The following is a 230686-nucleotide window of genomic DNA, read 5'->3' as shown; positions in this document are numbered from 1 at the left end:
GTGGTCACGCTGGTCCTGGGCAACCGGGTCCACTCAGACCATCCCTTGGCCGAAATCCTCCCCGTCTTCAAGGAACGTCGTGATCGGTTCCTGCGGATGACCGCAACGCACATTGCCGGGAACGGCCCGGTTGAATGGGGCGATCCCCGCTACTCCGCCTGTGGACGTTGCGACTACTGCGCCGAGCAGGTCCTGTTGCATCGCGACCTCCTGATGGTGGCCGGCATGCGCATCAGCCGGCGCAAGAAGTTGATCGAGGCCGGGGTCACCACCATCGACCACCTCGCCGCGCTGCCCGCCGAGGGCGACCACACCCTCCTGCGGCTGCGCGAGCAGGCACGGCTTCAAACGGGCACTGGAACTCCGGACGGAACGGTCAACTACAAGGACAAGGCCGGCGTGGCCAAGACCGTCTCCTACACCGTCCTCCCGGACAACACGCTCGGCAGGCTGCCCGCGCCTGATCCCGGGGATATCTTCTTCGACTTCGAAGGCGATCCATTGTGGCAGGACCCTGCCACAGGAAGGTGGGGCATCGAGTACCTTTTTGGCGTCATCGAGAACCCTGCAGAACCTGGTGGGGAGCCGGTGTTCCGTCCCTTCTGGGCACACTCGCGGGAGCAGGAACGGCAGGCCTTTGTCGACTTCCTGGACTACGTGGCCAAACGGCGTGCCCAGTATCCGGGAATGCACATCTACCACTACGCCGCCTACGAGAAAACGGCCCTCCGCAACCTGTCGTTGACGCAAGTGGTGGGTGAAACCGCCGTCGACGATTTGCTCCGTCAAGGAGTGCTGGTGGACCTTTACGACACCGTCCGCCACAGCATCCGCGTTTCCGAGAATTCCTACAGCATCAAGAAGCTGGAGCCCCTCTACATGGGCCAGCACTTGCGCTCAGGTGACGTGACCGACGCCGGTGCCTCCGTGGTTGCCTACGCCGACTACTGCACGGCCCGGGACACTGGGGAGGCTGAACAGGCCGCCACGATCCTTGAAAGTATCCGCGATTACAACGGGTACGACTGCCTGTCCACGCTGGAACTGCGGAACTGGCTGCTGGGGCGAGCCGAGGAGCGTTCCATCTCCCCGGGCGGACCAGTGGAGGACGGGCTGGTAGAGAGCGGGCTGGTGGAGGGCGCGGCGCAGGCCGAACCCGAAGGGTACGAGGCTCCGCCGGAAGAGCAGGCACTCTTCGACTACCTTGACACCTTGCCGGAGACCGAGCGTACCTCGACGGATTCGCGGGCGATCGGCATCGTCGCGGCGGGCGTCGGCTACCACCGCCGGGAAGACAAGCAGCACTGGTGGGGGCACTTCGACCGGCTCGAGAAGCCCACTTCCCAGTGGGACGACGGCCGCGACATCTTCGTCGCGGACCACGCCGAGTTGCTGCAGGATTGGGCCAAGCCGGGGCCGCGGAAGAATCCGGTCCGGATCGTGAAACTGCTGGGCAGGTCGGGCGACGGCGCCGGGCTGGAACCGGGTAAGAAGTACTTTCGCATGTATGGTCCGCCCTTGCCCGACGCTTTGGTGGCCAAGGAGTCATCTGTGCTCGGCCGGGCCGGCTGGAGCTCTACGGAGGTCGTCGAAGTCGGTGAGGACGGAGACCTCGAAGCCGTCACCATCGCCGAGAGCCTCCGCAAGGACTCCACGGAGTTCAGCCAACTGCCCATGGCCCTGACGCCGGACAGCCCGATTGCCACCACCGGCCAGCGTGCTGCGTTGGCCGCATTGGCCACCAAGCTTCGGGCGGCCTTGCCGTCCTGGCCGAAGGACCCGGCACTGGACCTGGTCCGCCGGAAGCCACCGAGGCTGGCCACCCTGACGGAGTTGCCTGCAGTCCCACCGGGACCGAACGGCTACATCGAGGCCATCACCGAGGCCGTCAAGGACCTGGACAACTCCTACTTGGCGGTCCAAGGCCCTCCCGGCAGCGGGAAGACGTACGTTGGAGCCCACGTCCTGGCCAGGTTGGTGGCTGAGGGGTGGAAGGTAGGCGTCGTGGCCCAGTCCCACGCCGTGGTGGAACACATGCTGTGCGCCGCCGTGGAGAAGGCCGGCGTGGATCCGTTGCGCGTGGCCAAGGAAGTCAAGCACAACGATCCTGTGCCGTGGAACGGGTGCGCCAAAGGGGACGTCGAGGAAATCCTGTCCACGCCCGGCGGCGCGCTGGTTGGCGGAACGGCCTGGACCATGGTGGGAAGCACCGTCCCGGCCGGGTCCCTGGACCTGCTGGTCATTGACGAAGCCGGTCAGTTCTCCCTCGCCAACACCATGGCTGTCAGCCGGGCCACCAAGCGGCTCCTGCTCCTGGGCGATCCCCAGCAGCTACCACAAGTCACGCAGGGAAAGCATCCGGAACCAGTGGACGAGTCAGCGCTGGGCTGGCTTTCGGACGGGTACAACACCCTCCCCTCCGAGCTGGGTTACTTCCTTGCCCACTCGTGGCGAATGCATCCGGCCCTGTGCGGGGCTGTGTCCGATCTGTCCTACGACGGGCGTCTCGAAGCAGCACCCGTCGCGTCAAAGCGGCACCTCGCGGGAGTGGAGCCCGGGGTTGCGTGCGTCTACCTTGACCACACGGGCAATTCCACATCCTCCCCCGAGGAAGCCGCAGTGGTGGTGCAGCAGGTCCAGGCGCATCTGGGCTTGTCCTGGCTGGATCCATCCGAGGAAAACGACGGTCCCCGTCAACTCTCCGAGTCGGACATCCTCGTCGTCGCGGCCTATAACGCCCAGGTCCAGCTCATCAAGCACCACTTGCGGGAAACCGGGCTCGGCGCGGTCCGGGTGGGGACGGTGGACAAGTTCCAGGGCCAGGAAGCACCGGTGGTCATCGTGTCCATGGCGGCCTCCGCCGCTGGAGAAGTTCCCCGGGGCATGGAGTTCCTTCTCTCACGCAACCGGATCAATGTGGCGGTGTCCCGCGGAAAGTGGCGTGCCGTCGTCGTGCGTTCGCCCGAACTGACCAACTACCTCCCGACGCATCCCGAGGGCCTCGAAAACCTGGGCGGTTTCGTAGCCCTCTGCCAGCGCGCCCAAGCACCCAACTGAGTCGCACTAGTGCGCGTTTTGAGGCCTCAAAACGCGCACAACTGCGACCTACTTGGGGAGGATGAGGGCTTCGTCGAGCACCCGGCCGAAGTTCACGGGATCGTGCGCGAACCGGCCCAGGAACAGCCCGGACACTCCGGAAAGCTGCGGGAGGAGTCCCGGCTTGGCCGAGCCGCCGTAGATAATGGGCAACCCGGCCAAACCCTGCGCCGCCAGCGAATCCCGCAGCCGCGACACCACCTCCGAAACGTAGGCAGCAGAGGCAGGCTCGGGGGCACCAATCGCCCACACGGGTTCATAGGCGATCACCATCTGCGTGGCCACGGACCAATCGCCGGATACCGCCGCCTCAACCTGCCGGAAGACAACGTGCGCCGCCTCCGCGGTGTCGCCCTCAGCGGCCTCCCCGACGCACAGCAACGGCATCAGGCCATGCTCGACGGCGGCACGCACCTTGAGTGCCACGATCGCGTCGGTCTCGGCAAAGTGTGCGCGACGCTCGGCATGCCCGATTTCCACCAGGCCCACACCCAACTCCGCCAGCATGGACGGTGAGACCTCGCCCGTCCACGGCCCGTCCGCCCAGCCGCAGTTCTGCGCGCCGAGGACAAGCGGGGAACCAGCCATCAACTCAGCTGCCGCGGGCAAGACCGGGAAGGACGGAATGACGAACGGGACCACCCGCCCGGCCGCGAGGGCCGGACGGGCGTCCACTTCTTTCACCAGTTGCTCCAGCCACGCCAGGGATTGCGCGTAGCCGAGGTACATCTTGGTGCTGACCCCGATGTAGAGGGCCTCGGGCAACGTCACTTGCCCAACAACTCGTCAGCCTTGTTGGTGAAGGCCCGGGTTCCGAACATCATGATCGCGGCCAGGAACGGCAACACCCCGAGGGCATAAACGCCCATGGTTCCGGTGTCCGACGCCGTGACTTCGTTGACGGTGGTCCGCAGGATCGGTGCCACAAAACCGCCCAGGTTGCCCAGGGAGTTGATGAGTCCGATTCCCGCGGCCGCGGCAGTTCCGGTGAGGAACGCCGTCGGGTAGGACCACGCGATCGGTCCGATGGCGAGGAAGCTGCACACAGCCAGGGTGATGAAGATGATGCCCAACGTCGGCTGGTGGTTTGCGCCAGCCCAGGCGGATCCGAAGATGCACAGACCGGTGGAGACGAACAGTGCCGTGCCCCAGCGACGGCGGCGGAGGACCGTGTTGGCTGCCTTGCCGATGAAGAAGCAGGCGAAGATGCCGAAGAACCACGGGATGGCGGTCAGGAGTCCGACGGCGAGGCCCACCTTCTGGCCGGTCAGCTGGGCCACCTGCTGGGGCAGGTAGAACGTCACGCCATAGACGGCTATCTGCAGGCAGAAGTAGATGATGGTGAAGTACCAGACCTTGCCGTTCCGCATGGAGGCGAGCACGCCGCGGGGACCGGATTCTTCCTTGACGGTATCCTCGAGCGCCATGACGTCCGTCAGTGCGGTCTTCTCCTCCTTGCTCAGGAACTTGGCTTCTTGAGGGCTGTTGATCAGGAAGAAGAAGGCTGCGATGCCTGCCAGGACGGCCAGCATGCCCTCCACGAAGAACATGACCTGCCAACCGGCCACCCCAGGGACTTGGTCGCCGATGTTGATGAGCCACCCGGAGAGCGGAGCGCCGATCATCTGCGAGAAAGGCTGGGCCAGGTAGAAGATGGCGAACATCTTCACGCGGACCTTGTTGGGGAACCAGGCGGCCAGGAACATGATGACGCCGGGGAACAGGCCTGCTTCGGTGACACCCAGCAGGAAGCGGAGGATCACGAAGGACGTTTCGCCCTGCACAAAGGCGAAGCAGGCGGACACGATGCCCCACGTCACGGCGATGCGGGCAAGCCACACCTTCGCGCCGAACTTGGTGAGCAGCAGGTTGCTGGGGATCTCGAACAGGGCATAGCCAATGAAGAAGATACCCGCGCCCAGTGCGTAGGCACCGGCCGTGATGCCCTTGTCCACGCCGAGCGCGGCTTCAGCAAAGCCAACGTTGGTGCGGTCAAGGAAAGCCACCACATACAGGATGACCAGCATGGGCATGAGCCGGAAGGATGCCTTGGAAATGGCCGACTTCAAGACCGGCGAATCCAGCAACTCCTTGGTGGAAGTTGAGGCAACGGACATTGAAACTCCTCTTTGAGTAGTCAGTTGGGGGTGATGGCTTCTTGAGGGCGCGCGCCATCAACGCGGTAATCCAGCGCGGAAACGATCCGTCAGCGCGGGAAGAAAATGAGCACCAGGCCCACTGCGCAGGCGAGGATGCCTACGGCGAGGTAGACCTTGCGTTCACGGGTCCAGGTCCGCATGAAAGGGCCTAGTGCATGTACAGCCCGCCATCCACATTCAGCGTCTGGCCGGAGATGTACCCGGCGTCCTCGCTGATGAGGAAGGCGATGGCTGCTGCGATGTCGCGGGTGGATCCGACGCGGTTGACCACGAGGTCCTTGACCAACTCGCCCTTGCGCTCGTCGCTGAGGGTTCCGCCCATGATGTCGGTATCGATCGGGCCCGGCGAGATCGCGTTCACAGTGATGTCGTATTCACCCAGCTCGCGTGCCGTGGCGCGGGTCAGGCCAATGACGCCTGCCTTGGCCACGGAATATGGGGTCTTGGAAAACGTGCCGCCGCCACGCTGGGCCGAGACTGAGGAAATGTTGACGATGCGGCCAATCCGGTTCTTCACCATGGACTCGGCCACGCGGCGCGTGGCGAAGTGAACGCCGTTGAGGTTGATGCTCAGGACGCGGTCCCATTCAGCGGGTTCGAGTTCCAGGTAGCCGATGGGCGAGCTGACGCCTGCCACGTTGGCCAGTGCCACGATCTGCGGCAGTTCGGCTTCAAGCTCGTCGATGGCCGCACGGACTTCGGCTTCGCTTGAAACGTTGGCGCCGACTCCGTGGGCCTGGACACCGTATTCAGCGGCGATTTCCTTGGCGGCGGCCTTGCAGGCGGCGTCGTCCAGGTCGATGATGCCGATGTTCCACCCCTGTGCTGCGAGGTAGTTGACCGTGGCGCGGCCAATGCCACGCTCGGAGACAGCACCGGTAACGACGGCTGTACGTGATGCGGGGAAAGTCATGTCTTATCTCCTAAAAAGTGTCAGTTGATCGGTGCCGGGCCAAGCTCTTCAATGAGCTTCTGCATGGCCACGTACGCCTTGTTCCGGTAGGCGATGAGTTCCGGAGTGCGTTCGGCGGGAACGTTGAGGAAGCCGGCTCCGGTCTTGGTGCCGAGCTTGCCCGCTTCCACCAGGTCAGAAAGGATCTTCGGCGTCGCGAAGCGCTCCGGGAACCCGGTCTGCAGGGACTTGTAGCAGAAGTTGTAGACGTCCAGGCCGGCCATATCGGCGATCGCGAACGGCCCAAAGAAGGGCAAGCGGAAGCCGAACGTCGTACGGACCAGGGTGTCGACGTCGTCCGCTGTGGCGATCCCCTGCTCCACCAGCTGTGCCGCTTCGTGGAACAGCGCGTACTGCAGGCGGTTGAGCACGAAGCCGGTAACGTCCTTCACGACGGCGGTCTGCTTGCCTGCCGCGTGCACGAGGTCACGCGATGCGGACACCGTTTCCACGGACGTACCTGCGTGCGGGATGACCTCGACGCCCGGGATGAACGGCGAAGGGTTGGAGAAGTGCACGCCCAGGAAGCGCTCAGGGTTGGTGACTGCCTCCGCCAGAGCCGCGATGGAGATGGTGGACGTGTTGGAGCCGATCAAGGCATCCGGCCTGGCTGCGGCGCTGATCCGGGCCAGGGTCTGGTGCTTGATCTCGAGGACTTCCGGGACTGCTTCTTCGATGAAATCGGCGTCGGCAACGGCTTCTTCGATGTCCTTGGCTGCCCACAGGTTCTGCTTGAGGACCTCCGTGGAGCCTTCAGGGAACAGGCCGTCTGCGATGAACTGATCCGACTCTTCCAGAAGGCGGTCGTAGTTCTTCTGGGCAACTTCGGCGGACACGTCCGCGAGGGCCACGCGGGCCCCACCGAGCGCCAGCACCTGGGCGATGCCGCCGCCCATGTAGCCGGAACCTACGACGGCGATCTTCCGGGCTTGGGTTTGCGTTGAGGTCATGATCAGACCGCCTTCGTGTAGTCGGGTTCGTAGGAGCAGATGGCGTCCACCTTGGCGGAGGAGGCGGAGTTCTCGTCGAAGCGGTGGCCGAGCCATTCGCCCACGAGTTTCTTGGCCAGTTCCAAGCCAATCACCCGCTGACCGAGGGTGAGGATCTGGGCGTTGTTGCTTAGCACGGAGCGTTCGACGGAGTATGCGTCGTGTGCCGTGACAGCGCGGATTCCGGGGACCTTGTTGGCCGCGATGGCTACTCCGAGGCCCGTTCCGCAGATCAACAAAGCGCGGTCCGCTTCGCCTTCGGCAACCTTGCGGGCTGCGTCCACGGCAACGTGCGGGTACGCGGTGGAATCGTTGGCGCCAACGCCGACGTCGGTCACGGAAGCCACGCGCGGGTCCGCTTCGAGCAGGGCCTTGAGGGCGTTCTTATACTCAACGCCTGCTTCATCGTTGCCGACGACGATTCGCCAGCCTTGGGTGTTGGTCATGCTCATGCTCCGTCCCCGGCCGGCGCAGAGGCAGCGGCCAGTTGTGTATCGAGGAATTGCGAGATGCGTGCTGCGATCAGTCCGAACGAGACGGCGCCGGGGTCCGGGTGGCCGAGGCTCTTTTCCGCCAGGGGACGTGCCCGGCCCTTCAATGGGCGCAGCTCGGCGGTTGCCGCGGCAGCGGACTGGGCCGCCGCAGCGGCGAGTGCCAGTGCCCGGTCAACGGGCGCGCCGCCGTCGAGCTCTGCGAGGAACGCATCCCGGAACGGCAGGAGGGCGTCCACCATGGTCTTGTCCCCGGCGTCTGCCTTGCCGAGTTCGGTGATGGCGTTGGTAAAGGCTGTGACCGCCGCGCGGGCATCGGCGTCTGCGTACGAGTCACGGTTCCCGAGCGCCTGCCCTGCGGCGATGACGGCCGAACCCCACAGGGCGCCGGAAGTACCGCCGGCCTTTTCGCTCCAGGCCTCGCCAGCCGCGAGGAGGACGCGGGCCACAGAGGAACCGGGGGTCGCCTCGCTGGCGGCCGCAGCCGCCTCCACGCCGCGGCGCATGCCGATTCCGTGGTCGCCATCGCCGGCGATCGCGTCCAGCTTGCCAAGTTCTTCTTCATGCTCGACGACGACGTCCCGCACTTGCGCGAGGACGGCCACGGCCTGCCGCCCGAGTTCAGCCGCCGCCTGGGTGGGCTGTTCCGCTTCGGAGGTTTCGGCGTCGTCCGTCACTGCCGCGGTGCGGAGCGCGCGAGGCGCCATGCTTCCCTTGCGGAAGGCGGGAGTGTCGGCCGGCGCGGACCAATATTGCTCGAGTTCCTCGTCCAACCACAACAGCGTCAGCGACAACCCGGACATGTCCAGGCTGGTCACCAGTTCCCCACACTCTGGCTCAACAACAGTAAGCCCGGCCGCCGTGAGCAGTTTCTCAACCTTGCCGAACAGCAGGAAGAGCTCATCGTATTTGACCGTGCCCAAGCCGTTGACGATCGCAACTAGCCGGTCCCCTGAGTCCTCGGGCTTGTCCGCGAGGAGCCTGGTCACCAGGAGCTCGGCAAGCTCGGAAGCCGTAGGCATGGGGTGCTCGGAAATCCCCGGTTCGCCATGGATTCCCAGCCCCAGGGACATCTGCCCGGCGGGCACATGGAACAGCGGTTCCTTGGCCCCGGGCAGGGTGCAACCGTCGAACGCGACACCGAGGGACCGCGTGCGGTGGTTGGTCTTGATGGCCAAACGCTCGACGTCGTCAAGGTCCAGTCCCGCTTCGGCAGCGGCTCCTGCGATCTTGAAAACGGTGAGGTCACCGGCGATGCCCCGGCGCTTCTCGATCTGATCGATGGGAGCGCTGGCGATGTCATCCGTGACGAGGACGGTGCGGGTCTCGATGCCTTCGGCGTTGAGCCGGAGCTGGGCCTGGCCGAAGTGAAGGACGTCGCCGGCATAGTTGCCGTAACTGAGCAATACGCCGCCACCGGCATTCGCAGCCTTGGCCACCCGGTAGACCTGGCCGGCAGCCGGGGAGGCAAACATGTTGCCGCAGGCGGAACCCGTTGCGAGCCCCGGCCCAACAAGGCCGGCGAAGGCCGGATAGTGTCCCGAACCGCCGCCGATCACGAGCGATACCTGTCCTGCGGGAACCTCGGTGGAGCGGACCACGCCGCCGTCTACCCGTGCCACATAATTCCGGTTCGCGGCGACGAAGCCGTCCAGCGCCTCGTCTGCGAAGTCTGCCGGGTTATCGAAAATCTGCGTCATGGTTCCTAGACCCCGGCGAACTGCGTGGACGCGGGCTGGCAACCTTGGGCAACCTTGCTCTGGCCCAGCGCATAGCCGTCCTTCTTGGGCAGGACGTGGCGACGCAGGTAGTCCTGGTTGCTCGCGGTGACGCTGAGACCGTCTCCCCCGTAGTGCTCCACGCAGAGGATGCCCTGGAAACCAACGGAGAGTGCGTATTTGAAGGCCTCGCGGTAGTTGATCAGGCCGCTCTCCATCGGCGCGGGCATGGCGATGTAGCTGTCGCGGGCCACATCTTCATCGCGCATGTAGTTCTTCATGTGCCAGTAGTTGGAGTAAGGCAGGGTCTTGTGGACCAGTTCGCGCCAGTCCTCGATGGGTCGGTGCAAGCGGATCAGGTTTCCCAGGTCCGGGTTGAGACCAACGTTGTCCAGCCCGATGTCCTGGACCAACTGGACGGAGGAATCGCCGGTGCCGAGGAAGGTGTCCTCGTACATTTCCAGGGAGACCAGGATGCCGGCTTCGGCTGCATGCTCTCCGAGCTCGCGGATGCGGGACACTGCGTTGTTCCAGGCTTCCTTGTCGCCGACGGGGTCCTTGTAGCCCTCCACGGTCCAGAACCACAGCTGCTTCTGCTGTTCGGGGGTGATGGCCTGGTGCAGGCCGAAGGAGACAACTTCGCAGCCGAGTTCCGCGGCGGCGTCAATGGTGCGGTGGCTGTAGGCGAGGTTCTCGGCCCACTCTGTTTCGTGGATGACGCTGCGGCGGATGGCGGAGATGACGGGGACTCCGATGCCAACCTCGTCGGCGGTCTGCTTGAACTCGGCAAGGCGTTCCTTGCTGAGGTCGCCGGGACGGACCCAGCTGTCAGTGAGGTCCGCATTGGCGAAACCTGCGTCCTTCACTTCCTGGAAGACCTCGGCCCACACGCAAGCATCGGCGTCGTTGACCTGCAGGCCGGAAGCGTCAGTGCCCGGGAATTGGAGGAGGGCCGCGGTGATGGGCCAGTTGTCGGCGGTGTACGCCATGTGTGATCACTCCTTTGTGGAATCCTGTTTCCTATAGGATTTACGAATCAAGCAAAGCTGTCAACCCTGTTTTGGAAACTTCCTAGATCCTATATGTCTTACATATGATTGTGAAGGGGATCACGGGGAGGGCTGATGCGCGGGGCGCACCACTTGCCGCCAACCGCACCCGTAACCACAGGAGCACGAGGCGCGAACGGGTGCGCTACCCACGCAGCACAGGAGCGTGAGGCGCGAACGGGTGCCGCACAGATTGTTCTTTCGGCGGGGTCCGCCCTGGCGGGGGCCAGCCCTGGGGAGGGAATCAGCCTTGGGGAGCGTCGGCGATTGCCCGGCCGCGGACCTGCTCAACATGGTGGACCATCGCTTGGGCGGCTTGCTCTGGATCGCCGCCCAGCATGGCATCGAGGACGGCCTGATGTTCTGCGATGGCCTGCTCGGCGTCCGTGATGCCCACTCCCCCGAACAGGCGGAAGCGTTGAATCTGCCCACCCAGGGTGTTGTAGGCGGCGAGAAGGAACTGGTTGTTGGCTTGGGCCGCGATGAGTTGGTGGAAGCGCTCATCGGCTTCGAGGTAGCTCCGGTATTCCGCGAACGTGCCACCCCGCGGCGCCGTCTTCAGATCCTCCACAGCCTGCCTCAGCGCATCCAGTCCTTCCGGCGTCATCCTTGTACACGCCAACCGCGCATTGACCGGCTCGATCGATAGACGCGCTTCCATGAGCTCGGCGAAATCTTCCCGGGTGAACACCGGAGCGACGCGATAGCCCTTGAGCGCCACACGCCGGACCATGCCCGTGTGCTCCAACCTGGCCAGCGCCTCGCGCACCGGAGTGGGCGAGACCTCAAGTTCCCGGGCCATACCATCGATACTCACGGCCGCGCCGGGCTCCAGCCGACCATCCATGAGCCACTCAAGGAGGGCCTCATAAACGTGGTCGGCCAGGACTTGGCGGCTCACGGGAAAGCCGGTACGGACAGAGCTCGGGGAAGCTTCAGGCATGCCCAAATCCTATAGGAACGCCCTGCACAAGCCTCCAACATCCCCAAAAGCGCCCACCTTTTGGGCGTCACATTCCGCCCGCACTCCCCCAACTGAGTCGCATTTGTGCGCGTTTTGAGCGTTCAAAACGCGCACAAATGCGACCCAGTTGGGCAGGCACCGGTTAAGGTTCGACGCCGGCACTCGGGTGAGTGCCGGCGTCGGGATCCTGCTGGGGTGCTTTGCGCTTTAGTTGGCGTAGAACGGGTAGTCCGTGTAGCCCTCTGCGCCGTCAGCGTAGAACGTGGCCGCGTTCGGTTCGTTGACGGGAAGGCCTTCGCGCCAGCGGCGTGCGAGGTCCGGGTTGGCGATGGCGGGACGACCAACAACCACACCGTCGGCGAGACCGTTATCGATCAGTGCGATTGCCTCATCACGCGTGGTGATTTCGCTGAAGCCGGTGTTCACCAGGAAAGTTCCGTTGAAACGCTCGCGGAGGTCCTGCACCAAGGACCCCTTGGGATCGTGGTGCAGGATGCTGAGGTACGCAAGGTTCAGCGGAGCGATGGTGTCCACCAGGACCTCGTAGGTGGCGCGCACGTCCGCAGCGTCCACCTCCGCGATGCCCTGCACGTTGTGTTCCGGCGAAATCCGTATGCCAACGCGGTTCGCGCCAAGCGCTTCCACCACTGCATTGACGGTTTCGATGACGAAGCGTGCTCGGTTCTCCGGCGATCCGCCGTAGCTGTCCGTGCGGACGTTCGAGTTGGGAGCAAGGAATTCGTGGAGCAGGTAGCCGTTGGCCGAGTGAAGTTCCACACCGTCGAACCCTGCCTCAATGGCGTTGCGGGAAGCTGTGACGATTTCCTGGATTACGGCGGGGAGCTCGTCGGTGCGCAGTTCGCGCGGAACCGGATACGCCTGCTTGCCCTTCGGGGTGCGGAGTTCACCTTCGATGGCAACGGCGCTGGGTCCGACGATTTCGTGACCACCGGTGATGTCAGCGTGCGAAACGCGGCCACCGTGCATTACCTGGGCGAAGATCCTGCCACCGTCGGCGTGGACGGCGTCCGTGACCTTCTTCCAGCCTGCGATCTGCTGTTCAGTGACGAGGCCGGGCTGGCCCGTGTAGGACTGGCCGGCAGGCGTGGGATAGGTGCCTTCGCTGACGATCAGGCCAAGGGAAGCGCGCTGGCGGTAGTGCTCGGCGATGAGGTCGTTCGGAACGCCTTCCAGGCCCGCGCGCAGGCGGGTCAGGGGCGCCATGACCAGTCGGTTGGGAAGTTCGAGCTCACCGAGTGCCAGTGGAGAAAACAGCATGCGCAGTTCCTTTCAGAATGAATCAGGTTCACTCTGCCCAACTGTGCGGCGTCTGCAACTATTCCAGATGAGGCGCAGATCACAGCCCGCGCTCTATGACGGCCTGTCGATCCAAGAGGACCCGTATCTCACCGAAATGCTTGTCCCAATACAGACGACACATGTCTTCATTCATCACCGCGGGCTCAGGCACCTCGAACTCACTCTCGACAGTCAACTTCGCTCCCCGAGGTGCAATTTCGAGTCGATACGTCGTCTGGGTTTGCACATCTCCAGCGGGCAGCACGGGGCGCGTAACAGCCAACTGTTCTGGAATCTCTTGGACAACTTCTATGGCCCCTATGTCGCCGTTGCGGTGGAAGAAACACTGCAACTCCCCGGGTCCATCGGGAAGGGGAGGGACGGAGACTGCGTGGTACACGCCGTCGGTCAGCGATAGTGCCGACTCGGCGGGACGGATCAGCGCCCACACCGCCGAAGGCGGGTGCGGGAACTCCGCAGAGCTGGAAACAGTGACAGTTTTGTAGCGCGGCGGCCTGCTCGCTGACGCCCGTTGAGCGCGGCCTCTGCGGTCCGCCGTGAGCCCGTAGATAAACGTCAGCAACAACCCGCCCACAACCAGCGCCAAAACGACCAGACCCCGGCCGTCGTTCTTTTGCACCATGGACGCCCCCAACACGCTGAGGGTTACCATCCCGACCAGCGCCATCAAGACAAAGTAGGTCAAAACAGTGTTCTTCACGAGGTTCAGGGTGCCACAGGGACGGAGCCGCCCCGCGCAAGGACACCCGTCCAGGATCCCCGGAAGGAAGGGACCAGCACACGCGCCAGCCAGTTTGCCTTACTTGGTTAGCTCCCGTATCGATTCGTCGAAGCACTCGCAGAGCGTCAGGACGGCCACCAGGTGCGCTTCTTCGGCGTGGGGCGGGTCCGTGTTGACGCAGATGGCCTCGCTGACCAACTGCCCCAAGTCCTTGGACTCCTTGCCTGTCAGTGCCCACACTTTGGCCCCGGCGGTCTTGGCGGCGGCTGCGGCGTCGCGGAGGTCATCGGCGATGCCACCGGAGGCGAACAGCACCACGATGTCGCCTTTACGGACGTGTTCCGTGAGCTGAGCACCAATGGACCCACCGTCACCATCCTTGCGGGCAGTGATGGTGGTGAAAGCCGAGCCGTCGCCTCCGTTGCGGGAATCATGCACGGCCAACTCAATGGTGAACCGGTCGGCTTCGTGGGCGGACCCTTTGCTTCCCGCCGCGAAGATCCTGCCGCCGCGGAGCTTTACCCGGGCCAATTCCTCGCCCCACTCCGCCAGCCTCGATGATTCCCGCCGCAGGGCAGCAACAGCCGGGCCAATTTCGCCCAAGTGGCCGAGGACCACATCAACCGAATGCCTGTTTGGCTTGACTTCCGTCGAGCGCATCGCCTGCCCTGTCCGCCTTACCACGATGCTCACTTTCTTCCTCCGTCTCTTCCTAGAAACTATGCGTTCCTATCGCCGTCCCGTAAAGGCCTCTCGCGCACGGATTCTTCGCGGGTCGTGCCCTCAGCTCCGTTTCCGTCATGCCTCGTGCCGTCAGGGATCCCGGCGTTGCGGCCGGTACGATCCCGGGCCAGCCTTTGCCCCTGGGGCTCAGCCACTTGCGCCCTGACGTCATCATCGGTGCGGGACTGCTCCGAAGTTCGCGTCCCGTCCTTGGTGGTGCGCACATCAGGGTCTACTTTGTCCGCGTGGCGCAAGTGTTCGTCCACCCGCTCACTGGCTTCCTTGGCTTGCGCCGAATGACGCTCGGCTTCGCGGCGGAGCCGGTTCGCTTCCGCTTCAGCCTGCACGGCAGCCGCTTCCGCCTGGGCGGACTCTACTTTGGCCTGGTGGGCACCTACGGCTTCCTGATCCGCTTTTTCGCGCAGATCGACTGCTCGACGGCGGTTCGCTTCAGTCTTTTTCCGCCGACCAACCACCACCGCGATAATCACCGCGGCTATGACGATGACGGCCACTACGATAATCAGAACCAATTGCCCGGTATCCATGTGGGTTGCCTCCTTGGTGAACGGCTTTCTTGGGCGCCGCTCCTGGCCCACGCTGTGCGCGGTCGCCGCCGTGATCGCGGTGTACCCCGCCGGCCCCGCTTCCAATCGCCATGCATTCACTCCCCGGTCTTCACTGTCCGACAAATGTTTGTACCTCCCACCATCTTAACACTTTTCATCAGGCTGCTTACTAATGCGGGCGGGCGGCAGCTTGTCCCGGGGTCCGGGTCCCTTGTGCCCGGGCCGGGACTCTGATTCGCTGGGAAGGTCTCCTGCAGCGCGGGACTACTCCAGGCAAGAGCAGTGGAGATCAATGATGAAAGCAGTGACATGGCAGGGACGACGCTCAGTGGGCGTCGTTGACGTACCGGATCCAACCATCCAGGAACCCACGGATGTGATCGTTCGGATTACCTCGACAGCGATTTGCGGCTCGGACCTGCACCTCTACGAGGTCCTCGGGCCTTTCATGCACAAGGGCGACGTCATAGGGCACGAGCCCATGGGCATTGTGGAAGAAGTGGGGTCGGAAGTCCACAGGCTGAAAAAGGGCGACCGTGTGGTGGTCCCGTTCAATATCTCCTGCGGCCGCTGCTACATGTGCAACCAGGGCCTGCAGTCACAGTGTGAAACCACGCAGGTCAAGGAAAAGCATTCCGGGGCAGCACTCTTTGGCTACTCCGAGCTGTATGGTTCCGTTCCAGGCGGACAGGCACAGTACCTACGGGTTCCCTTCGGCGACTACGGCCCCGTCAAGGTGGACTCCGACCTGCCCGATGAGCGGTACCTGTTCCTTTCAGACATTTTGCCCACCGCGTGGCAGGCCGTCGACTACGCCAGCGTCCCCGACGGCGGTACGCTCGCCGTTCTGGGGTTGGGGCCGGTTGGACAGTTCGCTGCCAGGATTGGCAAGCACCAGGGCTTCCGGGTCATTGGCGTGGACCCTGTCCCGGAACGTCGGGCGATGGCCGAAGAACATGGCGTGGAGACGATGGACTACAGCCCTGACGTCTCGGAAATGATCCGGGACACAACGCTTGGCCGAGGACCTGATTCCGTCGTGGACGCGGTAGGCATGGAAGCGCATGGGTCCCCTGTGGCGTCGTTCCTCCACAAAGCGGTTTCGCTGCTTCCCGACAAGCCGGCACAGGTGGCCATGGAGACCATCAGCGTGGACCGGCTGGCCGCCTTGCACACCGCCGTCGATCTGGTGCGCCGCGGTGGGACCATCTCGCTCAGCGGCGTCTACGGCGGGCAAGCGGACCCGATGCCAATGATGACGATGTTCGACAAGCAAATACAACTCCGTATGGGGCAGTGCAATGTGCGCCGGTGGACCGACCAGCTGCTCCCCCTTGTGGAGGACGACGCCGATCCGCTGGCAGTCATGCATTTGGTCACCCACACCGGTGGTCTGGGGGAGGCTCCGGAGCTCTACGAGAAGTTCCAGAAGAAGGAAGACGGCTGCATCAAGGTGGTCCTCAAGCCCTGATGCCAACGCTCCGGAAGACCGCAGCGGATACTCAGCAAACTTACAGAATTGCTAGGTAATCTAGCGATTGTCAGCGTTCGACTATCCGGAAGGGGGCCCTCATGGGACTCGGAGACAAGATCAGCAACAAGGCCCAGGAAGTCACCGGCAAGGCAAAGGAAGCCCTGGGTGACGCCACCAACAACGAGAAACTGCAGGCTGAGGGTGTAGCCGACCAGGCCGCCGCGAAGGCCAAGCAGGCCGGCGAAAACGTCAAGGACGCCGCAAAGGACGCCTTCGACAAGTAACCCGCATGAGGGAAAGGGACGCTTTGGCCCACCGGCCAAGGCGTCCTTTTTCGATGCGCGTAACCAGGAAGTTCACCACCTAGATGATTTTCTCTTCCACCTAATTTTTGAATATCAGCACCTAATTTCCCCTGTTTCGGTCTAGGGAAGCCATTTTTTGCCACCTAGACCGATTTTCGTGTGCTCACAATGACCCGGACCGTGTGACCAATTCCGGTCTTCGCCACCCATCAGGTTCGCGGTGGGTGATGGTTCGAGGCTGTTGGGGGCTCTTGATGGGTGTTTGGGATATCGACTTGGCTGCTGCAACCACTACGCTGACGGCCGCTGCGTCACAGATTGAGACGACGCAACCATCAGTTGCCGGGATGGGTAAGGCACTGCAAAAAACGGCGGAGGCGATCCCACCGGAGGCTGCGACGGTCCTGAATGCACTCAATGACGTGGTGGAACTGAAACTCACGCCTGCTGCCACCGAGGTGGCCAGCCGGTCAGAGACCATCATCACCTCCACGGCGAAGGCCCTGGCTTTCTACCGGCAAGGTGACCTGGACATGGCCGCCGTCGCCCAGCGCAGCGCTGCCCAGGTGGAGGCCCCCGACCCGTCACCGGTCCATGGTGGCCCCGCCCTGCCCTTGCGGGGTTAGGGATGAGTGCCTTCCCTGAGACGTCGTCCGGATTAAATCCTTCGGGTGGTTTTGCGTTGCCCGATGTTGACGACCTGGATGCCGGAGCACGTTCATTGCGGCAGCACGCTGATGATTTCCTGACGGATTTCTGTACTACCGCCGCGCTGTGGCGGCAGCTCTCCTCCTCGTACAAGACCGAGGAGTCGGCGACCGTGCTGGCGGCCTTTGATCATCTGACCCCAACCGCGCAGCGCGTCCAAAGCACAGCGACAGCCTCGGCCAAGGCCCTGGAGACGTTCTCCACCACCTGCCGGGACTTGAAGCTTCGTTTGGAGGCGTATGGCCGGGCTGTACACACCTTGGATGCGGACATCTCGGTCTATCCCACCAGCGTTGAGGTCACCCACCGGCTCAAGGATGACGAGATCACCATCACCGAGCACCGCACATGGAACGGCGACGCGGACCTCAGCGACAGGCGCGCCCGGCTCGCCGCTGACATCAAGTCAATCCATGAGGAATACCTGACGGCGCAAAATACCTGCGCCGCGTCCCTGGCCGAGGTGTCCGGCGGCACGGTCTACACCGCCAGCGCCCTGCCACACGTCGATCTGCGGTCGGGCAGCGTGGTGGATGAGATCCTGTACGACGCCGGGACCACACTTGGCGTGGACCACCCCGAGCCGGAACCGCCGTGGGGCCGGGCGACGGTGCCGTACCGGCCATACGACGCTCTGGGGTTCATTCAGGGCTTTGGCGCCGGCGCGATTGAGCTGGTGGACGGCGTGTGGTCATTCGTGGGGACCGGAAACGACACTAAATCCGAGCTGGCTTGGGGTGGCGTCGGCGCCCTGGCCAGTGCTGCTCTAACTGTTAATTGGGCCAAAGTAAACGAGGGCTTCCGGAAGGAACACGCCGAGGAGGTGGCCCAGGCCGAGGAACTGCTCGGATCCCTCGGACCGGCCCTGATCCACACCAACGAGCACGCCACCAATCCGAACTGGGCCGCCGGCCAAAACATGTTCACGGTGGCCAGTGCTTCCGTGGGTTACGGCGCCGGGGCACTCATCAAATCAGGAACGGTCTTCAGCAAGGCGGGGGCACTCCCCGGACGGATGTCCATAGCGGCCACGGAGAGTGGCAAGTACGCGGCGTTGGCCGCCAGGCTCGCCGCGAGCTCCCATATCCTTCTCACCGCCGGGGACTTCCTGGCCAAGCCGGGCTCCCTGGCGTTGAAGGTTTCGGACATCCTCGCCCCCGCCACCACCGCGAAGGTCCAAGCCGCGTTGACCAGAGCCAGCGTCGGTGCCTGGAAGTTTGCTGGAGCTGTTCCGGCGGCAGCAGGCGAACTCGTCACCGGTGCCAAACGTGCCACTGCCGAGGCCCTCACCAAACTCGCAGACGGAGTACGGGCCGCAGAAGCCGTCCTGCCCAAGGCCGCGTATCCCGATGCCCACGGGACCCTCACCCACACCCACACCGGTCTCGCCGACGGGCTCGAGGCCAAAGCCGCAAAGATCCGGGAGGACAACCCGACCGCTTCCACGCCGTCCCACCGCGCAGAACCGGACACCCCGCGGCCGTCATTTGCCTCGGCGATGGAGACCAGGTTCCCCAAACCCGGGCACGTGACCGACACTGTGACGCTGCGGCACGGTGACCCCAGCTTCCCGATCCACCGCAAGGAAAACTTCGCCGCCCGAACCAACCTCAAGCCCAACACCGAGTACATCGTCGAGAACCGGCGCGTCATGAAAGGCAGCGACGGAAACGTCGATGTGCCCTCCCTTGAGAAGTACTACACCGACGAAACCGGGCACGTCACTCGCGTGGACACTTACGCAGGTGTAAGGGGCGCCTGGTCACCGGAGCTGAACAAACCCATGCCCAACGTGACCTACAACGTCATCGCCGAAGTGGACGGCGGCCTGCGGAACACGTTCACCCTCGTCATGGACCAGTACGCCCACCTCGCCTCAGCCAAGGGCCACGTCGTCTCCACCCTCGTAGGGAATTCGAACCGGAACGGCTACCAACAATGGAAGGCCGGCAGGCTCGGCGGACCCGGCTACGACGGCGGCCACGCCAGCCCGTCCGCCCTCGGTTTCATCGGTGAGAAAGCTGGCCTTTTCCCGCAACATCACTGGCAAAACCGCGGAGCGGGCATACCCAACGATGACCACAACTTCCACGAAGTCGAAATGGACGTGATCAACAAGGTCAAGAACGACCTCATGAATGGCGAGCCCGTTGATCTCAGATGGGAAATGGTGCTGAACCGATCCGACAGTGAGGCAGTCCCGGCGTCAACCGACCTATGGTTCTCATTCGACGGTATGGATCGAACAACTGCCCGGTTCAATAATCTCAAGACAAGTGAGTAGGCTTCATCAAATGGAAAAATTGGATCTGAACCAAGACCCATGGATCCGCCAAGGTCTTGCAAGGCTTCGCGAGGAGGCTTTCGGGCCACGTGGCTTTGCAATCGGCTCCGATGAACTTGTTGACGTCCTTGTCCACCGAACGTCAAGCACCTTCCGACGTGGCCGCATGTACAGGAGTGGCCAAATCGTACCTCGCCTCGATCATGCCCAGTATGCCGGGAGATTGGTTGAGGACTGGTTGACAGAATGCAGGATTCGAAGTTACCTGCCGGGGTGCGGCACGTGGACCACTGCTGAGGTCCACGTTTATCCTGACAGGCCGGGACATGTGGATTTCTTCGAAGAGGAGCACCTCGATCGAATGGCTGATGGAAGCTGGTTCCCAGGGGGCTACCCCTCCAGCGCCGCCGCTTGGGCACGACAGTTGCTCTTTTACCCCCGCACCGTCGACAACATCCCGCCCTGGATGTGGGACATCTTCCGCGCCGAAGGCATCACCCCACCCGTCTACAACCCCCGGTTCAACTCGGTCGACTGGAAGAACCGACGCCGCCCTGTCACAGACCGCGGAACCGACCTGACAGTGGAACCCACCATCATCGACCCCTCGAAAGAACCCGGCCGCCTCGCAAAATTCACCAAGAAGCTCTTCAACAAGTAGAGCGAAAACAGCAGAGCGCGCTGTGATGCCCCACAACGCGCTCCACTGCATCTCGGCACCGGGTACGGACAGTTACCGTTCAGAAGCCGGCAGCACCAATCCGCCCGACTTGTCCGTGGACAAGGCGAGGGACGAGATGTACTGGGGTTCGCCGTCGGGCCCGTCCTGGGCCGATCGCAGCATATCCGGGCGCTCGAACTCGAGGCCGGTGACATGGCAAAGGAGTTTGGCATCGCTGGGGTTGCCGTCGGCGTCGAACATGGGGAGATCAATGCCGTCGTCGATCCGGCGAAGGTAGTAGCGTCCCCGGGTCCACAGGGCCAGGACCGGGGGCAACACGAGCGCCAATACCACGGCGAAGATCGGCGAGTACGGCTGCACGGCAGAACCAAACGCTCCGAAGAACACTGCGATGGAGACCGCTGCAGAGACCAGCATGGACACGAAGCCCACCGGGTTGATGGCGTAGAGCATGCCGCGGCGGAATTCCGGAACCTTGGGCGAAATCTTCAGGAGGTACTTGTTGATGGCAATGTCCGAGGCCACCGTGACCACCCACGCCATGGCGCAGTTAGCGTAGAAACCAAGGATGGTGTTGAGGAAGTCGAACATGTTGGACTCCATCAGGATCAGGGCAATGACCAGGTTGACCACCACGAAGACCATGCGGCCCGGGTAGGTCTTGGTGATCCGGGTGAAGGAGTTGGTCCACGCGAGCGAGCCGGAGTAGGCGTTGGTGACGTTGATCTTGATCTGGGAGATGACCACCAGCACCACGGCCAGTGTCATGGCCAACCAGGCCGGCATCATCTCCTGGTAGACACCCAGGAACTGGTGCACGGGTTCGTTGGCGTGGACGGAGGCGGCGGGATCGAGCGTGGCGATGAGGTAGATCGCGATGAACAGGCCAACGATCTGCTTGATGGCACCGAACAGGACCCAGCCCGGGCCGGCGAGGATCACAGCACGCCACCAGGCGCCCTTGTTTTCAGCGGTCTTGGGTGGCATGAAACGGAGGTAGTCGATCTGCTCGGCGATCTGGGCCATGAGCGAGAGGCAGACACCCGCGGCCAGCATCACGGAGGCCAGGTTGGGTCCGCCGTCACCTGATTCACCTGTGTAAGCGAAGAAGGAGTCGATGCTTTCCGGGTGGGAGATGACCAGGTACCCCACGGGGACCACCATCAGGAGCAGCCACAGTGGGGTGGTCCAGACCTGCAGCGTGGCCAGTGTCTTCATCCCGTAGATCACCAAGGGAATGATGATGATGGTTGAAACCGCGTAGCCCAACCACTGCGGAACACCCAGGCCGAGCTCCAGTCCCTGCGCCATGATGGAGCCTTCCAGGGCGAAGAAGATGAACGTGAACGTCGCGAAGATAACGTTCGTGACCACGGATCCGTAGTAGCCGAAGCCCGAACCGCGGGTGATGAGGTCCAGGTCGATGTTGTACCGGGCGGCGTAATAGGCCAGCGGGAAACCGGTAGCGAAGATGATGACCGCTGCCACGATAATGCCGAGGATGGCATTCACCGTGCCGTAGGCGATGCCGATGTTGGCGCCAATGGAGAAATCGGCCAAGTAGGCGATTCCGCCCAAGGCACTCGTCGCCACCACACCGGCACTCCATTTCCGGTAGGACCGCGGGGCAAAACGAAGGGTGTAGTCCTCCAGGCTTTCCTTGGCCGCGCTCATCGCGTCGGCGTTGCCTGCCGCTGCCGCGATGGGGGCGCCGCTTACGACGGCGGTACTCGCCGCCGTCGTCGGCTCCAGTGTCCGGGTACTGGTCACATCGTCACTCATACGTCATCACTTTCCTTGGCCGGTGGTTCGCCCACGACGCTAGTCACGCAGCGCGTCAAATCAGTCACAAGCATGTTTCACGGCTGTAACTTCTGCACCAAGCGTCACGCCTTGAGTTCGCAGAAGCCGTCCAAAATGGGCCCTGCCGGTTTGTGAGTACCCCACAAAATCGCTGTTCCGCGGCGCGGATACCGTCTACTGCATGACCACCGATTCAACCCAAGAAACCACTGCTTACGCCATTCTTGACCTCGCAAGGGAGCAGGTCCTGGATCGCGGCGAAGGCCTCACCGAAGCCCAACTTGTGGAGATCCTCCAACTCCCGGACGAAGCGATCCCTGGCGCGCTGCAATTGGCGCACGAGGTCCGGCTCAAGCATTGCGGCGAGGACGTGGAGGTTGAGGGCATCATCTCCATCAAGACCGGCGGCTGCCCCGAGGACTGCCACTTCTGCAGCCAGTCCGGACTGTTCGACTCCCCCGTCCGCGGCGTGTGGCTGGACATCCCGGAACTGGTCAAGGCCGCGAAAGAAACGGCTGCGACTGGTGCCACCGAATTCTGCATCGTGGCCGCCGTCCGTGGTCCGGACATCAAGCTGATGAACCAGATCAAGTTCGCGATCGACCGCATCAACGAAGAAGTGGACATCAACATCGCTTGCTCGCTGGGCATGCTCACCCAGCGGCAGGTGGACCAGCTCAAGGAGTGGGGCGTCCACCGCTACAACCACAACCTCGAAACGGCCCGAAGCTATTTCCCCGAGGTCGTCACGACACACAGCTACGAGGAACGCCTGGAAACCTGCGCCATGGTCAAGGCTGCCGGGATGGAGCTGTGCTGCGGTGCCCTGATCGGCATGGGCGAGACGCTCCACCAAAGGGCCGAACTCGCGGCCCAGCTCGCTGCACTGGAACCCCACGAGGTCCCCTTGAACTTCCTCAACCCCCGCCCCGGAACGCCCTTGGAAAACCAAGGAATCATGGGCGGCAAGGACGCCCTGCGTGCCATCGCCGCCTTCCGTCTGGCCATGCCGCGCACCGTCCTGCGCTACGCCGGCGGCCGCGAACTGACCCTGGGAGACCTCGGCACCAGGGACGGCTTGCTCGGTGGCATCAATGCTGTGATCGTCGGGAACTACCTCACCACCCTGGGCCGCCCCGCCACCGCGGACCTCAACCTCCTGGTGGAACTCAACATGCCCATCAAGGAATTCCAGAAGTCGCTGTGAATGCCGAAGCCGGCTACTGCGGACACTGCGGCGGCGAAGCTACAGGCGAGACAGCCACCCAGGGTGGGAGTCCGACGTCGGCCGCCCACCACGGCTGCCAACAGCAGTTGGTGATGGAGCCACCCAGGTACTGCGCCCAGTGCAGGCGCCGCATGAAGGTCCAGGTCACTCCGCTGGGTTGGACCGCCGAATGTTCCCGTCACGGAAGGGTCACCCCATGAGCTCGCTCATCGAACGGGACCGAGCCAGCTTGTGGCACCCGTACGCCCCTGCCTCGGCGACCCTCCCGTTGTGGGCCGTGGAGGCGGCCGACGGCGTGGCGCTGCGGCTGCGGGACGAGGACGGACGGATCCATGAGGTGCTCGACGCGATGTCCTCGTGGTGGTCGGTGATCCACGGCTACCGGCACCCCGTACTCGACGCCGCCGCCCACCGCCAAGTGGAGCATTTCAGCCATGTCATGTTCGGCGGCCTGACCCACCAGCCAGCAGTGGAACTGGCGGAACGGCTTGCAGCTATGACGCCGGGAAACCTCGAACGTGTGTTCCTGGCTGATTCGGGGTCCATCTCCGTGGAGGTGGCGCTGAAACTGGCCGTGCAGTTCCAGACGGCGAAGGGGCGCCCGAAGCGCCAACGCTTCCTGACCATCAGGGGCGGGTACCACGGGGACACCTTCGCTGCCATGGGCGTTTGCGACCCAGTGGACGGCATGCATTCGGCGTTTCCCGGCTTGCTGGCAAAGAACGTCTTCGCGCCACGTCCACCGGCCGCAGCCAAAGCGACCCCTGCGGCGATGGAACAGTGGCGTGCCGACGTCGAAAGACTGGCAAGCGAACACACCGATGAGCTGGCCGCGATCATCGTGGAACCCGTCCTGCAGGGCGCCGGCGGCATGTTCGCCTATCCCGCAGAGTGCGTGCGGATCCTGCGCGAGGTGGCGAACCATCACGGACTGCTGCTCATCCTCGACGAAATCGCCACGGGCTTTGGACGCACCGGCGAACTCTTCGCAGCCGACCACGCCGGTGTCACTCCGGACATCATGTGCGTCGGCAAGGCCCTCACCGGCGGCTACCTCACGCTTGCCGCAACCGTGTGCACCGCGGAGGTGGCGAAGGCGGTGTCCGGTGGAGGCGCGGGTGCGTTGCTGCACGGGCCCACGTTCATGGCCAACCCCTTGGCGTGCGCCGTGGCGAACGCCAGCCTGGGGTTGCTGCAGGAAGGCACCTGGCGTGCTGACGTGGCCCGGGTGGGTGCCGGACTCGCGTCCGGGCTGACCCCGGCGTTGAAGCTCGACGGCGTCACGGACGTTCGTACCATCGGCGGTGTAGGGGTCATCGAGCTGAGGGACGCCGTGGACGTCGCCGCGGTGACACGGACCGCCGTCGAGCATGGCGTCTGGGTACGCCCCTTCCGGAACCTCATCTATGCCATGCCGCCCTACATCAGTTCTGCTGCCGAGGTGCAGTCCATTGCTGAGGGAATGGTGGCTGCCGCCCAGGGCGTTCAGGCAAGCGACGGGGTGGCCGCATGAGCCGCGCCATGACCACCTGGCTGGAACAGCAGGCCGCCGTCCGCGAGCGCCGGGGGCTGACCAGGACGCCAGGAGTGCGCGGCCCACGGGACGGGATGGTGGACCTGGCCGGCAACGACTACCTTGGGCTGGCCACGGATCCACGCCTGGCTGAGGTCGCAGGAGAAGCGGCTGACCGGTGGGGCACGGGTGCCACGTCGTCGCGGTTGGTGGCCGGGACCACAGAACTCCACATGGAACTCGAACATGAACTCGCAGGCTTGGTGGGGGCAGACGCTGCGTTGGTGTTTTCCTCCGGCTACCTGGCCAATCTGGGGATCATCACGTCCCTCGGCGGGCCGGGGACCTTGATCGTGGCGGATGAGCACTGCCATGCCTCCATGATCGACGGGTTCAGGCTCAGCCGCTCGGAGACGGCAACGTTCAGGCACAACGACGCCTCCCACGCGGGATCGTTGCTCCAGGGCAGGACGCAACCACGCGCGCTGGTGGTGGTCGAATCCATCTACAGCGTGGGAGGTGATGCCGCGCCTTTGGATGACTTGCTGGGCCTCGCCGAGGAGCATGACGCGGTGCTGTTGGTGGACGACGCCCACGGACTGGGCGTTGCCGGCTCGGACGCGTTCAGTGGCCGTGGTTCCATCGCAGGTACGGCCCTTGCCGGCCATCCGAACGTGGTGGTGACGGCGACGCTTTCGAAGGCCTTGGGCAGCCAAGGAGGGGTTGTGTTGGGTTCGGCCTTGGTTCGGGAGCACCTGGTCAACCGCTCGCGGAGTTTCATCTTCGATACCGCCCTGGCCCCGCCCGCAGCGGCGGCTGCGCTTGCCGCCGTCGGGATTATCCGGAAGGAGCCTTGGCGCGCGGCCGCCGTGCACCGGAACGCGGCACGCCTCGCCGCACACCTGGAGCTGGAGCCCACCGCGGGCGCCGTGCAGACCCTCCGCATGCCTTCAGCCGAAGCTGCCGTCGCAGCAAGCCGGGCAGCGGCAGTGGCGGGCGTGCGCGTTGGCTGTTTCCGCCCACCATCGGTTCCGGACGGGACGTCCCGCCTGCGCCTGACCTCCCATGCGGGCCTCACCCCGGACCACCTTGACCACGCGTGCGCCGTGCTGCGCCACATCCTGGAGGAAACCCCATGACCCTTCCACGCATCATCCTGGTGACCGGTACCGACACTGGAGTCGGGAAAACCATGACGACGGCGGCGCTCGCCGCAGCCTTGCAACAGCACGGGCACGCTGTGGCCGTCTACAAACCGTGCCAGACGGGCAACAACCTGGGCGACTCGGACATCGCCGAAGTGGTCCGACTCGCGGGACCGCTTCGGGCCGAGGCGGGCCTTGTGTTGGAGGAACCGATGGCGCCGGTGCCTGCCGCCGAAATCGATGGGGTGGCACTGCCGCCGTTGCTGGTGCACGCCGAGCGCATCCTTGGCCTGGCGTCCGGCCACGACTACGTCCTGGTGGAAGGGGCCGGCGGTTTGCTCGTGGAGTTGGATCACGACGGCGGCACCTTGGCTGCGTTGGGCTCCGTCCTTGGCAGCCGGGCTGGTTTCGTCGTGGTAGCCCGGCCCTCGCTGGGCACGTTGAACCACACCGCCTTGACGCTCGAGGCCCTGGAGCGGCGTGGCCTGCATGTTTCCGGGGTGGTGCTGGGACGGTGGCCGGCCACGCCGGGTTTGGTGGAACGGGGCAACAGGGCCGCCCTGGGTTCGGGCCGTCTTCCTCTTCTGGGCGCCGTCGATGACGGCGCGGCGACGTTGGAGCCCGACGTGTTTCGCCAACGGGCAACCTCATGGTTTGAGGGGGTCGCCGTATGAGCGGGGCTGTGGCCACGCCCGGGGTCCAGCCAGCGGCGCTGGAGTGTCCCTACAAGGTGGTGCGGGACCCGGATACCGTGCGCCAGGTCCTGCACCGGCCCGATGATTTCAGCCCGACCAATGCGCTGCTGGCTGTCACTCCCCTGAGCGGTCAAGCCCTCCGGATTTTGCAGAAGGCCCGGTTCGCTCTTCCGCCTGTCCTGGCCAGCAACCCTGGCCCGTCACATGCCGGGATCCGCCGGGTGGTGGCCGGCTTCTTCACACCGGCCAAAGTAGCTGCGATGGAGCCACGGATCCACGCTTTGGCCCGCGATGCGGTGGCCGGGGCAGGCAGTGACCTGGCTTCGAAGGGCACCGTGGATCTGGTCCAGTCGGTTGCTGCGTTCCCTCCTGCCATTGTCATGATGGAAATGCTGGGGTTGCCCGTCCGGGACCTTCCACAGCTCAAGGCCTGGAGCCTGGACTCGCTGGAGCTGTTTTGGGGCTGGCCAGAGCCCGTGCGGCAAGTGGAACTGGCGCACAGCGCCGCCGGGTTCTACACCTGGTTGCGCGAACTGGTCCTTGAAGCCGTGGCGGCCCCCGGCGTGAACCTGTTTAAGGCGTTGGCACAGCATGGCCTGAGTGTTCCGGAGGTGTGCTCGCTCGGATATTTCCTCCTGATCGCGGGGCAGGAGACCACCACACAACTCATCAGCACCGCACTGTTCCGGCTCCTGGAAGGGTCTCGGGGCATGAACTGGGAGGATGCAGCGTCCGGTGCCAAAGCCCGGGACTTCGTCCGGCATATCCTGGCCACGGAGTCATCCGTTCCAACGTGGCGCCGGGTCGCGGTCCGGGACACGGAGCTCAAGGGCGAGCCCGTTGCTGCGGGCCAGGAGATCCTGGTTGAACTGACCGGGAACCACGGATTTCCGTGGGCTCCGGCAGGCGACCCATCCGGCGTCGGAGATGTACCCGGGCGGCCGGGCCCCACACCCTATGGCCTTGCTTTTGGCTCCGGCATCCACCGCTGCCTCGGTGCGAAACTCGCGGAGCTTGAGGCCGCCGTCGTGGTTGAAGAGACTGCCTCGGCACTCAAGCGGGTCAGGCTGCACGGACCCGCCCCGGAGTGGTTGCGCCTCCTGTCCTTCCAGGCACCCCGGACCGTCACGGTAGCCGCCCCACCCAACTAGCCACAGCCCCGCCCCTGCCCAACTGGGTCGCATTTGTGCGCGTTTTGACCGTTCAAAACGCGCACAAATGCGACCCAGTTGGGTGCACGGTGGGCGGGCGCCTGGGTAATGCGCTCGGATAATGCGCCTGGGTATGGTGGAGCCATGGGCCAAAGCCGGGACCTGCTGACGCCCGAACAGCGCAGCCGCAACATGTCCAGGATCCGGGGCAAGGACACCAAACCGGAGCTGCTGGTCCGGAGCCTCCTGCATTCCAAGGGGTACCGTTACCGGCTCCACGGACAGGCTGGCGCGGGAAAGCTGCCGGGTCGTCCGGACCTGGTGTTCGCGGGCCGCCGCAAAGTGATTTTCGTGAATGGGTGCTTCTGGCATTTCCACGATTGCAAGGTGGGCCTTCATGCCCCGGCAGCGAACGCTGAGTTTTGGGAGGCCAAGCGGACCCGCACCCGCGAGCGCGACTCGCAGCAACGGGCGCAGTTGCATGCCGCCGGCTGGGCAGTCCTGACAGTGTGGGAATGCGAACTCAAGAACCGGTCAGTGCTTGAGGAGAGACTGACGGACTTCCTTGAGGAGGGTTACGGGGCCGAGGACGCCGAGCCGCTCTGATCCGATTGGGCGTGGGAAGACTGTTCCCAGAGCGCGAAGGCGGACGTGCCACCAATTCCCAGCAGCACGGTCATGCAAAAGACGATGATGACCATCAGTCCCGGCGAAGGCCGAACACTGCTTTCCATGCTGCTTTCCTTCCCTGAATCCATGCCCCGAATCCCCCTGGTCCGCGATCACTCGACTGGTGATTGTCACTTTCCGGCAGTCCCCTCAAGACTTCCTCTGGGTCCGCTCAAGATTGGATCAAGCTTTGATTTTGCGGCACTTGCGTTGTTCCGGCGGTCCTACTGTTGAATCGTGAATCCATTGTCTGGAGGCGGGAGGAGTTTGGTGTCCGAGTACGACGAATGCACAGACTCGTTGGTGGACCACACCGTCCTCACCGAACTCCAAGCCGAGCTGGGCGGGGACCACTCCCTGGTGAGCACCTTTGTCCGCAACTACGTGGCAATGCTGCCCTGGAGGGTAGCCCGGCTCCACCATGCCCTGGACAACCTGGACCTGGAAGACGCCATGGACGCGGTACTGAGCCTGAAGACGTCCAGCGAGATGGTGGGAGCCGTCTGCCTGCGAAGGCTGGCCCTGGAACTCGAAATCAGCATGAAGCTGCTGCCCGACGGCGACCATCTGGGACAATTGAACCCCTTGGTGGACGAGATTGACGCCTTCGTTTTTGGCACGATCTGCCAGCTTGAATCGCCACTTTCCTAAAAAAATTCACGTTAGTGAAGAAGAAATCATTGACTGGCTAAAAATCTTCACTATAGTTGTGTGAGTTAGCTCACCAACGAAGGATGCGGCAATGACCACCGAGACTCCTGCTCCACCGGCCACCAGCGAGTTGCTGGCGACTGTAGGGAACAAGGTGCGCACCATGCGCAAGGCAAAGGGCATGACCCTCGCCCAACTCTCGGACATCACCGGCCTCAGCCAAGCAATCGTCAGCCAAATCGAACGCGGCATGGCGAACCCATCCTTCACCACCCTGGCCCAACTGGCACATGGACTGGACATCCCCGTAGGGAGGTTCTTCATTGGCCAGGACGAATCCCGGTCCCCCGTGGTCCGCAGGTCCGATCGACGCAACTTGAAAAACGTCACCCGGGAATCCGTGGGCGAGGCAGTCCATGAACTGCTCACCCCCAACCGGGACGGAAGCATCGAAGCGCAATGGATCAGTACGCCCCCAGGGCACGACACCAGCGCAACACCTTTTACCCACAGCGGTGAAGAGTTCTGCTACATCATCTCCGGCCGTAAGGACGTCTACTTGGACGGCGTCTGCTACAGCCTTGAAGAGGGCGACTCGATCACCTACTCCTCCGAAATCCCCCACTGGTACAAGAACAGCTACGAAGAGGTATGCGTAGCCATCTGGGTCAACGCACCACACGCGTGGTAACGCCGCCGCTCCCGAGCGGCCCGAGCGTTTTCCCTTAACTGTCCGGACACGATCCCGTGGCCGCTGACACTCCTTGCCACTTTCGCATCAGGCGCCTCCTTCAACGGGCGTTCCTGCGTCATACCCTTTCACGCCCTCCCGGGCGTCAGCGAAAGGAAACTTCCATGCTCGACATCCAAACGGACAACGCCGTCCCCTCACCAAAACCAAGCACCGCCACCCCCGCCAAGAACGCGAAGTTCTCCCCCGAAGTCCGTAAGGGCCTCCTGGGCCTGGGCCTGGGAAACGCCCTTGAATGGTACGACTGGATGGTCTTCGGCCTCCTGTCCGCCTTCATCGGACCCAACTTCTTCCCGAACACCGATCCGCTTTCCGCTACTTTGAACGCTTTGGCCGTGTTCGCGGTGGGATTCGCGTTCCGGCCGCTCGGCGGCATCCTGCTGGGAACCTTGGCGGACCGCATTGGCCGGCGCCGGGTGATGCTCCTGTCCATCATGCTCATGGCTGGAACAACCCTGGTCATCGCGATCACTCCGAGCTACGCCACCATCGGCGCCTGGGCCGGCATCATCCTGTTGGCCTGCCGCGTCCTGCAGGGCATCTCCACCGGCATCGAGGCTCCACTCTCCACCTCCCATGCCGTGGAACTGGCACCCGAAGGCCGTGAAGGCTACGTGGCCGGCATCATGTCCTTCTACGTCAACATCGGCATCCTCATGGCTTCCCTGGTCAGCTTCCTTTGCAGCCTGCTGATCGGCGGAGCGGCCATGGGCGAATGGGGCTGGCGAGTGCCCTTCATCATCGGTGCCTTGTTCGGTTTCGTGGTCCTCTACCTGCGCCGTTCCCTCCCGGAAACCCTCAAGCAAGAGGAAATGGCCACCAATACCCCGCGGGCCGTCTGGAAGGGCGTTGGCAAACACTGGCTCTCCGTCCTGGCCATCATCTTCGTGGTGGGCGCCGCGCAGGCCTACAACTACGCCTGGAACGTCGGCCTCCCCAGCGCAGCACGCAGCGGCTTCAAGGAAGACCCCACTGCCGTGTTCGCCCTCACCACCGTCCTGGGCGCCATCCTGGTTGTCGGATCCTGGGTCATCGGAAAGCTTGCCGACGGCAAGGCGATGTCCAAGTGGTTCCTCGTGACCCGCATCCTGGCCATTCCGTCCGTGTTCCTGATGCTGCTCTACGTCCAGCCGGGCATCGGCGGCTTCGCAGCAGTCCTCCTGGGCGGCTCGATTGTCCTGGTGCTCAACATGACCCTCTACAACGTGGTCAGCTCCTCCCTGATGCCCAAGAACATCCGCGGCGCAGGCGTCGCGCTCGGTTACGGCATCGGCGTGGCAGTCTTCGGCGGCACCGCTTCCTATCTTCTGGTGTGGTTCCAATCCCTGAACCTCACCTGGATCTTCCCGGTCTACGTGGCCGTCCTGTCCATCCTCAGCATCGTTTTCTACCTCGCCGCACGCCGTTCCAACGGCATCTTCGTCGGCAAGTAAGGACCTCACCATGAACTCCCTCGAACTCAGCACCACGACGGCGGACCTCACCGCCCCGGTCATCTCCCGTTCCGATGTACTCGTCGTCGGTGGCGGCCCCGCCGGTGTGGCAGCCGCCGTCACGGCAGCCCGATCCGGCGCGAAAGTCACCCTCCTGGAGCGCTACTCGTCCCTGGGCGGCCTCGCTTCCGGTGGCATGGTCCTGGTGCTCGATGACATGATCAACGGCCAGGAAATCACCGTCACCGGCATTGTCTCCGAGTACGTCGAACGCCTGCAGAAGCTCGGCCTCGCCATCGTCCCGCCTGCCGATGACCGTAAGACCTCCGAGGAACTGTGGAACAAGTGGGGCCGCTACGGCACCTTCGACTTCCACTCGCACACCAACCCGAAGCCCATCTGCTACGCGGCAGCCTTCGATCCCGACGGCTGGAAGCGGGTCTCCAACGACCTGGTCCGCGAAGCCGGCGTGGACCTTCGCCTGCACTCCTGGTTCTCCCGTCCCATCGTGGACAACGGGGTCATCAAGGGCGTCATCTGCGAAACGAAGTCCGGACCCCAGGCCTTCACGGCAGACGTCGTCATCGACACCACCGGCGACATCGACGTTGCTTCACGTGCCGGCGCCAGCTACGCCAAGGACAACTACCTCACCACGCTCGTCTTCCGGCTGGGCAACGTGGACACCAACGCGGCAGAAACCTTCGAACAGGCCAACCCCAAGGAAGCCCGCGCCATCAACCGCAAGATCAAGCGCCTCCTCGGCGGTGCCTGGGAACTGTGGTGGCTCAAGACCCCCATCGACGGCGTGGTGTGGTGCAACGCCCCGCACATGACCGGCTTCGACGGCGTGGACCCGGCAGACATGACCGCCGCAGAATTCGCCGCCCGGGACAGGATCTCCGAGGCTGTGGAGTACGTCCGCGCCAACCTGCCCGGCTTCGAAAACTGCTACATGCTGGACGTCGCCTCCCAGATGGGCGTCCGCCAGACCCGCCTGCTTGAGGGCGAATACGTCATGACCAAGGACGACGTCACCCAGCGCCGCCACTTCGAAGACACCGTGGCCCGCGGCCGCGACTATTACTACCCGTACCGCTCGCTGCTGCCCAAGGAAGTGGACCAGCTCCTGGTGGCCGGTCGCCACTACTCCGCCACCCCCGAAGCCCAGAAAATGTCCCGCGAAATCCCGCCCTGCATGGCCATGGGCCAGGCCGTCGGCGTCGCAGCAGCCCTCGCCGTCGAGAACAACCTCCTGGTCCGCGATGTCGCGGCAGCGGACATCCAGCTGGGCATGCGCCGGCACGGCGCCGACCCGGGCGACGTCCCGTCGTCGAACGCCACCATCGACTCCGACGCAGTGGTGCCGGCATGAGCACCATGACAGTTGAGCAAGCCGAAACCGCTGAACAGACTGAAAGCACGACGGCGGCCCGCGCCGCGGCGGCACCGGCACCCGTGCCGCTCCCCCTGGACGGCATCAAGATCGTGGACTTCACGCAAGTGTTCATGGGACCGTCGGCCACCCAGCTGCTGGGTGATTACGGCGCAGACATCATCAAGGTCGAACGCCCCGGCGCCGGTGACATCTCGCGCAATTCCTTCCCGGACCAGGACGGCCAGGACAACCCCATCTTCCTGTCCATCAACCGGAACAAGCGCAGCGTCTCGGTGGACACCCGCACCGACGAAGGCCGCGAGGTGCTCCACCGGCTCATGGCCGACGCGGACGTGGTGGTCAGCAACTTCCGTTCAGGTGTCATGGAGCGGATGGGCTTTGGCTACGAGGACCTCAAGGCGAAGAACCCGGGCATTATCTGGGCTTCGGGCACAGGCTTCGGGCCCGAAGGTCCTTACTCGCACAAGGGCGGACAGGACGCGATCGCACAGGCCTACTCGGGCGTGATGTGGCGCCGCGAGTCCGATGACACCAAACCGGCGATCTATCCCACCACCCTGTGCGACTACATCACAGGCATGCACCTCATGCAGGGCATCCTGCTGGCGCTGCGCACCCGCGAAGCCACCGGCACAGGCCAAAAAGTGGAAGTGACCATGTACGACTCCATGCTGCACCTGCAAATGCAGGAAGCGTGCATGCAGCTCAACCGCGGTTACGAGGTCAACTGGGGTGCCATGCCGCTGAGTGGAGTCTTCGAGACCACCGACGGTGCCGTGTGCATGGTGGGCGGCTTCACCCCCGATCCCCTGGCCCGCATCTCCGAGGCCCTGGAACTCGACGAGGACCTCACCGAACGGCCCGGCTTCGCCACGCTGGAGCAGCAGTTCAAGAACAAGCCCGCGCTGCAGGCCATCTTCCGTGAGCACTTTGCCACGAACACCACGGAATACTGGACCGCAAAGCTTGAAGATCAAGGACTGCTCAATGCGCCCGTACACACCTTGGAGCAGGCCCTTGCCGATGCCCAGACCGAGGCCAACGGCATGATCGTCGAGGCCGAACACCCCTCCGTGGGAACCGTGCGCATGCTCAACGCACCCATCCGGCTTTCGGCCACTCCCCCGTCCATCCGCCGCACGGCCCCGCGCTTGGGCGAGCACAACGTGGAGGTCCTGTTGGAGAACGGCTTCGACGCAGCGACCATCGAGCGGTTGCAGCAGTTGGGAGTCCTCCGATGAGCGTTGTCGCTGAAGAGCGAGTGGACACGGTCACGCTGACCATCGAGGACGGCGTCGCGACGGTCACCATCGACCGGCAACATGTCCTCAACGCCGTGGACGGGACCACCCATGCCCGGCTCAACGAGATCTGGGACCAGGTGGAGGCAGATCCCTCCGTACGGGCCGTGGTGGTGACCGGCGCCGGCACCCGCGCCTTCTGCGTTGGTGCCGATATGTCGGCCGACGCCGTGGACAAAACCGGCCTGGAATACTGGGCCGGCCTGGATCCCAACGGCTTCGGCGGACTGAGCCTCCGCACCACCCTCGATGTCCCCGTCATTGCCCGTGTCAACGGCTACGCCCTGGGTGGCGGCATGGAAATCGTCCTCGGCGCGGACATCGTGGTGGCCGCCTCCAGCGCGAAGTTCGGCTTGACCGAGCCTCGCGTCGGGCGGTTGGCGCTCGACGGCGGCATCCACCAGTTGGTCAGGCGGGTCCCGTACACGCAGGCCATGGGGATGTTGTTGACCGGCCGCAAAGCCGATGCCGCAGAAATGCAGTCCATGGGCCTGGTCAACGAGGTAGTCCCAGCAGAGGAACTCGACGCCGCCGTGCAGCGCTGGGTAGACCAGATCGTGGCATGCGCCCCCACCTCCGTCCGGGCCGTCAAACAGATGGTGACCCAGACATCGCATCTGACTGCCAAGGAAGCCCGCGGACTCCGCCTGCCCGCCCTTATGGCAGCCCTGGACAGCGAAGACTCAGCCGAGGGGGTCAGGGCGTTCCAGGAAAAGCGCCCTCCGGTGTGGCCCGGGCGCTGACGCACCCTCCCATCACCCACAAACCCCGTCCCGCACTGAAAGGAACCAACCATGCCGCAGTCCCCTGCGCCCAAAAACAGCCTACGGACCAGTCTTCCGGGCGGGGTTTGGGGCGTCGTCGCCACCCCCTTCCAAGGCAGCACCCTCGACGTGGACCTGGACAGCCTGGCCGAACTCGTGGAGCACTACCAGGCCATCGGAGCTACCGGGCTCACCGTGCTCGGGGTCTTCGGCGAAGCAGCCGCGCTGACCCCGGAAGAACGCCGCGACGTCCTGGAAACCGTGGTCGAAAGCACCACGCTTCCCTTGGTGGTGGGCGTGACCGCGCTCGCCACCAGGCCTGCCATCGAGGAAGTCCTCGCCGCCCAGGACGCCGCCGGCAACCGCCTCGCGGCCGTCATGGTCCAGGCCAACTCGGCACGCCCGGAAACCGTCATTGCCCACCTGGACGCCATCCACCGGGCGTCCGGCGTCCAGGTTGTCCTGCAGGACTACCCGCTGGCCAGCGGGGTCAGCATCTCCACCGCGGCGTTGGCCACGGTGGTCAACGCCTGCAGTTACGTCGTCGCCGTCAAAGCCGAGGCCCCGCCCACCAGCGTCGCCATCGCGGACCTGAGTGACGCCGTCGAGGTTTCCATTTTTGGCGGACTTGGCGGGCAAGGGCTCCTGGACGAACTCATGGCCGGCGCCGCAGGTGCCATGACCGGCTTCTCCTACCCCGAGGCGCTCATCGCGTGTGTCCGGGCATGGCAAGCGGACGGCTACGAGGCCGCCCGGCGCGAACTGCTGCCCTACCTGCCGCTGATCAACTTCGAGCAGCAAGCCAAGGTGGCATTGGCCATCCGCAAGGAATGCTTCCGCGAGCGCGGACTCATCAAGGACTCCGGTGTCCGCGCTCCAGCGGCCGGATTCCCCGAAGTGCTCCGCTCCTCCATGCACGTGCATCTGGAGGAAGCCGCTGCCGCGCTGGGCTCCCGTGCAACTGTGGGGAGTATCTGATGGACCTCGGCATCGCAGGAAAGACCGCGCTGGTCGCCGCGTCCACCGGCGGGCTTGGCTTGGCCGTCGCGCGTGCGCTGGCGGCCGAGGGGGTCCGTGTGGCAGTGGTTGGCCGTCGGCGGGACCGGGCAAAGGAGATCGTTGCCGAACTGCAGGCCGCCTACGGCACGGGAGTCCTGGGCAGCGCAGGCTTCGACGCTGTTGCCATCGAGGCGGACCTCGGCACGGAGGAAGGCATCGCGTCGGCCGTGGACCAGACCGTGGCGAACCTTGGACCGATCGACATCCTGGTGCTCAACGGCCCCGGTCCCAAGCCCGGCGCGGCCGCCACGCTCAGCTCCGAGGAGATGGCCGCGGCCTTCGATCTGCTGGTCAAACCGCACCACGCCCTGGTCTCGCGGGTCCTGCCCGGGATGCGGGAGCGCCGTTGGGGTCGCATCCTCGCGATCGGTTCCAGTGGAGTCACCGCTCCGCTTCCCAACCTCGCGGTCTCCAACACGGGACGGGCCGCCTTGGCCGGCTACCTCAAGACCCTGTCAGCCGAGGTGGCTTTGGACGAAGTCACCGTCAACTTGCTCCTGCCCGGCCGGATCGCCACGGACCGCGTCACCCAACTTGACCAGGCCGCCGCGAAACGCCGGGGCACCACGCTCGAGGACATCCAACTCGAGTCCCGGAAAACCATCCCGGCCCGCCGTTATGGAGAACCCGCCGAGTTCGGTGCCGCGGCCGCCTTCCTGTGCAGCGCACCGGCGTCGTACATCACCGGCGTGGCACTCCGGTGCGACGGCGGCCTGATCCGCAGCCTCTGAACCCCCACACTTTAAGGACTTGCCATGACTTCAACAGCGTTCGAAACCACCCTGACAGCTGAGGCAACCACCACTGCCCAGAACCTCATCAACGGGCAATGGCTCGGCGAAGGCACCACGGAACGGATGAACCCGGCATGCCCCGGCGAACTCGCGGCCCTCTCCCCGAGCGGCACGGCCGAGGACGTGGACGCCGCCATCACCGCCGCAACCGCTGCACAGCCCACGTGGGCGGCACTGCCCGCACCCTCGCGTGGCGCCATCCTGATCGCCGCCGGAAACCTGCTGATCGAGCGGCAAGCCGCCATTGCCGAAGACCTCGTCCGGGAAGAGGGCAAGACCCTCGCCGAAGCCAAAGGTGAGGTCAAGCGGGCGTCGGACGTCCTGCGCTACTTCGGCTCTCTGGGCTGGGCCGCCACCGGCGAAGTGCTGCCGAGCGGACTTCCGGACACCACCATCACCACACGCCGCGAAGCTCTGGGAGTAGTCGGCCTGATCACGCCCTGGAACTTCCCCATCGCCATCCCGGCGTGGAAGACCGCCCCCGCCCTGATCAGCGGCAACACCGTGGTGATCAAGCCCGCCGAGCTCACCCCGTTGTCCGCGACGCATCTGGCCCGGGCGCTGCAGGACGCCGGGCTCCCGGATGGCGTGTTCAACGTGGTCCACGGCAAGGGCCGCGTGGTGGGCGATGCCCTGGCCCGCGATCCCCGCATCGCCGGGCTTTCCTTCACCGGCTCCACCAACGTTGGCCTCGCGCTGCAGGAAATCCTCAACGCCCGCCGAGCCCGCGTGCAGCTGGAGATGGGCGGCAAGAACGGCGTCCTGGTGCTGGACGACGCCGATCCCCGCAAGGCGGCCCAAGTGGTCGCGGCAGGTGCCTTCGGACTCACCGGCCAGGCCTGCACGGCGACGTCCCGCGTCTACGTGACGCCAGGCATCCGTGCCGCGTTCCTCGATGCGCTGGTCGCGGAGGCCGCGGCGTACAGCACCGGCGATGGGCTCGCGGACGGAACCCGGATGGGCGCTGTGGTGAGCCGGCAGCAATTCGAGCAGGACCAGGCAGCGGTGCGTACCGCCGTCGAACGCGGCGCGACGCTGCTGCACGGAGAGTACGACGGCGACCCCTCCGGTGCGTTGTTCTTCCCGGCCGCGGTCCTCACCGACTTGCCCTTCGACGATGCCGCAGCGACGGAGGAAATCTTCGGCCCGGTGGTGGCGGTGCTGGAAGTCCCCGACTACGAAGCCGGGTTGGCTGCCATCAACGACTCCCGCTACGGACTGACCGCAGGTATCTGCACCGATTCCCTGGCATTGGCCACAGACTTCGCTGCCCGGGCGCAGGCCGGTGTGGTCAAGGTCAACCGGCCAACGGCGGGCCTGGACCTCAACGTACCGTTCGGCGGTGTCAAGGACTCCTCCACCAACACGTTCCGCGAACAAGGACGGTCCGCGCTGGAGTTCTTCACGTGGGGCAAGACCGTCTACACGGGCGTGTAGCAGGCCATGAGTTATGTGATCGCGCAGCCCTGCGTGGATGTGAAAGACAAGGCCTGCATCAACGAGTGCCCTGTGGACTGCATCTACGAGGGCGCGCGTTCCCTCTATATCCACCCGTCCGAATGCGTGGATTGTGGTGCCTGCGATCCCGTGTGCCCGGTTGAAGCGATCTACTTCTCCGAGGACGTCCCGGATGAGTGGGCTGACTATGTGAGGGCCAACGCGGAGTTCTTCGACGACGGTCCGGGTTTAAGCCGGCCGGACACAGACCACCCCGTGATCTCCGCAGAACCCTTCCGCCTACCCGTCCCCCAACCCAACTAGGTCGCATTAGTGCGCGTTTTCGGCCCTCAAAACGCGCACAACTGCGACCCAGTTGGGGTTAGTTGTTCGAGGCGGGCGCAAGGCGGTAGCCCACGCCGCGGACTGTTTCCAGCCAGCGGGGGCTCTGGATACTGTCGCCCAACTTCTTGCGCAGATTACCCATGTGCACTTCCACGGCACGCTCGTCCGCGTCACTGACGTACGAGCCGACGTCGTAGGGCTCGTTCCGCAGGCGACGGGCGAGGTCCGCCTTGGTCCGCACGATCCGCCCGGTTTCCAGCAGCGCAACCAGGAGGTCGAATTCCGTGCGGGTCAGCTTCAACTCCGTGCCGTTCAAGACGGCGGTACGGGAGCCCGCGGAAACGGCCAGTCCGTTGTGGCTCACCTCTGGATCCGTCTCTTCCGCGGCGGCCTTGGAGTCCGACGACGACCGCGGCCTGCGCATCATGGCCTCCACCCGGGCGCGCAGCTCGCGAGGCCGGAAGGGTTTGGTGAGGTAATCGTCGCCACCGGCTTCGAGGCCCATGAGGGTATCGAGCTCCTCGGCCCGGGCCGTCAGCATAATGATGTACGCATCCGAGGTTTTCCGGATCTGCCGTGCAACCTCGAACCCATCGATGTCCGGAAGGCCAAGATCAAGGGTAATAACGTCAGGGTTGAGTTCCCGGGCAGAGGAGACACCGGCCGATCCCGTGGAGGCAACGTGGACATCAAACCCGGCCTGCGAAAGAACCACACGGACCAATTCGCGTATATCCTGGTCGTCCTCAATAACCAGCCCCACACGTACTTCACTCATCGCTGCCCCTCAGCCCCCTTAGATAACCCTTCGAAGTATAACCATTATGGTTAGGCTGATCTCATGAACAGACTTTCTTCCGCCTCCCCGCGGGTTGCGCCATGACCAACCCGACCATCTGGGATTTGGGCGAAAAGAAGAATCTGCTGGTCTTTCGGCGCTCGTTCCACGAGCACACCCTGCGCATGCGCGTCGTCCTGAGCCAACTGCCACTCTCGGTATGCGTCTGCCTCTCCGCCATCCTCGTGTGGCTGTTTTTCCCGGCCACGCTTAGTAATCCGTTTTTTGTCATCTTCCTGCTGAGCCAGGCGTTCCTGCTGGCCGCCTGCGTCATTGTGCCGTGGCACAGGCTTCCGTTTCCCAGCTTCCTGGCCATTCCCGTCCTGGACATGGTATCCATCGGCTTTGGCAGGGAAGGTGGACAGGAAGCCCTGACGGGACTCAGCGTCTTGGTGGTACTTCCCGTCATCTGGCTATGCGCTTCGGGGCTGTATCCCCGGCTGGCCATCGCCATGTCCTTCCTCGGTCCCCTCGCGATCGTTTGGGCGCCGTGGTTCATCAGGGGCAGCTTCACGGAACAGGACCTCACCAAACCCCTCCTCTTCCCCATCCTGATCGTAGGCATCGGCGTGTCCGTCAGCGTCCTGACGCTCAGCATGATGCGGCAGCAAAGAGCCTTGGAGGAGAAGGATGAGGAACTCAAGGAAGCGCTGGACGCCAGCACCAAGCAGGAGCGCCTCCTGAACACCGTCATGGAAGCCCTCCCCTTGGGAGTCGTTGCCGTGGACGGGAATGGCCACGACATTCTCATGAACCGCCGCCAGCGCCAGAGCCACAGCCTCGCGACGCCGCCGGACAACCCGGATCCCAACGAGGCCGAACTGCTGGTCTTCGACACCGACCGGACCACTCCCCTGCCGGCAGACCAGCGTCCCGTCCGCAGGGCCGTTTTGGGCGAACGGTTCACCGACCAACTCGTGTGGCTGGGCAGCGGGACTGACCAGCGCGCCTTCACGGCAAGCGCCAGGCCGATGGTGGATGACGATGGAAAGTTCGCCGGCTCCGTGGTGGTGTTCAATGACGTCACCGAACTGGTCAACGCCCTGGCAGCCAAGGACGACTTCGTAGCCAACGTGTCCCACGAGTTCCGGACGCCTTTGACCTCCATCCTGGGCTACGTGGAATTGATCCTGGACGATCCCCACGGCCTCGATCCGAAGTACCGGATGCAGTTGGACATCGTCCGGCGCAACGCCGAGCGGCTCCTCACCCTCGTCTCGGACCTGCTGTCCGTGCGGTCCGGCCAGATTGCCATCCAGCCCCACACCGTGGACGTGGTGGAGCTGGTCCGCAGCAGCGTCACTTCAGCCGAGCCCCGAGCCGCGAAGGCAGGCATCCGGCTGTCCATGGACGTGCCTCCCGTCCTGGAAGCCCGGGTGGATTCCTCCCGGATGTCGCAGGTGCTGGATAACCTGGTCTCCAACGCCATCAAGTACTCCCCCGACGGCGGCGATGTGGTGGTGGCCGCCTGGGAGGACCAGGACTACGTTTTCTGCCGGGTTTCGGACACAGGCATGGGCATGACCGAGGAGGAAGCGTCAGAGGTCTTCACCAAGTTCTTCCGGGCAGGCGGAGTCCGCAACAGTGCCATCCCGGGCGTGGGGTTGGGGCTTCCCATCAGCAAAGCAATCGTGGAAGCCCACGGGGGCAGCATAGAACTGGAAAGCGAACCGGGACGCGGAACCACCTTTACGGTCAAGGTTCCTGCCTAGCCACGGCTACGCACCTTAGCGCTTGGCCGTCACCAGACCGGAATCACGACGGCGGCCAAAGAGGAAGTAGCTCACCGGACCAAAGAAGTTGATGAAGGACGCTGCACGCCACAACACCTTCTTGCCCCTGATCTGCGCTTCCGGGGTCTTGGCCAAACTGCGTTGCGCGGCGATCAGCAACGTCAGGTTCACCGCACCGCTGATCATCAGCATCACGCGTTGGCCTGTGCTCATGTCTCGCCAAGATTTCTTGCGGGCCATCATGCCTCCATCCGGGAACGTGTACTTCTCAGGCTAGTCTTCGGCTCCGCGACCCGCCACAGCCTGCCGCACTACTTCACCCCAGGACTGTTCGGCGAGGTCCTTGATGGCGGCCAGGATGTCCTGCGGCGGCAGGGAGAGGTCCAGCGGGTACTCCACAATATCGATATCCGTATTGAGGATCCGCCGCAGCTTCATCTCCCCTTGACCGGCATAAACGAGCCACGCCGTGGGAACCCGCAGGGCCGTGCAGTAGGCCAGCAGTTGGTAGTGATCGGCGTTGAGCGAGGCGCCCGCGTCACCGGCTGCCGTGTATTTGGAGTCGTAAACCACCACGGGACGTCCACCCAGGAAATGTGCGGCGTCCGGCCTGACCATCAAGCGATCGGTGTCCCGGACAGCTTCGTTGAGCAAGGCACCGTACTGCAGGCGCATCTCTCCCGGGTGCGAACTCATGGCTTGGCGCAAGGCCGTGCCCACGAAGTTCTCGAACACTTTGGCCATGTCCACCACGAAGGACGCCGTTTGCTGCTTGCCCTCTCCTGCCTCCGCGGACGCGTTGCGCAGGATCACTTCGGCCAGGCGGAGCACCGCGTGGTACCGCAGGTTCATCCTGCTGGCCTTCCACGGCGGCAGTGGCGCTCCGGACTGGAGGCGGGTGACGGCGTCGAGCTTTCCCTTGAGCTGCCGCAGGCGGCTCTGGACATCGGCGCGGACGCCGGGCACCTGCGCCATGCGCTCCAGCGCGGCGCGGAGGATCCGGTTCTCGGCGATGTCCTCGGTGAATTCGTCGTAGGAGACTTCCAACGGGACCATCATGCCGGGGCGGCGGGAGATCTGGTCCGAAATCCGGATCCGGCCCTTCACGGTCCGCAATGATTCGTCCACGGTGAGGTATCCCTGGAGGACCCCGCGGCTCAGGGCACGGTCGGCCAATTGTGCCAGAGATTCGGCGAGCGCACTCCACAGGTCCGGGTGCTCCACGGCTTCCACGGCGTGATCGCCAAAGCCTTGGTCGCCGGCGTAACTCAGCAGGAACAGGAGCCGGTTCAGGCCCAGGCGATCCTTGGGGCGCACCTCCAGCTGAATGGTGGAGGTGCGTACAGAGCCCACTTTGCCGGCCGGTTCGATCCGGTAGAGCCCCATGCCCATGGGCGAGGTCTTGGCCAGGCCGCTGGCATTGATGAACGCCGCCGACTCGGGGTCCAGTTTGTCCACCACGCCGCGGGACAGTTCGTCCATGACGATGTGCCGTGGTCCGGTCAGCCTCCCCTGGCCCCGTTTCGCTACGGCCGCCGCGGTTCTGCCAACGGCCGGGGTGACGCTCCGCGCCGGAGCGCCCGACGGCTCAGCTGCGGCGCTGGAAGGCGGCCGCCCCGGGCGGGGCGGGATGGCCTTAGCGGGCCGCAAGTCGTCCCAGCAGCTGGTCCAGGCCGAAGCGCTCTTCCAGTTGTGCACGGTTCAGTTGGCCGTGGTAGTGCTCCTCAAGGAGGGGCATGAGCTCGTACTTCCAGATCCTGCGCAGGCCCGTGGGGTTCTGGGCAGCGTTCTTCATGAAGTACGACGGCCCGATCATGAGGTCCCGGTCCCAGTCGTCAATGGCCTCGTTGAGGGCATCCAGGAGGTCCGCGTTGAGGGTATCCAGCCCGCGGGCTTCGAGGAAGCGGCGCAGGGAGCCCTTGACCGGCTCCACGTTGGGGTGGAGCTCAATGAACGCAAAGCGGCGGCGGATGGCCGCATCCATCATGGCGATGGAGCGGTCCGCGGTGTTCATGGTGCCGATGATGTACAGGTTGTCCGGCAAACTGAAGGGCTCGTTGGGGCTGTACTGCAGGTAGATGCGGTCGTCCCGGTACTCGAGCAGGAAGTACAGCTCGCCGAACACCTTGGCCAGGTTGGCCCTGTTCATTTCATCAATGATGAGGAAGTACGGCTTGTGGGCGTTCTCCGGTTTGGCGGCTTCTTCGGCGAGCCTGCGCAGCGGCCCGGCGACAAGCTTGAAGGACACTTGGCCGTCGTCGGTCTTGTCCGGGCGATAGCCCTCAAAGAAATCCTCATAAGCGTACGAGGGGTGGAACTGCACCAGCTTCACGCGTTCGTCCGTGCTGTCTCCGGCGAGTTCAGCCGCGAGGTGCTTGGCCAGGTACGTCTTGCCGGTGCCGGGCGGACCGTAGAGGACCAGTTGACGGTTCTCTTCCAGGAGTTCAGCGATTTCCTTGAGCGGCTCGAGGTCCATGTGCAGCGAAGCAGCGAACTCTTCGGTCAAAGGCCGGAAGCCCTGCTGCACAACCTCGACGGCGACAGTCGGGGGCGCTTCGTCCTCGCCATCGGTTTCGGCTTCCACAGGGAGCAATTCCTGGAGCGCCTGGATGACCCGGGTGACGTCCACAATAATGCCGGGGGTGGACAGCTGACGCTGGGCGTGGCGTGGCAATTCGGTGATGGCGTAGCTGTCGTCGAACCAACGGACCTTGCGGCGGATCCGGCGGTTGTCCTCATCCGGTTCGCCCAGGACCACGCCGACGCGTACGCGGCCACCGTTTTGGTAGAGCGTGAGGTCACCGGGCTTCATGACGGTGAGGAAGGCGAAGACGGCGGTCTTGGTGTCCTCGCGCTCTACGTAGCCAAGGTGCTTGCAATCCTCGTCCACAGCATGCTGGACCACGCCGGCCGTGACTCCGGCGTCCAGGGAACGGAGGTGTTCCACATCCAGCGTGGCCTTTTCTTCGCCGAGCCATCCGGCGAGCAGGTCGGCGTTGTCGTGGTGCGTGCGCAGGAGCCATGATCGGCGGCCAGGGTCTCCCACCTTCCGCCACTGGCTCACCAGTTGGCGCGCGTACCAGTCGATCCGCTGGCCGGCCTGCTCATCCAGGTGGAGCCGGATCCGGTGGATGTCCGCAGTGATGTCTTCCTCGGTGTCGCCGTCGGCCCCGCCCACCAACGATGCGAAGGCGTCACGGATTTCCCGGCGCTCCACGTCGGCCACCACGGGCTCAAAGTAGCTGGGCCACACGAGGTACTCGATGCTGCGACGGAGGGCGGGCTGGTCCTCGGGTGTTCCAACGGCCAGTTCGTGGAACTTCAGGGGATCGGACAGTGCCTCGCTGATGGTCTCCGTGCTTTGGCTGTCCACGTGCTCCACGAAGCGGCACAGCCACACCAGGTGGTCCCAAATGGTCCAGTTGAACTCAGCCGTGCGGTCCCGGATGACGCCGTGGTCCGTCATGCCTTCATAGAGTTCTTCGGGCAGCTCAACGGCAGGCTCCACCCACGAGGCCGCCTCGGCAACACGCGCGCGCTTGACCCGGAGCGACTTGACCTCGTGGGCCAGCGGCAACGACTGCAGGAACAGCAACTCGACGGCCAGCAGCTTGGCCTCGCGGGAAGCGCCCTCGAGGTTCTGGCGCAGGTTGGTCATCATGGGCGCCTTGGAATCCGCCACTCCCCGTTCGAGCCGTTCCAGCAGTTCCCGTGCGGCGTCGGCCGTCCACGTCAGGGTCCTCCCATCCAAGGCTGACGGTCTGCCTTGGAGGGCCGGACTGAGCACGTACCACGCCGCGTCCTCGATCTCCTTGGAGATTCCGGGGGCGCGGTCAATGGCAGGCATCACGGAGGGGGTCACCATGCCAACTTACCTTGTTTGCTTTAAGTCGGCATCTGGATTTCCACAGGGTTCATTCAGCTTTTAATGCATCCCAAACCGGTAGGCAGCAGGGACGGGTTCGCCAGGACATACCTCCTCCCACAGGTCCGCGATGGCGTCCTCGCCTTCCCGCAAATCAGGGATCTCGACGCCGTCACGGAGGATCGCCGCGGCCTCGGCTCCGTGCCCGCCGCGGGCGAGCGCCAGCGCCCTGAGGAACGTCAAACGTCCGACGGCGGCACCCTCCTTGGGTGCCGACTCCGCCAGGTCCAGCGCCATGACCGGGTCTCCGTGCCGAATGCTCAGGGTGACGGCTTCCACGAGTAAGGCGATGACGGTTGAATCAGCCTCCACGCCGTTCCGCAACTCAGCGAGGCCTTCTTCGTTTTTCCCCGCAGCGAGCAGGGCCAGGCCCAAACCACGGTGAGCCAAGGCCTTCGTCCGCCTGTGGGCATGCTTGGCGCCAAGTGTCCGTTTGTACCATTCCTTGGCGCCATTGAGGTCCTGCCTGGCATGCCGCATGGTAGCCACCTGGAAGTCCGCTTCCGGGTTCCCCTGCGCTTCAAGAAGCTCCTCCCAGTCCGCGCCGGCAACAAAGGAGGGCGCGCCGTCGAACGGTTGCCCTTTCAGCAGCCCAAGCCACGGTTCCTGCTCCGCCGTGACGCTTTCCGTGACGAACGGCGTGCCGCTTTCGTCGATCCACCGCTTGCCGGTGCGCCGGCGCCGGGCGCGTTCGGCCACTCCCCAGCCGCTGCCGGTCAGCAGCATTTTCGACGGCGGCACATCGGCGTTGCTGATCGCGGCGGGAAGCATGGCCTCCAGTTCCTCGTGCGGCAGCAGTGTCTCCAGCTTCCGGCCCGCGTGTTCCACGGCAGCGTCCCAATCCTGGCCGTGTGAAATGCCCGGATCAAGGTGCCCGTTGCCATAGGCCTCCACCCAGGACCACACCGTTTCGGCGGGCATGACGAGGTGTTCGAACTGGGTCTGTGCCAGTCCCGCCTGGATTTCGGCGTAGGGGCCGGCGCCGGGGCTCAGCCACTCCTGCCATCGCTTGCCTCCCTGCCCCTGGCCCCAGACGAAAAGCTTCTTACCCCGCAACAGGCCGGTGGAGAGCATCGCGAGCCCATCGCCGTCGTCGTCAGCTGCCACTACCCAACGGCGCTCGGCCGGATCGATGTCGAAGAAGAAGTCGGCCGCGTGCGGGCTGTTGACCAGCCAGGTGCCGTCGTAGCCTTCATGGGCCGTGGGCCGGACGCGGGTGATGTCCGTGGCGTAGTCGCTGCCGAACGCCTCGTCCGCGGGCGCGATCACGCGGGTCCTTGCTGTCTCCGGGATCGCCGCGTTGCTCCACCAGTACATGGGAACGTCGTGGTCATTGGGGTTGCGGATCCGCACGGCGGCGAACAACACGGCCGAATCCTCCGGCAACCAGAGGTCCACCTGGAACACCACTTCGCGGAGCCGTTCGAATTCCCACATCCGCAGGACGTGCTTGCCGTCCGGGGTGTGGACGATCGCCGTATGCAGCGGATCGCAACTGGTGGGCGAATGGCCGCGCGTTCCGATGTTCCACTCCAAACCGCCGGCAAACCACGCCTTACGCAGCGCGATATTGGCCAGCTGCGGCGCTCCGTGGGTGTGCAGGAGCTGCTTGCCCGTGGCTTTGTCGAACAACTCCCAAATCCTGCCGCCCAGCGACGGCAGCACCGTGGCGCGCAGCTTGCTGTTTTCAAGCACGACGGCGGGAAACTCCCTGGGTGCCGCGTCCCGGTCATAGCCGTCCTGCATGAGGTATGGATAAACGTTGGGCACCAGGCCGTACCGTGCAGACGCCTGGAGCTCCTCAGGGATGCCCTCGCCCACGGTGTAGGGCTGGTCGAGTTCGGAGGCCACCACGGGCAAGGGGTTCAGGGGGCCAAGGTCCGCCATGCCCAGCGTCAGGGTTGTCACTGTGAGGTTGGATGATGCCACGTCAGTATCCAATCGTGAGGAGGAGCCCGCGGTTCGGCTCGATGGTGATGGTGGCGCCGGGCTTGTAGTGCGCGGCATTCTGGAAGCCCTCAATGGCAGGGGCGTCCATGTCCACGGACGCAAGGTGGGCGGAACCGGCGTCGAAATTCAACTGCACGTCCACAGTCTCCTCGGACCACGAAGCCAGCGCTACTACTGCCTTCCCGCCGTCCGTCCACGTGGTGGCCAGGATGTCAGCATGGCTGGTTGTGACCGGCGCCTGCGGATCCCAGTGGCCCACCATCTCCATCTGCTCCAACCCTGTCTTTGCCCAGAAGTCCCACAGGGGCCGGTTGTCCACGCGCGGCGCCCTGCCCGTCATGCCGAACACCATGCCTCGCCAGGGATTGCCGCCGTTTTCGAGCATTTCGCCCATGAGGCCGAACGGTATTCCGGACAACTCCACCAGCCAGTAGTCCGGGTCGGTTCCTTCATAGTCGAAGTACTCCCCGAGCCAGAGCCGGTCCACATAGGGCAGCTGCTCCATGTACAAGTTGGCTGACGACGCGTAGCCATCGTGGGCGGTGAATTGGTTGGCCGAATGCAGGTCGATCTCCGGGCCGTCAGTGGCGCGCTCCCGGCAGGCTGTTTCCAGCACTTTCCGGACCCGCAGCATGGTGTGCCGGTCGAAGGCGATGTCATCCAGGTAGATCCCGTCGATGCCGTCCTCGCCTTTGGACAGCTCGGCGAGGCTGCGGACGTAGAAGTTCTCCAGCCGCGAGCCACCTGTGGTGACCACCGCAATGTCATCCACGTTGGGTGCAAACCACGCGGAGACGTAACCATCCCCGGCGTGTTCCTGGAGCCAGATGTGTCCCTTACCCGGTCCGTCGCTGAACACCTCATGGTCCAGGTGGAGCATGGGCAACAGCTCAGGACTGTGGAAGGTGAGCTCCCGGACGGTGTTGTAGACCTTGGCCTTGAGTCCGTGCTTGTGGCACTCGGCTATGTAGCTGCGGAGCTTGTCCTCACTCAGCAGTGGATCGTTGATGTAAGGGGCGGGCGCCGTGGCGTGATGGATGTTGACCACCGTTGCGCCTGCTTCCGCAATCTGTTGTGGGTCCGCTGGCTCGTGGAAATACCGCTTGACCAGATGTTTGCCAGGTTCGATCGGTTTGAACGGAGTCAGGAGGAGCCGGAAATCGAAGTCGAGTGCGTGCCCGGAGTCCAGGGCGCGTGGCCCGCTGGTGGCTTTTACGGTGACAATGCCGTCCTGCGTCCGGAGCGAGACTCCCCCGGTCCCCCACGAATCCGGCTGCAGCAGCGGCTTCTCGAGGTAGAAATTGGTGTTCAGCGGCCGTTCGTAGCTCTTGTCACGGAGGGCGAGTTGCAGCCCCGCATGAGCCCCGCCCAGCCACAGCGCGTCCTGGTTCTTGCTTGCCACGTTCCACACCCAGTCCAGTTCCGCGGGTCGCTGTCCGCCCGGGATTCCCAAGCCCATGGCAAGCGGTACCGCAGCTTCATGCAATCCAAGCCGCAGCCCGACGTCGGGCAGGTCCACAGTCCCTCGTGCGCTCAACCGCAGCCCGAAGTGAACGGCACCATCCGCGTCGAGCGTTCCGGCCAGCTCCAGCGACGCCACTGTCTTGCTGCCCTGCAGGCCCGTCCACTGGCAGGTCCACGAGACCCGCGCCGGTCCCGTCACGGTGTAATCGATAGGCCCGTAGGCCCAGTCGATGGTTCCCGTTTCCAACGTCATCGCTTGCGCCAAAAGCCCGACGGCGGGACCGTCCGTTGCCGTCACGCCCGCAGTGAACGTGGAGGTCACCTGCGCCGGGAGACCCGAATCTCCCAGTTTGAGGGTCCTGCCCAGGATCCCCAACGTCCGGCGTTCTCCATCCAGCGTGACAGGGGTAAACGGGGCCACGAGCTCGGCGTCCTGGGCGATGGTCGAGTCGAGCCACGCGAGCCGCCTGAGCAGCCGCGGATCGTTGGTGGCTTCCGTGCGTTCCCTAAGATCCAAGGACACGGCCAGATGCTGCGTTCGGCCGTCGTCGTTTCGGACCGTGATGCCCGCTCTGACCACGCCGTCGGCATCATCGGGGATAGGGACGATGACGAACAACGCCTTTACTGTTCCCGCGGGGATGCTGAGGGACTTCTTCAAGGGCTTGCCGAGCCGGTCCGTTCCGTCGGTGTTGATGCAGCGCCCGTTCGCTACCTCCACCGATACGCCGTCGAGGTCCTTCAGTGCATAGACACCGAGCTGGACCACGTAATCCTCACCCGGCCCGGCCGTGCCCCGGAAGTGGCCGGTGGGTCCGTTGATGGCCCAGTGCGCGGCCAGCCCGTGCCGCATGGAGATGGGGTTGAGCCGGTCTTCGGCGAAGATGAGGAAGGCTTCGCCGGCATACTCCTGCTGAAGCTGCTCCAGTTCTGCCGCTGTCGCCGTGAAGTTCATGGGCGCAAACGAGTCACGCTCGCTGGCGGCCTCGTAACGCACTGCGTGCGCTGGTGGGAGCCGGGTTCCGTTGCTGTCCGCCCACAGGGAAACCACGACGGCGGCCGCCCAGTCGGGCGCTGCGGCCGGCCTGCGTGGGAGGTACTGCGCTTGGGGATAGTGCGCCTTTCCCAGCATCGCGTACGGCAGGTAGTACACGAAGTAGGTTCCGGGGCCATCGACGGCTTGGAAAACCAGCGTGCCGGACTCGCGCGTAGCTACTTCCGCTATGACGTTCCGGACCCTCGTCCCGGAGTGGGCGGCCACGACGATGATCTCCACACCGGCAGGGTCCTGGTCTTGTCGCCGCCAAGGAATGACCACCCTCCTGTTTTGGCCCAAGCCATCGTCCGGGACCTCCACCACGAAGCGGTGGTTGCCGTACAGGAGCTTGTCCCAGTGACCTACGCCGCACTCCATTTCCGGGTGCCCGGTAACGCGTTGGGGTACGTGTTGCCGGGTGGAGCCGATGTGCGGGGATTTGATGGATTGGGCGGGCTTGGAGGGGCGTGTTGTGGCCGGTGTGAGCGGCTCGGGCAGCGGCATCGCTGGGACTCCTGAAGGTAGCTTCCGGGGTGGTTTCACCGAGTTGGTGAATCCTTACATCATTGCCGCGCTCCGTGAAGGCTGTAAAGGGTATTGCGATGCGCGATGAGTGTCATTGGCAGAGTGTTTGACCAGCACGGATTGTGCGTAGGCTTGGTCAGTGACCATGCATGCGAATCAGCTCAGTCTTGGGCTGGCTGAAGCTGTGCGGCTGGTGCGGGGGCTCCTTCCGTCGACCGCCGCATCGGAGGTCGTGGCGGTGGAGAGTTCGGGAACGGTTAACTACCTGTACCGGATAGGACCAGGTTTGGCCGCGAGGTTTCCGATGCAAGGCACGGACGCTGCCCTGGCCCGCGAAACCCTTCTCGCGGAACACGCCGCGATGCGTGAGTTCGCCGCAGTCAGCACCGTTCCATCACCCGTGCCTGTTGCGATTGGCGAGCCGAGCGCCGATTATCCGCTGCCGTGGTCTATCCAGACCTGGATCGAGGGCGAAACTGCTACCGCGACGTCAGCGGCTTCGTCGACAGCCTTTGCGCTGGACCTCGCGGCGCTCATCGCGAGCCTTCGGCAGGCCGACACGAAGGGCCGTTCATTCTCCGGTGGGGGCCGCGGAGGCGAACTGGTCACCCATGATGGGTGGGTGGCACAGTGCCTCCGACGGAGCGAGGGACTCCTGCCGGTTGACCGGCTCCGCCTGGCTTGGTCCTCGCTGAGGCTCCTGCCTCGTCATGGTGACGACGTCATGTCCCACAAGGACCTCATTCCCGGAAATGTGGTCGTGGGCGCCGACTGCCTCGCGGGTATCCTCGACACCGGTGGCTTCGGCCCCGCCGACCCTGCACTGGACCTCGTTGCCGCTTGGCACATGCTCGACTCCAGCAGAAGGAACGTCCTGCGCACGACCCTCGCCATCGGGGACCTCGAATGGAGACGAGGCGCCGCTTGGGCCTTCGAACAAGCTATCGGGCTCGTCTGGTACTACGCCGACACGAATCCTGCGATGAGCGCACTCGGCCGGAGCACCCTGGAACGGCTCCTCGCCGATCCCACGTTGGCCCTGTAGAGACACGCTGTCCCGGTCAAGAGTGCTCCGTGGGACGCCCCGGCCTATCGTCCCTGCGCAGCCCCAATCATGGCAGGCCAAGCCTCACGCCCGCGACTGCAGATTGACGGCATTCACCGCGGCCCTCGCTGCGCGCACTGTCTCGCGGTCTGTCACGGAATAGGCTGTGGGATCCGCGCCGTCCTGGCTCCCGAGGGAAATGGCGGAGTCGGCGAGCGTGGACACAGTCCTCTTGGCGGACAAGTGCACCGCGGAGAGACCTGCCGCATGCATGGCGGGGATGTCCGAGAGCTTGAGCCCTCCCCCGGCCATGATCTCGATGGCCCCAGCGGAACGTTCAACCAGTTGTGCCAGGGTGGGCAGGCCCTCCCCGGCCGTTGGCTCGTGTCCGGACGTGAGGACGCGGGTGAACCCGAGCTCCAGGAGTTGCTCCAGGGCACGGAGAGGATCGCGGGATTGATCGATGGCACGGTGGAAGGTTATCCCGGCCTCCGGCTTGGTCTGCCGGGCCACGTCCACCAGTTTGGCCGTCACGGGAACGTCCACTTCGTCGTCGCGGGTCAGCGCCCCCACCACAACGCCGTCAGCTCCCAGGGCCAGCAGGTGCCTGACTTCGTGAACCATGGTGTCCACCTCCGAGGCGGAATAGTGGAAATCGCCGGGCCGGCACCGGACCAGGGCATGGATTCCCAGGCGACCGTCCACATGTTCCATGCTTGACTCCAGGAGGCCCTGGCTTGGAGTAAGGCCACCGAGTTCCAGGCCGCTGCACAGTTCGATCCTGTCGGCGCCTTCCGCGGCTGACGTTCCTGCGCCCGCAGCGCTTGTCACGGCGATCTCAAGTTTCATGCTGAAACTCTACGTGGACCCGGGTTTGGGCACACCAAAGGCCCCTGAGAAGCATCTCCCAGAGGCCTTAGGTGCAAACCAAGGTGGTTCAGGCCTGGTAGGCCGCGAGCTTCGCCTTTTGCTCCGGAGTGAGCCTCAAGACCCGTCCGTTCTCTTCAGCCACGAAAGCCAGGTGCGTGCTCGCTTTGACGCACTCCTCACGGGTTACGGGATCCTTGATGACGTAGTGGAGATCGAAACTGGCTCCCTTAACGGCGCCCACCCAGATTTCCACGACTGCCGGGATGTTGCGGTATTCCAAGGTTCGGACGTAGCGGACCTTGTGCTCGACGACGAGGGTCATGACGCCTTCGCCAACATCGTTGAACAAGGCGGCGGGCGGCTCCGTGCCCGGCAAACCGGCGCCTGCGGGCGGACCGAAAGCCGCGATGCGGGCTTCCTCCAGCATGCGCACGATCTGCACGTTATTGATGTGGCCGTAGGCATCCATGTCACCCCAGCGCATGGGCACCAAGACCTCGATGCGCTGGGGTGCCACCGACGATTCCGCGGACGCGGGTGCCGTTTGCGTGCTCAGCTGTGCACCGCCGTCGAATCGTCCACAGTGGTTTCGCCCGCATCCTCACCAGCAAACTGGGACATGTAGAGGCGGTAGTACGCGCCCTGCAGGGCCAGCAACTGGTTGTGGTTGCCCTGCTCCACGATCTGGCCGTTCTCCATCACCAGGATGGTGTCGGCATCGCGGATGGTGGAAAGGCGGTGGGCGATCACGAAGCTGGTGCGGTCCGTGCGAAGGGCAGCCATGGCCTTCTGCAGCAACAGTTCGGTACGGGTATCAACGGAGCTCGTCGCTTCGTCGAGGATCAACAAGGATGGATCGGAAACGAACGCACGTGCGATGGTGATGAGCTGCTTCTCACCGGCGCTGACGTTGTTGCCCTCTTCGTCGATGATTGTCTGGTACCCGTCCGGAAGCGCACGGACAAAGCGGTCCACGTAGGTGGCCTTTGCCGCCTCCATGACCTGTTCCTCTGTCGCATCCAGGTTGCCGTACTTGATGTTGTCGTAGATGGTGCCCCCGAAGAGCCACGCATCCTGCAGCACCATGCCCACCTTCGAGCGGAGCTCGGCCCGGCTGAGATCCTTGACGTCCACGCCATCCAAGGTGATCCGCCCTGCGTTGAGCTCGTAGAAACGCATCACCAGGTTGACCAAGGTGGTCTTGCCAGCCCCGGTCGGTCCCACGATTGCCACCGTATGACCCGGCTCAGCGCTGAAGGAGAGGTCCTCGATCAGCGGCTTGTCCTCGACGTAGCTGAAGTACACCTTCTCGAATTCCACGTGTCCGTCTGTCTTGGCCGGCAAGTGCTTGGTGCCGGTTTCCTGGACTTCCTCCTCGGCATCCAGGAACTCGAAGACGCGCTCTGCCGAAGCCACGCCCGACTGCAGCATGTTGGCCATGCCCGCGATTTGGCCCAGCGGCTGGGTGAATTCGCGCGAGTACTGGATGAAGGCCGTGGCATCGCCGAGGCTCATGGAACCTGAGGCGACGCGCAGGCCACCGACGACGGCGATGCCCACGTAGGACAGGTACGAGACAAAGTTCATGGCCGGGAAGATGATGCCGGAAACGAACTGTGCACCGAATGAGGCTTTGTACAGTTCCTCGTTCTTTTCATCGAAGCGGACCAGCATGTCTGCATCGCGGCCGAAGACCTTCACCAGGTCATGGCCGGAGAACGACTCCTCGATCTGGCCGTTCAAGGCACCCGTGTTCTTCCACTGCGCGGCGAAGAGCTTCTGGCTCCTGGCACCGATCACGCCGGCCATGACTCCGGAGAGCGGCAGCGCGATCAAGGCGATCAGCGCAAGCTCCCAGGACACAATGAACATCATCACGATGATGCCCAGCACGGTCAGTACCGAACTGACCAGCTGCGCGAATGCCTGCTGGAGGCCCTGCTGGACGTTGTCCACATCATTGGTGACACGGGACAGGATGTCGCCCCGCTGGCGGGTGTCGAAGTAGTTCAGCGGGAGCCGGTTGAGCTTGGCCTGGACTTCGTCGCGGAGGTTCCTGATGACCCGCATGACGATCCGGTTCAGCAGCCATCCCTGGGCCCACAGGAAGATGTTGGCCACGAAGTACATGAGCAGGACGATCGAAATCAGGAATGTCAGCTTCGAGAAATCGATGCCGTTGGTCAGGGTCATTTTGGAGACCATGTCCGCGAAGTTGTCCTGGCCCTGCTGGCGCATGAGGTCCGCGAACTGCTCCGGGGTCACACCTGGCGGTATCTGCTTGCCAATGACGCCACCGAAGATGACGTCCATGGCGCTGCCGAGGACCTTGGGAGCGATGACGTTGAGGACCACGGAAACCACCACGAGTCCGATGACGATCAACACACCAACCCGTTCGGGCTTGAGCAGGCCCATGAGACGCTTGGCGGAAGGCCAGAAAGCCTTGGCCTTCTTGGCCGGCACATCGCCGAACATTCCGCCGTCGGCCTCTGTGGGGACGTACTCTTCCTCGACGAAGTCCTCATCTTCAAGGGCCTCTGTGGCTACGTCAGCGGCAGCCTCGGCCTTGGCGGCTTTGGCGGCTTCCGCCTTGGCAGCCCAGCCACGCTTCTTTTGCTGGTTCTGCTCGGTCATGCCACTTCCTCCACGCTCAGCTGGGATTCAACGATTTCCTGGTAGGTGGGTGAGGTTTCCAGGAGTTCGTCGTGGGTACCCCTGTCAACGATCCGCCCGTTGTCGAGGACGAGGATCTCGTCGGCGTCGCGGATGGTGGAGACGCGCTGGGCGACGATGATCACCGTGGAGTCGCGGGTCTTGGCCTTCAGCGCCTTGCGCAGCCGGGCGTCGGTAGCGACGTCCAGTGCCGAGAACGAGTCATCGAAGACATAAACGTTGGGCTTGGTCACCAAGGCGCGTGCGATGCAGAGGCGCTGCCGCTGGCCACCGGAGACGTTGGTGCCGCCCTGCGCGATACGGCGGTTGAGGCCTGCCGATTTCTCCTCCACGAAGCCTTTGGCCTGCGCGGTTTCGAGTGCCTCCCAGAGTTCCTCGTCCGTGGCCTCGGTCTTGCCGAAACGGAGGTTGTGCTCGATGGTGCCGGAAAACAAGTACGGCTTCTGGGGAACGGCGGCCACACGGCTGCTGATCTCCGACGCATCCAGTTGGGTGACAGGGACGCCGTCGAGCAGAACTTCACCGGAGGCGACGTCGTAAAGCCGCGGCAGCAGCGAAACCAGGGTGGTCTTGCCTGCGCCGGTGGACCCAATAATGGCCAGTGTCTTGCCGGGTTCGGCTTTGAAGGAGATGTTGCTCAGCACGGGAGCCTCGGCGCCCGGGTACTTGAAGGTAACGTCGCGGAACTCCACGCGACCGGCTTTTTCGGCCGGCACCACCGGGGTGGTGGGGTTATGGATGGAAGGCTCGACGTCGAGTACCTCGCCGATGCGGTCCGCACACACCGAAGCGCGGGGAATCATCATGGCCATGAAGGTACCCATCATGACGGCGATCAGGATCTGCAGCAGGTACTGGAGGAACGCGGTCAAGGCTCCCACCTGCATGTCTCCGGAATCGACGCGCTGGCCACCAAACCAGAGCACGGCGGCGGTTGAGAGGTGGAGGATCATGCCGATGGCCGGGAACATGAGGACGAACAGGTTGCCGATCTTCACGGACACGGCCGTGAGGTCCTGGTTGGCCTCGCCGAAGCGCTTTGCCTCATACGGCTCCCGAACTAAAGCCCGGACCACGCGGATACCGATGATCTGCTCGCGCAGCACGCCGTTGATGGCGTCGATCTTGGCCTGCATGGACCGGAAGAGCGGCATCAGGCGAACCACCAGGTAACCGACCACCGCCACGAGGACGGGCACGGAGACCCACACGAGCCATGACAGGCTGACGTCTTCCTGGACGGCCATGATGATGCCGCCCACGCACATGATGGGCGTGGAGACCATGAAGTTCAGGCCCATGAGGACCAGCATCTGGACTTGCTGGACATCGTTGGTGCCGCGGGTGATCAGGGTTGGAGCGCCAAATTTGTTGACGTCCTGGGCGGAAAAGCTGCTGACTTGGCGGAAAACGCCCCGGCGGAGGTCGCGGCCAATGGCCATGGCCGTCCGGGCTCCGAAGTAGACGGCCGCGATGGCAGTGAGTACCTGGGCGAGGGCGACAGCGAGCATCAGCGCGCCGGTCCGCCAGATGAAGTCGGTATCGCCGCGGGAAACTCCCTCGTCAATGATTTTGGCGTTGAGGCTGGGAAGGTAGAGCGTTGCGATGGTGGACGCCAACTGGAAGATGAGGACGGCCACGATTTGCGGCAAATACGGCTTGGAGTAGCGCCGTATAAGGGTGACAAGCATGCCCACGGATCCTTAAGGAGAGAGTGCGTGAATGAGTTAAGTAAGTTCTAGCAGCAGGCGCTGACAGTATTAGCCTCCCCACTCTACGAGGTCAGTTGCCTATGCGAAACAACCTCCGGAAAAGATCATCCCAGCGGAGTACCAGCAGCGACACTCTGGTGTAGATGGCGCTAGCCAAGCATCCCGAGGTACTTCGGGCGGCATTTCATCGCATGGATCAGCTCTTCACTACCGTCGTCCCAGACCAGTACTACGAGTTCCAGCAGTCGCCCGTGCGTATCAAAGCCGAGGCGAAGGAACCTGCGTGGGTCCTCATCATCCAAAGGGACTGACACCAGCGGCCAAGTCGCCGCCTCGATCGCGTCAGCGGAGCTGATACCGTGCTTGCGTGCGGAACGGCGGACATTCACGCCGCGTGCGACCAGGCGGCCAGGGCGGCACGGATGGCTTCGGATCGGTTGAGGTGTTCGCGCTCGGCTCTTGCCATCACAGCTGCCAACTCGTCCACCGTCAGGCGTACCGGAATGACCTGAGATGCCTCCGCCCCCCGGGCAGGGCGCCCCATCCGCGCCTTCAACTCCTCAAGGTCGTAGCCAGCTTCGGCCTCCTCCACCCATTCGTCGATCTCAGACTCCGAGACTTCCCGTCCGCGCATTTTGCGTTCCATGCAAAGAATCGTATTACGAATATCTTCTGGTGACCACAGCGACCGACGGCTGCGACCCAAAGACAAAAGGCACTGGCAGGAATCCCGGCCAGCGCCTTTTGTCGCGCCCTTGTTCAATTCCCGTCTCAGCGAGGTGGGGAAAGCGAGCAGGAAAGGCAGGTTGGCAGACTTAGCCTGCGTGCTTGCCGTGGTCCGTTTTGGCTTCGACGCCCTGCAGGAGCATCAGGGCCATGCGTTCCTGCTGCCGGCGTTCGCGCTTGAGTTCCTTGCGCAGGGCCCTCAGCTCATCGGCGGTCCTGGCTTGCTGCTCGGCGACGCCCTGCTGCTCGCGGAGCCGGGCCTGGAGTTCCACGTTCGCCCGGCTGAGCTGGAGCTGTTGTTCCGCCAGGACGTACTGGGTCCGTGACAGTTGCTCCTGGAGTTCCTTCACGTCGGTCGCCGCATGGGGCCGTTCCTGGGTCAGGATCCTGGCGAACTCAAGGTCGAGGTCCTCCGACGAGCGGTCCCCCGGTGCCGAACGCCGCGCGCTTTCCCCGGACCCGCCCTGCCGGGGACCGGAATCCTGAACCGAGCCGGAAGCAAGGTGCCGTTCGGCATCGAGGCGGGTGCCGGCGTCGTGCGATTCACCAGCGCCGGACGGCACTGCGTCCAGGGACGTCGTGTCCAAGGACATCGCTGCCTCACCGGACGCGGTGGCGATGAGTTCCTTTTCCGGGGCCGCGTCGACGGTCCGGCGGAGGGGGCGTTCCTTGATCAGGAGAACGGCCAGGAGGGCAACCACGCTGATGACGGCAGAGATCATGAAGATCTGGGCAGTGGCGTCACCGTAGGCGGCACGCATGATGTCGCGGATCGGGGCGGGCATGTCGGCCAGGTCCATGCTGGCACCGGAGGAACCACCCTGCACGGGGATTCCGGCGGCGGCCAGTCCTTCGACCGCCAGGTCCTTCACGTGGTTGGACATGATTGCGCCCAGGACGGAGACACCGATCGCGCCACCCACCGAGCGGAAGAATGCCACCGAAGCACTGGCCGTTCCAATGTCCTTGGCCTGCACGGTGTTCTGCACGGCAAGCACCAGGTTCTGCATGAGCATGCCCAGGCCAAGGCCGAACACGCCGGTGTAGATCGCAACGATCCACAGTTCAGTGGTGTGGTCCATGGTGCCGGCGAAAGCGAGCCCGCCGATCAGCAGGACGCTACCGGCGATGAGGAACCTCTTCCACTTGCCGAAGCGGCTGATCAGGATACCCGAGGCCACCGAGCCCACGAGGTTTCCGGCGATCATCGGGAGCGTCAAGAGGCCGGCCTCCGTAGGCGTGGCGCCACGTGAAACCTGGAAGTACTGGCCAAGGAACGTGGATGAACCGAACATCGCGATGCCAACGGCAACGGAAGCCAGGATGGCCAGGGCAGTGGTGCGCTCCGAGATGATCTTCAGGGGAATGATCGGCTGGGACACCTTGGTCTCAACGAACACCAGGAGCGCCAGGAGGGCCACACCGCCGCCCACCATCAGGGCGGACTGCCAGGACACCCAGTCGTAGTACTCCGGGTTGCCGGCGAAGGAAACCCAGATGAGGAGGAGGCTCACGCCGGTGGTCAGCAGGATGGCACCCAGCCAGTCGATCTTCGCCGGACGCTTGATGTGCTCGATCTTCAGCGTGATCTGGAGCAGGATGAGCGCAATCACGGCCAGCGGAACGCAGACGAAGAATGTCCAGCGCCAGCCGAGGGGGCTGTCCACGATGAAGCCACCAAGCAGCGGGCCACCGGCGGTGCCAACAGCCATGACAGCACCCATGTAGCCCGAGTATTTTCCGCGGTCCCGCGGCGGAATCATGGAGCCGATGATGGCCTGGGCCAGTGCCGTGAGGCCACCCATGGCCACGCCCTGGACCACGCGGGCGGTCAGCAACAGCGGAATTGTCTCTGACAAACCTGCCATGACCGAGCCCGCAACGAAGATGATGATGCTGAGCTGCACCAGGAGCTTCTTGTTAAAGAGGTCCGCGAGCTTGCCCCAGATGGGCGTGGTGGCCGCGTTGGCGAGCAGGGCCGCGGTGATGACCCAGGCGAAGTCGGTCTGCGTGCCCTTGAGCTCGGACATGATGGTGGGGAGGGCGTTCGCCACGATGGTGCTGCTCAGGATCGCGGTAAAGAACGCTGCAAGGAGGCCCGTCAAAGCCTCCATGATCTGGCGGTGGGTCATGGGCGCTGCGGCGCCCACGTGCCCTGGCGCTGCGGTTTGGACTGCTGGTTTGGCCATGCGTGGCTCCTAAACTGTGAGTTTCGTCGTTGTGGAACCGGCCGCCGTTGCCCGGATTGAGTCTTTGAGGGACGTGCTGAGCTTCTCCAGCACCCTGGATGCTTCAAGCGCATCTGCTTCGCTCCAGTCCGCGAGGTAGTCCCGCAACCGGACGCTCCGCTGCTCTTCGAATTCGCGGAGTTTGGCTGTGCCGCTCTCCGTCAGTGCGAGGAGCTGCGCCCTGCCGTCTGCCGGATCAGGCCGCCTCATGACGAAGCCCAGGTCCTCCAGCTCCGCGATGTGGCGGCTCAGGACGGGCGCGCTGACGCCCAGCTTGGCCGCCAGGTGGGTGGCACGGGTCTCCCCCTCGCCAATGAACCGCATGACACCTTGGACAGCCATTCCGACGTCGGGAACGCGGGCCAGGTGGGCGGTCACCACACAGCGCAGAGTCCGCTGCAGGTCGAAAATTTGATGCACAAGATCGGTTGCCGTGGCTGAACCGACGGACATGGAAAACACCCCTTTTTTGTTTGCCTAAAGCAACCATACACAAGAATGATTGCTTTGGGAAACTAAAGAAGGGTCAGGAGGCGTCCTCGGTCAGCTCCCGCGCCACGGAAATGACTTCCTCCACCCGTCTGGGCCGGTGCACACCCGGCGGGACCACGGCAACGAGCTTGTTCTCCGGCAGCTTGTCCTCAATGGGAACCAACGCCACCCGGGCGCCTGTATAGAGGGACTCGATCCCGGGCCACACGTTCGTCACCGAATACGCCCTGCCACTGGCCACAATCCCGCGGATGGTCTGAGCCACCACGCTCCGCCACCGCACCTTGGGCTCGATCCCCGCCGAATGGAACATGGCAATGACGCGCTCCGCGCTGGGTGGTACGTCAAAGAGGACTACGTCCTCCTCCGCCAGATCGGCGAAGCTGAGCGATCTCCGCTGCGCCAGCGGATGGTCCGCCGCCAGCATGAACTGCGGGCGGGATGCTGCCACCGTGAGGATTTCGACGCCGGGAACCGCCTGGAGCGAATAGATGAACGCCACGTCCAGCTCACCCTCCCCCACAGCCCGTTGGAGTTCTTCGGCATTGCCCTCCACGAAGTCGAGTTCCACGTCCGGCCACCGCGCGGCGAAGACACGGATCAGTTCCGGAATCAACCGTGGCGAGATCGCGATCATGCAACCAATCGACACACGGCCGCGCATGTCCTCATGGGAGCCGTGAAGCGCGCCATGGAGTTCCGCGGTTTCCCGCAGGATGCGTCGCGCGCGGACACCCAGTTCCATTCCCGCCGGCGTGGGTTCCACCCGCTTGGCGCGCGTACGGATCAGCAGGTCCAACCCCAGGCTCTTCTCCAACTGGGCGATGGCCATGGAGGCCGCAGCCTGGGAAATGTTGGATTCGCTGGCGGCCTTGGTCAACGAGCCGTGGTCCAGGACGGCCACGAAGTACTCCAGCTGCCGCAGCGTAAACTCACCCATCAGTTCTCCTTATGAACTTCTTAGAATTGATTGATTATACAAGTGACGTGGTGCGGACCACACTGGAAGAAAGACCTTCCGACCAAGGAGAACCATGACGCCGACGTCATCCCTCAAGCCACACATCGTCACCCTCGGAACAGCCGGTGGGCCACGGTGGTGGGCCGCAGCCGATTCCGGCGAGCGCATGGGAATCGCCACGGCCGTGGTGGTTGGGGATGCCTTCTACCTGGTGGATTTCGGGCAAGGCGCGGGACGACGGCTCAGCCAGTCCGGACTGCAACTGAAGGACCTGCGTGCCCTGTTCATCACGCACCTCCACTCGGACCACGTCTACGACCTCGCCGGGCTCGGTATCTTCGGGCTCTACGCCCTCACCGAGCGCACGGAGAACCCGGTCCGCATCATTGGACCCGGCAACCGTGGCGAGCTTCCCGCGGTGTCGCCGCGCGCCGTCGTCGCTCCTGAACCGCTGGCTCCGGAGAATCCGACGCCGGGCACCCGCCAAATGTTCGAACAGCTCATGAAGGCCCACGCAACGGACCTCAACGACCGCATCCTGGACAGCCTCCGGCCCAGCCCCCTGGACATCTTCCACGCCGAAGACATCCAGATCCCGGCCGAAAGCGGCTACCACCCCAACACCAACCCGACGCCGGACATGGAACCGTTCGAGGTGTACCGCGACGAACTGGTCACGGTGACGGCCATCCTGGTGGAGCACCCGCCGGTGGCTCCGGCGTTCTCGTTCCGTTTCGACACCGCCGAGGGTTCGGTGACCATCTCCGGCGACACCGCGTACACCCAGAACATGATCACCCTCGCCCAGGACACCGATCTGCTGCTGCACGAAGCCATCGATTTCGCCTGGGTGGAGTCCCTCTACGCGGACAAGACGGACGAGTCCAGCCGGGCATCCCGCGACCACCACTACAAGTCCCACACCAGCGTCCGCGAGGCCGCCAAACTGGCAGAAATTGCCGGCGCCGGCCACCTGGCCCTGCACCACCTCGTCCCCGGTTCCGCCCCGGAGTCAGTCTGGCAGGAAGCGGGAGAGCACTTCACCGGGACCTTCACTGTCCCGAACGACCTCGACACCATCCCGTTCGCCCGTCAGCGCTGACGCGGCCCGAAACACCAGAGGAAACCCCATGAGCTCAGCCCCAACAGCCCCGGAAACCGGAGCTGTCACCACCACGGAATCGTCCATGAATTCCAAGGACATGCGCCGCATCCTGGCCTCCAGCTTTATTGGCAGCGCGATCGAATACTACGACTTTGTCCTGTATGCGACGGCAGCGAGCCTGGTCTTCAACAAGGTCTTCTTCGCCAACCTCGGCCCGGGCTTCGACCTGTTCGCCTCCTTCGTGACCCTTGCAGTGGGCTACATCGCCCGCCCGTTGGGTGGCCTGATCTTCGGGCACTTCGGCGACCGCCTGGGCCGCAAGCAAATGCTGGTGCTGTCCATGTTGATCATGGGCCTTGGCACCACGGCCATCGGCCTTCTTCCCACCACTGCACAGATCGGCATGGCCGCACCGTTGGCCCTGGTGATCCTCCGGCTGGTCCAGGGTGTGGCCGTGGGTGGCGAGTGGGGCGGAGCGGCGCTCATGGCGATCGAACATGCGCCCAAGGAACACCGTGGTTTCGCTGCAGCGTTTGCCAACGCAGGCGGGCCGGCCGGGGCCATCCTCGGCACGCTTGCGCTGTCCCTGTTCGCCGCGGTGTCCGGCAAGGATTTCCTCGTGTGGGGCTGGCGCGTTCCGTTCCTGCTGAGTGCCTTGCTGATTGTGGTGGGCCTGGTGATCCGCCTGAAGGTGGCCGAAACTCCGGCGTTCCAGCGGCTCGAGACAGCCGGCGAAAAGCGCCGGGTCCCCCTGCTGGATGTCCTCAAGAACAACCCCAAGGCCGTGCTCCTGGGCTTGCTCGCAACCACCTCGTTCTATGTATGCCAGTCGATGACCACCGTTTGGGGCGTTTCCGTGGCCGTTGACAGCGGCGCGGACAAAAACGGCGTCCTGAACATCAAGGCGTTTGCCGCACTCCTAACCCTGGTGATCTGCTTCTACTCTGCCCGCCTCAGCGACCGCGTGGGCCGCCGTCGGGTGCTCATCGGCGCGTCCCTCCTGGGCGCGGTGCTGGTGTACCCCATCCTGATGCTGCTGACCAACGGCGAGTTGTGGGGCTTTGCGGTGGCGATCATCCTGGGCAACGGCCTGGTCCAAGGGTTCCTTTACGGACCCATCGCAGCCTACGTGGCCGAACAGTTCCCCACCCGCAATCGTTACACGGGCGCTTCCTTGGCGTACCAAGGCGCTTCCATGATCGGTGCAGGTTTCACACCGATGATCGTCGCGGGCCTGAGCCTCGCTGCCGGAGGCGGGATCTGGCTGATCGCAGTGTTCTGGATCGTGGCCATGCTGGCCTCGGCGATCGCGGTCAAGGCCACACCGGAGGGCACGCGGCGCGACCTCGACTAACCTGTGGGTTCCGCCCTGCAATGCAGAAAAACCCCCGCGCTTCTGCGCGGGGGTTTTTCGTGCTGCTAGTCGTCCAGGTGGGTGGGGCCGAACATCTTCAGCAGCGTTTCAACCACGACGACGTTGGGTCCGTCTGCGGCGAAGGACGCCTTGAGCGCATCCCCCACTTCCTCCGGGGATACCCGGCGCGCGGGGACGCCGAAGGACTCGGCCAGTTTGACGAAGTCGGGGCGGGCGAGTTCGGTGGCCGTGGCCTTGCCGAAGGCACCCACCATGTATTCGCGCAGGATGCCGTAGCCGCCGTCGTCCACGATCAACCACGTGACCGGAATGTTGTGCTGCTTCGCAGTGGCGAGTTCCGAGATGGAGTACATGGACGAACCGTCGCCGGACACTGCGAGTACCCTGCTTGGTTTTCCGGTAGTTTCCAAGCCCACGGCCCCGCCGATGGCTGCCGGGAACCCGTACCCGAGGCCGCCTGCGCCTTGCGCGGAATGGAACTGGCCTTCGCGGGAATCCCAGCAGGACCAGCCCCAGTACGCGGAAATGGTCATGTCCCAGAAGGTCTGCATGTCCGCCGGAACGGCTTCGCGGATATCGGCCATGAACTTCAGTTCCTTGGCCAGGTCCTGCGATTCCAGACGGGCTTTGACCTTGGCCAAGGCGTCCTTGACCACATCCTCCGGGCTGGTACCGTGCCAGTCGCGTCGGGTTGCATCCGCGGCGCCAGCTTCAGCAAGTGCCTCGTCCAAGGCCGCGAGGGCCTGCCCGGCGTCGGCACGGATGCCCAGGCCGGGACGGTTGGATTCCAGGACACGGGGTTCGGCATCGATCTGGATGATCCGGCCGCGGGGGGCGAACGTGAAGTAGTTCGACGTCACCTCGCCCAGGGACGAACCGATGACGATCAGTACGTCCGCGTCCTCAAGGACGTCGGTCATGTACCGGTCCTCGATCCAGGATTGCAGGGACAGCTCGTGGTTCCACGGGAACGCGCCATTGCCGCCAGGGGTGCAGATCACCGGGGACCGCAACTGCTCGGCAATGGACAGCAACGACTTTTCGGCCCGGCCACGGCGCGTACCGCCGCCGGCGATGATCGCCGGACGTTCCGCCGTCGTAAGCCACTTCACGGCCTCGCGGACCAACTCCACGCGCGGCGGGTTGTCGAAAGCCTCAGCCAAGGCATCTTCCACCGGCGGGACCACGATCGGATCCAGCAGCACGTTCTGCGGAATCTCGATCCACACAGGGCCCTGCGGGGACGAAATCGCTTCCGTCCAGGCGTCCTGGATGGCCGACGGGATACCCGAAGCGTGCTGGATCAGCCGCTGGCTCTTGGTGACATTCGCGGCCGACGCCTTTTGGTCATCGAGCTGGTGGAGCATGCCCTTGCGGCGGGCACCCAACCCCTCCAAGGGGATCTGGCTTGCGACGACCACCATCGGAACGCCGGTGGCGTAGGCCTCCTGCAAACCAGCCAGGGACGTCAACGCGCCCGGACCCGTGGACAGGAACAACACCCCCACCTCGCCGGTAGCGCGGGAGTACCCGTCAGCGGCGAACGCGGAGTTGTTCTCCACCCGGGAGGACACAAAGTGCAGGTTGCCGCGGCCCATGGCATCGAACAAACCCAAGGCGTGCTGGCCGGGAATGCCAAAGACCGTCTTCGCGCCGAGCGCTTCAAGGGTCTCGACAACGAGGTCCCCACCGTTGCGCTGGCCTGTCTCCTTGGTGGGAGCCGCCGTGCCCGGATCAAAGTCGATCATCGCCGGGTAGCTTTCGCGAGTTCTTCGATGCGTGCACCCAGGGCCTGCTGGGCGTAGCCGTTCGGGGCGCCGTGCCGGTCGCCCTCCACAGCGTTGTCCGCCATGAGGGTCACCAGTTCGTAGGCAACGTGGCTGCCGGCCACACCCGTAATTTCCGCGTGGTCGTAGGCCGGAGCAACTTCCACAACATCGGCTCCCACGAGGTTCATGCCACGGAAGCCGCGGATGATCTCCAGGAGTTCACGGCTGGTGATGCCGCCGGCTTCCGGCGTACCCGTTCCCGGCGCATGGGCCGGATCCAGGACGTCGATGTCCACGGAGATGTACAGCGGGCGGTTGCCGATCCGGTCCCGGATCTTGGCCACCGTCTCGGCAACGCCCCGGTAGTAGACGTCTGCCGAGGTGACGATGCCGAAGCCAAAGCGGTGGTCGTCGTCGAGGTCTTTCTTGCCGTACAGCGGACCGCGGGTTCCAACGTGGCTGATGGCCTCGGTATCCAGGATGCCTTCTTCGACGGCACGCCGGAACGGGGTACCGTGCGTGTATTCCGCACCGAAGTAGGTGTCCCAGGTGTCCAGGTGGGCATCGAAGTGCAGCATGGCGATGGGCTCGCCGGCACGTTCAGCCGCCGCCCTCAGCAGTGGGAGGGCAATGGTGTGGTCGCCGCCGAGAGTGACAAGCTTGCTGCCCGTGGCGGTAAGGTCCAGGGCGTTCTGCTGGATGGTTTCGATGGCCTCGTTGATGTTGAACGGGTTCACTGCCATGTCGCCGGCGTCGGCAACCTGGATGTTCTCGAACGGGCTGACGTCCCACGCGGGGTTGTACGGGCGCAGCAAGCGGCTGGCCTCACGCACGTGGTTGGCGCCGAAGCGCGCGCCGGGACGGTAGGAAACGCCGGAGTCGAAAGGCACGCCGACAACGGTGACGTCGGCCTTGGACACCTGGTCCAGGCGGGGCAGGCGGGCGTAGGTGGCTGCACCGGCGTAGCGCGGGATGCGGGAGGAATCGATGGGGCCGAGGTTGCCGTTGGCCTCGATACGGAGCTCTTCCAAAGTTGCGCAACTCCTTAAGTAGATGACTGCTGTGACACCCATCATACACTCAAAGTTGTCTAATAAGCATCACCTGTTTACAAGTCAGCTTTGTCGGGTCGACCATATGAGATGCCGGTCACATGAGGCGTAAAGATTCCATAAAAACCGGTATTAACAGGCAATTCCCAGCAATACGCTCCATTCCGGGAGCAGCACCGTGCTGCGCGAAAGGACGACGTGACCACGCTGACCAGGCCTCCGGCCGACCCTGCCGACCGGCGCAAGGAAGCCTTCAATCTCAAGGCGTGGCTGCTGGAAGGCATGCCGGACACGTCGGGCAAACGGCAAGGACCGCACGGGAAGCCATCCGATTCACACAAGCCTCAAGCCTGGTGGAAGGTCATGTGCCTCACGGGCCTGGACTACTTCTCCACCCTTGGTTACCAACCCGCCATCGCGGCCCTTGCCGCAGGCCTGCTCTCACCGCTGGCTACCCTGCTCCTGGTTTTCGCCACCCTGGCCGGAGCGCTGCCCGTCTACCGACGCGTGGCCAAGGAAAGCCCCCGCGGCGAAGGCTCCATCGCCATGCTGGAACGCCTGCTCCCCCGCTGGGGAGGCAAGCTCTTTGTCCTTGCGCTCCTCGGCTTTGCGGCAACGGACTTCATGATCACCATTACGTTGTCCGCCGCTGACGCAACAGCACACCTCATCGAGAACCCGTTCGCTCCGGAATTCCTGGAGGGGCAGCACGTGGTGATCACCTTGGCCCTGATCGCCGGGCTGGGCATCGTCTTCCTCCGGGGATTCCGGGAAGCCATCAACGTTGCTGTGGTGCTCGTCGCGGCCTTCCTGGCACTGAACCTTGTGGTGGTCTTCGTGGCCATCAGCCACCTCTTTACCGAATCCCACGTGATCACCGACTGGTGGAGTGCGCTGACCACGTCCCACGGCGATCCGTTGATGATGATCGGGCTTGCCCTGCTGGTCTTCCCGCGCCTGGCCCTGGGCCTCTCCGGGTTCGAAACCGGCGTGGCCGTGATGCCGCAGATCAAGGGGCGCGCCACGGACACCGATGCCAACCCCGCAGGCCGGATCAAGGGTGCTCACCGCCTGCTGACAACGGCAGCGATCATCATGAGTTCCTTCCTGATCACCTCAAGCTTCACCACGGTCATGCTGATCCCCGCCGCCGAGTTCGAATCCGGCGGCAAGGCCGAGGGGCGCGCCCTGGCCTACCTTGCCCACAAGTTCCTCGGCGATGGCTTCGGCACCGTGTACGACATCAGCACCATAGCCATCCTGTGGTTTGCCGGCGCTTCTGCCATGGCCGGCCTGCTGAACCTGGTCCCCCGCTACTTGCCGCGCTACGGCATGGCTCCCGCGTGGGCCCGGGCACTTCGTCCCTTGGTTCTGGTGTTCACGGTCATCGCCTTCGCCGTGACCATCATTTTCCAGGCAGACGTGAACGCCCAGGGCGGCGCCTATGCCACGGGCGTGCTGGTGCTCATTACGTCGGCATCCATTGCCGTGACGCTCTCCGCGCGGCGCAAGAAGCAGCGGGCCCAGTTCATCGGCTTCGGCATCGTCTCGCTCGTCTTCATTTACACCACGGTGGTCAATTCGATCGAGCGCCCGGACGGCCTCAAGATTGCTGCCCTGTTCATCCTGGGCATCATGGTGGTGAGCTTCATTTCCCGGATCCGCCGCGCCTTCGAGTTGCGGGCCACCCATATCAAAATGGACGAGAAGGCCCTCGAGTTCACCGCGAACAACAGTGATGGTCCGGTCCGGATCATTGCCCACGAGCCCAAGCACCTCAGCGCGGACCGGTACCAGGAGAAGCTGGAACACGCCCAGCAGGCCAACCACCTGCCCAAGGACTGCGGCGCATTGTTCATCGAGATCATCGTGGACGACAGCTCGGACTTCGAGCAGGAACTCCAGGTAGTGGGCAAGGAACGCCACGGCTTCAAGATCCTGGAAGTCCACAGCAACAACGTGCCCAATACCTTGGCCGCCGTACTCCTCCACATCCGGGATGTCACGGGCTTCATGCCGCACATCTACTTCCGCTGGACCGAGGGCAACCCGATCTCCAACCTCAGCAAGTTCCTCTTCTTCGGCGAGGGCGAGATCGCACCGGTCACCCGGGAAGTGCTGAGGGAAGCCGAGCCGGACATCACCCGCCGCCCCTGGGTCCACGTGGGCTAAGCCCCCAGTCCTACCTGCTGGCCGCGGGCACCAGGACCCAGAGCACCTCCACCGTCTCATCCGTGGGGTTGATCCAGGTGTGGGGCTCGCGGCCCGGGAAGGAAAGGGTATCCCCTTCTTCGAGGTCATATTCCTCGTTGGTCAGGATCAGCTTGATCCTGCCTTTGACGACGTGCAGCACGTCAACATCGCAGTCCACGGCATAGAGTTCATTTTCGCCACGCCCCCGCGGCTCGATGGTTGCCTGCAGGATCTGGAGCCTGCGCTCGGAACGCGCCGTCAGCAGCCGCTCCACAATGCCCTGGCCACCCAGGGAAATGCGCGGTCCATCGTCGCGCCGCGTCAGATGCGTTTCGGGCGCTGCGAACAAGTCGCCGACAGACACGGACAGCACCTGGCACAGCGTCACCAGGGAGGCCACTGACGGTGAGGTGAGGTCCCGCTCCACCCTGCTGAGGAAGCCTTTGGTCAGTCCCGTCGCGTCTGCAACCTGCTCGATGGTGAGCCGCTGCGCCTGCCGGGCTGCACGGATTCTGGAACCGATGGCAACGGGAACATTGCTGGGTTCAACGGGTAGAGCCTTCATTCACAAAACCTTTCAGGCCCGTCCGGGAGGCCCTGTCATTGGAGCCAATAGTAGCCGGACAGCCACGGCAAAGACCCAGAATCCGCGGAACCATGACCAAACCACCTTGACTGTTACTCCCATCACAACATATCCTCATAGGCAACAAGTGTTGTCTGTGAGGCACACAACACACGTCCAACTCCGTTCGTCAGCACAGAGACTTCGACGCCCTGCAGGAGTATCGTCGAATACCCCAACCTCCGTGCATCAGCTCCAAGGAGCCACTCATGGACTCTTCGTTCATCAACATCGCCATTGTGGTGGTGTATTTGCTTGCCATGCTGGCGTTCGGCTGGTGGGGCAAGTCCCGCACCAAGAACAACAGCGACTTCCTGGTGGCCGGCCGCCGCCTGGGACCGTTCCTCTACACCGGCACCATGGCCGCGGTTGTCCTGGGTGGCGCATCCACCGTTGGCGGCGTTGGCCTGGGCTACAAGTTCGGCATCTCCGGCATGTGGCTGGTGGTGGCCATCGGCGCCGGCGTCCTCTTGCTGAGCCTGCTGTTCGCCGGCACCATCCAGCGCCTGAAGATCTACACGGTCTCGCAGATGCTGAGCCTCCGCTATGGAAGCAAGGCCACCCAGACCTCCGGCATCGTCATGCTGGCCTACACCCTCATGCTCTGCGCAACCTCCACCGGCGCCTACGCCACCATCTTCGTGGTCCTTTTCGACTGGGAACGCTGGCTGGCCATCGCCGTGGGCGGTGCGATCGTGCTGGTTTACTCCACCATCGGTGGCATGTGGTCCATCACCCTTGCTGACCAGGTCCAGTTCATCATCAAGACCGTGGGCATCTTCCTGCTGATGCTGCCGTTCGTCATGAACGCAGCCGGCGGCCTGGACGGCATCCGCCAGCGCGTTGATGCAAGCTTCTTCCAGATCGACGGCATCGGCCTGCAGACCATCATCACGTACTTCGTGGTGTACACGCTTGGCCTCCTGATCGGCCAGGACATCTGGCAGCGCGTCTTCACGGCAAAGACCCCCACGGTTGCACGCTGGGGCGGCGCAACCGCCGGCGTCTACTGCATCCTCTACGGTGTAGCCGGCGCCCTGATCGGCCTCGCCGCACGCGTGGCGTTGCCGGACATCGACGTGGCAAACCTCGGCAAGGACGTTGTCTACGCCGAGGTGGCAACGCACATCCTGCCCATCGGCATTGGCGGCCTGGTCATGGCAGCTGCCGTTGCCGCGATGATGTCCACCGCCTCCGGCGCACTCATTGCCGCGGCCACAGTGGCCCGCGCAGACGTAGTCCCCTTCGTCGCCAGCTGGTTCGGCAAGACCATCAACACCGACGACACGGAAAACCCCGAGCACGACGTCAAGGCGAACCGCTACTGGGTCCTCGGCCTCGGCGTCCTGGCGGTCCTGATCTCCATGGCGGCCCAGGACGTGGTCGTGGCCCTCACCATCGCCTACGACATCCTGGTAGGCGGCCTCCTCGTCGCCATCCTCGGCGGCCTTGTATGGAAGCGCGGTACCGGCATCGCGGCAGCCTGGTCCATGGCCGTGGGCTCGGTCCTCACCCTGGTCCTGCTGATCCTCTTCGCAACGGGTGTGATCGAGAGCGCCGACGGCGTCTACGCCAACGATCCCATCTACTGGGGCCTCGGCGCTTCGTTCGTGACGTTCGTGGTGATCTCACTGCTCACTCCGCCCACCGATGCCGCCGTCCGCGCGGCGTGGGACAAGCGGGTTGCTGGAGCCATCTCGGATGAGCTCCCGCTGGACGCCCACCCGGTCACCAGCCACAAGGCCTAGAGTCCGGCCACACAGTGGCCACCTGGGCAATGTACGACGGCGGCGCCACCCTTCGCGGGGTGGCGTCGCCGTTTGCGTCGTCCCCGGCTTCCACAAGCACACCCACCCCCATTGCGGGGAGGCATTAGGATAGGACGCAGCTTCAAGAGATGTGGCGCCAAGCTCCGACTGGCCGCACACCAACCCCATGTTCACGGGTGGTTCGGATGAGGAAGCGGCCCGCCCCGGACCAGAGACAACCGAGCGGGCAAGAGCACTCCCACCAAGGAGCAGTCCTTGCCGTACCAGGCTGAAACCAGCACGATCCAAGATCCCGCACACCGAGCAGGCGCATCCCAAGCGGCCCTGGTCAACACCAGCCCCATCGAAAGCGCCGCCCCCGCAGTCCGGGTGATTCCCGTCGTCGATCTCGTCCAAGGCACGGTGATCATTGCAGCGCGCGGCCGCGCCGAACGATTTCACCACCCTGAGCCCCGGCTGCTGGCCGCGGCCTTGGCACGGTCCGTCCGCGCCGCACGTTGGTGTTCCGCGTCGCAGACGCTGACGGTGGCGGTGGCCGCCGTCGGACATACCGCGGGGCGCGAGCAGCACTTCAGCCTGGTGCCGGCTGCCTAGGATTCGTCGCCGTCGCCGCGGAATTCTTCCTCGGCCTCATCGAGCGGCACAATGCGCTCGTCGTCGTCCGCCACCTCGCCTTCCTCTGCCCAGGCCTCGTCCACTTCCTGGTCCTCGTTGTAATCGTAGGCCGGATCCGATTCGATGGTTGCCCGTTCCGGGTGGTGGGGATGTGATTCGGTGCTCATGCTGCAACCTCCGTCCGATGGGCCGCACCAGGCGGTCCACTGACCGATGTGCGGGGAGTGCCCCGCCCCTGTCTAACCATCTGAGCACCGCCTCAGGAAGGGGTCAAGGGAGGGCTGCCGACGGCCACAGCGCCGCTGCAGCAGGGTATGGAATTAAGGCATGCCGAACATTCCCGCTAAGGAATACCAGCCAAAAATCCCCGGAAATAAGCGGTACAGTGGGCGGTGCAAAGGGGCCGTAACCGTCCCATCAAGCCCAGGAGAAACAGTGCAACAGCACCAGGAATCCCACGGTCCGTCGAGCCCCGCTCCGGCCCCCCACCCCGCAGACGAAGCCCCGCGAACACCCACGCAGTCGGATATCCGGCGCTGGCGGCAGTACCTGGCAGACGAACGGGCCGAGGCCGCCGTCTACCGCGAACTCGCCCAACGCCGTGACGGCGAGGAACGCCAGATCCTCCTGGCCCTGGCAGAAGCGGAAGGCCGGCACGAAGCCCACTGGCTCAAGCTGCTCGGGGAACACGCCGGCATGCCCAAGGCGGCGTCCGCACGCAGCCGGCTCCTCGGTTTCCTGGCGCGGCACTTCGGATCCGTCTTCGTCCTCGCGTTGGCCCAACGTGCTGAGGGGCGCTCCCCCTATGGCACCGACCCGTACGCCACCCCCGCCATGGTGGCCGACGAGCAAATCCACGAGGAAGTTGTCCGCGGCCTCGCAACCCGCGGCCGCAACAGGTTGTCCGGCACGTTCCGCGCAGCGGTTTTCGGCGCCAACGACGGCCTGGTCAGCAACCTTTCCCTGGTGATGGGCATGGCCGCGACGGGCGTTTCCAGTGCCGTGGTGCTGATGAGTGGCGTTGCCGGCCTGCTGGCGGGTGCACTGTCCATGGGTGCCGGCGAGTACGTCTCCGTCCGGTCGCAACGGGAACTGCTCAACGCCACCCTTCCCACCCAGGCCACGTTGGCCGCAGCGCCGTCCTTGGACGTGGAGCACAACGAACTCGTCCTGGTGTACCTGGCGCGCGGCATGACCAGGGAAGCTGCTGAACACCGCGCCGCAGAGCGCCTGGGGCTCTTCAGCTGCGACTGCGATCCCAGCCTTTCGCTCCAGCCAGAGAAGGAAGAAGTGGCGGACGAGCACGAGACCGTCGGTTCCGCATGGGGCGCTGCCATGTCGAGTTTCTGCTTCTTCGCCTCGGGCGCCATCGTCCCCATCCTGCCATTCGTCTTCGGCATGGTCGGCTGGAACGCCCTGATCCTGGCCGGAGCGCTGGTGGGCATTGCACTTCTGGCGACGGGCGCCGTCGTCGGGCTGCTCTCCGGAACGTCCCCGCTGAGCCGTGGCCTCCGCCAGCTGGCCATCGGCTTGGGCGCCGCAGCTGCCACCTACGGACTGGGCCTCCTCTTCGGAGCGGTGATCGTCTAGGCCTCGCCGGCATGAATAGACGGGACCACCCCGGTCCCGTAATGTTGGTTCGTCCTCTGCGCTGCCTGCGTGAACGGGGCCTGAGGAATGGAGAACCGTGGACACCGAGCATGGGGAGTCGCATGCGCTAGAACCCCGCCGTGCCGGCAAGGCGCTGCGTTTGCTCCTCGGCCTTGTCATGGCGGTGGTTGCCGCTGTAGTCGCCGTCCTGGTCAGCGGTTTCCTGCACGGCGATCCACGCATTACGGCCCTGGTCCCGGGCGCCGCCCTGCCCAACGCCCAACAAGGCGGACCAGGCACGCACAACCCGGCGCGCGCCCACAATGCTCCCCCACCCGGGCTGGAAGAGGCCGATGCCCCGCTCGCCTCGCCTCCCGCACCGGCCTTCACGAGCGATTCATACAAGTTCCTGGCCACGAACGACGACGGCACTCCGGTTGGTTATTCGCCGTGCCGGCCGCTGCACTACGTGGTCAATGACGCCTCGGCACCCGCGGGAACGGATGAACTCTTCCAGGCGGCCTTGGCCAACGTCTCGGCCGCGACGGGCATCCAGTTCGTCAATGACGGCACCACGGACGAGCTGCCCACTGCGAAGCGGGAGCCGTACCAACCGGCGAAGTACGGCGAGCGCTGGGCACCGCTGCTGATTTCCTGGACCACCCCGGAGGCCGCACCCGCGCTGGAGGACAAGGTCATTGGCACCGGTGGCAGCAGCATGTATTGGTTGAACAAGGGACCCAAGAGTTACATCACGGGCAGCCTGGAACTCGACACGCCACAGATCTCCGAGCTCCTGGCTGAGGAAGGCGGCTCGGATTACGTCCTGGCCGTCATGCAGCACGAGCTGGGCCATGTGATGGGGTTGGACCACGTGGATGACCCGGTGCAGCTGATGTATCCGGAGATCGGCGCACCTGATGGTTTGGCTGACGGCGACCTGACCGGCCTGCACCTGCTGGCATCTGCCCCCTGCCGCAAGGACATCTAGGCCGGTTCCTGGCTGGGGCCGAGCCATGGACTTCCCGGCGGGCGCGGTCCTATGCTGTCCCCAAACGGCCGACGGCGGCGCCCCAACCGCGGTTCCGGGCCGTCGCGTCAGGGGGTTCGATGGAACCTGATGGGTCGCCACAAGGGCCAGACCCCTATCCCCCGCCGCGTCATCTCCCTCCTGCACAGGGACCGCTGCAGCAACCCACTCCACAGATAAGGCACCGCACCGTGGCCGCGGTCTTCTTCTTTTTCGGGGTCCTGGGATTGGTCTGCGCGGGTGCCTACTTCGGCGGAGACCTGCAGCCGCTGTGGGGTTCGGATGCACCGCAAAGCCAGTCCCCGCGCCCGGGGGTGCTGCCGTTCGGACAACGGGAAGACCCTGTCCCAGGGCGGGAGGAGGCCGACGCTCCCCTGGGCACGCCCGCACCCCTGCAGCGGAGCAGTACAGCCTACAAGTTCCTGGCGCTCAAGACGGACGGCACACCTGTGGCCTACTCCCCCTGCCGCCCCATCCACTACGTGGTGAACTCGACTCTGGCTCCTGCGTCCTGGCAATCCTTGGTGGAGGAAGCCGTGCGGCAGGCCAGCCTGGCGACTGGCCTTCACTTCATCTACGACGGTCCCACCTCGGAGCAGCCCACCAGCAACAGGGCCGGCTACCAGCCAGAGATGTACGGCGACCGCTGGGCTCCCGTCCTGATCGCCTGGACCACCCCGGAGCAGGTCCCGCGGCTCACGGGCCAGACCGTCGGGCTGGGTGGCAGTTCGTCGATCGGGCTGAGTAACGGCTACAAGGCCTATGTCACCGGCACGGTGTCCCTGGATGCGCCGCAATTCGCCGGCATCATGGGGTCCTCCCAGGGCCGCGAGATCGGCGTGGCAGTGATCATGCACGAGTTGGGACACGTCCTGGGCCTCGACCACGTGGATGATCCCCGCCAGCTCATGTACGACCAAGCCTCGTGGGTGCGCCAATACGCGGCCGGCGACCTGACGGGCCTGGCCAAGCTCGGCTCCGGTCCGTGCAGCAAGGACTTCTAGCGCTCCTGCACAGGACGCCCGGCCCGTCCGGCCACGATGTCCACCGCTTCCTCCACGGTGTCCACCAGGAAGATCCGTTCAGCCATGGGCCTTCCCGCGGCCAGGCTTTGCAGCATGGGCCACGCGGGAAAGCTCCGTTCCCAGTGCTCGCGTCCCACCAGCACCATGGGCGTGACGGTTTCCGGCGCACCGTAGTAGTTCTCGCACGCGTCCTGGAAGATCTCCTGCACGGTCCCGGCCGAGCCCGGGAGGAACACGATTCCGCCGTTGCACAGTTCCAAAAGGATGGCCTCCCTGATGGCGTTCGCGAAGTACTTGGCGATGTGCGTCGCAAACAGGTTGGGTGGCTCATGACCGTAAAACCAGGTGGGAATGCCCAGCGTGGCGGTGCCTTCCGGATGATGGTCGACGACGGCGGCGGCCTCGCGCGCCCACGCCGTCACCGACGGCCTGAACCCCGGAACGCCGGCGAGCGCCTGCAGCGCCGCGCGGAAGTCGTCGTCGTGCGTTTCGCTCAAGTACGCACCCATGTTGGCCGCTTCCATGGCACCGGGACCGCCGCCCGTGGCGACCGTGAGACCGGCCTGCGCGAGGAGGCGTCCCAGTCGGGCAGCATCAGCGAACTCCCGGGTGCCGCGTTGGGCAGCATGGCCGCCCATGACTCCCACCAGCATGGAACCCGGGAAGGCCCCGTTCTGGAGCGCCTCATCCAGGGCGTCGCCGATCGCGTGGTCATGGAGTGCTGCGGCGAGCGTCGCATCGAGGCTTGAGCGCTGGCCCGGAAGGATGCTCCACTGATAGACCTTGGCATCCAGCGTGTCCTCGTACTCAGTGGCGGAGATGTCTTCGTAGAGTTCCTGTGCGGTGTAGAGGCTGCCGCGGTAAGGGTTGAACGGCACTCCGCGCAGCTTGGGGAAGATCAAAGCGCCGCGGCCCCGGAGGGTCTCTTCCACACCGTCGTCGAAGGTGCATCCCAGGAAGATGGCACCCTGCGGGCTAAGGGAAAGCAGTTCCCGTGAGCGCCCGCGGAGGTCCAGGGACTGCGCGTGCCAGCCGTGCATGGAAGCAGCTCCGGCCCCCACCAAACGGTCGAAGTGAACCACGCTTTCGACGTCGAGCGTCCGGGGGCTGGGGTTCAAGGCACCGGAGGGATTCATGGTTTCAGCGTAGTGCGCCGGAAGGTTACACCGCCGTTTGGGGCCCTGGACACCGCCCATGCATCATGAAGCATGACCAACACTTCCGGCGCTCCCACGCGCATCGGCGTCCCCATCCGCCTCAGCAGCTCCGACGCCCCGGACGCCCGGGTGGGCGAGGCCAACGAACTGTTCGTGTTCATTGTGGAGTTGCTCCGCGAGGCCGGTGCCGAGCCGGTGCTGCTGACCCCGGAATCCGTGTTGGAAACAGAACTGGGCGCGCTGGACGGGGTGCTCCTGCCGGGCGGCGGCGACCTTGACCCCAGGCTGTACGGACAGGAACCGGTGGAAGCCGTCTACGACGTCAACCCCGAACAGGACACGCTGGACCTGGCCGTTGCGCGCGCAACGCTCGACGCCGGTCTGCCGCTCCTTGGCATTTGCCGAGGACACCAACTCCTCAATGTCCTCTATGGGGGAACCCTCATCCAGGACATGCTTCCGTCCACCGTGGTGCACAGCGGCCTGGATCCGGATGATGCCGCCGCGAGCGAGTGGGCGTGGCATGACGTGGTACTGGCCCCCGACTCCCGGACCGCTGCCCTCTACGGCTCCACGGACGGCACCACGGTCAAGATCGCTTCGGGCCACCACCAGGCCGTGGCTACCGTCGGCGAGGGCCTGGCTGTCACAGCCATTGCCGACGACGGCACCATCGAAGCACTGGAAGATCCCTCCCGGTGGGTGACGTCCGTGCAGTGGCACCCCGAAGCAGCCCAGCTTCCTTCCGCCGAGCGTCTCCTGCCTTTCAGCGCCTTCGTAAAAGTGTGCCGGAAAGCTACCCAGGACCGGCCCGGAGGAGTACAGTAACGCTCACTGCATCAGTTCCCTTACTTTCTGGGGACCTGGAGCGCACAATTACATTCGAATGACGTCGCAAGGGCGTCTTAAGTTCGCCGGCTGGGGGGCCCAACGTCTGCTCAAAGGAGCATTGTTGTGGTCCGTTCAAAACCCGCCAATCCACACCGTCATCCGAAGACTCCCGCTTCCCTCCTTGGCATCCTGCTGACTTCCGCTCTGGCCTTCGGCGGGCTTGTCCTAGGCGGCGCTGCGCCGGCAGCCGCCGCAGTCCCACCCTGCGCCGGAACCGGCGGGGCCATGCAGATCGTGGCCCACACCGACGACGACCTGTTGTTCCTCAGCCCCGACTTCATGCGGGATATCCAGGCCAAACGCTGTGTGCAGACGGTCTTCACCACCGCCGGAGAAGCCGGAGAAGGCGCCTCGTACTGGCGCGGCCTCGAAGCAGGCATCCGTGCGAGCTACTCCAAGATGGCCGGAGTCGCCGACTCGTGGACCACCTCGGACGCCGGTGTCCCCAACAGGCCGCTGACCATGCAGACGCTCAACGGGGCACCCAACATTTCCGTGGTGTTCATGCGGCTCCCCGACGGATTCCCCGATGGCGATGGCAGCGCCGCGTACAACGACCAAAGCATCCTGAAACTCTGGGACGGACGTCTCTCTTCCATCCGGCCCGTGGACAACGCAGCAACGTTCACCAAGACGCAGTTCCAGAACGCCCTGAACCGACTGGTGGCCAACTTCCAGCCCACCACGTTCCGCACCCAGGACTGGACCGGGAACTTCAACAACCCCTACGACCACAGCGACCACTGGGCCACGGCAAAGTTCGCCCAACTGGCTACCCGGAGCTACACCGGTCCGCACACCTCCATCGCCTACGACGCGTATGTGATCGACGAGTATCCGCAGAACGTGACGGGTGCTGATCTCACGGCCAAAGTGGATACCTTCGTGCGGTTCGCCGACTTCGACATGTACATCTGCAGCAGCCCCGGCGAGGGCTGCCCGGACTCTCCCTACGACGAATGGCTCAAACGGCAATATGTCACGGCCATCGAGTGGGTAGGAAACGCAGCCAAGTTGGCGGGCACCACCGTCACGGCTTCGTCCCAGAAAGCTGCAGCCCAGAGCCCCGAAAAGGCACGCGACGGGTACTTCTGGGGCGCGCCGATGGACGCTACCCGGGAGTGGGTCACCGCCGGCGAAAAAACCGGCAGCTGGATCCAGTACAACTTCTCGCCCACGCGGACCATCAACGCGGTGACGCTCTCGGACAGGCCTGTCCTCACTGACCAAGTGACCGGCGGCAACCTTACCTTCTCCGACGGCAGCACCGTGGCGGTCCCGGCCTTGCCAAACAACGGCTCAGCCCTGACAGTCAACTTCCCGGCACGGACCGCGAGCTGGGTACGTTTCAACATCACCTCCGTCAGTGCGGGCACCACCAACGCCGGTCTTTCCGAGTTTGAAGCGTACGTCACGGCAGACACCGTTGCACCCGTCGTCACGGCCACTCCGCCGGGCGGAACCTATGCCGCCGGCCAGGCCATCACCCTGGCAACCAACGAGACCGCCACCATCTACTACACCGTGGACGGAAGTACACCCACCACGTCCAGTCCCAAGTACTCGGCCCCGATCACCCTCAACGGTGCGATGACCCTGAAGTACTTCGCCGTGGATGCAGCGAACAACTCCTCCGCCGTCGCCACGCAGATGTACTCAACCGGCCCTGACGTCACCAAGCCCGTGGTGACGGCCAACCCGGCCAGTGGAGCCTACGCGGCGGGAACCAAGATCGCGCTGACCGCCAACGAGCCGGCCGAGATCCGATACACCACGGACGGCACGGATCCGCTGACAGCAGGACTTGTGTACAGCGCACCGGTCACCTTCAACGGCCCCGGCCCCCTGACGTTGAAGTACTACGCCAAGGACACGGCAGGGAATACCTCCGACGTCGCTACCCAGACGTACACAGTGCCCCCGGACACCACGGCACCGGTGATCACTGCCAATCCCACCGGCAGGGCTTTGGCCAGTGGGGCAACCATCAGCCTCGGCGCCAATGAGCCGGCCACGATCTACTACACCACCAATGGAAGTACCCCCACGGCTACCGAATCGGCGACCAACCTCAAGTACACGGCCCCGATCGTCATGGGCAGCTCCACGCTGACGCTCAAGTACATCGGCGTGGACACGGCCGGGAATACCTCGGCAGCGGGAACCCAGACCTACACCGTGCCCGCAGCCGGACCGCCGTCGGCCCATGACTTCAACGGCGACGGGCGTGCGGACGTCCTGGCTGCGGACACCGCAGGCAACCTCTACCTGTATCCGGGCAACGGTTCCGGCGGGCTCCTCCCCCGGCAGGTGGCCCTGCCCGCCCCTGCGTGGTCCTCGATCACGGACACCATCACTCCCGGCGACTTCAACAGGGACGGCAAGAACGATCTCCTGGCCCGTGCCGGGGACATCCTGTACTTCTACCCTGGTGACGGTGCAGGCAGCTTCGGCGCAAGGACCCAGGTGAGCACGGGCTGGAGCACCATGACCCAGCTGTTCTCCCCCGGCGACTTCAGCGGCGACGGAATCCCTGACTTCATGGGCCGGCGCAGCAACGGTGAGCTCCGGCTGTACGAGGGCAACGGAAACGGTGGCCAGCGCACCCCGTACACAGTGGGCACCGGCTGGGGCATCATGAACGCCATCTTCAGCACCGGCGATTTCAACGGAGACGGCAAAGCCGATGTACTGGCGCGCCGAACGGATACGGGAGCATTATGGCTGTATCCGGGCAATGGCTCCGGAGGTTGGCTGCAGTGGAACCAGATCGCTACGGGCTGGAATACGCGCACTGCACTCGCCGGCCCCCGGGACCTAAGTGGCGACGGCAAGAACGACGTCCTGGGCCGCATTGGAGACAACTTGTGGCTCTACCCCGGATCGGGAGGCGGAACTCTGGGAAATGTGCCGCCGATCAGCCTGGGCGCGGGTTGGCAGGGGATGAAGGTCATCGCCTGAACAACCCCCACTGAACCTGGCGCGGGTCGGAGTTTTCCCCCAGACTCTTCCGGCCCGCGTCAGCCACGTCCGACCCTCTCTCACCAAACCGCCCTCTCCCACCGACCCTCTCTCACCGAATCACCCTCCGCCACCGACCCTCTCTCACCAAACCGCCCTCTCCCACCAACGCCCTCTCACTTGCCTCAAGAAAGCCAACCGCAGGAAGGCCCGACGTCGGCACTCACCCGCGTGCCGACGTCGGGCCCTCCTGCGGCCGATGAGAGACCGTTCGGTCGATAGGGGCATTGGATGAGAGAGGGACCGGTCAAAACGGGCATTCGGTGAGAGAACGTTCGGTCAAGAGGGGCATTCGGTGAGAGAGCGTTCGGTCGATAGGGGCATTGGGTGAGAGAGGGACCGGTCAAAAGGGGCATTCGGTGAGAGAACGTTCGGTCAAAAGGGGGCATTGGATGAGAGAGGGACCGGTCAAAAGGGGGATTCGGTGAGAGAGCGTTTAGGGGCGCACCTTGACGGGGACGCCGGTTTCGAGTGACTCCTGGGCTGCGTCGGCCACGCGGGAGGCGGCCACAGCGTCCTCCGGCGTGCAGGGGTTCTTGCGCTCGCCAAGGATCACTTCAACGAACGCTGCCATCTCCGAGCGGTAGGCCTGGTGGAAACGCTCGGCGAAAGTCTTGTGGGCTTCGCCGGCCGGGAACGCGATCCCCAACTCCGCTGAACGTACCGCCATCTGGTGGTCCATCCCCACCAGGATTGAACCGTCAGACCCCTGCAATTCCAACCGGACGTCATGGCCAGCCCCGTTGTAGCGGCTGGCCGAGACCGTTCCCACCGTGCCGTCGTCGAACGTCACCACCGCCAAAGCGGTGTCGACGTCGCCCACCTCACCGATCGCGGGGTCGCCGTTGTTGGAGCCCTTGGCGTAGACCTCCACGATCTCCTTGCCCGTTAGCCAGCGCAGGATGTCGAAGTCGTGGACGGAGCAATCGCGGAACAGGCCCCCGGACGTCGCGAGGAATTCGACTGGTGGGGGTGTCATGTCACAGGTGACGGCGCGGACGGAGTGGATCCAACCGAGTTCGCCCGCGTCGTAGGCCCGCTTCGCCTCGAGGTAGCCCGCGTCGAACCGTCGCTGGTGCCCTATCTGGACGGTGCCGCCCTTCTCCCGGATGTAGTCCAGCACCGGAAGGGATTCGGCAACGTTGACGGCCACAGGTTTCTCGCAGAACACCGGGATCCCCGCGTCCACGCCCGCCCTGATGAGGTCCGGGTGGGTTGCAGTGCCTGTGGCGATCACCAAACCGTCAATGCCGGAGGCAACCAGTTCCTCCACGGAGGGCAGGAACTCCGCTCCGAAGTCCGCAGCCACGGACCGGGCGTGTTCCTGCGCGACGTCCGTCAGCTTGAGCCGCACGGCAGTCCCTTCCGGGTTGAGGACCTCGTTCAAGGCACTGATGTTCCTTGCGTGCATCACGCCGATCCGGCCCACGCCTACCAGGCCGAGGGTTACTTCTTTCATGCTGTCTCACTTCCTTGCGGGGCTTTTGCCGGACAATTGCGGGCGATTCTCCGGCCTACACAGAAACCACGGAAGGGCCCCGGCGGACGTGCATCAGCCGGGGCCCGTACGCGGGCGAACTAGTGCCGTTTGGTGGTGCTTTCGGGCGCGGCATCGGCGACGTCGGCTACTTCGGCTTTGACTTCTTCCAGGGCGTCCGAGTGTCCGCCGAGTTGTTCGAGTTCGTGCGCCAGCTCGGCGAGTTCGGCGCCACCGGCCATTTGGGCGGTCAGCTCTTCGAGGGTGATGTCCTTCTTCTCGTAGTAGCCGATGGACTTGCCGCGCTTGAGCAGGAGGAACCGGTCGCCCACGGGGAAGGCGTGGTGCGGGTTGTGGGTGATGAAGATGACCCCCAGGCCGCGGTCGCGGGCCTGCAGGATGTAGCGGAGCACGACGCCGGACTGCTTGACTCCCAGCGCGGCGGTGGGTTCGTCGAGGATCAGGACCTTGGCGCCGAAATACACGGCCCTGGCGATCGCCACACATTGGCGCTCACCGCCGGAGAGCTGGCCGATGGGCTGTTCCACGTCGCGCAGGTCGATGCCCATGTCCGCGAGTTCCTTCTTGGTGATGTCCTTCATTTTCTGGACATCCATACGGCGGAACGGGCCCACGCCTGTGGTTAGTTCGGAGCCCAGGAAGAAGTTCCGCCAAATCGGCATGAGGGACACCACGGCGAGGTCCTGGTACACCGCTGCGATGCCGGCGTCGAGCGCTTCACGGGGTGAACCGAGCTTGCGGTCCTCGCCCATGATCTTGAAGCTGCCTTCGTCGTGCTGGTGCAGGCCTGCGATGATCTTGATCAGCGTGGACTTACCGGCACCGTTGTCGCCCAGGACGCACGTGACGCGGCCGTTGTCCACGGCCATGGTCACGTCCCGGAGGGCGATGATGTTGCCGTAGTGCTTGCCCACGGCTTCGAGGGAGAGCAGGTGCACGGGCGTGTGGGTCAAGGGGTCCTTCTCGTCTTTCAGCAGGGTCTGCTGGTCGATCTGGTGTGCATTCATTGGTCCGGCCCCTTACTTCAGTTCTGCCCGGCGTTTGACGATGAGGTTGACGATGGTGGCCAGCAGCAGCATCAAGCCCAGGAAGAACTTGAACCAGTCCGGATTCCATTGTGCGTAGACAATGCCCTTGTTGGCCATGCCAAAGATGAATGCACCGATCGCGCCGCCCACGGCCGAGCCGTAGCCACCGGTGAGGAGGCAGCCACCGATCACTGCGGCGATGATGTAGAGGAACTCGTTGCCCACGCCTTCACCGGATTGCACGGCGTCGAAGGCGAACAGGTTGTGCATGCCCAGGATCCAGCCGCAGAAACCGACTGCCATGAACAGTCCGATCTTGGTCTTGGTCACCGGAACACCCACGGCGCGGGCGGCATTCGCGTCGCCGCCGACGGCGAAGATCCAGTTGCCGACGCGGGTCCTTAGCAGGATCCAGGAAGCAATCAGCACTAGAACGATCCAGAAGAACACGGTGATCTTCACTTCAACACCGCCGATGCTGATGGAGGAGGCGAAGACGGCGCGGGCGGAATCGAAGCCGTCCAGCTTGGAAATCGAAGGGGAAGAAACGGAGCCGCCGATCAGGCGGGTCAGTGCCAGGTTCAGGCCGGTCAGCATGAGGAAGGTGGCCAGGGTGACGATGAAGCTGGGCAGCCTGGTCTTGACCAGGATCCACCCATTGATGAAGCCGATGCCCAGGGACACTACCAAGGCCAGAGCCACGCCAACCCAGGCGTTCATGGAGAAGTACCAGCTGAACAGCGATGCGGTCAGGGCCGAGGAGATGACGGCCACACCCGTGGAGAGGTCGAACTCACCACCGATCATCAGGAGGGACACTCCCACTGCCATGATCCCGATGGTGGAGGAACCGTAGAGCACGGTAGCCAGCGCATTCGGCTGGGTAAAGGTCTGCGAGACGGATGCGAAGAAGATGAAGAGGACAACGGCACCAACGAGTGCGCCAACCTCGGGCCGTGCGAGGAATTTCTGGAACGGGTTCCGGCGCCCGACCCGCTCGTCACCGGGCGATGTCGCCGGCGGCAGGGTTGCTGTGTTTGCCATAGGAATGACTCCTTGTTGGTCAGGCTGCGCGGCGGGCGAATCGCCGCGCAGCCGGATTCCTGGATCTAGCGGACGCCCTGCTGGGCGAACTTGAGGACGTCGGAAGCGTTGGACTTGTCCACGATGGTGGGTCCGGTCAGGACGGGCTGGCCGCCACCGATCTTGAAGCCGCCACGCTTGGCCTGCCACAGGGCGTCAACGGACATGTAGCCCTGGAGCCACGGCTGCTGGTCGACCGTAAAGATCACGTTGCCGTCCACGATCTTCTGGGCGAGTTCGGCGTTGAGGTCGAAGCTGGCCACCTTGGCCGAGCTGCCCGCATCGGTAACGGACTTGAGGAGCGTCAGGGTGATGGGGGCGCCAAGGCCGATGATGACGTCAGCGTCCTTCGAAGCCTGGAGCTTGGCCGTTGCGGTGGACTGCACGGCGGTCATGTCCTTGCCGTCAACGTAGAGAATCTCTGTTGCGGGGACTTTGGCCTTCACGCCTGCACACCGGGCTTCGAGGCCCACGTGGCCCTGCTGCTGGATGACGCACGCGGGGTGCTTGTAGCCCTCCGCAGCGAGCCTGGTTCCCACTGCTTCGCCAGCGAGCTGCTCGTTGGAACCGAAGTGGGTAAAGGCGCCGAGCTTTGCCGAGACGGATTCTCCGGCGTTGAGGCTGACGACGGGAATACCTGCATCGGTTGCCTTCTTGAGGACGTCCTTCAGGGCGTCGGGTGTGGCAATGGTGACGGCAATGCCGTCCACTTTCTGGTCGATGGCCTGCTGGACCAACTGCGCCTGGCGCCCGGCTTCGGGGTCGCTCGTGTAAAGGAGTTCAACATTGTCCTTGGAGGAAGCTTCCTCCGCACCCTTCCGGACGATGTCCCAGAACGTGTCGCCGGCTGCGGCGTGGGTGATCAGGGCGACCTTGATGCGGTCAGTGGAAGCTGCCTGGCCTGCCGCAGCCCCACCGCCGTTGTCTGCAGGCTTTCCGCCCTGGCTCGAACAGGCGCTCAGTGCTATCAGGGGAACCACTGCTGCGGCGAGTGCCGCTTTGCGCCACGAGAATTTTGCCACCGTTATCTCCTTTGATTTCAGCTTGGGGTGTCCGGAGACTCGTATCCGGATCAGCCACTACTCAGATCATGGTGACTGACCTCACACTTTGTCAAGAGTTTGTCCTGACATTAGGATGTTTTTACGTAAACCCTTCTCTATGACGGCGCCATACTTCCGGGCGAGACCAATTCCTTGACGGCCCGATAGCGGCTGCTATGATCAGAAAAAGGCAGTATGTCCTATCAAGCGAACATGAGCGGACAAACTCATCCATCCGGCAGAGGAGCCGTGACCCTGCTCCCCGGCCGGCCTTTCCAGCCGTCCAGGAGGAAACAGTGACGAACCAACTCAGCCTCAGCATCGACCGTTCGTCCCCGGTGCCGCTCTACCACCAGGTGGTGCAAGGCATCGAAGCCGCGATCCACAGCGGACTCCTGGAACCGGGCAGCCGCCTGGACAACGAAATCGATCTCGCGGCGCAACTGAATCTCTCCCGCCCCACCATGCGCAAAGCCATGGACGAACTGGTCCGGGCCGGCCTCTTGGTCCGCAAGCGGGGCGTGGGCACCCAGGTGGTCGCCAGCCAGGTCCGGCGGCCTCTGGAACTCTCCAGCCTGTTCGACGATCTCAGCAACAACGGCAAGAAACCCACCACGGATGTACTGAGCTTCTCGCACGTGGAGGCCGATGCCGCGACACTCACGGCCCTGCAACTCCCTGCCGGATCCAAGGTGTACCACTTCACGCGACTCCGCAAAGTGGGCGGCAAACCCTTGGCCCTCATGGAGAACTGGGTCCGCGACGACATCACCAGCATGGACGAAGCCCAGCTCGCCAGCGAAGGCCTCTACGCCATCCTGCGGCGTGGTGGCGTGAACTTCCGGCTCGCTTCGCAGCGCATCGGCGCCATGATCGCCAACGACTACCAGGCTCCCCTCCTCGAAGCAGAAGTGGGATCGGCCCTGGTCACCATGGAACGCACCGCGGTGGACGACACCGGACGCATGGTGGAAACCGGACACCACGTCTACCGCGCCGATTCCTACAGCTTTGAAATGACCCTCGTACAGCGCTAACGCAAGGACACAACTTATGGCCAACTGGGTATACCCCCTTGGAACCGCCACCGACGGCAAGTGGGACGTTTCCCTCGGCACCTCCGATTCCAGCCTCGCCGTCGACGGCTGGGCCCATACGGGACTGAAGGTCGCGACGCTCGCCCCGGGTGCCGCCGTCGAACTTTCCGCCGCTGCCGAAGAGCGCATCGTGGTGCCGCTGAGCGGCTCCTTCACGGTGACGGTCGACGGCGGGTCGTACAGTCTCGCTGGCCGGCAGTCGGTTTTCCACGGGCCAAGCGACGTCCTCTACACGGGTATCGATAAGGCCCTCACCATCAGCACGAACGACGGCGGCCGCGTCGCCGTCGCAACCGCACCGGCAAAGGCCGGGTACCCCACGCGCCTGATCACCGCCGCCGAAACCCCCGTGGAACTGCGCGGCGCGGGCAACTGCTCCCGCCAGGTGCACAACTTCGGCACACCGGCCGCACTCGAAGCCGACCGTTTCATCGTCTGCGAAGTCATCACCCCCGCCGGCAACTGGTCCTCCTACCCGCCGCACAAGCACGACGAGGAGAAGGACGGCGAAACCAGCCTCGAGGAGATCTACTACTTCGAAACCCGCGTGGCTCCCGGCTCCCCCGCCCCGGAAGACGCCGATGCGTTCGGCCATGCCCGCGTGTACGCCTCGGACGAGCGTCCCATCGACGTCTCCGCGGAAGTCCGTACCGGCGATGTTGTCCTGGTCCCCTACGGCTGGCACGGCCCCGCCATGGCAGCCCCCGGCTACGACCTCTACTACCTCAACGTCATGGCCGGCCCTGGACGTGTCCGCGACTGGCTCATCAGCGACGACCCCCACCACGGCTGGATCCGCCAAACCTGGGATGGCCAAGACGTAGACCCGAGGCTCCCGTTCTCGGCCTGATCCTGAAAACCCAGAAAGCCCCTGTGACTCGACGAGTCACAGGGGCTTTCTTTGCGTTTGGGCGCTACTTCGCTTGGGCGATGTAGTCCGTCATCGTCTTGAGCTGGTAGCGGGAAACGTCCTCGGCGTTCTCGTCCTCGGCGAAGACGCTGGAGACCATGACGGTGTTCGCCTTGTCCAGGAAGCCGATTTCCTTCAGGCCGCCGAAGAACTCGTTCCAGTTCACGTCGCCGTCACCGATCTTCAGGTGCTGGTGGACGCGGACGGCGTTGCCGGGCGGGTTGGTGATGTAGCGCAGGCCGTGGGAGGCGTGGTGGTTCATGGTGTCTGAAATGTGCACCAGGCGCAGTTTGTCACCGGCGGCGCGCATGATCTCCAGCGGCTTGTTGCCCATGTGGAAAGTATGCGAGGCAACGTAGACCATTCCGATGTTCGGGGAGTTGATGCCGCGAATCACGCGCAGTGCGGCCAGGCCGTCCTCCACGAAGTCATCCGGGTGCGGATCGATCAGCACGTCCAGGCCCTCGCGCTCGATGATCGGCACCAGTTCCTCCATGGACCGGTAGAAAGCCCGCTCGGATTCCTCGGCCTTCTCCGGGCGTCCGCTGAACTCGGTGTTCATGGTCTGCACGCCCAGGTCCACGGCGATCTGGATGGCACGCTTCCAGTACCGAACAGCAGCTTCGCGGGCGTCCTCGTCGGGACCGGACCAGCGCAGGACGGGAAGGATCGAGGCAATCTCGACTCCGGCGTCCTTGCACGCTGCCTTCAGCTTGCCAACCAACTCATCGTCAGCCTTGGGGTGGTTGTAGAACGGGATGAGGTCCGCATGCGGGGTCATTTGCAGGTAGTTGTAGCCGAGGTCCGCAGCAACGCGCGGGAACTCGAGCAGGGTGTGGCTGTGGTGGAACGGTGTGGGATCGAGGGCGATCTTCACTGGGCACTCCTTTGTGGTCTCTGGGGAAAGAAAACGGTGGCCGGCCGCGGTACTGCCGGCCAGCCACCGCTGTGATGGTGGGGCTGCGCTAGTTGTACAGGTCCGGCTTGGTGTTGAGCCGCACCTTGACCTTCTCGCCGGACTTCTGGGCCTCGACGCCGGCCTCACAGCACGCTGCCGTGGCATAACCGTCCCAAGCCGTGGGGCCGCCGATTTCACCGCGAAGTGCCGCGTCCACCCAAGCCTGGACCTCGACGTCGTAAGCGGCACCAAAACGGTCCTCGAAACCGGGGGTGACGTTGCCGCCCCACTTGCCCGCTGTCTGGACGTACGGGCCGCTGTCGCCGCCGATGCTCACGATGCCGTCCTCGAAGGACGCCTGTGTGGCCACCTGGTAGCCGAACTTGGCGTTGACGTAGATTTCGACGTCGGCCAGCACACCGGATTCGGTTTCGATCAGGACGTGCTGGGGATCGTGCTGTCCGTTCGGGGCGTTGCGCGTCGGCTTGCCCAGGCGGACCTGTACCGAGGTGATTTCCTCACCGGTGAAGAAGCGGATCGCGTCGAACTCGTGGACCACGGAGTCGTTGATCAGCATCTCGTTGGTGAAGCCCTCGGGCGTGGTGGGGTTCCGGTGCTGGTGGTGCAGCATCAACAGCTCCCCCAATTCGCTGTTGCGGATGATGGAACCCAACGCCGAGTACTCTGCGTCGAAGCGGCGCATGAAGCCAACCTGGATGCGCTTGTGCCCCAAAGCCTGCTCGGCCTGCACAACCTTCCAGGCGCTCTCTGCGTCCGGGGTCAGCGGCTTCTCGCACAGGATCGGGAAGTCCTTCTCCAAGGCCTTGTACAGGATTTCCTCGTGCAGGAAGCCCGGGGTGGCGATCAGCACGGCGTTGACGTCGCCATTGTTGAGCGCCTCGTCGGCGCTGGCCAGGGCAACCGCCCCGTCAATGCCTTCGATGGCGGCTTGCGCACGGGCCAGGTCGACATCGACGACGGCGGCCACTTCGGCGCCGTGGATGCGGGTGCTGAGGCGCTTGATGTGGTCCGCACCCATGCGGCCTGCGCCGATGACGGCAACGCGGAGAGACTTTGTCACTTTCTTATCCTTCGTGAGGTTTGGTTGGCTACTGGACCCGTGTACGGGATCCGCAGGACAGGAGGTAATTGCGGGTTCGCTTGGCAATGGGCATCGGTACGTCGAACGCTACCGGGTACATGTCCTGCTCCACGATGCCGAAGATCGGCCGGTTCAGGCCCTCGACTGCTTCGATGACGGCACGGAGATCCGGGAGGCCGTTCGGCGGCTCGGTCATGACGCCGGCCAGGTTCGCAGCGGCCCAGGTCATGTTCTTCTCGTTGACTTCAGCCAGGACCTCGGGGTTAATCTGCTTCAAGTGCAGGTAGCCGATGCGGTCCGGGTAGTTCTTGATGAGCTCCAGGCTCGAAGCACCGCAGTATTCGGCGTGGCCGGTGTCCAGGCACAGGTTCAAGTACTGCGGGTCCGTGGCTGCCAGGAGGGTTTCGATATCCTTCTGGGCTCCAACATGGGAGTCGGCGTGGGAGTGGAACTGCTGGTGCAGGCCGAAGTCCTCCAGGAGGACCTTGCCCATTCGGTTGTGGCCGGCGAAGAGATCCGCCCACTGTTCGTCCGTGAGTTCGCCGTTCTCCACGGCCTCACCCGTGACGTCGTCCCGCCACATGGCCGGGATAACCACGATGTGCTCGCCGCCCATGGCCGCCGTCAGTTCGGCCACCTTGCGGGCCGGTTCCCAAGCTTCGTCGTACTGCTTGGCACCGCGGTGGAATGCCGTGAAAACCGTACCGGCGGTGACCTGCAGGTCGCGCTGCTTCAGTTCTTCTGCGAGCCGGGTGGGGTCGTTCGGCAGGTAGCCGTAGGGGCCCAGTTCGATCCACTTGTAACCGGATTCGGCAACCTCATCCAGGAACCGTTCCCACGGGGTTTGCTGGGGGTCATCCGGAAACCAGACGCCCCAGGAGTCGGGGGCGGTGCCAATGATGAGCTTGTTCTCGACGTCGGTCATGACCACGGTGTCTTTCTTTCCAGGGTCCGCCCTGCTCCGGCCGATTGGCCGGAGCAGGACGGATGGAACTAGTTGGAGGGGAAGTTGTAGGAGGCGCCGGAGGCGTGGTGGGTTTCGGGCCAGCGGGAGGTGATGACTTTGCCGCGGGTGTAGAAGGAGACGCCTTCGGGGCCGTAGATGTGCTTGTCACCGAAGAGGGAGGCTTTCCAGCCGCCGAAGGAGTGGTATGCCACCGGGACGGGCAGGGGCACGTTGATGCCGATCATGCCCACGGTCACCGAACGCTGGAACTTCCGTGCTGCGGCGCCGGAGGAGGTGAAGATCGCGGTGCCGTTGCCGTAGGGGTTGGAGTTGATGAGCTTGATGCCGTCTTCGAGGGTGCCGACGCGGACCACCACGAGCACGGGTCCGAAGATTTCCTCGGTGTAGGCGCTCATTTCGGTCTTGACGTGGTCGATCACGGTGGGGCCGACCCAGAAGCCGTCTTCGTGGCCGGGGATCACGAGGTCGCGGCCGTCTACTACCATGGCGGCGCCGGCGGTTTCTGCTTCGGTGACGATCTTGACGATGCGTTCCTTGGAGGCCGGTGTGATGACCGGGCCCATTTCGGCGCCGGGTTCGGTGCCGTTGTTGACCTTCACGGCCAGGGCGCGTTCTTCGACTTTCTTCACCAGCAGGTCGGCGGCGTCCCCGACGGCGACGGCGACGGAGATCGCCATGCACCGCTCTCCTGCCGAGCCGAACGCGGCAGCGGCGAGGTGGTCGGCGGCGTTGTCCAGGTCAGCGTCCGGGAGCACGATCGCGTGGTTCTTCGCCCCACCCAACGCCTGGACCCTTTTGCCGTGTTTGGTGGCGGTTTCGTGGACGTATTGGGCGATCGGGGTGGACCCGACGAAGGAGATGCCGTCCACGTCGGGGTGGGTGAGCAGGCCGTCGACGGTTTCCTTGCCGCCGTGCAGGACCTGGAACACGCCGTCGGGCAGGCCGGCGTCCTTCCAGAGCTTGGCGAGCAGCAGCGACGGGGACGGGTCACGTTCGGAGGGCTTGAGGATGAACGCGTTACCGGTAGCGATCGCCATCGGGGCCATCCACAACGGGACCATGACCGGGAAGTTGAACGGGGTAATACCCGCCACCACACCGAGGGGCTCGCGGAAGGAGAACACGTCAATGCCGGTGGAGACCTGGTCCGAGTAATCACCCTTCAACAAGGACGGGATGCCGCAGGCGAACTCGATGACTTCCAGGCCGCGGCCGATCTCGCCCTTCGCGTCGGAGAGGACCTTGCCGTGCTCGGCCGTGATCAGTTCGGCGAGTTCGTCCACGTGCGCGGCGACGAGTTCACGGAACTTGAACAACACCGCGGTGCGCTTGGCCAGGGAAATGTCACCCCAGGAATCAGCGGCCTTGCGGGCAGCGGCAACCGTGGCATTCAAATCGTTCTCGTTGGCCAGGCGCAGTTCCGCGGTGACCTGGCCAGTGGCCGGGTTGTAGACCGGCTGGGTGCGGGCGCCTTCACCGGAGGTTTCACCACCGTTGATGAAGTGGTTGATGGTGGTCAATGTGGTCGTCGTCGACATGTGTGTGGACTTCCTTGTCTGTCTGGGGAACTCAGCCGAGCAGTTTGCGCTGGCGGTTCTTGTGGTCGGTGTAGGTTTTGTAGGCCTGTTGGGTGGATTCGAGTTCGGACACGGCCGAGACGGGCACGTCCCACCAGGATTCGGAGGACGGGGCGTCCAGGAGGGGGTCGGATTCGACGTGGATCACGATCGGGCCGGTGTCCTCGGGGGCGGCTTTGGCGTCGCGGATGGCTTGTTCGAGTTCGGCGATGACCTTCTCGCCCGGTTCGATCCGGATGACCTTCGCGCCCAACGACTCGGCGTTCGTGGCGAGGTCGATGGGCAGGTTCTCGCCGGCGTCGAAGGAGTGCTGTTCCTTGTTCAGGACCCGGTATTGGGTTCCGAAACGCTGCGAACCCAGCATCTCCGAGAGGGAGCCGATGGAGGCATAGCCGTGGTTCTGGATCAGGACCACGATCAGTTTGATGCGTTCGGCGACGGCGGTGACCAGTTCGGTGTGCATCATCAGGTAGGAGCCGTCCCCCACCATGACCACCACATCGCGCTCCGGCCCGCCCGCGGCGGCTTCGGCCAGGGCTGCGCGCTTGACGCCCAGGCCTCCGGGGATTTCGTAGCCCATGCAGGAGTACGCGTATTCCACGTGGTAGCCGAACGGGTCCCGGACACGCCACATCTTGTGCAGGTCACCCGGCAGGGAACCCGCTGCGCAGATCACCACGTCCTGGGCGTCCATCGCCTTGTTCGTGGCACCGATGATCTCGTTCTGCGCCGGCAACGGCGTGAACCGGGTCTCGAACGCCTCATCCACGATTCCGTCCCAGCGCTTCTTTTCGGCGGCGACCTTCTCTTCCAGGTCAGCACCCACGCGGTAACCGCCCAGGGCCTGGTTCAGCTTCACGAGGGCCTTGCGGGCATCAGCGACGATCGGCAGGTGCGTTCCGTGCTTGTACGCATCGATCGCGGCGACGTTGATGTTCACGAAGCGCACGTCCGGGTTCTGGAACGCTGTCCGGGACGCGGTAGTGAAGTCCTCATACCGGGTGCCGATCCCGATGATCAGGTCCGCCTCCGCGGCGATGGCGTTGGCCGCCGTCGTGCCCGTGGAACCAATGGCACCGAGGGAGAGCTTGTGGTCCCACGGCAGGACGCCCACACCGGCCTGGGTGTTGCCCACCGGGATGCCCGTGAGCTCGGCGAACTTCGCCAGTTCATCGTTGGCGTAGGCGTAGAGGACGCCACCGCCGGCAATGACCAATGGCCGCTTAGCCGCGCGGATCGCTTCGACGGCGCGGCGGATGTCCTCATCTTCGGCCTCGGGCCGGCGGATCCGCCACTCCCGCTCGGCCAGGAACTCCTCAGGCACATCGAACGCCTCGGCCTGGACGTCCTGCGGCAGCGAAATGGTCACCGCACCGGTCTCGGCCGGGTCCGTCAGCACCCGCAGGCCGTGGTGGAACGCGGAAAACAACTGCTCCGGCCGGGACACCCGGTCAAAGAACTTGGACAGCGGCCGGAACGCGTCATTGACCGTGATGTCATACGCATACGGCAACTCAAGCTGCTGCAGCACCGGGTCAGCTGCGCGGGTCGCGAACGTATCGGACGGCAGCAACAACACCGGCAGCCGGTTCGTCGTGGCCAACGCCGCCCCGGTGAGCAGGTTCGAGGACCCCGGACCGATCGAGGTGCTGATCGCGAACGTCTGCCGGCGGCGGGTGTGCCGGGCATAGCCCACGGCCTGGTGGGCCTGGGCCTGCTCGTTGCGGCCCTGGTAGTACGGCATGATCGAGGGATCGGCGGCCTGGTACTGCTTCAACGCCTGGCCCACACCGGCCACGTTCCCGTGCCCGAAAATACCGAACGTGCCCGGAATCAGGCGCTCACGGAACTCCACACCAGCAACAGAATCAACCGTGTACTGCTTGGACAAAAACTCAACCACGGCCTGAGCCACGGTCATCCGACGGGTTACAGATCCCATGGGTAACTACTCCGATACTTTCACGGGGATACGGTCTGACGAAGCGAACCCAGCGGCAGCGGCGGCAGCGGGCGCAGTGGTGTTCAGCAGCGAGGCCGCCGTCGCGACGGCACCTGCCACATCGCCGTCGTGCGGGTACAGCAGCGTCCGCCCCACGGTGAGGCCCTGCACGCCGGGCAGAGCCAGCGCCGCCTGCCAGGAAGCGAAGACCTCGTCCTGGGACCCGTCCGGGTCACCGCCGAGCAGCACGGTAGGCAGCGTGGTGGAGGCCATGACGCGTTCCATCTCCGCCACCACGGGCAACTTCATCCACGTGTAGGCGCTCGTGGACCCCAGGCCCTCGGCGATCCCGACGGACTTGATCACGGCATCGGCACGGAGATCGTTACGGACCTTGCCGTTCGCGTCACGCACGGACAGGAAGGGCTCCACCATGGCGATGAGCTTCCGCTCGGCCAGGGAATCGATCGCCTTCGCAGTCGCTTCAAGCGTGGCAACCGTGTCCGGGTCGCCCAGGCAGATCCGGGTCAGCATCTTCCCACCGTCCGCGCCCAAGGCTTCCAAGGCGGCTGCGGTGTGGCCGGTGAAACGGTCATCGAACTCGTTCACCAGTCCGGCCAGGCCGCCGCGGTTCATGGAACCGAACACGAGCTTGCCCTCCAGCGCACCGAGCAGCAGGAGGTCATCCATGATGTCCGGGGAAGCCAGGATGCCGTCCACGGCAGGATTCGCCAGCGCGACCTGCAAACGGTCCAGCAAATCGCGCCGGTCGGCCATGGCCATCGGCTCCGAACCAACAGACAGGGCACCACGGGCCGGGTGGTCGGCGGCGACAATGAAGTTCTGCACGCCATGCTTCAGGCCAGGATGACGACGACGGGTCGCAGCAGCGCGGGCCACGGCCCCCGGATCCTCCAAACGGATCCGGCTCAAGTGCTCATAACGGCGGGGGTCATCGTTGAGGCTCAACGCACTGCTCCTTCTTCGACGGGGGCGGCGGGGACCGGACGGCCGCGTTCAGCCAGCAGCGAGGTGACCTCATCCGGCGTCGGCATCGCATCCGCGCAGGACAGACGCGAGGCGACAATCGCACCAGCGGCGTTCGCGTAATCCAGCACCTCGGACAAAGGCCAACCGGACAGCAATCCGTGCACGAACGCGCCACCGAAGGAATCCCCCGCACCCAGGCCGTTCACCGTCTCCACCGGAACCGGGGCCGACACCACACGCTCGGTGCGGGTCTTCGCCATCACACCTTCCGGGCCGAGCTTCACCACGGCGATCTCCACGCCGGCAGCCAGGAGGCGGTCCGCCTGCTCATCAGGGGTCCCCTCCCCCACGGCCACGGCGCATTCCTTGTCGTTGCCGATCGCGACCGTCACATGCGGAAGGATCTTGGCCACCTCCGCGCGGGCCTCTTCCTCGGAAGCCCAGAACATCGGACGGTAATCCAGGTCCAGGATGGTGAACTGGCCATCCTTCAAACCGGTCCGGGGGCGGGCCTCATGCGCCGCAATATGGGCGCTGCGTGAGGGCTCCTGGCACAGGCCCGTCACCGTGGACCAAAAAATCACGGCGTCCCGGATCGCGTCCAGATCCAACTCTTCGGCCTTGATCTGCAGATCCGGCGCCGTGGGGAACCGGCCATAGAAGTACAACGGGAACTCATCCGTGGCCGGCTTGATCGCACAAAACGTGGCCGGAGTCTGGCCCGGTGCCGGGGTGACGAAGGAATCATCCACGTTGAACTTGCGCAGCTCGCGGTGCAGGAAGCCGCCAAAAGGATCATCACCGGTCCGGGTAATCACACCCGTGCGGCGGCCATGGCGGGCAGCGGCAACAGCCACATTGGAAGGCGAACCTCCCAAGTACTTGCCGAAAGACGACACGTCCTCCAGCCCAACTCCAATATCGTTCGGGTAGATATCAACGCTGATGCGCCCGATCGTGAGCAGTTCGTGGGTCACGGTACTCGTGGACCTTTCTCTTGTGAACTCTGAACCTTTGAGCGCTGGGCCCCAATGCCTTGCTACCCCTCAGTGAGCGGGGCCACATGACTACTTTGCACCAGATTTAATGTCCTGTCAAAGGTTTGTACTGACATATTTACAACATGACACCCAGCGCGCCTACTTGCGGGGAACCGCCAATTCTCCGGTGACATACTGACTGCGCCCAAAGCCGAACGACCAATCCCCGGCAGTGTTCTCCACATAGCCCACGAACACGTCCTCGCCGGCAATCCCCACCCCCGCGAGCCCGGAGGCAATGGCCTCGAAGAGCGAACTCTTCGCCATCTGGCTGCGACCACCCTGGGTGAAGATTTGGATCATGACAACGCCGGAACTGCGCTCAAAACCGAGCCCGGCGTCCTGGGCGACGATCTGGCCCTGTGGATGCTCCGTGAGGATGTGGAAGTAGTCCCGCTCGGGGATTCCATACTCGGTCAGGATGGCATCGTGAATGGCTCGGCTAATGGCGGCCAGATCCTCGGGCGAGCGGCCCTGGTTGACGTCGATACGAACAAGAGGCATTGCAGGTCCCTTCGAATAGTTTGTCCTAACATACTAACAAACTATCCTGATTCTGGGTACAGCAAAGGCCCGCCCACATGGATGGACGGGCCAAATACCCAGCCTTGCGAGGCCGCTCTACATCCCTACTCCCCCAACCTCGCAAGCTCGGCCAGGGAACCCGGGTGGTGCGGGCCCTGCTGAGGAATAGCGCGCTGAGCAGGCCTCACAACGGGCGCTTAAAGCACGACGGCGGCCCTTCACCTTTCCGTTCGGAAGGTGACGGACCGCCGTCGTACTTATTTGTAAAACCTAGAGCGCTGCGAAAACCTCGCGCAGCAGCTTGGCGGTCTCGGACGGCGTCTTGCCGACCTTCACGCCTGCTGCCTCGAGGGCTTCCTTCTTTGCCTGTGCGGTACCAGCGGAGCCGGACACGATGGCGCCGGCGTGGCCCATGGTCTTGCCCTCGGGAGCCGTGAAGCCTGCCACATAGCCGACGACCGGCTTGGTGACGTTGGCCTTGATGAAGTCGGCTGCGCGCTCTTCAGCGTCGCCACCGATTTCACCGATCATGACGATCGCCTTGGTCTCCGGGTCGGCTTCGAACGCAGCCAGGGCGTCGATGTGGGTGGTGCCGATGATGGGGTCGCCACCAATTCCGATCGCGGTGGAGAAACCGAGGTCGCGGAGTTCGTACATCATCTGGTAGGTCAAGGTACCGGACTTGGAAACCAGTCCGATGGGGCCCTTGCCCGTGATGTTTGCCGGGGTGATGCCAACCAGGGCCTCACCCGGGGTGATGATGCCGGGGCAGTTCGGTCCGATGATGCGGGTGATCTGCTTGCCGTCAGCGTCCACCTTGGACTGGGCGAGCGCCCAGAACTCGGCGGAGTCCTGAACCGGCACACCTTCGGTGATGACTACCACGAGGCCGATCCCGGCTTCGATGGCTTCAACCACTGCGTCCTTGGTGAATGCCGGCGGAACGAAGACGATCGAAACGTCCGCGCCGGTTTCGGCGATGGCTTCCTTGACGGTGCCGAAGACGTTGATTTCCTTGTCGCCGTGCAGGACCGTGGTGCCGGCCTTGCGGGCGTTGACGCCACCAACAATGTTGGTGCCGGCCTTGAGCATCAGGGCGGTGTGCTTGGTGCCCTCGCCGCCGGTGATGCCCTGGACGATGACCTTGGAGTCCTTGTTGAGGTAGATAGACATTGTCGCGTCCCTTTACTTAGCTGCGTTGGCGAGCTCGGCGGCCTTGTCGGCGCCCTCGTCCATGGTGGCGGCCAGGGTAACCAGCGGGTGGTTGGCCTCGGTCAGGATGCGGCGGCCCTCTTCGACGTTGTTGCCGTCGAGGCGAACAACCAGCGGCTTGTTCGCCGAGGAACCGAGCTCTGCCAGTGCACCGACGATGCCCTTGGCGACGGCGTCACAAGCGGTGATGCCACCGAAGACGTTCACGAAGACGCTCTTGACCTGGGAGTCGCCCAGGATGACGTCCAGGCCGTTGGCCATGACCTCGGCGGACGCTCCACCACCGATGTCAAGGAAGTTGGCGGGCTTCACGTTGCCGTGGTTCTCGCCGGCGTAAGCGACGACGTCGAGGGTGGACATCACAAGACCGGCGCCATTGCCGATGATGCCAACTTCGCCGTCCAGCTTGACGTAGTTGAGGTCCTGGGCCTTGGCCTTGGCCTCGAGCGGGTCGGCCGCGTCCTTGTCTTCCAGCTCACCGTGGTGCACGTGGCGGAAGTCGGCGTTCTCGTCCAGGGAAACCTTGCCATCGAGGGCAACGATGTCGCCTGCGCCGGTGCGGACCAACGGGTTGACCTCAACCAGGGTTGCGTCTTCCTTCTTGAAGACATCCCACAGCTTCAGAATGACATCGGCGACTTTGCCGCGCAGTTCTTCAGCGAAGCCGGCAGCTGCGACGATCTCGTCAGCCTTGGCCTGGTCGATTCCAACAGCAGGATCGATGGCGATCTTGGCGAGTGCCTCGGGGCGCTCTACAGCAAGCTGCTCGATCTCCATGCCGCCTTCAACCGAGCACATGGCCAGGTAGTTGCGGTTGGCACGGTCCAGGAGGACCGAGAAGTAGAATTCTTCGGCGATGTCAGCGCCCTGGGCAATCATCACCTTGTTGACGGTGTGGCCCTTGATGTCCATGCCCAGGATGTTGGTGGAGTGCTCAAGCGCCTCGTCGGCAGACTTGGCAACCTTGACGCCGCCAGCCTTGCCGCGGCCACCAACCTTAACCTGTGCCTTTACGACAGTAACGCCGCCGATCTTCTCAGCAGCTGCCTTCGCTTCTTCAGGAGTGTGCGCCACGATGCCGGCGAGCACGGGTACACCGTGCGCTTCGAACATATCGCGCGCCTGATATTCAAACAGGTCCACGGTTTAGTGTCCTTCTACGTCGAAGTAGTTTCTGTCCAGCCGGAACCGCGATGACCGCGATTAGCCAGCTGCGGAAAGTACGCGGTCATAACCAGGAATCATGCCCGGTCACATTGCGTAAGGTCCTCTCGGAACTTTAGCCCTTTGAGGCGTCCCGCCACTCCCACAGTACCGGTTAAGTGAGTAAGCTTACACTTCTATCGAGCGTAGAAAATCCGCGTGATGGCGCGGTTTTTGGGCTCACACGTACGCTCCGCAGTGGTCAGGAATCTTCCTTCAGGTTCCCGCGGACCGTCTTGCCGCCGTCGGAAATCAGCTGGTAACCCTCGCGGCTGACGAAGAACGCTACGCCACCCGAGACGTTTCCGCAGGCAACGCCGTCGTTGTACGCGGAGCACCGCAGGCCGTTACGTTCGATGTTCTGCCCGTCAGCCAACTCACGGAGCTTGGAAATGGTGCCGTTCCGCGTTCCCTTGGGACCGTACTCCGACTCCATTTGTGTTACGCCGGAGCGACACGAGCCGTACATGGCCTTGTCCGGCGAGAGCAGCACGGTCCCACCCAAGTAGCCCAAGCCGGTAGCGCCGCAATCGTCGGAAATGTCTTCCGCTTCAGGTTTGGCGTAGGCCGCCAATTCGCACTGCACCACGGGCACCACGGCGAATTTGTTGTTGGCAGCGTCCGAGTACGTGTTGGGCTCATAGGGCAGGTTAAGATGGCCGCCCCGCGAGGACGTCATGGCGCAAACGATGTTGTGGTCCGGGGTGACGAACGCAATGACGTCGTCGCCAGCGGCGAGAGTTGTCTGTTCCGTCACCGGCACCTGCTTGAGCTGTTCCAGGGGAGGCAGCGGCTCCGGAGGAACGTAGTTGGGGTCCTTGGTGGAGAAGGAACACGCCGTGCTGGCCAGCAAGAGCAAGGCGGCAAGAATCCCCAATACAGTCCGTCGCATGGCTCCAATTATGCCGTGGCTGCTCAGCCGGTCCCGCCACGCCTCCGGCTTTGATGCGCTGCGACTGCGATCAGTGTGCCGAACGTCAGAAGACCTCCGGCGGCCCACAGCACCGCGTTGAGGGTTCCGGACTGCAGCCCCGTAGCCGCCAGTTCAGCGGACGACGCCGGCTCTACCGCGCCTGCCGGCAGCACCGTTGTTGGAGGTACTTCAGCCGCGGCTGGTGGTTGTGCTGCAGGCGGCGGTTCGACGGCGGGTGGCCGGGTTTCGAGGACGGTGACGGTGGTCCAGAAGATCTCCCGCTCAACGAGGCCCGCGTCACGGAATTTCACGTAAATCCGGAACGATCCCGCCCTGGTGGGCGTGCCATTGAGGAATCCGTTGCCATCAATAACGAGCCCGTCCGGACCGGGATCGTGCCAATGCAGGCTGCCGGCCATGTGCTGCGGCGTTCCCCACCACATGGAGTAGGGGCCGACGCCGCCGGTCACCGAAGCGATCTTGGCCGAGTAGGGCTCCCCCAGGACGGCGGGCGGCACTACATAGCCCACAGCGTACGGTGCACTTGCCCGCACAGTGATCCTGAACGAGGCTTCGCTGGAACCGAACTGGTCCGTCGCCCGGACGGTGAAGGCGTACGTGCCGACAGTCGTGGGGGTTCCGCTGGCTGACTTATTGCTCCAGGACATTCCGGGCGGGAGTTGCCCTTCAACGATCGATGTGGTGAACGGTATGACTCCGGCCGTAAACACGTCGATGCTTTGCTCATACGGAAGGCCAACAACGGCGTCCGGGTACTGACCGGTGTAGGTATGCAACTCAATTTTTGGCGGGTGGTATTCGCTGATGCTCGCCGAGACTTTTCGTGACACGGTCTGGGCAGGTTCCGAGGAGTCCGTTACGACCACGGTCATCTGGTAGTAACCAGCTTGGCTGGGCGTCCCCGTGACCTTCAGGCCAGCCTCATTGAACGCCAGCCCTGGCGGCAGGTCGGTCACAGTCACGGAATACGGGGCAGTACCTCCCGAGACCACGAACGGCTCGTCGAAGGGCTTTCCCACGAAGCCGTTCTCCACGTACCCCTGCACAGCCAAGGGCTCAGGGTCCGCGGCGAGAGTTTGGTCAGGCCCACTCGTCGACCCTGTGGGCACCACCGCTTCCGGAACCGCAGGTTCAGTGGCCGGGACCGACACGGTGCCTGTTGGTTGTGGCGCTGGAGTCGCCGTGGCAGTGGCTGTGGGTGTTGCTGTGGACGAAGGGAGCGGCGCGGTGGCCGGCGCGGTGGACACCGGTTCCGGCGCCGGCTCGACGGCGGGAGGCTGGGTTGGTGCTGTAGCCGCAGCGCTCGGCACGGGCTCGCCTGCAGCGAGACCGGGAGGTGCCAGCTGCAACGACAGTCCACCAGCCAAGGCAGCGGCCAGAATCGTCCCCCAAGCTTTAACGGCAAAACCGCGTTCCCTCTGCATGGCGCCCATGCGCGTCCTCCCCCACAAGAATGCGAAACCCCCGAAGCGCAGCGCCTACCGTATTATGCGGACCGAAAGCACAAACGCCCGGCCAGTGTAAGACGCGCTAAGGCTCCTGACAATGGGCTACCGGTCGTCTCTGGGCACCATCGATGCGCCGGGTCTGGTTCGAGCGCATTACGCGCTACCATCAGGTCCGGCCAAGGCTACGTGGTCTTCTTCCGTGCGGCAGGGTCCAAAGTGCACTCGCCGATTACTTTAATGAAGCTGCCGTACTTTGTTGCTGTGAAGATCAGGGTCATTCCCCGTGGACCTGACGCACCTATTTCAAGGCCAGTGCTGTCCGCACCCTTGCCGTCGAAGATATTTCCAATGGTGTAGCCCTTCGATTCCCAGTGCGCTTTCATCACTTCGACTGCTGCCTGTGGATCGGCGATGGCACCACCCTTGATTTGCCGCTGGTACAGCCTGCCGTCGGCGCGCGCATGTATGCCACAGGGTTCGGAGACGTAGTCCACGGTGTCCTGGCGGTCCCATCCTGGCCAGGTGGTGCCGGAATGTTGAACCGTGTCTTCCATGGCATCCAAGAAGTCGGTGAACACTTCGGAGGCGCTGCGTTGGCCTGGCCCCGGCTCAGTGCTCGATCCACCCGCTGAAGTCACACCACAACCGGCAATCACGACAGAAAACGCGATGGTGATTGGCAAACACAGCCACCGGATACCAAGCTTTCCGCCACGGGATGTCCTTGTGTGGTGCGACTCTTTGGTCATGTCTATGTGGTTTTCTGCCTGGCAGCGGGATCGAGGGTGCACTCTCCAATTACGTTGATCAAGCTTCCCCGGGGTGTTGGCGAGAATTGAAGTAGCATTCCTCGGCTTGTGTAAGCGTTTATCTGGGCACCCGTCGCGGGGTCTCCGTTATCGAAGGTGTTTCCGATCTTGTAACCCTTCTCCACCCAGTGCGCTTTCATGTTCTCTATTGCGGCCTGCGGATCGTCTATAGGACCTCCCTTGATCTGTCGTTCGTATGAGCGACCGTCAGCGCGTGCGTTCACACCACATGGCTCTGAGACGTAGTCCGCCGTATCCTGGCGGTCCCATCCTGGCCACGTGGTGCCGGAATGTTGAACCGTGTCTTCCATGGCATCCAAGAAGTCGGTGAACACCTCCGATGCACTCCGCTCGCCAGGTCCTGGCTCGTCAAGCTGCCTATCCTTTGTTGGATCTACATTGCATCCGGTCATCAGTAAACTTCCCATCATCATCGAGACCAACCACACCCTGTATGCAGGCTTTAGCATCATCATTTGCCAAGTTCTTCTCTTAGTTCTTGCGGTGTAAGGTCGCGCTCTACGGAGCGTCCCAGCGGAGCCATCTCACCGCGAATTTCCACCAACTCGCGTCGGAGCGGAATCAGCTTCTTAATCTGGCCTCCCTTGCCCGTGGACGTCAATGCGATGTTATGGGCGGACTCGGTGCTGGGGTCGAGGTAGCCATGATCACGCGTCGCAGCAAACAGGGTATTGCCGCTACCCTTTACTGCCCAACCGTTGGCGTCGTGGCCCGTGGTCCTCCAATAGACCTCACCAGTGTCCGGATCGTAGCCACCCTCGGAAGAGAAGTTCTTCCCGCCAAACCAAGAATTCAGAGGATCTAGCCGACCCTCACGACCACGCAGTCCGCTGCCAATAATTCCGAATGGAGCAACACGGTCCTCGCTGGACGCCGTCACAAAGACGTCGGGCCTGCCGTCCGCGTCCTTTGCCACGTGCAGGTCCATTGCCGAGCCCACGTCCCGCCAGGCAATTCCGGCAGAGCCGAAGAACGTGACTGTATCGACGGAGTGGGTGGTAGAGATCAGCGCATAAGAGGCAGTGGTGGTCCCGTAGGAGTGGGCCACCACGTTCAGATGGGGCTTATCCCTACCGTCCGCGACGCTTTCCCGGGTACCAACAAACCCGTCCAAGGCAATCGACAGCTTGACCCCTCCCGCCTTGGCCAGCTCCGTGGAGAGCACTTCACTGCTGGGCGGTTCCTCCGGACTGTCATATCCAACCCAGGAAACCACCGCTACGGTCGAATGGCCTGGAGTACCTGCAAGCTCACCCTCCTGAATGTCATACAAATCCTGCGCCGACTTCGTCCATGACTCCAGCCCGTCGGCCACGGTGGTTTTCATGCCCGGGACGTTCCATGTCACATTCGAAGCCGTGTCTAAGTCACCAATCGCAACAGCCACGAGAGGTTTTCCATTCTCCTCCGGGGTGAATGAGACGATGCTCCGGGGAGCGGCAGGGTCTTCATCGTTGTCTTTTCGGGGCTCCAGCGCGTCATATATTTCCTGCAACACGGCCTTGTGCTCAGCGGTGGTCCGCGGATCCTTGTACACGGCATCCACGTTTGCTTTGTTGGCCTTGGCACGCGCGGCGTACGGAATCCCGTTCAGGTTTCCGATGACTCCTGGTGCCGCCACCACGAGGGCCGCCTGTTGGTCGGTGGTTAGACCAGCCCACCACGCCTTCACCTGCGCGACCGGTGGCGGCGAACGGAATCCCGATCGAAGGTAGTCAGACTCGGCCATCCCGTAATCGAGCAGTTGCCCCGGCGTCAGGGTCTTCCACAACGCCAACATTGCCAGGGGATCCCCTCCCCCGGACTCCATGCGGCGCAATTCCGCACGAGCATGGTCCAGCGCCGGATCCGTGGCGGTCCCACCCGGGTAATACGGAGGAACCGTTGACTCCCAGCGGTGCACCCCACGGACAGCGAACTCGCATAAACGCTGAGCTTCCTCGTGTTCCGACACCAACACCGAAACCCTGCGCAGTAGGTCGGAATGTTCCATAAGCGGAGCCTGTCCAGTGTGCTGACTGCCGAAACTTTCTTGGCTGGAGTGGGGATCCCAACTAGGGGTTTGCCCCAGATGGATCTCCATCCTCCGGTGGAAATCGGCGATGTCGTCCAAGAGGAGCTGACGCTTCCGTCGCAACTCCCGGACGGTTTCGGCGTAACGCATCAACGCGGAGAACACTGTGACCATGCCGGACCGAATGTTGTCACTCGTCTGGGTCACGGGCTTGAACAACGCCAAGACCACCGGCGCCTCAGGAGCTACGTAGGCATCAGCCAAAGCGGACCATTCCGATGACGCAGCCTGCACTGCATTGATCATCCCCTGCGCATGCCGCACCAGCGGAGACACAGCGGTTTCCAGGGCATCCGGATCAGGGAGGGCGAACAAGCCTGACGTATCAATCTGGTACTCGTTCACGCGGCCCTACCCCATCGGCCTAGCGCGGAACTTGTCCAGGCGGAAGCTGAACGTGGGGGCATCCACAATGCTTCGAGCGTTCCTGAGCACATCTGCGGCCAACTGCTCGTCACCGGCCACATAAGCAGCAACCGCAGCTTGGGTCCCGCCAAACACGTTGGCTATCCGCTGTGACAGCGCGAGGAGGTCCAGCAGCAGCACGTCGTCGCCGTAGAACTGGAGGGCACCGAAGACCGGCCCCGCACGCAAGGACCCGCCCACTTCATCAACGGTATGCCGCACGGCTGCGCGTATCGGCTCAAGTTCGCTGCAATGCGCCTTCGCTGCAGCGACCACACCCAGAGACTTGGCCACATCGATGTCAAACGTCATTGCTTGTCCCCAATGATTCAGTAAGGGTTCTTATTAATCAATCGAAATGATTAATCCAAGCAAGAGTGTATACCGACAGAGAACTATCGAATCAAAGCGCCTCAGGCATCCAGTTTGGTCAGTGGCGCGTAACGCAACAGCAGGCGCTTCTCGCCGACGTCGAACTTCACCTTGGCCACTGTCTTGTCGCCGGCTCCTTCGACGCCCAGCACCACCCCGTTGCCGAAGCTGGTGTGGTTGACCTTGTCCCCCACCGACACGGCGATGACTTCCTTCTGCGGCTGAACCCGGGTCCTAGCCACGGCTGCAGGGACATCGGCGTCGAACCCGGCGGTTGGGCTCGCGGCAACTCCGCGGGAGGTGCCGGCTCCCCAGAAGGATCCGCCGTAACGGTTCGAGCCGATGGGTGCGCTGCCCCAGCCGCCAGCGGCCTGGCGGGATGTACCCTCGCGTTTCCAGTCCACCAGTTCCGAGGGGATTTCCTGCAGGAACTGGCTGGCCGGGTTGTACTGGCTCTGGCCCCACATGCTGCGGACCTCGGAACGGGTCACATAGAGCCGCTTGCGGGCACGCGTGAGGCCCACGTAGGCAAGGCGGCGTTCCTCGGCGAGCTCCTTGGGATCCGTGGCGGAGCGTTGGTGCGGGAAGATCCCGTGCTCCATGCCGGTCAGGAACACCACGGGGAACTCCAGGCCCTTCGCCGTGTGCAGCGTCATCAGCGTGACCACGCCCAAGCGCTTTGCTTCCGCAACTGCGGCGTCGATGTCGGCGCCCGGCGCGTCCGGGATCTGGTCGGCGTCGGCTACCAGGGAGACCTGCTCCAGGAACTCGCCCAACGAACCGTCGGGGTTGTCACGCTCATATTCACGGACCACGGCCACGAGTTCCGCCAGGTTTTCCACGCGGGATTCGTCCTGGGGGTCGTTGCTCGCGCGGAGTCCGGCAAGATAGCCAGTCTGTTCAAGTACGGCTTCCAAGGCCGCGGACGCCCCGGACCCCGAGGCTACCTCGGCGAGGTCGTCCAGCAGCTTCACGAAGCCCAACACTGCATTGACGGAGCGGGTAGCCATGCCGGGTGCTTGATCGGCGCGGCGCGCTGCGTCCATGAAGGACGTCCGGTCCCGCTCGGCCAAGGCAGCAACAGCGCCCTCGGCACGGTCCCCGATGCCCCGCTTCGGTTCGTTCAATACACGGCGGAGGTTGACGTCGTCGTCCGGGTTCACCAGGACGCGCAGGTAGGCCAGTGCGTCCTTGATTTCCTTGCGCTCGTAGAACCGGGTACCGCCAACCACCTTGTACGGCAGGCCAACGCGGACCAGTACGTCTTCAATGGATCGCGACTGGGCGTTGGTTCGGTAGAAGATGGCAACGTCGCCGGGACGCAGCCCCTCCTCGTCCTGTAGCCGGTCGATTTCCTTGGCGATGAACTGGGCTTCGTCGTGCTCGTTTTCGCCGACGTAGCCCACGATCTTCTCGCCATCGCCCTCGGCGGTCCACAGGCGCTTTTCCTGCCGGTTGGGGTTCCGGGAAATCACGGAGTTGGCAGCGCTGAGGATGTTCTGCGTGGAGCGGTAGTTCTGCTCCAGCTTGATGGTCCGCGCGTTCGGGTAGTCGTGCTCGAACTCCACGATGTTGCGGATGTCCGCGCCCCGGAAGGCGTAGATTGACTGGTCCGAGTCGCCAACCACTGTCAGTTCGCTCGGCTGGACCTCGGTGTCATTACCCAGGCCTACGATTTCCCTGACCAGGGCGTACTGGGCATGGTTGGTGTCCTGGTATTCGTCCACCAGGACGTGCCGGAAACGGCGTCGGTACGATTCTGCGAGCGCCGGGAAAGCCCGGAACATGTAGACGGTCTGCGCAATGAGGTCGTCGAAGTCCATGGCGTTGGCCTGGCGCAGACGCTGCGTGTAGCCCTTGAAGACCTCAGCCACAGCGGTTTCGAAAGGCTCGTTGTAATTGGCCGAAGACGCAAAGGAATCGTCGTCGATGAGCTCGTTCTTCAGCGCGGAAATCTTGTGCTGAATGGCCTTGGGCGGGAACTTCTTGGGGTCCAGGTCCAGGTTCTTCGCCACGAGTGTGATGAGGCGCAGCGAGTCCGCGGAGTCATAGATGGAGAAGTTGGAGTTCAGCCCCACGTTGGACGCCTCGCGGCGAAGGATGCGCACGCAGGACGAGTGGAAGGTGGAGATCCACATGGCCTTGGCACGTCCACCAACCAGCGCTTCGATGCGTTCCCGCATTTCCGCCGCAGCTTTGTTGGTGAACGTGATGGCCAGGATCTCACCGTGATGCGCCCGCTTGGTGGCGATCAAGTACGCGATCCGGTTACTGAGTACACGGGTCTTGCCCGAGCCGGCGCCGGCGACAATGAGCAGCGGGCTGCCGGAGTGCTTGACGGCCTCTTCCTGTTGCGGGTTGAGGCCCTGCAGCAAGGCGTCAGCGGACGGCAAGCCATGCGACCCCTGGTGACCCCAGCCGCCCGAACCGGGAGCCCCATCATCCTCGCCTGTCCGGGCAGGAGCAGCACCACCGCCGCTGTGTGAAAGCTCCGGCGCAGCCTTGACTGCGGCCCGTGAGCCTGCCTTGAAGGGTCCGTCTGCATAGGGGTCAAACAACATATCCATGGTGCCTACCAGTCTAGGCGGTGGGTCTGACACTCCTTCGACCGGTGCCCGGGATGCGGACCACGTGCCCGCTGAAGCTGGCCCAGGACTAAGCGAACTGGGGAACCGAGGTGAGTGCCGCGCTTAACTCGCGGACCGCCGTCGTGCCTCCTGCGACGAACCAGTTGAGTCCGTTGACCTGTACGACGGCGGTGTCCCCACCGGCAGCGCGGACGATCGCTTTGCCGGGGAGCCAATCCCATTCGGGGCAACTGTGCTGGAACCAGCACCCCAGTTCGCCGTCAGCCACCCGGCCGAGGTCGCACGAGCCGGAACCGAACATCCGCAAGGATGCCGCGGTGATTGCCGCGGCGTGCCACGGCATGGCCGCGCGCGGATCCGCCAGCCAGGTCGGGTGGATGTAGGTGGCGGCACTCAGTTGGCCCACTGCCACATCCCCCGAACCGGAAATCCGTTCCCCATTGAGCGTTGCGGGACGTCCTTCGCCGCCGAGCCACAGCTTGTCCGTTTCCGGCTGGTAGATGGCACCAAGAACCACGGAGGGATCCGCTACCGGGTTGCCGCCGCGGTCCGAGTCATCGCGTTTCAGGGCGATGGCCGAGCACCAGTAGGTGGAGCCATGCAGGAAGTTGTAGGTGCCATCCACGGGGTCGATCACCCAGGTCCGGCCGCTCGTTCCGGCAACGGAGGCACCTTCTTCGCCAAGGATGCCATCCTCGGGGCGGCAGCGCCGCAACTGTTCAAGGACGTAGGCCTCGGCGGCGCGGTCGGCAGCCGTCACCACGTCCGACACCGAGGTCTTCCGCTCCCCCTGCAGGCCCCCCATCCGCATAAGCAGGGCCAACTGACCTGCCTCACGGACCAGGGCGCTGGCCAGTTGGTAATCGTCGAGTGATGGGTCCAGTTCAGTTGCTGTGTGCCTGCCGATGGTCATGGGTCCAGCTTATGTGGCGGGATAATGAATCACATGGCCAAGACCCCAGCGCAGCGCATCAAGAAGCACGGAGCCAAAGCGGCAGTCCCGGAACACTCGCTGCCGCCCGTGATCAATCCCACCACCCAGCGCACCCCGCAGAAGGCACAGAGCAACTCCAGGCTCATTGTGATTGCCGGCGTGGTGGCCAGCGTCTTCCTGTTCTGGTACCTGCACCTGCTGACCCTCAACCAGATGACCCAGTTGTCCGGCGGCCTGGCCATGCCGGACTCCCTCATTGGCGGTTTCTCCACGGACTACATCGCCCAGCTCCGTAACGCCATGGACGATGCAGCCCGAGGTCAGCTAAATTACGTCCACAAGACCGCCGGCACCCTGTTTCCCTTGATCTTTGGCTTCAGCTGGCTGCTTCTCATTGGGACCAACGTGGCCCGCAAATCGTGGCGCTGGGCCATGTGGGCGGCGCCGTTGCTGTTTGCCGTAGCCCACTTGTGGTCGAACGTCGCCATTGATTCGGTGATGGCTTCTGAAACGCCCGACGCCGGTTCGGTTGCGTTGGCCTCGGCCGTGACGGTCGCGTCGTGGGTGCTGTTCCTGCTCAGTTTGTTGTGCGGACTGGTGGCTGTGTTCCTTGGGCGGAAGGACGCTACTGCACGGAAGGACGCTGACCCAACGTCCTGACCGCTTTCCGTTCCCTGGTGACCCGGTGGGCCACGATGAGGCCCACCAGGGACAGGCCCAGGATGATGGGATACGCCATGGTCCGTTCGATGGCACCGGCTTCATCCACCCGGAGCTGCACTGCCAGGACATAGATGGTGGTTCCCAGCGATACCACCCCGAACAGCAGCACCATCCACGACATTTGCGTGTGTCCGCGCCACACCAGGCCCAGGACCACCAGGGCGATGGGTCCGGCGATGAAGTACATTCCGGCGCCCATCAGATGCAGTGCCAGCTCCGTGTCTTCAGGTACCAGCCCCACCATGGCCTGCCCGATCCCCGCAACCAGGATGAGCGCCCGAACCGCACCCGCTGCGATCCACGGAAAAGCCTCCGCGGATCTCGATGCCATGCTCGGCCGGATTCCGCGTTGGCCCGGCTCTGCCGCCACGGACAGCACGGCGGAGCTGACCAGCACTGCACCCATGACCATGGCCACGCCCTGGAGAACGAACGAGGCGTTCATCAGCCAATTCAACGGCGAACACACCTCATAGCCATTGAAAGGTCCACAGTTCGCGGCACCGAGATCGCTGATCACGTGCTCCCGGCGGTCATAGGGCGGATCGCCGCGCCACGCCGCCATGGCAATGGCTTCCACCACGAAGTAGTGGATCAGCGTGATCGCAGCCCAACCCCCAACAAGTTCGCGTCGCCCTGCGAGGTCAGGCAGAAGCCCGCGGTCCCCGCCACGCGGACCAGCCGCCGTCGTCATAGCGTCAGAATAGACCCGCCGCAGCAGGCAGCGCAGCCCTTGTTTGAACCCGCGCCGCTACCGTTCACGCCGGACGCGCCATTCGTTGGCCGCCGCCGCTACCCTTCCCGCCGGACGCACCCGTTCTTACGGGAGCCCACGGCGCAAGCGGGTGCGACCAGGCCAGCTCACACCACTCTTGGCCAGCGCCGCTACCCTTCCCGCCCAGCGCACCCCTTGCGGACCCGCCCCGCTACCCTTCCCGCCGGACGCGCCCGTTCTTACGGGAGCCCACGGCGCAAACGGGTGCGACCAGGCCAGCACACACGACTCTTAGCCGGCGCCGCTGCCGATCCCGCCCAGCGCACCCCTTGCGAACCCGCCCCGCTGCCGATCCCGCCGGACGCACCCGTTCTTATGGGAGCCCACGGCGCAAACGGGTGCGACCCGGGAGCAGTGGCCACTCCGGGCTTAGCGCGAGCGCACCCTCGCCCGCCGTTCGCGGTGCACGCGCTGTGCAATCACCAGGCCTGCGGCCGCCAGGCCGATCGTTACGGGGTAGCCCATGAGCCGTTCAAGGATCCCCGGCTCGGGCACGTCCATGCGGGTGAGGCCGCCGACCACGAGCGCGCCGATGCACAGCGCCCCGCTCGCTGCAAGGAACCAGCTCACAGGGGTTTGCCGCAGCCAAAGGATTCCCAGCAGGATCAGGGCGAAGCCGCCACCAATGAAGAACATCAGGGCGCCCGCAAAATGCCACGGCGAGCCAAAGTCCTCCGGCACCAGGCCCACAAGGACCGTGCCCACGCCGGCAACCCCGGTCAGGATGCGAATGGCCACCGCAAGGATCCAGTGCTGGGCAATCACCCGCGGCGCCTCGCCGTGGAACCGCCGGGCCGGTACCCCCGGCCTCGCTGCGACACACAACAAACCGGCCGTCAGGAACACGGCACCAAGGATCAAGGCGAGCCCTTGGACAACAAACGAGGCATTCATCAGCACGTGCAACGGAGAGCACACAGAGCGGTCCTCGTAGATTCCGCAGGATATTGCGCCAAGGTCGCTGATGTAGCCGGTGGCTCGGCTGTACGGTTCGGGTCCCGCCCACGCGTCGATCACGGCAGCCTCGGCCGCGAAGTACTGCACCACGCTCAGCTGGGCCCAGCCGCCGATGGCCGCACGGATGCTGCGGACGTTGGGAAGGAACGTGCCAGCCGATGCCGGTACTGTCGCGTGGCCACTCATGTCCGCCAGCCTAACCGTGTTCGGGCAGCGCCCTTGCAGCTTGTATGCTTATAGTCGTGTTCGGGCCGGAAGGCTCCCGCCAGGGACCTCCACAGCCCATGGACATGCGCCCTCGTAGCTCAGTGGATAGAGCACGGCTCTCCTAAAGCCGGTGTCGTTGGTTCGATTCCAATCGAGGGCACTTGAATGACCAGCAGCCACGGATGGACTTGCGGGCCTACCTGGCCGGCGAATGGAACGTGGAGCGGACCCTCCTTGATCGCGCCACCGGCACCCGCGGAACCTTTTCCGGCGTCGTACGTTACGTCCAGAACCCCGACGGCGGCCTGGACTACCGCGAAGACGGAACCATGCACTGGCCTACCCACTCAGGCCCGGCCTTCCGCGAATACGTCCTGAAACCAGGTGCCACCGAGCACAGCATGGAGGTGTTCTTCCCGGATGGCCGGCCCTTCCACGTGATGAGCTTTGCCGCGGACGCCAACCAGGACAAGCACTGGTGCGATCCGGACGACTACTACGTCAACTACGCCTGGGAGGGTCCCGACGCTTTCAGTTTCACGTGGGACGTCCACGGGCCGGCGAAGGACCTTCTGCTGGAATCGCATCTGAGGAGGAACACATGAACGTGATCGTGGTCAGCGCCGTGTGCGTCTATAACGGGGCGGGCCAGCTCCTCACCGTCCGCAAGCGTGGGACGGACAGGTTCATGCACCCCGGCGGCAAGCCGGAGCCCGGCGAAACCGCTGCCCAGGCGGCGTCCCGGGAACTGGCCGAGGAAGTCGGTATCAGCGTGGCTCCGGACCAGCTTGAGCCCATGGGCGTGTGGCATGCCGTTGCCGCCAATGAGGAAGCGACCACCATCGAAGCCACGGTGTTCACGGCACCGGGTACGTGGGACGCGCACCCCTCGGCCGAGATCGCGGAGATCCGCTGGCTGGACCTGCACGCGCCGCTGCCGGACGACCTCGCCCCGCTGCTCACGGACCACGTCCTCCCGGCCCTCGCCGCCCCCAAGTAGGTCGCATTTGTGCGCGTTTTCCGCGATCAAAACGCGCACAAATGCGACCCAGTTGGGTACACCGGCATCAAAGCTCCGGGACTGCTTCCTGGGCCACGGCTGCGGCTTCCGCGAACTGCGTCCGGTACAGCTCTGCGTAGCGGCCGTCCGCAGCGAGCAGCTCGCTGTGCGTGCCCCGCTCCACGATCCGGCCGTCTTCCACCACCAGGATCGCGTCGGCAGCCCGGATGGTGGACAGCCGGTGGGCAATCACGACGGCGGTACGACCCTCGAGCGCTTCGCCCAAGGCTGCCTGGACGGCGGCTTCGTTGGTGGAATCCAGCGCGGCAGTGGCCTCGTCCAGGATGACGACCCTGGGCTGCTTGATGAGGAGCCGGGCGATGGTGAGGCGTTGGCGTTCGCCACCGGAGAGCCGGTAGCCGCGCTCCCCCACCACCGTTTCGAGTCCATCGGGAAGCGAACGGATCATGGCTTCCAGGCGGGCGCGCCGCAGCACGTCCCACATCTGCTCCTCGGTGGCATCAGGCCGGGCCAGGCGCAGGTTGGACGCGATGGTCTCGTGGAACAGGTGGCCATCCTGGGTCACCATGCCCAGTGTTTCGCGGAGGGCATCGAAGCGGAGGTCGCGCACATCCGTTCCGGTTCCAACCCCGTGGCCGCCCAGGCGCACAGCTCCGGAGTCGACGTCGTACAGCCTGGACAGCAACTGGGCCACAGTGGACTTGCCGGCACCGGATGATCCCACCAACGCCACAGTCTGGCCAGGCTCCACCCGGAAACTGACCCCATGGAGGACTTCCTCGCCGCCACGCGTGTCCAGCGTGGCCACGTCTTCGAGGGAGGCAAGGGAGACCTTGTCAGCCGAAGGGTAGGAGAAGCGGACGTCGTCGAATTCGACCGCCACAGGTCCCGCCGGAACCGCCACAGCGTCCGGCTTCTCGGTGATGAGCGGCTTGAGGTCCAGGATTTCGAAGACGCGCTCGAAGCTGACAAGTGCGCTCATGACTTCCACGCGGGCGTTGGACAGTGCAGTCAGCGGGGCGTAGAGACGCGTGAGCAGGAGGGCCAGCACCACAACGTCACCCGGTGCCAATTGTCCCCCGATGGCCAGCCAGCCGCCGAGCCCGTACACCAGTGCCAGGGCCAGCGCGGAGACCAGGGTCAAGGCGGTCACGAAGGTGAACTGCAGCATGGCGGTCCGGATCCCGATGTCGCGGACACGGCCTGCACGGGCAGCGAACTCAAGGGACTCCTCATCCGGCCGTCCGAAGAGCTTCACCAGCGTGGCGCCGGGCGCGGAGAACCGTTCGGTCATTTGGGTGCCCATGGCGGCGTTGTGCGCTGCGGCTTCGCGGCGCAGGTCCGCCAGCTTTGACCCCATCCGCCGTGCAGGGATCAGGAAGATCGGGAGCAGCACCATGGCCAGCACGGTCACCAGCCACGAGGTGTTGAGCATGACGGCCAAGGTCAGGGCCAAGGCCACGACGTTGCTGACCACACCGGACAACGTCCCGGCAAAGGCGGACTGGGCCCCGATCACATCATTGTTCAGGCGGCTCACCAACGCACCGGTCCGCGTGCGGGTGAAGAAGGCGATCGGCATGCGCTGCACGTGGTCGAACACCCGCGTGCGAAGGTCCACGATGACCCCCTCACCGATGGTCGACGACAACCACCTGGTCAGGAGCCCCACGCCGGCCTCGCCCACCGCCACCAGCGCGATCAGCAGGGCAAGCCAGATGATGGTTCCGGCACCGGATTTGCCGATGATGGCATCAACCACCTGGCCGGCCAGCACCGGCGTGGCCACGGCCAGCACGGCACCGGCGATCGAGGCGATCACGAACGCGATGAGCTTGCCTTTATGCGGGGCAGCGAAGCCAAGGACGCGTTTCAGGGTCTCCTTGGAGAACGGCTGCGAACCGCTCTGCGCCCGGGTGATCTTGTAGAGCGAGCTCCAGGCCACGCCATCCATGCTCATGGTTACTTCTCCTGGCCCGGTATGTGGTGCAACTCCTGGACACGGCCATTTTCCAGGTGCCAGCGCGAATCGAGCCGGACGTTCTCCAGCAGCCTGCGGTCGTGGGTTACCAGCAGCAGGGCGCCGTCATAGCTTTCCAGGGCTTCTTCAAGCTGTTCGATCGCAGGCAGGTCAAGGTGGTTGGTGGGTTCGTCCAACACCAGCAGGTTGACGCCGCGGGCCTGCAGGAGCGCCAAGGCGGCACGGGTCCGTTCACCCGGGGACAACGAATCGACTGTCCGGGAGGTGTGGTCCGCCTTGAGCCCGAACTTGGCCAGGAGGGTCCGGACATCTGCGCTGTTCCAATCAACCAGCACCGCCTCCACAGCGTCACCGAGCGGTTTGCCGCCGTCGAGCATTCCGCGGGCCTGGTCGATCTCGCCGATCGCCACGGAGGCACCCATGGAGGCATCGCCGTCGTCCGGGGTCCTGGTGCCGAGCAACAGCCTTAGGAGGGTGGACTTGCCGGCACCGTTGGGACCGGTGATACCGATGCGCTCACCGCCGTTGAGTTGCAGGTTGACCGGTCCCAGCGTGAAGTCTCCTTGGCGTACGACGGCGTCACGCAAGGTGGCGACGACGGCGCTGGACCGCGGTGCCTGGCCGATGCTGAACTGCAGCTGCCATTCCTTCCGCGGTTCCTCCACTTCCGTGAGCCGGGCGATGCGGGACTCCATTTGACGGACCTTCTGGGCCTGCTTCTCGGAGGACTCGGTGCTGGCCGCGCGCCGGATCTTGTCATTGTCCGGGTTCTTCTTCATCGCGTTCCGGACGCCTTGGGAGCTCCATTCCCGCTGGGTCCGGGCACGCGCCACAAGGTCGGCTTTGGTGGAGGCGTACTCCTCATAGCGTTCCCGGGCATGGCGTTTTGCCACGGCCCGTTCATCGAGGAAGGACTCGTAACCGCCGTCGTACACAGCCACGGAGTTCTGGGCGAGGTCCAGCTCCACCACGGTGGTGACGCAGCGGGCCAGGAATTCACGGTCGTGGGACACCAGCACCACGCCACCGCGCAGCCCCTGGACGAAGGCTTCCAGGCGGGCGAGTCCATCCAGGTCCAGATCGTTGGTGGGTTCGTCGAGAAGGACTACATCGAAGCGGCTCAGCAACAAGGCCGCGAGCGCCACGCGCGCAGCTTGCCCGCCGGAGAGGCCGGTCATGAGGGCTTCGGCTCCGAGCTCCAGGCCAAGGTCCGCCAGCACGGCCGGGATTCGCTCTTCGAGGTCCGCGGCACCGGAGGCCATCCAGCGGTCGAAGGCCACGGAGTAGGCATCGTCAGCGCCGGGTGCACCAGAGCCGAGCGCCTCGGCCGTGGCTTCCATTTCTGCCGTCGCCTGGGCACAACCCGTACGGCGCGCAATGTAGGCGGCGATGGTTTCGCCCGGAGTCCGTTCGTGTTCCTGCGGCAACCAGCCAACGAACGCATCGGACGGCGCCAGGCTCACCGTGCCTTCCTGCGGCTGGTCAACGCCGGCGAGGATGCGCAGCAGCGTCGATTTGCCCGCACCATTGGCGCCCACCACACCCACCACATCGCCCGGAGCCACCGTCAGGGACAGCTTCGAAAAGAGCGTGCGGTGGCCATGTCCACCGGCAAGGTCCTTGGCTACCAAGGTTGCAGTCATGAGTTCAATCCTCTCGCTGCCTGCCCATTTTCTGCAGGCATGGAAAAACCCGCCGGTCCGGACTTGGGGGGTGTACGGACCAGCGGGTTCAAGAATCAAGCATAATTCAATGTGGCGTCCGCGTAAAATCGATTCGTACTACCACTTACAGCAAACTTTCCAGAGAGTCCTCCATGCCCTTACAGTCCAAGGCGTTCCAGCGCTGGCTCCACGGCGTTGCGCCGGACGCCAGCATCGCCGATGTCTGCAGGGTCTCCGGAATCAAACGGACCACGCTGGCCCAGCAGTTGGTTCGCGGCAAGGTAGCCGAATCCACGCTCGTGAGCATCAGCCGCGCCTACGACCTCAACCCGGTCCAGGAATTGGCCACGTTCGACCTCTACGCACAGCTTCGGGGCGAGCCCGTTCCGCCCACTCCCGCCGAGTTGGTCAGCCAGATCGCCACGATCGACCTGCTGCGGGCCGTGGTGGAACGTACCGAACCGGGCAGCGTCCCCGCCACCGGACTCACCGCAACTCCGCACCCCACCGCCGTACGGAACTGGGTGGACGCGATCGACGACGGCGAGTTGCGGCACCGGGTCAGCGAGGCCACCGGGATCGCGCCCCAAAACTTTTCCGCCCACCTGACGGCCAACCGGCTCCCTCCCGAACTGGCCATTGCCACCTCACGGGCCGCCGGGGTTGGACCGGCAGGTGGGCTGGTCGCCGGCGGGTTGATCACCGAAAGCGAGGCCGGCTGGACACCCCACGGGCGCCGGGACGCTTTGGACAGGATGACACTGGGCGAACTGGTGACACTGTCCGGCGAACGCCTCCAGGCCCTGGGCAAGAACCTTCGCCGCCAAGAACAAGACCACGAACGAACTGAACGAATTTGGGAGAACCTCGGATGACGGCTGTCCTGCCCTGGGCAACGCTTGTTATTTGCCTGGCCATTACCGTGGCGCGCATCCCCAGTGCGCTGCGCGGAGAGAACCGCGTGGTCTTCTACATCTTTGCCTTGATGACCATGGACATCCTGCTCAGTATCGAAGCACCCTACCTGGCCATCGACGCCGTCCTCGGGGGCATGAACCTGACCAACCTCATCCTGCGGTTCCTGCTGTATGGAACCTTCCTGCTGATGGGCATCAAGATCGCCACGGGCTTCGACTCCAAATCCGCGGTCCGGGCCATCCGGGGCCCGTGGGGCCTGACCGTCCTGGCCATCACTGCGGCGTTAACGGCCTACTTCTTCCTCATCACCGATACCCGGGGCTCCACCGTGGGCATGACGGGCCTGACGTGGGGCCCATCCATGGAGGCCTACGCTGCCCTTGGCCGGTTCTACCCGGGCTTCGTATCGGCATGCCTGCTCCCGGCGATCTGGCGCACGGTGACCGGTCGTTTCCCGGCTCTGTTGCGCGGCGCATCGGCCTTGTTGTTCGTCGGCCTGACGCTGCTGCTGGTGTCCCAGCTCTTCCCCCTGATTCCCCTGGTACATCTGTGGCTGCGCTCACTGATCAATTACTCGGCCGTGCTGGCGACCGCCATTGGCCTGGCCGGAATCTGGTTTTCCAAGGCCTACGCGAGGCGGAAAAGACGACGCACAGCGTAAGACTTTCACAAAAGCATTAGATCGTGGCACAATCATGAATGTGTGAATGAGGCTTGCAGCCTGACAGCGGAATCAGAGAACGGGTTTCCGGTGGATGTGGCGCCCTCATGATCACAATTGGGGGGATGAGTGGTGGCGGGCTGTTGGGGACCGCCCCCACTCAGCCTTTTAACGGCCATTTCGCGGGGGCTGGCCGCGTCGGCGCAGCGGGCCTGACGGGGGCCGTGGCTAAGATGGCTTCCATGACCAGTCTTCGTACCCGCCGCTCTGTCCTGGCAGCTACCTTGGCCTCTGTGGCCCTTGCCCTCTCGGCATGCGGCGGTGGTGGGTCCACCCAGTCGCAGTCCGGTGGCGATAAGTCCCTTTCCGATGTGAAGTCCAAGGGTGAACTGGTCATCGCCACCGAGGGAACCTACCGCCCCTTCAGCTTCCACGCCAACGGTGCCGGCGAGCTGACAGGCTACGACGTGGAGATCGCCAAGGCAGTGGCGGACAAACTGGGCGTGAAGGCAACGTTCCAGGAGACCCAGTTCGATGGCATCTTCGCGGGACTCGACGCCAAACGCTTCGATACGATCGCCAACCAGATCTCCATCAACGAAGACCGCAAGGCCAAATACGACTTCTCCACGCCCTACACGGTCTCCACGGGCGTGGTGGTGACCAAGTCCGACAATTCCGGCATCAACAGCTTCGCCGACCTCAAGGGCAAGACCACGGCGCAGTCCCTCACCAGCAACTTCTACAAGATGGCCGTGGACGCAGGAGCCAACGTCCAGGCCGTGGAAGGCTGGGCCCAGGCGGCAACGCTGGTTCAGCAGGGCCGGGTGGACGCCACTGTCAACGACAAGCTCACGTACCTGGATTACGCCAAGACCACCCCGGATTCCGGCCTCAAGGTGGCAGCAGAAGCCCCGGACAAGACCGAAAGCGCCATGGTGTTCCGCAAGGGCTCCACGGAACTGGCCAACGCCGTGAACAAGGCCCTCGCCGACCTGCAGGCTGACGGCACCCTGGCAAAGATCTCGGACAAGTACTTCGGCGCGGACGTCTCCAAGTAAATGAACTGGGACCTCGTCTGGAGTTCCTTCGGGCCGCTCGTCACAGGTGCCGTGACGGGGACCATTCCGCTCACGCTGCTGTCTTTCGCGTTCGGGCTGGTCCTGGCGCTCCTGGTGGCCTTGATGCGGCTCAGTCCCAACTGGCTGCTCTCGGGCATCGGGCGTTTCTATGTGTCGGTGATCCGCGGAACTCCCCTCCTGGTCCAGTTGTTCGTGATCTTCTACGGCCTGCCCAACCTGGGCGTGAAGCTGGATCCGTGGCCCAGCGCCATCATCGCGTTCTCGCTGAACGTGGGTGGCTACGCGGCCGAGATCATCCGCGCTGCCATCCTGTCCGTACCCAAAGGCCAGTGGGAGGCCGGGCACACCATCGGCATGTCCAGCCGGCAAACCCTGGTCCGGATCATCCTCCCCCAGGCGGCCCGGGTGTCCGTCCCACCGCTGTCCAACACCTTCATTTCCCTGGTGAAGGACACCTCGCTCGCTTCGCTGATCCTGGTCACCGAACTGTTCCGCAATGCCCAGCAGATCGCCGCGTTCAGCCAGGAATTCATGGTCCTGTACCTGCAGGCAGCCTTGGTCTACTGGGTGATCTGCCTTGTCCTGTCCACGGCGCAGTCAGCCGTGGAACGGAGATTGGACCGCTATGTCGCCCACTGACTCACCGCAGCCCCGCCCGGTACCGGTCCTGAAGGCCCGCAACCTCGCCAAGGCCTTTGGCAGCAACGTGGTGCTGCGCGACATCGATATCGACATCCGCCGGGGCCAGGTGGTCGCACTGATCGGTCCGTCCGGTTCGGGCAAGACCACCGTCCTGCGCTCGCTCAACGGGCTGGAAATTCCCGACGCCGGCACGGTCGCCTTCGGGGACGACGGCACCGAAACGGGTCTCTCCATCGATTTCGACACCAAGGTGGGCAAGAAGGACATCGCCGCCTTGCGGGACCGCAGCGCGATGGTGTTCCAGCACTACAACCTGTTTCCGCACATGACTGTGCTGAAGAACATCATCGAGGGCCCCGTCCAGGTCCAGAAACGGCCCAGGGCCGAGGCCATAGCAGACGCCGAGCGGCTCCTGGAACGGGTTGGATTGGCCGACAAGCGCGATGCGTACCCCTTTGAACTCTCCGGGGGCCAGCAGCAGCGTGTGGGCATTGTCCGTGCCCTGGCGCTCAAACCGCAGCTGCTGCTCTTCGACGAGCCCACGTCGGCCCTGGATCCGGAACTGGTTGGCGACGTCCTCGGCGTCATCAAGGAGCTTGCCGAAGAAGGCTGGACCATGGTGATCGTGACCCACGAGCTCGCCTTCGCCCAGCACGTAGCGGACGAGGTCATCTTCATGGACGGCGGAGTAGTGGTTGAGCGCGGCCCCGCCATCGAGGTCCTCCGTGCTCCCAAGCAGGAACGCACCAAGCTCTTCGTCAAGCGCCTCCAGCACGACGTCTAGCCCGGCTGGCGTATCCTCATAAGGTTCCTGCTCAAAAGGAACCTTATGAGGCTTCGAGTGCCCGTAGCCGGGCACGCGTCAAAAAATCGGGGGTAGGACGGACTGTGGAAGAGACAGAACAGCCGGCGCAGAAGAAGAGTCGGCGAACACCCATCATCGTGGCAGTAGTGGCGCTGGCTTTGGTGGCCGGAGGGCTTGGCACGTGGTACGCGCTGTCACGCCCCGCAGGTGTCCAGCGTGCGGACGTGCTTCGCCTGGACAAGCAACGGGCCATCGTGGACAACTCCATGAATATCTACGACCCCTTGGTGCAGGAATTCACGGCCCGGTACACCAGCGCGGTCTCCACTGATGCGGATGAAGATGAAGTGGGCCAGGTACTGCAACAGCAGCGCGATGTCCTGGAACGGGAATCCGCCACGAACAAGAACCGCTTGGAAGCCATGACTGGCTCGCCTGCGCTGCAGGAGTCCGAGGTCAAAGATGCCGTGGGGCAGTTCAAGGACAAGTACGGCGCAGTGGTGGCCTACAACGACCAGCGCTTGACCAACACGGCAAACATCACCCAGTCAGTTGGCGGAGCCTGTGCACCTTTGCACCGCGACCTGAACATCGGCAGCGAAACGTACGCCAAGGACTACGTTTCCACCGCCGATGCGTGCTTGGCCGCCCTGTCGGATGCCAAGAACGGGTCCGATGCAGAGACAAGCACGCTTCTGGGTGCCTTCGAGGGCGTCATTCGCGGGCAGCGGGACAAGCAGCAGGAAGTCCTGGACGCCAAGGATGACTTTGAGCGGGCGGCAAAGCGTACTTTGGCGGCCATCGCGCTGCTCGACATCAATGATTCCCTGGACAAGCCCCGCACGGAATATGAGAACGCAGTGAAAAAAGCGTCCACCACGGTGGTCAACGAAGCGAACGAATCAAACGCCAACCTTGAGCGGGTCCTGAAAGAGCGGTTGGAACGCTTTGATGCCGCCGGCCAGGAGGGGAAATAGGCCATGAGCAACCACATTCCGGAGACCACTGCCGTCCCCGTCCGCCGCCATCGCCGCCCAGTACTCCTGGTGATTGGTATTCTCCTCGTTGTGCTGGTCATTGCCGCCGGAACGCTGGTGGCCATGAACAACTTGGCTGCACAACAGCGAAAAGAAGGCCTGTCCTTACTGAAGGAAGACCGGATGAATGCCCTCAGCGAGGCCAGGGACAAGATCCAGCCGGCAGTCAACGCTTATCTGGCGGCCTACAAGAAGGCACGGAACGCCCCCGCTTCCCGGGACGAGGCAGCACGGAACAGCCAGAAAGAGAAGGATGACGTCCAGCAGGCCACGGAGTCTGCCCGGGCCGCTTTGGACAACCTGAAGGCCACGCATGGTTCCAGCGACGACACCGTGGGAGTCGCACTGCAGCAGTTGGTGGAGTCCCACGACGGGTACTTCGGCTACATGGAGGGACTCGTGAACTCCTACCCGCAGTTCGAGGGCCTCTTCCGCGAGGACGACGCAGCCGGGTGCAACGGCCTGTTCGTGGGTTCCAAAGCAGCCAGCCTGCGGGAACGCCAAACCTTGCTGGCCAAGGCTGCCACACCGTGCCGGAAAGCAGCGGAGGAACTGAAGCAGTCCAACAACACCGCTTACCAGGAGTTCGCCCGCACATTCGACGCCAAGGTGGCCGAGCTTGAGGTGCACGCCGAGGCAACCGCGAAGGGCGAAGAAAGCTATGCGGAGTTCGTGCGGCTCAAGGACGATTTCGTCAAGAAGGCGGACGATGCCGAGGCGCGCAACGCCCCGGCCGAGGAAGTCCAGAAAATCGCCGACGACGCCAAAGCGCTCAACGCCAAGATCCGATACAACAGGTCGGACTTCGACTTCGCCGCGAAGCGCTACCTGGCCGGGGTCAAGGAAATGCCTTCCCTGGTTGAGGAAGTATTCACCAAGGGGGTGACGGACGACATCAAACACTTCAACACTGTCATCCCCCTGCGTGAACAGGTCCTGAAGGGCGTCGTAGACGTCGAACTGACCGAGTAGCCGGTTTCGGGCCTGCATCCAAGGATGCAGGCCCGAACGGGACTATCTGGCGAAGCGCAGCGTGACCAGCTGGAACGGCCGGAGAACCAGCTCCGCTGCCGAACCTGCGCAGACCACACCCGCGGCCTCGACGGTGCGTTCCAGCAGGTCCGTCGCCGCCACACCGGTGGATTCGAAATTGGCCATGACCGTGCCCTTCGACCGTTGTCCAAGGGATTCATAGAGCCGCACGATGACATCCCCGGAACCGTCCTCGGCGAGCTTCACCGCTTCCACCACGATCGCAGGGTTGGACACCGAAACCAGTGGCTCCACTGGGTTGGTTCCCTTGACGTAGCGGGGCTTGAGGTTGGTCCGGTAGCCCTCTTCCACGGCGTCCGAAATACCCGCACCCGGCCTGATGGACACCTCCAGGGTGTGCTCGCCGCGGTCTGCCTCGGGATCCGGGAACTTCGCCGACCGCAGCAGCGAGGTGCGCACCGTCGTCGTGGTTCCACCATCCTGGCGGACCGCCCGGGTGACATCGTGCCCGTAACTGGACGAGTTGCTGACCGCCACGCCATATCCCGGTTCCCCCACATGGATCCAGCGGTGCGCGCAGATCTCGAACTTGGCGGCATCCCAGGACGTATTGGTGTGGGTTGGCCGGAACACGTGGCCGAACTGTGTTTCCGAGGCCGAATGATCGGCCCGCACATCCAGCGGGAAGGCGATCTTCAGCATCTTCTCGCGTTCCTGCCAGTCCACTGTGGTGGCTATCGCCAGAGACTCCGCGCCGGCGTCGAGCGTGATGCGTTGCGTGATGGTGGACCCGCCCACCGAACGCTTAACGACGACGACGGCGCCCGTCGCGGTCCGCTCCAGGGCGGTACCTTCGACGTCGGTCAGCGGGGTGACGTTGTGGCGGTAGAACTCCTCGATGTCCCAGGCGTCCCATTCGTTCGGGGTGTCGCGGAAGAGCTCCAGCAGGTTCCCGGCCTGGCCGGGAGCGATGGCGTCGCGGCCGCTCGCATGGTCGACGAGCGAAGTCAGGAGGCCATTGCTGTCCAGGACTGCTCGGATGATGCCGTTGTCCACCACATAGCCGCCGGCCTCTTCCAACACCTCCACGCAAGCGTCGGTCGTGGCGGCTTCGGCGACGCCCAGTGCCTGCACGCCATTCCGCTTGTGCGGCGCGGCATTGAGGAGGAACCGCGTGTCCCCCTGGCCGACCAGAGCCTGCGCGGCCTCCGCGATGATGGCCTCAAGGTCGCGGGCGATCGCCGCATAATTTCGTTCGGCGTCCTGATGGACCCAGGCGATGGAGCTGCCGGGCAGGATGTCATGGAACTGCTGGAGCAACACCAGTTGCCAGAGCCGCTTGAGCTCCGCCGCCGGATACGGGAAGCCCACACGGACGGCGGCCGTGGAGCACCAGAGCTCCGCCTCGCGGAGCAAGTGCTCGCTGCGGCGGTTGCCCCGTTTGGTCTTGGCCTGGCTGGTGTAGGTGCCGCGGTGCATCTCCAGGTACATTTCGCCCACCCAGACCGGAGGGTTGGCGTACTCCGCCTCGGCCTTGAGGAAGAAGTCCCTGGCCGTCCCCATGCGGACCTTGGGTGAGCCTTCCAGGTCTGCCGTGCGGTGCGCCGCGGCCACCATCTCGCGCGTGGGTCCGCCACCGCCGTCGCCATAGCCAAACGGGACCAAGGACATGGTTCCCCGGCCGTGGTCGCGGTAGTTCCGCTGGGCGTGGGCCAGTTCGCGTCCGTGCAACTCGGCGTTGTAGGTGTCCACTGGCGGGAAGTGGGTGAACAGGCGCGTCCCGTCAATGCCTTCCCAGGTGAAGGTATGGTGCGGCATGCGGTTGACCTTGTTCCAGGAAATCTTCTGGGTCAGGAACCACCGGGACCCGGCGGACTTGACGATCTGCGGGAGGGCACCGGAGTAGCCAAAGGAATCGGGCAGCCAGGCTTCCTGGCACTCAACGTCGAACTCGCGTTGGAAGAAGCTCTTGCCCTCCACGAACTGGCGGGCCATGGCTTCGCCGCCGGGCATGTTGGTGTCCGATTCCACCCACATGCCGCCGACAGGGACGAACTGGCCGGCCTTGACCTTCTCGCGGATGCGGACAAAGAGCTCCGGGAAGTACTCCTTGATCCAGGCCAGTTGCTGGGCGGAGGAGCAGGAGAACACAAAATCGGGGTCGTCATCCATGAGCGCAACGACGTTGGAGAAGGTCCGGGCGCACTTGCGGATGGTTTCCCGGACGGGCCAGAGCCATGCCGAATCAATGTGGGCGTGGCCTGTGGCAAGCAGTTCGTGGGCCGAGGCGTAGGCGGGACGGCTCAGCACCCCTGCCAGCGCGGCGCGGCCGGCCGCCGCAGTCCCGGCAACGTCGTCCGGATCCATGATGTCCAGCATGCGTTCCAGCGCCCGCAGGATCTCGTGCCGGCGGGGCAATTCCATGGGGAGCTCGTGCATCAGACCGGTCAAGGTCCACACGTCCTGGTTGAGCTCCCACACGGTCTCATTGAGTTCGGCGATGGCGATGCGCCCCAACCGGTAGCGGGGTTCGTCACCGGACGTGGCTTTATCCCCCAGCGGTGTGGGCGCAAAGGACCAGCCCTGGGCTACGTCCGGGTTGGCGGCCGCTTCGACGTAGAAGTCCACGGAAAGACCGCCACCCAGCAGTTTCAGCGGTACGTGGTAGTTCCGCGGCGAGATCGCCTTGATGATGCTGCCGTCGGCACGCCAGGCCGTACCCTCGCACTGGAATCCGGGGACATCGCTGTTGAAGCCGAGGTCAACGATGATTTCCACGGTGGTGTCTTCCGAGGCACCCCAGCCTTCGGGGACCTCGCCTTGGAGCCGGAGCCACTTGGTGCTCCACGCCTTGCCCCAGGCGGCACCGGCCTCCTGCGGAGTGAACAGCTGCCGCATTGCTTCGGCAGCGGGGACCGGCTCACCCGGCGCCTCCCAACTGCTCAGTTCAAGGGGAACGGACCTGCCGTATATGGCCGGAAGAAGGCGTTCCCGAACGAATCGATCGAGACGCTGTTCTGTGATCCGACGGTCGTCGTGCAATTAAATCCCCTTTGGCGTGAGCTGGGCGGCGGGACTGGCAGGCGGGTGGACGGTGCTCCTCAAAGAGGTGGCGTTCCGGGCACTCCGGCGATTCCATTCGATGGATAAAATCTACGTTGTTCCAGCACAATAGCCAAGTGATGGGGAACTATCCCTGGCCCGCCAGGTCCGCGGAGACCGGGATCTCCTGCAGGATCCGCTCGACGCCGGCATAAACGTTGATGCTGTGGCCGCGGCTGAACCCGGCCAACGTCACACCCGTTTCGGCGGCCAGTTCAACGGCGAGGCTGGAGGGGGCGCTGACAGCGGACAGCACGGGGATGCCGGCCATGGCTGCCTTCTGCACGAGCTCGAAGGACGCACGCCCGGACACTTGGAGCACCGTTCCCTTGAGCGGCAGGTGACCGGCCCGCAACGCCCAGCCGATCACCTTGTCCACCGCGTTGTGGCGACCCACATCCTCCCGCAGGCAGAGCAGCTCGGAGGTACCGTCGTCGTCCACCCGGAAGAGTCCGGCAGCATGCACGCCGCCGGTCTTCGCGAAAACTGCCTGCGCTTCCCGGAGCCTGTCAGGGAGGGCCGCCAGAGCCCGCACCGGCACCGTGACGGGATCTTCCTTGGGGCTGTGGTGCGAAGACTTACGCACGGATTCAATCGAATCGGTGCCGCAGATGCCGCACGAACTTGAGGTGTAGACGTTGCGGCCCGTTTCCGGACGTACGACGTCGGGACGCAGCTGGGCGTCGACGACGTTGAAGGTCTGGACCCCGTCCTCGTCCTCCCCCGCGCAGAAGCGTTCCGAGACCAGCTGCCCGGGCTCCCAGATAACGCCCTCGGAGACCAGGAAACCGGCAACGAGATCGAAGTCGTCGCCCGGCGTGCGCATGGTCACCGAGAAGGACATCTCCCCCAGCCGGATTTCCAGCGGCTCTTCCACGGCAAGGACGTCCTCCTTGTACCGGACGGGATGCTCCATTGCCTGGGGCGATCCGTCCAGGACGAACTTGTGCAGTTTACGGCGCTGGGTGACGCGTCCCATGTCAGGCTTCTTCCTCTGCATGCCGGACGAACCGCACGGTCATGGCCTTGTAGCCCGGCGTATTGGACTCCCGCGCCACCAGCTCCCGGTGGACCAGAGCGTTGGCCTCCGGGAAGTAGGCGGCCGCGCAGCCCTTGGCAGTCGGATACGCGATGAGGCGGAACTTGTTGGCCCGGCGTTCCGTCCCGGCGAACGTGGAGATGACATCCACCAGGTCCCGGTCCTGGAAGCCGAGTTCCTTGATGTCGTCCTCATGGACCAGGATCACCCGGCGGGCCTCGGATACCCCGCGGTAGCGGTCATCCAAGCCATAGAACGTGGTGTTGTACTGGTCATGGCTACGGACGGTCTGCAGGATCAGGTGCCCGGCAGGGGCTTCGAGGTACTCCAGCGGACTCACCGAGAACCGCGCCTTGCCGATGTCCGTGGCGAAGGTCCTGGTATCGCGTGGCGGGTTGGGCAGGACAAAACCGTTCTTGGTGCGGACCCGGGCGTTGAAGTCCTCGAAGCCGGGGATGACGCGCGAGATGTGGTCCCGGATCACGTCGTAATCCTCGGCCATTGCGCGCCAGTCCACCTCGTGGTCGTCACCGAAGGTGGCCTGGGCCATCCGGGCAACAATGACCGGCTCACTCAGCAAGTGTTCGGAAACAGGTTCCAGCCGTCCCTGGGTCTTGTGGATGACGGACATGGAGTCCTCCACGGAGAGGAACTGCCGGCCCTTGGGGTGCTTGTCATCGGTGTCCGTGCGGCCCAGCGTGGGCAGGATCAGTGACGTCCGGCCGTGCACCACGTGGGCACGGTTGGGTTTGGTGGAAATGTGGACCGTGAGGCCCGCGGTCTTGAGTCCGGCCTCGAGTGCGTTGGTATCGGAACCGGCAGCCGCGAAGTTCCCGCCCATGGAGACGAACACGTCAACTTCGCCCTTTTCCAGTGCGTGCTGGGTTTCCACCGAGTCGTAGCCGTGGTCCCGGGGCATCCGGAAACCGAATTCCTTGTCCAAAGCCTCCAGGAACGGTTCCTTGGGCTTTTCCCAAATGCCCATGGTGCGGTCGCCCTGCACGTTGGAGTGGCCGCGCACGGGGCAGGCACCGGCGCCGGGCTTGCCGAAGTTCCCCTGCAGCAGGAGCAGGTTGATGATCTCCTTGAGGGTGTCCACCGAGTGCGGCTGCTGGGTCAGTCCCAGTGCCCAGCAAATAATGGTGCCCTTGGAGGCAGCCATCATGCCCGCAACCTTGATGATCTCCTCGCGGGACAGGCCGGTGGCCCGCTCCGTCTCTTCCCAGTCCAGCACGGAGCGGGCCCTGGCGTAGTTCTCGAAGCCCTCCGTCTGCTTACCGATGAAGGACTTGTCCACCACCGTGCCGGGATTGCGTTTCTCCTCTTCCAGGAGCAAGTGGCCCAAGGCCTGGAACAGGGCGAGGTCGCCGCCCACCTTGATCTGCAGGAACTCGTCCGCGATGGTGGTGCCGCCGCCAATGACGCCGTTCAAGGACTGGGGATCCTTGAAGTTCAGCAGGCCCGCTTCGGGAAGCGGGTTGACGGCAACAACCTTGCCTCCGTTGCGCTTGCAGTCACTCAAGGCGGACAACATGCGGGGATGGTTGGTGCCCGGGTTCTGTCCCACCACCAGGACCAGCTCGGCCTGGTGGAGGTCCTCCAAGGACACCGTGCCCTTGCCGATGCCGATGGTCGGATTGAGCGCGCTGCCTGAAGATTCATGGCACATGTTGGAACAGTCCGGCAGGTTGTTGGTGCCCAGGCTCCTCGCGAACAGCTGGTACATGAACGCTGTTTCGTTGGCCGTGCGGCCCGAGGTGTAGAACACGCAACGATCCGGAGTGGAGGCGTTGATGTGCTCGCCGATCAAGGCAAACGCGTCGGTCCAGCTGATGGGCGAATAGTGGGTGTCACCCGGCCTGATCACCACTGGTTCAGCAATGCGGCCCTGGCTGCCCAGCCAGTACTCGGTCTTGTCTTCGAGGTCGGCAATGGAGTGCTTGGCCCAGAATCCACCGCCCACCGTGCGGGTGGTGCTTTCCTCGGCGATGGCCTTGGCGCCGTTCTCGCAGAACTCCGCAGGGCTTCGGCGGCCCGTGATGGACTCCGGCCAGGCGCAGCCCGGGCAGTCGAAACCATCGTGCTGGTTGACCCGGAGCATGGACCGGACCGTACGGGCCACACCAGCCTGGGAATAGCCCCGTTCGAGGGCGACGCTCACGGCCTTCAGGCCGGCAGCGGCTCGTTTGGGCGGGTGGATCTGCAGGTCATCTTCGTTGATGTCCTGTTCTGGGGCATGCCTGTTCATGTGTCCATCATTACAAGTCCGGCGGCAAAGCCGCCACCTGCGTCCACGGACAGCGTCAGGCGTCCAGCGCGCTCCAGTCCACCGGTCCCGCCGGTGGCTTCTTTGCGGTGCGGACGGGGGCCTTGCGCGGTTTGTCCTCGGCAGCTTGGGGAGCGGGCAGAGGCTTTCCCCACGGCAACGGGAAAGCCGGTACCGGTTCGCCCATCTGGACCCCGTGGGGAGGCACCACCAGGACACCGTCCGCTCCTGCCAACCCGCGCATCATTCCGGGTCCGGCATGCCGGGACGGCGAAGCCAGCCCGTAAACCAGCTTGAACGGCATCAATCGAGTGCGGCCCGGATCGGCATCGATCATGGAACCGCACGGTACTTCGCCCACGTCGCCGAGGCGTCCGTGGCCCAGGGCTGCCAGCAGCGGTCCGCCCACGGTAAAAAGGGCCATCATGGCTGCGAGGGGGTTCCCCGGCAGCCCCAGCACAAAGCGTCCGTCAGGCAGCTCAGCAAGTACCGCCGGGTGTCCGGGACGCATGGCGATCCCGTCAATCAGCAACGTCCCGCCCAGCTCCGCTACGGCCTTACGGAAATGGTCGGTTCCCGAGCGTCCGGTCCCGCCAGTAGTAATAACGACGTCGGCCGGCGGCTCTGCGCCAGCGTCCAGTTCCGTCGTGTTCGCTTCCAGGGTGCCCGGCTCCGCGTCCTGCAGCGCCGCAAGCCACTCCCCGTAGTTATCGCCCACACGGACCAAGCCGCCGTCGATCCCGCCAAGGAGCTCCACCACCGAACCCAGCTGCGGCCCGAAGGTATCCCTGACCTGTCCAGGAGCAGGGACGCCCTGTTCAACCACCTCGGACCCGGTCAGGAGGAACCTCACCAAGGGTTTGCCCAGGACAGGGAGTTCGTCCAGGCCGGCCAGGGCCGCGACGGCCAGGTGCGCAGGGTTCAGCACCGTTGCCTTCTTCAGGAGGACCTCGCCCTCAGCGGCTTCCTCTGCCGCCTTGCGGATGTGTTGACCGTTGCGCGGCTCCCCCGGCTTCGCGGTGCCGCCGAGCGCCAAAACCGGCAGGCCGTCGTCGTCCGTGGCGATGATGCCGCTTTCGCTGCGAAGAACCGCTTTGGCACCGGGTGGAATCAGCCCGCCGGTGACGATCGGGCTGGCCTGGTGTGGTGCCAGCCGCTGGCCGGGTTCGCTGAGGATCCACGGACCGCTGCCGTTGACGGCCCACCCATCCATGGCCGACGACGCGTAGTGCGGCATGTCCTGCAGGGCAAGTACGTCCTGGGCGAGGGTCCGCCCCAACGCCGCGCGCAGCGGAACCGGGCTTGCGGGGATGGGAGTGGCGACGTCGAACGCACGCTGCCTGGCTTCGTGCCAGGTATGCGCTGCATGGTGGCCCTGTTCGGGGGCCTCCGTCATTCGGTTTCGGCCCCGGGCTCCGCATACTGCTTGGCTACTTGGCGGGCAAGGTCGAGGGCGGCGGCCATGGCGGCGTCGTCGTTGGCCTGGCCGATGCCGCGTGCCATTCCAGCCGCGTACCCCGCGATGAATGTGGTCAAAGGCGCCGCGGGACGCACCACGGAGTGCGCGGCCACGCCGGCGACTGCAAGGATTTCGTTGACGTCCACGTCTACGCCCTCAAGCTCAAACGCCTGCAGCAGTGTGCGGCACCATTCCTCGAGTGTCTCGTCCTGGCTTTTCACGTCCGCCTCCAAGTCGTTGTCAATGCCCAGGGCCGCTGCGTCCTCCCACGTATCCACGTCGTCCGTGGAGCCATCGGGAACGGCAACAGCCAGCACGTTCAGCCTAGCAAGCAGCTTGAAGACAGATGCGTTCGTTAACGACCGGGCTGCAGCGACTTCGCGTTCCAGGGCCTGTGTGCTGTAGATGCCGAGGAGGGGCTGTTGCCTGCCATCGGAAGACACTGCCATGGCTCCCTCGGTGCCATGGTGCCCCGCGACTTCCTCAAGGATGGCAGCCACTCCCCGTGAGGCATGCGGCATATCGCAGGCCAGCACCAAGGTCCACGGTGCCGGATCAGTGGACCCAAGAACGGCAAGTCCCGCGGCAATGGCCGCCGCCGGTCCTGCGTAGGCGGGCTCCTCGCGCGCGGACAGTACCCCGTCCGGAAGGCCGTCCTGGCGCGGCCCCACCACCACAATCCGCGAAGCACCCCGGACGGAGTCCAGGGCATGCGAAAGGAGGCTCGCGCCGTCGTACCTTAATCCCGGCTTGGGCACGCCACCGAGGCGGGTGGCCCTGCCACCCGCCAGGATCACGGCGTTGAACTCCATCCGCCCAGATTACCCGTACGGCCGGAGCACAACAGAAATCGATCAGGCGGCGGATTCCGGCAAGAGGAACGGGTCCCAGTCCGGCGCAGGTTTCTCGAGTTCTTTGATCTGCCACATGGTTCCCGTGGGCACGCCGGGCGTGAAGCGAAGCTTCCAGCCCATCTCGGCGAGCGTCTGGTTGCTCTTGGCGTTATTGCATTTCAAGCACGCCGCAACCAGGTTTTCCCAGGAATCCGCGCCACCCCTGGATTTGGGGTGGACATGGTCTATGGTGTGCGCTGTCTTGCCGCAATAGGCGCAGCGGTGGCCGTCGCGGCGGAGCACCCCGCGGCGGCTCACAGCGGTGATCCTGTTGTACCGGGGACGGATGTAGCGGTTGAGGAGAATCACGGACGGACGTCCCAGAATCTCCTGTGGCCCGACGACAGGTTCGCCGCCTTCGGCCACTACGCTAGCTTTTCCAGTCAGCACAAGGACCAGCGCCCGGCGGAAGGTGACTACCGCCAGCGGTTCATATCCAGCATTCAGAACGAGTGTGCGCATGCACGTACCTCTTCACGGCCGCACCCGTCAGGGGCACGAGGGCCGGCTGCCCTCTGCATGTACGGGCTGTGGATCGACACCATAAGGGTAAGCACTTATATGCCGTATCAACGAATTTTCGGGCCTGTTCCCGTGCAGTGTCGGCGAATGTTCATGTGCGGGACACCATGCATGGCCCTCCGCGAGGGGCTTAAAGCGGAACACCCCGCAGGTATTCCTGCGGGGTGTTCAAAGAATCTGTATCAGCCGTTCACACGGATGAAGACCGGGCCGGAGCCGACGTTCACACTGAAGAGTGCAGTGGTGGACCCGTTCCATCCACCGTGTACTGCCATGCCGTTACCGACGTAGACGGCGATGTGTGCCATTCCACCGTAACCACCGTTGGCGTAGTACGCGAGGTCGCCCGGCTGGGCTTCGGCGGCGCTGACGGTGCGGCCCAAGGAGAGGTAGCCCGCCGGCCAATCGTGGAAGTTGATACCCACGGCCGCCAGCGAATTGGTGACCAACATGGTGCAGTCCTGGGTCACTCCCAGCTGGGCATAGGCTGCGGCGGCGATGGCTGCCCCGAGGCCACTGGAAGCTGCAGGAGCCTTGGCGGCCGCCGTTGCTGAGTTGTCCACTGCCAATGTGGCGGTCGCGCCGGTAGCCGTGGAGCCGGATGCGGCTTTCGCTGCGGGCTTCTCGACGACGGGAGCCGGAGCTTCCACCGTGGTCACAACCGGGCTCTCGTAGGAGATGGCCACGGTGGAGTCGGCAGCGATGGTGGACTGCGTGACTGCCTGGACATCAAGGGCTGTGGTGGCCGTGGATTCACGCTGGACGTTGGTATCGGCGGCGTTCGCAGCAACGCCACTGGTCAAGACCAGTCCTGAAGCGGCAGCGATAACGACTGCCTGGCGGCCGACGCCACCGGCGTTGTTGCTGACAGCCTTCGCGATCACGGCAAGGGAGCTGGTCTTGGGGGCCTCAGCTCGGTGCCGTGCAACCTTGTGTGCACTGGTCATTTTTTAATCTCTTTTCGTTTCCGCACGCGGTTGGGGCACGCGCGGTTTGCGGGCAAGCCAGCACTTGGGGGGCATGCTGGCGTACCCCGAACGGGGTTTTAGCGGAGGGTGAAGAATGAAGACGTGCCGGTGGAAGCCACCGAGTGGAGCAAGGTTCCCTGGCTCGGGTTGAGAGCGCTGATCATCATGCCGTTGCCGACGTAGATGCCTACGTGTGCGCCGCCGTTCTGCATGACCAGGTCACCCGGCTGCGGCGTGCTGGTGGCCTTCATGGCAGTCCAGGCGTTGACGCGGGGAATGCTGATGCCGGCCTGGGCGTAGACCCACTGGGTGAAGCCGGAGCAGTCCCAGCCGTTGGGAGTGGTGCCGCCCCAAACGTAGGGGTGGCCGATGCCCGTGTAGGCGATCGCGGCGAGGCCGGAAGCTGCGGCGCTGGAGGCCGTTTCCTTGGCGTCGGAAAACTGTGCGGTGAGCGAGCCGGCGGCCTGGCTGCCAGTGGTCTGGTTACCAGCTGTCTGGGAGCGCTGGGTGGTCTGCGACGCGCGCTGGACCTTCGGGGCTTCCTTGGTGGCCACGACGGGGCTGTCGAAGGAAACAGTGGCCGTGGGCTCTGCAGTGACAACCTCGGTGGTGAGGAGCTGCTGCGTGCTCGTCTCGGCCTTGGAAACATCGGTGTCCGCTGCCTGGGCCGGGAGGCCGACGCTGAGGACGAGGCCGGAGGCTGCGGCGAGAACTGCGGCCTGGCGGCCAACGGTTCCGGCATTCGCTGAAACAGCCTTCGAAAGAGTGTTCAACGGGTGAACCGTCTCGGCGCGGTGGCGCGCAGGGGTAGTGCGTGATGACACGTAGGTAGCCTCTCCCAATGCCTGCGAGGTGAGCTGTCGGATTCGGATGGGAGTCATCCGGCCACGCGCTTCGAGAAGCTTTGTGACTTAACCCCAAGGCCTTCTCTCGAAGACCAAAAGTGGTTCCCCCGCCCCTGCCAGACGAATTTTGCGAACGGATCCTGAGTGGTGGCAGAGCTAGGCAATCCACTCAAGTGCATCGGCCCCCTAAAAAGCCGATGCGCTTTAGACGGTACAACAGTTGAAAGCGAATGTCACATTCAGGTCACGGGGTGTGTCGCGAATGCGAGAGACGACCATCGACTTTGCTTAGAGCCAGCCCATGGGGTCAACAACTTCGCCGTTGACCTGCACCTCGAAGTGCAGGTGGCAGCCCGTGGAGGCGCCCGTGGTGCCGCTCAGGGCTACAACGTCACCGCGGCTGACAGTCTGGCCAACCTTGACGTTGAAGGACGACAGGTGGTTGTACGTGGTCTCAAGGCCATTGCCGTGATCCACCACAACGCGGTTGCCTCCGCCGTACTCGTGCCACCCGGCAAACGTGACCTTCCCGGCGGCGGCAGCGTGGACCTGGGTGCCGCACTGGGCAACGAAGTCCTGGCCGCGGTGGAAGTCGCCGGTGCCACCGGTCAGCGGGCTGACGCGGTATCCGAACGGAGAAGCGGTTGTCAGCGTGTCCAGCGGACTTCCAAGGGTGCCCTTGGAGGAACTGGCCTGGATGCTGCCAACGGACTGGGCGCTGAGCAGCTGCTTTAGCTTGCCGTCGGGATCGGCCTTGGTGGCCACCGCCGCACGGCTGAAGTCGATTTTTGCCGATGCTTCCGCGGAAACCTCAGGCTGGCTGCCGCCGGATACGGCAAGGGCAGCTTCTGTTTGGCCCGACTCGGAGGTGGCCATGACGGGGCTTGTGGCCGGCAGACCGACAGTGAGGGCGAGGCCTGTGGCGGCCAGGGCCACCCCGGCTTTCTGCCCTACGCCACTGGCTGCGGCGAAATCGGCAACCTGGCGCAACGGGCTCTTACGGCGGCGCACCTGACGCTGGGTGTCGCGCGGCCGGATCTCCGTTACGACGCGGGCTGGCCGCAGCTCAGCAGCGGGGCCGGACGCGCGTCGGCGGCCCCTGACGTTCTGCGATGTCAAACTCTGTTCCTCTCTAGAAAGCCTGCGAAGTTAGCTGTCGGATTCGGATCAGAGAGTGCAAAGACCCGGCCCGCACGCAGCGCGTACGGCACACAGGTATCCCGGAGGAAATTGCGTAAGTAGGCACTGCTGCTGCGGACTTCACCCCAAGGCTGCTTCTTCAGGCAGCCGATGGTGGTTCCCCCGCCTCTGCCAGTAGTGGATAACACCCCTGATCTGCTGGCAGAGCTCGGCTCCAGATCAGGTAACGCTTTGGTATCGGCGCTAGTAGATAACTATAGGGGATTAAAGCCTTCGGTAATAAATTCGTTATCTTCCACGGCGCCGCTTTCCGGGGTGGGCCTTTAGCACCTTTCGGCGGAAACTGCAGGTCACGCCGTTCTACCCGACTCTGGTAGTGAGATCAGACACTCCGGCCGGGACACAAGTGAGGCACCCATCCTTTTCGGGAGAGGTGCCTCGGAAGTCCTACGCTCAGCCAACCGCCACGAAGACGTGGGCTGCAACTTCGGGTGGCAGTTCCAGGGCGCCCTCGATGCCGGGGACGCGGACGGAGATGTACTCCCCTACCCGCGCCAACGAAACTGCCGCGCCCGGGCGGATCCCGCCTTCATCGAGTTGGGTCAGGAGTTCAGGCTCGACCTGGATGGGTTCGGCCAACCTGCTCACCACAACCCGTGAGTCCGTGGCGTAGCCGTCCATTGCCTGGATGAGGTTGACGTCGCCCTTGAGGGAGATCTGGCTGGCCCGTCCACCGAGTGCTTCCAAGCCCGGGATCGGGTTTCCGTACGGCGACTCGGTGGGGTGCTCAAGCAACTCGTACAGCCGGCGTTCAACCCGCTCACTCATCACGTGCTCCCAGCGGCAAGCCTCGTCATGCACATAGGCCCAGTCCAGGCCGATGACATCGGCCAGGAGGCGCTCGGCCAGGCGGTGCTTGCGCATCACTTCGGTGGCCCGCTTCCGGCCAACCTCGGTCAACTCAAGGTGGCGGTCATTGGACACGACCACCAGGCCGTCGCGCTCCATGCGGCCGATGGTCTGGGAAACAGTGGGACCGGAATGGCGCAGGCGCTCGGCAATGCGGGCCCGAAGAGCAACGATGTTCTCTTCCTCAAGCTCCAAAATGGTCCGAAGATACATCTCAGTGGTATCGATCAGATCCGTCATCCAGCTCAGCTCTCCTCGAACGCAGTTCTCGCGTAGTGTCCACCGTACCGCGTCCAGACGAGGCGGTCGGTCCCGCGGCGCCGCCCCATGACGCCTCCTCCAGCTTAGCTTATTTGGAATTACTCTGAATAATCCTCCTTCGCGTTCCTGCGCTCCCGGACTGCACCGTTCCACGTGGCGGACTATGACAACCGCAGGTTCCTGCCCGCGCGCCGTGTCAGGCAGAATTGGGGTGTCGAAGGAGCAGTTGATGCCACCTGCCACGACCCATCTTTGACCGATACCCATTGGAGCCACCCGTGAGCGACAACAGCATCACCATTCCCGCCGACCTGCTGCCCAAGGACGGACGCTTCGGCGCAGGACCGTCCAAGGTCCGCCCGGAGCAGGTCGAAGCCCTGTCCGCCGCGGCCGCCACCCTTCTTGGCACGTCCCACCGCCAGGCACCGGTGAAGAACCTCGTGGGGTCCGTCCGCGAAGGCCTCAGCACTTTCTTCCGCGCCCCGGAGGGCTACGAGGTTGTCCTCGGCGTCGGCGGTTCCACGGCGTTCTGGGATGTCGCAGCGTTCGGCCTGGTGGAGAAGAAGGCCCAGCACCTCTCCTTCGGCGAGTTCGGTTCCAAGTTCGCGGCGGCCACCAACAAGGCTCCCTTCCTGGACGCCTCCTCCATCATCAAGTCCGAGCCGGGCACCCGTCCGTCGCCGCAGGCCGAGGCCGGGGTGGATGTCTACGCCTGGCCACAGAACGAGACGTCCACGGGCGTCTCAGCTCCGGTCAAGCGCATTGACGGCGCAGACGAAGGCTCGCTGATCGTGGTGGACGCAACCTCTGCCGCCGGTGGCCTGGACGTGGACGTCGCGGAGTCCGACGTGTACTACTTCGCGCCGCAAAAGAATTTCGCTTCCGACGGCGGCCTGTGGCTGGGCCTCTTCTCCCCCGCCGCGCTGGAGCGCGCTGCCCGGGTGAAGGCCAGCGGCCGCTGGATCCCCGACTTCCTGGACCTCCAGACAGCGATCGACAACTCCAAGCTGAACCAGACCTACAACACGCCGTCGTTGTCCACGCTGGTCACGCTGGACGCCCAGGTGCAGTGGCTCAACAGCAACGGTGGCCTGGATTTCGCCAGCAAGCGCACGGCGGACTCCGCCAGCCGCGTGTACTCCTGGGCCGAGGCCTCCGAGTACGCCACGCCCTTCGTGGCCAACGCCGAGGAACGCTCCAACGTCATCGCCACCATCGACTTCGATGATTCGATCGACGCAGCTGCCATCGCCAAGGTGCTGCGCGCCAACGGAGTGGTGGACACCGAGCCTTACCGGAAGCTTGGCCGCAACCAGCTCCGGATCGCCACGTTCGTGGCCATCGAACCGGATGACGTTTCGGCACTGCTCGCCAGCATCGACTACGTGGTTGGCGAACTGAAGAAGTAAACACCATCAGCGGCCGCACGGCCGGAACGCTAAAAGGCGCCTGCCGGGAAGGATTCTTCCCGGCAGGCGCCTTTTTGTGTCTTCAGTTATTGCTGGTCGTCCTGGCCGGAGTGGTCCGCGTCTTCGACGGCGTCCCCGGTCTCGTCCGAATCGTCATCCGCGTCGTCATCAACCTGGGCATCGTCTTCGCCCGCCTTGACCGTTTCCTCGGCGACGTCTTCCTCGGTCTCTTCAACCAACGGCTTCTCGTCCTCCGGGCGGACCCGTTTGGCCCACGGCACCCATTCCGGCGCAAGGATGGAGTCCTCGGACGGCAGGAGCCCCAGCTCGCTGACGGTGACGATTTTGGAACGCGAGTTACGGGTCACCACGGCGTACCACTGCCAGCCGCCGTAACCTGCCAGCTTCGATTCGAACAGGTGGGTCACCACCCGGTCGCCTTCCGATTTGGCTCCGAGGTGCGCACCTACTTCCCCACGGTTGGCAATGCCTTCCACGGCCTGGCGGGCGACGTCGACGGCGGCAGCCAGGTAGGAGTCCGGCTTGCCGGTGCGCCATACAGGAACGCCGGCGCGCGGCTTCGGGGCTGCGGCCTTGGCTTCAGCGGGCTTCCGCCCGGGAACTTCCCTGGTGGCAGGGGCGTCCCCGTTTGCAGGAGCCTCGGCAACGGGGAGGGCAGGGGTTTCCTGAGCGCCTTCCCCTGCCTCTATATCCCGTGCGGATTCCGATGTCATGGCGTTCCTAGGCTTCCAGCTCGTCGGCAACCTTGCGCAGCGCCATTCCGATCGCCTTGGCCTTGTTGCCTTCCGGATACTTTCCCGAGGACAACGTACCGGACAGATTGTCCAGGACGGTGACCAGGTCCTGGACCAGCGGTGCCAGGTCGCGGGCGTTCATGCGCTTGGCCTTTGCGATGGAGGGGGTCTTGTCCAGGACGCGCAGGCCCAGCGCCTGGGCACCGCGGCGGCCGTCGGCAACGCCGAACTCCACGCGCGTACCGGCCTTCAGCTCGGTGACCCCTGCAGGCAGGGACGTCTTGGGCAGGAAAACTTCCTGGCCGTCTTCGGCCGCGAGGAATCCGAAGCCCTTTTCCTTGTCATACCACTTGACCTTGCCGGTGGGCACGTAATCAACCTTCTTCGTTCTTGCGTGGAAACACGTCGGGCCGCCACCGCATCCACAGAGTCCTGCGGGATCGAGGGTGACAGCCCGCTCCGTGTGGGTCTGTTCCTTCAAGGTTATCCTGCCGGGCACCCTAATCATGCTTCGCACCGTCCCGCGTAGCGGCGACCGCGAGCAAACAGCTAGCGTTGAGGCATGACTTCCACGGGTTACCGCCGCCCCCTGACGATTGCCGCCGCGATCGTTGCCATCATTTCCCTGGCCGCCGTCGCGGCTGTCATGGCCATCGCCTTCAACGGCGGAATTGCACCCGTGTGGATCACGTCGACGGCGCTCTATGGGCTGCCCTTGGCCTTCATCCTGGCCGTTGTTCCCGTGGTGGACGCCGTCCGCCAGCGTCGCCGCCACTAGCTGACCTGCAGTTGCGGGTCCCGCTTTGCGTGGCAAAACACGAGCCAAGCGCGCAGAGCAGGCCCGGCAACGGTAAATTTGAAGTGATGTCCCTCATTCGCGCGCTCAGCAAGGAACTTGAAACGCGCAGCGACGCCTCGCTGCGGGCTCTGTTTGCCGCGCGACCGGACCTGATCTCGCCCATGGCCCCCGATTTCGCGGCCCTGGCGGCGCGGGCCAGCGCGCGGGTCAGTGTGCAGCGGGCCTTGGAACGCCTCACCAAACCCGAGATGCAGGTCCTGGAAACACTGCATCTCTGTACCAACGCGGATACGGGCCACAGCGTTTCGGCGGCAGGACTGAAGAAGGCCATTGCCGGGTCCACCCTCTCAGCCCTGGAACCCATCCTCGCCAAGCTGCAGGAACTGGCTTTGATCCACCGGGCCGAGGCGCCACCGGCCACCCATCCTCCGGCAAGTTCGCGGCAAAAGTTCTATCTTCCCGTGGGCAGCCTGAAGGACGTCATCGGGATCTACCCCGCCGGGCTGGGGCGCAGCTACACCGAGTTGGTCCGGCTCCAACCCGCCTTCGCCCAGCGGGTAGTCCAGTTGGTGGGCGAACTCCACCACAGCGGACTCGGTATCCACCCGGCCAGCACCCCCATGGACGCAGCCCTCTCGCTCCAGCGCTGGACGTCGACCCCCGAGGGCGTCCGCGACATCCTGGCCAACGCGCCGGAACGGACCATCGGCCTCCTGGACAAGTTCGGAAGCTGGGCCATGGGTGCCGTACCCCAAGCGCAAAGGCGCGCCTCGGTCACCCACGAAAGTGCCGACGTCGGGCCAATCGACTGGCTCCTGGCCCGCGGACTGCTGGTCCCCCTGGACGCCGGCCACGTGGAATTGCCGCACAGCGTCGGCATTGCGTTGCGAGGCGGGGCCGTTGTTGACGACTTCACCCTGGCACCCCCGGTTCCGGAGCTCGGGCACACCAGCGCAGCCCTGCGTCGCAATGCGGCCCTGGGTGCCATTGCAGAAACCCTCCGGCTGTCCAACGAACTGCTGTTCGCCGTCCGGGAGCAACCCCTGGCAACCCTGCGGAGCGGCGGCGTGGGGGTCCGCGAATTGCGGCGGCTCGCCGAGTCCATCCGCTGCGGCGTCCATCAAACGGCGATCCTGCTGGAAACCTGTGCCCTGGCCGGATTGCTGCGGCTGGACGTTGACAGCTCCACCTGGGTCCAGCCGCCGTCGTTGGAGTGGCTGACCTTGCCGCGGCAGGAACAATGGCTGTGGCTGGTCAACGCCTGGCTGGTCAGCGAGCGCGCGCCGTCGTTGGTGGGCCAGCCCCTTGCCGGCAGCAGCCCGGCGGCGCATCCAGGAACTGCCGGAACCACCATCAATGCCTTGTCCGCGGAAGCGCAGCGGCCTGACGCCCCGGTGGTCCGCCGGAGGATCCTGGAGATCCTCAACGAACTCACCGTGGAGGCGGCGGCCCCCGATGGCAAGGCTCCCGTCCTGGATGCCCGTGCGGTGCTGCAGCGTGCGGAATGGACCCAGCCCCGGATGTCGCGGCGTTTCAGTTCGCTGGTCAAGGGCATCCTTGAGGAGGCCACGCTCCTGGGACTCATGGGTTCCGGGGCTTTCACGCAGCTGGGGTCCGCCCTCGCCGTTGGCCAGCCGGATGAAGCCATGGCCATTCTTGGCGAGCACTTGCCTGCGGCGGTCAACCACATCCTGCTGCAGGCTGACCTGACGGCGGTGGCACCGGGCTACCTTGCCCCGGAACTCAGCGAAACGCTGTTGCTCATGGCCGACGCCGAGGGGCAGGGACCGGCGTCGATCTACCGTTTTTCCGCCGCGACCATCCGCAGGGCGCTCGACGCCGGACAGGATGCGGAATCGCTGTTGGCATTCTTGCGCGAACATTCGGCAACGGATGTGCCCCAGCCCCTTGCTTATCTGGTGCAGGACACCGCATCACGGCACGGCCGCTTGCGTGTCAGCTCCAGTGCCAGCTTTATCCAGAGCGATGACGAGTCAGCCATCGCCGAGCTCCTCCAGGAAGCCCGGACGTCCGTACTGAGCCTGGTCCGCATCGCCCCGACAGTCCTGACATCGGCCGCCAGCCCCCGCGAAACCGCGCGGGTCCTGCGCGAGCTGGGACTCTCGCCCGCAGTGCAGGAGGTGGAGCCCGCCGTCGTGCGTTTCAAACGGACCACGGCGGTGGCCGGCAGCGCGCGGCCGGTGTATACGGCGCCCCGGACGGCTCCACCGGACGACGACGTCGAGGCGCAGCTTTCCATCCTGCGCCAGCATCGCAGTGTCCCGGCCGACGGTACGGGGGAGGCTTCGACGCAGCTGGGCCTGGAAACCCTGCAGAAGGCCATCCGGCTGAAACAAGCCGTGACCATGAACGTGGTGGACAGCCTGGGCAACTCGAACACCGAAACGGTGGTCCCGGTTTCTGTCTCCGGCGGCCGGGTGAGGGTGTTCGATCCCGGCAAGGACACCGAACGGGTGTTGTCCATCCACCGGATCATTGACGTTGAACCCGCCGGAGACCGGCACAAGTGAGTGATGCAGACGTGAGGATTCAAGAGTGACCGACGGTCCCCTGATCGTTCAAAGCGATAAAACCATCCTGCTGGAAGTCGACCATGAGCTTGCCACGGAGGCCCGGCATGCCATCGCGGCGTTCGCGGAGCTGGAGCGCGCTCCGGAGCACATGCACAGCTACCGCCTCACTCCCTTGGGACTGTGGAATGCGCGGGCCGCCGGGCTGGACGCGGAACAGGTGCTGGACACACTGTTGAAGTACTCGCGTTTCCCCGTGCCGCACGCCCTGCTGATCGACATCGAAGAAACCATGTCCCGGTACGGCCGGCTCCGCTTGGAGAAGGATCCACAGCATGGCCTGGTGATGCGGACGGACGACTACCCCGTCCTGGAGGAGGTCATCCGCGCCAAGAAGATCGCCCCGCTGCTGGGGCCACGGATCGATGGGGAAACCGTGGTGGTCCATTCATCCCAGCGCGGGCAGTTGAAGCAGTTGCTGCTCAAACTCGGGTGGCCCGCGGAAGACCTGGCCGGTTACGTTGATGGCCAGCCGCACCTGATCATGCTCGACGAAACCGGTTGGGAGCTGCGCCCTTACCAAAAGGTGGCCACGGAGAACTTCTGGGCCGGCGGCAGCGGCGTCGTCGTCCTTCCGTGCGGTGCCGGAAAGACCCTGGTGGGTGCCGCCGCGATGGCCACCTCCTCCACCACCACACTGATCCTGGTGACCAACACGGTCTCGGCCCGGCAGTGGCGGGACGAACTGCTCAAGCGGACCTCGCTCACCGAGGACGAGATCGGCGAGTACTCGGGTGCGGTCAAGGAAGTCCGGCCCGTCACCATCGCCACCTACCAAGTGCTCACCACCAAGCGCGGCGGACTGTATCCCCACCTGGAACTCGTGGACGGCCACGACTGGGGCCTCATCATCTACGACGAAGTCCATCTGCTGCCCGCACCGATCTTCCGGATGACTGCGGACCTGCAGGCCAGGCGGCGGCTGGGCCTGACTGCCACGTTGGTCCGCGAGGACGGCCGCGAAGGCGAAGTCTTCAGCCTGATCGGACCCAAACGGTACGACGCCCCGTGGAAGGACATCGAAGCCCAAGGCTATATTGCCCCCGCTGACTGCGTGGAGGTCCGGGTGGACCTCCCCCGCGACGAACGGGTGGCCTACGCCATGGCCGACGACGCGGACAAGTATCGTCTGTGCGCCACCTCGGAGACCAAGACTGCCCTGGTGGAACAACTGGTGGAGGCCCACAGGGGCGAACAGCTGCTGGTGATCGGACAATACATCGACCAGCTCGACGAGATCGCGGAACGCCTGGACGCGCCGGTGATCAAGGGCGAGACGAGCGTCAAGGCACGGCAGAAACTCTTCGATGCCTTCCGCAAAGGTGAGATCCACACCTTGGTGGTTTCCAAGGTGGCCAACTTCTCCATCGACCTTCCGGAGGCGTCGGTAGCCATCCAGGTCTCGGGCTCTTTCGGGTCTCGCCAGGAGGAAGCCCAGCGGCTGGGGCGCCTGCTGCGGCCCAAGCAGGACGGACGGGCAGCGAGGTTCTACTCGCTGGTTGCCCGCGACACCCTGGACCAGGACTTCGCGGCGAAACGCCAGAGATTCCTTGCCGAACAGGGTTACGCCTACCGCATCATGGATGCCAAGGACATCGGGAAAGACGTGGGCACGGAACAGGCGTGAGCATGATTGCGTGCTGAATAACCGCAGTTCCCTTGCTATTTATCTCCAGCAATTTTACGATTCCAAGTGAAGCTCTCCGCCCTGATGGGTTGCCCCTGGTCCAGGCAACCTGGCGGCCAGTCGTCGGCAGTGGGGGAAGCCCGCAGCCAGGGAGCCGGCGATTCGAAGGCCTAGACGAATCCGTGAAGTCTTGTCCGAGGATTCCCCATGCGTAAGACCCTCCTGGTCCTTGCGGCCATCATCCTGCTCTCATCACTCGCCCAACTGTTTTTCGCCGGATACTTCCACTTCCAAAACACCATCGAAGCCCAGCGCGAGGCAGGCGTGTACCACGTCATGAACGGCCAGTTCGTGCTGCGCTACGCCGCCCTGCTTGCCGTCATCGTGGCCGCGATCGCCCGGGCGGGTTCCCGGACCATCTGGCTCGCTGCCGGCATTTTCCTGATGACCTGGGTCCAACTGTTCATCTTCATCATCGGAGGTATGCTGACCGGTTCTTCGGAGGACTTCATCACTCCCTCCGGGTCCTGGGTGGCGTCAATCCATCCCATCACCGGCTTGATGATCATCTTCATGTCCTACTGGTTGTTCAACCGGGCACGGGCCGTGGCACTGAATCCACAGCCGCTGCCACCCAAAGCCTCGTCCACGGATGCTTCAGCTTCCGCAACGGCTTGATCAACGGCAGCTGTGAACTCCTCACAGCTGATGGCCGTGGACCTGGTGCTGGCGGTCCTTGCCGCCGGTGCCTGGATCGCGGCAGCCTGGCTGACATCATCCCGAAAGGCACGGCGCCATGGGGTGGACGCTGCCTTGCTGGCCCTGGGCGTTGCCGTCCTGGCAACGGCCGGCCGCTACGCACTGCTTCCTGCCTTGGCGGCAAGCAGCTGGTGGTTTGCCCATGAGCGCATAACCATCAGCCTGCCGTTGACCGCCATTCCCGCGGTTGGGGCCGCGATGGCCGGTGTTCCGTATTTGCTGAGGAAGCGGAACACCGGCTCACCATCCGCCCCTGTCCCTGCCGGGCGCGGACGTCAGTGGGCCGTGCTGTCACTCGTGGCTGCCGGGGCTGCGGCTGTGGGATCGCTCGGGCTGGCATTCATCCTGGGACCGTTCCCGGCCGTGTGGTCCCTGGTGATCCTGCTGTTCCTCGTGGGCGGCACCGTCCTGACGGCCAAACTCGCCCTGTTTCCACCGGTCCGCGGAGGGTCCGTGACACCGGGAAGGCGCACAACGGCGGTCACTGCGGTCGCCGGGCTCCTGGCCTGTACCGCTTTGGGGTCGGGGGTCTTCGCCTGGCTCGGCAGCCGCGCGGCCGACGGCACCGGAATTGCCACCGCGGTGGGACACCACGACGGCGGTGCAACAGTTCCGGTAGCAGCGCCGGTTCCGGTGACCACGCTGTTGGGCAGCTCTCCCGCACATGCCGTGGTTCGCCACTATGAACTCACCGCCCGCGTGGAACAGGTGACGCTGCCTTCCGGGCAATCTGTCCAGGCCTGGACGTTCGGGAGCTTGCCGGGGCCCACCTTGGAGGCACAGCAGGGCGAGGTAATGGAGGTGGTGCTGAACAACCGGGATGTGACGGCCGGGGTCACGCTCCATTGGCATGGTTACGACGTCCCCAACGCCATGGACGGGGTTGCCGGCGCAACGCAGGATGCCGTGATGCCCGGGCAATCCATGACCTACCGTTTCACAGCCACACAAGTGGGTACGTATTGGTACCACACGCACCAGGATTCTGCCGAGGGAGTCCGGAAGGGACTCTACGGCGTATTCGTCGTGCACGGCACCACCGATGTCCGTCCTGATGCGGACATCGCGGTAGCCGGACACGACCTCAGCGGTCTGGGGTTGCTGGGCTCCTCAGACCGTAGCAGCGCGTACACGGCCACGCCGGGATCCACCGTCCGCGTGCGACTCGTCAATACCGATTCGCTGCCCCAGCGGTACGTAGTGTCCGGGACGTCCTTCAAGGTAGTTGCCGTGGACGGGACCTTTGTGAACCAACCCGGAGAGGTAACGGGAAAGCTGCTCCGGATAGGGGCGGGTGGCCGGAACGACCTCACGTTCACCATGCCGGCTGCACCAGTGACCGTCCACTCCGATGCGGCCGCGGATGCTGTGGTGGTCATTTCTCCACCGGACTGGACCTCCGGGACTCCCGCGAAACCCGCGGCAGGCGTTTATGCGAGCACTCCGGTCCTGGATCTTCTGGGCTATGGCAAGCCCGTATCCGGGCAACCGTCCGTTCCGGCGGCGACTCGCGAAGAAGTGGTAGTGCTGGACCGGCAATTCCGCTTCGTGGACGGAATCCCGCGCTACGCCTTCACCGTCAACGGCGCTGCGTACCCCTTGGTGCCGGCCATGGAGGTGGCCGAAGGGGATGTCCTGAACGTGACGATCGTGAACAGGACCGCCGAACCTCATCCGATGCATCCCCACGGCCACCACGTCTTGGTCCTGAGCCGCAACGGAACGGCGCCTACAGGTTCTCCGCTACTGCTGGACACCGTAGACATCCAACCAGGGGAAGTCTGGCAAGTGCAGCTGACCGCCGACAATCCAGGAATCTGGATGGACCACTGCCACAACCTGGACCACGCCGCCGAGGGCATGATGATGTTGCTGCAGTACCAGGGCGTCTCGTCGCCGTTCGTGCACGGAGGCCACGCGCACAACAAGCCGGAGTAACCTCCGGCGCGTTGTGCGTCTAGGCCACCAGGCGGAGGTGGGCGTGGATCTCCACGCGTTCCACTATCGCCCAGGAATCTTCCGTGCGGAGCTGCAATGCCACAAAGCGCTCGGCGGCAGCAAGGTCATCGAATTCTTCAATCTGAACCGGGCCAGTCTGGGAGTCGGAGTAGCTCACGTGGTACTCGTATTCGACGTCGGCCGACGGGGACGTGCTGCTGGTTGGTGCTGTTTTCTTTGCCATGTTTCCAGTGTGGGATGGGGCACTGACATTTTTGGAAGCATCGGCGGGCGTGTTCCACATCCGTTGCAGCTATGGCTTGCGCAGGAACTCCGCCGCAGCCTCCCTGACCGTATCGCTCACCACATCCAACACCGTGGATGCCGTCTTCCAACGCTGCCAGTACAAGGGGACATCGAAGGGCCGGTCCGGCGCGAGCTCGATCAGCCGGCCATCTGCGATGTCCGGCCCACACTGGACCTCGGGAATCAGGCCCCACCCCAATCCCAGCCTGATCGCGTCTCCGAAGTCATGGGACGCAGGAACATAGTGGCGTGGTCCTTTCCGGTCAGGAGTTGCCTGCGGTTTCCCCGGCCACGTCCTGACGAAGGCCCACTGATACGTGTCCTTCCGGTCGAAATCGACGGTGGGGGCAGTATTGAGCTTTTCCTGGTCCACGCCGTCGGCAAACCAACGCCGGGCGAAGGCAGGTTCCGCCACCGCCCGGTACCTCATGACGCCCAGCGGCTCCACCCGGCAACCCTGTACGGGATCCGGAGTCGCGGTCACGGCGGCCATCACCTTGCCGGAGCGAAGGAAGGACGCAGAATGCTGCTCGTCGTCCCGGTGGAGATCGAAAGTGACGTTCAATTCCTTGGGAAGACGGGCCAGGGCTTGGAGGAACCACATGGACAAGGAATCGGCGTTGACCACGATGGGGATGGCCAGCCGCGGCCCGTCGGAGCCCAACCCGAGTTCCGTCCCTGCGTCAGCTTCGAGTTGCGCCACTTGCCGTGCCAGGCGCAGCACTACCTCGCCGGCTTCCGTGGCCTGGGCCGGATTGCTGCGCTGCAACAGGACCCTGCCCGCCGATTGCTCCAGGGCTTTGAGTCGCTGTGACACGGCTGAGGGCGTGATGTGAAGCTGCCGTGCTGCTGCGTCCAACGTCCCTTCGGAGAGGACGGCGGCGAACGTCAGCAATTGCTCGGAGGGAAATTGGCTCATAAGAATATCTTAGGCAGCTTCAGAATCTTTAGCTGGTCTAAAGAACATCCGATTCATAGTTTTGAAGGGTGAACACTGCTGACATCTTCAATACTGCCGGGCTTGGCCTGGCCACCGGACTCGCCCTCATCGTCGCCATCGGGGCACAGAACGCCTTCGTGCTCCGGCAAGGAATCCGTGGTGAACACATTGGCCCCATCGTCGCTGTCTGCGCCCTGTCAGACGCTGTCCTCATCGCAGCAGGAGTCCTGGGCATCGGTGCGCTGATCGCGGCGGCGCCTGCCGCCGTCGTGATTCTCCGCTTTGTGGGCGCAGCGTTCCTGGTGACCTATGGCGCAATGGCGGCCCGCCGTGCACTGCGGTCCCAGGCGCTCCTCGCGGGCGATGGATCCAGCTACCCAGGCAAGCGGGGGCTTGCCGCCGCCGTCACCACCATGCTGGCCCTGACGTGGCTGAACCCGCACGTTTACCTGGATATTGCCTTGCTCGGATCGATCGCCAGCGCCCAGGGAACACAGTTGCAGTGGTGGTTCGGTATCGGTGCAATGGTTGGCAGCGTCCTATGGTTTTCGGCGCTCGGCTTCGGGGCGAGGTTCCTCCGCGGATTCTTCGCCAAGCCCTTGGCATGGCGGTTCCTGGATGGTGGCATCGCCGTGACCATGACCGCCTTGGGGATAGGGCTGGCACTGGGCGCGTAAGGACCTGGTACCGTCGCGGCACGCAGCGCCCTCCCATAGAGCATCCAGATAACTCCCAGAATCTGGGAGCATCATGGGTGTCATGAAAAAGAACGGCCCCGAAGCCAAGCTCCTTGTCGTCGACGACGAACCCAACATCCGCGAGCTTCTCTCCACGTCACTGCGCTTTGCAGGTTTCGAGGTCGTAGCCGCATCGAATGGCCGCGAAGCCCTCGCAGCCGCAGACACCCACGCCCCCGATCTTGCCGTCCTGGACGTCATGCTTCCGGACATGGACGGCTTCACGGTGACACGGCGCCTCCGTGCTGCCGGCAAGCACTTCCCCGTATTGTTCCTGACGGCCAAGGACGATACCGAGGACAAGGTCACCGGCCTGACCGTTGGTGGCGATGACTACGTCACCAAGCCCTTCAGCCTGGACGAAGTCGTTGCCCGCATCCGTGCCGTCCTGCGCCGCACCCAGCCGCTGGAAGACGACGACGCCGTGATCCGTGTGGACGATCTGGAACTCGATGACGACGCCCACGAGGTTCGCCGTGGCGGGACCGTGATCGAACTGTCCCCCACCGAATTCAAGCTGCTTCGCTACCTCATGCTGAACCCCAACCGCGTCCTGTCCAAGGCCCAGATCCTGGACCACGTGTGGGAATACGACTTCAACGGCGACGCCTCCATCGTTGAGTCGTACATCTCCTACCTGCGCAGGAAGGTGGACATTGACCCCGATGCCGCCGCCCTGATCCAGACAAAGCGTGGCGTGGGCTACGTCTTGCGGACGGCAGAGAAGCGCTGACCTTGCTGCAACGCTGGAAATCGGCGTCCCTGAGGTCGCAACTCGTTGCAATCATCATGGGGCTGCTCCTCTTGGCCCTGGCTGCGACCGGGGCCGGTACGCTGACCCTCGTCAAGAGCTACCTCCAGGGCCAGGTGGACGACAAGCTCAAGGCCGCAGTTGCCCTTGCACAGGACCAGCAGTCGTTCGACAAATTGTCCGAGTACAACCCGGCCGTGCCTACGGATTACTCGCTGACACTCTATGTCTCCGGCCTTTCGCCGTACCCGTTCGGCGGGAACGCAAACGACCGCCCGGCGATCGCAAACATCACCCCGGCCGAAGCCAAGGCACGCGGCAATGCTCCCTTCCAGGTCAGCGGAACCGCGGGAACCAACTGGCGCGTAGTGGCCGTGGGAGTGGTGGCCAACGGCCAAAACGGCGTAGTGATCATCGGTCTGCCGCTGACGCCCGTGGACAAGGTCATGGAGCACGCCGTCCTGGTGGTTGTCGGGGTGGGGCTCCTGACACTGGTCCTGGCGTTCTTCATCGCCACCTGGACCGTGGCGCGGTCCTTCCGGCCACTGGCCCGTGTGGAGAAGACCGCCGCCGCCATCGCTGCAGGGGATCTCTCCCGCCGCGTCGAGATCGACAATCCGCACACCGAGGTGGGACGCCTGGGCGGCTCACTCAATGCCATGCTGGCGCACATTGAATCCTCTTTTGCCGCCCGCGCCGCGTCCGAAGCCCGCATGCGGCGGTTTGCCGCGGACGCCTCCCACGAACTCCGCACTCCCCTGGTCACCATCCGGGGTTTCTCCGAGCTGTATCGCCACGGCGCGCTGACCTCCCCCGATGACGTCTCGACGGCGATGGGCCGGATTGAGAGCGAAGCGAAGCGCATGGGGTCCATGGTTGAGGACCTGCTGATGCTGGCCCGGCTGGACGAGCAGCGCCCGCTGCACCTGAAGCCAGTGGATCTGCAGTTGCTGGCGAACGATGCCGTGGTGGATACCCGTGCCGCCTCCGGTGACCGCACCATCAGGCTGGTGGGACTGGACGGCACCTCTCCTGCACCTGCACCCGTCCAGGGCGACGAAGCCAAGCTGCGGCAGGTGATCGGAAACCTGGTGGGAAACGCCCTGCGGTACACACCGGACGGCAGCCCGATCGAACTGGCTGTTGGCGTCCGGACCGCCCCGGAGGGCTCCTTCTCCGCCATCGAGATCCGGGACCATGGCCCCGGCATTCCACAGGAAGAAACCAACAAGATCTTCGAACGCTTCTACCGCGCAGATACCTCGCGGACGCGCGAAACCGGCGGAAGCGGCTTGGGACTGGCCATTGTCGCCGCGATCGTGGGAAGCCACGGCGGTACCGTCAGGGTCACCGAGACCGACGGCGGCGGGGCCACGTTGGTGGTCAGCCTGCCCTTCCATGAGGAACCCGCCGAGGTGTTATCCACATAGCGGTAATCGACCTTTCCGCGGATTGCGGCTGGTGCCTAGGCTCGATGTTGTGGCCACGCTTCCACCGCGACACCGCGGAACATCCTCGTCGAAAGGCATCACCCATGAGCGTTATCTCCGTCGATACCGAACTCCTTCAACTCAAGGCTGCCAACGTCAAAGCAACGGTTGACCGCATCAGCACGGACGTTCAGGCCATGAAGCAGGGACTTGATGAACTCCAAGCCACGTGGCGCGGCTCGGCGGCCACCAATTTCCAGTCACTGGTCCTCGAATGGACCCTGACCCAGAACAAGGTGGAGTCCTCCCTCGCATCCATCAACCTCGCCTTGGCGACCGCAGCTTCGAACTACGCCGAGGTTGAGCAGGGCAACACGCAGCGCTTCGCCTACTAGGGGCCGGCTTCCGAAACTCCTGCGGGGCGGCCGTCTTCCCCCTGTGCGGCCGCCCCGCAGGTCAGCCTAGTTTTCGGCAGTTCCTTGGTGGAACCGCAACCTCCACTGGCCCCGGTCAAGAAGCCATACCGAGCTGCGGAGAGCCGAACCCGCGTGGGACAAGCTCCGGTAGTTCAGCAGGATGGTGTTCTCGCTGAGGCGGTCTGCGTTCAGGAGTTCCAGTTCCACGTGCTCCCCCGGATCCTCCTCCAGGGCAACCATCATGGCGTCCCGGGTCCAGAACCTTCCGGACTGGCCGATCTCGGCAAACTCGGGGTGCAGCAACACGCCGATCCTCCCGATATCCGCGCGAACGTCCGGACGGAGCAGTTCGCGTTCGAGGGCCACCACCACTTCCTCGGCCGACAGCTCCGGGGTTGCAGCGGCGTCTTCCAGCTCGCTGAAAAGGTCGGCTTGGCCAAAGATCCCCGACTCGCCAAAGAGCGTGGGCTCGGAATGCAGGCGGGGTGTGCGCTCCAGCCGCGAAGCCGGGAGGGGGCTGGATGCAGGCGCGGCTGGCGCCGAACCGGAGACTGATGATGGAACGGCGAGTGATGCTGGTGCTGCTGTCGGGGCTGCGGCTACGGCCTGGGCCGGAGTACCGCCGGAGGCCGCTGTAGCCCGTGCACGGGCCGGAACGGGCTCTGCGGCTGTTCCAGCGGCGCCCGAGAAGCCGGGTCCACCCGGGGCTGCCACACCTTGCTGGTAGGCCGTTGCCGCAGCACGCGCTCGCTCATCGGCAGCTTCGTTGAGATCGTGGCCCGCATGGCCTTTGACCCACTCGAACGTGTACTTGCGGCCAACAATCGCCTGGTCGATATCTTTGAGGAGGTCCACGTTGAGCACGGGCTTGCCGTCGGCCTTGCGCCAACCCTTCCGTTTCCATCCGGGCATCCACTTGGTGACGCAGTTGATGACGTACTGGCTGTCGCAGAGGATACGCAGCTCTTCCTGGGGGATGTGGGCCGTTGAACGGAACAGGTCAAGGACAGCCATGAGCTCGCCCATGTTGTTGGTGCCGTGCGGCCAACCTCCTGCGCGCCAACAGGAATCGTCAACATACCAGGCCCAACCGGCCGGCCCAGGATTGCCGAGGGCAGAGCCATCGGCGGCAGCAATAATCGTCATGCCTTTAATCCTGCCAGACTGCACTGACACTTTTTGCGGCCCCCGGGAACCCGCGAGGATGCGGGAAGCGTGCCATAACGCCGCAACTCTCCCTGCGAAGTGGCCGGATTCCCACGCAATCGGCGGCCCATCCCCCAGCGGTGAAACGCCGACGGCGGCCCCCACCAAAGGTGAGGACCGCCGTCGTACGTTCTGAGCGTGACGCTGCAGTACAGGAGGCTTAGAAGCCGCCCATGCCGCCCATCTCGTCGCCGCCCGGAGCCGGAGCGTTCTTCTCAGGCTTGTCGGCTACTACAGCCTCGGTGGTCAGGAACAGACCAGCGATGGAAGCAGCGTTCTGGAGGGCCGAACGGGTGACCTTGACGGGGTCGTTGACGCCGGCAGCCAGCAGGTCTTCGTAAACACCCGTGGCAGCGTTCAGGCCGTGGCCGGAAGGCAGGCCGCGGACCTTGTCGGCAACAACGCCCGGCTCGAGGCCGGCATTGAAAGCAATCTGCTTCAGCGGAGCGTCGATGGCAACCTTGACGATGTTGGCGCCCGTTGCTTCGTCGTTCTCGAGGTTCAGGTTGGCGAAGGCCTTGGCACCGGCCTGGATGAGGGCAACGCCACCACCGGCGACGATGCCTTCTTCAACGGCAGCCTTTGCGTTGCGGACAGCGTCCTCAATGCGGTGCTTGCGCTCCTTGAGCTCAACTTCCGTTGCGGCACCGGCCTTGATGACTGCAACGCCGCCGGCCAGCTTGGCCAGGCGCTCCTGCAGCTTCTCGCGGTCGTAGTCGGAGTCGGAGTTCTCGATCTCGGAACGGATCTGGGCAACACGGCCTGCGATCTGCTCGGCGTCGCCTGCACCTTCGACGATGGTGGTCTCGTCCTTGGTGACAACAACCTTGCGGGCGGTGCCAAGGAGTTCCAGTCCAGCGTTCTCCAGCTTGAGGCCAACCTCTTCGGAGATGACCTGGCCGCCGGTGAGGATGGCGATGTCGGCGAGCTGCGCCTTGCGGCGGTCACCGAAGCCCGGAGCCTTGACGGCAACGGACTTGAAGGTGCCACGGATCTTGTTGACGATCAGCGTGGCAAGGGCTTCACCCTCGATGTCTTCAGCGATGATCAGCAGCGGCTTGTTGGACTGCATGACCTTCTCCAGGACCGCAACGAGTTCCTTCACGTTGGAGATCTTGGAGTTGACGATCAGGATGTACGGGTCTTCGAGGACCGTCTCCTGGCGCTCAGCGTCGGTGACGAAGTAGGCGGAGATGTAGCCCTTGTCGAAGCGCATGCCTTCGGTGAGCTCGAGCTCCAGGCCGAAGGTGTTGGATTCCTCGACCGTGATGACGCCTTCCTTGCCCACCTTGTCCAGGGCTTCAGCGATCAGTGCGCCGATTTCCTGGTCGCCGGCGGAGATGGAAGCCGTAGCGGCGATCTCTTCCTTGGTTTCGATTTCCTTGGCGGAGGCCAGCAGTTCGCTGATGACAGCGTCAACGGCCTTCTCGATGCCGCGCTTGAGGGACAGCGGGTCGGCGCCGGCGGCAACGTTGCGCAGGCCTTCCTTGACCAGTGCCTGGGCGAGGACCGTAGCGGTGGTGGTACCGTCACCGGCGACGTCGTCCGTCTTCTTGGCAACTTCCTTGACCAGCTCGGCGCCGATCTTCTCGTAAGGATCGTCCAGCTCGATCTCCTTGGCGATGGAAACACCATCGTTGGTGATCGTGGGGGCGCCCCACTTCTTTTCGAGGACGACGTTGCGTCCACGCGGGCCGAGGGTGACCTTGACGGCGTCAGCAAGGGTGTTCAGGCCCCGCTCGAGGCCGCGGCGTGCCTCTTCATCAAATGCAATGATCTTGGCCATAACGGCGGTAGTCCTTTCGGGACAGTCGTTAAGAAGGTACCTGTCAGGTGGGATGCCCGCGACGGACGATCCTTTGCCTGCGACCTCTGTATGCCGCGCGCTCCGGACCTCACCCCACCAGGGTGTTTCTTGATCCTCCCGGCACCGAATACCATCCCCGAGGCGCCGCGAACGGGCCGGAATTAGCAGTCGATGCGTGGGAGTGCTAAATCAATAATTAGCACTCGACCGTTGAGAGTGCAAGCAGGGGCGCCACCTTGCGCCATACATCCGGGCAGTTTCAGCCGACAGCGGAGAACCGGACTCCGGGTCAGGCGACGCGGACACTCTCGGCCTGAGGGCCCTTCAGGCCTTCGCCGAGTTCGAACTCAACGCGCTGGCCCTCTTCGAGCGCGCGGAAACCGTCCATCTGGATGGCCGACCAATGCACAAAGACGTCATCGCCGGAATCGTCCACAGTAATGAAGCCGTACCCTTTTTCGGCGTTGAACCATTTGACGGTTCCCAAAGCCATGATGCCCACACTTTCACAGTTGCCAAGACCGGTTGACGGGATCTCCGTACCGGAATCAATCCACTGTAACCACAGTCACGGCGCCCGCGCTGCCGCCCGAAGGCAGGGCAGCGTTTTTGTTATTGAGGCTTAACCGGGATGGCTGGAGCACGCGGTTTTACTGGTAGCCGGGTCCCACAACAACCACCAGCGGCTGCTGGACTTCCGGAGACTCCACTACCGAGGTGATGCGCAGGAGGGCAGCAACTGCCTCGGCATTCGCCTTCTGGGCCGGGGCGTTGTAGAACACCACCGAAGTCTGCTGCGGCAGCCCGCCCCAGTTCCCCACCGTGCCGAGTGCCCAACCATCACCCTGGACGATTCCGGCCACGCGGCTGGCGAGGCCCGCCGTCGCGGTGCCGTTGTAGACGGCCACCGCAGTGGTCTTGTCCACCGGGGCCGCGGACGGGGTAGCCGACGCTGACTCGGAAGGCGTGGGTTCACCCGAGGCGATGGGGGCGCTGCCCGTCTCGGACGGGGTTGCGGACGGCACCGCCTCGCTCTGCTGCGAGGCCGGCGCGGAAGTGCTGGACGAGGCAACAGGAGCCACGAATCCAAGACGCGGCAGGATCAGGAAAGCAACCAGGCCGAGCACCAAGGCGACGACTCCAACGGTCAGGACAGGCCACAAGGTGGGGCGGGCTGTCTCCGTGGCGTCGCGGTGCACGCCCTGCCGGGACGCGTTCTGCGGGACCCGGTCGAATTCATCCTTGGCAAATTTGGTCATGGTGAAGCGTTGTCCTTGCTGGTTGCTGCTGACAGATCAGCCTGCCGATTTACGCGTCCGACCCCAAGCGCCGCGCTGTCCGCGCGCGTTGGCGGGACGTACGTAGTCTACGCAGTCTCTTGACCAGCATGGGATCGTGGGCCAATGCGTCCTCGGTGTCGATGAGGGCGTTGAGGATCTGGTAGTAGTGGGTGGCTGAGAGATCGAAGAGTTCCCGGATAGCCTGTTCTTTGGCCCCCGCGTACTTCCACCACTGCCGTTCCAAGGCCAACATCTGTTGGTCCCGCTCGCTCAACGGCGAGTCGCTGCGGACGCCGGCCGCAAGGTCTTCAAGGGCAAAACCCGTTGCCTGCGGCGCCATCGGTTCCGGTGCTGGTTCGGCCACGGCACACTCCTTCGACGCTTGTTGGGGAAAATGTCCTACCCCTATGTTACGGGCGAATAACAAGCCTGTCATTCGCACGCGCAGCCCCGGCAAGGGACAATGGCCGGGTGACTGGCGAGGATGCACTCTTTGACCTTGAACCCAACAACACCACCGACCAGGACTTCGGCGCGCTGCTCGACAGACCCCTCGAGGAACTCATGGCTCCCGACTGGGCAAGCTCCCTTCGGCCTGTTGAGGGAGAGCTCTACGAGGCGTTGGCCTTCGTGTCCAAGCAGGCCAGCCACGGGACGCAGGTCCTTCCGGCAGCCTCCAACCTCCTGCGGGCTTTCCAACGGCCCCTGGCGGACGTCAAAGTGCTCTTGCTCGGCCAGGACCCGTACCCAACGCCGGGACACGCCGTCGGGCTTTCCTTCTCGGTGTCCCGAGAAACCCGGCCCATCCCCCGAAGCCTGGCCAACATCTACCGCGAACTCCACGATGATCTGGGGCTGCCGCCGCGCATACACGGCGACCTCACGGCGTGGTCGAACCAGGGTGTCCTGCTGCTCAACCGCGTGCTCAGCGTCGCGGCAGGGAATGCCGGCTCACACCGCGGCAAGGGGTGGGAGGCCATCACGACGGCGGCTGTCACCGCCGTCGCGAACCGCACCGACGCCGATGGAAAGCAGAAGCCACTCGTCGCGATCCTGTGGGGGAAGGACGCGGAATCCGTGGGGCCACTGTTGAACGGCGCGCCGTCGATCGTGTCCGTTCATCCGAGTCCACTGTCCGCGTCCCGGGGGTTCTTCGGGTCCAAGCCGTTCAGCCGAACCAACGAGCTGCTCGCGGGGCAGGGTGCCGGGCCGGTCGATTGGGAACTCCCCGTTCTCTAGCCCCCACCCACCCCGGACCCTCTCTCACCAAACCACCCCTTTCCACCGTCCCTCTCTCACCAAACCACCCGCCAAACACCGTCCCTCTCTCACCGGCTAGTGCCCGGCGGGAGTCGGTGAGAGAGGGCCCGCCAGAAACCGGCATTAGGTGAGAGAGGGTCCGCCAGAAACGAGCGTTAGGTGAGAGAGGGTTGGGGTGTAACGTTCGACTCATACACAGGCCACGCGCAGCCAATTAGCTTAGGCTTGCCTTCATGCCTGCTGCTCTTCCTGTGACGTCGTCCGCAAACCGCCAAACACGCCCCCAGATCAACCTGGTGGTGCTGCGCAAGGAACGACTTTCGCCGCACATGGTGCGGATCGTGGCGGGCGGCCCCGGCTTCAGCGACTATGCGAACAACGAATTCGTGGACCGCTACGTGAAGATCGTCTTCCCACAGCCTGGCGTGCACTACGAGCTTCCACTGGATCTCTGGGCCATCCGGGAGACCATGCCCCGGGAGCAGTGGCCGCACACCCGGACCTACACCATCCGCTGGGTGGACCTGGAAGCCAGGGAACTGGCCATTGACTTTGTGGTCCACGGCGACGAAGGGCTCGCGGGTCCGTGGGCAGCCGCAGCGGAACCCGGCGACAGCCTGGTCTTCACCGGCCCCGGTGGCGCCTATAACCCGTCGCCCGACGCCGACTGGTACCTCTTCGCCGGTGACGACGCGGCTATCCCGGCCATTGCGGCAAGCATCGAGGCCCTGGGGCCGGACGCCCGCGGCTTCGCGTTCCTGGAAGTGGACAGCGCCGAGGACATCCTGCCCATCGCTGCTCCTTCCGGGGTGGAAGTGCACTGGCTGCAGCGCAACGGAGTGCCGGCGGGATCCAGCGAGATCCTTCTCGACGCCCTCCGCAACCTCGAATGGCTGCCCGGACGAGTGGATGTCTTCGCACACGGAGAGCGCGGCTATATGAAGGGCCTCCGTGAGATCTTCTTCGTGCAGCACGGCCTGGAACGCTCCCAGGTGTCCCTGTCCGGATACTGGGCACAGGGCCGAGTGGAGGAAGTGTTCCAGGCCGAGAAAAAGCTCCCCGTCGGGAAGATCTAGCAAGATCCAGGAAGATCTAGCGGCGCCGAACCCTCCGCCGCTCGTTGCTGGACAGGCCCTTCGTCAGCGGCCTGGCAAGGTTGTCGCCGAGCACGACTCCTGCGGCCACACCGAGGACGATCGCTCCGGCGTTGAGCATCCCGCCCGCACCCGCCAGGATGTCGCCCCCTTCCACAGTCAGTGCATACATCGACCGGAAGATCGTCAGGCCGGGCAGCAGGATCAAGGCTGCAGGAACAGCGACCACCAACTGCGGAGCGCCAAGCTTCAGGGCAACCACACGACCCAACAGACCGATGACCACTGCCGAAATGGCGGGCGACAAGCGGTCGCCAAGACCGAGTTCGCCAACCCCCCACAAAACGAAGAAGCCCACCAAGCCGACCGCCGCCGTCGGGAGTAACAGACGCATTCTTGTCTGTTCGGTGACGCCGATGGCCACCACGGCGATCGCGATCAGGATTGCTTGCCCCCACAAGGGGTAGGCGGGCGGGAACGTATTGGTGACGTCGAGGACCTGGCTGCCCATGAGGGTGCCCACCACCACGGCGACGCCTATACCTGCCACGATGGCCCCGAAAGTGAGCAAGGTGGAGAGGAACCGGCCGGCCGCAGTGACCGGGAAGCCGTTGATCGCATCCTGCACGGAAGAAACCAGCCGACCCGTGGGCAGGAGCAGCAGGATACCGCCGGCCACCACAATGGACGGAGCGATGTCCGCGCCTGCCCAGCGCAGCATCAGGGCAACGAAGGTGACCACGAAGGAACTCGCCATGGTGACAAAGAAGTCCGGAGTCCGCCAACGGATCAACTGGCGCGCCAGCAAGCTGATCAGCATGTTGGACGCGAAGGCGAGGGCGGAAGCCCCGGGACCCCCGCCGAGTACCCCCACGAAGACCGCGGCGAACACGCCGAAGGCAACAGTGACCATCCAGCGTGGGAAGGGCTTGGCGCTCCGGGTAATCTCAGTCAACCGCCGAACGGCCTCGTCGCGTCCCACTCCCCCGGCCACGATGTCCGAAACCAGCTGGTGCACCTGCGCGAGCCCGGCGTAGTTATTGGTCCACGATCGCACCACGCGGAGGAGCGTGATGGGCGTTTGGTCCTTCGGCGCATAGTTGATGGCCACCGACTGGTTGGTGATATCAACCTCGACGTTCTTCAACCCAAGCGCAGCGGTGACCGCAATCATGCTGGTCTCCACCTCCAACGCGCCTGCGCCGTATCGGAACATGGCCTCGGCAAGGTGCAGGGCGAAGTCGATGGTCTTGCGGGCTGAAGCGTCTACACCGGCCACCTGGATGGTGGGGTTGGCGTAGGGGCTTCCAGCCAGGCGGTCCACGATGCTCATTGGCGCCGTAGGTGGACTGTCGCCTTGGACCAACCGCATCAGCATGCGTTTGGCGTTGGCGTTCTGTCGCACCTGCGACGGCCGCAGCGGCTGGGTCTTCGGCAAGCCGTCCGTGTGAGGCCTGCCGCCGGTGCCCTCCGGGCGTTCAGTCATGCAGCGATCCTCCTTTGGCTTAGTTCCTCTTGAGGAGTTTTCCTATGACCGGCAATTGTCCGGGGTTTCGCAAGTTTCCCAAAACCGTCTGGGCGGCTCCTGCGAGCTTCCTGACCGCGCGGTAGGCGGTGTACTTGACGGGGCTGACAGGTGCCACGAAGTCTCCCAACAACTGGACTACCTCTCCGCCGAAACCCTTCTTGAACTCGTACCCGCCGTGGCCGGTCTCATCCTGGCCCTGGATGCCGAACGTGCCGTAGAAGTTGTACCGGGAATACCCGTTGTTCAAAGCGTGGAGCATCATGCCCCAATAGAGCGACGTCGCACCGTTGAAGTAGATGTAGTCCTGGACGGTTCCGCCGATCACGCACGTCAGCTCGTCACCCGAGCACGCAAAGTGGATCGCGGCGACCGTGGCCACACCAACGGAATCCGGGAAACGCTCGATGTCCTTGAGGCTGCGTTCGTAGCTGTCAACGAGGTCCTGGACAACCTTGACCCGGTTGGCTTTCTTCTTACTGCCGGTCTCCTCGACCTCGCGCTTCAGGTCCGCCAGCGTCTTGGATTCAGCCTCGAGTCGCTCCGTGATGGACGCGCGGTACTCGGGGATGTTGATCTTGGCCATCATGAGCTTGGTGAACTCATCAGAGGTGTTGCGGAGGAGCTGCTCGTAATACTCGCGTTCCCGGTACGTGAAGCCCTTCTCATCGCCCGCGGTCTTGAGGGCGTTGTAGAACTCGTCCAGCGTCTCCAGCGTGGCCTGTTCCAGATAGACGCCGTTCTTCTCGGCCTTCCGGATAGCCTTGCGCGTGCGATAGTTCATGCCCATGATGAGCTCTTCGGAGTCCGCCACGCCGTCGAGCGTTTTGATGAACATCCAGTTGATGTTCGCGAAGTTCATGTCGAAGCCCTGATGCTTGAAACCGAGACCCTCAAGTTCCTTGAGGAGCGGCCGGTTGTCTTCGACCTCCGGGTGCTCGGCGCCGTCTTCGTCCCGGGCGATGTACTTCACGTTCGGGGAAATGCGCAGCTCCGCTGCTTTCTTCGAAGCAGCGTGCTTCTTCAAGAGCTCGACGACGGGCCTCACCGCGGCGGCGTCGCTGTAGTCCATCAGTGGTCCCTTGGCGCACTCCGCCACCTTGTAGCCAAGGCGGTTGGAAGTGTAGACCAGCTTTCCGGCAGCAATGAGGCTGCCGCCGCGGTTAATGCCGAAAAGTTCCACCTCCTGCCCACGGGCACGCTGGAAGCGCGTGAGGTCCATGGATTGGATGAAGCTGCTTTGGGGGTGTCCCTTGGCGAAGGTCTCGAAATCAGCGTCACTGAGAATCACAAGTTCCATGTCGGTTCCAGCCTCAATCGGAGTCAAAGAAAATACCTCATCTAGTTGGATAGCACCCGTTGGTGGCCGGGGCGGGCCTTTTTGTCTGGTGGTGTTCTTTAGTAGAACTGGCCGCCGGTACGCATGGTTTCCAGCCGACGGAAGACCTTCTCTCCACCCTTGAGCCAGAGCTTGTACCGTAGCGGGATGAGGACGAGGTCGTAGCAGCCGACGAAATCCGTGACTGTCTTGGTGAAGCTCGTTTTGAACAGACCCATGCCGTACAAGGGGTGGGTTTTGTCCTTGATCCTTGCCGCACTTGGAGTGCCGCAGAAATCGTACTCAACGCAGCCAAGTTCCTGCATGCGCTGGATCGCGGCCCACTGGGTCAGGTGCGAATCGCCGTACTGCTTCCGGTTCTGGGTGGAACCGCCGTCCTTGTACGTGGCCTTCGACCCGTAGTTGATCACGAACGCGCCCACGCTGGGCTGGCCGTCCTCGTAGACGAAGAAGAAGTGGCCTTGGCCGCGGCTGCTGAATTCGTTCCAGAACTTTGCGTAGTAGTCGTAGCTCCGCAACGGCATCGCGCCCTTGGCGTTCACCGTGTTCTGCATGAGGGCGTAGAGCTTCTTGTAGCTTTGTTCGCCGGCTTCCTCCTGGCGGACTTCACAGCCTTCGCGCTCAGCCCGCCGTACCGCATTTCGAGCCCGGGAGGAGATGCTGCGGAGGACCTCGTTGCTCGGCTTGCTGGTGTCCAGGATCGCTGTGGAGTCGTTGGACTGGATGTTGGGGGCCTTGACGAGGCCTGCTGCTTTGAGTTGCCGCTTGCTTTCCTCGGACTCGATAATGTCCGGTTCGATCTTGATGGTGAAGACGTTCATCTTCTGTTCGTGGGCCAGCCTGGCAACGGCAGTGAGCATAGGTTTGATGTCTTCGACTGCGGCAGCGTCCGGTCCCTTGATGAGGTACCAAAGCCGGCCCAGCACCGGGAACTTCTTCTCCAGCAGCAGGTTGTAGCTGGAGTACTCGGCAGTCTCGATGACGAGCCTCCGGACCAGCCAACCGTTGCCGTCCTTGACCGCGGCGTAGGCATCCGACTGCAGCATGTTGCCGCCGATCGGGTTGGCCGTGACGTGCTTGTCCCAGTTATCGATTTCCTCGGCGGTGGCAAAGCGGGCGGTAAATTCTCGCAAGGTGGCCGTGTCCAATCTCAGGGTTCAGTGCAGTGTTCAAAGCGGTGTTCAAAATGCGGGGTGCATGCGGACATGCAGGATCCAGTCTATCGGGCATGGGTAAATCGCCCGATTCCGCCTGCCGCGCTGCCGGAGGCCTGAGTCTTGGTGGTGCACCACTTGTACTGGGGGAATTAAGTTTTGGCGGTGAATTCGTGTGATGGTTACGGGACTATTGACGTTCAGGGGGAAACGAATGCACAGCGCGGACAACAAGGACAGGATCGTCAAAGGTCTGGCCAGGCCCGGAACTCGGGGACCGGCTACCAACGGCAATTACAAGCGCACTGGATCGGTTGTGCTTGTTGCCCTTGTGGCCGTGCTGATCGCATGGGCAGGATCCATTCTTTGGGTGCTCACCGGTGAAAGTGACGTTCCCCCGGATGAAGGGTTCAGGGCCGTTCCCGGCCCCAGCCAGGTCAGGGAAATAACCCTGGGCTGCGGCTCAGGTGGTTGCTGGCGTGAAATGGTCATCGACGTCAAACCCCCTCAGACTGCACCATCGCTCGCGGCCGATATGGGAATCAGCACGGAACAGTGTGGCCCACTAAACCTTTGGACCCTAAGAAAGACCTGCACCGGAGTCGCCGCAGATCACAACGGGGAATTGAGGATATACCTGAAGTACGACCTCCTGATCGATATTTAGAAACACCGCCTCAGAGCTTGATCTGCTCCATGCTCTCCAGTTTTATTGCTTTCGGCGCTTTGCCCAGCTCGCGTTGGCCCCTGGCCAGACGGTCGGCGTTCGTCAGGCGGCTAAGGCTGAGCCCGGTGAGGTCTGCGATTTCCCCGATAGGAACCTGGAACGTCCTGAAGGGTCCGAGGGGCGGAGGTTCGCCCTCGAGGAGCCGCTCGGTGATGGCCTTCTTCAACTCCACCTTTCCCAACAACGGTGACTGGTCCAGGATGAACCCCGCTGCGCCCAGCTTGGCGTCATTGGTCCAAGCGGCAATCTTCCAGAATTTCCTGGGCACCTGCACGCCCCGGTACGGAGGATCGTCGTCGAGCAGTACCGGGCCCGTGAACACGCTGAGCTTGGCGTCAAAAGTATCCGCGTGTTCCAGGACGTGGTCCTCCAGTCCTACCCAGAGTTCCTTGCCTTGGTTAAAGTCGTCCACTTGCGGCGCGGCATTCGTGAAGGAAAACGTGTCCTGGTTGGCCTTCTTGGCTGTCGCTTGGTCACCCCACACGGGATCCAGGCGCCGGACCAAATGGCCTCTGTCAAAGGCGTTGTTCTTGTAGACGTCCGGGCCTGCTTGCTGTTCCTTCGGAACCCGCTCATCGAAATGCCAGGTGCCTTCACGTGCCAACGGGTTCAGTTCACTGCCGCTGATGTTGACCCCCACGATCGCCGCGAGTTTCCGGGCCGTCCGGAATCGCACGGAGAAATGCGTGTAGTCCAACAGAATCGTCGTCGCCGACGGACTGGGCAGCTCAAGGCGTGCCCGCAAGAAATCCCGGTCATATCCCCCGCTCATGGATACAGCATGGCACTAGGGACTGACAGCGAACAGACTCAGCATTCGACGACGTTGACGGCCAGGCCGCCCATCGCGGTTTCCTTGTACTTATGGGACATGTCCTTGCCCGTCTCACGCATCGTGACGATCACTTCATCCAACGACACCCGGTGCGTCCCATCCCCCCACAAGGCCATCTTCGCCGCGTTGATCGCCTTCGCCGCCGCGATCGCGTTCCGCTCAATACACGGAATCTGCACCAACCCGCCAATCGGATCACACGTCAACCCCAGGTTATGTTCCATCGCGATCTCCGCCGCGTTCTCCACCTGCCCCGGAGAACCACCCATCACCTCAGCCAACCCCGCAGCAGCCATCGACGACGCCGACCCCACCTCACCCTGGCACCCCACCTCAGCACCGGAAATCGACGCCTGCTCCTTATACAACACACCCACCGCACCTGCAGCCAACAAGAACCTGACCACCACATCATCACGGTCCTGCTGCGTCGCCTGGTCCATGCCCGGGGCGTAATGCAACGTGTAATACAACACCGCCGGAATAATGCCCGCCGCACCATTCGTCGGCGCCGTCACCACCCGCCCACCGGAAGCGTTCTCCTCATTGACCGCCAACGCGATCAGGTTCACCCACTCCTGCCAATACTTCGGATCGTTCCGGTCCTTGTCCTCCTTCAGGAGCCGCTCCAGCCAGTCAGGAGCACGACGGCGGACCCTCAACCCGCCAGGCAACACACCCTCACGCTTCAAACTGGTTTCGACACAGGCCTCCATCACCGACCAGATATGCAACAAACCCTCCCGGATCTCCTCTTCCGTCCGGGACGCGCGTTCGTTGATCAGCATGATGTCACTGATCCCCAACCCCTTGGACTGGCACCGGCCCAACAACTCCGCCGCCGTCCGGAACGGCAACGGCAACTCAGCCTTGGACTCCTCCAACTCCGCCTGAGCCGAGTCCTCCTCGCCCTCACGCACAATGAACCCGCCGCCCACCGAGAAAAACGTCACTTCCTTGAGGACATTCCCCTCGGCATCGGTCACCGCGAACCGCATCCCGTTCGTATGCCGGGGCAACACCGTCAACGGATGGAGCACCATGTCCTCCACGGCATACGGCAAACGGACGCCGTCGCCGGCGCCGGAGCCGCCAACAGCACCGGCCAGGTTCAACACACCGGTCTCCGCGATCGCCGCCAACCGCTCCTCCACCTCATCAGGCAGAATCAATTCCGGCTCGAACCCCTCCAACCCCAGCAACACCGCCGTGAACGTCCCGTGCCCCTTACCCGTCGCCGCCAACGAACCATACAAATCAACCCGCAACCCCGCCACAGCAGACAACACACCCGACTCAACCAACTCCCGGGCAAACACCGCCCCAGCACGCATCGGACCCACCGTATGCGAACTCGACGGACCAATACCCACAGAGAACAAATCGAAAACACCAACAGCCATGGCCGGGATCCCTTTGACAGCTTGAAAACGGTCCGGCAGATGGTCCTGCCGGATGGCCTCCTCCGCTCGTGACGGCAGGCGACCGAAGCACGACGCCGGGTGGCCCCCTCAGGCGGCAACCCGGCGTCGCAAGTTCATTCAGTTATTACAGTCCACGCTACGCCAGTAGGCGCGTGGTGGCGCGCTGAGTCTGGCATCCTTCTGCGGCCCCGGCTGCACGGGTTCACGTGGCGCAATGCGGCCGGAAGGGCCTCGACCCGATACGGGGCATCGCTGCCAAACATGCCGTTCGCACGGCACCCTCCGCAGCAAGCCCACGAATCGGCGGGACGACACGATCATGGGTGGCCCCTATGCGTTCGGCGTCCGGAAGCGTGCGTCCAAGGGAGGGTCACGTCCGCTCAGCGGGCGTTTTCGCGACCGAGCACGCGGAGGATGCCGAACCCATCGGGGCATCGCTGCCAAACATGCCGTTCGCACGGCACACCCCGCAGCAAGCCCACGAATCGGCGGGACGACACGACCATAGATGGCCCCTATGGGTTCGGCATCCGGAAGCGTGCGTCCAAGGGAGCGTCACGTCCGCTCAGCGGGCGTTTACGCGACCGAGCACGCGGAGAATGCCGAACCCAGCGGGCCAACACGACCAATCACGCGGAGAATGCCGGACCCATTGGGTCAGACGGGGAACTACGCCAGGTCCCCACCGTTCTTGGAGGCGTATTCCTGTGCCGAGAGCAGCGGGCCGTCGGACTCGGCGGCGACCTTGAAGAGCCAGCCTTCGCCGTAGGGGTCGTTGTTGATGAGGGCGGGATCGGACACTACGGCGTCGTTGATCTCCGTGACCTCGCCGGTGACCGGAGAGTACAGGTCCGAGACGGACTTGGTGGACTCGACTTCGCCACAGGTCTCGCCTGCAGTCACCGTCGAACCGACCTCGGGCAGGTCGACGTACACGATGTCACCGAGCGCATCGGTGGCAACCTCGGAGATGCCAACAGATACCGAGTTCCCCTCCCCACGCAAAACCCACTCGTGCTCGTCGGAGTACTGAAGTTCAGGCGCTACTTTGGGCATTCTGTTTCCTAACGTTGTATGGACAAATCTGTGGCCGGGGCGCGGTGATCAGGAACGGGCCCCTTCGGGTCCGGTATCCGGAAGCGGGCGTCCAAGGGAGCCTCGCGTCCGCCCAGCGGGCGCCTAGGCGACCGAGCCCGCGGAGGATGCCGGAGCCGACGGGCCAAAGGCGACCCGTCGGACAGCAAACGGCTTACTTCTGGCGCTTGTAGAACGGCAGTGCGACCACTTCGAACGGCTCAGCCTTGCCGCGGAGGTCCACATCCAGGGCAGTCCCCGGCTCAGCAAGGGCCACGTCGACGTAGGCAAGAACCACGGGGTACCCGAGCGTCGGGCTTGGCTGGCCGGAGGTTACTTCGCCCACGACCACGCCGTCTTTCAGGACCGGGTAGTGCGAACGGCCGGCACGGCGTCCGAGGCCTTTGAGGCCAACGAGCTTGCGACCAGTGGAGACCCCGGCGCCGGATGCTTTCAAAGCAGCGAGGGCTTCCTTACCAACAAAGTCGCCTTCCTTGGACAGTGCCACCACGGGTCCAAGCCCAGCGGCAAAGGGGTTGCCTTCACGGGAGAGTTCGTTGCCGTAGAGGGGCATGCCTGCTTCGAGGCGCAGTGAGTCACGGGAAGCGAGGCCTGCTGGAACCAACTCGCCCTCTTCGGCAACCGCGGAAATGGCCTGCCACAGGGCTGCGGCAGATTCGTTGGGCACAAAGATCTCGAAGCCGTCTTCGCCGGTGTATCCGGTACGGGCCAGGAGCAGGTCCTGGCCGCTGCCGGCTACCAGGAAGGTCACGTCAACCGCGGCGTAGTACTTCAGTTCCGTGACGAGCGCGTGCTGCTCCGCCGGGACCAGTCGCAGGAGGACGGCTTCGGCGAGGGGTCCCTGAACCGCGATGAGGGAGGTCTCAGAGGAGGCGTCCTCAACCACGACGTCGAACCCGGCCGCACGCACCAGGAGCGCGGCAGCAACAACGGGAGCGTTTCCGGCATTGGGTACCACCAGGAACTTTTCGGGACCGCGGCGGTAGACAATGAGGTCGTCGATGATTCCGCCGTCTTCCTGGCAGATCAGCGAGTACTTGGCCTTACCGTCGGCAATCGCGGACAGCTTGCCCACCAGCGCGTAGTCCAGGAAGGCGCCCGCGTCCGGACCAGTAACCCAGACTTCGCCCATGTGGGAGAGGTCGAACAGGCCGGCGGACTTCCGCACGGCGTGGTGCTCAGCCAGTTCTGAGGTGTACTTGAGCGGCATCTGCCAGCCACCGAAGTCGGTGAAGGAGGCGCCGAGCTTCTTGTGCTCTTCGTAGAGGGCCGTGTATTTCCCAGTCATGACCAGTCCTTAGTTCTCGAAGTCTTCGATCGGCGGGCAGGAGCACACCAGGTTGCGGTCACCCGCAGCACCGTCAATCCGGCCGACGGGCGGGAAGTACTTGTCCTGCTTGAGGTGGTGGACCGGGAAGGCGGCCTGCTCACGCGGGTATGCACGGTCCCAGTCGGAGCTCACGACGGCGGCTGCCGTGTGGGGTGCGCGGCGGAGCGGGGAATCCTGCACGGAGAAGTCCCCGGCAGCAACCTGCTCGATCTCGGCCCGGATGGTGATCATGGCTTCAATGAAGCGGTCGATCTCCACGAGGTCCTCGGACTCGGTGGGCTCCACCATGAGCGTGCCCGCAACAGGGAAGGCCAACGTGGGTGCGTGGAAGCCGAAGTCGATGAGGCGCTTGGCCACATCCTCAGCCGTGACGCCGGTCTTCGCCGTCAGCTCGCGGAGGTCCAGGATGCACTCGTGCGCTACAAGTCCGCCTTCACCGGTGTAGAGAACCGGGAAGTGCTCGTTGAGGCGGGAAGCGATGTAGTTCGCGGCCAACAAGGCGGACTTGGTGGCTTCGGTGAGTCCCTGGCCGCCCATGAGCTTCACGTAGGCCCAGGAAATGGGCAGCACGCCAGCGGAGCCAAAGCGGGATGCCGAGATCGGAACGTCGTTGCCTTCGGTCCAGGACGTGGCGTCGCCCGGCATGAACGGCGCCAGGTGTGCCTTGGCTGCGACCGGGCCAACACCGGGTCCGCCGCCGCCGTGCGGGATGCAGAAGGTCTTGTGCAGGTTCAGGTGGGACACGTCTCCGCCGAACTTGCCCGGCTGGGCCAGCCCAACGAGCGCGTTGAGGTTGGCGCCGTCGATGTACACCTGGCCGCCGGCTTCGTGGATCGCGTCGCACACCTCGCGCACATCGGCGTCGTAGACACCGTGGGTGGACGGGTAGGTGATCATGATGGCCGAGAGCACGTCCCGGTTGGCTTCGATCTTGGCCTTGAGGTCATCGTGATCGATCGTGCCATCCGAGGCGGTAGCCACCACCACAACCTTCATTCCTGCGAGCACGGCCGAGGCTGCGTTGGTGCCGTGGGCAGAAGCCGGGATCAGGCAGACATTGCGCTGCTGGTCACCGCGGGAGTGGTGGTAGCCGCGGATCGCGAGGAGGCCGGCCAGCTCGCCCTGGGAACCAGCGTTGGGCTGGATGGAGACCTGGTCGTAGCCGGTGATCTCGGTCAGCTGGGCTTCAAGATCGGTGATCAGTTCACGCCAGCCGGCGGTCTGGGAATCCGGGGCGAACGGGTGGATCGAGGCGAACTCCGGCCAGGAAATGGCTTCCATCTCAGCCGTGGCGTTGAGCTTCATGGTGCACGAACCCAGCGGGATCATGGTGCGGTCCAGCGCGAGGTCGCGGTCGGAGAGCTTGCGGATGTAGCGCAGGAGCTGGGTTTCGGAGCGGTGCGTGTTGAACACGGGGTGCTGCAGGTATTCGCTGGAGCGTTCAACGGAAGCCTCCAGCGCGAAGCCTTCCACGTCTTCGGCGACCGAAGCGCCGAAGACGGCTGCGACGTCGGCGACGACCGCCGTCGTCGTTGTTTCGTCCACAGAAATGCCGACCGTGTCAGCGTCGATGCCGCGCAGGTTAATGCCGCGCTCTTCGGCGGCAGCCACAAGCGAGGCAGCGCGACCCGGGACACGGACCGTGATGGTGTCGAAGAAGGACCCGTGCAGGACCTCGACACCGGCAGCCTTCAGCGAGGCGGCAAGGGTGCGGGCGTGGTGGTGTGCGGTCTCGGCGATCGCCTTCAGGCCTTCGGGGCCGTGGTAGACCGCGTACATCGAGGCGACGATCGCCAGGAGTGCCTGGGCGGTGCAGATGTTGGACGTGGCCTTTTCGCGGCGGATGTGCTGCTCACGTGTCTGCAGCGCCAAGCGGTAGGCGGGAACACCGGCGTCGTCCTTCGAAACGCCCACCAGGCGGCCGGGCATGGAACGCTCGAGGCCCTTCTGAACGGCCATGTAGGCGGCGTGCGGGCCGCCGAAGAACAGCGGGACGCCCAAGCGCTGGGCGGAGCCGACGGCGATGTCGGCGCCCTGCTCGCCCGGAGGGGTGATGAGGGTGAGGGAGAGAAGGTCTGCAGCGACGGTGACCAGGGCGCCCCGCTCTTTGGCCTCGGCGATCACGGCGGAGTGGTCAAAGACCCGGCCCGAAACGCCAGGCTGCTGCAGGACGACGCCGTTGATGACGCCTTCCGGGAGGCCGTTGGCGAGGTCCGCAACCTCAACGTCAAAGCCAAGCGCTTCAGCGCGGCCCTTGACGATCGCGATGGTCTGCGGAAGGCAGTCGGCGTCCAGGACGGTCTTGCCATCCTGGGCCGCCTTGTTCTTGTTGGCGCGGCGCATCATCAGCACGGCTTCGGCCACGGCGGTGGCTTCGTCCAGCAGCGAGGCGTTGGCGATCGGGAGGCCGACGAGGTCCTGGACCATGGTCTGGAAGTTCAGCAGCGCTTCGAGGCGACCCTGGGAAATTTCCGGCTGGTATGGGGTGTAGGCCGTGTACCAAGCCGGGGATTCGAGGATGTTGCGGCGGATCACCGGCGGTGTAACGGTGTCGAAATAGCCCTGGCCGATCATCTGGACGGCCGTCTTGTTCTTGGAGGCGAGCTTGCGCAGTTCCGCGAGGACCTCCACCTCCGAAAGGGCGTTCTGCAGGGTCAGGGCAATGTCCTGGCGGATGTCGTTGGGAACCGCGGTGTCCACGAGGGAATCCACGGAGTCGTAACCGACAGACTTGAGCATGGTGTCAATGTCGGCCTGGCGGCGGGCACCGATATGCCGGTCGACGAAGGTGGTGGAGGCTGAACTAACCGTCACGAAGGAACTCCATTACTTGGGCGGCGTTTGGGTACGCCGCAGTGGCTCGGGTTCCTCCCCGCTCTGTATTGGACCTGAGAGTTTCCGCGGGTTGCTGTCCGCACAGCCACCCGCTTGCACCGTCGGTGAGCACAACAATCCGGCCGGACTGCCTGCTGCTTTCCAGAGTTGCCTATCCGCGGCGGTGCATGGGCCTGAGAGATTCCTGGGGAGGATTTGCTCCTACGGCGCCTGCATCTCGTACTGCAGGACTCTCCCGCCGCAGATCAAAGGCTTTATGCAGTTGTAGGCGGCGTGCCAAGGAAGGCACACCACAGTTGTTAATTGTCCTATGCCCGCAGCGCGGCGGCAAATGGAAGGTCCGCTACTTCCGCAGGCGGTCCAGGACCGCGAGGAGGACCTCGACGTCGGCCTCCCGCCCGGCGCCGCCGGCTTCCTGCCCGCCTTCGAACATCGCGTTGAAATAGAGGCCGTCTCCCATGTAGCTGACCGCCTTGGCAACCTCCGGGCCAACGTCGTCGGCAAGGACGTCAAGCCAGCGCTGTTGAATGGCCGCGAACCGGCGGCGAGTCTCCTCGTGGGCCACCTCGGCCAACCTGGTTGCCGCAACGAACGCCCGGTCCATGGGCGTTCCGGCCCAGAGCGAGGAGCGGATGAAGTAGGCCGCTGCGCCGTCGGGCGCCGCCTGCATCTGTTCGGTATCTTCCTTGGCCAAGTCATCCAGGCGCTCCAGGAGGGCACTGATGAGCGACTCCTTGTTGGGGAAGTGATAGAGCAAGCCGCCCTTTGAGACGCCTGCGCGCTTGGCCACGGCGTCGAGGGTGGCAGCACGCTCCCCCACTTCGATCAGGAGTGCTTCAAAGGCGTCCAGGACGGCGTCCCGGGCTATTGGTTTTCGCGGCATGGATCCATCATTCCCTAAAGCGTGGTCTTGTTCTATTTGAAACTGTACCGTCTGGACGGTACAGTAAAGGTCATGTTCTCGCCGTCCTCAACCCACGCTCCCCGTTCCTCCGTGCGCCCGGTTCCGGGCAAGACCGCACCGTGGCGCGACTGGACGGCCCTGGCACTGCTGATGTTCCCGGTGCTCCTGGTGGCCGTCGACAACACCGCGCTCACCTTCGCCCTGCCGGAAATCGCCCGCTCACTGGAAGTCGGCGGCATCCAGCTCCTCTGGATCGTGGACGCCTACCCGCTGGTACTGGCCGCACTGCTGGTGTCCATGGGCAACTTCGGCGACCGGATCGGACGACGGCGGCTGCTCCTGATCGGCAGCACAGGCTTCGCGGCGGTTTCGGCTGCCACGGCGTTCGCGCCTTCCGCGGAGTGGCTGATTGCCGGTCGCGCCGCACTTGGTGTCTTCGGCGCCATGCTGATGCCCTCCACTCTGTCCCTGATCCGGAACATCTTCACCGACCCCAACCGTCGCCGGCTTGCTATTGCCGTCTGGGCTGCCGGTTTCTCCGGCGGCGCCGCGCTCGGCCCGATCTTCGGTGGCTGGCTCGTGGAGCACTTCTGGTGGGGCGCCGTGTTCCTCGTGGCGGCCTTCCTCCTCCTGCCGCTGCTCGCCTTCGGCCGGGTGCTCATCCCTGAGTCCAAGGATGCCAACCCGGGCCGCGTGGACGTACCCAGCATCGTCCTGTCCGTGCTCACCATGGCGCCCTTTGTCTACGGGATCAAAGAACTCGCCGTGCATGGATTCGGAGCATCCGCGGCTGCCTTCATGGCGTTCGGCTTGGTGATGGGCGTGTTGTTTGTGCGCAGGCAGCAGCAACTCTCCAGCCCCATGCTGGACGTCCGCTTGTTCCACAACAAGGTGTTCAGCACGGCCATTGTGGCCAACGTGTTGTCCTTGTTCTCCATGACTGGCTTCATCTACTTCTTCGCCCAGCACCTGCAATTGATCGAAGGGCAGTCACCCATGGAAGCCGGAATCGCCATGATTCCAGCGCTTCTGGCAACAGTGGTGGCCGGTCTCCTGGTGGTCCCGCTGGTGAAGCGGATCCGCCCGGGATTCGTGGTAGCCGGTGGGCTGACGCTCAGCGCCGTGGGCTATTTCGTGGCGATGGCCGGCGACCACGGAACCGGTCCCGTGTTCCTGCTCTCCGCATTGACCGTGCTGGCCGTTGGTGTGGGGGCCGCGGAAACCATCTCCAACGACCTCATCCTGGCCTCCGTGCCGGCCGACAAGTCAGGGGCGGCCTCGGCCATCTCGGAAACCGGGTACGAACTCGGATCCCTGCTGGGCACGGCCGTGCTCGGGTCCATCCTCACGGCCTCTTACCAGCACAACCTCGTCATTCCAGACGGCGTATCTTCGGAGGCTGCGGGCAAGTCCGGGGAGACGCTGGCCGGAGCGGTTGACGCCGCCTCGGCACTCCCGGCGCCCCTGTCGGAAGCGTTGACAGAGGCCGCCCGGGTTGCCTTCGAATCGGGTGTCCACATCACTGCGGCGATTGGGCTGGTACTCATGGCAGGAGCGGCAGTGCTCGCCGCCGTCGTACTTCGCCAGGTACCGAAGGCGCAGTAGGTGGGTCTGCCCCCAGGATTCACAAGATTCACAGGGATTCACACGGAGTCCCGGACGAAGCAGCCCGGGCCGCACCAGCGGCCCGGGCTGTTGGCGTTCAGACTGCCTGGTTGAGCGTCGGGCCGAGGCCCAGGGTCCGCGTGATGCCACCGGTGGTGGCGGTCGCCAACGCCGAGAGATAGTCGTTCCGGCGTCGAGCGGTGATACGGGACTCCGGCTCGAAAGCCCGGTCCGGGTTGTCGGCGTAGTGCGCGGCCAGGCCATCACGCATGAGGCGGATGCCCTCGGCGCGCTGCTGGGACACAGCTGCGTGGGTGGACCCCAGTTCCTCCGCGAGTTCCTTGACGGAGCGGCCGGAAAGGTAAATCTCCTGGATGACAAAGCGCATCTTCTCCGGCAAGGCATCCACGGCCGCGCGAAGGTACTTGATGCGTTCGTCGGCCAAGACGGAGTTCTCCGGGGACGGCGTCACTGACGCAACCGTGTCCACCACTACCTCGTCCAGCGACGTCAAGGTGCGGGCGGCATCTGCCAGTGCCGCCTCAACGTAGCTCCGCTCCACGCCCAACGCCGATGCCATCTCGGCAACGCTGGGGCCGCGACCCAAAACACCGGTGAGCGTCTCCTGGATTGCCAGGGTCTCCTTGATCCGCTTGCGGGCGGAGCGGGTGGCCCAGTCCCCCGCGCGCATCTCGTCAGCGAACGCCCCGATGATTCGACGACGTGCGAATGCCCCGAAGGGAACACCAAGGTCCGGGTCAAATGAATCAGCCGAAGTAATGAGCGCCAGGGAGCCTACGGAAGCAAAATCATCGCGCGACAAATGAGATGCGCGCGCACAAAGGTCAGAGACCAGGTAACCAACGAGCGGAAGGTGCTGCAACACCAGCTCGTTGCGCTGTTCGCGATTCAAATTTAAGTCCCCCCATGAGACCGGATTATTGAGTTGCCATAACCTTTGACCGCAAATTCCGGTCGGCGCCTAGAGACCAATCACGGCGACGATGAGGGACTTCGTTTCAGGTACGTGTTCAGAGAACATATCACCTGAAAACGACTCTGCGTGTACGCTCGACACAACAAATTCAAAACCCTGCTGAAACGTTGTTTCCACGGGTTAAAAGAGATGGGGGCACCGTGGGGGCGGATGAGCTGTCAGCGACGCTTTGGCGGGAACGAAGACAACTGGATTTCCTGCTTTTCCTGCTTGAAACCCAGCTTCTGCACCTTCGCGCCGGGAGTTGGCATCGCCTCAACATCACTGCGGCCGAACTGGAAAAAGTGCTCGAAAAGCTTCGTTTTGAATCACTGGCCCGGAGTGTCGAAGCCTCGTCAGCGGCCGCCGAATGGAAGGCACCTGATAAATCAACTTTGCCGGCTCTGATGGAAATTGCGCCCTCGGGAGTTTGGGCAGAGCTCTTGGACGAGCATCTTCAGGCCATGATTACGCTGTTGTCGTCGATTGACGCAGCGGCCAAGGACAATATTTCGGCATTGCTGAGGGGCCCTACCGCCAACGCCGCCGACGCCGATGACCTTTCGGTCCTGGCCCCCCAAGCCAACATCCAGCGTGCTTTGGACGCTGTGAAGGGCACCTCGCTTCGGTCTTTGCGGGATTTCCTCGGCCTGAATTGAAGCTTCGTGAGAGAGGATCCGGAAAAACCGGCGACTCCATGAGAGAGCGTCCGGGAAAACCGGCGACTCCATGAGAGAGCGTCCGGGGAAACGGGCGACTCGGTGAGAGAGGGTCAGTCTTGGGTGGGGGTTGGGGGGCGGAGGTTGGCCAGGAGCGCTTCGGCGTCGGGACCGGCCTGGGTTGCGGCGAGGTTGGCGGCAGCGATCGCCTCCACCACTTCGCTGCGTTGGATGGAGACGCCGCGGGGTGCCTCGATTCCGATCCGCACGCCGTCGCCACGGCCCTCCATGACGGTGATGACAATGTCCTCACCGATCATGATCTTCTCGCCCGGCTTGCGCGTCAGTACCAACATGACTTCAATGTACCTTTCCAAGGACGGGCGTGCTCGCGGGCTTGCCGTCCACCCAGCCCACGGGGATGCCCAGGGCGTCCACGGTTTCGGGCGTGGCGGTTTCCGATGCTCCGATGACGGCCAGCGCCGAAATCCCGGCCGCGTCGGCAGGAAGTGTTGATGGGGCAGCAAGCAATGACTGGAGCCCCTGAACCCAGGCCCTGGTGTCCTCGGCCTTGCGCCTGGCATCGACCACCACCCAGAGCTGGTCGGCGGACAGGCTCGCGATGTGGGCAGCCTGCGTGGGTACGTCGCCCACGCGGCCCAGCCCGAAAGCCACCACAACGCTCTGGCCGGTCAGTACCGCCTGGGCGCGGGCCGCCGTCGCGCTTTGCCGTCCCTGCACGTGCAGGTGGCCGAACGCGCTCAATTCGCCGGCTGTCCGGACATCGGAGCCGCCGGCGGCAATGGACATCTCCAGCGCGGGCCCCACAGCGTCGTCGCCCAGGCCCAGGAGGACAATGAGGTTGCCGTCGCCGGTGAGCGGCTGCGGCACCGGGGCGGACGGAGCGTCCGACGGCGGCAGGACGCCCCCGGCGCCCGCGGGCACCGCAGGAGAGGGCACGGCAGACGGAAGCGCGGCAGGCGCAGCCGGGACTACGGGAGCCGCCTCGAGCTCCTTGCCGAGTTGTTCCAGGAGGCCCGCGAAGTCCGGGGATGCCGTGGAAACCGGCGCCGGCTTATGGAGTTCGAGTTCGGCGGCGTCGGCACGCTCAAGCAACGCGGCGATGGCCGGACCGTGGAGCGCATGGGCATCGGCCGGTCCGGCGGCAGGCAGAGGCGCAGCAGCCGACCCAGACGCCGCAGCCGGCCCAGGCGCGACGGTCGACCCAGGCACGGCGACAGGCAGAGGCACCGAGGCCGACCGAAGCACAGCAGCCGAATCCGCAGGCGCCTCCCCCACCTCCACCGTGGCCTCGAAGCGGGCAGCGGCAAAGAGCCCAACAATGCCCGGATTCGTAACTTTTTCGGCGGCGACGATCCGCGCACCGGGCCCGTACTGCTGCAGGGCCTTCTCGCGGATGGCTTCGAGCGAGGCGCCCCTAAGCTTGAAGCGCTTCTGCAAAGCGGACCACCCCCACGGTTTCGATCCTGATATTGGCAGACGTCACTTCCCGGTACGAGAGGACGGGGACACCGCCGTCGGGAGCTCCTACAAGGCGGCGGATCGCGGGACGCAAGGCGGGAGCGCAGACGAGGACCGCCTGCCGTCCGGTGGCGGCGGCGCCCTCCACTGCGGACTTGAGGGAGGACAGGACGGCATCGAGTTTGGCCTGGCCCATCACGATCTGGGTGCCGCCCTCCGCCGGGCGCATGTCCTCCAACATGGACTGCTCCAGCAGAGGATCGATCATGATCACGTTAAGGACAGAGCCTTCCAGGTACTTGGTGGCCAGCACGGGACCCAAAGCGTGGCGCGCCGACTCGATCAGCGCCTCGGGATCGGTGGATGCCTTGGCCCGCAGCGCCAGGGCTTCGTAGATTCGAGGGAGATCGTTGATGGGAACCTGCTCGTCCAGGAGGCCCTCCAGGACCCGCTGGATTTCGGCGAGCGAGAGCAGCGCGGGTGTCAGTTCCTCCACGGCCGACGGGCTTTGCTTGCGGACCCCCTCGGTGAGCACGCGGACATCCTCCCGGGTAAGGAGCCGCGCGGCATTGGCACTGATAATGGAGGACAGATGCGTGACCAGCACGGACACGCGATCGATGACTGTGGCACCGGTCATTTCGGCGCTGTGCCGCATCTCGGTGGGAACCCATTTGCCGTTCAACCCGAAGACCGGCTCCACGGTAGCCGTCCCGGGGAGGGCGTCCAGGAATTCGCCCAAGGCCAGGAGCTTGCCCGACGGCGCCACTCCCCTTCCGGCCTCGACCCCGGCGATGCGGATGGCGTAGGTGGAGGGTGGCAGGTCCATGGCGTCGCGCGTCCGGACGGGTGGGACCACGAGACCCAGTTCCATGGCGATCTTGTGGCGCAGGGACCGGACCCTCGCGAGGAGGTCGTCGGAGGCTCCGGAGACGATGTCCACGAGGTCGGGTGCCAGGAGGATCTCTACGGGGTGGACGCGCATGTCTTCCATGAGCCGCTCGTTGGGGTCTTCCTCGGCTGCCACAGCAGCGTTGTCTGCTTCCTGCGCTGCCGCTGCTGCTTTCTGCTGGGCGGCCACGCGCCGCGATGCGATCACCAAGAGGGCACCGACCAGCAGGAACGGCAGGATGGGCATGCCCGGAATGACCGCCATGCTCGCCGCGGCAAGGCCCGCGATCAGCAATGCATTGGGCGACTGCATCAGCTGCGAGGACGCCGTACGGCCCATGTCCTCCTCGGCGTTGGACCGGGTGACGATCATGCCCGTGGAGACCGCCATGAGCAGAGCGGGGATCTGGGTGACCAGGCCGTCACCCATGGTCAGGAGACCGTAGGTGTTCAGGGCATCCACAGCGTCCTGGCCGCGCTGCAGCACGCCGATCGCGATGCCGCCCACGAAGTTGATGATGATAATGATGATGCCCGCGATGGCGTCGCCCTTGACGAACTTGGATGCACCGTCCATGGCGCCGTAGAAATCGGCCTCGGCGGAAACCTCGGCGCGGCGCTTCCGGGCTTCGGCGTCCGTGATGAGTCCGGCATTGAGGTCGGCGTCGATGGCCATCTGCTTGCCGGGCATGGCATCGAGGGTGAAGCGGGCGCCCACTTCGGCCACACGTTCGGCACCCTTGGTGACCACAACGAACTGGATGACCACCAGAATCAGGAACACCACGGCCCCGATGATCAACGAACCGCCAACCGTCACCTTGCCGAAGGCCTCGATGACCTGTCCGGCGAACCCCTGCCCCAGGACCAGCCTGGTGGAGGCCACGTTCAGGCCCAGGCGGAACAGGGTCGCCACGAGCAACAGGGACGGGAACACGGAGAAGTCCAACGGCTTCTTCACGAACATGCTGGTCAGCAGGATCAGGAGGGCCAGTAGGATGTTGCATACGATCAGGAAATCGAGCAAGGGCGCAGGCAGCGGAACCACCAACAGCAGCACGATGGCCACGATCCCTACCGGCACTGAAAGCCGTGCGAACTTGTTGTTCATGCCAGCAAACCTTCCTTCATGCGATGGATTCCGCGTGATGTCCCGCGGTTCTTGAGCGACATCACGAAGGCCAGGACCGCGGCCACGGAACGGTACAGCTCCACGGGGATCTCCTGTCCCAGGTCACAGGCCGAATGCAGGGCACGTGCCAAGGGGATGTCCTGCACCATGGGCACGCCCTTGCTCTCGGCTTCCTCCCTGATGCGGGCAGCAATGACCCCGGCCCCCTTCGCCACGACGCGAGGCGCCGATTTACCGGCGTCGTACTTCAACGCAACTGCCACGTGCGTCGGGTTCACCAGCACGACGTCGGCGTCCGCGATCGAGGCGATCATGCGGTTGCGGCTCATGCTCAATTGGCGTGAACGCCGGTGCGACTTGACCAGGGGGTCGCCGTCGGTGTTTTTGTTCTCGTCCTGGATTTCCTTCTTGGACATCCGGGTCTTCTTCCGGTTGCGGCGCATCACCACGACAATGTCGGCCGCGGCCAGGATGAGACCGGCCACCACGGCGAACTGGATGAGCGCACCGATCCCGCCTGCGGCCGCCGCGAGCACACCCGCCACGGGCAGTCCGCCCGCGGTCAGGAGCACGGGCATCAGCCCCTGGATCACGGTGTACAGGACAAGACCCACGACGGCGGTCTTCAGCAACGCTTTGACACCTCCCCATAGTGCCTGCGCACCGAACATGCGCTTGAAGCCGGCGAGCAGGTTGAAATGCTCGAACTCGGGGCGGAACTTCTTGAAACGGATTCCGCCCTGCAGCGCGGAGCCGGCCAGGACCACCACAGTAACCACCAGGAGCAGCGGGCCGAGGATTCCGCCGAGGGAACCCAGCCCGGCCTCCAGTGCGGCAATGGCCTTGGCGGGGTCGGGATCAGCCATGACGCCCTTGACCGTGAACAGTTGGTCCACCGCGGCATTCGACGCATGGTCGATGGTGGCCGGAAGCATCGCAGCAGCGCCGCCTACCGCAAGCCAGGCCATGAGGTCCTGCGACCTGGAGAGTTGGCCCTTCTGCCGGACCTCCCGCATGCGTTTGTCCGTGGCTTGTTCGGTTTTCTCCTGCGAATCCGCCACTAACCCACCCCCAGCACGGTCCGTGCGGCCAACTCGGCCAAACTCGCGACCAGCCGAGGCAACGCCAGGAACAGAAAGCCCGCCAAGGCCAGCGTGATGAAGATCTTCAGCGGGAACCCGAGCGAGAAGGCATTCAATGCCGGCGCCACGCGCGTGAGGAGACCGAGTCCGACGTCGGCCAGCACCAGGACCACCAGCAGCGGACCCGCGATCTGGACCGCGGAGATGAACATCCCGGTGATTGCCCCCACCATGGCGTCCACCGGTTTGCTGAGGTCGATGCCACCGGCCAGCGGGAGCGCGTTGAAGCTGCCCGTGAGGCCGCCGATGACCAACTGGTAGCCGTCCGAGGCGAAGAGCAACGCAAGGGCGGCCATCTGAAGCAAACGCGTGAACTGGGCGCCGTTGACCATCATCTGGGGGTCGAAGGCCTGCGCCATCTGGAAACCGCTGAAAAGGTCGATCAGGCTGCCCGCGGATTGGATGGCGGCGAACACGGCCATCACCAGGAACCCGAGGACCAGGCCGGTAACCAGTTCCAAGACCACTGCCGTGATGAAACCCGCGGTGTCCCTGGGGACGGCGTCGGTGGAGAGGCGCTGCGAGACAGCCAGGCCCAGGCCGATGCCGAGCATGGCCTTGATCCGGGCAGGAATCGCGTGGTGGGCGAAGGGCGGAGCCACCACCAGGAAGGCTGTCATGCGGACCGAGGCCAGCAGCAGGACCTGGATCCACTCCTGGTTGATGGGGATGTCCACCTCACGCGCCACCGATCAGTCCGGGGATGCGCGCGAAGAGTTCGTTGGTGAACGTGACCATTTCCGAGATCATCCAGTGGCCGCACACCACCAAAGCGATGGCCACGGCAACGGCCTTCGGGACGAAGGAAAGCGTGGCTTCCTGCAACTGGGTGATGGATTGCAGGAGCGAAATGGCCAGGCCAACCACCAGGGCGGTGACCAGCGTGGGCGCGGCCAGTTTGGCGGCCACGATCATGGCCTGGAGGCAAATGTCCAGGACGGCGTTGGTATCCATCAGCCGCTCGCATAACTCTGGATCAGGGACGTGATCACCAAGCCCCAACCGTCAACCAGCACGAACAGCAGGATCTTGAAGGGCAGCGAGATCATCACCGGAGGAAGCATCATCATGCCCATGGACATCAGCGCCGCCGAGACCACAAGGTCGATCACCAAAAACGGAATGAAGATCACGAAGCCGATGATGAACGCGGCCCGGAGTTCGGAAATCATGAAGGCCGGAACCAGCGTCTGCAGCGGGACCGCTTCGGGGTTGGCCGGGTTCGCCATGTTGGCCGCCCGGGTCATGAGGGCAATGTCCTCCTCCCGGGTGTGGGCCAGCATGAAGTGCTGCAACGGCGTCCACCCCGCGGACATTGCTCCGTTGAAGTCCAGTCCTCCGTTCAAGTAGGGCTGGACCGCCACCGTATTGATGTCAGACACCACCGGCCACATGACGAACAAGGAGAGGAAGAGGGCCAGGCCTGCGAGGACCTGGTTGGGCGGAATGGCCGGGAGCGAGAGGGCGTTACGGGTCATGGCCAGCACCACGAAGATCTTGGTGAACGAGGTCATCATCAGCAGCAAGGCCGGAGCCACGGACAGCAAGGTGATCCCAATGAGGGTGACCACCGCCGAGGAAGGTGCACCGTCCAGGCCGTTGATGTTGATGCTGACGTTACCGCTGCCTTCCGGCGTGGCCGGCGGGGTGGGTGGAGTGGGGGCCGTGGGATCAATGGGGGCAGCGTGGGCCGCAGCCATGCCCAGCCACACCAAGGCCACCGTGAGCAGGAGTGCCCACAGCGCCAGGAAGCACAGCCGCGCAGCGCGGGGTGGCGCGGCCAGCAAGGCTGTTGCAGGTGGCACCGGGAATCCGGAACCAGCAGAACGGATCAATTGCGGCGTCCCCTGAAGGCATCGGAGGCCTGGCGCCACGTGGAAGCGGAAAGGATGGAACCGTGCAGCGGGTGGGCCTGGGCCGGTGTCCGCCGGTGCAGGTCCGCCCGGCGCCGGACCACGGGAATCTGGCCCGTGACCAACTCAGTCCGGGGTACGGATTCCGCCGACGCCTGCCGGAACAATTGGGCGAAGCTTTGCTCCTCGATGACCTTCTGCGGCGCGGCTTCCACCACCTCGGCAGCAAGCACCGGAGCGTCGCTGGTGTGCAGGACCGTGACATTGTGCTCGGTGACGCCCAGCAGGAACCGTTTGTCTCCGGCGTCCACCACCACCACGGAAGCCTTCTGCCCCAGTGCTTGGCGGCTAACGACGCTCAGCGTGGAATCGGCACGGCGACGGCCCTTGCCTTTGCCCAGGCGGCGCTGCAGCAGCCAGATCACCGCAAGCACGGCGCCGAGGGCAACAACCACCCGAAGTCCCAGGATGAAGGAATCCATCTAGAACGTTCCCTCTGCCCCGTCCAGGATCCGGGTGATGCGCACAGCATAGTCCTGGTCCACCACCACAACTTCGCCGTGCGCGATCAGCCGTCCGTTGAGCAGGACATCCGCCGGAGCGCCGGCCGAACGGTCAAGCTCAATCACCTTCCCCGGCTCAAGCGCCAGGGCGTCACGCACGGACATTCGCGTCCGGCCGATCTCCACGGTCAGGGCCATTTCCACGTTGCTGATGAGGCCCAGGCGGGCAGAGACATCGGCGTCCTGCGCGCCGCGGGAGGGACCGGCGTCGTTATCCCGCACGCGGACGGCGAACCACCCGAAGGGGGCTCCCCCGTCACTCAACTCAAAGACCACGGTGGCGGGGTCCTGCAGCAGCCCGGCGGCGTCTGCCTCGCGCAACTCCCCCAGCACGCCGGCGTCGAACGCCGATGCGGCCTGTTCCAAGGCGGGACGCAGGACGTCGCCTGCAGAGAACTGTGCACCCGCAACCGCACCTCCGGCAGCGGCCAGGAAGGAATTGTCCACCAGCAGCAACGCAAAGTCCGCCGTGGAAGCGCCGACGAACGTCGCCGTGACAGCAGGCGAGGCATAGGCGGCGGCAGCTTCGGCGGGGACAATCCCCGCCACCGTCAGCAGCGACGAGGCCGGCAGGTGCTGGGCCAGTCGCTCGGCTGCCGCTTCCTGCAGGGTCAGGGTGATGCTCATCGCTGGTGCTCCTCGGTTGTGACAATGACGGCGGCGGCGCGTGAGCCGTGCCTGGCGGCTGCGGCGGTGGCCAGGCGGGTGCCGTTGATGGTGACGTCGAACGGCCGGTTTTCCAGGTGCGGAAGCGGCAGGACATCGCCGACGGCGAGTTCCAGGATCTGCGCGGGAGTCACCTGTGCGGGGGTCAACTGGATGGCGACGTCGACTGGAACCTGGGCGAGCTGGGTCCGGACCAACGACTCGTTGTCCACGCTGTGGACGGTGGGGTTCACGTCGCCCAGCTTGGTGAGGAGGACGTCGGCGGGGATGGCAAGGGTGGCGGCGCACTGGGTCTCGCCGACGTTCACGCTGAAGCCGGCAACGATCATCAACTCGGACGGCGCGGCCGCTTGGGCGAACTGGGAGTTGTACTGGATGCCGTCCATGGTCACGGACTGCGTCAAGAGATTGCCCAGGGAGTACTTCAGGTCCTCAAGGACCTCCTCCACCATGCGGGAGACGAGGGCGTGCTCGATTTGCGTGAACTTCCGTTCGGGCACGGTCGTGTCCGCGGAGCCACCCAGCATGCGGCTCAACCAGGACAAGGCCGCCGTTGCCGGAAACTGGATCACCAGGCGGGAGTCGCTGTCCTCGATCCGGCACAGCACCATGGAGGTCACGGACGGCAAGGAAGCGGAGTACTCGTCGTAGCTCTGCATGCTCAACTGTTCCAGCGTTGCCGTGGATTTCAGCCGGACCTTGGCCGTGAGCTGGGTGCCCCATTGCCGGGCGAACGTTTCGAAAGCCACTTCCAGGACACGGCTGTGCTGGCGGGGCAGGGTTGTGGGCCTGCGGAAGTCATAGACGTCCACAGTGCGCTGGCGTTCGGCCGCGCGATCTTCCTGTTCTCCCACGGATGGCACTATCGGCAGGTAACTTGCGCGTGTAAGGCCGTTTTAACCCCGGTTTTCCTGCCTACTTCGCCGCCTTGGCTGCAGCCGCCGAGTCATGTGTCTGCGCCTCGATGGCCTGCGGGATGAGCGCGCGGATATCCTCCGGCCGGTTGGACACCAGCACCACGTCCACGCGCCGGTTGAGTTCCATGAGCTCTTCGGTGGAGTCGTCGGTCACTTGCCGTGCGGAGCCGAAGGCAACGGCCCCGATTTTGGCTGCCGGCATCCCGGATTGGTCCACGAAGAACCGGAGGACGTTCACCGATCTCGCCGCGGAGAGTTCCCACGTGGAGGCGTAGGCGGTGTACCCCTTGGCTGCGTGGCCCTCAATCATCACTTCGAGACCGGAACCAACAACCGTTGGCGCAATGGCCGTGAGGATCTGCACGGCCTTGGGAGTCAGGTCCGGCATGTCCGGCTGGAAGAACGTCTGCGAGCCAACCAGTTTCACCGTCAGGCCCCGCTCCCCCACCACGAACTCCACGTTCTTGTCCAGGCCCTGGGATTGGAGCTGGGTCTGCATGGCTCCCTGCAGGGCTGTGAGTTTGTTGACCTCCTGCGTGGCCAGGTCCAGCGGGGAGAACCCCTCGCCGTTGGAGGTAGTCAGTTCGCCGGGGACCACCACGCCGCTGGCCGTGTCCACCTTCTGGCTGATCTCCGTCCCGAAGCCCGTGGCCAGGGAATTCCGGAGCTTCTCGAACTTGATCTGGTCCACGGAAGACATGGCAAAGAGCACAATGAACATGCACATGAGCACAGTGACCATGTCCATGTAGGACGCCATCCAGCGCTCGTCCACGTGGTGCTCTTCGAGTTGCGCCCCGCGTTTCCTGCGCGACCTCATGCGGCCCTTGACGCTGTGAGCTTGCCGGTCTTGCCGCCGTCGTCCGCTTTGTCCTTGGTGGACTTGGACTTGGGATCCGCCGGAACCATGGCGCGGAGGCGCTCGGCCAGGAGCAGCGGCTGGGTGCCGCTCTGCACCGCAAGCAGGCCTTCCATGAGCAGGTTCATCCGCTCTACCTCAAGCTCGGAGAGGCGCTTGAGCTTGGCGCTGACCGGGAGCCAGATGAAGTTCGCGGAGAGCAGACCCCACAGGGTAGCGACGAAGGCTGCGGCAATCATCGGGCCCAGGTGGTCCGGCGAGGACAGGTTCTCCAGCACGTGGGTCAGGGAGACAACCGTGCCGATGATGCCGATGGTGGGTGCATAGCCGCCCAGGGCTGCGAAGAACTTCGAAGCCACGTGGTCGGCGCGCATCCGGGTATCGATCTCGTCCTCCATGAGGAGGCGGAGTTCCTCGGCATCCGTGCCGTCGGCGATGTTCTGGAGGGAACGGGCAAGGAACGGGTCCTTGGCGTTGTTGGCCTCTTCTTCCAAGGAGAGCAGCCCCTCGCTGCGGGCCTTCTCCGCCAGGCGGACCAGTTCATCGATGCTCGCGCTGGCCTTGGCCGGCTTGCCCATGAACACCTTGGGGACCTGCTTGAAGGACTGGATGACATCCGGGAGGGTGTTCCCGGCCAGCCCCACGGCAATGGTTGCACCGAAAACCAGCACCATGGGCGCCGGCAGGAGCAAGGACATCAGGTTGGCATGCTCCAGGGTGACCATGACCACCACGGAGGCAAAGGCGAGCAGCAGGCCGATGATTGTCACGGGCTACCTTCCGTTTCGGGGGTCGTTTTGTTCGTTTGCCTGGGGCACCAGGCTGAGCGGGTAACCGGTCACCCGCGGCAGGTCCTGAGCCCGCCGCAGCACGTTTGCCCGGTATTCCGCAATCAGTTCCACCACCTCAACCAGCGATTCGCGCACCACGTACGCGGCGCCGTCGAGCGTCACCAAATGCGTATCCGGACTTTCATGGATCCGCTCCAGGATGTCCGGATTGACGGCGAAGCGTGTGCCGTTGAGGCGGGTGACAACGATCATGTGCTGTTCTGCTTTGGCTTGGGGTGGCTGTACTTCCTACTGTCGGCCGGGAGGGGCGGAGCGTTAGCGGATCCTGCCCTGTTGGTCCATGCGGATTGGCCAAGGGGCAGGATCCGTTGCGGACTAGCGCTTCAGGTTGCTCAGTTCCTGCAGGACCTCGTCCGAGGTGGTGATGATGCGGGCGTTCGCCTGGAAGCCGCGCTGGGCCACAATCAGGTTGGTGAACTCCTGGGACAGGTCCACGTTGGACATCTCCAAAGAACCCGAGGTGAGGGCGCCCAGGCCAGCGTCGCCGGGGACCCCAAGCTGGGCTGCGCCGGAGTTGGCCGTAGCAACGTAGGACGAGCCGCCGGCTTTCTCCAGGCCCTCGGCGTTGGTGAACTTGGCCAGCGCCACTTTGGCCAATACCTGCGTGCTGCCGTTGCTGAAGGCGCCTACCAGGGATCCGTCGGCAGCCAAGGTGAACGACTCGAGCTTGCCCGCCTCGGCGCCGTTCTGGCCCGTCACCGTCAGCGTGCTCATCTGCGCGAACCCGGTGACCGCGCCGAGATCCACGTTGATCCCACCCACCGCGAGGGTTCCGCCGGACGTCAGCGCACCATTGGCAAACGTCAGGGCACCCGAGCCCGTGGCACCGTTGGCGTCGGCACCGGCAACGCTCCAACCCGTGTTCGTGCGGCTGAACGTGAGCGTGAGTGCGCGTTCGGCACCGTTGCCGTCGAATACCTTGACCTGGCGCTCCAGCGAGGTGCCCACCGCCGCATCCGAAGGCAGGTTGCCACCCAGTGAGGCAGCCGTAGTTGCCACGGCAGGGGCGGTGGTGTTCGGGGACAACGTGATGGGCCCCGTCAGTCCGCCCACATTCACCGCGCCGTTGGTGGCGGACCAGCCTTGGAGGATGCCGCCGTCGGGCGTGGTCAAACGGCCGGACGCATCCAACTGGAAGTTGCCCGCGCGGGTATAGAACTGCTGGGTTCCCTTCGCCGTCACGAAAAAGCCCTCGCCCGAAATCATGAGGTCCGTGCCGCGGCCGGTGCTCTGCGACGAACCCTGGCCAAAGTTGGTGCTCACCCCGGCCACCCTGACGCCCAGGCCCACCTGGGCGGGGTTGGATCCGCCGGTTCCTTCCTGTGGTGCGGCGGCCCCCTGCGTCAGCTGGGACAGCGTGTCCTGGAACTGCGCCGACGATGACTTGAAGCCCGTGGTGTTGACGTTGGCGATGTTGTTGCCGGTGACGTCGAGCATGGTCTGGTGGGCGCGGAGGCCGGAAATTCCGGAGTACAGCGAACGGAGCATGGTGTTGCCTTTCTTCGGGGGTCTGTGTGTTGTGCTGTGGTCAGGCGGCGGGTGATCAGGCGGTGATGCCGGTGGCGGGCGTCCCGGCGGCGGGCGTCCCGGCGGCGGGCGTCCCGGCGGCGGGTGTCCCGGCGGCGGGTGTCCCGGCGGTGATGCCGGTGATGTTGTCCAGCGGGACCTTTTTGTCGCCGATGCTGACCAGCGGAACTCCGTCAGCGAAGGACACGGAGGTTGCAACGCCCGAGCCCTTGGTTCCATCGGCGAGCGCGTAGTCCACCGTGGTCCCGATGATCTGGGCCGCAGCCGTGCGCATCTGGAGCGAGAAGCTCTCCTTGGAACCAGCCGTGAGTTCAGTCATTTTCTCCATCATGGACAACTGGACCGACTGGCTCATCATCTGGTTGGTGTCCATCGGCGCGCTGGGATCCTGGTACCTCAGCTGCGTTACGAGCAAATGCATGAAGACCTCGGAATCCATCGCCTGGACGGGCTTGCGCACAGTCTGGCTGGTGGTGGCCTGCACCGCGCTGGGTATGGCTTGGACGGTCATGCTGTTCTCTCCTTTGCGTCAGACGAGGACGTCGAGCCGGTTGGTTTCGGGGTCGTGCGTAGGTTGCTCCGGTTCACGTCCGGTTGCGACGCTTCGGGGCACTGGTGCTTGGAAAGCCGGTTCGTGGCGCCGATGGTCTCCCCTGTCCGTTGGCGCATCCTGGGGGCTTTCCTGCGGGTGGTCCTGCGACGACAAGCTCAGGCTGGCCCCGGCATCTTCCAAGCCCCGACGCAGTTCGGGCAGCACCTGGCGGACCGCTTCCCGTCCGGCGTCCCCAGCAGCGAACAGTTCGATCCGCACGCCCGCGTGGTCGATGTGCGCCCGCACCGTCAGCGGACCCAGGTCCTCCGGCGACACCCGCAGGGTCATCACGTGCTCCCCTGGCTTGGCCGAGGCCAATGCGAACAGGGGCTGGGCGAGCTGGTGGTTCAGTGGCGGGTGGTTCAGTGCTTGTTGGTGCAGCGCGGCCGGGTTTGGGGGCTGGGCCTGCGTGGGTTGCACGGGTGCGGTTTGGCCCGGCGCGGTTTGGCCCGGCGCGGCCTGGACGAGCACAGCTTGGTCCGGTGCGGCTTGGCCCGTCGCGGTTTGGTCCGTCGGGGTTTGGTCCGGCGCCGCTTGAGTTGGGGCTGGCTGTACAGGAGCAGGTGCGCTTTGGTCCGGGGTGGTTTGGCCCGGCGCCGCTTGGGTCGGGGCGGGCATTACGGGAGCAGGTGCGCTTTGGTCCGGTGTGGTTTGGCCCAGCGCCGCTTTCCCGCTGGGGTGTACGACGGCGGCGCTTGGCTGCGCGGCTGCGTCGGCTCCTGGTGTGGCTGGCTGAGTGACGGCCGTGCCGGGGTTGGCTACGACCGCTGCGTCCATTTCGACGGCTCCCTGCGCAGTAGACGGAAGAAGTCGTCGAATGGGCAGCGGGTCGTCTAAACGGTCAGACTTCCCAGCACCGGATACCTCCATTTCGATGCCTTGCTGCGAATCATGCCGTGCGCCCGGCACGATCGGCAGCGAGCCCACGAATCGGCCAGGCGTTGCCTCCCCGGCATCTGCGCCCGAACCGGCCAAGGCACCACCACCAAACACCGCCGACGTGGAACCCACTCCAACAACCCCGGCACCACCCTGGCCACCGCTGGGGTGTACGACGGCGGCGCTTGGCTGCGCGGATGCGCCGGCTCCTGGTGTAGCTGGCTGAGTGACTGCCGTGCCGGGGTTGGCTACGACCGCTACGTCCATTTCGACGGCTCCCTGCGCACTAGACGGCAGGAGTCGTCGAATGGACAGCGAGTCGTCTAAACGGTCAGATTTCCCAGCACCGGATACCTCCATTTCGATGCCCCGCTGCCGATCATGCCGTGCGCCCGGCATGATCGGCAGCGAGCCCACGAATCGGCCAGACGTAGCCTCAACATCGGAGCCCGAACCGGCCACGGACCCGCCACCAAACACCGCCGACGTGGAACCCACTCCAACAATCCCGGCATGGGCTGAGCCCGCCGCGGAGGCCCCCGCCGACCCCGGCCCGCCAATCGCAGCACCACCTTGGCCACCGCTGGCGAGTGTCACGCCGGCACCAGGCACGCTAGTGCCGGGCGCGAGGTTCGAAGCCAAGCCCGTTTCGACGACTACCTGCGCATTAGACGGCAGGAGTCGTCGAATGGACAGCGAGTCGTCTAAACGGCCAGACTTTCCAGCACCGGATACCTCCACCTCGATGCCCCGCTGCGAATCATGCCGTGCGCCCGGCATGATCGGCAGCGAGCCCACGAATCGGCCAGACGCAGCATCAGCATCGGAGCCCGAACCGGCCAAGGCACCGCCACCAAACACCGCCGACGTGGAACCCACTCCAACAATCCCGGCATGGGCTGAGCCCGCCGCGGAGGCACTCGCCGACCCCGGCCCGCCACCAAACACCGCCGACGTGGAACCCACTCCAACAATCCCGGCATGGGCTGAGCCCGCCACGGAGGCACCCGCCGACCCCAGCCCGCCACCAGACACCGCCGACGTGGAACCCACTCCAACAATCCCGGCACCACCCTGGCCACCGCTGGGGTGCACGACGGCGGCGCTTGGCTGCGCGGATGCGTCGGCTCCTGGTGTGCCTGGCTGAGTGACGCCGGGGTTGGCTACGACCGCTGCGTCCATTTCGACGGCTCCCTGCGCACTAGACGGAAGGAGGCGTCGAATGGACAGCGGGTCATCTAAACGGCCGGTGGGCGACGCAACATCATCGGCCACTTCGATGACCCGCTGCGAATCATGCCGTGCGCCCGGCACACTCTGCAGCGAACCCACGAATCGGCCGGACGCAGCCGCGGAGGACGCAGCCTCGGTCGCTCCCGTACCCGCTACGAATGAACCCCCGGAGCCCGCACCACCCAGAGCGCCGGCGGCTCCATCCGTGCCGGGGGTCTCCAGCATCCCGCCCAGCACAGCATCGAAGGACCCGTCCGCAACACCCGAAGCGTCCGTGCTACCCAATAAGCCCGGCAGAGGTCCCCGCGGAGAGCAGCCAAGCACCTGCATCACGAACCCCCAGCCGGGACGATCCGGCGGATGGAGGTCAGGTTGGAGTACTTCTCCCAGGCATCGCGGATCTGGATGGTTTGTCCGGGCACGGGCGCGTCGATCGCCTTGCCGTTCCCCAAATAAATGGAGATGTGCTCGCCGCCGTAGCTCACCAGAAGGTCACCGGGTTTTGCCTCGGCCAGCGAAGCGACGGGTGTGCCCTTCTGCATCTGGTCGCTCACCACCCGGGGCAATTCCACGCCCAGGTCCTTGAACACCCTCTGCACAAAGCCGGAGCAGTCCATTCCCGTAGCCGGGTTGGTCCCACCCCATACGTAGGGCACACCAATGTACTTCTTGGCTGCAGCAACCACGGCGTCACCCGTGACTCCCCCGGCAGTGCTGCCGGTAGCGGCAGCAGCCGTGACCGCCGTCGTGCTTCCCGCGGTGACCGCCGTCGTGCTTCCCGCAGAGAGCAGGGCGGAAACGTCGGAGGTTCCCATCGCCGAACTGAGCGCCGAGGCAAAAGAGGCGGAAGATGCAGGTGCGGCACCCGAACCGGCAGCAGCAGAACGCTCGGACAACTGCTGCAGGGACGCCTCAATGCTCTGGATCCTGCCCAGCGCCTCAACCATGCTCATGAGCCGGCCTTCCGGTGCCACGCGGCGGAAGCAATCTCGTCCAGGTCACCTTGTTCGGCCCGGAGTTCGGCGGCGAGAAAGGCGGCGTCGTGGCGGATTTCGAGTTTCTCCAGCCCAACGGCCCGGCGCCTGGCCTCGGTGTATTCGTCCTTGGCAGCCGCGGCCTCGGAGTCGGCAACAGCAGCCAGGGCATCGAGTTCGGCAAGCATGCTCTGCGAAGCAGCACGTGCGGCGGCGATGCCCAACAAGGTGGCAGAATCCCCCAGCGAACCAACGGCACCCGACGAATCCGCCAAGGCTGCACGGGCTTCGGCCCGCCGTTCACGCACAGAGGATGACCGGGAGTTCGCCGTAGCCAATCCGGATTCGGCGGCCTTCTGCTCGGCCTGCCGCAGCCTGAGCAGCCCTGCCAGGGAGAATTGTCGGTTCATACGGATCCTTCCACGCCAAACGCAGCGGCCAACCGGGCAAGTCCGGCCCACGAATCGGCCATTGAGGAGGGCAAACCCATCCCCTGCCGCAGGAACTGGTTGATGGCTGCCTCGTTGTCCAGTGCGGCATCCACCAAGGGGTTGCTGCCGTGCCGGTATGCACCGACGTCGATCAGGTCCTGTGCCGCACGACGAGCCGCGAGAACCCTCCGCAACGCAACCGCGAGCGCGGCCTGTTCGGGCGCGGTAACCTTCGACGCCACGCGGGACACCGAGCCGAGCACATCCACCGAGGGGAAGTGCCCCGTGACCGCGAGCTTCCGGTCAAGGACCACGTGCCCGTCCAGGATGGAGCGCGCGGCGTCGGCGATCGGCTCGTTGTGGTCGTCCCCGTCCACCAGCACTGTGTAGATGCCTGTAATGGAGCCGGTTTCCGCGGTTCCGCCACGTTCCAGGAGCCTCGCCAGCACGGAAAAGGTCGACGGCGGGTACCCTCGCGTCGCGGGCGGCTCACCAGCGGAAAGCCCTATCTCTCGCTGGGCCATGGCGACGCGCGTCAGGGAGTCCATCATCAGGACCACGTCCTTCCCGGCTTCCCGGAACGACTCCGCGATCCGGGTTGCCGTGACCGCCGCCCGGAGCCGCATGAGGGCGGGTTCGTCGGAGGTAGCGACCACCACCACGGACCGGGCCAGGCCCTCTGCGCCGAGGTCGTCCTCGAGGAACTCGCGCACTTCACGCCCACGCTCCCCCACCAAGGCAATCACGGAGACCTCAGCGTCAGTACCCCTGGCCACCATGGACAGCAGCGAGGACTTGCCCACGCCCGAGCCGGCGAACAATCCAAGGCGTTGCCCGCGACCCAGGGTACAAAGGGTGTCCAGCACACGGACTCCGGTTTGGAGGGGGGTGTCGATGCGGGCCCGGCGCATGGCATTCGGCGCTTCCTGGTCCATCGGCACCTTGCCGGCACAGAGCAGGGGTCCTTTCCCGTCAATCGGCCTGCCCAGCGCATCCAGCACGCGCCCGAACAACCCGGCACCGGTAGGAACCATCACCGACTTCCCGGCAGCCCGTGCCGGAGCTCCTGCGGCAATGCCGGTGAGCCGGCCAAGGGGCATGCACCGCACTCCGCCGGCAACGGAGGCCACAACCTCGGCGTCGAGCGTGTCGGCTCCAGTACCAACCTTCACCAGCTCCCCGACCGCGCATTCCAGCCCGGCGACTTCCAGCCCCAGCCCGAGCACGGATGTCACGGTTCCCACGCGTTGCGGCGCGGCTGCGGCAACGGCGGCCGCGAGGCCCCTCACGCCAGGCCGCCCAGCAGTGCTTGGCGCGCCCGGTCCACCGCGGATCCCAGCCGCGCGTCGATCCACCCGTGCGGATAGTCGCCGACGGCGTCGCCCGGGTTGAGTGCGGGGTCGGCCTTGAGTTCAACACCTGCCGGAGGCACGACGCCGGCAGCTTCCAAAGCGGCCACGTCACCAGGGTGCAGGCGAACGGCGGTCACGGTTCCGTCGCCCTGTCCGAGCGCGCGGTCAAGGGCTGCCCGCGCCGTCCGTTCTCCGTGGGCGAGCTCGTAGCCGAGGATCGCCTCCGCGAGTTCCAACGCACCGGCAGCGAGCACGTGCTCGATCCCGGCGACGGCAACCTCCTGGCGGCGTTGCGCGGCCGAAGCTGCCGCCTCCAGGACGGCGACGGCCCGCGCAACAGCCGAGCGACCGGCGTCGAGCCTTTCTGCGTGCTCAGCCAACAACTGTTCACGCAAGCGGCGCTGTTCTGCGGCCGCGGCCTGCATCCCGGCCGCGTAGCCGGCAGCGTGGCCCTGGGTGAATCCCCGCTCTGAGGAAGGTTGCTCCGTGCGGAGTTCCGGGAACGTAACGCGGGTGTACGGCTCAGTAGACAAAGTCGTCCTCGTCCCCGCGCCGGACAACAATGGCACCCGCGGCTTCGAGTTCGCGGATGGACCGGACGATGTCCGCCCGTGCTTCCTCTACCTGCGAGGCCCTGACCGGTCCCGATGAAGCCATTTCGGACTCGAGGATCTCCAGGTTGCGGCCGGACATGTTGGCGCGGACCGTGTCCAGTACCACTGGCGGGGCGCCCTTCATGGCAACGGCAAGGACGTCGGCGCTGACGCCGCGGAGGATCTGCTGGATATCCCGCGGCTCCAGCTTCACGATGTCCACGAACGTGAGCATCCGGGCACGTACCTCGGTCGCCAAGTCCGGGTCCACGGTGCCCAGGCCGTCAAGCACGGAGCGTTCGGTATTGACGTCCGAGCGGTTGATGATGTCCACCAACGGCTGGATGCCGCCCACAATTTCGTTGGTTTTCCGTTGCGACATCACCGCGCCGGCGCGCACCTTGAGGGTCTCGGCCACGATGCCCACCGCTTCCGGGGAGGCCGAGCCCATGGTCGCGATGCACCGGGCAACCTCGATGCGCTGGGTGTCGCCCAACCCGGACATGACGGCGGAGGCTTTCCCGGGACGCAGGTGGGCCAGGATCAGTGCGATGGTTTGGGGCAGCTCCCCGTCGATCAGGGCAAGGATCTGCCCGGGGTCCATCATTTCCAGGAACTCGAAGGACTTCCCGGCCATGGTTGAGGCGAGGCGGTCCATGAAGCCGGCAGCTTTGTCCGCGCCGAAGGACGCTTCAAGAAGCCCGACGGCGAATTCCTGGCCGCCGCGGGCAGTGCGGCGGCCGCTGACGGCCAGTCCGTGGAACTCGTTGATGACGTGGTCCGCCACCACGGAGGAGACACGGCGGAGACGGACGATCTCCGCGGCGATGTCCTCAGCTTCGGATTCGGAAAACTGGGCCATGACCGCCGCCGCACTCGATGGACTCATCTGCATGAGCACCACCGCCACCTTCTGCACCCCGTTCAGGGCTGAGGCTTCCGGGAGGCTCACACCGACTGCCTTTCATCCATGAGTCCCCGCAAATACTCCGCGGTGCGGGCCGGGTTGTCTGCCACCATGGCCTCGATCTGGGCCCGCTTGAGTTCGCCGTCGAGTGCTTCGGAGCCAGGCAAAGGCAGGGCCGGGGTTGGCTCCAGCGGGGCTACGGGCTGGATGGAGGTGAGCTCGATGGCTGTGGTGGGCGGCCCGGCGATGGCCGGGGTGGGGATGGCTTCGGGCAGTGCCTCGTAGTCCAGGCGTTCGCCGAGGTCCACTGGTTCACGTCGCTGGCGGCGCTTGAGGATGATCAGCACGGTCACGATCAGGGCAATCGCGGCGAGGAGGATGCTGCCGGCCATGATGAGGGTGTTCATGAGCGCTGCGTCCTTGGCAGCCTCTGCGTCCGTCTGGGCGCTGCCGAGTGCCTGCGCTGCTTTGTCAGCCGCAGCCGTGCTGAACGGCAGGACCTCCACCGTCACCACATCGCCGCGGGCCGTGTTAATGCCCGCAGCAGCCGTCACCAACGCGCGCACGGAGTCAACGTTCACTCCCCCGGCGGCGGATTGGTTGATGGCCACTGAGATGGTCTGGCGCTTAACGGCTCCCTGCGGGATGGTCCGGTCTTCGGTGACTTTGTTGACCGCGTTGTTCTTGGTGGTGTCGCTGGAATCGTAGGAACCGTTGGCCGCCGTGCCACCGGGAACAGCGATGTTGTCCGGGCCGAGCACCCCGGACGCGCCACCGCCGGTGCCCGTGTACTTCTCGGTCTTGGTGGACTCGCTCAGTGCGGGGGTATTGGTGGCGGGGGTAAAGGTCTCGCTGCGTTGCTGGGCCGATTCCGCGGTGACGTCCGCGGCCACGGCCACGGTGGCGTTCCCCGGACCCACAACGCTGTCCAGCACGGACCGGACGGCATCCGAGGTGCGCTGCTGGTAGTCCGTTGCCTGCTTGGACGAGGACCCCGTAGCTCCCGCGCCAACGGTGGAGAGCACGTTGCCTTGCGAATCGACCACGGAAACGTTGGTGGGCTTGAGGTTCTCGATCGCCGCGGAGGTCAAATGCACAATGGCCTGGACCTTGTCCGAGGACAGCGTTGTACCAGGCTGGGTTTGCACGAACACCGATGCCGTGGCGTCCGGGGTGGTGGAGACGAACACCGACTTTTCCGGAATGGCGAGCTGGACGGCCGCGGACTTCACTCCGTCCATGGCCTGGATGGTGGTGCTGAGTTCCCCTTCCAACGCGCGCTTGTACGTCACGGATTGCTGGAATTCCGAGGACGTGACGCCCAGTTTGTCCAGCAAGGAGTAGCCCGTTGCTGCGGCGGTGGGCAGTCCGGCCGCTGCGGCCTTCAGGCGTTCGTCGTAGACCTTGTCCTCGGGGACCAGGATGGTGGATCCGCCGTTGCTCAGTTCGTAGGGAATGTTGTCCTTGCGGAGCTGCTCCACGATGCTGTTGGCGTCCGTGTCCTTCAACCCGGAAAACAGCGGCGAGTAGGCGGGCTTTCCCAGCCAGGCGGTCAACGCCACGCCACCCAGGACCAACACCGCCACACCCAGGATGGCGAGCGTCCGCTGGGCAGGGCTGAACGCCTGCATGCCGCTGCCGAGCTTGCGGAAGAACTGGGAAATCGCCGGTGGCATCAGGCCTGCATCCTCATGATCTCGTTGAACGCGTCAACGCCCTTGTTGCGCACTGCTGCGACCAACTCGAACGTCACTTGGGCGCGCGTGGCAGCAAGCGTTGCCTTGTGGATGTCATCCAGGTTGCCTGTCACTGCAGACACGGCCAGTTCCTTGGAGGCCGACTGCAAGGACTGCAAATCGTCGACGGCGCCAGTCAGGGCAGTGCCAAAGTCACCGCCGGTACTGGCTGGCTTGGCACTGCCCACATAACCGGTTCCGCTGACGCCTTGGACGCTCTCAACAGGACCCAGGGCCATCAGGACTTTCCTATCTCAAGTGCTGCCAGGTACGTTTCACGGGCGCGGTCCACCACTTGCGCGTTGGCTTGGTAACCGCGCTGGGCGACGATCAGGGTGCCCATCTGTTCGGCCAGGTCGATGTCCGGGTACTTCACGTTCCCGTTGGCGTCGGCCAGGGGGTGGTCCGGCTGGTAGACGATCCTGCCGGTCGCATCACCCAGAGGGGTGCTCTTGACGTACACGCCTTGGCCGTCGTTGCCCTCGGCGGCCTCGATGTAGCGGGCACGGAACACCTGCCCGTCCGTCCGCGAGGCGTTGTTCATGTTGGCGAGGTTGTCCGAGACGGCATCGAGCCACTTGCGGTGGACGGTGAGGGCCGAGCCTGCGATGCCGATTGCGTCGAAGGTCATCAGTTGGTCCTCAATGCCGTGCGGAGGGACGTGAATTCTCCGGCGACTGCCCGGGCGGCAAACTGGTACCGCAGCACGGTATCGATGTTGGAAAGCGTCTCGGTGTCCAGGTTGACGTTGTTTCCGTCCGTGCGGGTTGGCTCGTCGGAAGGTGAGATTGTGGCGTTGACGGTGCCGTCACCGGAGCGGACGGATGCCGCCAACTGGTCTTCAAAGGAGACGCGTTTGGCCGTGTAATTGGGCGTGTTGACGTTCGCGATGTTGTTGGCGATAGTCCGTTGGCGCAAAGAAAGCGCGTCCATGGCGCTGGCCAGGGCGACGGAGGTCACGGATTCAAGCACAAAGTCCTCACCTGGTGGTGTTCAAAGGCCAATCCGTGGCCAAGCATCGAGCGATCCCTGCTCAGCAACAGCTATCGGCACTGTTCGAAAGGGCGTTAGGCGAATCGCCAATGAATTTTGTAAACCACGTGCGGGCTTCCCTTCCATGCCCAGCCTTCCATCAGCCCCACTCGATACACTGGCCCCATTCCCGGCGTCGAACGGTAAGGGGTAAGTCCGTGGGCATTGACCTTGAAGAGCTGTACAAAGACCTGCACTCGAATCCAGAGCTTTCTTTCCAGGAAGTCCGGACCGCAGGCATCGTCGCGGGCCACCTCGAAGAGCTGGGCCTCGCAGTGCACCGCAACATCGGCAAGACCGGCGTGGTGGGCGTCCTCAACAACGGCGACGGTCCGGTGGTGATGCTCCGGGCTGACATGGACGCGCTCCCCGTCAAGGAAGCCACCGGGCTGGACTACGCCAGCACAGCCATGGGCGAAGACCATGAAGGCCGCGAGGTGCCTGTGATGCACGCGTGCGGTCACGACGTCCATGTCACCTGCCTCCTGGGCGCGGTGGAGAAACTCGTCAACCAGAAGCAGGAGTGGCAAGGCACGCTCATCGCCGTGTTCCAGCCCGCCGAGGAATGGGGCGGCGGAGCCAACGCCATGGTCAAAGATGGCCTCTACGATCGCATCCCGAAGCCGGATGTGGTGCTCGGCCAGCATGTGGCCCCGTTCCCTGCCGGCTGGTTCGGACTCCGGTCCGGCGTTGCCATGGCCTCGGCGGATTCGCTCAACGTCACCCTGCACGGCCGGGGTGGTCACGGTTCGCGTCCCGAAACCACGGTTGACCCCGTCCTCATGGCCGCGGCAGCAACTGTCCGTCTCCAAGGCGTGGTTTCCCGCGAAATCGCCCCGAGTGATTCGGCCGTGGTGACAGTCGGCCAACTCCACGCCGGAACCAAGAACAACATCATCCCCGAAACGGCGACCCTCGGTCTCAGTATCCGGTCCTTCGCCGAGCCGACGCGCCAGAAGGTGCTGGCCGCCGTCGAACGCATTGTACGGAGCGAGGCCACCGCCTCGGGCGCCACCCAGGAACCTGACTTCCACTACGAAGAGCGCTTCCCCCTGACCGTCAACGACGATTCAGCGGCGAAAAGGGTGGATGCGGCTTTCAGGACCACTTTCGGCGCCCATCAAGTGATCGATCCAGGCCCGGTTTCCGGAAGCGAGGACGTCGGGATGCTGGCGACGGCGGCCGGCGCACCGCTGGTGTTCTGGTTCCTGGGCGGGATCGAACCGCATTACGCCAAGGAGTTCGCAGAGAAGGGACGGCTCCCGGAGGATGTGCCGTCCAACCACTCCCCGTACTTCGCCCCGGTGATCCAGCCGACGCTGGGCATTGGCACGGACGCCTTGGTCACGGCAGCCCGGGAATTCCTGGCCTGACCCCCTCGTAGCACCCAACTGGGTCGCAATTAAGCGCGTTTTGACGGCTCAAAACGCGCACAAATGCGACCCAGTTGGGTGCGCGCAAGGGAAAGTTAGCCGCGCACGTCCAGCAGGAGCGGCCGCGAGGAACCCGGCCCGGACGGGACCGCGGCGAGCGCACCTAGTTGGGAGCCGGCGTCGTGCTTCAAGCGGGCCAGGAGGTCCATCGCGTCGGCCTGTGCATCCAGGACTCGCCGTGCCCGTGCCTCCAACGCGACGGGCAACGGTCCGGCATCACGCGGCGGCTCCCACGACGGCGGGAACCCACCGGAAACAGCCAGGGCGATGTCCGCCTCCAAACGGTCCAGGACAGCGGACCAAGCGTCAAGCGACACCGAGCGCCCGCCCCGAGGCAGCTCCGGACGCAGACTCCACGGGCAACTGCGCCGCCGCCTCGTGCCACCCCTGCCGCAGGGGTTCCAGGAGCTCGATGCACTCCTTGGTCCGCTCCACGTCGCGGTAGATGTTGGCACCAATGAGGGCCTGCATGGCGTACTCATAGATGCTCGCAAGCGAAGCGGCGCCGTCCCACAGATCCACGCGGAGTGTGGACTGCAGCTCGGCAACAATCGCTTGGGCATGCAGCAGGTTCTCACGGGCAGAGTCCCAATTGGCGTTTTCCTGGGCCAGGCGGGCGCGCTTCACATCCAGCAGGAGGCGGTCGTACAACATGGTGAGCAGCCGGGCAGGCGGTGCGGACAGGACGGCGTCGTCGTTGTAGCGCGAGAGCTGCTGGGCGCGAAGGGCACTGTATGTCATGGCTATTCTCCTGTGGACTGCTTCGGGAGGCTGGAAATCTGCCCGGACAACCAAGTGGACTGCGATTGGAGGCCGCCGAGCAGCACCTCCATGTTGGTGTAGACGGACTGGAGCGTGGCCCGGCGGGTTGCCAGGCGCTGGTCCCAGTCGGCGATCCTGGTGCCCAGGTCCCGGACATCGGATTCGCGGCCCTTGATGAGGCCGGAAATGGAGCCGTTGTAGGGATCTGAAGCGGCTTTGGCCGCGTCGGCTACCCGCCCTGCCAAAGCCTGCACCGCCGCCTGGGTCGCCGCTGGATCGGCCGACAAAGCCACGGCAAACTTGTCCGAATCGAACGTGAAATTCCCGTCCTTGGTGATGTTGATGCCGTACTCGGCCGGCGACTTCCCGCCGATCGGCCGGGAAAGTGCCGCCACCACCTGGTCATTGACGGCGCGAACACTGGTGTTGCCGGTCAGGATCCCGGCTTTGGGGACGGTGGCTCCGCTGGAGTCCGTTGTCTTGGAGACTGCGCTGTACATGGACACGAAGCTGAGGACGTCGTTGACGGACTTCACCAGGTCTTCGGCCTTCTTGGTGATGCCTGGAACGTCGCTGGCAACGGTCACGGTCACCGGCCCGGTGCTCACCGCGGTGGCCGTCACCGACACGCCCGGCAACACATCCGTGAACGTGTTGGTTCCCGAGGTCAGGACCTGCTCCGCCGCAGTGCCCGCGTACAGGGTCGCTTTGGCGTCCTGGGCGGAGCGTACGACGGCGGCGGTCGGGTCCGCCATAAGGTCCACCGCCGTGCCGCCCGCCACTTGGGCGGCCGTACCTTGGTAGGCGGTAAAGGCTCCGGCTGCCCCGGACGTGGACGCCGTGAGTTGCAGGCGGTATGTGCCGTTGCCGGCCGGAACCTTCACCGCGTGAGCGCCGCCGGACGCTGCGTTGATCGCCGAAACCACGTCATCCAAGGACGTGCTGTTGGGAGCAATCTCGGTCTTCTTACCCGTGGAATCAACGATCGTCAGGTGTGCCGGCGCACCACCGTCGGTGGGCCAGGAGGCCATGGCCGCGGTGACGTTTACCTGCGTCTGGGCCAGCTGCGTCACGGTCAGGTCGATCGATCCCGCGGTGGCCGCCGTCGTGGTCTTTGCCGTGACGGAAGGGGAGCTGCTGGTGGCAGTGAACAGGTTCAGCGCGCCGGTGGCGGAACCTGCAACGGAAAGGTCCTTCAGCGCGGTGAGCTTGGAGTTGAGGGACTGCAGGGTGGAAATGACAGTCTGGTTGGACGCCAGCTTGGTCTTGAGCTGGGTCTGCGGCAAGGCTTCGACGGACATCAGGGAGTTGATGATCGCCGTGGTGTTCAGGCCACTGGCGAGCCCGTCGATAGCGGTTGTCACAGGTTCTCCTTCCAGGTTTGTTCACGAGCCGCGCCGAGCGGCGGCCGGCCGGGATGGGGGCCCGGCCGGTCGCCGCAACAGGCTCGTACGGCTGAGCGCAGGAGCGGTTAGCGCAGGAGCGAAAGAACGCCCTGGCCGGACTGGTTTGCCTGTGCCAGCATGGCCGTGCCTGCCTGGGACAGGATGTTGGCCTTGGTGTACTTGACCATTTCCGCAGCCATGTCAGTGTCCGCGATGCGGGACTGTGCAGCCTGCAGGTTTTCGCCGGCAACGTTCAGCGACTTGATGGCGTGGTCCAAGCGGTTCTGGCTTGCACCGAGGTCCGAACGCTGGGTGGAGACTGCCTTGATGGCCGAGTCGATCGCCGTGATGGTGGTCTGGGCGTTGGCGTTGGTGGTGACGTCGAAGCCCGTGGCACCGGCTGCGCCGGACAGCGTGCCCGCTGCCGTTGCTACGTCGCCGAGGTTGACGGCAATGACGTCGTTGGCCGAACCGGCAGTACCCACCTGGATGTTCAGCGCCGCGCCACCCTTGAGGAGGTCGATGCCGTTGAAGTTGGTGGACTGCGTGATGCGGTCCAGTTCCTTGCCCAGCGAGTCGGCTTCGGTCTTGATGGCCGTACGGGCGTCGGCGTTGTTGGAGTCCGAGGCACCCTGGACTGCGAGGTCGCGCATGCGCTGCAGTACGGAGTGGACTTCGGTGAGGGCACCTTCCGTGGTCTGGATGATGCTGATGCCGTCCTGGGCGTTACGGGCGGCAACCGAGGAGCCGCTCACCTGGGACTTGAGGCCCTCCGAGATGGCAAGACCGGCCGCATCGTCAGCGGCACGGTTGATGCGCAGGCCGCTGGAAAGCTTTTCCATCGACTTGGCGAGGGTGTCCTGCGTGGCATTCAAGCTGCGGTACGCGTTGTTTGCCATCAGGTTGTTGTTGATCTGCATGCCCATGATTTTTCCTCCGTGATCTGGACTTACTGTGTGGCAGCCCATCCGTGGGCCGTCACACCGCACTATCGGCGGTGCCCACGCGAGCGGTTAGCAAAAACTTCGAACGGCTTTTGGCCCCGGGCGTGCCTAACGCTTGGGGTCGCCCGGCCGATAGCTAGTGGGGACATCCCCAAACCAGAACTGGAGTTGACCTCAGTGGCCATCCATGAACTGTCAGCCCTGCTGTGGCGCGAACGCGAGCTCCTGGATCTCCTGACGTTCAAGCTCGAAGAAGAGCAACTGCTGCTGACGGCCGGCAAGTCCCGTTGGTTGCCGCATGGCACCCGGGAAGTGGAACAGGTCCTGGACCGTGTCTCCAAGGCCGGACTTGCCAGGGCTGTAGAGATTGCGGCCGTGGCAGAACAGTGGGGTATCTCCGCAGATTCCTCGCTCTCCGAGCTGGCCGCCGCCGCACCGGAGCCCGCCTGGGCCGATGTGCTGACGTCCCATCTGGCGGCCATGCGGCAGCAAACAGCAACCATCAAGGAACTCCGCGACGCCAACGAGCAGTTCCTCCGGGCAGCGGTCCGGTCCACCCAGGAGACGCTGGCCGACCTGAAGCCAGCAGCCGGTACCTACGACGCCCACGGACGCACCGGCGATTCGTCCTCCGCCCATTTGGTGGACCGGAAGTTCTGAAGGGGAACACATGAGCACTTTCGGCGGACTCAACACGGCCTACCGCGGACTCACCGCAGCGCAACAAGCCATCAACCTGGCCGGCCAGAACATCGCCAACGCCTCCACTGACGGTTATACCCGTCAACGGATTGAACAGTCTGCCATTGGCGCACCCCTCCCCGTGGGGCTCAACGCCGGCATCGGGCAGGCCGGACAAGGAGTCTCCGTTGATGGAATCGCGAGGCTTGGCAGCAGCTTCCTCGACGCGGGTGTCCGCAACACCGCCGCAGCATCCGGGTACGCGACCATCCGGTCCACGGAATTGCAGCGGCTCGAGGAATCGTTGCAGGAACCCGGCCCCCATGGACTCTCGACGGCGTTGCAAACCTTTTGGGCGGCGTGGCAGGGAGTGGCGAACCACCCGGGCGAGTCCGCTCCGTCGTCGGTCCTGCTCGAGTCAGCGGCCACCGTGACTGAAACCGTTGCTGCGGGCTACAAGGCCCTGGACGCCCAGTGGAGCCGGGTCCGGGGTGAAGCCGCGGCCAACGTCACCGAGCTCAACGCCGCCGCCGGGCGCGTGGCGGACCTCAACGGACGGATCCGGTCCACGGTGGCTGCCGGCGGGTCCGCGAACGAGCTCATCGATGCCCGGAACCAACTGACCGAGTCCATCGCTGCCATGGCTGGCGGTACGGTCCGCGAAAACGCCGACGGCACAGCGGACGTCTTTATCGGCGGCAACGCCTTGGTCTCCGGGACGTCAGCGCGGCAACTGGCCCTCTCCGGCCCCACGACCCTCGGCAGCACAACACCGGTGCAGCTGGAATGGGCGGACCGCCCGGGCATGGCGGTAAACCTCGACGGCGGTGAACTCGCCGGGGCGGTGTCCCTCCTGGCACCGGCCAACGGGAGCGGCATTGGCGGCGCCCTCGCCCAGGCCGCGGCATCCTACGATGCCTTCGCAACGCAGCTCATGAACGACGTCAACGCCATCCACCGCACCGGGCAGTCCACCACCGGTGCCGGCAACCTGGACTTCTTCGCCACCACACCTGGTGTCCCTGCGGCCCTGTCACTCAGGGTGGTCCCGGGCACTGCGGCCGGAATCGCCACGGGGGCTGCGGGCGCGGGTGCCTTGGATGGCAGCATCGCCGATTCCCTTTCCCTCATTGGTTCCTCCTCCACGTCGCCGGATGTTTTCTGGAGCGGAGTCGTTTCCGGGATCGGCATGGCCTCCCGCTCGGCTCAACAGCATTCGCAACTGGCCGACGCAGCGGGAGTTGCCGCCGTCGGGCAGCGCAACTCCGGCGCGGGAGTCAGCCTGGACGAGGAAAACATCAACCTCCTCGCCGGGCAGCACGCCTACCAGGCCGCGGCCCGTGTGATGACCGCGATCGACGAGGCCTTGGACGTCCTCATCAACCGCACCGGACTGGTGGGAAGGTAAGCCATGATCAACCGCGTGACCACCCACATGATGGCGGCCTCGTCGCAGCGCAGCCTGCAATCGGCACAAACCCGGCTGGCCGAGCTGCAGGACCGCGCACTCACGCTCAAGAACATCAACCGTCCCTCGGACGATCCCGCCGGCGCCGCACAGGCCATTGCCCTGCGGGGCCAGCTCAACGCGGCCAACCAGTACGGCAGCAATATCAGCGACGGAAACGGCTGGCTCGCAGCGGCTGACACGGCGTTGGGCCAGTCCACCAACATCCTGAACCGGGTGCGGGACCTCGTGGTCCAGGTGGCCAACGGCACGCTGAACGATTCCGCCAAGGAGGCCATCGCCGTCGAAATCGAAGGCCTCGGCAAGGACCTCCTGACGCAGGCCAACACGCAGTACCTGGGCCGCAACGTTTTCGCAGGCAGCTCGGATACGGACGGCGCGTTCACCAACGCCACTCCCCCCGTGTTCAACGGTGGGGCCGGAGCCTCGGTGGAGCGTCGGGTGGATGCGTCGCGGACCGTGCGCGTGGATTCCGACGGCGGTGCGATCTTCGGCAGCGGCGCCGGCTCGGTTTTCGCCATGGTGGGTGATGTTGTGGCTGACATCCGCGCCGGGGTCAACCCCAACGGTCGGCTTGCGGCCATTGGCGCAGGGATCCAGTCAGTCATCGATGGCCGCGCCGATGTGGGCATGCGGCAAACACGCCTGGGCCAGGCCCAGGACTCATTGGAAGGGATGAAGGCTACGCTGGAAACGCAGAGGTCCCGGGTGGAAGACCTGGATTTGGGAAAGGCTGTCATGGATTTGAAGGTGCAGGAGACCAACTACCAGGTGGCCCTCGCGGTGACCGCCAAGGTATTGCAGCCTACGTTGATGGATTTCCTGCGATGAGCACGTCCTTGGTTTTCGCGGCTCCCCTGCCCGGACTCGAGGCCGCGGAAGGTTTCACCCTGCGTGGTGTCCCGGGTGCCGATGGCTTGTTCGCCTTGGAGGCCACGAATCCGCAGGTACGGATGTTCGTCGCCGACGCTTCGGTGTACGTGCCGGACTACGCCCCGGCCATTCCGGGCTTTGCGCTGGAGGCCGTTGGACTGGCCCCCACGGAGGGGACCACTTTGGTGGTAGTGAATCCCTCGGCAGATAAGACCACGGTGAACCTCATGGCGCCGATCGTCCTCAACCCGTCCACGGGCACGTGCATCCAGGTGATCCTCGACGGCGGCACGTACCCGCTGCGGGCAGAGCTCGGTTCTTAAACGCAAAACCCCGCCCTACGGACAGAGGTTTCTGACGCAGTCGCCGCTTTCCGAAGCACGACGTAGATTTCCTTCATGCCCGGGTGGCAGATGGGTTAGCTTCATCGAGTTTCTGCCGTTTGTTGTTCGACGAAATTTAGGCTTCCGTGATGTTGTCTCCGGGCCTGATACGCCTACCTCCGGTCATCACTACCTTTACAGCCTTGGCCTGGCGGGTATCACTACGGACAAAGGCCGCGCCGGGTCCTCGCTGAGCTAGAACTTGGCTGATGATCGGTATAGAAGCATTGGCCAGACAGTTGGTGACGCTGACCTCGTCAGGTGCGTCCATCCTCCAATCGGCATTCATGATGGCAGGTATGTTTTTCCGGGTGCTGCCGGGGGGAATCTTCCCTGATCTGGATTGGGCGCCGTGCATCACGATGTGCACCACATCGTACGTAGGTCGCGTTTCCGTGGACCAGTCGGGAGGGGAAAACTGCTGCGGGTGATTGAGCAGTGCCCTAAACAGGCGTGCAGCCTCCAGCTCGTTGAAAGCAACTCCGCCAGCATTCAGTTCCGGTGAAAGCCCTGCGTGATACTTCCGGAGCCACACCAAGAACGATTTATTATCCGTGTGCGCCACACCGCCAAAGACTTTTGAGAATCGTCCCACTACTGAGGAGAGATGGGAGAGAGCGCCATAGTAAGTATCGAAGTACACCTTCGTTAGCGAGTACAGGCGGCGTCTTTGCTTCAGATCCGGCTGTAGACGGCCGGTTACCGGACTGGTACTGAATTCGGCACGCAACCTGTCGATGTCGTCGCGGCGATCGATCAGGTGCTCCATCTCCTCAAGAAAGCCACGGAGTGCCTGACCTTCGTATCGATTGAACGACAGCTTCTCAAGAGTACTGGTCCACGCTTCGATTGTTGCGTGGTCCAAAATGTGTTCAATCGCCTTCTTGCGCACCATAGCTCCGACAATAGGGCACAGCGGCCTCGCCAACGCCCTATCTGGCCTTCTCGCACCAAAGCCCAACGATGTCAGGCCGGAGCCTGGAAGTGAAGCGCTTGCTCTTTCCGGCGTTAAGTTCAACTGCCAAGGTCACGAGTTCCAAGGCTGCCTCGCCTCTCCAGTTCCGCGCCAAGGCCCCGGCAAGCAGGTCGTTGGGGTCGAACCGGTGTCCGGCCTCCTTGAGCTTAGTCAGGCCTTCGGTCACGGTAGAGCGGTCACTGCTGTGCGATAGGCCGGTGCTGGAGTTGATGCTGTTCGTGAAGTGATCCATGGCAGCAGCGACAACACGGTCAGCAATGACTGGTTCCTTGGCCTCAATGGCCGGGCCGCCAAGATGTTCCGGCTTGAATGCCGTGATCCAAGGCTGAGCCCCGACCATCCCCTCAGTTCCATAATGCCGGTCGTGATGGGCGGGCCCTGTGACGCCGAATGCCAGAACGGTCGAGGGCATCCGTTTCCCCTCGACCTGCCACAAGTGCGCGGGTTGGGGCCGGTACAGGAACACCGGCCCGGACGGAAGCAAATCAAGCTTCCCGCGGGAGTCCGCATAGACCTTCGCCCCCGCCTTCACCAGAGCCGCGAGCCTGGGCGCATCCTCCAGATCATCACGACGGCCCGTCTGGATCCCGACTCCGCGCGGATCCCCGTCGGCATGGCTCAGGCACCAGGCGATAGCCGATGCCATGTCCCGGTCATGATCCTCATAGAGGTGATCGTGGGGAAGTGCCACATAAGCACGCGGAACAGCCGTCCGGTCATCTTCAAACATCATGCTCAGATAATCTCACCAGCCACCGACATCCAATTACCCCTGGGTCCGTCGACGGGCTTCGTCCGGATCCTCGTCCTCCTCTTCCGGGGTCCTCCTGACACGATCGACAAAGTAGATGGAAGCGGCCCCGTCTGCTCCTAGATGCGGCCGTCCAGCTTCTGCCACAAAGCCAGGCCTAATTCTCTCCGGATGCCCTGCAACTCAGTCTTGCATTCACCGATCGGAACTTTCGCCCCTGCAGTGCCCTCTGGAAACAACGAAGCAACAACCCTGGGCTCATCAAACAGCCGGCAACTCAATGGATTCAGCCCAGAGAACCCATCAACTTCCCCGGATACAACCCGGATCCCGGCTTCTTCAAAGGCATGAGCGGACTTGTTTTGCACAACGATGAAGCCCACGAACTCAGCGCCTCAAAAATCCTCGACAAGAACTGACCCGGTGGACGAACCCTCGAAGACGGTTTCAACCAAGCGGGCCGGCCTCGCCGATCCGATGAGAGTTACATTCCTCACACCCGGTATTCCATAACTTTCCTTTTGCGCTACGCTGTACAGGAGCAAGGTGTTGGAACTTGTTCTCCCGTAAGGGAGTTCGAGGTCTGGCCTGGCCCCGGGTTTGATTGCTACGGCCGCCCGGGGCTGCTCCCTTTAACGGGCCCTACGCGGGCGAGATGTGAGTGACCATGTGTTCTATGTGGTCGAAAAGTGAAGGCTGTTTGACGGCCATTTTCCTGTAGTAGGCGTACGACACGATGTCCGGCAGCCACAGCAGGTGTTCATGCGTTGGAGAGACCTGCAGAGTCTCTGCCGTCAGGGCGATCGCCCCGGACTTTCTCGCGGACTTGAACGTGAAGTCGTCGATGTTCCTTCGTTTCTGGTCCTGCCTACGTTCCAGAACAAACAGATTCACCGGGTCGCATACGGAACCCTGGTTCAGCTGACTGAGCAGGTGCGTGAGACATTCAAAACGTGCTTTCTCCGCGTTCTTGTCGGCGGGGTCAACTAGGCCCCGGGCAGAAATGATGACCGGCTCCGCGCCTTCGCCGATGTAGCGGGCGAGCTCATCGAGTTTCTCTTTACCTTCCTCGGTCTCATTCGCCTTAGTTGAATGCCAGTACGAAGCGCCGACGGTGGCCAACAGGTCCTTACGGATCCCCTCGTGATCACTCGGGGGAACAACAACAGCTGTGACCGCGTAGAACGGGTCTGAGCCTTCGTATACGCCGGCCGGCATTGATGTTTCGTCGAGGTAGGCAACCGGCCGATCCGCGTTGGTCCTGTAGGCGGATTCGAGGGCTTTGATTTGCAGCTGGGCGTCCAAACTGAGCTGTCCACGCTGTTGTGCGCTCAAAGGTCCCCCGGGTGTTTGTTAACGGCGAAAGTATCTCTACGACTTTACGCCAGCGCACGGACAGCGAGCGTCCAGTGGAAGGCTCCGAGCGGGATGCCCTTGGAAGCGGACCGCCCATTCCCACTCTCGCCGCCGCACCACGTGGTGGCCAGCCGGATACAAGGGCATCTGACGTCGTCAAGGAATGCGTATTTGCCAAATAGGATTCTTGGATGGATACCTCTGCTGCTCAGACCGTTTCCGAGGGTGAAGAAACGGAGGGTTTGGAGCCTGTGGCTGAATCTCCCAATGATGGTCCAGGAGAGACGGCAATTGGAGATTCTTCGACGGGGCTACTTCTTTTGGCGCCTGGGTATGACGAGGCGCAGCACGGCGCTTACGTCCGCCACCTGAAAAATGCCCTTGAGGGCGGGGACTCGGGTCGGATCCGCAACATTGCCTTGACCGGTGGTTACGGCAGTGGGAAAAGCAGTATCTTGGAAGCCTTAGTCAGCGGCGAGCCTGCACGAAAGGCTTCCTCGAAACTGCGGAATAAACAAAGTCCGCAGAACAAGATCATCAGCCTCGCACTGTCAACGTTGGGCGATGAACCCTCAACCGGGGATGCTCCACCTGTCTCAACGACCAACCGGATCCAAAAGGAACTGGTGAAGCAGCTCCTCTATCGTGAGGAGAAAGTTCCCGGTTCCAGGTACCGACGACTTGGGTCCTTCCGGTGGCGGCGTGAGCTTGTTGCGGCATTGATGGGCTCAGCGGTCTTGATCGTTCTGGGCTATATCACCCGTTTCACTGATAGATGGGTCAACTTCGCCGCCGACTTACCTGCCGGTCGGCTGGGCATGCACCTGCTGCTTTTCTTGTTCGCCGCCATGGTGTTCTTGGGGGTGAGGCGGGTTTTCCATAACCGCCTATGGATCGATAAATTCGTCGCGGGACCGGCAACCATTTCCCTATCGAACGCAGCCGGCAGCTACTTCGATGAGTACCTGGATGAGATTGTCCACTTTTTCGAAGCTACGAAGTACGACGTCGTGATCTTTGAAGACATCGACCGGTTCGAGGACCCGCACATTTTTCAGACCCTTCGGGAACTGAACACCATCCTAAACAACTCAACGCAGCTCGATCGGCACATCCGCTTCATTTACGCCATCAAAGACAGCATCTTCGAGCAGCTAGGCACCGAGGGTGCCGGGTCTTCAAAGGATCAGGGCGCAGCCCAGACCTTTGACGCCGCCAAAGCGGAAACCGAGCGGGCTAACCGGACGAAATTCTTCGACATCGTCATACCAGTGGTCCCCTTCATCACGCACCGCAGTTCCCGCGACCACCTGACCGACATGCTGGAAAAGTCCGGCTTCGAGATCTCCCGGGACCTCATCAATCTGGTTGCACGGCACATCGTGGACATGCGTCTGCTCAAGAACATCCATAACGAGTTCGCAGTCTTCCAGGAGCAATTGCTGCTGCCCATAGACCGGCTGGAGGGCTTGAATGCTGATTCTCTGTTCGCCATGGTCGTTTACAAGAACATCCACCTTTCCGACTTTGAGCGGATCAAGGCCGGAACCAGCCAGCTGGATGAACTGTATGCTGCCAGCCGGGTCCTCGTAGAGGAAAATGTCGCCACCCTGGACGAGGAAGCCGAAGATATCCGGGCGAAGCTCTCCCGCCAAGCTGCCGCAGAATCGATGGCAGAATCTCTGGGCGAGGCCTTGGAGCGATATTTCGAGCGGACCTTCCGGCATCAAAACCAGAACATGAGCGAACCGTACGACATGGTCGCATCCGTGTCGTGGAAGTCAGTCGCTGCTCCCATTAGCGCGATGATCCGCACGCCTGATTTCTGGCGGAACTACACCGAAACAAGGGAAACCCTCACAATCACCGCCCAACGAAGGTTTAACGGCTTCTTCACCTTCGAGGATGTAAGCGAGGCCCTGGGTGCGGACCTGTCCCCCGTTCAGTGGGAAAAGCACAACCGCTTCAAGCTGGACATGCGCCTCAAAGCCGCCGAGCTTAACCGCAACGTGCTGATGAGTGCTGATATGGCCGAACTCATCCAGCACCCCGAGTTCACACTTGAGCACCAAAGCAAGACGTGGGCTTTCAACGCGATTTGCAAAGAGCTCCTGAAATCACGTCTGGCAATTGACTTGGTGGCCCATGGATACATCGACAGGAACTTCGCCCTCTACACTTCACATTTCCAAGGCGTTCACATCAGCCTGCAGGCAATGAACTTCATCATCCACCATGTACACCCCAATACCACGGGCAACCTCTACGAGCTTTCGAAACCAGAAGACATCGACGCTGTACTCAACGACCCCGACACGAACCTGCGCGAACGAAGCATGTACAACCTGGGCATCGTGGACTACCTCCTGGAAAAGGACGACCCCCGATGCGATCCCATTGTTCGCAACCTTGCTGCGGCATCTGGCCAGGATGAGCGTAGATTTTTACAGGTTTACCTAAGAGGTGGAAAGCATCCTGTCGCCCTTTACCGACGGATGGCCGCCGGTGCACCCAACATCTTCCAACGGATACTCAAACTGCGTGTGCAAGACAACATGAAGAGAACCTTGATCAACGCGGCCCTCTCCGGGGCAGAGAAAAACATCGACTACAACCTTGAGGGACTCCATCCGTACATCGAGGAAAACTACACCTCAATGAGCGTCTTCACGACGGAGGACGAATCCGCTGATCTGCCCAGTTCACTAGTGAAGATCATGGTCTCCCTTGGAATCTCGTTCCCCACCATCGAACCCTTGAACCAGTTCTTCAAGCAGCTCGCTGTGGAACACAGCCTCTATGAGGTAAATCAAACCAACTTGCAAGTTGCAATGGATGGACACACGAATTTGGCACTGAATGCCATCAAAGACAGAGACGTAAACGTCTACAATCACGTCCTCAATAACGCCACCAAGTACGCAAAACTCATAGCCAACACCCACCCGCCCACCCACACGATCAGCTCCGCGGACCGGTACATCGAAATCCTTGAGGAAGCCCTCGCACTGGATATCACATCGGCCGAAGCCCTGATTCCTGGCGCCTCACCGGACTGCGCGGTTGTCAGCCTAGGGGATGTGAGCACCGACCTGTGGCCGGCACTCGCGAGAAATAACCGGTTCCTGCCGGCTTTCAGCAACCTTGAAAACTACCTCCACACCGTCGGCAGCATCGACGACGCACTAGCAGCGCTCCTCAACACCACTGACAAAATTCTGGACTACGAGGACGAATCAGAAGATGACAAGCAGGCGCTCGCCGTCACCATCTTGAGCGCTGATGAATCCCTCCTGGCACCTGAAGTCAAGAGTCGTCTGGTCCAAGGCCTGGAGCTCGAAGACTACGTCACCATCGCACATGTCGAGGTTGCCGAGGGTCAACTCCTTGGAGTGCTGATACGGGACGGGATCGTTGTTGATGAGGCTGCATCGTTTGACGCAGCAGTGGGCCTTGCCTGGGACACGCGAGAGTTCGCAATCCGTCACTCAAGAAACTTCCACAAGTACATGATGCCCGCGCACTTACCCGCAAAGGACCTTGGGCCGCTTATGGCAAGCGGGACAGTGCCTGAGAACGTGAAAAGGGCGGTGATCCGCCGCCTACCCGAATTTGCTCCGAGGGCAGGCCGATCTGCCCTCACGGAGGTAGCGAGCTACGCTCACAGAAACCAGATAGAACTCGATGAAGCGTCACTCCGGATCCTTGCGGCCGGGAAGACTGACCCGCTCGCATTCATCGACGTTCTGGAATCGGCCTTGGAGACCCTGAGCACTGCCATGGTGATGGAATTCCTTGAGCTCATAGGCCCCCCGTACAGGAAGCTGACTCAATACGGAGGACACGTTACCCTCCCCCGGACCGGCTCCCATCATGCCCTTGCCTTATTTGTCGAGAATTACGGGCCAGCCAGCTCGGATAACTGGGACAGGACCGAAGGCAAGAGTGACTTTCGTGTCTTCATGAAGAGACAGCCTCCGAAGCCTTAGAGCTTTGCCTGAGATTACGACGCAGGCGCCCGGGGGTTGAACCTTCTATGCGCGGCTGGCAAGGATGGCCGGCCACATTACTGGTGGCTTGGCAGTGATGTGGCCGGCGTTCCGCGGAGAATTGTCCGTTGGACGGGGTTGTGCCCTAAGCCGGTGTCGCGTGAAGCGACACCTCGAGGGCTGCGTCGGCGTCGCGGAGGACTTTGGCGGCGACTTCGAGTCCTTCGATCCGGCCGAGGGAGACGTCCTCGTGTTCGATGTTGACCAGCATGTTGGGGTCTACTTCGTGGAGGGCGCGGAGGAATTCGGTCCAGTAGGCGGTGTCGTGTCCGCGGCCCAGGGCAACGAAGTCCCAGGCGGAGTTCTTCGGCCATTCGTTGGCCCACTCGTCCCCGCCCAGGTTGGTGCGGTTCTCTTCCGGGGAGAGCCTGCGGAAGCTGTTGTCCAGGACGCCGTAGAGCGCGGCGTTGTCCGTGTTGACGCGGACGTCCTTCGCGGCGGCCTGGAACACCAACGGGCCGAGTTCGCGGATCACGGCCACGGGGTCCATTTGCTGCCAGAACAAGTGCGAGGCGTCCAGTTCAACGCCCACGTGGGTAGCTCCGGTGAGTTCAATGAGCTTGTGCACGTCGGCGGTGTTGAACACGATGTTCTGCGGGTGCAGCTCCAACGCGACCTTAACGCCGTGGTCTGCTGCCAGGCGGTCGGTTTCCTTCCAGAACTCCGCGGCCACGCCCCACTGGTAATCCAGGACGTCCAGCGCGGCGGAGTTCCAGGCGTTGACCACCCAGTTCACCACGGTGGCGCCGGGTTCGCCGCCGGGCAGCCCGGACATGGTCACTACCCGGTCCTGGCCAAGACGCTGCGCCAGGCGGATGGAGCGGCGGATGTCCTCGGCGTGCTTCTCGCCGATTTCGCGGCGCGGGTGCAGCGGGTTTCCGTTGCAGTTCAGGCCGGCGATGGACACTCCGGTGCCTTCAAAGAGTCCCAGGTAGTCATCGCGGGCGGCATCGCTTTCCAGGATTTGGTCCATGGTGGGTACGTGGGTTGCGGGCAGGAACCCGCCGGTGTTGATCTCGATGCCGGTCAGGCCAAGATCGGCGATGACCTTCAGTGCCTCGGGAAGCGGGCGGTCGTGCAGGATCGCGTTGTAGACGCCGAGTTTCATAGCGTGATCTTCTTTCCGTTGTTCAGGGCCGATTCGGTGACGGCACCGAGGAGTTCCATGTTGCGGACGCCCTCATCGAACGTGGCGCAGCGGGGCAGGGACTCTACTTCGGACAAGCCGGCAATCTCTTCGAGGAAGGCGCGGGCCTGGTAGCCGAACGCGTCGTTCTGGCCGAAACCGACCTCGGGCGCATCCATCGCCAGACCGCCGGCGATATACGGGTGGCCCGGTCCGAGGATGACCTGGCGGTACCCGTTCTGGATACCGGAGTCGTCGTTGAGGAAGAGCTGGATTTCGTTGGGGCGGCGCTGGTCGAACTTCGCGCCGCCGTTTTCGCAGAACACCTCGAACTGCAGGCTGTTGGCGTGCCCGGCAGCAACCCGGGACACTTCGAAGCTGCCCGCACCATTGGCGAACTCGGCGTTGAAGGCCGCGTAGTCGTCGTTTTCCACCGCCTCAAACGTGTCGCTGACGGCCACGTGGTCGTGCCCCATGACCGCGCTGAGCGGCAGCGGACGCTTGTCGATCGAGGTAGCAAGCCGGCCGCCGCTGATGGACTGGATATCGCCGCACAGGAACTCGGAGACGTAGGTCAGGTGGCTTCCGACGTCGGCCAGCGCGCCGGAGCCGGGTCCGCCCTTGTAACGCCAACTCATGGGGGCCGAGGGGCTGAAGCCGTAGTCGGTCCAGTACCGGCCGCTGAAGTGCAGCACGTTGCCCAGTACGCCGTTCTGGATCAGTTCACGGATGTAGGCGATGCCGGGGGTGCGGCGGAACGTGAACCCGATGCGGGCCAGGTTGCCCCGAGCCTCGGCGGCGCGGGCGGCGTCTGCCATGGCGCGGGCGTCCTCCAGGGTGTCGCTCAGCGGCTTCTCACACAGCACGTGCTTGCCGGCCGCCAACAATCCCTCCACCACTTCGCGGTGCAGCGAGTTGGCAATCACCACGCTGACCACGTCAATATCGTCGGCCTCGGCAATGGCCTGCCACGACGTGTCGTTGCGTTCGTACCCGAAACGGCGGGCGGCCAGGGATCCGAACTCGGCGTTCACGTCACCGATCGAAACAAGCCGCACCTGGGGCAGCACCGGGCTGTAGAGGGCAGAGGCCGTGCGGTACGCGGCGGCGTGGGCCTTACCCGCCATGCCTGCACCAATAACGGCGACGCCGAGGCTTTCAGCCATGATTTCTCCTTCGAAATTCCGCCGTCAGAGGGGGCACTGAACGGCATTTTGTAGCGCTACAATTTTTGCACAGGCATTGATCGTAGCCATGTCCATATGTCCTGTCAATCATTGGCCGACTATCCTCGAAAGCAGACCCGAAAGGCATGCTGAACTCCGTGAAAACACCCGACGCGCGGCCCGCTCCCCAGCCCCGACGCCCCACCCTCTACGACGTCGCCACCCAGGCCGGTGTCTCGCCGTCGTTGGTTTCGCTCTTCCTGAAGGACCCCGAGAGGGTCAGCGCCAAGCGCCGGGACGCCGTGCACCACGCCATCAACGAACTCGGCTACCGGCCCAGCCGCGCTGCGACCACCCTGGCCAGCAACCGCACCAAGAGCATCGGGCTGGTCATCGACGACTACCGGAACCTCTGGTTCGTGGACCTGCTCCGCGGCATGGAATCTGTCCTCTCCGAGCCCGGCTACCAAGTCACCCTGGCCGATTCGCGGCCCGGCGAGAACCGGATCAAGGAAGCCACGGACGGCCTCCTCGCCATGCACGTGGACGCCCTGGTCATCGCCGCCGAGCCCAGCGAGCCCATGCTGGCCCGCACCTGGGTGCCCACCGTCGTCGCCGGTTGGCGCCAGGGTGTCCCCGCAGGAGCCGACCTGATCACCAACGATGACGACCTCGGCGGCGCCATGGCAACGAACCACCTTCTGCACCTGGGCCACACACGCATTGGCCACCTGTCAGGGCATGACGGCGCCTCCGCCCACCGGCGGGCGGGTTTCCGCCGCGCCATGGAGACTGCGGGTGCGGACGCAGTGGTTGCCGAATCCGGCGGAACATCGGAAGAGGACGGCTATGCGTCCGCATGCTGGCTCCTGGACCACCATCCGGACACCACCGCGATCTTCGCCGCCAACGACACCATGGCGCTGGGAGCCTTCGCCGCGCTCAAGGCACGCGGGCTGTCCGTGCCATCGGATGTCTCGGTGATTGGCTACGACAACTCGCCCCTGGCGAAGTCGCGTTACCTGGACCTGACATCCATCGACAACCGAAGCGACGTCGTGGGAATGGACGCGGCACGTCGCCTGCTGGCACGCCTTGAGGACGACAGCCTCCAACCCGAGCGCACCCTCATCGAACCCGCGCTGGTTCTCCGGAGCACAACCACCGCCCCGGCTTAAAGCAACGCAGGATCACTTACGGCCCCTAATCCCCCTCTGGATGGGCCGCAAGTGACCCCGCGTTGCCTGAATCAGACTTTCTCGCGAATGCGTTCGGTCTCCGGTTCGGAGACTTCGAATTCCCGACGCCGGCGGGCCAGGAACGTCCACAGCGTGCCTTCTGTCTGTGGTCGCTTCTCGACGGGCTGAACCGGGGTTTCCTCAGTCTTGCGGGTTTCGGGTTTGCGCGCGGAGTCCTTCTTCGTGCGCCGCTCGAAGTCCTGATAGTACGCGTAGCACATACCAACCTCCTTCAATGGCTGCCCTTTAATCGTCCTCGCCTTCAGGCCACAAGTCGACCGTTAATTGCTTGGCCGCAGCCCTCCCGCCACGCGCAATTTCCCGTTAGCGACAAGCCACTGGATGGATTCGAGCACGGCCGCGTCCGGCTCGTAGCGCGGCTGGTATCCGAGGAGCCGTTCGGCCTTTCTGATGGAGAAGCAATGGCTGCGGTGCAAGTGCGCCCAGCTGGCCTCGGCATGCTCTTCCGGAGTGGAGCCGCGGAACTCGTCCCAGCTGACGGCGTTGAGCCGGGCTGCCTGCCCGAACCACCCGGCCGCGATCTCGGCGTACCCGCGGACGCTGAGGGCGGTGGGAGCCACGATGTTAAAGTCCTCCCCCGCCGCCTCCTGCCGGCGCTCCACTGCCTTGTCGAAGGCCTGCGCCAAGTCATCGGCGTGCACGTGGTGCATGAGCTCCGTCCCGCTGCCGGGGATTGTCAGTAGTTCGCCCGCGGACAGCGTGTGCCAGACGTCCGGGTCCAGGTTGCCCAGCGGGCCAATGGGCTGCCAGCCCGGACCCACGATGTGGCCGGGATGCAGCGACGTGGTGGCCAGCCCACCGTTCGCGGTTTCCTCCTTGAGCATCCGGGCGATCCGGTCCTTCTGGATCCCGTATTCACCGTACGGCGGGAGGTCGGCTTCCTCGGGAATGGGAACCTTCCGGCTTGGCCCATAACGCCAAATGGAACCGCAGTGCAGCAGGTGCCCGGCCTCGCCGCGCAAGCGTTCAACCAACGCCGCGGCTGATTCGAGCGTGAAGCACACCAGGTCAATCACGACGTCGGCACGCAGTTCCGCGATCCGCTGACCGAAGGTGCCCTCCCGGTCCTCCTGCTCCCGATCGGCCGCCACGCTATGGACCTGGCTCCATTCCGGACTTTCCACATAGGGTGCCCGGTTCCCGCGGCTGACGTTGATGACCTCGTGGCCACCCCGCACCAGCCGCGGCACCAGAAAGCTGCCGATGTGTCCACTACCGCCGATAACAACGATTCTCATGGTGTCCCATCTCAAGGCTCGGAAGGATCTGGGCACCACGCTAGTCCGTCAGCGAACCGTTGCGGGAGACCCCTGCCGGGCTGCCTCCACCGCCATCCGGGTTTCGGCCACCATGAGGTCGGCGTTGATCACCGCTCCGGCCATGTTGCCCGCGGCAGCTGCGGCCACCACCTGCCCCGTCAGGTCCGTGACATTACCGGCCACCCACACGCCGGGGACCGATGTCGCACCGCCAAGGGCCGTGGTTTCCACGTGGTGTCCCACTCCCATGGGATGCTCGGCCGGTTGGATACCGAGCGACTCAAGGACACCTGACCGCGCCTCCATCCGCGGCCCCACTACTGCGGCCTCCACGGGGATGGTCTGACCCGATTCCAGGGTGACGCCGGACAAAGCATCATGCTCGGCCTTGAGGGACGCCACCTTGCCGTCAACCACCGTGATGGAACGGGCTGCCAGCTGTTCCCACTCTTCCTCAGTTGGCTCCACCACGCCATTAAGGAACAGGGTGATGTCCGGGCTCCATTGCCGGAAGAGCAGAGCCTGATGCATGGACATCGGCCCGCTTCCCAGGATCCCGATCGCCTTGTTCCGCACCTCCCAGCCGTGGCAGTACGGGCAATGCAGCACGTCCTTGCCCCAGCGTTCGCGGATGCCCTCGATGTCCGGGAGCACGTCCTTCAGGCCGGTCGCAACGAGCAAACGCCGCGCCGCAACCAACCGCCCATCAGCCAGCTCCACCGCAAAGGCGGGCTCCGCGCCCGGGCCGGGTTCCGCCGTCGAGCGCGCGGATGTTGCGGCGCCTCCCACGATGCTGCCGCCGTACTTTCGGACCTCCTCCCGCCCCACGGCGAGCAGGTCCAGCGGGCTCATGCCGTCCCGGGACAGGAATCCGTGGACGCCTGCCGCCGGCGCATTCCTGGGCTCCCCTGCGTCGATGACCAGCACCGAGCGCAATGCCCTGCCCAACGTGACGGCCGCACTCAGCCCGGCCGCTCCGCCACCGATCACTACAACGTCGTACTGCTGTTCCATACTCTTCCCTTCATCCGTTGCGGGGCCCTCCGGCTCTAATCCGCACTCACAAGGCGCAAAGCGGGCCCACAACACCGTGATTCCATCGTTTCGCAGCCTCGCAAAGAACAGCAAGAAAGTTTGCTGCTATGGCAAACTGGGACCATGGATTCCGATTTCAGCAAACTCCTCGATTCCGTCGGCCCCAGGCTTCGGGACCTGCGCACCCGGAAAAACGTGACGCTCGCGGAGGCCTCCGAGGCCACGGGCATTTCGGTCAGCACGCTCTCCCGGCTCGAATCCGGCCAGCGCAAGCCCACCTTGGAACTCCTGTTGCCCATTGCCCGACTGCACCAGGTCCCCCTCGAGGAACTCATCGACGCGCCGGAAACGGGCGATCCCCGCATCCACCTCAAGCCCCATGTCCACCACTGGGGAACCGCTTTGCCTTTAACCAAGAGAGCCGGCGGCATTCAGGCCTTCAAGATGATCCTGCCGGGAGGGACTGGCAAGGAAGAACCCAACCCACAGTCCCACGAGGGCTACGACTGGATGTACATCCTCAACGGCAAGCTCAGGCTGATCCTGGGAGAGAACGACTTCATCCTCAAGGCCGGCGAAGCTGCGGAATTCGACACCCGAACGCCGCATTGGTTCGCGAGCGCAACCTCGGAGCCGGTGGAACTCCTGACACTCTTCGGCCAGCAAGGCGAGCGCATGCATGTGAGGGCCCGCCCCAAGCGCTGAACCCTGCCACTGAACACTGCCACTCGGGCGGTCATAAAAGAACGAGGTTCATTTCTACCCTTGCGCTCCGGCGTGACTCCCGCCATACTAAATGAACGCTATTCATTTAGTGACAGTCGTCTCACCGGAGTACATGCCATCATGATTGAAATTACCCGCCTCGAAGCCCCGACTTCCCTGGCACGCACCGAACCGTCCACCCGCACCCCGCTGCGGGTCGGCGTCGTCCAGCACCGCTGGCATGCCGACGAAGCCGTCCTGCGCGCCGAGCTCAACGAGGGCATCGAGCGTGCGGCCAAGCTGGGTGCCACCGTCGTCTTCCTCCCTGAGCTGACGCTCTCCCGCTACCCGGCGGACACCCGCCCGGAGAACAACCCTGCTGCAGGCATCCGCCCCTCGGACATCACCGAGGACCTCCTCACGGGCCCCACCTTCACCTTCGCCGCAGAAGCAGCCAGGAAGTTCGGCGTCTCCGTCCACGCGTCCTTGTACCAAAGGGCCGAGAACCCGGACGGCAGCGATGACGGGCTGGGCCTGAACACCGCCATCCTGGTCTCGCCCGCCGGCGAGCTCGTTGCCCGCACCCACAAGCTGCACATCCCCGTGACGGCCGGCTACTACGAGGACAAGTTCTTCCGCCAGGGCCCGGACTCCGATGATGCCTACGCCGTGCACGCACCCGCCGAGCTGGGTGGAGCCCGCCTGGGCATGCCCACGTGCTGGGACGAATGGTTCCCGGAACTGGCCCGCGTGTACTCCCTGGGCGGTGCCGAAATCCTGGTCTACCCCACGGCCATCGGTTCCGAACCGGACCACCCGGACTTCGATACCCAGCCGCTGTGGCAGCAGGTGATCGTGGGCAACGGCATCGCCAACGGACTGTTCATGATCGCCCCGAACCGCCATGGCAGCGAAGGAACCCTGAACTTCTACGGATCCTCCTTCATCTCCGATCCGTACGGCCGCATCCTCGTCCAGGCACCGCGCGATGAGTCCGCAGTCCTGGTGGCTGACCTGGACCTCGACCAGCGCAAGGACTGGCTGACGCTCTTCCCGTTCCTCGCCACCCGCCGCCCGGAAACGTACGCCCGCCTCACCGAACCGGTGAACGCTGATGCGCCGCTCGGCTCCCAGCCCCAGGCGGTCTCCGCGTGAGCGCCTGGCGCATGCCGTCGGAAACGGCCCCGCAGGACCGCGTCTGGATGGCCTTCCCCACCGGCGGCTACACCCTGGGCGAAACCGAGGAAGAGGCACACGCCGCTCGCTCCACGTGGGCGGCCGTCGCCAACGCCATCCTTGAGTTCGAGCCGGTCACCATGGTGGTAGCGCCCGACGACGTCGAAACGGCCGCGCGCTACTTGGACCCTCGCGTCGAGGTACTGACGGCGGAACTGAACGACGCCTGGATGCGGGACATCGGACCGTCCTTCGTGCTCGATGCCAACAAGAAGCTCGGCGCCGTGGACTGGATCTTCAACGGCTGGGGTGGCCAGGACTGGGCCGCGTGGGACAAGGACTCCCTCATCGCCGAATACGTCTCCGGCCGGTCCGGGGTCCAGCACCTCCCGTCCGGCATTGTCAACGAGGGCGGCGGAATCCAGGTTGACGGTGAAGGCACCGTACTGGTGACCGAAACCGTGCAGCTGGACCAGGGCCGCAACCCGGGCCTGACCAAGGCCGATATCGAGGAAGAGTTGGCCCGCACCATCGGGGCGACGCACGTCGTGTGGCTCCCCCGCGGCCTGACCCGTGATTCCGAGAAGTTCGGAACCCGAGGCCACGTGGACATCGTGGCAGCCATCCCCAGCCCGGGAACGCTCCTGGTCCATTCGCAGCAGAACCCGGAACACCCGGATTACAAAGTCTCCCGGGAAATCATCGACTTCCTGCGCACCACCCATGACGCAGCAGGCCGGGAGTGGAACATCATCGAGGTTCCCGCACCGGAAACACTCACCGACGACGAGGGGTTTGTGGACTACAGCTACATCAACCACCTCGTAGTCAATGGCGGGGTCATCGCCTGCAGCTTCAACGACCCCATGGACGAGAAAGCCCTCCGCATTCTCGCCGATGCCTACCCCGGCCGCCGCGTGGTCAGTGTTGACGCGCGCGAGCTCTTCGCACGGGGTGGCGGCATCCACTGCATCACGCAGCAGCAGCCTACGGCCATCTAGAAAGGGCCTTCCATGAGCCAGACAATCCGCAGCAGCACTGACGCTGCAACGTCGCATGACATCAGCGGCAAGGGACTGAAGACGGGGCAGTTGGGGCTCCTCGCCGTCGTCGTTCTTGGCATTTCAACCATCGCCCCGGCGTATACGCTCACCAGCGCGCTTGGACCCACGGTCAACGAAGCCGGGCTTCAGCTGCCCGTGATCTTCCTGATCGGGTTCATTCCGATGATCCTGGTGTCCCTTGCCTACCGGGAACTCAACGCAGACTCCCCGGACAGCGGAACCACGTTCACCTGGGTCACCAAGGCGTTCGGCCCCTGGGTGGGCTGGATGGGCGGTTGGGGCCTGCTGGCAGCCAACATCATCGTCCTGTCCAACCTGGCCGGCGTGGCCGTGGACTTCTTCTACCTGTTCCTGGCCCAGGCAACCGGCAACCCGGAACTCGCCGACCTCGCCGGTGACAAGGTCATCAACGTCCTCACCTGCTTCGTCTTCGTGGCACTGGCAGTGTGGGTCAGCTACCGGGGCCTGCACACCACCAAGATCGTGCAGTACGGCCTGGTGGGGTTCCAGCTGCTGGTTTTGGGCCTCTTCGTGGCCATGGCCTTCGCCAACTGGTCCACTTCGGAGACCGCCGTGCCGTTCAGCTGGGACTGGTTCGACGTCACCAAGATTGAAACCTTCGGGCAGGTAGCGGCCGGCATCTCGCTCTCGATCTTCGTGTACTGGGGCTGGGATGTGTGCCTCACCGTGAACGAGGAGACCGCCAACGGCAAGAAGACAGCGGGCGCAGCAGGAACCCTGACCGCAGTGATCGTGCTGGGCATCTACCTGCTGGTTACCATCGCCACCATGATGTTCGCCGGCGTTGGGGACACCGGAATCGGGCTGAACAACGAGGAGAACCACGCCAACGTGTTCACGGCCCTCGCGTCACCGGTGATGGGACCGTTCGCGATCCTCATGTCCCTCGCGGTCCTCTCGAGTTCAGCGGCCTCACTCCAGTCCACGTTCACGTCGCCGTCCCGCAGCCTGCTGGCCATGGCGCACTACGGCGCCCTGCCCGAGCGTTTCAGCCACATGAGCAAGAAATTCTCGACGCCGGGCTTCGCCACCATCGCTGCCGGCGTCCTGTCCGCGGGCTTCTACGCGGTGATGCACGTGATCAGCGAAAACGTCCTGAACGACACCATCCTGGCCCTGGGCCTGATGATCTGCTTCTACTACGGGCTCACCGCCATTGCCTGCGTTTGGTATTTCCGGAACAGCGTCTTCACGAGCGCCCGCAATTTCTTCCTGCGGCTCCTGTGCCCGCTGCTGGGTGGCGTTGGACTGTTCGTCGTGTTCCTGCAGACGGCCGTGGACAGCTGGGCTCCGGAGTTCGGCAGCGGCTCGGAGATCTTCGGTGTGGGCCTGGTGTTTGTCCTCGGCGTAGGGATCCTGGCGATGGGTGCGGTGGTCATGCTGATCATGTCCCGCGTGCGGCCGGGGTTCTTCCGCGGAGAGACCATCCGCAAGGACACCCCTGCATTGGTGGTCCCCGAGTAGGCCTGACCTGCCCTGACCCGACCTGCCCCAACCACGCGCAGTTCGCTGGAAAGCTGCCGGTTCGCACGGAATTTTCCGTACGAACCGGCAGCTTTCCCCGTGTGCGGCCGTGTCTTGTGAGGCCTACCAGTGGTGCGCCACGTCCACTACCAGGCGCGAGCCGCCGTCGGGCCCGTCCAAGGTGAACACCCGGAACGGAAGCCGGGCACGGACACCTAGCCCCACGCTCGTGTAGCCTTCGAAGCTGCCCGCATAGGCTACCTGTCGGAATGTCTGGTAGCCCGAGACGTTGGAGAGCTCGGCCTTCGCCGCAGGAACATACGTAGCTTGGCCGCCCTGGTTGTAGGACGGAGCCGTGACAGTCACTTGGAGATCGGCGTCGCCCAGCAACGGGATCTCAAAGCCCGAGCCATCCTGGACCACCACCGGAACGTACTGCACGGAGTATCCGGCCACTTTGCCGGAAAGGTCGATCACCAAACGGTCGTAGCAGGCCTGTTGGCCTGTGCGGACGTTCGTGACATTCGCGGAGCTCATGTCCGGATCGGCCTTTGCCAGCGATCCCCACATGATCCCGCAATACGGTGATGCCGAGGCAGGGCCCGGCGCCACCAGCCCGAGACCGGCAACCGCGACCACGGCTCCCATTCCGGCGCTGATTTTCCTCATTTTTTGCCCCCTTCAAGGCGGGTTGGATACCACCAGAATAGGAGCGTCACCCCGCATTTGGACCGCTCGTTTCCGCTTCGGCGCCCAACCGTTAGGGGGATATTTCGGTGGTCACGGAAAGGTCATGCAGTGGGCATTTTGGCTCCCCTGGAACGCCATTCCTTGTAGTTCCGGCACCCCGTTCGTAACCCAAGATCACGTGACCGTGGCGTGATATTGGGCACGTAAAAACCCCACCCGGCCATTCCTGGTCAGATGGGGTCCGTTGCGCCGCGAAGTGGCTCAGCCTTCGCAGTCCTTGCAGTATTTAAGGCCGTTCTTTTCCAACGCCACCTGGGACCGGTGACGGACCAGGAAACAGGAAGCACAGGTGAATTCATCCGACTGCTCGGGAACCACCACAACGGTCAATTCTTCATTTGAAAGATCGGCGCCCGGGAGGTCGATGCCTTCGGCGGTGTCGTTTTCATCGACATCGATGACAGCAGTCTGGGCACCGGTCCCACGGGACTGTTGAAGGGCTTCAAGCGATTCAGCGGGAGACTCTTCTTCGGTCTTGCGCGGGGCGTCGTAATCAGTAGCCATAAGGTTCGCTTTCGTTGCTGCATAAGTGCCATTCCGGCACCTCAGTGCAGCAGTTTAGGGCAAAGAACCCGCATTCCACGAATACTGTGTCCAACACGACACCACGGTGCCATTTCGCTTGGATTTACGCTGGTTTCGCTGCGGTAATGCCTAGCCCGCCAAGGCCTGTTCCACAATGTACTCGGCAATGGCCATGGACGACGTAGCCCCAGGTGACGGTGCGTTCCGTACCAAAACCATGTCCCGGCGTCGGGCAATCACAAAGTCGTCCACCAGCGAACCGTCGCCATTCATGGCCTGGGCGCGCACGCCGCGGGTGCCGGGAACCACCGTGGCACCTTCCAACGAGGGCACAAACCGCATGGCCTCCCTGATGAATTTCTTTTTGCTGACTACCGTTTGGAACTCACGGATGGCCGAAGGGACATTCTGGCGGGCGAAATTCCAAAACCCTGGGAACATCGCGTAATTCAGCACGTCCCGGGCATTGACATCCTTCCAGGAATACGATTCCCGGCCGAAGGAAATGAAGGCGTTGGGACCGAGCATCATTTCGCCGTCAATGCGTTTGGTGAGGTGCACGCCCAGGAAGGGATGTTTGGGATCCGGAACCGGGTAGATGAGTCCTTTGACCTGGTTGCGGGCTTCGGCTCCCAGCAGGAAGTACTGTCCGAAGAAAGGAACAATCCGCGGCGTCTTCGGCTCCCCCGTCGCCGCAGCGAGCCTGTCCGACTGGAGCCCTGCGCAGGCAACCACCAGGTCGTAGTGCTCTCCTCCCTTCTTGGTGTGGACAACAACTCCGCTGGCCTGCTGTTCCAGGGAGGTGACCTCCTGGCCGAGGCGGATCTGGCCGCCCGCGACGCGGACGTCGTCGGCGAGCGCGTTGGTGATGGCCGCGTAGTCCACGATCGCCGTTTCCGGCGAGTGGAGGGCGGAAAGCCCGACGGCGTTCGGCTCCACCTCGCCGATCTGGTGGGCGTCGAGCATTCGCACCCCCGGAACCCCGTTGGCCGTGGCGCGGGCGAAAATGTTGTCCAGGCGCTTGGCTTCTTCGGGGGTCTGGGCGATCACGAGCTTGCCGCAGGCCTCATAGGGGAGGTCCTTCTCGGCACAGAACTCCTGAAGCAGCCCCACTCCCCTGCGGCAAAGGGTTGCCTTCAGTCCACCAGGCTCGTAGTAGAGGCCAGCGTGTACCACCCCCGAGTTGTGGCCCGTCTGGTGCCCCGCGAGCTTGTCCTCTTTCTCGTAGAGGGTGACGTGGGCGCCGTCGAGCTTGTTCGCGAGTTCGCGTGCCACGGCCACCCCAATGATGCCGCCCCCAACCACTGCGCAACGTCTGATGCTCCTGGCCTGTGCAGGGTTGGTCATGTCACTCCTCGTCGTTGGGGCTGGTCTTCAGCATGCCACGGCTTGGTCCATGGGATACGAAAAGGGGCGGCACATGGTGTGCCGCCCCTTTTCGGGTAATGCGGGGTCCTTATGCGGTGGGCACGTCGAAACGCTGGCCGGCCGGGTTGGACGGGAGCAGCGTCAGGACGAGGACAGCCAGGGCTCCGAGGAACGGAACCAGGACGAGCAGGACAAGCCAGCCGCTGAAGTTGCCGTCGTGCAGGCGGCGGACGGTCAGGGCGATGGACGGAACGATCGTCGCGAGGCCCCAGACGGCAATCAGGATGAAGCCAACAACGGCACCCGGTCCGGGAACGGAGGTTCCGTTGGAAACCGTGGCACCGGCGGCACCCAGGATAGTGGTCAGAAGGTTCAAAACGAAGCCCACGACAGCGGCAACCAGTGCCCACCACCAGTACTCACTGCGGCTCGCACGGCCCGTGAACGCTGTGTACTTCTTGAAGAAACGCTGGACAGCAGCGCCAATGGGTGCGCCGTAGTAGGGAGCCCACAGCGGCGGTTCGCCGCCCTGTGCGCCGTAGGGCTGGGTCTGCTGAGGTTGTTGCTGATAGCTCATTGGTATATCCCCCGGTTAGGTGTGAGTCGAACTCAGACGTGTACTCATTCTGATGAGTCGTTGCTCATCGTAATGCTCTTGGGCTGGCAAAGGCAGTTGAACGGACAAAATTAACCGGGATTTATCCCTTTGACGGAATGTTTCCGGCTTCGTCGGTGTCAGCCAACCAAGCCCCCTGCCATCAGCCCACCTTCACGTGGAGGCCCAAGACGTTGGCTATCGCAACGAGCGCTCCCAGCCCTGGGTTGCCGGTTCCAGTCTCCACAGCCCGGACAGTTCGCTCGGCAACTCCCGCAAGTTCGGCCAAGTCCCGCTGGTTGAGCGAGGCTTCCCTGCGGGCCTCGCGGACCGTCCGTCCGATTGCCAGTGCATCATTCATGGATTACTCACCGCCTCCGGCAAGATCCTGCCGTTATACGTGATTCAGGAGCCAATTGTGGCGCCTAGGCAGCGAATCGGCAATATCCTGCCGATTGCGCCCGGGGTGGCCTACTCGCCGCTCTTCGGATAAGCGCCCATCAACGCCGCCGAAATGATCCAGATCGCCCCCATGGCCACCACCATCACGGCACCGCCCAACCCCGCGGCCGAGGCTGCCACCGCCGCGCCACCCGCTGATGCACTGGCTCGGAATCCGGCGCTGACAGTGAAGATCTGTGACTTGAGGTGCGGCGGGCTAAGCCGGTTCCGCAGGAACAGCATGGCGGCAGTCGAGGGTGCGGTGAACGCGCCGGACAATCCGATGGCCAAGACCGTCCAGAGCGTGCCGAAGTTCAACGCGGCCACCGCAGTCAACAGTCCGGTGGCCAGGAAACCCGCCAGCATCACGAATTCCGGCGAGCGTCGCGTGGGCCGCGCCGTCTCGTAAAGCGCCCCGAGAAGACTGCCCACGGCAAAGGACGTCACCACTGCTGCGCCTTCGCTGGGCGATCCGACGCGTTCCACGGACAACGCGATGGCCGCAACGGCCAAACCGCCTTGCCCCAACTGGGTCAGGGTGGACGACGCCGTCATCACAGCCAGCGGACGATGCGAGAAGATCATGCGCAGTCCCCCTTTGACGGCCTGCCAGGGCGAGCCACCCGATCGGCCATGGGGCCGGAGCCGCACGGCCCGTATCGCCAAGGAACCGAGGGCCGCCGCAACAGCCAACACCCACAGGGCAGCCTGCGCCGGGAGTAATACGGAAATGATCGCTACCAAGGCAGGACCGGCCACGGCGGACACGTTGTAGGACAGCGCGTCATAGGCGAAGGCGCGGCGGCCATCCGGGATGGCACCGGACACGAAACTGGAGAGCCCTCCCATATAGAAGGGTGACACGGCGCCGGCCAGAACCAGGAGGACGAACACTACCGGCAGCGGAACCTGTCCGATGAACGCTGCAGCGGCAAACGCGATGGCCGTCAGGATACCGGATCCCGCCACCAACAAGCGGGGGCGGCGGGTCCGGTCCAGGGCAGTGCCCACCAAGGGTGCGGCCAGCACGCTGGGACCCAGCGACGCCGCGACCAGCAAGCCCCCGACGGCGACGTCCCCCAATTGCTGGACGGCCAGGATGGGCAGGGCTACTGCGGCACCGGCACTCGCCATGCGTGGCGGAACTGAAGCGGCGAGATATCCGAGCGCGCCCATGTGTGATGGAACCCCTTGTGAGCCTGGGAAGTGAGTCTTTCCAGCACCTTAGCCCACGCTTGACAGGACCCGTGGCGCGCACGACTCTTGGCGTCGTGAGATGCTTGAAGCGGTCATGGGGGCCTGCGCATCTGACAAAAATGTAGCGGTCGTGGTCGTTTCTACTATTTGGAGTTGTCATGGGTCCGCTGCTTGCCGATGTTGAAACACCGCGCCTCGCGGCCGCGGAGATCGGCAACGATGTTGGTCTCTTGCTGGGGAAGCTCCACGACGCCGGCTCCGCCCTCAACAAGCACACCCTGGGCGACTTCCGCCTCCGCGAGCGCACCTTCTCGGTACTGACACTTGCCTGCAGTGGTTTGGACGCCACGCAACGCGAGATTGCCGAATTCCTCAGCCTCGACCTCAACCAGGTGGCGGGCCTGGTGGATGATCTGGAACACCGCGGGCTGGTGGAACGCGCCCCCGGACAACGGAACAGGCGCTCCAGGGCCATCGTCTCCACGGGTGAGGGACGCCGGATCCACAACAAGATCCGCTCGGAGCTGGACGCTTGCGAACAACAGCAGCTCGCCCACTTGAGCGAGGACGAAGTGACGCAACTGAAGACCCTGCTCCGCAAAGCCCTTTGGGGCTAAGTATCTGACGGAACTTAGTGCTCACAATACTGACCACTAAAGCACTTAATGGTCGTAATCCTGACCATTAAGGTCTATGCTGACATCATGGCAATGTCGCGGACCTCCAGCAGAACCCAACGGACGGCCGCCACCCTCGGCGAACAATTGCTCACGTGGCGGAGGCTCCTGGGGCTCACCGCGGCGCAAGTCGCAGATCGGGCCGGCATAAGCCGCAATACACTCCGAAAGATTGAACACGGGGAGTTGGGCGTGGGCTTGGAAGCCTTTCTCGACGTAGCCAGAGTACTCGGCCTAAACGAGCAACTAAATAAGGCCCTGGACCCCTACGAAACGGATTTTGGCCGTGCCCGCGCCGACCAGATACTCCCTGAGCGCGTACGACGATGACGAATCCCGTCGAGGTAGACCTCGAGCTGGCCACTGGCCCAATCAACGTCGGCAGGGCCTACTTAGTTGCTCGGCGGGGTGTCACCACTACGAGCTTCACCTACTCCCCCACCTTTCTGGCCCATCCTGACTCGTACGCCATCGATCCGGCGCTCCCTGTCACCCGTGGAAGCCACACGGTCAAGGGTCTGCCCGGAGCGTTCGCCGACGCCTCGCCTGATCGTTGGGGCCGGCACATAGTCACCAAGAGAGTCCAAACTGAAGCCAGGAGCCTTGGAAAAAATCCGGGTACGCTAACCGACCGGGACTTCCTGCTAGGGGTATCGGATGTCACGCGACAAGGAGCTCTTCGGTTCCGCCTCGTGGACGGTCCGCATCTGAGCGATGGCACCGACGTGCCCAAGCTCGTCCAACTCCCGGAACTCCGGGCAGCCGCTCATGAAGCCGAATTGGACACCGGGAACCTCGCTGCACTAAAGAAGCTACTGGACTCCGGAACGGCGAGCCTTGGAGGCGCGAGGCCAAAAGCATCAGTCCAGGACGGCTCCGAGCTTGCCATAGCCAAGTTCGCGCATCAAGGAGACCAATGGAAAGTCATCGCATGGGAAGCGGCGACCCTCAAGTTGGCCCGTGACGCGGGGATCAAGACTCCTGCCTTTAGCCTTCATCATGTGGGCACAAACGACCCGGTTCTTGTGCTGGATCGCTTTGACAGGCTCACGAGTCAGCGGATCAACTACGTATCGGCCATGACCATGCTTCAGCAGGAAGACGGCACACACGGAGACTATCTTGATCTTCTGGATGTCATCGACGAACATTCGGAAGCTCCTTCCGAGGATCGCGAAGAACTATTCCGGCGAATAGCTTTCAATTACGCCGTCAACAACACAGATGATCACCTTAAAAACCACGGCTTCATCCGAGGAAGCAATGGGTGGCGCCTATCCCCGGCCTTCGACGTCAACCCCAACCCGGACGTCAATTCCGAACACGCCACTTCAATCGATGGCGCTACGAAACGGGAGTCCGGACTCCGGGCATTGATGGGCGTTTCGGAATACTTCGTCAGTGCCGACAAACGGGATGCCATTCTGTCGGCCATTCTCCGGTCCGTCACCCAGTGGCGGGAAGCAGCGGTTAGCTGCAGGATTCCTGCAGCCGAAGTTGAATTGTTCACACCGCTCTTGGATGCACGCCCGCATATCTGGTAGACGTCCGGAGAACGCTCTCCCTCACAGCAGCCGCAAGACCGGGCAGGTCACCCCGCCCGGCCCAGCACATCAGGCTAAGAGACCCGCTCCACCGCGAACTCGTGACGCCCGGATCCCACCTCGAGTGCCTCCTGTCCGGGCAACTCAACCCGCGCCGTGGTACCGGTGGGAATATCGACGACGGCGGTGAGGCCGCCGTCGTCCTCTCGCCACAGGACCGAGGCGGTTCCGTAAGGAGTGTCATGCCGCGCTGATGCCCACGTGAGCCCCCCACCGGGCTGTGGCTTCACGAGGATTTTCCGGTATCCCGGCTCCAGGGGCGCGAGACCCGCCACGGTACGGTGCATCCAGTCGGCCACCGCTCCCAAGGCGTAGTGGTTGAAGGATGTCATCTCTCCCGGGTTGATCGAACCGTCCGGGAGCATGGAATCCCAGCGTTCCCAGATGGTAGTGCCGCCCTGTCCCACAGCGTAGAGCCACGATGGACACTCCTTCTCAAGGAGCAGATCATAGGCCGCGTCGATTTCGCCGGACGTGGTAAGGGCGTCGGACACCACCGGAGTTCCAGCGAAGCCCGTTCCGATCCGGTTACGGTTGGCCCTGACCAGTTGGGCCAGGCGGGTGCCCGCGTGTTGGGCGGTATCCACATCAGGGAAGAGGTCGAAGACAATCGCGAGCGCGTATGCCGTCTGGGCGTCGCTGGTCATGGTGCCATCGGCAAGGATGTACTCGGCGGCGAACGCAGCGGCCACCTCGCGTGCCAGCGAAAGGTACCGGAGTTCATCGTCGGATTTCCCGAGGACGGCGGCGGACCTGGCAAGGTGGCGCGCCGACCAGGCGAAGTAGGCCGTCGCCACGAGGTGTGGATCGGTCATGGCCTGGGTTGGGTCTTCAGGGGGTGCCGTGGGGTCGAGCCAGTCACCCAGCTGGAAGCTGCCATTCCAGAGACGGCTTTCGCCTGCAAGCCGTTCCAGCAAGTCAACCCAGCCCTTGGCGCTTTCGTACTGCGCGGCCAGGATTCCAGGGTCGTTGAAACGCTCGTGCAAGGTCCAAGGCGTCAGGACGGCGACGTCTCCCCAGACTGCCCCCGGCCGGATGGGCGTCCAGTAGTTCCCGCCAGGAATCACGGGCGCATACCAAGGCACCGTGCCGTCCGGAAGCTGTTCTGCGGCCACGTCCTTGAGCCACGAGGACAGCATTCCCGAGCAGTCGTAGAGGAAGCTGGCCGTGGGTGCGAAAACCTGGATGTCGCCGGTCCATCCCAACCGTTCGTCACGCTGCGGGCAGTCCGTCGGGATGTCAACGAAGTTGCCCTTCATGCTCCACAGCACGTTGTCATGCAAACGGTTCAGCTCGGGATTGGAGCTCTCGAACCAGCCGGTCCGCTCCATGTCTGTGTGGTACACCCGTGCTACAACGTTTTCAGCGATGTCACCGCCGGACCACCCCGTGATTTCGGCGTAGCGGAACCCGTGGATGGTAAACCGCGGTTCCCACGTTTCAACTCCGCCGCCGGCCAAGGTGAACGTGTCCGTGGCATCTGCCTCGCGCAGCGGCCTGGTGTACAGCTCGCCGTCCTGCAGGACCTCTGCATGCCGCAAGGTCACGGTATCCCCGGCCCGGCCGGCTACGGTGATGCGGAGCCTACCCACCAGGTTCTGGCCGAAGTCGATCAGTGTCTTGCCCGATGGCGACGCCCAGACACTGACCGGCCGGACTTCGTCCGTGCAACGTACCGGGGGTCCTTCCGGAGCAACCAGCGTGCGGGGATCGCGTTCGACGCCGGTCACCGGCTCCCAGCCGGCGTCGTCGAAACCGGGGCTGCTCCAGCCCTCCGGCCACTCCCGGGCGTCGTACTTTTCGCCCTTATACAGGCTCGCCAACAGGACAGGGCCATGCGAAGCCTTCCACGTCCCGTCCGTACCCACCACGGTGACGCTGCCGTCATCGTGAGTCACCTGAAGCTGGGCCAGGAGCGCAACCTTGTCTCCGTAGAGGTTGGCATGTCCGCCCCGGAAGCCGATACGTCCCCGGTACCAACCATCAGCGAGCAGGGCTCCCATGGCGTTGTCCCCTGCTGCCAGGTGTTCCGTGACGTCGTAGGTGTAGTACCGCAGCCTCTTGCCGTAGACCGTCCATCCGGGCGAAAGAGCATCGTCGCCCACCCTTTGGCCGTTGATCTCCATCTCGTAGAGCCCATGGGCGGTCACGTAAAGCCGCGCTGAGGTGACGGGACGGTCCAACGTGAATGTGTGCCGCAGCAAGGGTGGGCGCCGGTCCGCGTCCGGATCCTCGTCCCAGGCGGGCGTGATCGCGGTTGCCGTCCAGTCCGAGGGGTTCAAGAGACCGGTTTCGACGGCGGATGGCTGGCTCCAGTTGCTGGGTTCGGACTCGTCAGTCCCCCACACACGGACGCTGATCTCCGCGCGCTGGGCCGACCCCAGTGCCTCAGCCGGCCAAGGAACGAGGACCGACTCGGCGGACTCGATCCGCGCGCTGGTCCACGTTCCACCATTGACGGCAACGGACAACTGGTAGGCCTCCTGGACCCAGCCCGGTTCAGCGGAGGTCTTCCAGGAAATTCGTGGCTTGTCGACACCGATCCCCATGGCTTGCGGAAGGTGTTCGAAGGTTGCCGGTTGCACGAGGGCAGGCATGGGTGAGTCTCCTTGCAGGGTGAGTCGGTGGTTTCGGTGTGTGGGCGCCTTAGCCCTTAACTGCTCCGGCGGTCATGCCTGCCACGATCTGGCGATTGAAGAACAGGTACATGATGAACGGCGGGATGGTGATGAGCAGGATGTTCATGAAAAGCAGGTTGTAGTTGGTGGTGAACTGGCTCTGGAAGTTGAACAGCGTCAGCTGCACCGTCGCGTTTCCGTCTCCGGGCAGGAAGTACAGCGGGTTTTGGAAGTCGTTGAAGATGTGGACGGATTGGACCACGATCACTGTGACAATCACGGAGCGCAGCAACGGGAAAATGACCCGGAAGAACAGCCTGATGGGTCCGCAGCCATCGATCACCGCGGCCTCGTCCAGTTCCTTGGGGATGGAAGCGATGAAGGCCCGGAACAACATGACACAGAAAGAAAGCCCAAAGGCCACCTCGATCAGGATCAAGCCCGGAAGCGTCTTGAAAAGGCCCATGCCTTGGAGGACCCAAATGGTGGGGACGATGGCCGGCGGGATGATCAGGCCTGCGAGGATCAGGAAGTTGGCAACACCGTTCCAGCGCGTCTTACGACGCTGCAGGACCCAGGCCACCATGGCCGCCAACACCACCAGGATGGCCACGCTGACGACGGTGAGGATGGTGCTGTTGATGAATGCAGTGACCAGCATGAACTTGCGGGCGGACAGGACCTGGGTGAAGTTCTCCACGAACTGGAAATTGGTGGGCCAGGCAAAATCCAGTTTTGCAGCCTGCTTCCTGTCCTTCACTGCCGTCAGCACCATGAAGAGCAGCGGGATGATAAAAACGATGACGCTGAGGGCGATGGCCAAAATGCCCAAGCCATAGCGTTTGAGGGTGGCGGTCACTGTTCAACCTCCTTGCGGTTCAGGAACATGGACAACGGCAGGATGATGGCCGTGACGATCAGGAACAGGACCACGTTTCCGGCCGTGGAGAGGCCGTAGAAACCGGCTTGGTACTGCTTGTAGATCACAGACGCGATGACGTCGGAGGTAAATCCCGGGCCGCCTTTGGTCATCGCCCAGATCAGGTCGAAGGAACGGAGGCCGCCGATCAGGGAAAGGATGATTACCGTGGCCGTCGCGGGACGGGCCAGGGGCAAGGTGATGTTGAAGAAGCTCTTGAAGGAACTCGCGCCGTCCATCTTGGCCGCCTCGAAGTACTCCTGCGGGATGGAGACGATACCTGCGATGTAGATAACCGTGGCCAGGCCAACACCCTTCCAGACATCCACCAGGGCCACCGAGACCAGTGCCCAGGCCGGGTCCGTGAGCCAGCCGGGGCCGTCGATGCCAAGAGCGGCCAGTCCCTGGTTGATCATGCCGTTGTTGGGGTCCATCAGAGTGGTGAAGACGATGCCAACGCCAATGCTGCTGAGCAGGACCGGAAAGAAGATCACCGAGCGGAGATATCCACGGGCGATGATCTGCGAGGTCAGGAGGACTGCCAGCAGCATGCCCAGGACCACTTTCAGCGTGGAGGTCACCACGCCGTAGATGAAGGTGTTGGTGAGGCCCTTGATCAGTGCCGGCTCCTGGAAGAACTGCACGAAGTTGTCGAGCCCGATGAACGTGAACTCGTTGAGGTTCCAGCGCGTCAGGCTGAAGAAGAAAGAGACAACTGTCGGGACCAGGAACAGGGCCGTGTAGATGACCGCTGCGGGAAGGTAGAACCAGTAGGGGTAGGACGACTTGCCCTTGCGGCGCTTGGCCGGAGCGGCCACCGCACCGGTGCGTACCGCCGTCGTTGGTGTTGCGGTGTTCAGTGTCATGAGAGTTCTCCAAGGGCCGCCCAGGCCGTTCGCCCGGGCGGCTGGTGGTTGAGGAGTCAGTTCCAGCCGGGCAGGTTGAGCTGCTTGGCTTGCTTCTTGACGTCCTCGTCGTAGAGGGCGGCGCCATCCTTAGCGGAACGGATTCCCGATCCCACTTCGACGGTGATCTGCTCCAGGGCCGGGCCCTTCACAGGGGACAGGAATTCCAGGGCCGGACTGTTCTTGGACGCGTCCTCGAAGAACGGGAGCATGTCCTTGACTGCGTTCGGAACGTCGGACGGCAGCTCGCAGTCCTTCACCAGGTATGGTCCTGCAGCGCCAACGGCGGCAGTCTGCGCATCGCAGCCAGCTTTGC

Annotated in this window: 212 protein-coding genes, 1 tRNA gene and 4 riboswitches (2 of these 217 running past the window's edge); of the genes, 77 read left to right on the top strand and 136 right to left on the bottom strand. The window is 64.1% G+C overall.

Annotated elements, in window-relative coordinates; translation table 11 throughout:
- A protein-coding gene (locus tag ACIQTZ_RS09110) for a TM0106 family RecB-like putative nuclease (protein ID WP_402979689.1) crosses the window boundary here: on the top strand, positions 1-3057 show its 3' portion. It extends 537 nt beyond the left edge of the window; the window shows 3057 of its 3594 coding nt (coding positions 538-3594); the start codon falls outside the window, past its left edge; it ends in the stop codon at positions 3055-3057.
- 48 nt (positions 3058-3105) lie between these two features.
- Here ACIQTZ_RS09110 and ACIQTZ_RS09105 read toward each other — a convergent pair whose 3' ends face one another.
- From ACIQTZ_RS09105 to ACIQTZ_RS09050, 12 genes are all read right to left on the bottom strand, one after another.
- Entirely contained in the window at positions 3106-3867 is a 762-nt protein-coding gene (locus ACIQTZ_RS09105) for a triose-phosphate isomerase family protein (protein ID WP_402979686.1), read from the bottom strand.
- Positions 3864-5213: an MFS transporter gene (locus ACIQTZ_RS09100; RefSeq protein WP_400334339.1), complete on the bottom strand. Its 1350-nt coding sequence runs from the start codon at positions 5211-5213 to the stop codon at positions 3864-3866. The genes ACIQTZ_RS09105 and ACIQTZ_RS09100 overlap by 4 nt, the downstream gene beginning before the upstream one ends.
- A 190-nt stretch (positions 5214-5403) precedes the next feature.
- Entirely contained in the window at positions 5404-6168 is a 765-nt protein-coding gene (locus ACIQTZ_RS09095; RefSeq protein WP_402979683.1) for an SDR family NAD(P)-dependent oxidoreductase, read from the bottom strand.
- A 20-nt stretch (positions 6169-6188) separates the two neighbouring features.
- Positions 6189-7157: a 3-hydroxyacyl-CoA dehydrogenase family protein gene (locus ACIQTZ_RS09090; RefSeq protein WP_402979680.1), complete on the bottom strand. Its 969-nt coding sequence runs from the start codon at positions 7155-7157 to the stop codon at positions 6189-6191.
- A 2-nt stretch (positions 7158-7159) separates the two neighbouring features.
- Entirely contained in the window at positions 7160-7642 is a 483-nt protein-coding gene (locus ACIQTZ_RS09085) for a ribose-5-phosphate isomerase (RefSeq protein WP_402979677.1), read from the bottom strand.
- Positions 7643-7644: 2 nt separating this feature from the next.
- Positions 7645-9387 (bottom strand): dihydroxyacetone kinase subunit DhaL, encoded by a 1743-nt coding sequence (dhaL, locus tag ACIQTZ_RS09080; RefSeq protein ID WP_402979674.1) that lies wholly within the window; start codon positions 9385-9387, stop codon positions 7645-7647.
- A 5-nt stretch (positions 9388-9392) separates the two neighbouring features.
- Complete coding sequence (locus ACIQTZ_RS09075; RefSeq protein ID WP_402979671.1) at positions 9393-10394, bottom strand: sugar phosphate isomerase/epimerase family protein; 1002 nt, start codon at positions 10392-10394, stop codon at positions 9393-9395.
- Between the two features lie 304 nt (positions 10395-10698).
- Positions 10699-11397: a GntR family transcriptional regulator gene (locus tag ACIQTZ_RS09070; RefSeq protein WP_402979668.1), complete on the bottom strand. Its 699-nt coding sequence runs from the start codon at positions 11395-11397 to the stop codon at positions 10699-10701.
- Positions 11398-11625: 228 nt separating this feature from the next.
- The gene (locus ACIQTZ_RS09065) at positions 11626-12696 is read right to left on the bottom strand and encodes an alkene reductase (protein ID WP_402947433.1); all 1071 of its coding nucleotides are present in this window, start codon (positions 12694-12696) and stop codon (positions 11626-11628) included.
- Between the two features lie 79 nt (positions 12697-12775).
- Entirely contained in the window at positions 12776-13438 is a 663-nt protein-coding gene (locus tag ACIQTZ_RS09060; protein WP_402979665.1) for a hypothetical protein, read from the bottom strand.
- A gap of 99 nt (positions 13439-13537) precedes the next feature.
- The gene (locus ACIQTZ_RS09055; RefSeq protein ID WP_402979662.1) at positions 13538-14152 is read right to left on the bottom strand and encodes an SIS domain-containing protein; all 615 of its coding nucleotides are present in this window, start codon (positions 14150-14152) and stop codon (positions 13538-13540) included.
- Between the two features lie 26 nt (positions 14153-14178).
- On the bottom strand, positions 14179-14730 hold the full coding sequence (locus tag ACIQTZ_RS09050; RefSeq protein ID WP_402979659.1) for a hypothetical protein: 552 nt from the start codon (positions 14728-14730) through the stop codon (positions 14179-14181).
- A gap of 316 nt (positions 14731-15046) precedes the next feature.
- Here ACIQTZ_RS09050 and ACIQTZ_RS09045 point away from each other — a divergent pair, with 316 nt between their 5' ends.
- The 5 genes from ACIQTZ_RS09045 (at position 15047) to ACIQTZ_RS09025 (ending at position 20183) form a co-directional block, all read left to right on the top strand.
- Positions 15047-16222, top strand: a complete 1176-nt coding sequence (locus tag ACIQTZ_RS09045) for a zinc-dependent alcohol dehydrogenase (protein ID WP_402979656.1) — start codon at positions 15047-15049, stop codon at positions 16220-16222.
- Between the two features lie 101 nt (positions 16223-16323).
- A complete protein-coding gene (locus ACIQTZ_RS09040; RefSeq protein WP_397323006.1) occupies positions 16324-16509 on the top strand; it encodes a CsbD family protein in 186 nt (61 codons plus the stop codon).
- A 275-nt stretch (positions 16510-16784) separates the two neighbouring features.
- Positions 16785-17156 carry a DUF6507 family protein gene (locus ACIQTZ_RS09035; RefSeq protein WP_400334316.1) on the top strand — a complete coding sequence of 124 codons (372 nt, stop codon included), beginning with the start codon at positions 16785-16787 and terminating at the stop codon, positions 17154-17156.
- Between the two features lie 2 nt (positions 17157-17158).
- The gene (locus tag ACIQTZ_RS09030) at positions 17159-19522 is read left to right on the top strand and encodes a hypothetical protein (RefSeq protein WP_402979653.1); all 2364 of its coding nucleotides are present in this window, start codon (positions 17159-17161) and stop codon (positions 19520-19522) included.
- A gap of 361 nt (positions 19523-19883) precedes the next feature.
- Complete coding sequence (locus ACIQTZ_RS09025) at positions 19884-20183, top strand: hypothetical protein (RefSeq protein WP_402979650.1); 300 nt, start codon at positions 19884-19886, stop codon at positions 20181-20183.
- A gap of 72 nt (positions 20184-20255) precedes the next feature.
- Here the strand turns inward: ACIQTZ_RS09025 and ACIQTZ_RS09020 are convergent, their stop codons facing one another.
- On the bottom strand, positions 20256-21986 hold the full coding sequence (locus ACIQTZ_RS09020; RefSeq protein WP_402979647.1) for a purine-cytosine permease family protein: 1731 nt from the start codon (positions 21984-21986) through the stop codon (positions 20256-20258).
- Positions 21987-22188: 202 nt separating this feature from the next.
- Between ACIQTZ_RS09020 and bioB the strand changes: the two genes are divergently transcribed.
- The 6 genes from bioB to ACIQTZ_RS08990 all read left to right on the top strand — a co-directional run bounded on the left by bioB (position 22189) and on the right by ACIQTZ_RS08990 (position 28345).
- The gene (gene bioB, locus ACIQTZ_RS09015) at positions 22189-23214 is read left to right on the top strand and encodes a biotin synthase BioB (protein WP_400334304.1); all 1026 of its coding nucleotides are present in this window, start codon (positions 22189-22191) and stop codon (positions 23212-23214) included.
- Between the two features lie 217 nt (positions 23215-23431).
- Entirely contained in the window at positions 23432-24748 is a 1317-nt protein-coding gene (bioA, locus tag ACIQTZ_RS09010) for an adenosylmethionine--8-amino-7-oxononanoate transaminase (RefSeq protein WP_402979644.1), read from the top strand.
- A gap of 8 nt (positions 24749-24756) precedes the next feature.
- Positions 24757-25887, top strand: coding sequence for an 8-amino-7-oxononanoate synthase (locus ACIQTZ_RS09005; protein WP_402979723.1), 1131 nt, complete (start codon positions 24757-24759; stop codon positions 25885-25887).
- The gene (bioD, locus tag ACIQTZ_RS09000) at positions 25884-26567 is read left to right on the top strand and encodes a dethiobiotin synthase (RefSeq protein WP_402979641.1); all 684 of its coding nucleotides are present in this window, start codon (positions 25884-25886) and stop codon (positions 26565-26567) included. Before ACIQTZ_RS09005 ends, bioD begins: the two co-directional genes overlap by 4 nt.
- Complete coding sequence (locus tag ACIQTZ_RS08995; RefSeq protein WP_402979638.1) at positions 26564-27739, top strand: cytochrome P450; 1176 nt, start codon at positions 26564-26566, stop codon at positions 27737-27739. The genes bioD and ACIQTZ_RS08995 overlap by 4 nt, the downstream gene beginning before the upstream one ends.
- A gap of 144 nt (positions 27740-27883) precedes the next feature.
- The gene (locus ACIQTZ_RS08990) at positions 27884-28345 is read left to right on the top strand and encodes a very short patch repair endonuclease (RefSeq protein ID WP_402948980.1); all 462 of its coding nucleotides are present in this window, start codon (positions 27884-27886) and stop codon (positions 28343-28345) included.
- Here ACIQTZ_RS08990 and ACIQTZ_RS08985 read toward each other — a convergent pair.
- Positions 28315-28473: a hypothetical protein gene (locus tag ACIQTZ_RS08985; RefSeq protein WP_400334290.1), complete on the bottom strand. Its 159-nt coding sequence runs from the start codon at positions 28471-28473 to the stop codon at positions 28315-28317. The two genes, ACIQTZ_RS08990 and ACIQTZ_RS08985, sit on opposite strands and share 31 nt — an antisense overlap.
- Positions 28474-28678: 205 nt before the next feature.
- Between ACIQTZ_RS08985 and ACIQTZ_RS08980 the strand changes: the two genes are divergently transcribed.
- From ACIQTZ_RS08980 to fdxA, 10 genes are all read left to right on the top strand, one after another.
- Entirely contained in the window at positions 28679-29059 is a 381-nt protein-coding gene (locus ACIQTZ_RS08980) for an Hpt domain-containing protein (protein WP_400334287.1), read from the top strand.
- Between the two features lie 91 nt (positions 29060-29150).
- Positions 29151-29750, top strand: a complete 600-nt coding sequence (locus tag ACIQTZ_RS08975; RefSeq protein ID WP_402948976.1) for a helix-turn-helix domain-containing protein — start codon at positions 29151-29153, stop codon at positions 29748-29750.
- Positions 29751-29914: 164 nt separating this feature from the next.
- The gene (locus ACIQTZ_RS08970; protein WP_402979635.1) at positions 29915-31243 is read left to right on the top strand and encodes an MFS transporter; all 1329 of its coding nucleotides are present in this window, start codon (positions 29915-29917) and stop codon (positions 31241-31243) included.
- A gap of 10 nt (positions 31244-31253) precedes the next feature.
- Positions 31254-32618: an FAD-dependent oxidoreductase gene (locus tag ACIQTZ_RS08965; RefSeq protein WP_402979632.1), complete on the top strand. Its 1365-nt coding sequence runs from the start codon at positions 31254-31256 to the stop codon at positions 32616-32618.
- Between the two features lie 5 nt (positions 32619-32623).
- Positions 32624-33883 carry a CaiB/BaiF CoA transferase family protein gene (locus ACIQTZ_RS08960; RefSeq protein ID WP_402979720.1) on the top strand — a complete coding sequence of 420 codons (1260 nt, stop codon included), beginning with the start codon at positions 32624-32626 and terminating at the stop codon, positions 33881-33883.
- The gene (locus ACIQTZ_RS08955; RefSeq protein WP_402979629.1) at positions 33880-34686 is read left to right on the top strand and encodes an enoyl-CoA hydratase-related protein; all 807 of its coding nucleotides are present in this window, start codon (positions 33880-33882) and stop codon (positions 34684-34686) included. The genes ACIQTZ_RS08960 and ACIQTZ_RS08955 overlap by 4 nt, the downstream gene beginning before the upstream one ends.
- 51 nt (positions 34687-34737) lie before the next feature.
- Positions 34738-35685 (top strand): dihydrodipicolinate synthase family protein, encoded by a 948-nt coding sequence (locus ACIQTZ_RS08950; RefSeq protein WP_402979626.1) that lies wholly within the window; start codon positions 34738-34740, stop codon positions 35683-35685.
- Positions 35685-36497 (top strand): SDR family oxidoreductase, encoded by an 813-nt coding sequence (locus ACIQTZ_RS08945; RefSeq protein WP_402979623.1) that lies wholly within the window; start codon positions 35685-35687, stop codon positions 36495-36497. The genes ACIQTZ_RS08950 and ACIQTZ_RS08945 overlap by 1 nt, the downstream gene beginning before the upstream one ends.
- 24 nt (positions 36498-36521) lie before the next feature.
- Positions 36522-37997: an aldehyde dehydrogenase family protein gene (locus tag ACIQTZ_RS08940; RefSeq protein WP_402979620.1), complete on the top strand. Its 1476-nt coding sequence runs from the start codon at positions 36522-36524 to the stop codon at positions 37995-37997.
- A gap of 6 nt (positions 37998-38003) precedes the next feature.
- A complete protein-coding gene (fdxA, locus tag ACIQTZ_RS08935; RefSeq protein ID WP_402979617.1) occupies positions 38004-38321 on the top strand; it encodes a ferredoxin in 318 nt (105 codons plus the stop codon).
- A gap of 58 nt (positions 38322-38379) precedes the next feature.
- Here fdxA and ACIQTZ_RS08930 read toward each other — a convergent pair whose 3' ends face one another.
- Positions 38380-39120, bottom strand: coding sequence for a response regulator transcription factor (locus tag ACIQTZ_RS08930; RefSeq protein WP_402979614.1), 741 nt, complete (start codon positions 39118-39120; stop codon positions 38380-38382).
- A 101-nt stretch (positions 39121-39221) separates the two neighbouring features.
- Here ACIQTZ_RS08930 and ACIQTZ_RS08925 point away from each other — a divergent pair, with 101 nt between their 5' ends.
- Positions 39222-40892: a sensor histidine kinase gene (locus tag ACIQTZ_RS08925; RefSeq protein ID WP_402979611.1), complete on the top strand. Its 1671-nt coding sequence runs from the start codon at positions 39222-39224 to the stop codon at positions 40890-40892.
- 15 nt (positions 40893-40907) lie between these two features.
- Here the strand turns inward: ACIQTZ_RS08925 and ACIQTZ_RS08920 are convergent, their stop codons facing one another.
- The 5 genes from ACIQTZ_RS08920 to ACIQTZ_RS08900 form a co-directional block, all read right to left on the bottom strand.
- Positions 40908-41153 (bottom strand): PLDc N-terminal domain-containing protein, encoded by a 246-nt coding sequence (locus ACIQTZ_RS08920; protein ID WP_402979608.1) that lies wholly within the window; start codon positions 41151-41153, stop codon positions 40908-40910.
- 33 nt (positions 41154-41186) lie between these two features.
- On the bottom strand, positions 41187-42395 hold the full coding sequence (locus ACIQTZ_RS08915) for a restriction endonuclease (protein ID WP_402979605.1): 1209 nt from the start codon (positions 42393-42395) through the stop codon (positions 41187-41189).
- 154 nt (positions 42396-42549) lie between these two features.
- Entirely contained in the window at positions 42550-44778 is a 2229-nt protein-coding gene (locus ACIQTZ_RS08910) for an McrB family protein (protein WP_400334251.1), read from the bottom strand.
- A gap of 60 nt (positions 44779-44838) precedes the next feature.
- Entirely contained in the window at positions 44839-46767 is a 1929-nt protein-coding gene (locus tag ACIQTZ_RS08905) for a DUF5107 domain-containing protein (protein ID WP_402979602.1), read from the bottom strand.
- A gap of 1 nt (position 46768) precedes the next feature.
- A complete protein-coding gene (locus tag ACIQTZ_RS08900; protein ID WP_402979599.1) occupies positions 46769-49792 on the bottom strand; it encodes a glycoside hydrolase domain-containing protein in 3024 nt (1007 codons plus the stop codon).
- Between the two features lie 166 nt (positions 49793-49958).
- Between ACIQTZ_RS08900 and ACIQTZ_RS08895 the strand changes: the two genes are divergently transcribed.
- On the top strand, positions 49959-50858 hold the full coding sequence (locus ACIQTZ_RS08895; protein ID WP_402979717.1) for a phosphotransferase: 900 nt from the start codon (positions 49959-49961) through the stop codon (positions 50856-50858).
- Between the two features lie 84 nt (positions 50859-50942).
- Here the strand turns inward: ACIQTZ_RS08895 and ACIQTZ_RS08890 are convergent, their stop codons facing one another.
- The 4 genes from ACIQTZ_RS08890 to ACIQTZ_RS08875 all read right to left on the bottom strand — a co-directional run bounded on the left by ACIQTZ_RS08890 (position 50943) and on the right by ACIQTZ_RS08875 (position 56095).
- On the bottom strand, positions 50943-51707 hold the full coding sequence (locus tag ACIQTZ_RS08890) for a copper homeostasis protein CutC (RefSeq protein ID WP_402979596.1): 765 nt from the start codon (positions 51705-51707) through the stop codon (positions 50943-50945).
- A gap of 88 nt (positions 51708-51795) precedes the next feature.
- A complete protein-coding gene (locus ACIQTZ_RS08885; RefSeq protein WP_402979714.1) occupies positions 51796-52212 on the bottom strand; it encodes an acyl-CoA thioesterase in 417 nt (138 codons plus the stop codon).
- Between the two features lie 68 nt (positions 52213-52280).
- Entirely contained in the window at positions 52281-54365 is a 2085-nt protein-coding gene (locus tag ACIQTZ_RS08880) for an ABC transporter ATP-binding protein (RefSeq protein WP_402979593.1), read from the bottom strand.
- Entirely contained in the window at positions 54362-56095 is a 1734-nt protein-coding gene (locus ACIQTZ_RS08875; RefSeq protein WP_402979590.1) for an ABC transporter ATP-binding protein, read from the bottom strand. The genes ACIQTZ_RS08880 and ACIQTZ_RS08875 overlap by 4 nt, the downstream gene beginning before the upstream one ends.
- Before the next feature lie 164 nt (positions 56096-56259).
- Here ACIQTZ_RS08875 and ACIQTZ_RS08870 point away from each other — a divergent pair, with 164 nt between their 5' ends.
- Complete coding sequence (locus tag ACIQTZ_RS08870; protein ID WP_402948933.1) at positions 56260-56427, top strand: hypothetical protein; 168 nt, start codon at positions 56260-56262, stop codon at positions 56425-56427.
- A 74-nt stretch (positions 56428-56501) separates the two neighbouring features.
- Here ACIQTZ_RS08870 and ACIQTZ_RS08865 read toward each other — a convergent pair whose 3' ends face one another.
- The 4 genes from ACIQTZ_RS08865 to ACIQTZ_RS08850 all read right to left on the bottom strand — a co-directional run bounded on the left by ACIQTZ_RS08865 (position 56502) and on the right by ACIQTZ_RS08850 (position 60502).
- Positions 56502-56762, bottom strand: coding sequence for a ribbon-helix-helix protein, CopG family (locus tag ACIQTZ_RS08865; protein ID WP_400334233.1), 261 nt, complete (start codon positions 56760-56762; stop codon positions 56502-56504).
- 169 nt (positions 56763-56931) lie between these two features.
- A complete protein-coding gene (locus ACIQTZ_RS08860) occupies positions 56932-59031 on the bottom strand; it encodes an MFS transporter (RefSeq protein WP_400334230.1) in 2100 nt (699 codons plus the stop codon).
- A 9-nt stretch (positions 59032-59040) separates the two neighbouring features.
- Entirely contained in the window at positions 59041-59523 is a 483-nt protein-coding gene (locus ACIQTZ_RS08855; protein WP_400334227.1) for a MarR family winged helix-turn-helix transcriptional regulator, read from the bottom strand.
- A 73-nt stretch (positions 59524-59596) separates the two neighbouring features.
- The gene (locus tag ACIQTZ_RS08850; RefSeq protein ID WP_400334224.1) at positions 59597-60502 is read right to left on the bottom strand and encodes a LysR family transcriptional regulator; all 906 of its coding nucleotides are present in this window, start codon (positions 60500-60502) and stop codon (positions 59597-59599) included.
- A 94-nt stretch (positions 60503-60596) separates the two neighbouring features.
- Here ACIQTZ_RS08850 and ACIQTZ_RS08845 point away from each other — a divergent pair, with 94 nt between their 5' ends.
- Complete coding sequence (locus tag ACIQTZ_RS08845) at positions 60597-61625, top strand: MBL fold metallo-hydrolase (RefSeq protein WP_402979586.1); 1029 nt, start codon at positions 60597-60599, stop codon at positions 61623-61625.
- Between the two features lie 28 nt (positions 61626-61653).
- Entirely contained in the window at positions 61654-62982 is a 1329-nt protein-coding gene (locus ACIQTZ_RS08840) for an MFS transporter (protein WP_402979583.1), read from the top strand.
- Positions 62983-63047: 65 nt separating this feature from the next.
- Here ACIQTZ_RS08840 and ACIQTZ_RS08835 read toward each other — a convergent pair whose 3' ends face one another.
- Together ACIQTZ_RS08835 and speB are read right to left on the bottom strand one after the other, a co-directional pair.
- Positions 63048-64751 (bottom strand): thiamine pyrophosphate-binding protein, encoded by a 1704-nt coding sequence (locus ACIQTZ_RS08835; protein ID WP_402948920.1) that lies wholly within the window; start codon positions 64749-64751, stop codon positions 63048-63050.
- Entirely contained in the window at positions 64748-65803 is a 1056-nt protein-coding gene (speB, locus tag ACIQTZ_RS08830; protein WP_402979580.1) for an agmatinase, read from the bottom strand. Before speB ends, ACIQTZ_RS08835 begins: the two co-directional genes overlap by 4 nt.
- A 219-nt stretch (positions 65804-66022) precedes the next feature.
- Between speB and ACIQTZ_RS08825 the strand changes: the two genes are divergently transcribed.
- Entirely contained in the window at positions 66023-67996 is a 1974-nt protein-coding gene (locus ACIQTZ_RS08825) for an APC family permease (protein WP_402979577.1), read from the top strand.
- 10 nt (positions 67997-68006) lie between these two features.
- On the opposite strand, the gene ACIQTZ_RS08820 is transcribed toward ACIQTZ_RS08825, so the two are convergent.
- A complete protein-coding gene (locus ACIQTZ_RS08820; protein WP_018777077.1) occupies positions 68007-68582 on the bottom strand; it encodes a helix-turn-helix domain-containing protein in 576 nt (191 codons plus the stop codon).
- A 269-nt stretch (positions 68583-68851) separates the two neighbouring features.
- Here ACIQTZ_RS08820 and ACIQTZ_RS08815 point away from each other — a divergent pair, with 269 nt between their 5' ends.
- Both ACIQTZ_RS08815 and ACIQTZ_RS08810 read left to right on the top strand, forming a co-directional pair.
- Complete coding sequence (locus ACIQTZ_RS08815; protein ID WP_400334211.1) at positions 68852-70390, top strand: sodium:solute symporter; 1539 nt, start codon at positions 68852-68854, stop codon at positions 70388-70390.
- A gap of 140 nt (positions 70391-70530) precedes the next feature.
- A riboswitch (SAM riboswitch) is annotated at positions 70531-70650 on the top strand.
- Between the two features lie 16 nt (positions 70651-70666).
- Entirely contained in the window at positions 70667-71005 is a 339-nt protein-coding gene (locus ACIQTZ_RS08810) for a hypothetical protein (RefSeq protein ID WP_402979574.1), read from the top strand.
- Here the strand turns inward: ACIQTZ_RS08810 and ACIQTZ_RS08805 are convergent.
- Entirely contained in the window at positions 71002-71193 is a 192-nt protein-coding gene (locus ACIQTZ_RS08805) for a hypothetical protein (RefSeq protein ID WP_397323078.1), read from the bottom strand. The two genes, ACIQTZ_RS08810 and ACIQTZ_RS08805, sit on opposite strands and share 4 nt — an antisense overlap.
- 268 nt (positions 71194-71461) lie before the next feature.
- Between ACIQTZ_RS08805 and ACIQTZ_RS08800 the strand changes: the two genes are divergently transcribed.
- The 3 genes from ACIQTZ_RS08800 (at position 71462) to ACIQTZ_RS08790 (ending at position 74650) form a co-directional block, all read left to right on the top strand.
- A complete protein-coding gene (locus ACIQTZ_RS08800) occupies positions 71462-72616 on the top strand; it encodes a VIT1/CCC1 transporter family protein (protein ID WP_400334204.1) in 1155 nt (384 codons plus the stop codon).
- 154 nt (positions 72617-72770) lie between these two features.
- Positions 72771-73607 (top strand): matrixin family metalloprotease, encoded by an 837-nt coding sequence (locus ACIQTZ_RS08795; protein ID WP_402979711.1) that lies wholly within the window; start codon positions 72771-72773, stop codon positions 73605-73607.
- Between the two features lie 230 nt (positions 73608-73837).
- The gene (locus tag ACIQTZ_RS08790) at positions 73838-74650 is read left to right on the top strand and encodes a matrixin family metalloprotease (protein ID WP_402979571.1); all 813 of its coding nucleotides are present in this window, start codon (positions 73838-73840) and stop codon (positions 74648-74650) included.
- Here ACIQTZ_RS08790 and ACIQTZ_RS08785 read toward each other — a convergent pair.
- Entirely contained in the window at positions 74647-75807 is a 1161-nt protein-coding gene (locus tag ACIQTZ_RS08785; protein ID WP_402979568.1) for an LOG family protein, read from the bottom strand. The two genes, ACIQTZ_RS08790 and ACIQTZ_RS08785, sit on opposite strands and share 4 nt — an antisense overlap.
- A gap of 72 nt (positions 75808-75879) precedes the next feature.
- Here ACIQTZ_RS08785 and ACIQTZ_RS08780 point away from each other — a divergent pair, with 72 nt between their 5' ends.
- Together ACIQTZ_RS08780 and ACIQTZ_RS08775 are read left to right on the top strand one after the other, a co-directional pair.
- Positions 75880-76656, top strand: coding sequence for a gamma-glutamyl-gamma-aminobutyrate hydrolase family protein (locus tag ACIQTZ_RS08780; RefSeq protein ID WP_402979565.1), 777 nt, complete (start codon positions 75880-75882; stop codon positions 76654-76656).
- A 126-nt stretch (positions 76657-76782) separates the two neighbouring features.
- Positions 76783-79680, top strand: coding sequence for a chitobiase/beta-hexosaminidase C-terminal domain-containing protein (locus ACIQTZ_RS08775; protein WP_402979562.1), 2898 nt, complete (start codon positions 76783-76785; stop codon positions 79678-79680).
- A 496-nt stretch (positions 79681-80176) separates the two neighbouring features.
- Here ACIQTZ_RS08775 and ACIQTZ_RS08770 read toward each other — a convergent pair whose 3' ends face one another.
- The 4 genes from ACIQTZ_RS08770 to ACIQTZ_RS08755 all read right to left on the bottom strand — a co-directional run bounded on the left by ACIQTZ_RS08770 (position 80177) and on the right by ACIQTZ_RS08755 (position 84371).
- Positions 80177-81199: a Gfo/Idh/MocA family oxidoreductase gene (locus tag ACIQTZ_RS08770; RefSeq protein ID WP_402979559.1), complete on the bottom strand. Its 1023-nt coding sequence runs from the start codon at positions 81197-81199 to the stop codon at positions 80177-80179.
- Between the two features lie 119 nt (positions 81200-81318).
- Positions 81319-82245, bottom strand: coding sequence for an ATP-binding cassette domain-containing protein (locus tag ACIQTZ_RS08765; RefSeq protein ID WP_397323087.1), 927 nt, complete (start codon positions 82243-82245; stop codon positions 81319-81321).
- A gap of 12 nt (positions 82246-82257) precedes the next feature.
- Entirely contained in the window at positions 82258-83310 is a 1053-nt protein-coding gene (locus tag ACIQTZ_RS08760) for an ABC transporter permease (RefSeq protein WP_402979556.1), read from the bottom strand.
- 65 nt (positions 83311-83375) lie between these two features.
- On the bottom strand, positions 83376-84371 hold the full coding sequence (locus tag ACIQTZ_RS08755; protein WP_402979554.1) for a substrate-binding domain-containing protein: 996 nt from the start codon (positions 84369-84371) through the stop codon (positions 83376-83378).
- Positions 84372-84688: 317 nt separating this feature from the next.
- Here ACIQTZ_RS08755 and ACIQTZ_RS08750 point away from each other — a divergent pair, with 317 nt between their 5' ends.
- On the top strand, positions 84689-85429 hold the full coding sequence (locus tag ACIQTZ_RS08750) for a GntR family transcriptional regulator (RefSeq protein ID WP_400334182.1): 741 nt from the start codon (positions 84689-84691) through the stop codon (positions 85427-85429).
- A gap of 16 nt (positions 85430-85445) precedes the next feature.
- Positions 85446-86339, top strand: coding sequence for a 5-deoxy-glucuronate isomerase (iolB, locus tag ACIQTZ_RS08745; protein ID WP_402979551.1), 894 nt, complete (start codon positions 85446-85448; stop codon positions 86337-86339).
- Between the two features lie 64 nt (positions 86340-86403).
- On the opposite strand, the gene ACIQTZ_RS08740 is transcribed toward iolB, so the two are convergent.
- The 18 genes from ACIQTZ_RS08740 to ACIQTZ_RS08655 form a co-directional block, all read right to left on the bottom strand.
- Entirely contained in the window at positions 86404-87276 is an 873-nt protein-coding gene (locus ACIQTZ_RS08740; protein ID WP_402979548.1) for a sugar phosphate isomerase/epimerase family protein, read from the bottom strand.
- Between the two features lie 88 nt (positions 87277-87364).
- Complete coding sequence (locus tag ACIQTZ_RS08735; protein WP_402979546.1) at positions 87365-88378, bottom strand: Gfo/Idh/MocA family protein; 1014 nt, start codon at positions 88376-88378, stop codon at positions 87365-87367.
- Positions 88379-88406: 28 nt separating this feature from the next.
- Positions 88407-89324: a sugar phosphate isomerase/epimerase family protein gene (locus ACIQTZ_RS08730; protein WP_400334361.1), complete on the bottom strand. Its 918-nt coding sequence runs from the start codon at positions 89322-89324 to the stop codon at positions 88407-88409.
- Between the two features lie 68 nt (positions 89325-89392).
- Positions 89393-90904, bottom strand: a complete 1512-nt coding sequence (locus ACIQTZ_RS08725) for a CoA-acylating methylmalonate-semialdehyde dehydrogenase (RefSeq protein ID WP_402979543.1) — start codon at positions 90902-90904, stop codon at positions 89393-89395.
- A 31-nt stretch (positions 90905-90935) separates the two neighbouring features.
- Complete coding sequence (iolD, locus tag ACIQTZ_RS08720; RefSeq protein WP_402979541.1) at positions 90936-92885, bottom strand: 3D-(3,5/4)-trihydroxycyclohexane-1,2-dione acylhydrolase (decyclizing); 1950 nt, start codon at positions 92883-92885, stop codon at positions 90936-90938.
- Between the two features lie 6 nt (positions 92886-92891).
- Positions 92892-93854 carry a deoxyribose-phosphate aldolase gene (locus ACIQTZ_RS08715; protein WP_402979539.1) on the bottom strand — a complete coding sequence of 321 codons (963 nt, stop codon included), beginning with the start codon at positions 93852-93854 and terminating at the stop codon, positions 92892-92894.
- Complete coding sequence (iolC, locus tag ACIQTZ_RS08710) at positions 93851-94852, bottom strand: 5-dehydro-2-deoxygluconokinase (protein WP_402979537.1); 1002 nt, start codon at positions 94850-94852, stop codon at positions 93851-93853. Before iolC ends, ACIQTZ_RS08715 begins: the two co-directional genes overlap by 4 nt.
- Before the next feature lie 162 nt (positions 94853-95014).
- Positions 95015-95419, bottom strand: coding sequence for a tautomerase family protein (locus tag ACIQTZ_RS08705; RefSeq protein ID WP_402979535.1), 405 nt, complete (start codon positions 95417-95419; stop codon positions 95015-95017).
- Positions 95420-95710: 291 nt separating this feature from the next.
- Positions 95711-96613 (bottom strand): succinate--CoA ligase subunit alpha, encoded by a 903-nt coding sequence (sucD, locus tag ACIQTZ_RS08700; RefSeq protein ID WP_400334156.1) that lies wholly within the window; start codon positions 96611-96613, stop codon positions 95711-95713.
- A 12-nt stretch (positions 96614-96625) separates the two neighbouring features.
- On the bottom strand, positions 96626-97795 hold the full coding sequence (gene sucC / locus ACIQTZ_RS08695) for an ADP-forming succinate--CoA ligase subunit beta (protein ID WP_397323104.1): 1170 nt from the start codon (positions 97793-97795) through the stop codon (positions 96626-96628).
- Between the two features lie 262 nt (positions 97796-98057).
- On the bottom strand, positions 98058-98747 hold the full coding sequence (locus ACIQTZ_RS08690; protein ID WP_402979533.1) for a hypothetical protein: 690 nt from the start codon (positions 98745-98747) through the stop codon (positions 98058-98060).
- A 23-nt stretch (positions 98748-98770) separates the two neighbouring features.
- Positions 98771-100222: an Ig domain-containing protein gene (locus tag ACIQTZ_RS08685; RefSeq protein ID WP_402979530.1), complete on the bottom strand. Its 1452-nt coding sequence runs from the start codon at positions 100220-100222 to the stop codon at positions 98771-98773.
- Between the two features lie 197 nt (positions 100223-100419).
- A complete protein-coding gene (locus ACIQTZ_RS08680) occupies positions 100420-100815 on the bottom strand; it encodes a hypothetical protein (RefSeq protein WP_402979528.1) in 396 nt (131 codons plus the stop codon).
- Between the two features lie 173 nt (positions 100816-100988).
- Positions 100989-101522: a hypothetical protein gene (locus ACIQTZ_RS08675; RefSeq protein ID WP_400334144.1), complete on the bottom strand. Its 534-nt coding sequence runs from the start codon at positions 101520-101522 to the stop codon at positions 100989-100991.
- Positions 101519-103486 carry an alpha/beta hydrolase gene (locus tag ACIQTZ_RS08670; RefSeq protein ID WP_402979526.1) on the bottom strand — a complete coding sequence of 656 codons (1968 nt, stop codon included), beginning with the start codon at positions 103484-103486 and terminating at the stop codon, positions 101519-101521. The genes ACIQTZ_RS08675 and ACIQTZ_RS08670 overlap by 4 nt, the downstream gene beginning before the upstream one ends.
- A gap of 6 nt (positions 103487-103492) precedes the next feature.
- Positions 103493-103858 (bottom strand): DUF6507 family protein, encoded by a 366-nt coding sequence (locus tag ACIQTZ_RS08665; RefSeq protein ID WP_400334138.1) that lies wholly within the window; start codon positions 103856-103858, stop codon positions 103493-103495.
- 101 nt (positions 103859-103959) lie between these two features.
- A complete protein-coding gene (pcrA, locus tag ACIQTZ_RS08660) occupies positions 103960-106485 on the bottom strand; it encodes a DNA helicase PcrA (protein WP_402979524.1) in 2526 nt (841 codons plus the stop codon).
- An 88-nt stretch (positions 106486-106573) separates the two neighbouring features.
- Positions 106574-107419, bottom strand: coding sequence for an inositol monophosphatase family protein (locus ACIQTZ_RS08655; RefSeq protein WP_402948841.1), 846 nt, complete (start codon positions 107417-107419; stop codon positions 106574-106576).
- Between the two features lie 33 nt (positions 107420-107452).
- On the opposite strand from ACIQTZ_RS08655, the gene ACIQTZ_RS08650 reads away from it, so the two are divergent.
- Positions 107453-108100, top strand: a complete 648-nt coding sequence (locus ACIQTZ_RS08650) for a hypothetical protein (protein ID WP_402979522.1) — start codon at positions 107453-107455, stop codon at positions 108098-108100.
- Here ACIQTZ_RS08650 and ACIQTZ_RS08645 read toward each other — a convergent pair.
- Complete coding sequence (locus tag ACIQTZ_RS08645; protein WP_402979519.1) at positions 108066-108857, bottom strand: DUF998 domain-containing protein; 792 nt, start codon at positions 108855-108857, stop codon at positions 108066-108068. The two genes, ACIQTZ_RS08650 and ACIQTZ_RS08645, sit on opposite strands and share 35 nt — an antisense overlap.
- Before the next feature lie 450 nt (positions 108858-109307).
- Entirely contained in the window at positions 109308-110081 is a 774-nt protein-coding gene (locus tag ACIQTZ_RS08640) for a DUF998 domain-containing protein (RefSeq protein WP_402979517.1), read from the bottom strand.
- Positions 110082-110189: 108 nt separating this feature from the next.
- Here ACIQTZ_RS08640 and ACIQTZ_RS08635 point away from each other — a divergent pair.
- The 3 genes from ACIQTZ_RS08635 (at position 110190) to ACIQTZ_RS08625 (ending at position 111102) form a co-directional block, all read left to right on the top strand.
- A tRNA-Arg gene (locus ACIQTZ_RS08635) sits at positions 110190-110262 on the top strand.
- A gap of 1 nt (position 110263) precedes the next feature.
- The gene (locus ACIQTZ_RS08630) at positions 110264-110707 is read left to right on the top strand and encodes a DUF6314 family protein (RefSeq protein ID WP_402979515.1); all 444 of its coding nucleotides are present in this window, start codon (positions 110264-110266) and stop codon (positions 110705-110707) included.
- Positions 110704-111102, top strand: coding sequence for an NUDIX domain-containing protein (locus ACIQTZ_RS08625; RefSeq protein ID WP_402979513.1), 399 nt, complete (start codon positions 110704-110706; stop codon positions 111100-111102). The genes ACIQTZ_RS08630 and ACIQTZ_RS08625 overlap by 4 nt, the downstream gene beginning before the upstream one ends.
- 67 nt (positions 111103-111169) lie before the next feature.
- On the opposite strand, the gene ACIQTZ_RS08620 is transcribed toward ACIQTZ_RS08625, so the two are convergent.
- Both ACIQTZ_RS08620 and ACIQTZ_RS08615 read right to left on the bottom strand, forming a co-directional pair.
- On the bottom strand, positions 111170-113083 hold the full coding sequence (locus tag ACIQTZ_RS08620; RefSeq protein WP_402979511.1) for an ABC transporter ATP-binding protein: 1914 nt from the start codon (positions 113081-113083) through the stop codon (positions 111170-111172).
- A gap of 2 nt (positions 113084-113085) precedes the next feature.
- Complete coding sequence (locus ACIQTZ_RS08615) at positions 113086-114747, bottom strand: ABC-F family ATP-binding cassette domain-containing protein (protein WP_402979508.1); 1662 nt, start codon at positions 114745-114747, stop codon at positions 113086-113088.
- 173 nt (positions 114748-114920) lie between these two features.
- Here ACIQTZ_RS08615 and ACIQTZ_RS08610 point away from each other — a divergent pair, with 173 nt between their 5' ends.
- The 7 genes from ACIQTZ_RS08610 to ACIQTZ_RS08580 all read left to right on the top strand — a co-directional run bounded on the left by ACIQTZ_RS08610 (position 114921) and on the right by ACIQTZ_RS08580 (position 120885).
- Positions 114921-115643: a hypothetical protein gene (locus tag ACIQTZ_RS08610; protein ID WP_400334110.1), complete on the top strand. Its 723-nt coding sequence runs from the start codon at positions 114921-114923 to the stop codon at positions 115641-115643.
- Positions 115640-116347 (top strand): hypothetical protein, encoded by a 708-nt coding sequence (locus ACIQTZ_RS08605; RefSeq protein WP_400334107.1) that lies wholly within the window; start codon positions 115640-115642, stop codon positions 116345-116347. Before ACIQTZ_RS08610 ends, ACIQTZ_RS08605 begins: the two co-directional genes overlap by 4 nt.
- A gap of 242 nt (positions 116348-116589) precedes the next feature.
- Positions 116590-117408, top strand: a complete 819-nt coding sequence (locus ACIQTZ_RS08600) for an amino acid ABC transporter substrate-binding protein (RefSeq protein WP_402979504.1) — start codon at positions 116590-116592, stop codon at positions 117406-117408.
- Positions 117409-118068 carry an amino acid ABC transporter permease gene (locus ACIQTZ_RS08595; RefSeq protein WP_400271465.1) on the top strand — a complete coding sequence of 220 codons (660 nt, stop codon included), beginning with the start codon at positions 117409-117411 and terminating at the stop codon, positions 118066-118068. It abuts the gene before it with no gap.
- Positions 118055-118855 carry an amino acid ABC transporter ATP-binding protein gene (locus ACIQTZ_RS08590; RefSeq protein WP_402979501.1) on the top strand — a complete coding sequence of 267 codons (801 nt, stop codon included), beginning with the start codon at positions 118055-118057 and terminating at the stop codon, positions 118853-118855. Before ACIQTZ_RS08595 ends, ACIQTZ_RS08590 begins: the two co-directional genes overlap by 14 nt.
- Before the next feature lie 104 nt (positions 118856-118959).
- Positions 118960-119853, top strand: a complete 894-nt coding sequence (locus tag ACIQTZ_RS08585; RefSeq protein ID WP_402979498.1) for a hypothetical protein — start codon at positions 118960-118962, stop codon at positions 119851-119853.
- A gap of 3 nt (positions 119854-119856) precedes the next feature.
- Entirely contained in the window at positions 119857-120885 is a 1029-nt protein-coding gene (locus tag ACIQTZ_RS08580; protein WP_402979495.1) for a hypothetical protein, read from the top strand.
- A 42-nt stretch (positions 120886-120927) separates the two neighbouring features.
- On the opposite strand, the gene ACIQTZ_RS08575 is transcribed toward ACIQTZ_RS08580, so the two are convergent.
- From ACIQTZ_RS08575 to ACIQTZ_RS08530, 10 genes are all read right to left on the bottom strand, one after another.
- On the bottom strand, positions 120928-123948 hold the full coding sequence (locus tag ACIQTZ_RS08575) for an alpha-mannosidase (protein ID WP_402979492.1): 3021 nt from the start codon (positions 123946-123948) through the stop codon (positions 120928-120930).
- A 148-nt stretch (positions 123949-124096) separates the two neighbouring features.
- On the bottom strand, positions 124097-124987 hold the full coding sequence (gene fdhD, locus ACIQTZ_RS08570) for a formate dehydrogenase accessory sulfurtransferase FdhD (RefSeq protein ID WP_402979489.1): 891 nt from the start codon (positions 124985-124987) through the stop codon (positions 124097-124099).
- 1 nt (position 124988) lies between these two features.
- Complete coding sequence (locus ACIQTZ_RS08565) at positions 124989-127295, bottom strand: FdhF/YdeP family oxidoreductase (RefSeq protein WP_402979486.1); 2307 nt, start codon at positions 127293-127295, stop codon at positions 124989-124991.
- Positions 127296-127350: 55 nt separating this feature from the next.
- A complete protein-coding gene (locus ACIQTZ_RS08560; protein WP_402979483.1) occupies positions 127351-128709 on the bottom strand; it encodes a molybdopterin molybdotransferase MoeA in 1359 nt (452 codons plus the stop codon).
- The gene (locus ACIQTZ_RS08555) at positions 128706-129584 is read right to left on the bottom strand and encodes an NTP transferase domain-containing protein (protein WP_402979480.1); all 879 of its coding nucleotides are present in this window, start codon (positions 129582-129584) and stop codon (positions 128706-128708) included. Before ACIQTZ_RS08555 ends, ACIQTZ_RS08560 begins: the two co-directional genes overlap by 4 nt.
- A 42-nt stretch (positions 129585-129626) precedes the next feature.
- Positions 129627-130127 carry an HNH endonuclease gene (locus ACIQTZ_RS08550; protein ID WP_400271457.1) on the bottom strand — a complete coding sequence of 167 codons (501 nt, stop codon included), beginning with the start codon at positions 130125-130127 and terminating at the stop codon, positions 129627-129629.
- Positions 130128-130369: 242 nt separating this feature from the next.
- On the bottom strand, positions 130370-131134 hold the full coding sequence (locus ACIQTZ_RS08545) for an NlpC/P60 family protein (RefSeq protein ID WP_402948801.1): 765 nt from the start codon (positions 131132-131134) through the stop codon (positions 130370-130372).
- 98 nt (positions 131135-131232) lie between these two features.
- On the bottom strand, positions 131233-131979 hold the full coding sequence (locus ACIQTZ_RS08540) for a C40 family peptidase (RefSeq protein WP_402979477.1): 747 nt from the start codon (positions 131977-131979) through the stop codon (positions 131233-131235).
- Positions 131980-131983: 4 nt separating this feature from the next.
- Positions 131984-132142, bottom strand: a riboswitch (cyclic di-AMP (ydaO/yuaA leader).
- A gap of 146 nt (positions 132143-132288) precedes the next feature.
- On the bottom strand, positions 132289-133119 hold the full coding sequence (locus tag ACIQTZ_RS08535) for a M23 family metallopeptidase (protein WP_402948798.1): 831 nt from the start codon (positions 133117-133119) through the stop codon (positions 132289-132291).
- A gap of 4 nt (positions 133120-133123) precedes the next feature.
- A riboswitch (cyclic di-AMP (ydaO/yuaA leader) is annotated at positions 133124-133364 on the bottom strand.
- 229 nt (positions 133365-133593) lie between these two features.
- A complete protein-coding gene (locus ACIQTZ_RS08530) occupies positions 133594-134289 on the bottom strand; it encodes a metal-dependent transcriptional regulator (RefSeq protein ID WP_400271453.1) in 696 nt (231 codons plus the stop codon).
- A 299-nt stretch (positions 134290-134588) separates the two neighbouring features.
- On the opposite strand from ACIQTZ_RS08530, the gene serC reads away from it, so the two are divergent.
- Complete coding sequence (gene serC / locus ACIQTZ_RS08525; RefSeq protein WP_402979473.1) at positions 134589-135719, top strand: phosphoserine transaminase; 1131 nt, start codon at positions 134589-134591, stop codon at positions 135717-135719.
- An 86-nt stretch (positions 135720-135805) separates the two neighbouring features.
- Here the strand turns inward: serC and ACIQTZ_RS08520 are convergent, their stop codons facing one another.
- Positions 135806-136453 (bottom strand): DUF3027 domain-containing protein, encoded by a 648-nt coding sequence (locus ACIQTZ_RS08520; RefSeq protein WP_402979471.1) that lies wholly within the window; start codon positions 136451-136453, stop codon positions 135806-135808.
- A 7-nt stretch (positions 136454-136460) separates the two neighbouring features.
- A complete protein-coding gene (locus ACIQTZ_RS08515) occupies positions 136461-136844 on the bottom strand; it encodes a cold-shock protein (protein ID WP_397323143.1) in 384 nt (127 codons plus the stop codon).
- Between the two features lie 192 nt (positions 136845-137036).
- Between ACIQTZ_RS08515 and ACIQTZ_RS08510 the strand changes: the two genes are divergently transcribed.
- From ACIQTZ_RS08510 to ACIQTZ_RS08490, 5 genes are all read left to right on the top strand, one after another.
- The gene (locus ACIQTZ_RS08510) at positions 137037-137252 is read left to right on the top strand and encodes a hypothetical protein (protein WP_400334059.1); all 216 of its coding nucleotides are present in this window, start codon (positions 137037-137039) and stop codon (positions 137250-137252) included.
- Positions 137253-137338: 86 nt separating this feature from the next.
- Positions 137339-139804, top strand: coding sequence for a helicase-associated domain-containing protein (locus ACIQTZ_RS08505; protein ID WP_402979469.1), 2466 nt, complete (start codon positions 137339-137341; stop codon positions 139802-139804).
- 25 nt (positions 139805-139829) lie between these two features.
- Positions 139830-141491, top strand: a complete 1662-nt coding sequence (locus ACIQTZ_RS08500) for a DNA repair helicase XPB (protein ID WP_402979466.1) — start codon at positions 139830-139832, stop codon at positions 141489-141491.
- A 207-nt stretch (positions 141492-141698) separates the two neighbouring features.
- Positions 141699-142169: a hypothetical protein gene (locus ACIQTZ_RS08495; RefSeq protein WP_400334050.1), complete on the top strand. Its 471-nt coding sequence runs from the start codon at positions 141699-141701 to the stop codon at positions 142167-142169.
- A 12-nt stretch (positions 142170-142181) separates the two neighbouring features.
- Positions 142182-144188 carry a multicopper oxidase family protein gene (locus tag ACIQTZ_RS08490; protein WP_402979463.1) on the top strand — a complete coding sequence of 669 codons (2007 nt, stop codon included), beginning with the start codon at positions 142182-142184 and terminating at the stop codon, positions 144186-144188.
- Positions 144189-144207: 19 nt separating this feature from the next.
- On the opposite strand, the gene ACIQTZ_RS08485 is transcribed toward ACIQTZ_RS08490, so the two are convergent.
- Together ACIQTZ_RS08485 and ACIQTZ_RS08480 are read right to left on the bottom strand one after the other, a co-directional pair.
- On the bottom strand, positions 144208-144432 hold the full coding sequence (locus ACIQTZ_RS08485) for a hypothetical protein (RefSeq protein WP_402979460.1): 225 nt from the start codon (positions 144430-144432) through the stop codon (positions 144208-144210).
- Between the two features lie 69 nt (positions 144433-144501).
- Positions 144502-145413, bottom strand: a complete 912-nt coding sequence (locus ACIQTZ_RS08480) for a LysR family transcriptional regulator ArgP (protein WP_402979457.1) — start codon at positions 145411-145413, stop codon at positions 144502-144504.
- Between the two features lie 68 nt (positions 145414-145481).
- Between ACIQTZ_RS08480 and ACIQTZ_RS08475 the strand changes: the two genes are divergently transcribed.
- The 4 genes from ACIQTZ_RS08475 (at position 145482) to ACIQTZ_RS08460 (ending at position 148747) form a co-directional block, all read left to right on the top strand.
- On the top strand, positions 145482-146111 hold the full coding sequence (locus ACIQTZ_RS08475) for a LysE/ArgO family amino acid transporter (RefSeq protein WP_402979454.1): 630 nt from the start codon (positions 145482-145484) through the stop codon (positions 146109-146111).
- A gap of 82 nt (positions 146112-146193) precedes the next feature.
- Positions 146194-146904: a response regulator transcription factor gene (locus ACIQTZ_RS08470; protein ID WP_347109954.1), complete on the top strand. Its 711-nt coding sequence runs from the start codon at positions 146194-146196 to the stop codon at positions 146902-146904.
- Positions 146905-146906: 2 nt separating this feature from the next.
- Positions 146907-148352 carry an ATP-binding protein gene (locus tag ACIQTZ_RS08465; RefSeq protein WP_400334036.1) on the top strand — a complete coding sequence of 482 codons (1446 nt, stop codon included), beginning with the start codon at positions 146907-146909 and terminating at the stop codon, positions 148350-148352.
- Positions 148353-148456: 104 nt separating this feature from the next.
- Positions 148457-148747 carry a WXG100 family type VII secretion target gene (locus ACIQTZ_RS08460; RefSeq protein ID WP_402979451.1) on the top strand — a complete coding sequence of 97 codons (291 nt, stop codon included), beginning with the start codon at positions 148457-148459 and terminating at the stop codon, positions 148745-148747.
- Positions 148748-148813: 66 nt separating this feature from the next.
- Here ACIQTZ_RS08460 and ACIQTZ_RS08455 read toward each other — a convergent pair whose 3' ends face one another.
- From ACIQTZ_RS08455 to ACIQTZ_RS08435, 5 genes are all read right to left on the bottom strand, one after another.
- Positions 148814-149914: an RNase H family protein gene (locus ACIQTZ_RS08455; RefSeq protein ID WP_402979448.1), complete on the bottom strand. Its 1101-nt coding sequence runs from the start codon at positions 149912-149914 to the stop codon at positions 148814-148816.
- A 220-nt stretch (positions 149915-150134) separates the two neighbouring features.
- Positions 150135-151760 (bottom strand): chaperonin GroEL, encoded by a 1626-nt coding sequence (gene groL / locus ACIQTZ_RS08450; protein WP_397323158.1) that lies wholly within the window; start codon positions 151758-151760, stop codon positions 150135-150137.
- 310 nt (positions 151761-152070) lie between these two features.
- The gene (locus ACIQTZ_RS08445; RefSeq protein ID WP_217376272.1) at positions 152071-152274 is read right to left on the bottom strand and encodes a cold-shock protein; all 204 of its coding nucleotides are present in this window, start codon (positions 152272-152274) and stop codon (positions 152071-152073) included.
- A 157-nt stretch (positions 152275-152431) separates the two neighbouring features.
- Positions 152432-153040 (bottom strand): LytR C-terminal domain-containing protein, encoded by a 609-nt coding sequence (locus ACIQTZ_RS08440; protein WP_402979445.1) that lies wholly within the window; start codon positions 153038-153040, stop codon positions 152432-152434.
- Between the two features lie 49 nt (positions 153041-153089).
- Positions 153090-153425, bottom strand: coding sequence for a DUF3263 domain-containing protein (locus ACIQTZ_RS08435; protein ID WP_387438035.1), 336 nt, complete (start codon positions 153423-153425; stop codon positions 153090-153092).
- 107 nt (positions 153426-153532) lie between these two features.
- Between ACIQTZ_RS08435 and ACIQTZ_RS08430 the strand changes: the two genes are divergently transcribed.
- Both ACIQTZ_RS08430 and ACIQTZ_RS08425 read left to right on the top strand, forming a co-directional pair.
- Positions 153533-154300 (top strand): uracil-DNA glycosylase, encoded by a 768-nt coding sequence (locus tag ACIQTZ_RS08430; protein WP_402979442.1) that lies wholly within the window; start codon positions 153533-153535, stop codon positions 154298-154300.
- A gap of 254 nt (positions 154301-154554) precedes the next feature.
- On the top strand, positions 154555-155397 hold the full coding sequence (locus ACIQTZ_RS08425) for a siderophore-interacting protein (RefSeq protein ID WP_402979439.1): 843 nt from the start codon (positions 154555-154557) through the stop codon (positions 155395-155397).
- Positions 155398-155413: 16 nt separating this feature from the next.
- Here ACIQTZ_RS08425 and ACIQTZ_RS08420 read toward each other — a convergent pair whose 3' ends face one another.
- The 3 genes from ACIQTZ_RS08420 to ACIQTZ_RS08410 all read right to left on the bottom strand — a co-directional run bounded on the left by ACIQTZ_RS08420 (position 155414) and on the right by ACIQTZ_RS08410 (position 159427).
- Positions 155414-156901: a threonine/serine exporter ThrE family protein gene (locus tag ACIQTZ_RS08420; RefSeq protein ID WP_400334022.1), complete on the bottom strand. Its 1488-nt coding sequence runs from the start codon at positions 156899-156901 to the stop codon at positions 155414-155416.
- A gap of 19 nt (positions 156902-156920) precedes the next feature.
- Positions 156921-158240: a peptidoglycan bridge formation glycyltransferase FemA/FemB family protein gene (locus tag ACIQTZ_RS08415; protein ID WP_402979436.1), complete on the bottom strand. Its 1320-nt coding sequence runs from the start codon at positions 158238-158240 to the stop codon at positions 156921-156923.
- Between the two features lie 98 nt (positions 158241-158338).
- A complete protein-coding gene (locus ACIQTZ_RS08410; RefSeq protein ID WP_402979433.1) occupies positions 158339-159427 on the bottom strand; it encodes a lipid II:glycine glycyltransferase FemX in 1089 nt (362 codons plus the stop codon).
- Between the two features lie 220 nt (positions 159428-159647).
- On the opposite strand from ACIQTZ_RS08410, the gene ACIQTZ_RS08405 reads away from it, so the two are divergent.
- Complete coding sequence (locus ACIQTZ_RS08405; RefSeq protein ID WP_402979430.1) at positions 159648-160100, top strand: hypothetical protein; 453 nt, start codon at positions 159648-159650, stop codon at positions 160098-160100.
- A 10-nt stretch (positions 160101-160110) separates the two neighbouring features.
- Here the strand turns inward: ACIQTZ_RS08405 and ACIQTZ_RS08400 are convergent, their stop codons facing one another.
- The 6 genes from ACIQTZ_RS08400 to ACIQTZ_RS08375 all read right to left on the bottom strand — a co-directional run bounded on the left by ACIQTZ_RS08400 (position 160111) and on the right by ACIQTZ_RS08375 (position 168562).
- Entirely contained in the window at positions 160111-160932 is an 822-nt protein-coding gene (locus tag ACIQTZ_RS08400; protein ID WP_402979427.1) for a DNA/RNA non-specific endonuclease, read from the bottom strand.
- Between the two features lie 38 nt (positions 160933-160970).
- Positions 160971-162398, bottom strand: a complete 1428-nt coding sequence (locus ACIQTZ_RS08395; RefSeq protein WP_402979424.1) for an L-serine ammonia-lyase — start codon at positions 162396-162398, stop codon at positions 160971-160973.
- 690 nt (positions 162399-163088) lie between these two features.
- On the bottom strand, positions 163089-163475 hold the full coding sequence (gene gcvH, locus ACIQTZ_RS08390; protein WP_402979421.1) for a glycine cleavage system protein GcvH: 387 nt from the start codon (positions 163473-163475) through the stop codon (positions 163089-163091).
- Between the two features lie 193 nt (positions 163476-163668).
- On the bottom strand, positions 163669-164802 hold the full coding sequence (gene gcvT / locus ACIQTZ_RS08385) for a glycine cleavage system aminomethyltransferase GcvT (RefSeq protein WP_402979418.1): 1134 nt from the start codon (positions 164800-164802) through the stop codon (positions 163669-163671).
- Between the two features lie 9 nt (positions 164803-164811).
- Positions 164812-167658, bottom strand: coding sequence for an aminomethyl-transferring glycine dehydrogenase (gene gcvP / locus ACIQTZ_RS08380; protein WP_402979415.1), 2847 nt, complete (start codon positions 167656-167658; stop codon positions 164812-164814).
- A gap of 172 nt (positions 167659-167830) precedes the next feature.
- A riboswitch (glycine riboswitch) is annotated at positions 167831-167927 on the bottom strand.
- Between the two features lie 95 nt (positions 167928-168022).
- Positions 168023-168562, bottom strand: coding sequence for a TetR/AcrR family transcriptional regulator (locus ACIQTZ_RS08375; RefSeq protein WP_402949004.1), 540 nt, complete (start codon positions 168560-168562; stop codon positions 168023-168025).
- A 72-nt stretch (positions 168563-168634) separates the two neighbouring features.
- Here ACIQTZ_RS08375 and ACIQTZ_RS08370 point away from each other — a divergent pair, with 72 nt between their 5' ends.
- A complete protein-coding gene (locus ACIQTZ_RS08370; protein ID WP_402949006.1) occupies positions 168635-170188 on the top strand; it encodes an MFS transporter in 1554 nt (517 codons plus the stop codon).
- A gap of 97 nt (positions 170189-170285) precedes the next feature.
- Here the strand turns inward: ACIQTZ_RS08370 and ACIQTZ_RS08365 are convergent, their stop codons facing one another.
- Positions 170286-171101: a sigma-70 family RNA polymerase sigma factor gene (locus tag ACIQTZ_RS08365; RefSeq protein WP_402979412.1), complete on the bottom strand. Its 816-nt coding sequence runs from the start codon at positions 171099-171101 to the stop codon at positions 170286-170288.
- 224 nt (positions 171102-171325) lie between these two features.
- Between ACIQTZ_RS08365 and ACIQTZ_RS08360 the strand changes: the two genes are divergently transcribed.
- On the top strand, positions 171326-171823 hold the full coding sequence (locus ACIQTZ_RS08360) for a flagellar protein FlgN (protein WP_402979409.1): 498 nt from the start codon (positions 171326-171328) through the stop codon (positions 171821-171823).
- A 113-nt stretch (positions 171824-171936) separates the two neighbouring features.
- On the opposite strand, the gene ACIQTZ_RS08355 is transcribed toward ACIQTZ_RS08360, so the two are convergent.
- The 25 genes from ACIQTZ_RS08355 to ACIQTZ_RS08235 form a co-directional block, all read right to left on the bottom strand.
- Complete coding sequence (locus ACIQTZ_RS08355) at positions 171937-172179, bottom strand: carbon storage regulator (protein WP_400333978.1); 243 nt, start codon at positions 172177-172179, stop codon at positions 171937-171939.
- Positions 172180-172183: 4 nt separating this feature from the next.
- Positions 172184-173284 carry a hypothetical protein gene (locus tag ACIQTZ_RS08350; protein WP_402979406.1) on the bottom strand — a complete coding sequence of 367 codons (1101 nt, stop codon included), beginning with the start codon at positions 173282-173284 and terminating at the stop codon, positions 172184-172186.
- On the bottom strand, positions 173262-175307 hold the full coding sequence (locus tag ACIQTZ_RS08345) for a flagellar biosynthesis protein FlhA (RefSeq protein ID WP_402979403.1): 2046 nt from the start codon (positions 175305-175307) through the stop codon (positions 173262-173264). Before ACIQTZ_RS08345 ends, ACIQTZ_RS08350 begins: the two co-directional genes overlap by 23 nt.
- On the bottom strand, positions 175304-176389 hold the full coding sequence (locus ACIQTZ_RS08340; RefSeq protein ID WP_402979400.1) for a flagellar biosynthesis protein FlhB: 1086 nt from the start codon (positions 176387-176389) through the stop codon (positions 175304-175306). The genes ACIQTZ_RS08345 and ACIQTZ_RS08340 overlap by 4 nt, the downstream gene beginning before the upstream one ends.
- Positions 176389-177147 (bottom strand): flagellar biosynthetic protein FliR, encoded by a 759-nt coding sequence (locus ACIQTZ_RS08335; protein WP_402979397.1) that lies wholly within the window; start codon positions 177145-177147, stop codon positions 176389-176391. The genes ACIQTZ_RS08340 and ACIQTZ_RS08335 overlap by 1 nt, the downstream gene beginning before the upstream one ends.
- Position 177148: 1 nt before the next feature.
- Positions 177149-177424, bottom strand: coding sequence for a flagellar biosynthesis protein FliQ (fliQ, locus tag ACIQTZ_RS08330; RefSeq protein ID WP_397323185.1), 276 nt, complete (start codon positions 177422-177424; stop codon positions 177149-177151).
- Positions 177424-178170: a flagellar type III secretion system pore protein FliP gene (gene fliP, locus ACIQTZ_RS08325; protein ID WP_402949284.1), complete on the bottom strand. Its 747-nt coding sequence runs from the start codon at positions 178168-178170 to the stop codon at positions 177424-177426. The genes fliQ and fliP overlap by 1 nt, the downstream gene beginning before the upstream one ends.
- A gap of 131 nt (positions 178171-178301) precedes the next feature.
- The gene (gene fliO, locus ACIQTZ_RS08320; protein WP_400333967.1) at positions 178302-178805 is read right to left on the bottom strand and encodes a flagellar biosynthetic protein FliO; all 504 of its coding nucleotides are present in this window, start codon (positions 178803-178805) and stop codon (positions 178302-178304) included.
- On the bottom strand, positions 178806-179513 hold the full coding sequence (fliN, locus tag ACIQTZ_RS08315; RefSeq protein WP_402979394.1) for a flagellar motor switch protein FliN: 708 nt from the start codon (positions 179511-179513) through the stop codon (positions 178806-178808).
- On the bottom strand, positions 179510-180406 hold the full coding sequence (locus ACIQTZ_RS08310) for a flagellar motor switch protein FliM (RefSeq protein WP_400333962.1): 897 nt from the start codon (positions 180404-180406) through the stop codon (positions 179510-179512). Before ACIQTZ_RS08310 ends, fliN begins: the two co-directional genes overlap by 4 nt.
- A 61-nt stretch (positions 180407-180467) precedes the next feature.
- Positions 180468-181289 (bottom strand): flagellar motor protein MotB, encoded by an 822-nt coding sequence (locus tag ACIQTZ_RS08305; RefSeq protein WP_397323192.1) that lies wholly within the window; start codon positions 181287-181289, stop codon positions 180468-180470.
- On the bottom strand, positions 181286-182053 hold the full coding sequence (locus tag ACIQTZ_RS08300; RefSeq protein ID WP_400334357.1) for a motility protein A: 768 nt from the start codon (positions 182051-182053) through the stop codon (positions 181286-181288). Before ACIQTZ_RS08300 ends, ACIQTZ_RS08305 begins: the two co-directional genes overlap by 4 nt.
- Positions 182054-182101: 48 nt before the next feature.
- Positions 182102-182371, bottom strand: coding sequence for a flagellar FlbD family protein (locus ACIQTZ_RS08295; protein WP_402949031.1), 270 nt, complete (start codon positions 182369-182371; stop codon positions 182102-182104).
- Between the two features lie 123 nt (positions 182372-182494).
- Positions 182495-183667 carry a flagellar hook protein FlgE gene (locus ACIQTZ_RS08290; protein WP_402979391.1) on the bottom strand — a complete coding sequence of 391 codons (1173 nt, stop codon included), beginning with the start codon at positions 183665-183667 and terminating at the stop codon, positions 182495-182497.
- Positions 183668-183722: 55 nt separating this feature from the next.
- Positions 183723-184217: a flagellar hook capping FlgD N-terminal domain-containing protein gene (locus tag ACIQTZ_RS08285; RefSeq protein WP_402979388.1), complete on the bottom strand. Its 495-nt coding sequence runs from the start codon at positions 184215-184217 to the stop codon at positions 183723-183725.
- An 18-nt stretch (positions 184218-184235) separates the two neighbouring features.
- A complete protein-coding gene (locus ACIQTZ_RS08280; RefSeq protein ID WP_402979385.1) occupies positions 184236-186695 on the bottom strand; it encodes a flagellar hook-length control protein FliK in 2460 nt (819 codons plus the stop codon).
- Between the two features lie 44 nt (positions 186696-186739).
- On the bottom strand, positions 186740-187363 hold the full coding sequence (locus tag ACIQTZ_RS08275) for a C40 family peptidase (RefSeq protein ID WP_402979382.1): 624 nt from the start codon (positions 187361-187363) through the stop codon (positions 186740-186742).
- Entirely contained in the window at positions 187360-187794 is a 435-nt protein-coding gene (locus ACIQTZ_RS08270) for a flagellar export protein FliJ (protein ID WP_402979379.1), read from the bottom strand. The genes ACIQTZ_RS08275 and ACIQTZ_RS08270 overlap by 4 nt, the downstream gene beginning before the upstream one ends.
- Positions 187791-189104 carry a FliI/YscN family ATPase gene (locus ACIQTZ_RS08265; RefSeq protein WP_402979376.1) on the bottom strand — a complete coding sequence of 438 codons (1314 nt, stop codon included), beginning with the start codon at positions 189102-189104 and terminating at the stop codon, positions 187791-187793. Before ACIQTZ_RS08265 ends, ACIQTZ_RS08270 begins: the two co-directional genes overlap by 4 nt.
- On the bottom strand, positions 189101-189700 hold the full coding sequence (locus ACIQTZ_RS08260) for a hypothetical protein (RefSeq protein ID WP_402979373.1): 600 nt from the start codon (positions 189698-189700) through the stop codon (positions 189101-189103). The genes ACIQTZ_RS08265 and ACIQTZ_RS08260 overlap by 4 nt, the downstream gene beginning before the upstream one ends.
- The gene (fliG, locus tag ACIQTZ_RS08255) at positions 189690-190712 is read right to left on the bottom strand and encodes a flagellar motor switch protein FliG (protein ID WP_402949054.1); all 1023 of its coding nucleotides are present in this window, start codon (positions 190710-190712) and stop codon (positions 189690-189692) included. The genes ACIQTZ_RS08260 and fliG overlap by 11 nt, the downstream gene beginning before the upstream one ends.
- Positions 190709-192343: a flagellar basal-body MS-ring/collar protein FliF gene (gene fliF / locus ACIQTZ_RS08250; protein WP_402979370.1), complete on the bottom strand. Its 1635-nt coding sequence runs from the start codon at positions 192341-192343 to the stop codon at positions 190709-190711. Before fliF ends, fliG begins: the two co-directional genes overlap by 4 nt.
- Positions 192343-192642, bottom strand: coding sequence for a flagellar hook-basal body complex protein FliE (gene fliE / locus ACIQTZ_RS08245; protein WP_397323205.1), 300 nt, complete (start codon positions 192640-192642; stop codon positions 192343-192345). The genes fliF and fliE overlap by 1 nt, the downstream gene beginning before the upstream one ends.
- The gene (locus tag ACIQTZ_RS08240) at positions 192642-193034 is read right to left on the bottom strand and encodes a flagellar basal body rod protein FlgC (protein ID WP_397323207.1); all 393 of its coding nucleotides are present in this window, start codon (positions 193032-193034) and stop codon (positions 192642-192644) included. Before ACIQTZ_RS08240 ends, fliE begins: the two co-directional genes overlap by 1 nt.
- Entirely contained in the window at positions 193034-193375 is a 342-nt protein-coding gene (locus ACIQTZ_RS08235) for a flagellar basal body rod protein FlgB (RefSeq protein WP_400333928.1), read from the bottom strand. The genes ACIQTZ_RS08240 and ACIQTZ_RS08235 overlap by 1 nt, the downstream gene beginning before the upstream one ends.
- Before the next feature lie 218 nt (positions 193376-193593).
- Between ACIQTZ_RS08235 and ACIQTZ_RS08230 the strand changes: the two genes are divergently transcribed.
- On the top strand, positions 193594-194808 hold the full coding sequence (locus ACIQTZ_RS08230) for an amidohydrolase (RefSeq protein ID WP_400333922.1): 1215 nt from the start codon (positions 193594-193596) through the stop codon (positions 194806-194808).
- Between the two features lie 95 nt (positions 194809-194903).
- Here ACIQTZ_RS08230 and ACIQTZ_RS08225 read toward each other — a convergent pair whose 3' ends face one another.
- The 4 genes from ACIQTZ_RS08225 to ACIQTZ_RS08210 all read right to left on the bottom strand — a co-directional run bounded on the left by ACIQTZ_RS08225 (position 194904) and on the right by ACIQTZ_RS08210 (position 197941).
- Complete coding sequence (locus ACIQTZ_RS08225) at positions 194904-195185, bottom strand: hypothetical protein (RefSeq protein ID WP_402979366.1); 282 nt, start codon at positions 195183-195185, stop codon at positions 194904-194906.
- Positions 195175-195609, bottom strand: a complete 435-nt coding sequence (fliS, locus tag ACIQTZ_RS08220; RefSeq protein WP_402979363.1) for a flagellar export chaperone FliS — start codon at positions 195607-195609, stop codon at positions 195175-195177. The genes ACIQTZ_RS08225 and fliS overlap by 11 nt, the downstream gene beginning before the upstream one ends.
- Positions 195610-195611: 2 nt before the next feature.
- The gene (fliD, locus tag ACIQTZ_RS08215) at positions 195612-196994 is read right to left on the bottom strand and encodes a flagellar filament capping protein FliD (protein WP_402979360.1); all 1383 of its coding nucleotides are present in this window, start codon (positions 196992-196994) and stop codon (positions 195612-195614) included.
- A 107-nt stretch (positions 196995-197101) separates the two neighbouring features.
- Positions 197102-197941 (bottom strand): flagellin, encoded by an 840-nt coding sequence (locus ACIQTZ_RS08210; protein WP_400333909.1) that lies wholly within the window; start codon positions 197939-197941, stop codon positions 197102-197104.
- Between the two features lie 195 nt (positions 197942-198136).
- On the opposite strand from ACIQTZ_RS08210, the gene ACIQTZ_RS08205 reads away from it, so the two are divergent.
- From ACIQTZ_RS08205 to ACIQTZ_RS08190, 4 genes are read left to right on the top strand one after another with little or no spacing between them, the layout of a single operon-like run.
- Positions 198137-198619 (top strand): flagellar protein FlgN, encoded by a 483-nt coding sequence (locus ACIQTZ_RS08205; protein ID WP_402949074.1) that lies wholly within the window; start codon positions 198137-198139, stop codon positions 198617-198619.
- A 10-nt stretch (positions 198620-198629) separates the two neighbouring features.
- On the top strand, positions 198630-200048 hold the full coding sequence (flgK, locus tag ACIQTZ_RS08200; protein WP_402979357.1) for a flagellar hook-associated protein FlgK: 1419 nt from the start codon (positions 198630-198632) through the stop codon (positions 200046-200048).
- 3 nt (positions 200049-200051) lie between these two features.
- Positions 200052-200939, top strand: a complete 888-nt coding sequence (gene flgL / locus ACIQTZ_RS08195) for a flagellar hook-associated protein FlgL (RefSeq protein ID WP_402949080.1) — start codon at positions 200052-200054, stop codon at positions 200937-200939.
- Positions 200936-201304 (top strand): flagellar assembly protein FliW, encoded by a 369-nt coding sequence (locus ACIQTZ_RS08190; RefSeq protein ID WP_402979355.1) that lies wholly within the window; start codon positions 200936-200938, stop codon positions 201302-201304. Before flgL ends, ACIQTZ_RS08190 begins: the two co-directional genes overlap by 4 nt.
- Positions 201305-201440: 136 nt before the next feature.
- Here the strand turns inward: ACIQTZ_RS08190 and ACIQTZ_RS08185 are convergent, their stop codons facing one another.
- The 4 genes from ACIQTZ_RS08185 to ACIQTZ_RS08170 all read right to left on the bottom strand — a co-directional run bounded on the left by ACIQTZ_RS08185 (position 201441) and on the right by ACIQTZ_RS08170 (position 204426).
- Positions 201441-202259, bottom strand: a complete 819-nt coding sequence (locus ACIQTZ_RS08185; RefSeq protein ID WP_402979352.1) for a hypothetical protein — start codon at positions 202257-202259, stop codon at positions 201441-201443.
- Between the two features lie 37 nt (positions 202260-202296).
- Complete coding sequence (locus ACIQTZ_RS08180; protein ID WP_402979350.1) at positions 202297-203073, bottom strand: hypothetical protein; 777 nt, start codon at positions 203071-203073, stop codon at positions 202297-202299.
- A gap of 137 nt (positions 203074-203210) precedes the next feature.
- The gene (locus ACIQTZ_RS08175) at positions 203211-203474 is read right to left on the bottom strand and encodes a hypothetical protein (protein ID WP_402979348.1); all 264 of its coding nucleotides are present in this window, start codon (positions 203472-203474) and stop codon (positions 203211-203213) included.
- A gap of 259 nt (positions 203475-203733) precedes the next feature.
- On the bottom strand, positions 203734-204426 hold the full coding sequence (locus tag ACIQTZ_RS08170; protein ID WP_402979345.1) for a hypothetical protein: 693 nt from the start codon (positions 204424-204426) through the stop codon (positions 203734-203736).
- A 212-nt stretch (positions 204427-204638) separates the two neighbouring features.
- On the opposite strand from ACIQTZ_RS08170, the gene ACIQTZ_RS08165 reads away from it, so the two are divergent.
- On the top strand, positions 204639-208436 hold the full coding sequence (locus tag ACIQTZ_RS08165; RefSeq protein ID WP_402979343.1) for a hypothetical protein: 3798 nt from the start codon (positions 204639-204641) through the stop codon (positions 208434-208436).
- Positions 208437-208581: 145 nt separating this feature from the next.
- On the opposite strand, the gene ACIQTZ_RS08160 is transcribed toward ACIQTZ_RS08165, so the two are convergent.
- Together ACIQTZ_RS08160 and ACIQTZ_RS08155 are read right to left on the bottom strand one after the other, a co-directional pair.
- Complete coding sequence (locus ACIQTZ_RS08160) at positions 208582-209604, bottom strand: sugar phosphate isomerase/epimerase family protein (protein WP_402979340.1); 1023 nt, start codon at positions 209602-209604, stop codon at positions 208582-208584.
- Positions 209601-210788: a Gfo/Idh/MocA family protein gene (locus tag ACIQTZ_RS08155; RefSeq protein ID WP_402979337.1), complete on the bottom strand. Its 1188-nt coding sequence runs from the start codon at positions 210786-210788 to the stop codon at positions 209601-209603. The genes ACIQTZ_RS08160 and ACIQTZ_RS08155 overlap by 4 nt, the downstream gene beginning before the upstream one ends.
- A gap of 158 nt (positions 210789-210946) precedes the next feature.
- Between ACIQTZ_RS08155 and ACIQTZ_RS08150 the strand changes: the two genes are divergently transcribed.
- Positions 210947-211966 carry a LacI family DNA-binding transcriptional regulator gene (locus ACIQTZ_RS08150; protein WP_402979334.1) on the top strand — a complete coding sequence of 340 codons (1020 nt, stop codon included), beginning with the start codon at positions 210947-210949 and terminating at the stop codon, positions 211964-211966.
- Between the two features lie 71 nt (positions 211967-212037).
- Here ACIQTZ_RS08150 and ACIQTZ_RS08145 read toward each other — a convergent pair whose 3' ends face one another.
- From ACIQTZ_RS08145 to ACIQTZ_RS08135, 3 genes are read right to left on the bottom strand one after another with little or no spacing between them, the layout of a single operon-like run.
- Positions 212038-212247: a hypothetical protein gene (locus ACIQTZ_RS08145; RefSeq protein ID WP_400333887.1), complete on the bottom strand. Its 210-nt coding sequence runs from the start codon at positions 212245-212247 to the stop codon at positions 212038-212040.
- A 60-nt stretch (positions 212248-212307) separates the two neighbouring features.
- Positions 212308-213285, bottom strand: a complete 978-nt coding sequence (locus tag ACIQTZ_RS08140; RefSeq protein ID WP_402979331.1) for an NAD-dependent epimerase/dehydratase family protein — start codon at positions 213283-213285, stop codon at positions 212308-212310.
- Between the two features lie 48 nt (positions 213286-213333).
- A complete protein-coding gene (locus tag ACIQTZ_RS08135) occupies positions 213334-214320 on the bottom strand; it encodes an NAD(P)/FAD-dependent oxidoreductase (RefSeq protein WP_402979328.1) in 987 nt (328 codons plus the stop codon).
- 144 nt (positions 214321-214464) lie between these two features.
- Here ACIQTZ_RS08135 and ACIQTZ_RS08130 point away from each other — a divergent pair, with 144 nt between their 5' ends.
- From ACIQTZ_RS08130 to ACIQTZ_RS08115, 4 genes are all read left to right on the top strand, one after another.
- Positions 214465-215046 (top strand): helix-turn-helix domain-containing protein, encoded by a 582-nt coding sequence (locus tag ACIQTZ_RS08130; RefSeq protein WP_397323225.1) that lies wholly within the window; start codon positions 214465-214467, stop codon positions 215044-215046.
- 141 nt (positions 215047-215187) lie between these two features.
- The gene (locus ACIQTZ_RS08125; RefSeq protein ID WP_402979325.1) at positions 215188-216201 is read left to right on the top strand and encodes a nitrilase-related carbon-nitrogen hydrolase; all 1014 of its coding nucleotides are present in this window, start codon (positions 215188-215190) and stop codon (positions 216199-216201) included.
- A complete protein-coding gene (locus tag ACIQTZ_RS08120; protein ID WP_402979322.1) occupies positions 216198-217223 on the top strand; it encodes an agmatine/peptidylarginine deiminase in 1026 nt (341 codons plus the stop codon). The genes ACIQTZ_RS08125 and ACIQTZ_RS08120 overlap by 4 nt, the downstream gene beginning before the upstream one ends.
- Before the next feature lie 12 nt (positions 217224-217235).
- On the top strand, positions 217236-218771 hold the full coding sequence (locus ACIQTZ_RS08115) for an APC family permease (RefSeq protein WP_397323228.1): 1536 nt from the start codon (positions 217236-217238) through the stop codon (positions 218769-218771).
- 123 nt (positions 218772-218894) lie between these two features.
- Here ACIQTZ_RS08115 and ACIQTZ_RS08110 read toward each other — a convergent pair whose 3' ends face one another.
- The 6 genes from ACIQTZ_RS08110 to ACIQTZ_RS08085 form a co-directional block, all read right to left on the bottom strand.
- Positions 218895-219440: a hypothetical protein gene (locus ACIQTZ_RS08110; protein ID WP_402979319.1), complete on the bottom strand. Its 546-nt coding sequence runs from the start codon at positions 219438-219440 to the stop codon at positions 218895-218897.
- Between the two features lie 282 nt (positions 219441-219722).
- Positions 219723-220025, bottom strand: a complete 303-nt coding sequence (locus tag ACIQTZ_RS08105) for a DUF4193 domain-containing protein (RefSeq protein WP_387438096.1) — start codon at positions 220023-220025, stop codon at positions 219723-219725.
- Positions 220026-220175: 150 nt separating this feature from the next.
- Positions 220176-221393, bottom strand: a complete 1218-nt coding sequence (lhgO, locus tag ACIQTZ_RS08100) for an L-2-hydroxyglutarate oxidase (protein WP_402979316.1) — start codon at positions 221391-221393, stop codon at positions 220176-220178.
- Positions 221394-221502: 109 nt separating this feature from the next.
- Positions 221503-221991, bottom strand: coding sequence for a DUF805 domain-containing protein (locus tag ACIQTZ_RS08095; protein ID WP_402949115.1), 489 nt, complete (start codon positions 221989-221991; stop codon positions 221503-221505).
- Between the two features lie 181 nt (positions 221992-222172).
- Complete coding sequence (locus ACIQTZ_RS08090; protein ID WP_402949118.1) at positions 222173-222370, bottom strand: helix-turn-helix transcriptional regulator; 198 nt, start codon at positions 222368-222370, stop codon at positions 222173-222175.
- Positions 222371-222480: 110 nt separating this feature from the next.
- Positions 222481-223626, bottom strand: a complete 1146-nt coding sequence (locus tag ACIQTZ_RS08085) for an MFS transporter (protein WP_402979314.1) — start codon at positions 223624-223626, stop codon at positions 222481-222483.
- Between the two features lie 179 nt (positions 223627-223805).
- Between ACIQTZ_RS08085 and ACIQTZ_RS08080 the strand changes: the two genes are divergently transcribed.
- The 3 genes from ACIQTZ_RS08080 (at position 223806) to ACIQTZ_RS08070 (ending at position 225868) form a co-directional block, all read left to right on the top strand.
- Positions 223806-224264, top strand: a complete 459-nt coding sequence (locus ACIQTZ_RS08080; RefSeq protein WP_397323236.1) for a MarR family winged helix-turn-helix transcriptional regulator — start codon at positions 223806-223808, stop codon at positions 224262-224264.
- An 87-nt stretch (positions 224265-224351) separates the two neighbouring features.
- A complete protein-coding gene (locus ACIQTZ_RS08075; RefSeq protein ID WP_402979312.1) occupies positions 224352-224654 on the top strand; it encodes a helix-turn-helix domain-containing protein in 303 nt (100 codons plus the stop codon).
- Positions 224651-225868, top strand: a complete 1218-nt coding sequence (locus ACIQTZ_RS08070; protein ID WP_402979309.1) for a type II toxin-antitoxin system HipA family toxin — start codon at positions 224651-224653, stop codon at positions 225866-225868. The genes ACIQTZ_RS08075 and ACIQTZ_RS08070 overlap by 4 nt, the downstream gene beginning before the upstream one ends.
- Positions 225869-225942: 74 nt before the next feature.
- Here the strand turns inward: ACIQTZ_RS08070 and ACIQTZ_RS08065 are convergent, their stop codons facing one another.
- The 4 genes in view from ACIQTZ_RS08065 to ACIQTZ_RS08050 are tightly spaced (at most 56 nt apart) and all read right to left on the bottom strand, a layout consistent with a single transcriptional unit that may run on beyond the window.
- On the bottom strand, positions 225943-228525 hold the full coding sequence (locus ACIQTZ_RS08065; RefSeq protein WP_402979306.1) for a family 78 glycoside hydrolase catalytic domain: 2583 nt from the start codon (positions 228523-228525) through the stop codon (positions 225943-225945).
- 49 nt (positions 228526-228574) lie between these two features.
- Positions 228575-229405, bottom strand: a complete 831-nt coding sequence (locus ACIQTZ_RS08060; protein WP_402979303.1) for a carbohydrate ABC transporter permease — start codon at positions 229403-229405, stop codon at positions 228575-228577.
- Positions 229402-230331 carry a carbohydrate ABC transporter permease gene (locus ACIQTZ_RS08055; RefSeq protein WP_402979300.1) on the bottom strand — a complete coding sequence of 310 codons (930 nt, stop codon included), beginning with the start codon at positions 230329-230331 and terminating at the stop codon, positions 229402-229404. Before ACIQTZ_RS08055 ends, ACIQTZ_RS08060 begins: the two co-directional genes overlap by 4 nt.
- Before the next feature lie 56 nt (positions 230332-230387).
- Positions 230388-230686, bottom strand: partial view of an ABC transporter substrate-binding protein gene (locus tag ACIQTZ_RS08050; RefSeq protein ID WP_402979297.1) — the 3' end only. 1021 nt of this gene lie beyond the right edge of the window; the window shows 299 of its 1320 coding nt (coding positions 1022-1320); the start codon falls outside the window, past its right edge; the stop codon is at positions 230388-230390.

The sequence above is a fragment of the Paenarthrobacter sp. NPDC090520 genome, assembly GCF_044769205.1.
Classification (GTDB): domain Bacteria; phylum Actinomycetota; class Actinomycetes; order Actinomycetales; family Micrococcaceae; genus Arthrobacter.
This window is presented reverse-complemented; position numbering and strand designations above follow the sequence as displayed.

Coding starts and splice junctions, on each gene's coding strand:
- ACIQTZ_RS09100 (WP_400334339.1), bottom strand. CDS start 5,213: ATGTCCGTTGCCTCAACTTCCACCAAGGAGTTGCTGGATTCGCCGGTC.
- ACIQTZ_RS09095 (WP_402979683.1), bottom strand. CDS start 6,168: ATGACTTTCCCCGCATCACGTACAGCCGTCGTTACCGGTGCTGTCTCC.
- ACIQTZ_RS09090 (WP_402979680.1), bottom strand. CDS start 7,157: ATGACCTCAACGCAAACCCAAGCCCGGAAGATCGCCGTCGTAGGTTCC.
- ACIQTZ_RS09085 (WP_402979677.1), bottom strand. CDS start 7,642: ATGACCAACACCCAAGGCTGGCGAATCGTCGTCGGCAACGATGAAGCA.
- dhaL (WP_402979674.1), bottom strand. CDS start 9,387: ATGACGCAGATTTTCGATAACCCGGCAGACTTCGCAGACGAGGCGCTG.
- ACIQTZ_RS09075 (WP_402979671.1), bottom strand. CDS start 10,394: ATGGCGTACACCGCCGACAACTGGCCCATCACCGCGGCCCTCCTCCAA.
- ACIQTZ_RS09070 (WP_402979668.1), bottom strand. CDS start 11,397: ATGCCTGAAGCTTCCCCGAGCTCTGTCCGTACCGGCTTTCCCGTGAGC.
- ACIQTZ_RS09065 (WP_402947433.1), bottom strand. CDS start 12,696: ATGCTGTTTTCTCCACTGGCACTCGGTGAGCTCGAACTTCCCAACCGA.
- ACIQTZ_RS09050 (WP_402979659.1), bottom strand. CDS start 14,730: ATGGATACCGGGCAATTGGTTCTGATTATCGTAGTGGCCGTCATCGTC.
- ACIQTZ_RS09045 (WP_402979656.1), top strand. CDS start 15,047: ATGAAAGCAGTGACATGGCAGGGACGACGCTCAGTGGGCGTCGTTGAC.
- ACIQTZ_RS09040 (WP_397323006.1), top strand. CDS start 16,324: ATGGGACTCGGAGACAAGATCAGCAACAAGGCCCAGGAAGTCACCGGC.
- ACIQTZ_RS09035 (WP_400334316.1), top strand. CDS start 16,785: ATGGGTGTTTGGGATATCGACTTGGCTGCTGCAACCACTACGCTGACG.
- ACIQTZ_RS09030 (WP_402979653.1), top strand. CDS start 17,159: ATGAGTGCCTTCCCTGAGACGTCGTCCGGATTAAATCCTTCGGGTGGT.
- ACIQTZ_RS09025 (WP_402979650.1), top strand. CDS start 19,884: ATGGCTGATGGAAGCTGGTTCCCAGGGGGCTACCCCTCCAGCGCCGCC.
- ACIQTZ_RS09020 (WP_402979647.1), bottom strand. CDS start 21,986: ATGAGTGACGATGTGACCAGTACCCGGACACTGGAGCCGACGACGGCG.
- bioB (WP_400334304.1), top strand. CDS start 22,189: ATGACCACCGATTCAACCCAAGAAACCACTGCTTACGCCATTCTTGAC.
- bioA (WP_402979644.1), top strand. CDS start 23,432: ATGAGCTCGCTCATCGAACGGGACCGAGCCAGCTTGTGGCACCCGTAC.
- ACIQTZ_RS09005 (WP_402979723.1), top strand. CDS start 24,757: ATGACCACCTGGCTGGAACAGCAGGCCGCCGTCCGCGAGCGCCGGGGG.
- bioD (WP_402979641.1), top strand. CDS start 25,884: ATGACCCTTCCACGCATCATCCTGGTGACCGGTACCGACACTGGAGTC.
- ACIQTZ_RS08995 (WP_402979638.1), top strand. CDS start 26,564: ATGAGCGGGGCTGTGGCCACGCCCGGGGTCCAGCCAGCGGCGCTGGAG.
- ACIQTZ_RS08990 (WP_402948980.1), top strand. CDS start 27,884: ATGGGCCAAAGCCGGGACCTGCTGACGCCCGAACAGCGCAGCCGCAAC.
- ACIQTZ_RS08985 (WP_400334290.1), bottom strand. CDS start 28,473: ATGGAAAGCAGTGTTCGGCCTTCGCCGGGACTGATGGTCATCATCGTC.
- ACIQTZ_RS08975 (WP_402948976.1), top strand. CDS start 29,151: ATGACCACCGAGACTCCTGCTCCACCGGCCACCAGCGAGTTGCTGGCG.
- ACIQTZ_RS08970 (WP_402979635.1), top strand. CDS start 29,915: ATGCTCGACATCCAAACGGACAACGCCGTCCCCTCACCAAAACCAAGC.
- ACIQTZ_RS08965 (WP_402979632.1), top strand. CDS start 31,254: ATGAACTCCCTCGAACTCAGCACCACGACGGCGGACCTCACCGCCCCG.
- ACIQTZ_RS08960 (WP_402979720.1), top strand. CDS start 32,624: ATGACAGTTGAGCAAGCCGAAACCGCTGAACAGACTGAAAGCACGACG.
- ACIQTZ_RS08955 (WP_402979629.1), top strand. CDS start 33,880: ATGAGCGTTGTCGCTGAAGAGCGAGTGGACACGGTCACGCTGACCATC.
- ACIQTZ_RS08950 (WP_402979626.1), top strand. CDS start 34,738: ATGCCGCAGTCCCCTGCGCCCAAAAACAGCCTACGGACCAGTCTTCCG.
- ACIQTZ_RS08945 (WP_402979623.1), top strand. CDS start 35,685: ATGGACCTCGGCATCGCAGGAAAGACCGCGCTGGTCGCCGCGTCCACC.
- ACIQTZ_RS08940 (WP_402979620.1), top strand. CDS start 36,522: ATGACTTCAACAGCGTTCGAAACCACCCTGACAGCTGAGGCAACCACC.
- fdxA (WP_402979617.1), top strand. CDS start 38,004: ATGAGTTATGTGATCGCGCAGCCCTGCGTGGATGTGAAAGACAAGGCC.
- ACIQTZ_RS08930 (WP_402979614.1), bottom strand. CDS start 39,120: ATGAGTGAAGTACGTGTGGGGCTGGTTATTGAGGACGACCAGGATATA.
- ACIQTZ_RS08925 (WP_402979611.1), top strand. CDS start 39,222: ATGACCAACCCGACCATCTGGGATTTGGGCGAAAAGAAGAATCTGCTG.
- ACIQTZ_RS08920 (WP_402979608.1), bottom strand. CDS start 41,153: ATGGCCCGCAAGAAATCTTGGCGAGACATGAGCACAGGCCAACGCGTG.
- ACIQTZ_RS08915 (WP_402979605.1), bottom strand. CDS start 42,395: ATGGACGAACTGTCCCGCGGCGTGGTGGACAAACTGGACCCCGAGTCG.
- ACIQTZ_RS08910 (WP_400334251.1), bottom strand. CDS start 44,778: ATGGTGACCCCCTCCGTGATGCCTGCCATTGACCGCGCCCCCGGAATC.
- ACIQTZ_RS08900 (WP_402979599.1), bottom strand. CDS start 49,792: ATGCCGCTGCCCGAGCCGCTCACACCGGCCACAACACGCCCCTCCAAG.
- ACIQTZ_RS08895 (WP_402979717.1), top strand. CDS start 49,959: ATGCATGCGAATCAGCTCAGTCTTGGGCTGGCTGAAGCTGTGCGGCTG.
- ACIQTZ_RS08890 (WP_402979596.1), bottom strand. CDS start 51,707: ATGAAACTTGAGATCGCCGTGACAAGCGCTGCGGGCGCAGGAACGTCA.
- ACIQTZ_RS08885 (WP_402979714.1), bottom strand. CDS start 52,212: ATGCGCTGGGGTGACATGGATGCCTACGGCCACATCAATAACGTGCAG.
- ACIQTZ_RS08880 (WP_402979593.1), bottom strand. CDS start 54,365: ATGACCGAGCAGAACCAGCAAAAGAAGCGTGGCTGGGCTGCCAAGGCG.
- ACIQTZ_RS08875 (WP_402979590.1), bottom strand. CDS start 56,095: ATGCTTGTCACCCTTATACGGCGCTACTCCAAGCCGTATTTGCCGCAA.
- ACIQTZ_RS08870 (WP_402948933.1), top strand. CDS start 56,260: ATGGCGCTAGCCAAGCATCCCGAGGTACTTCGGGCGGCATTTCATCGC.
- ACIQTZ_RS08865 (WP_400334233.1), bottom strand. CDS start 56,762: ATGGAACGCAAAATGCGCGGACGGGAAGTCTCGGAGTCTGAGATCGAC.
- ACIQTZ_RS08860 (WP_400334230.1), bottom strand. CDS start 59,031: ATGGCCAAACCAGCAGTCCAAACCGCAGCGCCAGGGCACGTGGGCGCC.
- ACIQTZ_RS08855 (WP_400334227.1), bottom strand. CDS start 59,523: ATGTCCGTCGGTTCAGCCACGGCAACCGATCTTGTGCATCAAATTTTC.
- ACIQTZ_RS08850 (WP_400334224.1), bottom strand. CDS start 60,502: ATGGGTGAGTTTACGCTGCGGCAGCTGGAGTACTTCGTGGCCGTCCTG.
- ACIQTZ_RS08845 (WP_402979586.1), top strand. CDS start 60,597: ATGACGCCGACGTCATCCCTCAAGCCACACATCGTCACCCTCGGAACA.
- ACIQTZ_RS08840 (WP_402979583.1), top strand. CDS start 61,654: ATGAGCTCAGCCCCAACAGCCCCGGAAACCGGAGCTGTCACCACCACG.
- ACIQTZ_RS08835 (WP_402948920.1), bottom strand. CDS start 64,751: ATGATCGACTTTGATCCGGGCACGGCGGCTCCCACCAAGGAGACAGGC.
- ACIQTZ_RS08820 (WP_018777077.1), bottom strand. CDS start 68,582: ATGAAGGCTCTACCCGTTGAACCCAGCAATGTTCCCGTTGCCATCGGT.
- ACIQTZ_RS08815 (WP_400334211.1), top strand. CDS start 68,852: ATGGACTCTTCGTTCATCAACATCGCCATTGTGGTGGTGTATTTGCTT.
- ACIQTZ_RS08805 (WP_397323078.1), bottom strand. CDS start 71,193: ATGAGCACCGAATCACATCCCCACCACCCGGAACGGGCAACCATCGAA.
- ACIQTZ_RS08785 (WP_402979568.1), bottom strand. CDS start 75,807: ATGAATCCCTCCGGTGCCTTGAACCCCAGCCCCCGGACGCTCGACGTC.
- ACIQTZ_RS08780 (WP_402979565.1), top strand. CDS start 75,880: ATGACCAACACTTCCGGCGCTCCCACGCGCATCGGCGTCCCCATCCGC.
- ACIQTZ_RS08770 (WP_402979559.1), bottom strand. CDS start 81,199: ATGAAAGAAGTAACCCTCGGCCTGGTAGGCGTGGGCCGGATCGGCGTG.
- ACIQTZ_RS08765 (WP_397323087.1), bottom strand. CDS start 82,245: ATGAATGCACACCAGATCGACCAGCAGACCCTGCTGAAAGACGAGAAG.
- ACIQTZ_RS08760 (WP_402979556.1), bottom strand. CDS start 83,310: ATGGCAAACACAGCAACCCTGCCGCCGGCGACATCGCCCGGTGACGAG.
- iolB (WP_402979551.1), top strand. CDS start 85,446: ATGGCCAACTGGGTATACCCCCTTGGAACCGCCACCGACGGCAAGTGG.
- ACIQTZ_RS08730 (WP_400334361.1), bottom strand. CDS start 89,324: ATGACCGACGTCGAGAACAAGCTCATCATTGGCACCGCCCCCGACTCC.
- ACIQTZ_RS08725 (WP_402979543.1), bottom strand. CDS start 90,904: ATGTCGACGACGACCACATTGACCACCATCAACCACTTCATCAACGGT.
- iolD (WP_402979541.1), bottom strand. CDS start 92,885: ATGGGATCTGTAACCCGTCGGATGACCGTGGCTCAGGCCGTGGTTGAG.
- ACIQTZ_RS08705 (WP_402979535.1), bottom strand. CDS start 95,419: ATGCCTCTTGTTCGTATCGACGTCAACCAGGGCCGCTCGCCCGAGGAT.
- sucD (WP_400334156.1), bottom strand. CDS start 96,613: ATGTCTATCTACCTCAACAAGGACTCCAAGGTCATCGTCCAGGGCATC.
- ACIQTZ_RS08690 (WP_402979533.1), bottom strand. CDS start 98,747: ATGCGACGGACTGTATTGGGGATTCTTGCCGCCTTGCTCTTGCTGGCC.
- ACIQTZ_RS08685 (WP_402979530.1), bottom strand. CDS start 100,222: ATGGGCGCCATGCAGAGGGAACGCGGTTTTGCCGTTAAAGCTTGGGGG.
- ACIQTZ_RS08675 (WP_400334144.1), bottom strand. CDS start 101,522: ATGATGATGCTAAAGCCTGCATACAGGGTGTGGTTGGTCTCGATGATG.
- ACIQTZ_RS08665 (WP_400334138.1), bottom strand. CDS start 103,858: ATGACGTTTGACATCGATGTGGCCAAGTCTCTGGGTGTGGTCGCTGCA.
- pcrA (WP_402979524.1), bottom strand. CDS start 106,485: ATGGATATGTTGTTTGACCCCTATGCAGACGGACCCTTCAAGGCAGGC.
- ACIQTZ_RS08655 (WP_402948841.1), bottom strand. CDS start 107,419: ATGACCATCGGCAGGCACACAGCAACTGAACTGGACCCATCACTCGAC.
- ACIQTZ_RS08650 (WP_402979522.1), top strand. CDS start 107,453: ATGGCCAAGACCCCAGCGCAGCGCATCAAGAAGCACGGAGCCAAAGCG.
- ACIQTZ_RS08645 (WP_402979519.1), bottom strand. CDS start 108,857: ATGACGACGGCGGCTGGTCCGCGTGGCGGGGACCGCGGGCTTCTGCCT.
- ACIQTZ_RS08640 (WP_402979517.1), bottom strand. CDS start 110,081: ATGAGTGGCCACGCGACAGTACCGGCATCGGCTGGCACGTTCCTTCCC.
- ACIQTZ_RS08625 (WP_402979513.1), top strand. CDS start 110,704: ATGAACGTGATCGTGGTCAGCGCCGTGTGCGTCTATAACGGGGCGGGC.
- ACIQTZ_RS08620 (WP_402979511.1), bottom strand. CDS start 113,083: ATGAGCATGGATGGCGTGGCCTGGAGCTCGCTCTACAAGATCACCCGG.
- ACIQTZ_RS08615 (WP_402979508.1), bottom strand. CDS start 114,747: ATGACTGCAACCTTGGTAGCCAAGGACCTTGCCGGTGGACATGGCCAC.
- ACIQTZ_RS08610 (WP_400334110.1), top strand. CDS start 114,921: ATGCCCTTACAGTCCAAGGCGTTCCAGCGCTGGCTCCACGGCGTTGCG.
- ACIQTZ_RS08605 (WP_400334107.1), top strand. CDS start 115,640: ATGACGGCTGTCCTGCCCTGGGCAACGCTTGTTATTTGCCTGGCCATT.
- ACIQTZ_RS08600 (WP_402979504.1), top strand. CDS start 116,590: ATGACCAGTCTTCGTACCCGCCGCTCTGTCCTGGCAGCTACCTTGGCC.
- ACIQTZ_RS08595 (WP_400271465.1), top strand. CDS start 117,409: ATGAACTGGGACCTCGTCTGGAGTTCCTTCGGGCCGCTCGTCACAGGT.
- ACIQTZ_RS08590 (WP_402979501.1), top strand. CDS start 118,055: ATGTCGCCCACTGACTCACCGCAGCCCCGCCCGGTACCGGTCCTGAAG.
- ACIQTZ_RS08580 (WP_402979495.1), top strand. CDS start 119,857: ATGAGCAACCACATTCCGGAGACCACTGCCGTCCCCGTCCGCCGCCAT.
- fdhD (WP_402979489.1), bottom strand. CDS start 124,987: ATGGGACGCGTCACCCAGCGCCGTAAACTGCACAAGTTCGTCCTGGAC.
- ACIQTZ_RS08565 (WP_402979486.1), bottom strand. CDS start 127,295: ATGAACAGGCATGCCCCAGAACAGGACATCAACGAAGATGACCTGCAG.
- ACIQTZ_RS08560 (WP_402979483.1), bottom strand. CDS start 128,709: ATGACGGAGGCCCCCGAACAGGGCCACCATGCAGCGCATACCTGGCAC.
- ACIQTZ_RS08555 (WP_402979480.1), bottom strand. CDS start 129,584: ATGGAGTTCAACGCCGTGATCCTGGCGGGTGGCAGGGCCACCCGCCTC.
- ACIQTZ_RS08550 (WP_400271457.1), bottom strand. CDS start 130,127: ATGCGCACACTCGTTCTGAATGCTGGATATGAACCGCTGGCGGTAGTC.
- ACIQTZ_RS08545 (WP_402948801.1), bottom strand. CDS start 131,134: ATGACCAGTGCACACAAGGTTGCACGGCACCGAGCTGAGGCCCCCAAG.
- ACIQTZ_RS08530 (WP_400271453.1), bottom strand. CDS start 134,289: ATGACGGATCTGATCGATACCACTGAGATGTATCTTCGGACCATTTTG.
- ACIQTZ_RS08520 (WP_402979471.1), bottom strand. CDS start 136,453: ATGACATCGGAATCCGCACGGGATATAGAGGCAGGGGAAGGCGCTCAG.
- ACIQTZ_RS08510 (WP_400334059.1), top strand. CDS start 137,037: ATGACTTCCACGGGTTACCGCCGCCCCCTGACGATTGCCGCCGCGATC.
- ACIQTZ_RS08505 (WP_402979469.1), top strand. CDS start 137,339: ATGTCCCTCATTCGCGCGCTCAGCAAGGAACTTGAAACGCGCAGCGAC.
- ACIQTZ_RS08495 (WP_400334050.1), top strand. CDS start 141,699: ATGCGTAAGACCCTCCTGGTCCTTGCGGCCATCATCCTGCTCTCATCA.
- ACIQTZ_RS08485 (WP_402979460.1), bottom strand. CDS start 144,432: ATGGCAAAGAAAACAGCACCAACCAGCAGCACGTCCCCGTCGGCCGAC.
- ACIQTZ_RS08480 (WP_402979457.1), bottom strand. CDS start 145,413: ATGAGCCAATTTCCCTCCGAGCAATTGCTGACGTTCGCCGCCGTCCTC.
- ACIQTZ_RS08470 (WP_347109954.1), top strand. CDS start 146,194: ATGAAAAAGAACGGCCCCGAAGCCAAGCTCCTTGTCGTCGACGACGAA.
- ACIQTZ_RS08460 (WP_402979451.1), top strand. CDS start 148,457: ATGAGCGTTATCTCCGTCGATACCGAACTCCTTCAACTCAAGGCTGCC.
- ACIQTZ_RS08455 (WP_402979448.1), bottom strand. CDS start 149,914: ATGACGATTATTGCTGCCGCCGATGGCTCTGCCCTCGGCAATCCTGGG.
- groL (WP_397323158.1), bottom strand. CDS start 151,760: ATGGCCAAGATCATTGCATTTGATGAAGAGGCACGCCGCGGCCTCGAG.
- ACIQTZ_RS08445 (WP_217376272.1), bottom strand. CDS start 152,274: ATGGCTTTGGGAACCGTCAAATGGTTCAACGCCGAAAAAGGGTACGGC.
- ACIQTZ_RS08440 (WP_402979445.1), bottom strand. CDS start 153,040: ATGACCAAATTTGCCAAGGATGAATTCGACCGGGTCCCGCAGAACGCG.
- ACIQTZ_RS08425 (WP_402979439.1), top strand. CDS start 154,555: ATGCCTGCTGCTCTTCCTGTGACGTCGTCCGCAAACCGCCAAACACGC.
- ACIQTZ_RS08420 (WP_400334022.1), bottom strand. CDS start 156,901: ATGACTGAACGCCCGGAGGGCACCGGCGGCAGGCCTCACACGGACGGC.
- ACIQTZ_RS08415 (WP_402979436.1), bottom strand. CDS start 158,240: ATGGAACTTGTGATTCTCAGTGACGCTGATTTCGAGACCTTCGCCAAG.
- ACIQTZ_RS08405 (WP_402979430.1), top strand. CDS start 159,648: ATGCACAGCGCGGACAACAAGGACAGGATCGTCAAAGGTCTGGCCAGG.
- ACIQTZ_RS08400 (WP_402979427.1), bottom strand. CDS start 160,932: ATGAGCGGGGGATATGACCGGGATTTCTTGCGGGCACGCCTTGAGCTG.
- ACIQTZ_RS08395 (WP_402979424.1), bottom strand. CDS start 162,398: ATGGCTGTTGGTGTTTTCGATTTGTTCTCTGTGGGTATTGGTCCGTCG.
- gcvH (WP_402979421.1), bottom strand. CDS start 163,475: ATGCCCAAAGTAGCGCCTGAACTTCAGTACTCCGACGAGCACGAGTGG.
- gcvT (WP_402979418.1), bottom strand. CDS start 164,802: ATGACTGGGAAATACACGGCCCTCTACGAAGAGCACAAGAAGCTCGGC.
- ACIQTZ_RS08375 (WP_402949004.1), bottom strand. CDS start 168,562: ATGCCGCGAAAACCAATAGCCCGGGACGCCGTCCTGGACGCCTTTGAA.
- ACIQTZ_RS08370 (WP_402949006.1), top strand. CDS start 168,635: ATGTTCTCGCCGTCCTCAACCCACGCTCCCCGTTCCTCCGTGCGCCCG.
- ACIQTZ_RS08355 (WP_400333978.1), bottom strand. CDS start 172,179: ATGTTGGTACTGACGCGCAAGCCGGGCGAGAAGATCATGATCGGTGAG.
- ACIQTZ_RS08345 (WP_402979403.1), bottom strand. CDS start 175,307: ATGAACAACAAGTTCGCACGGCTTTCAGTGCCGGTAGGGATCGTGGCC.
- fliQ (WP_397323185.1), bottom strand. CDS start 177,424: ATGGATACCAACGCCGTCCTGGACATTTGCCTCCAGGCCATGATCGTG.
- fliP (WP_402949284.1), bottom strand. CDS start 178,170: ATGGCTGCGGCCCACGCTGCCCCCATTGATCCCACGGCCCCCACTCCA.
- fliO (WP_400333967.1), bottom strand. CDS start 178,805: ATGGATTCCTTCATCCTGGGACTTCGGGTGGTTGTTGCCCTCGGCGCC.
- fliN (WP_402979394.1), bottom strand. CDS start 179,513: ATGAGCATCACCCTGACCCTGCAGGAAGCGGCAGCCGAGCGACTGGCC.
- ACIQTZ_RS08305 (WP_397323192.1), bottom strand. CDS start 181,289: ATGAGGTCGCGCAGGAAACGCGGGGCGCAACTCGAAGAGCACCACGTG.
- ACIQTZ_RS08300 (WP_400334357.1), bottom strand. CDS start 182,053: ATGGTCACCCTGGAGCATGCCAACCTGATGTCCTTGCTCCTGCCGGCG.
- ACIQTZ_RS08295 (WP_402949031.1), bottom strand. CDS start 182,371: ATGATCGTTGTCACCCGCCTCAACGGCACACGCTTCGCCGTCAATCCG.
- ACIQTZ_RS08290 (WP_402979391.1), bottom strand. CDS start 183,667: ATGCTCCGTTCGCTGTACTCCGGAATTTCCGGCCTCCGCGCCCACCAG.
- ACIQTZ_RS08285 (WP_402979388.1), bottom strand. CDS start 184,217: ATGACCGTCCAAGCCATACCCAGCGCGGTGCAGGCCACCACCAGCCAG.
- ACIQTZ_RS08275 (WP_402979382.1), bottom strand. CDS start 187,363: ATGAGCATGGTTGAGGCGCTGGGCAGGATCCAGAGCATTGAGGCGTCC.
- ACIQTZ_RS08270 (WP_402979379.1), bottom strand. CDS start 187,794: ATGAACCGACAATTCTCCCTGGCAGGGCTGCTCAGGCTGCGGCAGGCC.
- fliF (WP_402979370.1), bottom strand. CDS start 192,343: ATGCCACCGGCGATTTCCCAGTTCTTCCGCAAGCTCGGCAGCGGCATG.
- fliE (WP_397323205.1), bottom strand. CDS start 192,642: ATGGCCCTGGGTCCTGTTGAGAGCGTCCAAGGCGTCAGCGGAACCGGT.
- ACIQTZ_RS08240 (WP_397323207.1), bottom strand. CDS start 193,034: ATGACCTTCGACGCAATCGGCATCGCAGGCTCGGCCCTCACCGTCCAC.
- fliS (WP_402979363.1), bottom strand. CDS start 195,609: ATGACATACAGTGCCCTTCGCGCCCAGCAGCTCTCGCGCTACAACGAC.
- ACIQTZ_RS08210 (WP_400333909.1), bottom strand. CDS start 197,941: ATGGGCATGCAGATCAACAACAACCTGATGGCAAACAACGCGTACCGC.
- flgK (WP_402979357.1), top strand. CDS start 198,630: ATGAGCACTTTCGGCGGACTCAACACGGCCTACCGCGGACTCACCGCA.
- flgL (WP_402949080.1), top strand. CDS start 200,052: ATGATCAACCGCGTGACCACCCACATGATGGCGGCCTCGTCGCAGCGC.
- ACIQTZ_RS08190 (WP_402979355.1), top strand. CDS start 200,936: ATGAGCACGTCCTTGGTTTTCGCGGCTCCCCTGCCCGGACTCGAGGCC.
- ACIQTZ_RS08185 (WP_402979352.1), bottom strand. CDS start 202,259: ATGGTGCGCAAGAAGGCGATTGAACACATTTTGGACCACGCAACAATC.
- ACIQTZ_RS08180 (WP_402979350.1), bottom strand. CDS start 203,073: ATGATGTTTGAAGATGACCGGACGGCTGTTCCGCGTGCTTATGTGGCA.
- ACIQTZ_RS08165 (WP_402979343.1), top strand. CDS start 204,639: ATGGATACCTCTGCTGCTCAGACCGTTTCCGAGGGTGAAGAAACGGAG.
- ACIQTZ_RS08160 (WP_402979340.1), bottom strand. CDS start 209,604: ATGAAACTCGGCGTCTACAACGCGATCCTGCACGACCGCCCGCTTCCC.
- ACIQTZ_RS08155 (WP_402979337.1), bottom strand. CDS start 210,788: ATGGCTGAAAGCCTCGGCGTCGCCGTTATTGGTGCAGGCATGGCGGGT.
- ACIQTZ_RS08145 (WP_400333887.1), bottom strand. CDS start 212,247: ATGTGCTACGCGTACTATCAGGACTTCGAGCGGCGCACGAAGAAGGAC.
- ACIQTZ_RS08140 (WP_402979331.1), bottom strand. CDS start 213,285: ATGAGAATCGTTGTTATCGGCGGTAGTGGACACATCGGCAGCTTTCTG.
- ACIQTZ_RS08135 (WP_402979328.1), bottom strand. CDS start 214,320: ATGGAACAGCAGTACGACGTTGTAGTGATCGGTGGCGGAGCGGCCGGG.
- ACIQTZ_RS08130 (WP_397323225.1), top strand. CDS start 214,465: ATGGATTCCGATTTCAGCAAACTCCTCGATTCCGTCGGCCCCAGGCTT.
- ACIQTZ_RS08125 (WP_402979325.1), top strand. CDS start 215,188: ATGATTGAAATTACCCGCCTCGAAGCCCCGACTTCCCTGGCACGCACC.
- ACIQTZ_RS08115 (WP_397323228.1), top strand. CDS start 217,236: ATGAGCCAGACAATCCGCAGCAGCACTGACGCTGCAACGTCGCATGAC.
- ACIQTZ_RS08110 (WP_402979319.1), bottom strand. CDS start 219,440: ATGAGGAAAATCAGCGCCGGAATGGGAGCCGTGGTCGCGGTTGCCGGT.
- ACIQTZ_RS08105 (WP_387438096.1), bottom strand. CDS start 220,025: ATGGCTACTGATTACGACGCCCCGCGCAAGACCGAAGAAGAGTCTCCC.
- lhgO (WP_402979316.1), bottom strand. CDS start 221,393: ATGACCAACCCTGCACAGGCCAGGAGCATCAGACGTTGCGCAGTGGTT.
- ACIQTZ_RS08095 (WP_402949115.1), bottom strand. CDS start 221,991: ATGAGCTATCAGCAACAACCTCAGCAGACCCAGCCCTACGGCGCACAG.
- ACIQTZ_RS08090 (WP_402949118.1), bottom strand. CDS start 222,370: ATGAATGATGCACTGGCAATCGGACGGACGGTCCGCGAGGCCCGCAGG.
- ACIQTZ_RS08085 (WP_402979314.1), bottom strand. CDS start 223,626: ATGGGCGCGCTCGGATATCTCGCCGCTTCAGTTCCGCCACGCATGGCG.
- ACIQTZ_RS08080 (WP_397323236.1), top strand. CDS start 223,806: ATGGGTCCGCTGCTTGCCGATGTTGAAACACCGCGCCTCGCGGCCGCG.
- ACIQTZ_RS08075 (WP_402979312.1), top strand. CDS start 224,352: ATGGCAATGTCGCGGACCTCCAGCAGAACCCAACGGACGGCCGCCACC.
- ACIQTZ_RS08070 (WP_402979309.1), top strand. CDS start 224,651: ATGACGAATCCCGTCGAGGTAGACCTCGAGCTGGCCACTGGCCCAATC.
- ACIQTZ_RS08065 (WP_402979306.1), bottom strand. CDS start 228,525: ATGCCTGCCCTCGTGCAACCGGCAACCTTCGAACACCTTCCGCAAGCC.
- ACIQTZ_RS08055 (WP_402979300.1), bottom strand. CDS start 230,331: ATGACACTGAACACCGCAACACCAACGACGGCGGTACGCACCGGTGCG.